Source organism: Bacillus sp. F19 (genome assembly GCA_023823795.1).
Taxonomy (GTDB): Bacteria; Bacillota; Bacilli; order Bacillales; family Bacillaceae; genus Bacillus_P.
Genome location: CP085710.1, coordinates 230,687 through 461,372 on the forward strand (window position 1 = coordinate 230,687; position 230,686 = coordinate 461,372).

Annotated in this window: 204 protein-coding genes, 14 tRNA genes, 12 rRNA genes, 14 pseudogenes and 5 riboswitches (2 of these 249 cut by a window edge); of the genes and pseudogenes, 195 read left to right on the forward strand and 49 right to left on the reverse strand. The window is 42.4% G+C overall.

What is annotated here, in order from left to right:
- The 3 genes and pseudogenes from LIT25_01325 to LIT25_01335 all read left to right on the forward strand — a co-directional run.
- Positions 1-584, forward strand: partial view of an ABC transporter permease gene (locus LIT25_01325; protein ID USK34111.1) — the 3' portion only. It extends 430 nt beyond the left edge of the window; only the last 584 of its 1,014 coding nucleotides appear in the window; its start codon lies beyond the left edge, outside the window; its stop codon occupies positions 582-584.
- A 26-nt stretch (positions 585-610) separates the two neighbouring features.
- Positions 611-971: pseudogene (locus LIT25_01330) on the forward strand (transposase).
- Positions 972-1,025: 54 nt separating this feature from the next.
- Entirely contained in the window at positions 1,026-1,682 is a 657-nt protein-coding gene (locus tag LIT25_01335) for a TetR/AcrR family transcriptional regulator (protein ID USK34112.1), read from the forward strand.
- Between the two features lie 70 nt (positions 1,683-1,752).
- Here the strand turns inward: LIT25_01335 and LIT25_01340 are convergent, their stop codons facing one another.
- Positions 1,753-3,045, reverse strand: coding sequence for a Na+/H+ antiporter NhaC family protein (locus tag LIT25_01340; GenBank protein USK34113.1), 1,293 nt, complete (start codon positions 3,043-3,045; stop codon positions 1,753-1,755).
- Positions 3,046-3,130: 85 nt separating this feature from the next.
- A riboswitch (SAM riboswitch) is annotated at positions 3,131-3,239 on the reverse strand.
- Between the two features lie 160 nt (positions 3,240-3,399).
- Between LIT25_01340 and LIT25_01345 the strand changes: the two genes are divergently transcribed.
- The 9 genes from LIT25_01345 (at position 3,400) to LIT25_01385 (ending at position 10,594) form a co-directional block, all read left to right on the forward strand.
- Complete coding sequence (locus LIT25_01345) at positions 3,400-4,026, forward strand: TetR/AcrR family transcriptional regulator (GenBank protein USK34114.1); 627 nt, start codon at positions 3,400-3,402, stop codon at positions 4,024-4,026.
- Positions 4,027-4,283: 257 nt separating this feature from the next.
- Entirely contained in the window at positions 4,284-5,162 is an 879-nt protein-coding gene (locus tag LIT25_01350; GenBank protein USK34115.1) for a GNAT family N-acetyltransferase, read from the forward strand.
- A gap of 154 nt (positions 5,163-5,316) precedes the next feature.
- On the forward strand, positions 5,317-5,694 hold the full coding sequence (locus LIT25_01355) for a YqzG/YhdC family protein (protein ID USK34116.1): 378 nt from the start codon (positions 5,317-5,319) through the stop codon (positions 5,692-5,694).
- A 157-nt stretch (positions 5,695-5,851) separates the two neighbouring features.
- The gene (locus LIT25_01360) at positions 5,852-6,229 is read left to right on the forward strand and encodes a GntR family transcriptional regulator (GenBank protein USK34117.1); all 378 of its coding nucleotides are present in this window, start codon (positions 5,852-5,854) and stop codon (positions 6,227-6,229) included.
- Positions 6,219-7,088: an ABC transporter ATP-binding protein gene (locus LIT25_01365; GenBank protein USK34118.1), complete on the forward strand. Its 870-nt coding sequence runs from the start codon at positions 6,219-6,221 to the stop codon at positions 7,086-7,088. The genes LIT25_01360 and LIT25_01365 overlap by 11 nt, the downstream gene beginning before the upstream one ends.
- Positions 7,085-7,786: a hypothetical protein gene (locus LIT25_01370; GenBank protein USK34119.1), complete on the forward strand. Its 702-nt coding sequence runs from the start codon at positions 7,085-7,087 to the stop codon at positions 7,784-7,786. The genes LIT25_01365 and LIT25_01370 overlap by 4 nt, the downstream gene beginning before the upstream one ends.
- Positions 7,787-7,906: 120 nt before the next feature.
- On the forward strand, positions 7,907-8,941 hold the full coding sequence (gene ytvI, locus LIT25_01375; protein USK34120.1) for a sporulation integral membrane protein YtvI: 1,035 nt from the start codon (positions 7,907-7,909) through the stop codon (positions 8,939-8,941).
- A 64-nt stretch (positions 8,942-9,005) separates the two neighbouring features.
- On the forward strand, positions 9,006-9,605 hold the full coding sequence (locus tag LIT25_01380; GenBank protein ID USK34121.1) for a DedA family protein: 600 nt from the start codon (positions 9,006-9,008) through the stop codon (positions 9,603-9,605).
- Between the two features lie 218 nt (positions 9,606-9,823).
- Positions 9,824-10,594, forward strand: a complete 771-nt coding sequence (locus tag LIT25_01385; protein USK34122.1) for a class I SAM-dependent methyltransferase — start codon at positions 9,824-9,826, stop codon at positions 10,592-10,594.
- On the opposite strand, the gene LIT25_01390 is transcribed toward LIT25_01385, so the two are convergent.
- Positions 10,589-11,653 (reverse strand): LLM class flavin-dependent oxidoreductase, encoded by a 1,065-nt coding sequence (locus LIT25_01390; GenBank protein USK34123.1) that lies wholly within the window; start codon positions 11,651-11,653, stop codon positions 10,589-10,591. The two genes, LIT25_01385 and LIT25_01390, sit on opposite strands and share 6 nt — an antisense overlap.
- Before the next feature lie 81 nt (positions 11,654-11,734).
- A riboswitch (SAM riboswitch) is annotated at positions 11,735-11,839 on the reverse strand.
- Positions 11,840-11,897: 58 nt separating this feature from the next.
- A complete protein-coding gene (locus LIT25_01395) occupies positions 11,898-12,218 on the reverse strand; it encodes a thioredoxin family protein (protein ID USK34124.1) in 321 nt (106 codons plus the stop codon).
- A gap of 2,522 nt (positions 12,219-14,740) precedes the next feature.
- Between LIT25_01395 and LIT25_01400 the strand changes: the two genes are divergently transcribed.
- The 7 genes and pseudogenes from LIT25_01400 (at position 14,741) to LIT25_01430 (ending at position 22,497) form a co-directional block, all read left to right on the forward strand.
- Positions 14,741-15,826, forward strand: a complete 1,086-nt coding sequence (locus LIT25_01400; protein USK34125.1) for a D-alanine--D-alanine ligase — start codon at positions 14,741-14,743, stop codon at positions 15,824-15,826.
- An 87-nt stretch (positions 15,827-15,913) separates the two neighbouring features.
- Positions 15,914-17,281: a UDP-N-acetylmuramoyl-tripeptide--D-alanyl-D-alanine ligase gene (locus tag LIT25_01405; protein USK34126.1), complete on the forward strand. Its 1,368-nt coding sequence runs from the start codon at positions 15,914-15,916 to the stop codon at positions 17,279-17,281.
- A 300-nt stretch (positions 17,282-17,581) separates the two neighbouring features.
- On the forward strand, positions 17,582-18,289 hold the full coding sequence (locus tag LIT25_01410; protein ID USK34127.1) for an alpha/beta fold hydrolase: 708 nt from the start codon (positions 17,582-17,584) through the stop codon (positions 18,287-18,289).
- 165 nt (positions 18,290-18,454) lie between these two features.
- A pseudogene (locus LIT25_01415) lies at positions 18,455-19,786 on the forward strand (DEAD/DEAH box helicase).
- 342 nt (positions 19,787-20,128) lie between these two features.
- A pseudogene (locus LIT25_01420) lies at positions 20,129-20,319 on the forward strand (UV damage endonuclease UvsE).
- Positions 20,320-20,579: 260 nt separating this feature from the next.
- Positions 20,580-21,059: a PH domain-containing protein gene (locus tag LIT25_01425; GenBank protein ID USK34128.1), complete on the forward strand. Its 480-nt coding sequence runs from the start codon at positions 20,580-20,582 to the stop codon at positions 21,057-21,059.
- Positions 21,049-22,497 carry a PH domain-containing protein gene (locus LIT25_01430; GenBank protein USK34129.1) on the forward strand — a complete coding sequence of 483 codons (1,449 nt, stop codon included), beginning with the start codon at positions 21,049-21,051 and terminating at the stop codon, positions 22,495-22,497. Before LIT25_01425 ends, LIT25_01430 begins: the two co-directional genes overlap by 11 nt.
- Positions 22,498-22,978: 481 nt before the next feature.
- Here LIT25_01430 and LIT25_01435 read toward each other — a convergent pair whose 3' ends face one another.
- Entirely contained in the window at positions 22,979-23,572 is a 594-nt protein-coding gene (locus LIT25_01435; protein ID USK34130.1) for a rhomboid family intramembrane serine protease, read from the reverse strand.
- A 102-nt stretch (positions 23,573-23,674) separates the two neighbouring features.
- Here LIT25_01435 and acpS point away from each other — a divergent pair, with 102 nt between their 5' ends.
- The 14 genes from acpS (at position 23,675) to LIT25_01505 (ending at position 34,822) form a co-directional block, all read left to right on the forward strand.
- Positions 23,675-24,040, forward strand: coding sequence for a holo-ACP synthase (gene acpS, locus LIT25_01440; GenBank protein ID USK34131.1), 366 nt, complete (start codon positions 23,675-23,677; stop codon positions 24,038-24,040).
- Positions 24,041-24,185: 145 nt separating this feature from the next.
- Positions 24,186-25,196, forward strand: a complete 1,011-nt coding sequence (locus tag LIT25_01445) for an outer membrane lipoprotein carrier protein LolA (protein USK34132.1) — start codon at positions 24,186-24,188, stop codon at positions 25,194-25,196.
- Positions 25,197-25,615: 419 nt separating this feature from the next.
- A complete protein-coding gene (gene alr / locus LIT25_01450; GenBank protein USK34133.1) occupies positions 25,616-26,797 on the forward strand; it encodes an alanine racemase in 1,182 nt (393 codons plus the stop codon).
- Positions 26,798-26,944: 147 nt separating this feature from the next.
- The gene (locus LIT25_01455) at positions 26,945-27,226 is read left to right on the forward strand and encodes an antitoxin endoai (GenBank protein ID USK34134.1); all 282 of its coding nucleotides are present in this window, start codon (positions 26,945-26,947) and stop codon (positions 27,224-27,226) included.
- 4 nt (positions 27,227-27,230) lie between these two features.
- Complete coding sequence (gene ndoA, locus LIT25_01460) at positions 27,231-27,581, forward strand: type II toxin-antitoxin system endoribonuclease NdoA (GenBank protein ID USK34135.1); 351 nt, start codon at positions 27,231-27,233, stop codon at positions 27,579-27,581.
- Positions 27,582-27,719: 138 nt separating this feature from the next.
- Entirely contained in the window at positions 27,720-28,556 is an 837-nt protein-coding gene (locus tag LIT25_01465) for an STAS domain-containing protein (GenBank protein ID USK34136.1), read from the forward strand.
- On the forward strand, positions 28,553-28,918 hold the full coding sequence (locus tag LIT25_01470) for an STAS domain-containing protein (GenBank protein ID USK34137.1): 366 nt from the start codon (positions 28,553-28,555) through the stop codon (positions 28,916-28,918). Before LIT25_01465 ends, LIT25_01470 begins: the two co-directional genes overlap by 4 nt.
- 2 nt (positions 28,919-28,920) lie before the next feature.
- Entirely contained in the window at positions 28,921-29,322 is a 402-nt protein-coding gene (locus LIT25_01475; protein USK34138.1) for an anti-sigma regulatory factor, read from the forward strand.
- An 11-nt stretch (positions 29,323-29,333) separates the two neighbouring features.
- Complete coding sequence (locus LIT25_01480; protein USK34139.1) at positions 29,334-30,344, forward strand: PP2C family protein-serine/threonine phosphatase; 1,011 nt, start codon at positions 29,334-29,336, stop codon at positions 30,342-30,344.
- A gap of 62 nt (positions 30,345-30,406) precedes the next feature.
- Positions 30,407-30,739, forward strand: a complete 333-nt coding sequence (locus LIT25_01485; protein USK34140.1) for an anti-sigma factor antagonist — start codon at positions 30,407-30,409, stop codon at positions 30,737-30,739.
- On the forward strand, positions 30,736-31,218 hold the full coding sequence (rsbW, locus tag LIT25_01490; protein ID USK34141.1) for an anti-sigma B factor RsbW: 483 nt from the start codon (positions 30,736-30,738) through the stop codon (positions 31,216-31,218). Before LIT25_01485 ends, rsbW begins: the two co-directional genes overlap by 4 nt.
- Positions 31,184-31,972, forward strand: a complete 789-nt coding sequence (gene sigB, locus LIT25_01495) for an RNA polymerase sigma factor SigB (protein USK34142.1) — start codon at positions 31,184-31,186, stop codon at positions 31,970-31,972. The genes rsbW and sigB overlap by 35 nt, the downstream gene beginning before the upstream one ends.
- On the forward strand, positions 31,972-32,571 hold the full coding sequence (locus LIT25_01500; protein USK34143.1) for a SpoIIE family protein phosphatase: 600 nt from the start codon (positions 31,972-31,974) through the stop codon (positions 32,569-32,571). Before sigB ends, LIT25_01500 begins: the two co-directional genes overlap by 1 nt.
- Before the next feature lie 88 nt (positions 32,572-32,659).
- Positions 32,660-34,822, forward strand: a complete 2,163-nt coding sequence (locus tag LIT25_01505) for an RNA-binding transcriptional accessory protein (GenBank protein USK34144.1) — start codon at positions 32,660-32,662, stop codon at positions 34,820-34,822.
- Between the two features lie 196 nt (positions 34,823-35,018).
- Here LIT25_01505 and cmpA read toward each other — a convergent pair whose 3' ends face one another.
- Complete coding sequence (gene cmpA, locus LIT25_01510) at positions 35,019-35,132, reverse strand: cortex morphogenetic protein CmpA (protein ID USK34145.1); 114 nt, start codon at positions 35,130-35,132, stop codon at positions 35,019-35,021.
- A gap of 103 nt (positions 35,133-35,235) precedes the next feature.
- Here cmpA and LIT25_01515 point away from each other — a divergent pair, with 103 nt between their 5' ends.
- The 23 genes from LIT25_01515 (at position 35,236) to tsaD (ending at position 46,226) form a co-directional block, all read left to right on the forward strand.
- Positions 35,236-35,682, forward strand: coding sequence for a SprT family protein (locus LIT25_01515; GenBank protein USK34146.1), 447 nt, complete (start codon positions 35,236-35,238; stop codon positions 35,680-35,682).
- Between the two features lie 142 nt (positions 35,683-35,824).
- A tRNA-Asn gene (locus LIT25_01520) sits at positions 35,825-35,899 on the forward strand.
- A 6-nt stretch (positions 35,900-35,905) separates the two neighbouring features.
- Positions 35,906-35,996: transfer RNA gene (locus LIT25_01525), tRNA-Ser, on the forward strand.
- A gap of 16 nt (positions 35,997-36,012) precedes the next feature.
- Positions 36,013-36,084, forward strand: a tRNA-Glu gene (locus LIT25_01530).
- A 29-nt stretch (positions 36,085-36,113) separates the two neighbouring features.
- Positions 36,114-36,189: transfer RNA gene (locus LIT25_01535), tRNA-Val, on the forward strand.
- Positions 36,190-36,197: 8 nt separating this feature from the next.
- Positions 36,198-36,273 (forward strand) — tRNA-Asp (locus LIT25_01540).
- A gap of 6 nt (positions 36,274-36,279) precedes the next feature.
- A tRNA-Gln gene (locus LIT25_01545) sits at positions 36,280-36,354 on the forward strand.
- Between the two features lie 164 nt (positions 36,355-36,518).
- Positions 36,519-36,594, forward strand: a tRNA-Lys gene (locus LIT25_01550).
- 15 nt (positions 36,595-36,609) lie between these two features.
- A tRNA-Leu gene (locus LIT25_01555) sits at positions 36,610-36,693 on the forward strand.
- 18 nt (positions 36,694-36,711) lie between these two features.
- A tRNA-Leu gene (locus LIT25_01560) sits at positions 36,712-36,797 on the forward strand.
- 88 nt (positions 36,798-36,885) lie between these two features.
- Positions 36,886-36,962: transfer RNA gene (locus tag LIT25_01565), tRNA-Arg, on the forward strand.
- 20 nt (positions 36,963-36,982) lie between these two features.
- A tRNA-Pro gene (locus tag LIT25_01570) sits at positions 36,983-37,059 on the forward strand.
- Between the two features lie 14 nt (positions 37,060-37,073).
- Positions 37,074-37,147: transfer RNA gene (locus LIT25_01575), tRNA-Gly, on the forward strand.
- 93 nt (positions 37,148-37,240) lie between these two features.
- Positions 37,241-38,778: ribosomal RNA gene (locus tag LIT25_01580) — 16S ribosomal RNA — on the forward strand.
- 234 nt (positions 38,779-39,012) lie between these two features.
- A 23S ribosomal RNA gene (locus tag LIT25_01585) occupies positions 39,013-41,940 on the forward strand.
- Positions 41,941-42,028: 88 nt separating this feature from the next.
- Positions 42,029-42,144, forward strand: a 5S ribosomal RNA gene (gene rrf / locus LIT25_01590).
- Together the 16S, 23S and 5S rRNA genes with 14 tRNA genes alongside form the textbook arrangement of a ribosomal RNA operon.
- 24 nt (positions 42,145-42,168) lie before the next feature.
- Positions 42,169-42,245, forward strand: a tRNA-Met gene (locus LIT25_01595).
- Positions 42,246-42,248: 3 nt separating this feature from the next.
- A tRNA-Asp gene (locus tag LIT25_01600) sits at positions 42,249-42,324 on the forward strand.
- A gap of 274 nt (positions 42,325-42,598) precedes the next feature.
- Positions 42,599-43,582, forward strand: coding sequence for a thiamine-phosphate kinase (locus LIT25_01605; GenBank protein USK34147.1), 984 nt, complete (start codon positions 42,599-42,601; stop codon positions 43,580-43,582).
- Between the two features lie 9 nt (positions 43,583-43,591).
- Positions 43,592-44,065: a tRNA (adenosine(37)-N6)-threonylcarbamoyltransferase complex ATPase subunit type 1 TsaE gene (gene tsaE, locus LIT25_01610; protein USK34148.1), complete on the forward strand. Its 474-nt coding sequence runs from the start codon at positions 43,592-43,594 to the stop codon at positions 44,063-44,065.
- Entirely contained in the window at positions 44,046-44,735 is a 690-nt protein-coding gene (gene tsaB / locus LIT25_01615; protein USK34149.1) for a tRNA (adenosine(37)-N6)-threonylcarbamoyltransferase complex dimerization subunit type 1 TsaB, read from the forward strand. The genes tsaE and tsaB overlap by 20 nt, the downstream gene beginning before the upstream one ends.
- 49 nt (positions 44,736-44,784) lie before the next feature.
- Positions 44,785-45,210: a ribosomal protein S18-alanine N-acetyltransferase gene (gene rimI, locus LIT25_01620; protein USK36115.1), complete on the forward strand. Its 426-nt coding sequence runs from the start codon at positions 44,785-44,787 to the stop codon at positions 45,208-45,210.
- Positions 45,207-46,226, forward strand: coding sequence for a tRNA (adenosine(37)-N6)-threonylcarbamoyltransferase complex transferase subunit TsaD (gene tsaD, locus LIT25_01625; protein USK34150.1), 1,020 nt, complete (start codon positions 45,207-45,209; stop codon positions 46,224-46,226). Before rimI ends, tsaD begins: the two co-directional genes overlap by 4 nt.
- A 235-nt stretch (positions 46,227-46,461) precedes the next feature.
- On the opposite strand, the gene LIT25_01630 is transcribed toward tsaD, so the two are convergent.
- Positions 46,462-48,378 carry an ABC-F family ATP-binding cassette domain-containing protein gene (locus LIT25_01630; GenBank protein ID USK34151.1) on the reverse strand — a complete coding sequence of 639 codons (1,917 nt, stop codon included), beginning with the start codon at positions 48,376-48,378 and terminating at the stop codon, positions 46,462-46,464.
- 153 nt (positions 48,379-48,531) lie between these two features.
- Between LIT25_01630 and moaC the strand changes: the two genes are divergently transcribed.
- From moaC to tatC, 4 genes are read left to right on the forward strand one after another with little or no spacing between them, the layout of a single operon-like run.
- Positions 48,532-49,047, forward strand: coding sequence for a cyclic pyranopterin monophosphate synthase MoaC (gene moaC / locus LIT25_01635; protein USK34152.1), 516 nt, complete (start codon positions 48,532-48,534; stop codon positions 49,045-49,047).
- On the forward strand, positions 49,044-49,685 hold the full coding sequence (locus LIT25_01640; GenBank protein ID USK34153.1) for a redox-sensing transcriptional repressor Rex: 642 nt from the start codon (positions 49,044-49,046) through the stop codon (positions 49,683-49,685). Before moaC ends, LIT25_01640 begins: the two co-directional genes overlap by 4 nt.
- 17 nt (positions 49,686-49,702) lie before the next feature.
- Complete coding sequence (locus LIT25_01645) at positions 49,703-49,879, forward strand: twin-arginine translocase TatA/TatE family subunit (protein USK34154.1); 177 nt, start codon at positions 49,703-49,705, stop codon at positions 49,877-49,879.
- Between the two features lie 18 nt (positions 49,880-49,897).
- Positions 49,898-50,647 carry a twin-arginine translocase subunit TatC gene (tatC, locus tag LIT25_01650; GenBank protein USK34155.1) on the forward strand — a complete coding sequence of 250 codons (750 nt, stop codon included), beginning with the start codon at positions 49,898-49,900 and terminating at the stop codon, positions 50,645-50,647.
- 26 nt (positions 50,648-50,673) lie between these two features.
- Here the strand turns inward: tatC and LIT25_01655 are convergent, their stop codons facing one another.
- Together LIT25_01655 and LIT25_01660 are read right to left on the reverse strand one after the other, a co-directional pair.
- Positions 50,674-50,871 (reverse strand): YdiK family protein, encoded by a 198-nt coding sequence (locus LIT25_01655; GenBank protein USK34156.1) that lies wholly within the window; start codon positions 50,869-50,871, stop codon positions 50,674-50,676.
- Positions 50,872-50,873: 2 nt separating this feature from the next.
- Complete coding sequence (locus tag LIT25_01660; protein USK34157.1) at positions 50,874-51,605, reverse strand: CPBP family intramembrane metalloprotease; 732 nt, start codon at positions 51,603-51,605, stop codon at positions 50,874-50,876.
- Positions 51,606-51,900: 295 nt separating this feature from the next.
- Here LIT25_01660 and groES point away from each other — a divergent pair, with 295 nt between their 5' ends.
- The 3 genes from groES (at position 51,901) to LIT25_01675 (ending at position 54,496) form a co-directional block, all read left to right on the forward strand.
- Positions 51,901-52,185 carry a co-chaperone GroES gene (gene groES, locus LIT25_01665; GenBank protein USK34158.1) on the forward strand — a complete coding sequence of 95 codons (285 nt, stop codon included), beginning with the start codon at positions 51,901-51,903 and terminating at the stop codon, positions 52,183-52,185.
- A 51-nt stretch (positions 52,186-52,236) separates the two neighbouring features.
- Entirely contained in the window at positions 52,237-53,865 is a 1,629-nt protein-coding gene (gene groL, locus LIT25_01670; protein USK34159.1) for a chaperonin GroEL, read from the forward strand.
- A gap of 316 nt (positions 53,866-54,181) precedes the next feature.
- The gene (locus LIT25_01675) at positions 54,182-54,496 is read left to right on the forward strand and encodes an N-acetylmuramoyl-L-alanine amidase (GenBank protein USK36116.1); all 315 of its coding nucleotides are present in this window, start codon (positions 54,182-54,184) and stop codon (positions 54,494-54,496) included.
- Between the two features lie 444 nt (positions 54,497-54,940).
- Here the strand turns inward: LIT25_01675 and LIT25_01680 are convergent, their stop codons facing one another.
- Positions 54,941-55,129: a hypothetical protein gene (locus LIT25_01680; protein USK34160.1), complete on the reverse strand. Its 189-nt coding sequence runs from the start codon at positions 55,127-55,129 to the stop codon at positions 54,941-54,943.
- A gap of 354 nt (positions 55,130-55,483) precedes the next feature.
- Between LIT25_01680 and istA the strand changes: the two genes are divergently transcribed.
- The 3 genes and pseudogenes from istA (at position 55,484) to LIT25_01695 (ending at position 58,177) form a co-directional block, all read left to right on the forward strand.
- On the forward strand, positions 55,484-56,686 hold the full coding sequence (istA, locus tag LIT25_01685; GenBank protein USK34161.1) for an IS21 family transposase: 1,203 nt from the start codon (positions 55,484-55,486) through the stop codon (positions 56,684-56,686).
- Positions 56,683-57,437: pseudogene (gene istB, locus LIT25_01690) on the forward strand (IS21-like element helper ATPase IstB). The gene istA and the pseudogene istB overlap by 4 nt, the downstream one beginning before the upstream one ends.
- 491 nt (positions 57,438-57,928) lie before the next feature.
- Positions 57,929-58,177 (forward strand): hypothetical protein, encoded by a 249-nt coding sequence (locus LIT25_01695; protein ID USK34162.1) that lies wholly within the window; start codon positions 57,929-57,931, stop codon positions 58,175-58,177.
- Here LIT25_01695 and LIT25_01700 read toward each other — a convergent pair.
- On the reverse strand, positions 58,148-58,702 hold the full coding sequence (locus LIT25_01700) for an XRE family transcriptional regulator (protein USK34163.1): 555 nt from the start codon (positions 58,700-58,702) through the stop codon (positions 58,148-58,150). The genes LIT25_01695 and LIT25_01700 overlap by 30 nt on opposite strands.
- A 114-nt stretch (positions 58,703-58,816) precedes the next feature.
- On the opposite strand from LIT25_01700, the gene LIT25_01705 reads away from it, so the two are divergent.
- The 3 genes from LIT25_01705 (at position 58,817) to LIT25_01715 (ending at position 61,776) form a co-directional block, all read left to right on the forward strand.
- On the forward strand, positions 58,817-59,398 hold the full coding sequence (locus LIT25_01705) for a LysE family transporter (GenBank protein USK34164.1): 582 nt from the start codon (positions 58,817-58,819) through the stop codon (positions 59,396-59,398).
- A 577-nt stretch (positions 59,399-59,975) separates the two neighbouring features.
- Complete coding sequence (locus LIT25_01710; protein USK34165.1) at positions 59,976-60,638, forward strand: MBL fold metallo-hydrolase; 663 nt, start codon at positions 59,976-59,978, stop codon at positions 60,636-60,638.
- 253 nt (positions 60,639-60,891) lie between these two features.
- Complete coding sequence (locus LIT25_01715; protein USK34166.1) at positions 60,892-61,776, forward strand: DMT family transporter; 885 nt, start codon at positions 60,892-60,894, stop codon at positions 61,774-61,776.
- A gap of 487 nt (positions 61,777-62,263) precedes the next feature.
- Here the strand turns inward: LIT25_01715 and LIT25_01720 are convergent, their stop codons facing one another.
- On the reverse strand, positions 62,264-62,968 hold the full coding sequence (locus tag LIT25_01720; protein ID USK34167.1) for an Arm DNA-binding domain-containing protein: 705 nt from the start codon (positions 62,966-62,968) through the stop codon (positions 62,264-62,266).
- A gap of 408 nt (positions 62,969-63,376) precedes the next feature.
- Between LIT25_01720 and LIT25_01725 the strand changes: the two genes are divergently transcribed.
- Positions 63,377-64,276 carry a nuclear transport factor 2 family protein gene (locus LIT25_01725; protein ID USK34168.1) on the forward strand — a complete coding sequence of 300 codons (900 nt, stop codon included), beginning with the start codon at positions 63,377-63,379 and terminating at the stop codon, positions 64,274-64,276.
- Between the two features lie 125 nt (positions 64,277-64,401).
- On the opposite strand, the gene LIT25_01730 is transcribed toward LIT25_01725, so the two are convergent.
- Complete coding sequence (locus tag LIT25_01730) at positions 64,402-64,887, reverse strand: hypothetical protein (GenBank protein USK34169.1); 486 nt, start codon at positions 64,885-64,887, stop codon at positions 64,402-64,404.
- Positions 64,888-65,179: 292 nt separating this feature from the next.
- Positions 65,180-65,577, reverse strand: a pseudogene (locus LIT25_01735) (TetR family transcriptional regulator C-terminal domain-containing protein).
- A 172-nt stretch (positions 65,578-65,749) separates the two neighbouring features.
- Here LIT25_01735 and LIT25_01740 point away from each other — a divergent pair.
- Complete coding sequence (locus tag LIT25_01740; GenBank protein ID USK34170.1) at positions 65,750-66,457, forward strand: hypothetical protein; 708 nt, start codon at positions 65,750-65,752, stop codon at positions 66,455-66,457.
- Between the two features lie 631 nt (positions 66,458-67,088).
- Here the strand turns inward: LIT25_01740 and LIT25_01745 are convergent.
- From LIT25_01745 to LIT25_01755, 3 genes are read right to left on the reverse strand one after another with little or no spacing between them, the layout of a single operon-like run.
- On the reverse strand, positions 67,089-68,054 hold the full coding sequence (locus LIT25_01745) for a LacI family transcriptional regulator (GenBank protein ID USK36117.1): 966 nt from the start codon (positions 68,052-68,054) through the stop codon (positions 67,089-67,091).
- Positions 68,055-68,110: 56 nt separating this feature from the next.
- Entirely contained in the window at positions 68,111-71,452 is a 3,342-nt protein-coding gene (locus LIT25_01750) for a cellobiose phosphorylase (GenBank protein ID USK34171.1), read from the reverse strand.
- A gap of 18 nt (positions 71,453-71,470) precedes the next feature.
- Positions 71,471-73,636 carry a glycoside hydrolase family 3 C-terminal domain-containing protein gene (locus LIT25_01755; protein USK34172.1) on the reverse strand — a complete coding sequence of 722 codons (2,166 nt, stop codon included), beginning with the start codon at positions 73,634-73,636 and terminating at the stop codon, positions 71,471-71,473.
- Between the two features lie 353 nt (positions 73,637-73,989).
- Between LIT25_01755 and LIT25_01760 the strand changes: the two genes are divergently transcribed.
- The 3 genes and pseudogenes from LIT25_01760 (at position 73,990) to LIT25_01770 (ending at position 77,071) form a co-directional block, all read left to right on the forward strand.
- Positions 73,990-75,243, forward strand: a complete 1,254-nt coding sequence (locus LIT25_01760) for a sugar ABC transporter substrate-binding protein (GenBank protein ID USK34173.1) — start codon at positions 73,990-73,992, stop codon at positions 75,241-75,243.
- Positions 75,244-75,331: 88 nt separating this feature from the next.
- Positions 75,332-76,212, forward strand: a pseudogene (locus tag LIT25_01765) (sugar ABC transporter permease).
- A 16-nt stretch (positions 76,213-76,228) separates the two neighbouring features.
- Positions 76,229-77,071: a carbohydrate ABC transporter permease gene (locus tag LIT25_01770; protein USK34174.1), complete on the forward strand. Its 843-nt coding sequence runs from the start codon at positions 76,229-76,231 to the stop codon at positions 77,069-77,071.
- A 118-nt stretch (positions 77,072-77,189) separates the two neighbouring features.
- Here the strand turns inward: LIT25_01770 and LIT25_01775 are convergent, their stop codons facing one another.
- Positions 77,190-77,672 carry a hypothetical protein gene (locus LIT25_01775; protein USK34175.1) on the reverse strand — a complete coding sequence of 161 codons (483 nt, stop codon included), beginning with the start codon at positions 77,670-77,672 and terminating at the stop codon, positions 77,190-77,192.
- Between the two features lie 193 nt (positions 77,673-77,865).
- Between LIT25_01775 and LIT25_01780 the strand changes: the two genes are divergently transcribed.
- From LIT25_01780 to LIT25_01790, 3 genes are all read left to right on the forward strand, one after another.
- Entirely contained in the window at positions 77,866-78,687 is an 822-nt protein-coding gene (locus LIT25_01780; GenBank protein ID USK34176.1) for a GNAT family N-acetyltransferase, read from the forward strand.
- A 3-nt stretch (positions 78,688-78,690) separates the two neighbouring features.
- The gene (locus LIT25_01785) at positions 78,691-79,014 is read left to right on the forward strand and encodes an antibiotic biosynthesis monooxygenase (protein ID USK34177.1); all 324 of its coding nucleotides are present in this window, start codon (positions 78,691-78,693) and stop codon (positions 79,012-79,014) included.
- Between the two features lie 507 nt (positions 79,015-79,521).
- Positions 79,522-79,791: a hypothetical protein gene (locus LIT25_01790; GenBank protein USK34178.1), complete on the forward strand. Its 270-nt coding sequence runs from the start codon at positions 79,522-79,524 to the stop codon at positions 79,789-79,791.
- A gap of 92 nt (positions 79,792-79,883) precedes the next feature.
- Here the strand turns inward: LIT25_01790 and LIT25_01795 are convergent, their stop codons facing one another.
- The 5 genes from LIT25_01795 to LIT25_01815 all read right to left on the reverse strand — a co-directional run bounded on the left by LIT25_01795 (position 79,884) and on the right by LIT25_01815 (position 84,212).
- Complete coding sequence (locus LIT25_01795; protein USK34179.1) at positions 79,884-80,090, reverse strand: hypothetical protein; 207 nt, start codon at positions 80,088-80,090, stop codon at positions 79,884-79,886.
- A gap of 341 nt (positions 80,091-80,431) precedes the next feature.
- Positions 80,432-81,439 carry an iron ABC transporter permease gene (locus LIT25_01800; GenBank protein ID USK34180.1) on the reverse strand — a complete coding sequence of 336 codons (1,008 nt, stop codon included), beginning with the start codon at positions 81,437-81,439 and terminating at the stop codon, positions 80,432-80,434.
- Complete coding sequence (locus tag LIT25_01805; GenBank protein USK34181.1) at positions 81,436-82,434, reverse strand: iron ABC transporter permease; 999 nt, start codon at positions 82,432-82,434, stop codon at positions 81,436-81,438. The genes LIT25_01800 and LIT25_01805 overlap by 4 nt, the downstream gene beginning before the upstream one ends.
- A 67-nt stretch (positions 82,435-82,501) precedes the next feature.
- Positions 82,502-83,416 carry an iron-hydroxamate ABC transporter substrate-binding protein gene (locus LIT25_01810; GenBank protein ID USK34182.1) on the reverse strand — a complete coding sequence of 305 codons (915 nt, stop codon included), beginning with the start codon at positions 83,414-83,416 and terminating at the stop codon, positions 82,502-82,504.
- A complete protein-coding gene (locus LIT25_01815) occupies positions 83,367-84,212 on the reverse strand; it encodes an ABC transporter ATP-binding protein (GenBank protein USK34183.1) in 846 nt (281 codons plus the stop codon). Before LIT25_01815 ends, LIT25_01810 begins: the two co-directional genes overlap by 50 nt.
- A gap of 222 nt (positions 84,213-84,434) precedes the next feature.
- Between LIT25_01815 and LIT25_01820 the strand changes: the two genes are divergently transcribed.
- From LIT25_01820 to purD, 31 genes are all read left to right on the forward strand, one after another.
- Positions 84,435-85,484: an NAD(P)/FAD-dependent oxidoreductase gene (locus LIT25_01820; GenBank protein ID USK34184.1), complete on the forward strand. Its 1,050-nt coding sequence runs from the start codon at positions 84,435-84,437 to the stop codon at positions 85,482-85,484.
- Between the two features lie 320 nt (positions 85,485-85,804).
- Entirely contained in the window at positions 85,805-86,743 is a 939-nt protein-coding gene (locus LIT25_01825) for a DUF1672 domain-containing protein (protein ID USK34185.1), read from the forward strand.
- A gap of 13 nt (positions 86,744-86,756) precedes the next feature.
- Positions 86,757-88,859 (forward strand): hypothetical protein, encoded by a 2,103-nt coding sequence (locus tag LIT25_01830; protein USK34186.1) that lies wholly within the window; start codon positions 86,757-86,759, stop codon positions 88,857-88,859.
- Between the two features lie 209 nt (positions 88,860-89,068).
- Positions 89,069-90,031: a MoxR family ATPase gene (locus LIT25_01835; protein USK34187.1), complete on the forward strand. Its 963-nt coding sequence runs from the start codon at positions 89,069-89,071 to the stop codon at positions 90,029-90,031.
- Positions 90,032-90,132: 101 nt separating this feature from the next.
- The gene (locus tag LIT25_01840; protein ID USK34188.1) at positions 90,133-91,251 is read left to right on the forward strand and encodes a DUF58 domain-containing protein; all 1,119 of its coding nucleotides are present in this window, start codon (positions 90,133-90,135) and stop codon (positions 91,249-91,251) included.
- On the forward strand, positions 91,248-93,431 hold the full coding sequence (locus tag LIT25_01845; GenBank protein ID USK34189.1) for a transglutaminaseTgpA domain-containing protein: 2,184 nt from the start codon (positions 91,248-91,250) through the stop codon (positions 93,429-93,431). The genes LIT25_01840 and LIT25_01845 overlap by 4 nt, the downstream gene beginning before the upstream one ends.
- A 30-nt stretch (positions 93,432-93,461) precedes the next feature.
- Positions 93,462-93,563, forward strand: a riboswitch (purine riboswitch).
- 150 nt (positions 93,564-93,713) lie between these two features.
- Positions 93,714-95,255, forward strand: coding sequence for a glutamine-hydrolyzing GMP synthase (gene guaA / locus LIT25_01850; protein USK34190.1), 1,542 nt, complete (start codon positions 93,714-93,716; stop codon positions 95,253-95,255).
- 81 nt (positions 95,256-95,336) lie between these two features.
- Positions 95,337-95,438: riboswitch (purine riboswitch) on the forward strand.
- Between the two features lie 149 nt (positions 95,439-95,587).
- Positions 95,588-96,913 carry an NCS2 family permease gene (locus LIT25_01855; protein ID USK34191.1) on the forward strand — a complete coding sequence of 442 codons (1,326 nt, stop codon included), beginning with the start codon at positions 95,588-95,590 and terminating at the stop codon, positions 96,911-96,913.
- 343 nt (positions 96,914-97,256) lie between these two features.
- Positions 97,257-98,793: ribosomal RNA gene (locus LIT25_01860) — 16S ribosomal RNA — on the forward strand.
- A gap of 233 nt (positions 98,794-99,026) precedes the next feature.
- A 23S ribosomal RNA gene (locus tag LIT25_01865) occupies positions 99,027-101,954 on the forward strand.
- 90 nt (positions 101,955-102,044) lie between these two features.
- Positions 102,045-102,160: ribosomal RNA gene (gene rrf / locus LIT25_01870) — 5S ribosomal RNA — on the forward strand.
- Between the two features lie 217 nt (positions 102,161-102,377).
- Positions 102,378-103,914, forward strand: a 16S ribosomal RNA gene (locus LIT25_01875).
- Positions 103,915-104,147: 233 nt separating this feature from the next.
- Positions 104,148-107,077: ribosomal RNA gene (locus LIT25_01880) — 23S ribosomal RNA — on the forward strand.
- Between the two features lie 90 nt (positions 107,078-107,167).
- Positions 107,168-107,283 (forward strand): 5S ribosomal RNA (rrf, locus tag LIT25_01885).
- Between the two features lie 217 nt (positions 107,284-107,500).
- Positions 107,501-109,037: ribosomal RNA gene (locus LIT25_01890) — 16S ribosomal RNA — on the forward strand.
- A gap of 233 nt (positions 109,038-109,270) precedes the next feature.
- Positions 109,271-112,200 (forward strand): 23S ribosomal RNA (locus LIT25_01895).
- A gap of 92 nt (positions 112,201-112,292) precedes the next feature.
- A 5S ribosomal RNA gene (gene rrf / locus LIT25_01900) occupies positions 112,293-112,408 on the forward strand.
- Between the two features lie 600 nt (positions 112,409-113,008).
- Positions 113,009-113,530, forward strand: coding sequence for a DUF5698 domain-containing protein (locus tag LIT25_01905; protein ID USK36118.1), 522 nt, complete (start codon positions 113,009-113,011; stop codon positions 113,528-113,530).
- Complete coding sequence (locus LIT25_01910) at positions 113,527-113,727, forward strand: NETI motif-containing protein (GenBank protein USK34192.1); 201 nt, start codon at positions 113,527-113,529, stop codon at positions 113,725-113,727. Before LIT25_01905 ends, LIT25_01910 begins: the two co-directional genes overlap by 4 nt.
- 87 nt (positions 113,728-113,814) lie before the next feature.
- A riboswitch (purine riboswitch) is annotated at positions 113,815-113,916 on the forward strand.
- A 116-nt stretch (positions 113,917-114,032) separates the two neighbouring features.
- Positions 114,033-114,521: a 5-(carboxyamino)imidazole ribonucleotide mutase gene (gene purE, locus LIT25_01915; GenBank protein ID USK34193.1), complete on the forward strand. Its 489-nt coding sequence runs from the start codon at positions 114,033-114,035 to the stop codon at positions 114,519-114,521.
- Positions 114,490-115,638, forward strand: coding sequence for a 5-(carboxyamino)imidazole ribonucleotide synthase (gene purK, locus LIT25_01920; GenBank protein ID USK36119.1), 1,149 nt, complete (start codon positions 114,490-114,492; stop codon positions 115,636-115,638). The genes purE and purK overlap by 32 nt, the downstream gene beginning before the upstream one ends.
- A 16-nt stretch (positions 115,639-115,654) precedes the next feature.
- A complete protein-coding gene (gene purB, locus LIT25_01925) occupies positions 115,655-116,947 on the forward strand; it encodes an adenylosuccinate lyase (GenBank protein ID USK34194.1) in 1,293 nt (430 codons plus the stop codon).
- Positions 116,948-117,188: 241 nt separating this feature from the next.
- Positions 117,189-117,914 carry a phosphoribosylaminoimidazolesuccinocarboxamide synthase gene (locus tag LIT25_01930; protein ID USK36120.1) on the forward strand — a complete coding sequence of 242 codons (726 nt, stop codon included), beginning with the start codon at positions 117,189-117,191 and terminating at the stop codon, positions 117,912-117,914.
- The gene (gene purS / locus LIT25_01935) at positions 117,902-118,156 is read left to right on the forward strand and encodes a phosphoribosylformylglycinamidine synthase subunit PurS (GenBank protein USK34195.1); all 255 of its coding nucleotides are present in this window, start codon (positions 117,902-117,904) and stop codon (positions 118,154-118,156) included. The genes LIT25_01930 and purS overlap by 13 nt, the downstream gene beginning before the upstream one ends.
- Positions 118,153-118,836, forward strand: coding sequence for a phosphoribosylformylglycinamidine synthase subunit PurQ (gene purQ, locus LIT25_01940; protein ID USK34196.1), 684 nt, complete (start codon positions 118,153-118,155; stop codon positions 118,834-118,836). The genes purS and purQ overlap by 4 nt, the downstream gene beginning before the upstream one ends.
- Positions 118,820-121,048, forward strand: coding sequence for a phosphoribosylformylglycinamidine synthase subunit PurL (purL, locus tag LIT25_01945; GenBank protein ID USK34197.1), 2,229 nt, complete (start codon positions 118,820-118,822; stop codon positions 121,046-121,048). The genes purQ and purL overlap by 17 nt, the downstream gene beginning before the upstream one ends.
- Positions 121,024-122,451 (forward strand): amidophosphoribosyltransferase, encoded by a 1,428-nt coding sequence (gene purF, locus LIT25_01950; GenBank protein USK34198.1) that lies wholly within the window; start codon positions 121,024-121,026, stop codon positions 122,449-122,451. Before purL ends, purF begins: the two co-directional genes overlap by 25 nt.
- Before the next feature lie 18 nt (positions 122,452-122,469).
- On the forward strand, positions 122,470-123,510 hold the full coding sequence (purM, locus tag LIT25_01955; protein USK34199.1) for a phosphoribosylformylglycinamidine cyclo-ligase: 1,041 nt from the start codon (positions 122,470-122,472) through the stop codon (positions 123,508-123,510).
- Positions 123,507-124,088: a phosphoribosylglycinamide formyltransferase gene (purN, locus tag LIT25_01960; protein USK34200.1), complete on the forward strand. Its 582-nt coding sequence runs from the start codon at positions 123,507-123,509 to the stop codon at positions 124,086-124,088. The genes purM and purN overlap by 4 nt, the downstream gene beginning before the upstream one ends.
- A gap of 3 nt (positions 124,089-124,091) precedes the next feature.
- Positions 124,092-125,630: a bifunctional phosphoribosylaminoimidazolecarboxamide formyltransferase/IMP cyclohydrolase gene (purH, locus tag LIT25_01965; protein USK34201.1), complete on the forward strand. Its 1,539-nt coding sequence runs from the start codon at positions 124,092-124,094 to the stop codon at positions 125,628-125,630.
- A gap of 21 nt (positions 125,631-125,651) precedes the next feature.
- Positions 125,652-126,920, forward strand: coding sequence for a phosphoribosylamine--glycine ligase (gene purD, locus LIT25_01970; protein USK34202.1), 1,269 nt, complete (start codon positions 125,652-125,654; stop codon positions 126,918-126,920).
- 158 nt (positions 126,921-127,078) lie between these two features.
- Here the strand turns inward: purD and LIT25_01975 are convergent, their stop codons facing one another.
- Both LIT25_01975 and LIT25_01980 read right to left on the reverse strand, forming a co-directional pair.
- Complete coding sequence (locus LIT25_01975; GenBank protein ID USK34203.1) at positions 127,079-127,297, reverse strand: hypothetical protein; 219 nt, start codon at positions 127,295-127,297, stop codon at positions 127,079-127,081.
- 124 nt (positions 127,298-127,421) lie between these two features.
- Positions 127,422-127,664 (reverse strand): DUF2892 domain-containing protein, encoded by a 243-nt coding sequence (locus LIT25_01980; protein ID USK34204.1) that lies wholly within the window; start codon positions 127,662-127,664, stop codon positions 127,422-127,424.
- A 99-nt stretch (positions 127,665-127,763) separates the two neighbouring features.
- Here LIT25_01980 and LIT25_01985 point away from each other — a divergent pair, with 99 nt between their 5' ends.
- The 3 genes from LIT25_01985 to LIT25_01995 are packed head-to-tail and all read left to right on the forward strand — an operon-like array spanning position 127,764 to position 130,895.
- A complete protein-coding gene (locus LIT25_01985; GenBank protein USK34205.1) occupies positions 127,764-129,503 on the forward strand; it encodes an amidohydrolase family protein in 1,740 nt (579 codons plus the stop codon).
- A 29-nt stretch (positions 129,504-129,532) separates the two neighbouring features.
- Entirely contained in the window at positions 129,533-130,564 is a 1,032-nt protein-coding gene (locus LIT25_01990; protein ID USK34206.1) for a DUF3048 domain-containing protein, read from the forward strand.
- Positions 130,565-130,586: 22 nt separating this feature from the next.
- A complete protein-coding gene (locus tag LIT25_01995; protein USK36121.1) occupies positions 130,587-130,895 on the forward strand; it encodes a YerC/YecD family TrpR-related protein in 309 nt (102 codons plus the stop codon).
- A 488-nt stretch (positions 130,896-131,383) separates the two neighbouring features.
- Here LIT25_01995 and LIT25_02000 read toward each other — a convergent pair.
- Positions 131,384-131,843: pseudogene (locus LIT25_02000) on the reverse strand (DUF3231 family protein).
- 5 nt (positions 131,844-131,848) lie between these two features.
- Positions 131,849-132,388: a DUF3231 family protein gene (locus tag LIT25_02005; protein USK34207.1), complete on the reverse strand. Its 540-nt coding sequence runs from the start codon at positions 132,386-132,388 to the stop codon at positions 131,849-131,851.
- A 183-nt stretch (positions 132,389-132,571) separates the two neighbouring features.
- Between LIT25_02005 and LIT25_02010 the strand changes: the two genes are divergently transcribed.
- The 5 genes from LIT25_02010 (at position 132,572) to pruA (ending at position 141,245) form a co-directional block, all read left to right on the forward strand.
- The gene (locus LIT25_02010) at positions 132,572-133,258 is read left to right on the forward strand and encodes a heptaprenylglyceryl phosphate synthase (protein ID USK34208.1); all 687 of its coding nucleotides are present in this window, start codon (positions 132,572-132,574) and stop codon (positions 133,256-133,258) included.
- 211 nt (positions 133,259-133,469) lie between these two features.
- Positions 133,470-135,680: a DNA helicase PcrA gene (pcrA, locus tag LIT25_02015; protein ID USK34209.1), complete on the forward strand. Its 2,211-nt coding sequence runs from the start codon at positions 133,470-133,472 to the stop codon at positions 135,678-135,680.
- A gap of 28 nt (positions 135,681-135,708) precedes the next feature.
- Complete coding sequence (gene ligA / locus LIT25_02020) at positions 135,709-137,718, forward strand: NAD-dependent DNA ligase LigA (GenBank protein USK34210.1); 2,010 nt, start codon at positions 135,709-135,711, stop codon at positions 137,716-137,718.
- A 27-nt stretch (positions 137,719-137,745) separates the two neighbouring features.
- A complete protein-coding gene (locus LIT25_02025) occupies positions 137,746-138,924 on the forward strand; it encodes a CamS family sex pheromone protein (GenBank protein USK36122.1) in 1,179 nt (392 codons plus the stop codon).
- A gap of 776 nt (positions 138,925-139,700) precedes the next feature.
- Positions 139,701-141,245: an L-glutamate gamma-semialdehyde dehydrogenase gene (pruA, locus tag LIT25_02030; protein USK34211.1), complete on the forward strand. Its 1,545-nt coding sequence runs from the start codon at positions 139,701-139,703 to the stop codon at positions 141,243-141,245.
- A gap of 202 nt (positions 141,246-141,447) precedes the next feature.
- Here the strand turns inward: pruA and putP are convergent, their stop codons facing one another.
- Positions 141,448-142,929 (reverse strand): sodium/proline symporter PutP, encoded by a 1,482-nt coding sequence (putP, locus tag LIT25_02035; protein ID USK34212.1) that lies wholly within the window; start codon positions 142,927-142,929, stop codon positions 141,448-141,450.
- A 353-nt stretch (positions 142,930-143,282) separates the two neighbouring features.
- Between putP and LIT25_02040 the strand changes: the two genes are divergently transcribed.
- From LIT25_02040 to LIT25_02110, 15 genes are all read left to right on the forward strand, one after another.
- Positions 143,283-143,648 carry an Hsp20 family protein gene (locus LIT25_02040; GenBank protein USK34213.1) on the forward strand — a complete coding sequence of 122 codons (366 nt, stop codon included), beginning with the start codon at positions 143,283-143,285 and terminating at the stop codon, positions 143,646-143,648.
- Positions 143,649-143,966: 318 nt separating this feature from the next.
- Positions 143,967-145,148: a galactokinase gene (locus tag LIT25_02045; protein USK34214.1), complete on the forward strand. Its 1,182-nt coding sequence runs from the start codon at positions 143,967-143,969 to the stop codon at positions 145,146-145,148.
- Positions 145,145-146,143: a UDP-glucose 4-epimerase GalE gene (gene galE, locus LIT25_02050; protein ID USK34215.1), complete on the forward strand. Its 999-nt coding sequence runs from the start codon at positions 145,145-145,147 to the stop codon at positions 146,141-146,143. The genes LIT25_02045 and galE overlap by 4 nt, the downstream gene beginning before the upstream one ends.
- Positions 146,140-147,693: a UDP-glucose--hexose-1-phosphate uridylyltransferase gene (gene galT, locus LIT25_02055; GenBank protein ID USK34216.1), complete on the forward strand. Its 1,554-nt coding sequence runs from the start codon at positions 146,140-146,142 to the stop codon at positions 147,691-147,693. Before galE ends, galT begins: the two co-directional genes overlap by 4 nt.
- On the forward strand, positions 147,638-148,681 hold the full coding sequence (locus LIT25_02060; GenBank protein USK34217.1) for a galactose mutarotase: 1,044 nt from the start codon (positions 147,638-147,640) through the stop codon (positions 148,679-148,681). The genes galT and LIT25_02060 overlap by 56 nt, the downstream gene beginning before the upstream one ends.
- A 116-nt stretch (positions 148,682-148,797) precedes the next feature.
- Complete coding sequence (locus LIT25_02065) at positions 148,798-149,790, forward strand: LacI family DNA-binding transcriptional regulator (protein ID USK34218.1); 993 nt, start codon at positions 148,798-148,800, stop codon at positions 149,788-149,790.
- Positions 149,791-149,827: 37 nt separating this feature from the next.
- Positions 149,828-149,968 (forward strand): hypothetical protein, encoded by a 141-nt coding sequence (locus LIT25_02070; protein ID USK34219.1) that lies wholly within the window; start codon positions 149,828-149,830, stop codon positions 149,966-149,968.
- A 190-nt stretch (positions 149,969-150,158) separates the two neighbouring features.
- Complete coding sequence (locus LIT25_02075; GenBank protein USK34220.1) at positions 150,159-150,359, forward strand: hypothetical protein; 201 nt, start codon at positions 150,159-150,161, stop codon at positions 150,357-150,359.
- Between the two features lie 83 nt (positions 150,360-150,442).
- Positions 150,443-150,733 carry an Asp-tRNA(Asn)/Glu-tRNA(Gln) amidotransferase subunit GatC gene (gatC, locus tag LIT25_02080; GenBank protein USK34221.1) on the forward strand — a complete coding sequence of 97 codons (291 nt, stop codon included), beginning with the start codon at positions 150,443-150,445 and terminating at the stop codon, positions 150,731-150,733.
- 16 nt (positions 150,734-150,749) lie between these two features.
- Complete coding sequence (gene gatA / locus LIT25_02085; protein ID USK34222.1) at positions 150,750-152,207, forward strand: Asp-tRNA(Asn)/Glu-tRNA(Gln) amidotransferase subunit GatA; 1,458 nt, start codon at positions 150,750-150,752, stop codon at positions 152,205-152,207.
- Positions 152,208-152,218: 11 nt separating this feature from the next.
- Positions 152,219-153,649, forward strand: a complete 1,431-nt coding sequence (gene gatB / locus LIT25_02090) for an Asp-tRNA(Asn)/Glu-tRNA(Gln) amidotransferase subunit GatB (GenBank protein ID USK34223.1) — start codon at positions 152,219-152,221, stop codon at positions 153,647-153,649.
- A gap of 171 nt (positions 153,650-153,820) precedes the next feature.
- Complete coding sequence (locus tag LIT25_02095; GenBank protein ID USK36123.1) at positions 153,821-154,732, forward strand: diacylglycerol kinase; 912 nt, start codon at positions 153,821-153,823, stop codon at positions 154,730-154,732.
- Between the two features lie 228 nt (positions 154,733-154,960).
- Positions 154,961-156,340: a 23S rRNA (uracil(1939)-C(5))-methyltransferase RlmD gene (gene rlmD / locus LIT25_02100; GenBank protein USK34224.1), complete on the forward strand. Its 1,380-nt coding sequence runs from the start codon at positions 154,961-154,963 to the stop codon at positions 156,338-156,340.
- Between the two features lie 277 nt (positions 156,341-156,617).
- A complete protein-coding gene (locus LIT25_02105) occupies positions 156,618-157,013 on the forward strand; it encodes a VOC family protein (GenBank protein USK34225.1) in 396 nt (131 codons plus the stop codon).
- Between the two features lie 59 nt (positions 157,014-157,072).
- Positions 157,073-157,408, forward strand: coding sequence for an MmcQ/YjbR family DNA-binding protein (locus tag LIT25_02110; protein USK34226.1), 336 nt, complete (start codon positions 157,073-157,075; stop codon positions 157,406-157,408).
- A 111-nt stretch (positions 157,409-157,519) separates the two neighbouring features.
- Here the strand turns inward: LIT25_02110 and LIT25_02115 are convergent, their stop codons facing one another.
- Complete coding sequence (locus tag LIT25_02115; GenBank protein USK34227.1) at positions 157,520-158,383, reverse strand: endonuclease/exonuclease/phosphatase family protein; 864 nt, start codon at positions 158,381-158,383, stop codon at positions 157,520-157,522.
- 631 nt (positions 158,384-159,014) lie between these two features.
- Positions 159,015-160,502 carry a DHA2 family efflux MFS transporter permease subunit gene (locus LIT25_02120; protein ID USK34228.1) on the reverse strand — a complete coding sequence of 496 codons (1,488 nt, stop codon included), beginning with the start codon at positions 160,500-160,502 and terminating at the stop codon, positions 159,015-159,017.
- A gap of 562 nt (positions 160,503-161,064) precedes the next feature.
- On the opposite strand from LIT25_02120, the gene LIT25_02125 reads away from it, so the two are divergent.
- The 7 genes and pseudogenes from LIT25_02125 (at position 161,065) to LIT25_02155 (ending at position 165,850) form a co-directional block, all read left to right on the forward strand.
- Positions 161,065-161,397, forward strand: coding sequence for a metalloregulator ArsR/SmtB family transcription factor (locus tag LIT25_02125; GenBank protein ID USK36124.1), 333 nt, complete (start codon positions 161,065-161,067; stop codon positions 161,395-161,397).
- A complete protein-coding gene (locus LIT25_02130; protein ID USK34229.1) occupies positions 161,372-161,860 on the forward strand; it encodes an SRPBCC domain-containing protein in 489 nt (162 codons plus the stop codon). The genes LIT25_02125 and LIT25_02130 overlap by 26 nt, the downstream gene beginning before the upstream one ends.
- A complete protein-coding gene (locus tag LIT25_02135; protein ID USK34230.1) occupies positions 161,841-162,233 on the forward strand; it encodes an SRPBCC domain-containing protein in 393 nt (130 codons plus the stop codon). The genes LIT25_02130 and LIT25_02135 overlap by 20 nt, the downstream gene beginning before the upstream one ends.
- Before the next feature lie 119 nt (positions 162,234-162,352).
- A pseudogene (locus LIT25_02140) lies at positions 162,353-162,669 on the forward strand (23S rRNA (uracil-5-)-methyltransferase RumA).
- 333 nt (positions 162,670-163,002) lie between these two features.
- Positions 163,003-163,860 (forward strand): glycerophosphodiester phosphodiesterase, encoded by an 858-nt coding sequence (locus LIT25_02145; GenBank protein ID USK34231.1) that lies wholly within the window; start codon positions 163,003-163,005, stop codon positions 163,858-163,860.
- A gap of 192 nt (positions 163,861-164,052) precedes the next feature.
- Positions 164,053-164,597, forward strand: a pseudogene (locus LIT25_02150) (acetyl-CoA hydrolase).
- Positions 164,598-165,142: 545 nt separating this feature from the next.
- Positions 165,143-165,850: a DNA alkylation repair protein gene (locus tag LIT25_02155; protein USK36125.1), complete on the forward strand. Its 708-nt coding sequence runs from the start codon at positions 165,143-165,145 to the stop codon at positions 165,848-165,850.
- 543 nt (positions 165,851-166,393) lie between these two features.
- Here the strand turns inward: LIT25_02155 and LIT25_02160 are convergent.
- Positions 166,394-166,711, reverse strand: coding sequence for a hypothetical protein (locus tag LIT25_02160; protein USK34232.1), 318 nt, complete (start codon positions 166,709-166,711; stop codon positions 166,394-166,396).
- A gap of 531 nt (positions 166,712-167,242) precedes the next feature.
- On the opposite strand from LIT25_02160, the gene LIT25_02165 reads away from it, so the two are divergent.
- Both LIT25_02165 and LIT25_02170 read left to right on the forward strand, forming a co-directional pair.
- Positions 167,243-167,800, forward strand: a complete 558-nt coding sequence (locus LIT25_02165; protein ID USK34233.1) for an isochorismatase family protein — start codon at positions 167,243-167,245, stop codon at positions 167,798-167,800.
- Between the two features lie 392 nt (positions 167,801-168,192).
- On the forward strand, positions 168,193-168,648 hold the full coding sequence (locus tag LIT25_02170; protein ID USK34234.1) for a hypothetical protein: 456 nt from the start codon (positions 168,193-168,195) through the stop codon (positions 168,646-168,648).
- Between the two features lie 216 nt (positions 168,649-168,864).
- Here LIT25_02170 and LIT25_02175 read toward each other — a convergent pair whose 3' ends face one another.
- The 6 genes from LIT25_02175 to LIT25_02200 all read right to left on the reverse strand — a co-directional run bounded on the left by LIT25_02175 (position 168,865) and on the right by LIT25_02200 (position 172,199).
- Complete coding sequence (locus LIT25_02175; GenBank protein USK34235.1) at positions 168,865-169,092, reverse strand: carboxymuconolactone decarboxylase family protein; 228 nt, start codon at positions 169,090-169,092, stop codon at positions 168,865-168,867.
- Positions 169,093-169,102: 10 nt separating this feature from the next.
- Entirely contained in the window at positions 169,103-169,852 is a 750-nt protein-coding gene (locus tag LIT25_02180; GenBank protein USK34236.1) for an ABC transporter permease, read from the reverse strand.
- Positions 169,853-170,614 carry an ATP-binding cassette domain-containing protein gene (locus LIT25_02185; GenBank protein ID USK34237.1) on the reverse strand — a complete coding sequence of 254 codons (762 nt, stop codon included), beginning with the start codon at positions 170,612-170,614 and terminating at the stop codon, positions 169,853-169,855.
- Between the two features lie 158 nt (positions 170,615-170,772).
- Positions 170,773-171,126, reverse strand: coding sequence for a DUF1048 domain-containing protein (locus LIT25_02190; GenBank protein ID USK34238.1), 354 nt, complete (start codon positions 171,124-171,126; stop codon positions 170,773-170,775).
- A 330-nt stretch (positions 171,127-171,456) separates the two neighbouring features.
- Positions 171,457-171,807, reverse strand: a complete 351-nt coding sequence (locus LIT25_02195; protein USK34239.1) for a DUF1048 domain-containing protein — start codon at positions 171,805-171,807, stop codon at positions 171,457-171,459.
- Positions 171,808-171,878: 71 nt separating this feature from the next.
- On the reverse strand, positions 171,879-172,199 hold the full coding sequence (locus tag LIT25_02200) for a PadR family transcriptional regulator (protein USK34240.1): 321 nt from the start codon (positions 172,197-172,199) through the stop codon (positions 171,879-171,881).
- A 437-nt stretch (positions 172,200-172,636) separates the two neighbouring features.
- On the opposite strand from LIT25_02200, the pseudogene LIT25_02205 reads away from it, so the two are divergent.
- From LIT25_02205 to LIT25_02215, 3 genes and pseudogenes are all read left to right on the forward strand, one after another.
- Positions 172,637-172,735: pseudogene (locus LIT25_02205) on the forward strand (SAM-dependent methyltransferase).
- A gap of 425 nt (positions 172,736-173,160) precedes the next feature.
- Positions 173,161-174,966 (forward strand): metallophosphoesterase, encoded by a 1,806-nt coding sequence (locus tag LIT25_02210; GenBank protein ID USK34241.1) that lies wholly within the window; start codon positions 173,161-173,163, stop codon positions 174,964-174,966.
- 346 nt (positions 174,967-175,312) lie between these two features.
- Entirely contained in the window at positions 175,313-176,272 is a 960-nt protein-coding gene (locus tag LIT25_02215; protein ID USK34242.1) for a hypothetical protein, read from the forward strand.
- A gap of 436 nt (positions 176,273-176,708) precedes the next feature.
- Here the strand turns inward: LIT25_02215 and LIT25_02220 are convergent.
- A pseudogene (locus LIT25_02220) lies at positions 176,709-177,177 on the reverse strand (LysR family transcriptional regulator).
- 340 nt (positions 177,178-177,517) lie between these two features.
- Between LIT25_02220 and LIT25_02225 the strand changes: the two are divergent.
- Complete coding sequence (locus LIT25_02225) at positions 177,518-178,006, forward strand: DUF1456 family protein (protein ID USK34243.1); 489 nt, start codon at positions 177,518-177,520, stop codon at positions 178,004-178,006.
- 10 nt (positions 178,007-178,016) lie between these two features.
- Entirely contained in the window at positions 178,017-178,724 is a 708-nt protein-coding gene (locus LIT25_02230) for a M48 family metallopeptidase (GenBank protein USK34244.1), read from the forward strand.
- Positions 178,725-178,874: 150 nt separating this feature from the next.
- Here the strand turns inward: LIT25_02230 and LIT25_02235 are convergent, their stop codons facing one another.
- On the reverse strand, positions 178,875-179,852 hold the full coding sequence (locus LIT25_02235; GenBank protein USK34245.1) for a M20/M25/M40 family metallo-hydrolase: 978 nt from the start codon (positions 179,850-179,852) through the stop codon (positions 178,875-178,877).
- Positions 179,853-180,012: 160 nt separating this feature from the next.
- Complete coding sequence (locus LIT25_02240; GenBank protein USK34246.1) at positions 180,013-181,410, reverse strand: M28 family peptidase; 1,398 nt, start codon at positions 181,408-181,410, stop codon at positions 180,013-180,015.
- A gap of 366 nt (positions 181,411-181,776) precedes the next feature.
- On the opposite strand from LIT25_02240, the gene LIT25_02245 reads away from it, so the two are divergent.
- Positions 181,777-183,021 (forward strand): helix-turn-helix domain-containing protein, encoded by a 1,245-nt coding sequence (locus LIT25_02245; protein ID USK34247.1) that lies wholly within the window; start codon positions 181,777-181,779, stop codon positions 183,019-183,021.
- A gap of 318 nt (positions 183,022-183,339) precedes the next feature.
- On the opposite strand, the gene LIT25_02250 is transcribed toward LIT25_02245, so the two are convergent.
- Together LIT25_02250 and LIT25_02255 are read right to left on the reverse strand one after the other, a co-directional pair.
- Positions 183,340-187,065 (reverse strand): S8 family serine peptidase, encoded by a 3,726-nt coding sequence (locus LIT25_02250; protein ID USK34248.1) that lies wholly within the window; start codon positions 187,063-187,065, stop codon positions 183,340-183,342.
- Between the two features lie 513 nt (positions 187,066-187,578).
- The gene (locus tag LIT25_02255; protein USK34249.1) at positions 187,579-188,247 is read right to left on the reverse strand and encodes a DUF624 domain-containing protein; all 669 of its coding nucleotides are present in this window, start codon (positions 188,245-188,247) and stop codon (positions 187,579-187,581) included.
- 554 nt (positions 188,248-188,801) lie between these two features.
- Here LIT25_02255 and LIT25_02260 point away from each other — a divergent pair.
- The 10 genes from LIT25_02260 to lepB all read left to right on the forward strand — a co-directional run bounded on the left by LIT25_02260 (position 188,802) and on the right by lepB (position 195,408).
- Positions 188,802-189,335 (forward strand): hypothetical protein, encoded by a 534-nt coding sequence (locus LIT25_02260; protein ID USK34250.1) that lies wholly within the window; start codon positions 188,802-188,804, stop codon positions 189,333-189,335.
- A 476-nt stretch (positions 189,336-189,811) separates the two neighbouring features.
- Entirely contained in the window at positions 189,812-190,741 is a 930-nt protein-coding gene (locus LIT25_02265; GenBank protein USK34251.1) for an ABC transporter ATP-binding protein, read from the forward strand.
- A complete protein-coding gene (locus LIT25_02270; GenBank protein ID USK34252.1) occupies positions 190,738-191,826 on the forward strand; it encodes an ABC transporter permease in 1,089 nt (362 codons plus the stop codon). Before LIT25_02265 ends, LIT25_02270 begins: the two co-directional genes overlap by 4 nt.
- Before the next feature lie 67 nt (positions 191,827-191,893).
- Entirely contained in the window at positions 191,894-192,556 is a 663-nt protein-coding gene (locus LIT25_02275) for an O-methyltransferase (GenBank protein ID USK34253.1), read from the forward strand.
- Between the two features lie 129 nt (positions 192,557-192,685).
- A complete protein-coding gene (locus tag LIT25_02280; protein USK34254.1) occupies positions 192,686-193,108 on the forward strand; it encodes a GNAT family N-acetyltransferase in 423 nt (140 codons plus the stop codon).
- Between the two features lie 12 nt (positions 193,109-193,120).
- Entirely contained in the window at positions 193,121-193,546 is a 426-nt protein-coding gene (locus tag LIT25_02285) for a DUF1801 domain-containing protein (protein USK34255.1), read from the forward strand.
- 16 nt (positions 193,547-193,562) lie between these two features.
- Positions 193,563-193,997, forward strand: a complete 435-nt coding sequence (locus LIT25_02290) for an SRPBCC domain-containing protein (protein ID USK34256.1) — start codon at positions 193,563-193,565, stop codon at positions 193,995-193,997.
- A gap of 542 nt (positions 193,998-194,539) precedes the next feature.
- Complete coding sequence (locus LIT25_02295) at positions 194,540-194,683, forward strand: hypothetical protein (GenBank protein ID USK34257.1); 144 nt, start codon at positions 194,540-194,542, stop codon at positions 194,681-194,683.
- 18 nt (positions 194,684-194,701) lie between these two features.
- Positions 194,702-194,884: a hypothetical protein gene (locus LIT25_02300; GenBank protein ID USK34258.1), complete on the forward strand. Its 183-nt coding sequence runs from the start codon at positions 194,702-194,704 to the stop codon at positions 194,882-194,884.
- Entirely contained in the window at positions 194,881-195,408 is a 528-nt protein-coding gene (lepB, locus tag LIT25_02305) for a signal peptidase I (protein ID USK34259.1), read from the forward strand. The genes LIT25_02300 and lepB overlap by 4 nt, the downstream gene beginning before the upstream one ends.
- Positions 195,409-195,688: 280 nt before the next feature.
- On the opposite strand, the pseudogene LIT25_02310 reads toward lepB, so the two are convergent.
- Positions 195,689-196,410: pseudogene (locus tag LIT25_02310) on the reverse strand (AAA family ATPase).
- A gap of 82 nt (positions 196,411-196,492) precedes the next feature.
- Between LIT25_02310 and LIT25_02315 the strand changes: the two are divergent.
- Together LIT25_02315 and LIT25_02320 are read left to right on the forward strand one after the other, a co-directional pair.
- Complete coding sequence (locus tag LIT25_02315) at positions 196,493-196,633, forward strand: hypothetical protein (protein ID USK34260.1); 141 nt, start codon at positions 196,493-196,495, stop codon at positions 196,631-196,633.
- 217 nt (positions 196,634-196,850) lie between these two features.
- On the forward strand, positions 196,851-198,368 hold the full coding sequence (locus LIT25_02320) for a 5'-nucleotidase C-terminal domain-containing protein (GenBank protein ID USK34261.1): 1,518 nt from the start codon (positions 196,851-196,853) through the stop codon (positions 198,366-198,368).
- A 194-nt stretch (positions 198,369-198,562) separates the two neighbouring features.
- Here LIT25_02320 and LIT25_02325 read toward each other — a convergent pair whose 3' ends face one another.
- The 3 genes from LIT25_02325 to LIT25_02335 form a co-directional block, all read right to left on the reverse strand.
- Positions 198,563-199,024 (reverse strand): carboxymuconolactone decarboxylase family protein, encoded by a 462-nt coding sequence (locus LIT25_02325; protein ID USK34262.1) that lies wholly within the window; start codon positions 199,022-199,024, stop codon positions 198,563-198,565.
- A 110-nt stretch (positions 199,025-199,134) separates the two neighbouring features.
- A complete protein-coding gene (locus LIT25_02330; protein USK34263.1) occupies positions 199,135-200,001 on the reverse strand; it encodes an RNA polymerase sigma-70 factor in 867 nt (288 codons plus the stop codon).
- A 186-nt stretch (positions 200,002-200,187) separates the two neighbouring features.
- The gene (locus LIT25_02335; GenBank protein USK34264.1) at positions 200,188-201,639 is read right to left on the reverse strand and encodes a PLP-dependent aminotransferase family protein; all 1,452 of its coding nucleotides are present in this window, start codon (positions 201,637-201,639) and stop codon (positions 200,188-200,190) included.
- Positions 201,640-201,784: 145 nt separating this feature from the next.
- Between LIT25_02335 and LIT25_02340 the strand changes: the two genes are divergently transcribed.
- Positions 201,785-202,402, forward strand: coding sequence for a LysE/ArgO family amino acid transporter (locus LIT25_02340; GenBank protein ID USK34265.1), 618 nt, complete (start codon positions 201,785-201,787; stop codon positions 202,400-202,402).
- Between the two features lie 145 nt (positions 202,403-202,547).
- Here LIT25_02340 and LIT25_02345 read toward each other — a convergent pair whose 3' ends face one another.
- A complete protein-coding gene (locus LIT25_02345; protein ID USK34266.1) occupies positions 202,548-203,501 on the reverse strand; it encodes a GHKL domain-containing protein in 954 nt (317 codons plus the stop codon).
- A gap of 370 nt (positions 203,502-203,871) precedes the next feature.
- Between LIT25_02345 and proC the strand changes: the two genes are divergently transcribed.
- The 26 genes from proC to LIT25_02475 all read left to right on the forward strand — a co-directional run bounded on the left by proC (position 203,872) and on the right by LIT25_02475 (position 220,980).
- Positions 203,872-204,711, forward strand: coding sequence for a pyrroline-5-carboxylate reductase (gene proC / locus LIT25_02350; protein USK34267.1), 840 nt, complete (start codon positions 203,872-203,874; stop codon positions 204,709-204,711).
- Between the two features lie 334 nt (positions 204,712-205,045).
- The gene (locus LIT25_02355) at positions 205,046-205,624 is read left to right on the forward strand and encodes an RNA polymerase sigma factor (protein ID USK34268.1); all 579 of its coding nucleotides are present in this window, start codon (positions 205,046-205,048) and stop codon (positions 205,622-205,624) included.
- A complete protein-coding gene (locus LIT25_02360; GenBank protein USK34269.1) occupies positions 205,614-206,696 on the forward strand; it encodes a DUF4030 domain-containing protein in 1,083 nt (360 codons plus the stop codon). The genes LIT25_02355 and LIT25_02360 overlap by 11 nt, the downstream gene beginning before the upstream one ends.
- Before the next feature lie 345 nt (positions 206,697-207,041).
- Entirely contained in the window at positions 207,042-207,362 is a 321-nt protein-coding gene (locus LIT25_02365) for a WXG100 family type VII secretion target (GenBank protein USK34270.1), read from the forward strand.
- A 164-nt stretch (positions 207,363-207,526) separates the two neighbouring features.
- On the forward strand, positions 207,527-207,685 hold the full coding sequence (locus LIT25_02370) for a hypothetical protein (protein ID USK34271.1): 159 nt from the start codon (positions 207,527-207,529) through the stop codon (positions 207,683-207,685).
- A 31-nt stretch (positions 207,686-207,716) separates the two neighbouring features.
- Positions 207,717-208,964, forward strand: a complete 1,248-nt coding sequence (locus LIT25_02375) for a hypothetical protein (protein ID USK34272.1) — start codon at positions 207,717-207,719, stop codon at positions 208,962-208,964.
- Positions 208,965-208,982: 18 nt separating this feature from the next.
- Complete coding sequence (locus tag LIT25_02380; protein ID USK34273.1) at positions 208,983-209,780, forward strand: hypothetical protein; 798 nt, start codon at positions 208,983-208,985, stop codon at positions 209,778-209,780.
- Between the two features lie 14 nt (positions 209,781-209,794).
- The gene (locus tag LIT25_02385; GenBank protein USK34274.1) at positions 209,795-210,346 is read left to right on the forward strand and encodes a YfjD family protein; all 552 of its coding nucleotides are present in this window, start codon (positions 209,795-209,797) and stop codon (positions 210,344-210,346) included.
- A gap of 147 nt (positions 210,347-210,493) precedes the next feature.
- Complete coding sequence (locus LIT25_02390; GenBank protein ID USK34275.1) at positions 210,494-211,051, forward strand: YfjD family protein; 558 nt, start codon at positions 210,494-210,496, stop codon at positions 211,049-211,051.
- A 127-nt stretch (positions 211,052-211,178) separates the two neighbouring features.
- Complete coding sequence (locus LIT25_02395) at positions 211,179-211,643, forward strand: YfjD family protein (protein ID USK34276.1); 465 nt, start codon at positions 211,179-211,181, stop codon at positions 211,641-211,643.
- Positions 211,644-212,048: 405 nt separating this feature from the next.
- Complete coding sequence (gene gvpA, locus LIT25_02400; GenBank protein USK34277.1) at positions 212,049-212,318, forward strand: gas vesicle structural protein GvpA; 270 nt, start codon at positions 212,049-212,051, stop codon at positions 212,316-212,318.
- 39 nt (positions 212,319-212,357) lie between these two features.
- A complete protein-coding gene (locus tag LIT25_02405) occupies positions 212,358-212,843 on the forward strand; it encodes a gas vesicle protein GvpP (GenBank protein ID USK34278.1) in 486 nt (161 codons plus the stop codon).
- Positions 212,844-212,870: 27 nt separating this feature from the next.
- Positions 212,871-213,365, forward strand: coding sequence for a gas vesicle protein GvpQ (locus LIT25_02410; protein ID USK34279.1), 495 nt, complete (start codon positions 212,871-212,873; stop codon positions 213,363-213,365).
- A 21-nt stretch (positions 213,366-213,386) separates the two neighbouring features.
- Complete coding sequence (gene gvpA, locus LIT25_02415) at positions 213,387-213,647, forward strand: gas vesicle structural protein GvpA (protein ID USK34280.1); 261 nt, start codon at positions 213,387-213,389, stop codon at positions 213,645-213,647.
- 63 nt (positions 213,648-213,710) lie between these two features.
- Positions 213,711-213,974: a gas vesicle protein gene (locus LIT25_02420; GenBank protein USK34281.1), complete on the forward strand. Its 264-nt coding sequence runs from the start codon at positions 213,711-213,713 to the stop codon at positions 213,972-213,974.
- A 28-nt stretch (positions 213,975-214,002) separates the two neighbouring features.
- Positions 214,003-214,926, forward strand: coding sequence for a gas vesicle protein GvpN (gene gvpN / locus LIT25_02425; GenBank protein ID USK34282.1), 924 nt, complete (start codon positions 214,003-214,005; stop codon positions 214,924-214,926).
- 11 nt (positions 214,927-214,937) lie between these two features.
- Positions 214,938-215,705, forward strand: a complete 768-nt coding sequence (locus tag LIT25_02430; protein ID USK34283.1) for a GvpL/GvpF family gas vesicle protein — start codon at positions 214,938-214,940, stop codon at positions 215,703-215,705.
- 1 nt (position 215,706) lies between these two features.
- Positions 215,707-215,970, forward strand: a complete 264-nt coding sequence (locus LIT25_02435; protein USK34284.1) for a gas vesicle protein GvpG — start codon at positions 215,707-215,709, stop codon at positions 215,968-215,970.
- Positions 215,971-215,974: 4 nt separating this feature from the next.
- The gene (locus LIT25_02440) at positions 215,975-216,784 is read left to right on the forward strand and encodes a GvpL/GvpF family gas vesicle protein (GenBank protein ID USK34285.1); all 810 of its coding nucleotides are present in this window, start codon (positions 215,975-215,977) and stop codon (positions 216,782-216,784) included.
- A gap of 19 nt (positions 216,785-216,803) precedes the next feature.
- The gene (locus LIT25_02445) at positions 216,804-217,025 is read left to right on the forward strand and encodes a gas vesicle protein (GenBank protein USK34286.1); all 222 of its coding nucleotides are present in this window, start codon (positions 216,804-216,806) and stop codon (positions 217,023-217,025) included.
- A gap of 20 nt (positions 217,026-217,045) precedes the next feature.
- Positions 217,046-217,330, forward strand: a complete 285-nt coding sequence (locus LIT25_02450; GenBank protein ID USK34287.1) for a gas vesicle protein K — start codon at positions 217,046-217,048, stop codon at positions 217,328-217,330.
- A 29-nt stretch (positions 217,331-217,359) separates the two neighbouring features.
- Positions 217,360-217,692: a gas vesicle protein gene (locus tag LIT25_02455; protein USK34288.1), complete on the forward strand. Its 333-nt coding sequence runs from the start codon at positions 217,360-217,362 to the stop codon at positions 217,690-217,692.
- Positions 217,693-217,706: 14 nt separating this feature from the next.
- Positions 217,707-218,528 carry a YtxH domain-containing protein gene (locus LIT25_02460; GenBank protein ID USK34289.1) on the forward strand — a complete coding sequence of 274 codons (822 nt, stop codon included), beginning with the start codon at positions 217,707-217,709 and terminating at the stop codon, positions 218,526-218,528.
- A 28-nt stretch (positions 218,529-218,556) separates the two neighbouring features.
- On the forward strand, positions 218,557-218,970 hold the full coding sequence (locus LIT25_02465) for a gas vesicle protein GvpU (GenBank protein USK34290.1): 414 nt from the start codon (positions 218,557-218,559) through the stop codon (positions 218,968-218,970).
- Between the two features lie 307 nt (positions 218,971-219,277).
- Positions 219,278-219,934 carry a 5-bromo-4-chloroindolyl phosphate hydrolysis family protein gene (locus LIT25_02470; protein ID USK34291.1) on the forward strand — a complete coding sequence of 219 codons (657 nt, stop codon included), beginning with the start codon at positions 219,278-219,280 and terminating at the stop codon, positions 219,932-219,934.
- Entirely contained in the window at positions 219,931-220,980 is a 1,050-nt protein-coding gene (locus tag LIT25_02475) for a toxic anion resistance protein (GenBank protein ID USK34292.1), read from the forward strand. The genes LIT25_02470 and LIT25_02475 overlap by 4 nt, the downstream gene beginning before the upstream one ends.
- Positions 220,981-221,092: 112 nt before the next feature.
- Here LIT25_02475 and LIT25_02480 read toward each other — a convergent pair whose 3' ends face one another.
- From LIT25_02480 to LIT25_02490, 3 genes are all read right to left on the reverse strand, one after another.
- Positions 221,093-221,467: a hypothetical protein gene (locus LIT25_02480; protein USK34293.1), complete on the reverse strand. Its 375-nt coding sequence runs from the start codon at positions 221,465-221,467 to the stop codon at positions 221,093-221,095.
- 122 nt (positions 221,468-221,589) lie between these two features.
- Positions 221,590-223,104 carry a UDP-N-acetylmuramoyl-L-alanyl-D-glutamate--2,6-diaminopimelate ligase gene (locus tag LIT25_02485; protein USK34294.1) on the reverse strand — a complete coding sequence of 505 codons (1,515 nt, stop codon included), beginning with the start codon at positions 223,102-223,104 and terminating at the stop codon, positions 221,590-221,592.
- Between the two features lie 88 nt (positions 223,105-223,192).
- Entirely contained in the window at positions 223,193-224,155 is a 963-nt protein-coding gene (locus LIT25_02490; protein USK34295.1) for a D-2-hydroxyacid dehydrogenase, read from the reverse strand.
- Between the two features lie 364 nt (positions 224,156-224,519).
- Here LIT25_02490 and LIT25_02495 point away from each other — a divergent pair, with 364 nt between their 5' ends.
- The 10 genes and pseudogenes from LIT25_02495 to LIT25_02540 all read left to right on the forward strand — a co-directional run.
- On the forward strand, positions 224,520-224,750 hold the full coding sequence (locus tag LIT25_02495; protein ID USK34296.1) for an excisionase family DNA-binding protein: 231 nt from the start codon (positions 224,520-224,522) through the stop codon (positions 224,748-224,750).
- Positions 224,751-224,889: 139 nt separating this feature from the next.
- Positions 224,890-225,318, forward strand: coding sequence for a DUF5082 domain-containing protein (locus tag LIT25_02500; GenBank protein USK34297.1), 429 nt, complete (start codon positions 224,890-224,892; stop codon positions 225,316-225,318).
- Entirely contained in the window at positions 225,319-225,579 is a 261-nt protein-coding gene (locus LIT25_02505) for a YwqI/YxiC family protein (GenBank protein ID USK34298.1), read from the forward strand.
- Between the two features lie 17 nt (positions 225,580-225,596).
- The gene (locus LIT25_02510; protein ID USK34299.1) at positions 225,597-227,567 is read left to right on the forward strand and encodes a pre-toxin TG domain-containing protein; all 1,971 of its coding nucleotides are present in this window, start codon (positions 225,597-225,599) and stop codon (positions 227,565-227,567) included.
- Between the two features lie 20 nt (positions 227,568-227,587).
- Positions 227,588-228,133, forward strand: a complete 546-nt coding sequence (locus LIT25_02515) for a SecY-interacting protein Syd (GenBank protein ID USK34300.1) — start codon at positions 227,588-227,590, stop codon at positions 228,131-228,133.
- A gap of 320 nt (positions 228,134-228,453) precedes the next feature.
- Positions 228,454-228,540: pseudogene (locus LIT25_02520) on the forward strand (hypothetical protein).
- 91 nt (positions 228,541-228,631) lie between these two features.
- Positions 228,632-228,700, forward strand: coding sequence for an HNH endonuclease (locus LIT25_02525; protein USK36126.1), 69 nt, complete (start codon positions 228,632-228,634; stop codon positions 228,698-228,700).
- Between the two features lie 78 nt (positions 228,701-228,778).
- Positions 228,779-229,226 (forward strand): annotated as a pseudogene (locus tag LIT25_02530) (SMI1/KNR4 family protein).
- Positions 229,227-229,598: 372 nt separating this feature from the next.
- On the forward strand, positions 229,599-230,003 hold the full coding sequence (locus LIT25_02535) for an immunity 22 family protein (protein USK34301.1): 405 nt from the start codon (positions 229,599-229,601) through the stop codon (positions 230,001-230,003).
- Positions 230,004-230,435: 432 nt separating this feature from the next.
- A protein-coding gene (locus LIT25_02540; protein ID USK34302.1) for an SUKH-4 family immunity protein crosses the window boundary here: on the forward strand, positions 230,436-230,686 show its start. Its footprint extends 304 nt past the window's final position; only the first 251 of its 555 coding nucleotides appear in the window; the start codon lies at positions 230,436-230,438; its stop codon lies off the right edge, out of view.

Genomic DNA, 230,686 nt, shown 5'->3' on the forward strand with positions numbered 1-230,686 from the left:
TCGGTCCAGTTCTTATTGGTGTATTTATCTTTTTCTTTGTTTTTCTGATTGCAGGCGTTTCATTTCTGCGTGAGAGAACAAGCGGGACATTGGACCGGATCATGGCGACTCCGCTTAAACGCTGGGAACTGGTTCTTGGGTATGTGATCGGATTTGGTATTTTTACTACCTTTCAGGCCATTTTGATTTCGGCCTTCTCCATAAGTGTGCTGGACATGATGATGGAAGGCCCTTATTTCTATGTACTGCTAATTACGTTTCTGCTTGCCATGACTTCTTTGACTCTCGGAACCTTGCTGTCTACGTTTGCTAATAACGAGCTGCAGATGTTTCAATTCATCCCGCTCGTCATTGTGCCGCAAGTGTTCTTTTCAGGTCTTTTTAAACTGGAAACGATGGCGGAGTGGCTGCAGTCCATCAGTTATGCCATGCCGCTTAAATACGGCGCAGAAGCTCTGCAGGGGATCATGATTAAAGGTTATGGGTGGGAGGAAATTGCACAGGATGTCTATATTCTGCTTGGTTTTTCCCTGGCTTTTCTGATTCTGAATATCTTCGCTTTGAAAAAGGTGAGAAGGCTGTAATGCTTATGTTCTCTTTTTCATTCAAGAACGCACGATCCGACTACTTGCACAAAGTCTCTTCTGAAATCATCAAAAACCACGATGTAATTGGAATAGAAGATTTGCAAGTAACCAATATGCTGAAAAACCATAGATTGGCCAAAGCCATTAGCGAGTTCTCAACTTTGTTCAAGTTGTGGACACCAAAACAAAGCCGTTAAGAATCTCGTCTTGCGTGAATGGGATTGCCATTCTTGTGGCACTCATCACGATAGAGATCTTAACGCAGGACTGAACCTTAGAAACGAAGCCATTCGTATCTTAACCGCAGGAACTGTGGAGATACCTAATCAATTAGAAATCGATTGGTTTCTGTACTTAGGAATCCCCCGCTTCAAGGAGCGTTAGCGAGTAAGTGGCGGGTTCAAAATAGGGACATAGATGAATGAGGAGTTTTAAAAGATGAGAAATCAATTTTCCATTGAAGAGCTGTTGAAGCTGACAGATGAAGATGTAAAGATGAGTGAAAAACAAAAAAAGGTAGTGGAAGCTGCCATTGAAATATTTGCAGATAAAGGCTTTGCAGCAGCATCAACAAGCGAAATTGCTAAAAAAGCGGGAGTAGCAGAGGGGACGATTTTCCGTCATTATCAAACGAAAAAAGATCTGTTGTTTGCGATCGTTATGCCGACCATAACGAAATTCATTGCCCCGTTTTTAGTGAGAAATTTTCTTCAGGATGTGACGAAGCAAAATCATCAGGACGTTGAACAAATGCTGAGATACATTCTTGAAAACCGCTACGAGTTTATAAAGAAAAATCACCCTGTCATCAAGATTTTGCTTCAGGAAGTTTTTTTTCATGAAGAGTTCAGGGGGGAGCTTCGAAAGGTCGTTGAGGAACATGCAGTTGAGAAACTGAAGCAGCTGATCACGCACTTCCAGAAAAAAGGTGAGATGATTGACATTCCGCCTGAAACAGTTCTGAGGATGATCGTTACGACGATTATGGGATTCCTGATCGGAAGATTCATCATTCTGCCTGATCTGAACTGGGACGATGAAGCGGAAAAAGAATATACGATCCAGTTTCTTCTGCATGGACTGATGAAGAAGTAAGGCTGCTCATAGAATGAGCGGCTTTTTTATTTTGCCTTATGAAAAAACAGAGTCCAGTTCTTGGACTCTGTCAGACTTGCCGGGAATCTTTGAATTTCGGATAGCCTATAATAATAGCAACAATACCCATAACGGCAATTAAGAATGGGTAATAAGAGAATGGCAGGATATCAGCTGGTGAAATCTTTGCAAATTGTGCCGCAGTAAGCATTTGAGCACCGTAAGGAATTAAACCCTGTATACTGCAAGAGAAAATATCCAAAAGGCTGGCAGATTTACGTTTATCAATCTTATACTTATCTGCCATATCTTTTGCAAGCGGACCTGCTGCAATAATAGAGATAGTATTATTCGCTGTCGCAAGGTTTGTCGTGCTTACAAGACCGGCAATGGCAAATTCTGCTCCTTTTTTAGAAGAAATTCTTCTTGTCATTGCTTCTAAAATAAAGTGAATGCCGCCATTTCGCTTAATTAATTCAACCATACCGCCGATCAAGAGTGAAAGAATGACTAATTCGGCCATCCCCATAATACCATCTGCTATTTTCTGAAGAAAAGCCGTTAACGTATAGCTGCCATCAGAAAGGCCGATGACTCCGCTAAGCAGGATACCTCCACTTAAAACAATGATGACATTTATTCCAAGAAGAGCTGTTACAAGAACGGCTATATAAGGCAGCATTTTAAGGAAACTGAATTCTCCAGGAGAAACAGGAGATTGATTGCCGAGAGTCATCACAATTAAGACAGCACAAGTAATGATGGCAGCCGGCAAAACTATGAAGAAGTTTACCTTGAACTTATCTCTCATTTCCGTCTGCTGTGTTCGAACTGCAGCAATTGTTGTATCCGATATAAAAGACAGGTTGTCCCCGAACATCGCACCGCCAATAACAGCAGCCATAGCAAGAGCTATTGAAATATCAGCTTCTGCACTGATGCCAACGCCAATTGGAGCAAGTGCAGCAATTGTTCCCATTGAAGTTCCCATTGCAAGTGAAATAAAAGCTCCAATGATAAATAATCCAGCAATCAAAAAGCTTTGCGGCAAAAATGAAAGCGCAAGATTGACTGTAGATTCAACTGCTCCCATCCCTTTTGCCACTTCTGAGAAAGCTCCGGCCAGGATGAATATAAAGACCATGATCATCAAATCAAGATGTCCTGCCCCTTTAGCGAAATTCTCAACCTTCGCTGTGAACGTCTCTTTACGATTCATCATAAGAGCTGCACCGGATGCAATAATAATTGCAACAAGAATCGGCATCTTATAAAAATCGCCTGTTATAATACCAGACCCTACAAATAGGGCAAGAAATATGATTAACGGCAATAATGCCAGTCCATTTCCTTTTGTCTCCATGTGTACCAGTACCACCTTTCTTATTATAAAAAAAAGATCTCTTCTAAAGCAGAAGAGATCTTAAATCCGGAATGGAATAAACCTCTTCTTATCTTTCAAGCACGCGGCTTGCTGGAATTGGCACAGCACTCAGATATTCTGAGTCCGCTGCCGAGGCGTCACAGGGCCAGTCCCTCTGCCTCTCTTAATAAGAAGATATATTGTGTTTTTAAAAAATGACCTTTTCTACATTAAGGGGTTATTGTATAAAAGTCAAATGGTAGATTTAACAAATATTTTTTTCGAAATTGTTTGAATTTACCGTCATCAGTGGAATAAAATAAACTGTATAGTCGGTTTTAAGGAGGTGTAAAGGTGGCTCCAATTGTTTCAGATGAATATAAGGAAAAAAAGAAACGCCATATCCTGGATAGTGCCCTTAAGGCTTTTGGAGAAAAAGGATTTCAGCTTGCAACAATAGACGATATTGTAGCTGAATCTGGGTTAAGTAAAGGCGCAATCTACAACTATTTTAAAAGCAAGGAAGAAATTTACCTTCAGCTGATGCAGATGCGGACAGAGCAGAATATCGCCAAACTGAAAAGAAGTTTTCAAGAGAGAGGGACTGCAAAAGAAAAACTTCACCAGTTTTTCAAAAGCTATGCAGAAATTGAGCTATCTCAACAGTGGCAGAAAATGATCGGTGTTCACCTTGAATTCTGGATTCATTCAGGCCGTGATGAAGAACTTAAGAAAGTCATGACAGACCGGTATGACAACGTTTATCAAGTACTGCTTGTTGAGATCATTGAAGAAGGCATAAGACAGAATGAATTCAACAAAGAGACGGATCCATCGCTCATATCTTCTATGGTATGGGGAACCATAGACGGCATTTGTCTTCACTATTCAGTGATAGGCGGGTATTACCCTTATCAAAAACAAATCCGTGCTTTAGAAGAAATGATCTTCATGTACTTAGAAAAGAGGGGATCTGCATGAGGTTTTTACAAGGAGAAAATGTATACCTGCGTCCTTTTAGAAAAGAAGACTTTGAGGTGGCGCTGAAGCGATGAAATTAATCCTTGAGCATGGCTTTCACAATTCAGGATTATACCGGTAGGGCTAAATGTTTATCACTACAACTCAAGAGTAAAAGGCTCCTATGAGAAATTAGGCTTTAAGCAGGAAGGCGTTATCTGGAGAGAGCTTTTTTATGATGGGGAGTTTCACGACAATAATGAGAAATGGGGTACGGTATGATCACAATTAAGAGATTGTCTCAATGTACGCTTGAAGAAGCTTTAACCGCATGGAATAAAGGTTTTGAGGGATATTATTTTGATATGACGCTGTCCCTTGAGAATTTTTTTAACCGAATGGTGCTTGAAAATCTTTCGCCGGCATTATCTGTTGTAGCTTTTCACGATTCAGAGCCGGTTGGACTGGTTCTGAATGGAATCAGAACCATAGACGGCAAAAAAATAGCATGGAATGGCGGTACAGGTGTTGCTCCTAAATACCGAAGCAAAGGGGTCGGGGTAAAGCTGATGGAAGAGGTTTTGTCTCTTTATGAAAAAGAAAATGTAGACACAGCTACTCTTGAAGCCGTCTCTCATAATGATCGTGCGATAAAGCTTTATGAAAAAATGGGCTATCAGGTTGTCGACCGGATTGCACACCTTGGTCTTTCAGCTCCTCTAAAGTTCGAAGAACCAAAAGGCGGATTCCGTGTCCAGGTTAAAAAGCCGAGGGACGTACAGGATGTCTCTTTTTATAACAAGCTGATGCCCTGGCAGGTGCAGTGGCAGAACATAAGGGACGGTGAATCCATTCATGCATTAGACGAAAAGGGTGAAACCATTGGCTTTGCCCTGTCAAAACGGAAATATGATGATGATGGAACGCTATCAAGCATCCTTTTATTTCAATGTGAGGCACACCCTGAACATCAAGAGAAAGAAGCTGTTCTGCGCACGCTGCTTCATGAAGCATTTGCATTTTCATACACAGAAGAGATTCACAGGACGGCTGTCAATCTATCGAAATCCAATCAGTTGGTCCATGAAATCTTAGAAAAAGAGGGTTTCATTGAAAAAGCGGAGCAAGTGTTTATGATCAAAGAGATGTCTGCATAGAATTCATTCATTTACAAACCCTATGAAAAAGAAGGCTCTTTTCTAAAAGATTGTTGCTTTTCATTTGTCTTTTGTTTATTAAATCGCTCCCTAACGGAAAAACTTCGAAAGATTATAAAGAAAAGAGCACGATATGATCCTGATAAACAGGAAATTGAAAACAACAATTTTTGCGAACACAGCCAAAAAGAAAGAAGGGATTGTAAAAATGAAGAGCTGGCTGAACATCTTGCTGATTTTCTGTTTGGCAGGAAGTACGACCGCGTTTTCTGTTCATGCTCATGCAGAAACCAAAGTTCTTTCTTATGAAGAGTACGGAAGAATTGCTATGCGCAAGACCATGGAAAAATACCCTGGTGCTCAAATCACAGATTACCTGCACGTAGGCAAAAAGAGAAAAACAGAAACTTCAATCGAAACGTTCAAGCTTACGCTGAAGGAAAAGAATAAAACGTTTCAAGTGCTTGTTTTAGTTGAATATAATGAAAAGACGAAAAAAGTGGTCAAGGTTACATTTGAGAAAATATCATAAAACAGGCGATCCCGTTAAGGGATCGTCTTTTTCATTTAAGATCTGACCCATTTTTTCTAAAAAAAGGATGCAGTCATTGACAATGATTTACATTAAGGTATATAGTTAATTACATAAGTAACTAACTAACTAACAAGTGAACCGAAAGAGGGGTCATATGAATCCATTTTTAGATACCGACAGGCCAATATTTCAGCAAATAGCGGAACAGATAGAAGATGACATCATCAATGGCATGGTTCAGGAAAGAGAAAAAATTCCATCAACAAATGAGTTTGCGGCACATTATCAAATTAATCCGGCAACAGCGGCAAAAGGAATCAATCAATTAGTGGAGAAAGGCATTCTTTTCAAGAAGAGAGGGATTGGAATGTTTGTAGCTGAAGGGGCAAAGGGGAAGCTGGTTCAAAAGCGTAAAGAGCAATTTTATGAAGCATTTATTTTGCCGCTGAAATCTGAAGCGGCAAAACTGAATATCAGTGTAAACGACTTAAAAGAAATGCTTGAAAAGGGGAGCGGCCTTAATGAAAGTTAACATTAGCGGATTAACGAAGGTCTATGGCAAAAAAAGAGCGCTTGACGGCATTACCCTGCAGCTTGAAGAAAATAAGATTTACGGACTGCTGGGCAGGAATGGAGCCGGTAAAACAACATTGATGCAAATTCTTGCCGGGCAGATTATGCCTACTGGGGGATCAGTCTTGATTAATAACCAAAAGCCTTTTGAAAATCAAGAAATAACGGAGTCAATCTGTTTGATCAATGAAAGCGAAAATTTTAAAAAAGGGTTAAAGATAAAAGATATCTTTAAAATTGCAAATTACTTTTATCCAAATTGGAGCCGGGAAACAGCTGAAAAACTGCTTGAGGATTTTTATCTGAATGAAAATATGAAAATCAAAACTTTATCAAAGGGAATGGAATCTGCGCTGGGCATAACAGTTGGTCTTGCAAGCAGATCGCCGATTTCGATATTTGATGAGCCGTATATCGGACTTGATGCAGCAGCCAGAAGTAAGTTTTATGATTTGCTTTTGGAAGAGTACGAAGAATATCCGCGGACATTTATTTTATCCACTCATTTAATAGACGAAATCAGCCGGCTGCTGGAAGAAGTGCTGATTGTATCTGAAGGCAGGCTGCTGATGCAGAAAAATACAGATGAACTAAGAGAGGAATCATTTGTGGTCAATGGATCTTCAGCCGCCGTTTCAGAATTTGTAAAAAACAAAAACGTGGTTTACCGCAAATCATTTGGAAGTATGGAACACGCCGTCTTATACGGAGAAAACCGCATGGAAGCTAATGAGGCTGGATTGCAGGTTGAACATGTGCCGGTTCAGGATTTAATGGTTTATTTAACAGCAAAACCGAAAGGCGGGGTTTCTGCATGATGAGACAATGTCGCGGAATCTTACTGTTTGAAGTATTGGATATTCGAAATTCACTCACGATTTTCTGGACCATCCTGTTCAGCTGCATGGCTCTTTCCTTTGGCATTCAGCTTTCAACTGGAGGGAATCTGACGGTCTCAAGCGGAATAGCGGTTTATATTTTCAGTGCCACTGCCGGGTTTCTGACTGTAAAAGAAACGTATCCGTTCAGCATCAAAATTGGGTCAACCAGAAAAAATTATTATGCAGCCACGAGTCTCTTTCTCCTTTTGCTTGCTATATTTATGGCAGCTGCGCATACTCTTTTGATCATGGTGCTTGAAGGAATGGAATCAAGTATGGTTCGAGCAGATCTGAAGATTTTTTACTTTGCAAAGATTCTTGGTGATGAAAATCTGTATCTAGTTAATTTCTTTATTGACGGCGCTATCTGTTTTTTCTTATTGTCCGGCTTCTTTTTGCTTGGCAGTTTGTTTTACCGCTTTGGTTTAATAGGGGGATATGCCGCGATTGGATTGGCGGCTGTCCTTCTGTTCATTCCAGTTGTCCGCGACGAGTTTATCAAACTTGTTTTTGAGTTTGGAGGCGATCAGGCCCTTCAGTATTTTGCTTATTTGTTTGGAATCGGCGGGGTCTTCCTTGCAATAGGCTGGTTTGTATTGATAAAAGCTGCCGCAAAGACAGTTTCATCTCGATAATTAACTTTAAAAGCAGGCTAAAACCATGGCTTGCTTTTTTTTTTAGTATATAACTTGATTTCCATTTAATAGATTATAATAAAAGGAACACGTATATATATTAAAAGGGGAAACGAAAAGGTGAACAAGAAAAAATGGATTTTGCTCAGTATTTTGATCGTCGTGGTCATGATCCTTTTGCCGCTAAGCCTATCTCTTTTATTCGCATTAATTACTGCGCTCTTACTGGAAGGGGCTGTGCAAAGGCTGCAAAAACACTTGAATTTTGGACGCGGTCTTGCCGTTTTTGCCGCATTTACAGCCTATGTTGCACTGCTGGGGATGATTGGCTACTTTACAGTTAAAGTTGTTTTTGATCAATTTGTTGCATTTGCATCGAGTCTCCCTGAAATCATTAAAGAGGTTTATGCAAGCATCATTCAGCCCACTTTAACGAAATGGGAACAAGTGCAGGAAACCATTCCAGGAGGAGTTGTTCAATCACTTGAGGAATCGTTTACAGCTGGACTTAAATCGTTTGAAGAAGGCGTGAATGGTTTTTTAAACAGCTTGCTTGATTTTATCGCCTTTCTTCCTGGTTTAATGTTTGAAATCCTGATTTATCTAATCGCATTATATTTATTCAGCCTTGAGCTTCCGCGATTAAAAAGGATGATTGCAGACAGTTTAACCGAGAAAACGAAAGAGAAACTCACTCTTGTCCTGGAAGAATTAAATAAAGCAGGTATTGGGTTTGTAAAAGCGCAGATTTTTTTAAGTGCCCTGACTTTCGTGATGGCGTTTGCAGGTCTTTCCATCCTGGGAGTTCCCTACACAGTGGTCTTGTCTCTCCTGATTGTCATTGTGGATATTCTCCCGATACTCGGCACAGGATCTTTCCTCGTTCCATGGGCAATTTACGCATTTTTTCAAAATGACCAAGCATTATCAATTGGGCTGGTGATTCTCTTTTTAGTCATCACTGTGGTCAGAAGAGTCATTGAACCTAAAATCTTTTCAAGCAGTATGGGCATTACACCTTTAGCGGCGCTGATCAGCCTGTTCATAGGATTTAAGCTCCTTGGATTTATCGGTTTATTCGCTGGACCGGCGCTTGTCATTGTCTTTGACACACTTCGTAAAGCCCGCATGATTCGAACGGACTTTAAATTCTAACCCGAGAGTACAGGAACGATCATGCTGTTTTCTTTATAGAAAATACAAAGCAGAGGGAGCAAATATGAAGGAATTCATTTATTCACTTTTAGAGGTTCTGGCTGATTTAGGCTATTACGGAATTGCTCTGGGTTTAATGGTTGAGGTTATTCCAAGTGAAATTGTTCTGGGGTATGGCGGCTATTTAATCTCTCTTGGACAAATTAAGTTTACGGGAGCGGTTGTTGCCGGAGTGATAGGTGGAACGCTTGCACAAGTTTTCCTTTATTGGATGGGGTATTATGGCGGAAGACCCTTTCTTGAAAAGTTCGGAAAATTTTTATTTATTAATAAACATCATTTGGATCTATCAGAGGCCTGGTTTGAAAAATATGGTGCCGGGGTTGTTTTTACAGCAAGATTCATTCCGGTTGTGAGACATGCCATTTCCATTCCTGCTGGAATCGGAAAGATGCCGTTATGGAGATTCACTATTTATACTGTTGCTGCCATGATTCCATGGACCATTTTCTTTTTGTACTTAGGGATTCAGCTCGGCACGAATTGGACCGAGATTAAATATGCTGCTGAGCCATATATTATTCCGATTGTCATTATTATGGCGCTTGCAGGTATCGGCTACTATCTTGTAAAACGCAATGATCCGCGCACAAAAAGGATTTAAGAGTTAAACAAACGTTTGATTGGATGAGATAAGACAGTAATTTAGCGTATTGATGTCAAGCTGCATCGCCCAACTTCACGGCCAAAACAATTCCGGCAAAAGGTAAACCCGGACTTTTCTGTCTGCCGGGCTAAACGGGCGATTCCGCATTTCTTATGTATGAGGCACAGGATTAAGGCTATAAATAATAACATAATTCTAGCGGGGAGGCTGGTTACATGTTCAGCAGCTACAGCAAGCTTGCAACGGAAGTTTATGATATTGATAAGCCGGTCGGCCATTCTTTTGGAGACATCGAATATTACCGTGAGCGTCTCAAGGACGTAAAAGGACGTATTTTAGAGCCGGGTGCCGGTTCAGGAAGAATCTTTATTCCTTTGCTTCAGGATGGGCTGAAAATCGAAGGAATCGATCAATCAAAAGACATGCTCGAGTCATGCAAAAAGCGCTGCGAGGAGAGGGGGCTGACTCCAGTCCTGCAGGAAATGGGAATGAGCGAAATGAAACTCCCCCGCACCTTCGAGGCGATTATCATTCCAGCAGGGACGTTTTTGCTGATTGAAGACAGAAAGCAATCCATTTTGGCGCTTAAGAATTTTTACGATCATCTGGCTGCAGGCGGCCGTCTGATTCTTGATTTGTATCTTCAGCCTGATACTGCTCTAAATGAAGTCAAGACGAAAACTTGGGTTACACCCGAACAGAACGTTATTACAATGGAATCAAAGCGGGTGGAAGTGAATTACCTTGAGCAGTATTCGGTAAGCTATTTGAAATATGAAAAGTGGCAGGATGGGAAGCTGATTGACACTGAACTGCAGAGGTTTGCGATGAGATGGTACGGTGTACGTGAATTTAAATTAGTTTTAGAGCGGCTTGGATTTACAGACATTGTGATATCAGCTGATTATACATATGGAAAAGAACCCGTGCATGCGGAGCAAACCATTACGTTTGAAGGAAGAAAACCAGAAAGCACATACTCATGAAGAGTGTGTGCTTTCTGGTTTCGCTTTTCTTTTTTCTTCCACAAGCGGCATGACTTCTGCTGAGAATCGTTCCATTTCCTCTAGCTGCGGAGAGAATTGCAGCAGAAGCAAGTCGAGTCCGGCATCTTCATACTGAATAATCTTATCTGCAATCTGCTCAGGCGTTCCGATTAGATTCGGTCGCAATCCGCGATTTGAGACAGAGTAATCATAAAGCTCGAGCTTTTGTTCAAGCTGGGATTTTGTTGTGAAATCTTTATATCCCGCATAAGCTGATGATTCCTTAATATCCGTGATTCTTGCTAGCTCCTCCTGAACTTCAGCATCCGTATCTCTGCACACAATGTAAGCAGCCATTCCAAAGGATTGAAACGGTGTGCCTTCAGCAGATGCTCTTAACCTCTTCATCTCATCAATCTTGCTTCTGATTTCATCAACCGTTCCGCCGTGCATAACATAGGCATCACAATGTCTGGCAATGGTTTCTTTTCCGCGGGGGCTTTCGCCGCCTGCATAAAGAATCGGATTCGGCTTTTGCACAGGCTTTGGATAGAGATGTGTATGGCTGAACTGATAGAAATCACCTTGATAGGTGAAGGTTTCTTTTTCCCACAGCCCTTTTAATACTTGGATGAATTCCTCGGTCCGGTCATATCTTGCATCATGCTCAGTAAAAATTCCGCCATATTGCCGTGCTTCTTCTTCCCACCAGGCTGATACGACGTTTAAGGTGAATCTGCCATTGCTGATGTGATCGATGTTGGCTGCCATTTTTGCTGTGACCGCGGGATTATGAAAACCGGGTCTTACTGCGGTCATGATTTCAATCTTGTCTGTCACTGCTGCAAGTGCGGCAGCTGTGGTCCATGCTTCGAGGGAATCGTGCTCAGGTCCTTTAATATCATTTAAGTAAAGCTCGGCAATCAAGCTTGTATCATAACCCCATTTTTCCGCCTTCTGAATGACCTCTTGTGCATAAGCGTAGGTCGGGGGCATATTCTCATTTTCCACATTCCGAAGCCATCCGCCGAAGATCGGCAGCCAAAATCCGTATTTCATCAATAAAACACTCCTCTCTTTCCGCATAAAAAAAGCCTCTCTTGTGTAAGAAGAGAGGCAGAATCTGCTATTTTCAGTTCCATCTCATCTGTCAAACATAACGTTTGCTGGAATTGGCACGGTTTCTGTTAAGATCCGTTGCCGAGGCTTCAAAGGGCCATGTCCCTCCACCTCTCTTGATAAGAAAGCATATGAAATTAGTTGTATCATAAATAAAATTGTTTAATCTGTCAATTCTAAAAATTCAGCCGAGATTTTCTTGCAGGAATTCAGTTACTTGCTCCGGCGATTTTGCATTAGCGCTGTGAAGATGCCCGAGTTTTTCTCCGTTTTTGAAGATCAGAATGCTTGGGATGCCCATTACCTGATAAGTTTCTGCAAGTTCTGGGAACTCGTCTTTATTGATTTCGTACCAATCATATTTAGAATAAGCCCCAATGATTTCATCAATAAACATATTCATTCTAGTACAGTCAGGGCACCAGTCTGCGAAAAATTTGATTAGCACCTCTTGATCTTGGGTAATTAACTCTTGAAACTGTTTTTTGGATGTAATTTGCTTCATGATCATGCCTCCTTGCTTTTATTTTAATACATAATGAGGATTTTGCATTCACGAATTGCTTATGCATGTCAAAATAAACTTTTTAAAGAGCTCTGGTCAACCGCAAACCGCGCTGAATGGAATAGGGAATTTGGTGTTCGCAAATAGCTGTTGATTTGTTACATGGGTGTGGAAAGTGCCTGCTGGATCCCCGGAACAGCCTAAAACCTGATTTAGGGGAATCATAAGTCCTGTTTGGGTCTCCAGAACAGGCCAAAACCTGATTTAGGGAATCATAGGTCCTGTATGAGTCCCCCGAACAGTCCAAACCCTGAATTAGGGGAATCAAAGAGCTAGTATGAATCCCCCGAACAGTCCAAACCCCGATTTAGGGGAATCAAAGAGCCAGTTTGAGTCCCCCGAACAGTCCAAACCCCGATTTAGGGGAATCAAAGAGCCAGTTTGAATCCTTAGAACAGCCCAAAACCTGATTTAGATGAATCAAAGAGCAGTTTGAGTCCCCAAAACAGCTCAAACCCTGATTTAGGGGAATCAAAGAGCCAGTTTGAGTCCCCCGAACAGTCCAAACCCTGATTTAGGGGAATCATAGGTCCTGTATGAGTCCCCCGAACAGGCCAAACCCTGATATAGGGGAATCAAAGAGCCAGTTTGAGTCCCCAGAACAGCCGAAACCCCGATTTAGGGGAATCAAAGAGCCAGTATGAGTCCCCCGAACAGTCCAAACCCCGATTTAGATGAATCAAAGAGCAGTTTGAATCCCCCGAACAGTCCAAACCCCGATTTAGGGGAATCAAAGAGCCAGTTTGAATCCTTAGAACAGCCCAAAACCTGATTTAGATGAATCAAAGAGCAGTTTGAGTCCCCAAAACAGCTCAAACCCTGATTTAGGGGAATCAAAGAGCCAGTTTGAGTCCCCCGAACAGGCCAAACCCTGATTTAGGGGACTCATAGGTCCTGTATGAGTCCCCAAAACAGTCCAAAACCCGATTTAGGGGAATCATAGGTCCTGTATGATTCCCCAAAACAGCCCAAAACCTGATTTAGGGGAATCAAAGAGCCAGTTTGAGTCCCCCGAACAGGCCCAAACCCAATTTAGGGGAATCAAAGAGCCAGTATGAATCCCCCGAACAGGCCCAAACCCAATTTAGGGGAATCAAAGAGCCAGTATGAATCCCCCGAACAGCCCAAACCCCGATTTAAGGGAATCAAAGACTCTGTATGAATCCCAGAAACAGTCCAAAACCTGATTTAGGGGAATCAAAGAGCCAGTATGAGTCCCCAGAACAGCCCAAACCCCAATTTAGGGGAATCAAAGAGCCAGTATGAATCCCCCGAACAGGCCAAACCCCGATTTAGGGGAATCAAAGAGCCAGTATGAATCCTCCGAACAGCCCAAACCCCAATTTAGGGGAATCAAAGAGCCAGTTTGAATCCCCCGAACAGCCCAAAACCTGATTTAGGGGAATCAAAGAGCCAGTTTGAGTCCCCCGAACAGCCGAAACCCCGATTTAGGGAAATCAAAGAGCCAGTATGAGTCCCCAGAACAGGCCAAACCCTGATTTAGGGACTCATAGGTCCTGTATGAGTCCCCAGAACAGGCCAAACCCTGAATTAGGGGAATCAAAGAGCTAGTATGAATCCCCCGAACAGTCCAAACCCCGATTTAGGGGAATCAAAGAGCCAGTTTGAGTCCCCCGAACAGTCCAAACCCCGATTTAGGGGAATCAAAGAGCCAGTTTGAATCCTTAGAACAGCCCAAAACCTGATTTAGATGAATCAAAGAGCAGTTTGAGTCCCCAAAACAGCTCAAACCCTGATTTAGGGGAATCAAAGAGCCAGTTTGAGTCCCCCGAACAGTCCAAACCCTGATTTAGGGGAATCATAGGTCCTGTATGAGTCCCCAAAACAGTCCAAAACCCGATTTAGGGGAATCATAGGTCCTGTATGAGTCCCCAAAACAGTCCAAAACCTGATTTAGGGGAATCAAAGAGCCAGTTTGAGTCCCCAGAACAGTCCAAAACCTGATTTAGGGGAATCAAAGAGCCAGTTTGAGTCCCCAAAACAGCTCAAACCCTGATTTAGGGGAATCAAAGAGCCAGTTTGAGTCCCCAGAACAAGCCAAACCCTGAATTAGGGGAATCAAAGAGCCAGTTTGAGTCCCCCGAACAGTCCAAACCCCGATTTAGATGAATCAAAGAGCCAGTTTGAGTCCCTCGAACAGCCCAAACCCCGATTTAGGGGAATCATAGGTCCTGTATGAGTCCCCAAAACAGTCCAAACCCCGATTTAGGGGAATCAAAGAGCCTGTATGAGCCGCGAAGCAGCTAATAAACCATAATAGGGTAACCTCAGAGCCTGCAGAGACACTGCACCAACTCAAAAAGCTGAAAATATGAGAATCAAAAGCGGACGGAAAAAGGCTTGTCACTCGAATGTTATAAAGAATTGCATGATGAGCTATAACAATTTGATTTGAAAATGATAATATAGAAGAGATGAACTTTCTTTAGGGGGATATCCACATGAAAATTAAAGTCGGATTATTATACGGCGGCAAGTCAGCAGAGCATCAGGTTTCATTGCAGACCGCACTTGCTGTTATAAAAGCTTTAGATACAAAGAAATTTGATATACATCCAATCTACATTTCAGATAAAGGCGAATGGATTCGCGGTGCAAAATTGCAGGAGCCTGTTGCAAACGTTGCTGCTCTTCAGTTTAGAGACGGCGGCACAGCTGTATCGCCGGTTGCTTTGAATCAGGATCTCTTTCCTTCAAAAACGGACAATGAGCATGAGCAAATTGATGTAGTGTTCCCGCTTCTGCATGGACCAAACGGTGAAGACGGAACGGTTCAGGGCATGCTTGAATTGCTGAATATTCCTTATGTAGGGAATGGCGTTCTTGCTTCTGCAGCCGGCATGGATAAAGTGATCATGAAAAACCTGTTTGCACAGGCCGGACTCGAGCAGGCTAAATACGTTTCATTCATTAAAAACGACTGGAAGAAATCTCCGGAGAAAGCTTACGAGACAGTTGAGCAGGAGCTAGGCTACCCATGCTTTGTGAAACCAGCAAATCTTGGATCAAGTGTCGGCATCAGCAAATGCAAAGACAGGGAATCACTTGTAAAAGCTTTTGATGAGGCATTCAATTATGACCGCAAGATTATTATTGAAGAAGGCATTATCGGACGAGAAATCGAAATTGGCGTCATTGGGAACGATGAACCAAGCTGTTCTGTAGTCGGAGAGATTGCACCTAAAAAAGAATTTTACGACTACAAAGCAAAATACGTTGATGGCGATACAGATATGATGATTCCGGCACAAGTAACAGAAGAAGAATATGCTCTGATCAAAGATTTAGCTATTAAATCATTTAAGGCCATTGACGGATCAGGCCTTGTACGTGCAGATTTCTTTTTAACAGAAGACGGAAGAGCCTTGATTAATGAAGTGAACACGATGCCTGGGTTTACTCCATACAGCATGTTCCCGCTGCTTTGGAAGCATGCAGGTGTTGAGTACCCTGAGCTTATTGAGAAATTAGTTGAGCTTGCGCTTGAACGCCACGAAGGAAAACAGCAAATTAAACATACGTTTTAAGAATGCATGGAAACACTATTCTTAGGAATAGTGTTTCTTGGTTTACATATTGATGAATAAACATGATTTGAAAGGAGTTTTCACAAAATGATACGACGTTCGTTATTGGACATTCAAACGATGGCAGGCGGATCAGGATTATCTGCTGAAAAAGAAAATGAGTTCATTCATGGAATTACAACGGATTCGAGGAAGATTGAAGCCCGAACCCTGTTCATCCCGATTGTCGGCGAAAATTTTGACGGGCACGAGTTTGCCGGAAAAGCGCTCGAAGAAGGTGCTGCTGCAACTTTATGGGACCGCAATAAACCGAATCCTCCGTCAGGTGCCGTTATATTAGTTGATGATACGTTAAAGGCATTGCAGCAATTGGCGAGCAGCTATTTAGAGCAGCTTCAGCTTAAGGTAATCGGCATAACGGGAAGCAATGGGAAAACTACCACAAAAGATATGGTGGCTTCGCTGCTGGCCACAACATACCGTGTACATAAAACCAAAGGGAATTTTAACAATCATATCGGATTGCCGCTTACGATCCTCAGCATGAACGAGGATACAGAAGTAGCTGTACTCGAAATGGGCATGAGCAGCAGGGGCGAAATCGAACTCCTTTCAAATCTTGCAAAGCCTGATGCTGCGATCATAACGAATATCGGCGAATCCCATTTAATGAACCTGGGATCAAGGGAAGGCATAGCAGAAGCAAAGCTTGAAATTGTCAGCGGGCTAAAGCCTGATGGCGTTCTTATTTATGACGGTGAGGAACCTCTGCTTACAGAACGGGTTCAAGCTTATTCGTTTAAAACGATTTCTTTTGGCGGGTCTGAGCGGAATGCTTATTCTCCTTCTGAGATTCAGCAAACAGAAAACGGCACATTCTTTAAAATCAGCGGGCGGGAAGAGAAGTTATTTTTACCTGTGCTCGGAAAACATAATGTTAACAATGCGCTCGCAGCAATCGCTGCAGCAGAATTCTTAGGTGTGCCGCAAGAGAAAATCAGTGAAGGATTAAAAGCAATCCAAATGACGGGCATGCGTCTCGAATTAACAAAAACAAAAGAGAATCTTGCTGTTATTAATGATGCATATAATGCAAGCCCGACTTCAATGAAGGCAGCCATCAGGCTTGCGTGTGACATGCAGGGTTACAATCAGAAAATTCTTGTGCTGGGAGACATTCTTGAACTGGGCGAAGAGATGCAGGTGAAGTTTCATCAAGAGGTCGGAGAATCGATCGATTCAAAAGAGATTCATCATCTCTTCACGTTCGGGAAACTCGGTGCGGAAATAGCTGCCGGTGCACGTAAAAAAATGGATCCGGCCCTAATTCATGTCTATCAAGATAAACAAGAGCTTGTTAATCAATTAAGACAGACGGCAAAATCCGGGGATCTCGTATTAGTAAAAGCTTCACGCGGCATGAAGCTTGAAGAAGTCGTTAATGCGCTTTTTTAAGGGAGAAATCACATGAACGAAACAACAGAGGGACGCATTAAAAAAAAATTGACTATTTTTTTAAAAACTGCAGAAAAAATTAGAACAAAATGCGGAAGCAGCTGTCTTTTTTAATGGACTTGCACCTTGATTGAACATCCGGAATCAAAATGCTGCAGAATAAAAAGAGACTGTCATGATGAACGCTCCTTTTTGTTTTGAAATATAGTAACCCAGGGTACTTTAAATATACCCAGGGTTTTTTTGTTTAAAACAACAGCTGGCGCAGTTTTACAAAATTGATGTTTGGGAGAGAGCGACATGAAAGGATGCCTATGTATTCATGGATTTACCGGTGCCCCGTATGAAGTGGAACCTCTTGTCCGCCATCTGAAGGAAGAGACAGACTGGGTGCTGAAAGTGCCTACTCTGCCGGGACATGGAGAGACCCCAGGTCTGAAGGGAATACAGTTCAGTGAATGGATTGCCCATGCTGAAAATGAATTAAGAGATCTGTTAGAAGAATGCACAGAAGTCTATATCATCGGTTTTTCAATGGGCGGATTAATTGCCGCGTATCTGGCATCGAGGTACCGGGTAGATAAACTTGTCCTGCTGAGTGCAGCGGCTTATTACCTTAATCCCCGGCAGATGCTTATTGATGTAAAAGAACTCTTTGCAGATGCCATTAGAGGAAATGCGGCAAACAATGAACTTTTTATAAGATACCGAAAAAAAATCCTTGAAACACCTATTGCAGCTACGCTTGAATTCAGGAAACTCGTCAGGTATATCCGACCAATATTGGATAAAATAACTATACCTGTTTTGATTGTCCAAGGAGAGTGTGACGGAATTGTGCCTGTGAAAAGCGCAAAATATATCTATGAAAGAATCACTTCAGAGCAGAAGGAGCTTTGTTTTCTGCCCTGTTCAAAACATCTTATTTGTCATGGGGAGGATTTCCCAATGCTTGTTGAAGTTATAGAATCCTTTCTGATGACACAAAATAAAATGAGTGCAAAATGAATCACATCTCTACGGCTTGTTGTAAAAGGATAAAAAAAGTGGTATGATTAAAGTTAAGTGTTTACGGGCTTTTATAAAGCTAACGTTTTGCCCGATGGGGCGTTTTTTGTTTCACCATACATGAAAGTCTGTGAAAGCTATAGAGATTAAAAGGAGTAGAACAAATTGACAATTACGTTTCAAGAACTAGGTATCAGCCCATTATTAATGGAAGCTATTAATAAAATGGGGTTTGAAGAAGCTACACCTATCCAAGCACAAACCATTCCACTGGGGCTACAGAATAAAGATGTGATCGGCCAAGCACAAACTGGAACTGGTAAAACAGCTGCATTCGGTATTCCGCTTATTGAAAAAATCGATGTTAAACAAGATAAGATTCAAGGGATCATCATTGCACCGACTCGCGAACTTGCGATTCAAGTATCTGAAGAGCTTTACAAAATCGGATCTGCTAAACGCGCTCGCGTTCTTCCGATTTATGGCGGACAGGACATTAACCGCCAAATTCGCTCATTGAAGAAGTTTCCTCACATTATCGTTGGTACTCCAGGCCGTCTAATTGACCATATCAACCGTAAAACATTGAAATTATCTGACGTTCAAACAGTTGTAATGGATGAAGCAGATGAAATGCTGAACATGGGCTTCATTGAAGACATTGAAAACATTCTTTCAAATGTTCCTTCAGAGCACCAAACATTGCTGTTCTCCGCTACAATGCCTGATCCGATCAGACGCATTGCTGAGAAATTCATGACAAACCCTGAGCTTGTTAAAGTAAAAGCGAAGGAAATGACTGTTTCAAATATTCAGCAGTTCTTCATTGAAGTACAAGAAAAGAAGAAGTTTGATGTATTAACACGTCTTCTTGACATTCAATCACCTGAGCTTGCGATCGTTTTCGGACGCACAAAGCGCAGAGTTGATGAGCTTTCTGAAGCATTAATGCTTAGAGGATATGCAGCTGAGGGAATTCATGGCGACTTAACTCAAGCTAAACGTATGTCTGCTCTTCGCAAGTTTAAAGAAGGCGCAATTGAAGTGCTTGTTGCTACAGATGTTGCTGCACGCGGACTGGACATTTCTGGTGTAACTCATGTTTACAACTTTGATGTTCCTCAAGACCCTGAAAGCTACGTTCACCGTATCGGGCGTACAGGCCGTGCAGGCAAAACAGGTGCTGCGATGACATTCGTAACACCAAGAGAACAAGATATGCTTAAAATCATTGAGCGTACAACTAAGCGCAAAATGGACCGCATGAAAGCACCGACTCTTGATGAGGCGCTTGAAGGTCAGCAATCTGTTTCAATCGAAAAAATCCGTCAGACAATCACTGATGAGAACTTATCATTCTACAAGCGCACTGCTGAAGCATTGCTTGAAGAATTCGATCAAGTATCAGTACTTGCTGCTGCAATCAAATTAATGACAAAAGAACCGAACCAAACTCCGGTTAACTTAACGGATGAGGCTCCAATGTATGCGAAAAGAGGCGGAAAACGTTCTTCTTCTTCAAGTAACCGCAACAGAAGAGACGGTCAGCGCCCACATTCTAAGAACAACAAACGTTCTTACGGACAACAAGGCGGCAAGCCTAACAGCAGCAACAAAAGACGTTACTCAAACTCATCTTCATCTAACTAATAGATGATGCCAAACGCACCGTGCATTTAAGCGCGGTGTGTTTTTTTTATGCATTTTCAGATGGAAAAGCTTCCGATTAACATGGCTGTTTATCGAGCCGCGCTGACTTTCTAATCAGGAAGGTGGTCCAAATTAATTCTCATTCATACCGTGCATTCTATATGTATCTTATTAAAGAAGGTGACAGCTATGACAATCGTCCGTTTAGGCTATGTTGCAATGAGTGTGAATCTGAAGAATTGTTCTCCTTCTCAAACGATGACATATGCTCAATTTCAGCGTTTAAAAGACCGGGAAGCTGCTATTGAAAAGCTTGAGCAATTTCAGCATCAAATCTTGGAAAATTGTTTTCGCATTATCAAACAGCCGGCCATGATATTTGATTTTTCAGTTCGTTCCTCAGATTGACTGTATGATTGAAGCCAAACAAAAAGATGATGCTCTTTTTCAATTTATGGAGCAGATGTGCTCCTTTCCGGAGGTTGAAAAAAAAATAGATGGAGCATAGTTTTTTATTGAAATAGTGTTCAAGCAAGGTTCATTTATTTATAATGAAATTGGCATGATTTTCTAAAAGGTGAAACATATCTAACGTAAATCCGTATATAAAGAGAGAGTTACTAGTTCAGGGGGAACAGTGATGAGAGATGCACCTAAGTATCAAATCAGTCAAAAAGCACTTAAGGTATGGAAGCTGTCAGCACTTATCCAATCATTGATTTTTTTGGCTGTATCCGGAGGAATTGCGTTTGCTGTATATTACTTTGAGTGGCCGATATGGATTGCCATTGCCGTTTTGGGAACATGGCTGATCTTTTCAATCATTTTTATCTTTATTACTCCGAAAATACAGCATCGTACGTGGCGGTATGAGGTACACGAAAATGAAATTGATATTCAGTCGGGCTTATTTGTGGTGAAACGGGTGCTCGTTCCAATGGTGAGAGTGCAGCATGTCAACACAAAGCAGGGGCCGCTGCTCAGGAAAAATGATCTTGCAACTGTAACGATTCATACAGCAGCAACCATTCATGAGATTCCTGCGCTCGATGTGGTCGAAGCTGATCAGCTGCGTGACTTTATATCAAAGCTTGCGAGGGTGACAGAAGATGATGTCTGAACCTAAAAGACTGCATCCTGCCTCTGCTATATTAACCTTTTTCAAGCAATTGAAAGACGGGATATTTCCTGTCATCGTACTTTTCTTCGTCAATGACTATAAGATCTTTTTCTTTATCGGTCTTGCCGTGATTCTGATCGCTTTGATCATCTGCAGTATCATAAGCTGGATGAAATATACATACCGCATTGAAGAAAATGAACTGCGGATTGAATTCGGCATATTTGTGAAAAAGAAAAGATATATTCCGATTGAAAGAATACAATCAATCAACGAAAGTGCAGGCATCATTCAGCAGATATTCGGACTTGTGAAGCTGCAGCTTGAAACAGCGGGGGGCGGTGCAGAGGCCGAAGCCGTTCTAACAGCTGTGACAAAAGAAGAAGCCCGCAGGATAAATACAGCTTTAGCGGAAAGAAAAAAAGAAATGGTGGTTCAGGATAAAGCCGCCAGGACATTAAAAGAAGACAAAACATATTTAACATATAAAATTGGAGTAAAAGAACTGCTGGTTGCTGCGTCAACATCAAGCGGAATCGGAGTGGTTCTGTCTGCGGCTTTTGCTTTTTTCTCACAGTTCGACGAGCTGATTCCGTTTGATGACATCATCGATCGTTTTTCTTTTCTTTCAAATGCAAGCATCACTGTTTATGCCATTATTGTATTCCTTGCATTTTTCATCGCATGGATCCTGAGTATAATCGGAGTTTGTCTGAAGTTTGCCAACTTTACAGTGATAAAGAAAGAACAGGATCTAGTCATCTCGCGCGGATTATTTGAGAAACACCAGCTGACGATTCCGCTTGAGAGAATCCAGGCTATGAAGATCAGCGAAAACCTAATTCGCCAGCCATTCGGCTATGCAACTGTGCACATTGTCAGCGCAGGGGGAAACGCTAAAGATCAGAATGTTTCTGCCGTCCTTTTTCCGCTGATTAAAAAAATAAAAATACAGCAGATGCTAACCGAGTTTACACCTGACTTTTTTTTAGCTGATCAATTAAACCCTCTGCCAAAGAAAGCGAAAAGAGGATATGTTCTCGTTTATACAATTCCTTTCTTGGTGATTTCATGCATTCTGAGCTGCTTTTTTCAGCCGTGGGGTTACATTGCGCTGCTGACTGTTCCGGCAGGACTTCTTATCGGTCTTGCATCATTTAAGGGTGCAGGATGGGCCATACATGACGAACAATTAACGCTTTCATCAAGGAATCTGGTCAAATCCACATTCGTTGTAAAGAGAAAAAGAATTCAGGTCATTGAGGCAAGGCAATCCTTTTTTCAGCGCCGCATAAACCTGGCGTCTATTCAATCTTCAACAACGTCAGGAATGGGAGGAACACATTTCATAGTAAAAGGCGTCGATATTGAGGATGCCGGAGAAGTGTTAGAGTGGTATTCTTATGAAAATCATGCAAAAAAAGACGCGATCCTTTGAGGGTTGGCGTCTTTTTTGAGATTTCTATAAAACATGCTGCCTTTCGCATTTGGTTGATAAAAATTGAAAACCAGTTGATATGCGTAAAGCCGCTTGCCGGATCCTCACGGCAATGCCTGGGGCAGCTAGTCGGCGCCGCTTTTCACATAGCCGAGCTCCACCTCCTACTCCTAGGTAGAAAAAAGTGCATCAAAGCGGTGAATGGAGCAGAAAAAGTGCCTCATTGTAGAGAAAAAGTGCATCAAATCTGTGAATGGAGCAGAAAAAGTGCCTCACGGTAGAAAAAAGTGTATCAAAGCGGTGAATGGAGCAGAAAAAGTGCCTCACGGTAGAGAAAAAGTGCCTCACTGAAGAAAAAAGCGCATCAAAGCGGAGAATGAAGCAAAAAAAGTGCCTCCTCGGCCAGAACGGCTCCGCCAGTAAAGGCAAAAAGCGCCTTTTCTGTCGGATCCTTATCTGTCTGTCGGAGCTGACCAGTCGGCTACGCTTTTCTAGTAAGAAACAACGGCGCTAGCAGCGCACCTGCCACAACACCGAAGATATGGGCAATAATGTTGATATTGGCATTCACGAATGTCATGACTACCCCGATGATCAGAATGGTGATAATAAGCTGAGAATTTGAAGAGTCAATCATATCTTTTCTGAATACGACGAGGTATAGATAGATGCCGAATAAGCCGAATATAGCACCTGATGCTCCGACGTGAGTATAAGTTAAATCTTCTATGATGAAATATGTTGCCAGGTTTGCGGCGATGCCCGTTGCTAAATACGCAGCTATAAAGCGGACCTTTCCAAGCATCTGTTCCAATGCAGGTGCGAACAGGATGATGGATACACTGTTAAATAGAATATGAGCGAAGTTTGCATGCAGGAAAATAGGAGTGATCAAGCGCCACCACTCTCCGTTAGCCACACCGGCGTTGTACCCTACTAAAGAGGCGAAGAAATATGTTATTGTAGGAACTGGAATTAAAAACAACAGCCAGAGTATGACTTGAATACAGACAATTACGGTTACAACAGGGTATAGACGGGTAAACGTTCTGAAATCTTCTGATCTTGTAAACATAGAGAGTGTCTCCTTATTCTAAAGAATTAGTTGTTTCTATATTAACACGGTTATGAGAAGTGAGAGCATATTAGTACATACTGAACAAAAAGAGGTGTCCGCATGATTAATGGGCTGGGTCTTGATTTGGCTGAGCTGGAACGGATTGAAAGGTTAATAATGAGACAGCCGAAATTCATTGACCGGATTCTCACAGAAAGAGAGAAAGATAAATATCAATCGCTTGCGCAAAGGAGGAAAATTGAATATGCTGCCGGAAGGTTTGCGGCGAAAGAGGCGTTTTCAAAAGCGATGGGATCCGGGATTGGGAAAATATACAGTTTTAATGATATCGAAATTCTGAATGATGGAAATGGAAAACCGGCTGTAACAATGCCTGTTTTGCCTGGTTATATCATCCACATCTCTATCACTCACACAAAGGATTATGCTGCTGCTCAAGTAATTATTGAAAGCTCGTCAAGCTAGTCTGCATATTCATAACCTTTGTCTCATATATTTGTACAGCGGTAGAAGAGACAAGTCGTTTGAGGAGATTGTGCTTGCTTTAGCATGATTCCCTCAAGGAGAGTTTCTTCCTTTTTACGTCATATGAGACAAAGGGGTTGAAAAGGTGAAAAAGCACTTTTTATTACTGGCAATTGGATTGCTCGCTGTCATGATGCTTGCTGCCTGCGGTGAGAAATCCAAGACTGACGTTGTAGAAAACCTGAATAAGAAGGTTGAAGAGTTATCAGGGTACAAAGCGAAAGCGCAAATGACCCTTCAAACAGGAAGTGAGCCTCAAATTTATGAGGTGGAAATTTGGCATAAGCAGCCATCATTCTACAGAGTAAACTTGAAGAATGCTGAAAAAGATCAGAGCCAAATGATTCTCCGAAATAAAGAAGGTGTGTTTGTCCTGACGCCGGCCTTGAAGAAAAGCTTCCGTTTTCAAAGCGAATGGCCGCAAAACAGCAGTCAGGCTTATCTTTTCGAATCACTGGTAAAAGATATTAAAAGTGATGCGGATTCTATTTTCAAATCAACAAAAGATGCTTACGTTTTTGAGACAAAAACAAATTACCAAAACAGCCAGATGCTTCCTCTTCAAGAGATTACGTTCAATAAAAAGGACCTGAAGCCTTCTGTTGTCAAAGTAATGGATACAGACCGCAATCCATTAGTTGTGGTAGAGTTTTCGGAATTTGATTTTAATGCTAAATTCGATAAAAACTCATTTGATATGCAAAAGAATATGTCATTTGCAAGCGTAGATGTTGAAACATCTGCATCTATTAACACAGAACCGTTTGCTGTGAAATATCCTCTTGAACAGCTTGAGGATGTGAAGCTGACGGAAGAAAAAGAGATGAAAACAGAGAATGGCAAGCGGGTCGTTCAAACGTATGATGGTAAAAAATCCTATACCTTCATTCAGGAAAAAGCAGTCGCAGCCACTGTTGCAACCTCTTCTTTTGTAAGCGGAGAACCGGTTGACCTTGGAGTTGCTGTCGGAGCCCTGACGGAACAATCCTTAACATGGACCTATGACGGGGTAGAGTACATGATTGCATCGAAAGACTTGACTCAGGAAGAGATGATCAGGGTAGCACAATCTGTACAGGGGCAGGCAATTAAGTAATCAAACTTGGATGGCATTTGGGCCATCCGAGTTTTTTGTTTTTATGGATTTTTGCATCTTATTGATGTGCCTGATAGTAAGCGATTCCGGATAATGAAACCGGGTGTGGGGATAGTGTCTGAGATTTCTGGATAGTAAAGCTGATTCGGACGCTTCGAAATATGGCATCTTAAACAATTTGAAGTCTCAAAATGTCATGTGCAGCTAGAAAAGGACATTTGGGGTTGAACATTGATTGTTTGGCGGTTCATTTTTTGATATTCCACACTTAATCATTCCGCATTAAAGACCTTCTCGCTGAAATCTTTTCTCCGTGTTATCACTGCCCCCCTCACAAGGAACCGATTTCATTTGACAAAAGAACGCTATACCATTGATAATCAACATAGAAAAAAGACAATCATGAGGAAGTGTGGGACATGGGAAATTCTTTTTACCGCGATACTTGGGCTGAAATCGATTTAGATGCAATATACAGCAACGTGAAATCAATGAAAAATCATATAGGCGAAAACACGCAGCTGATTGCGGTTGTGAAGGCCAATGCTTATGGTCACGGAGATGTAGAAGTGGCAAAAACGGCTCTTGAAGCAGGTGCTGAAATGCTTGCAGTCGCGTTTTTAGATGAAGCGGTCGTGCTGCGCGAAGCGGGGGTAGATGTGCCGATCCTGGTGATGGGTGCTTCCAGGCCGGCAGATGTGAAGATCGCCATTGATCAGCGCATTATTTTGACAGCTCCTTCTCTTGAATGGCTGACGGAAGCTGAAAAGAATGTTCAAAAAGGATTATTATCTGTTCATCTAAAAATTGATACCGGAATGGGCCGTCTCGGTGTCCGGACAGAGGAAGAACTGCTTCAGGCATTTAAATTTGCAGAAGAAAAACCAAAAGTGAAAATAGAAGGTATCTTTACGCACTTTGCAACAGCAGATGAACTGGATACTGCTTATTTCAGCAAGCAGTACGACGTATTCACCGCAATGGCGCAAAAAGCAGCTGATTATGATGGAGTTATGATCCACTGCGGCAACAGTGCAACGGGACTCCGTTTTCCTGAAAAATTAGTTCACGCTGTGAGACTGGGAATCTCTATGTACGGTCTAAGTCCTTCAATGGAAATAAAACCTGAACTGCCCTATGAACTGAAAGAAGCTTTTTCCCTTCATTCAAGGCTTGTTCATGTGAAAAAAATCAGCAAAGGCGACAAAGTAAGCTACGGGGCCACATACACAGCTGAGAAAGATGAATGGATAGGGACGATTCCGATTGGATATGCAGATGGATGGGTGCGCCGTCTAAAAGAATCAGAAGTTCTGATTGATGGTGAAAGAATGCCGATTGTTGGAAGGATCTGCATGGATCAATGTATGATTAAGCTTTCATCCTTTAAAGAAACAGGGACAAAGGTAACGTTAATCGGCAGGCAAAAAGAAGATTTTATTTCTGTGGATGAAGTGGCAGAAAGACTGGATACAATCAACTATGAAGTGCCTTGTACAATAACTTTGCGCGTTCCCCGTATGTTTTTGAAAAATAAGAGTATAATTGAAGTGAGAAACTCTCTTTTTTGCGGCGTAAAAAAGCTTGCGGATCGCCCGTAAAAGAAGAAGGCATGAATAAAAATGCTTATGTAAAGCAGATAATAGTGTTGAATTATTAGAAAATAACTTTGCTTCTTGCATTGATAGTGTTATTATTGTATGTGGAATGGAATAATAGGTGTGTAAGTTTGGTGGAGGTGTATGTTTGTGTCTGAATCCAGCGCAACAACAGAAATCTTAATTCGTTTACCGCAAGCATTAGTCTCGGAATTAGACGGACTTGTCAAACAAGAGAATGGGAACCGAAGCGAGTTAATTTATCAAGCAACAAAGATGTATATCCGCGAGCGTAAGAAACGCCAAATACGCGAGTCGATGAGACGTGGATACATGGAGATGGCTAAGATTAACTTAAACATTGCTTCCGAAGCATTTCAAGCTGAATCAGAGGCTGACCACACCGTTGAACGCTTAGTAAGCGGGGGTTAATCCTTTGATTGTCAAACGCGGCGACGTTTATTTTGCTGATTTATCACCCGTTGTTGGCTCTGAGCAAGGGGGCGTCCGTCCAGTGCTGATCATCCAAAATGATATCGGAAACAGGTTCAGTCCAACGGTCATCATAGCAGCTATTACTGCTCAAATTCAAAAGGCGAAATTGCCTACTCATGTAGAAATTGATTCCAAGCGTTATGGGTTTGAACGTGATTCTGTTATACTGTTAGAGCAGATTCGTACGATTGATAAACAGAGATTGACTGATAAGATTACACACTTAGATGATGAAATGATGGATAAAGTGGACGAAGCTCTGCAAATAAGCTTAGGACTCATTGATTTTTAAAACTAAAAAAAGTTATTTTTAGGAAGTTGCTTAATGGGAGCAACTTTTTTTTATTTTATTGGCATAAATCGGTATAATGTAAAGTGGAATAACTTGTTCACTTTATTATCCGTACGAGAAGAGGGGGATAACTGGCACATGAAAGATGCATCTAATCCAGTACTCGATTTTGTTCTGGCTCATCAAAATGAGGTCCTGAATGAATGGAAAGACAGTCTGAAAGATCTTGGAGATCAGAAGTACTCTAACATCCTTTCAGATCAAGTATATTTAAATACTTGCAATGAATATCTTCAAATCTTAATCAGCTATATGAAAAACCCGGGAAGCGACCTGACTGAAAAGGTTTCTGACTATGCTCACAGGGTCGTTCAATTAGGCTGGAGCTTAAAATATATATCTGAAGGATTAAAAGAGCTGTCCTTAATTATCTTTACAAAAATGACGGACGGCCTTCCAGAAGCTGAAAAAATGAAAATTGTGTGGGAGTTTGACAAGTCGCTTTCCCCAATTAATAATGAGTTAATTCATCAATATGCAGAATCATGGGAGCGGACAGTTTTTCTGCAAAAGATTGCCCTGCAGGAATTATCGGCACCGCTCATTCCGATTTTTGAAAATATTACAATTATGCCATTAGTTGGTACAATTGATACAGAAAGAGCAAAGCAAATCATGGAGAACCTGCTTACAGGTGTTGTGAAGCACCGCGTGCAAGTGGTTTTAATTGATATAACAGGTGTGCCGGTTGTGGACACAATGGTTGCGCATCATATTATTCAGGCATCAGAAGCTGTCCGCTTAGTAGGAGCAAAATGCCTGATTGTGGGAATCAGACCTGAGATTGCTCAGACAATTGTGAACCTTGGCATCGATTTAAGCCAGGTAATCACGAAGAACAGCCTTCAAAAAGGAATGGAAGCTGCACTTGAAATGACGAATCGACAAATAGTAGAAATGGGGGATTCGCAATGAGAACTCCAAGAATACCGATTTTAAAACTTCATAATTGTCTGCTTGTATCCATTCAGTGGGAACTTGATGATCAGACTGCCCTGCAATTTCAGGAAGATCTTCTTCATAAAATCCATGAGACGGGCGCAAGCGGTGTTGTCATAGATTTAACCTCCGTAGATGTCATTGATTCTTTTATCGCCAAGGTTTTAGGTGATGTTATCGGCATGTCGAAATTAATGGGAGCTAAAGTTGTTTTAACAGGCATTCAGCCTGCGGTAGCAATCACCCTCATTGAGCTTGGCATTCACCTTGCTGATGTACAAACCGCGCTTGACCTGGAAAAAGGACTTGAAACATTACAACAGGAGCTGGGGGAATAAGCATGGATAACCAATCCTGTGTAAAAATCATTACGGAGTGGGACATTGTTGCTGCACGGCAGCTTGGACGCAATGTTGCAAAAGAACTCGGGTTTGGTACTGTAGACCAAGCGAGGATTACAACAGCTATTTCCGAATTAGCCCGTAATATATATTTGTATGCTGGACAAGGTCAAATTTGCATTGAGCAGATCAGCGAATTCAGTAAAAAAGGTTTAAAAATAATAGCCATTGATAACGGACCAGGAATACCAGATATCCGAAAAGTGATGGAAGACGGCTTTTCAACATCTGGTGGGTTAGGAGCCGGATTGCCTGGAGTAAAACGCCTGATGGATGAATTCAGCATTAATACCGTTTTGGAAGAGGGAACGGATATCCAAGCAGTCAAATGGCTTCGCTAGGGGGAAGCTAGATGGATTTTAAGGAAGTCATTGAATCGAAATATCAGGAAATACTAAGTCGTTATATGCAAGAATTAACAGAAACGGCTTTGTACCAGGGGCAAAAGTTCAGCAGAAAAGCGATTGAGGAACAAGTACCCCCTGAGGAAATTATCAGTCTTCACCGTAAAGTTCTTCAAGGTTTATTTCCTGATGTAGATCAAGATGTTTTACACTCTTTGGACTTTCTATTAGAGGTCATGATGGGGTATGGACTGGCCTATCAGGAGCATCAAAGCCTGCGGGATAAGCAGGAGGAGATAAAATCTGAGATTCAAGTAGCCTTGAATGTTCAGCAAATGCTTTTAGAAACGTCAGTGCCAACAGTTCCAAATCTTGATATTGGTGCAATCAGTGTTCCTGCAAAACATATGAACGGGGATTACTATCATTTTGTTTATGATGAAGAAAGCGTAAGTATTGCCATAGCGGATGTGATTGGGAAAGGAATTCCCGCTGCGCTCTGTATGTCCATGATCAAATATGCAATGGACAGCTTGCCGGAATCCCGTAAATCTCCAAGCCGTGTTCTTGAAAATCTGAACAGGGTTGTTGAGCATAACGTAGACCCGAGCATGTTCATTACAATGTTTTACGGTATGTATGATACGGATACTCATGAGTTTGTCTATGGATCAGCGGGCCACGAGCCTGGATTTTATTACAGTGCTAAGGAGGACCGTTTTCATGATATGAACACAAAAGGTCTGGTCCTTGGTATTGATCAATCCATAAAATACAAGCAATACAGCAGAATCGTGGAAAAAGGCGATATGATTGTTTTACTTTCCGATGGTGTAACCGAGTCGAAAACAAATGAAGAAGAATTCATTGAACGTGAATTTATTACGGACCTCATTAAAAAATACAGTGATTTGAATGCTCAGGGTATTGTAGATAATATATATAAAGACTTTTTGCAGATGCAGGACTTTGAACTGCGTGATGATTTTACGCTAATTATTTTAAAGCGCGAGGTTTAACTTGTAAAAAAAGTGGGTATTTGTTTTACTAGCTTACAAGTAAACTTACTGGGGTGATATTGATGAATTTAAATATAAATGTTAATCGATCAGAGGAACATATTCAAATAGATTTAGCTGGAGAAATTGATGCTTACACTGCACCGAAATTAAGAGAAGAACTAATGCCGCTTGCAGAAGAGGGAAAACCTGTCATGATCGTAAGCCTTAAGGATGTCTCTTACATGGACAGTACAGGGCTTGGCGCATTCGTTGGTTTGCTTAAAGCCGTTAGGAAACATGATGGCGATTTAAAACTTGTTAATTTATCCGCTCGTTTGGAAAGACTATTCAACATAACGGGTCTAAGTGATATTATTGACATTTCTTCTAAATCAGAAGGTGGGGTTCGATGAAACAGTTAGTGGATTACATCGAGGTGAAAATACCTGCTAAACCGGAATTTGTCGGCATTGTCCGATTGACTCTTTCTGGTATCGCTAGCAGAATGGGTTACTCTTATGATGAAATTGAAGATTTAAAAATTGCGATCAGTGAAGCATGCACAAATGCTGTGCAGCACGCTTATGAGAAAATCGAAGGCGGAGAAGTCATGATCGGCTTTGGTCTTTACGATGACCGTCTTGAAGTAATGGTGTCAGACAGCGGTCAAAGCTTCAATTTTGAACAAAAGAAAAACGAACTGGGTCCTTATTCTGCTGCAAACCCTGTTGACCAACTTCCAGAAGGAGGGTTGGGGCTCTACTTGATGGAAACGCTTATGGATGAAGTTCATGTACAGATCGATTCCGGCGTTACCGTCTTTATGACAAAGTATTTAAACAGGGAGCGAGTAGAACATGACACAACCATCCAAAACTACGAAGCGAACTAAAGAAGAAATAAATGAATTGATTTTCGATTTTCAGCACAACCAAAATGAAGATGCGCAGCTTTTTCTTGTCGAATATTACAGCGGGCTAGTTGAAACACTGGCTAAGAAATATTCAAGAGGCAAAAGCTTTCATGAAGACTTAAAGCAGGTGGGCATGATTGGCTTGCTTGGGGCGATCCGCCGCTATGATCCTGAATTCGGAAAAACGTTTGAAGCCTTTGCCATTCCGACTGTCATCGGTGAGATCAAGCGATTCCTGCGCGATAAAACATGGAGTGTTCATGTTCCCAGAAGAATTAAAGAGCTTGGACCTAAAATAAAAATGGCTGTAGATGAATTAACAAATTCCCTTCAGCGCTCACCGCTTGTTCACGAAATAGCAGACTACCTTGAGGTGACAGAGGAAGAAGTGCTTGAGACGATGGAGATGGGCAAAAGCTATCAGGCTTTATCTGTCGATCATTCGATTGAGGCTGATTCCGACGGCAGCACAGTGACAATTCTTGATATAGTAGGCTCAAAAGAAGAAGGATACGAGCAAGTGAATCAAAAGCTTATGCTTGAAAGTGTTCTTCACGTTCTGTCTGACCGTGAAAAAGAAATTATTCATCACACATATATTTTAAATAAGAGTCAAAAGGAAGCGGGAGAAATTCTTGGGATTTCTCAAATGCATGTATCTAGACTTCAAAGAAGAGCGATTACGAAGTTAAAAGAAGCACTTTCGGCTGACTTATCAATGGAGCATCATTAATGATTCAAATTGAAGAAAACAATCGTGTCTATGCATATGCTTATCAAATGCAAAAAGAAGGTAAAACTTTATGCGGGGACAGTTTCTTAATTAAAGCAACTGAAGACTATTTCATATGTGCTGTCGCAGATGGTCTTGGCAGCGGTGAACGAGCTTATGAATCGTCTTCTGCCATTAAAGAAGTCGTTGAGGAATTTCATGCAGAGGACGTTGGACTGCTGATCGAGAAATCAAATGAAGTATTAAAAAATAAACGCGGAGCAACTGCTGCTATTTTTAAAGCGTATTTTAAACAGAATCAATTAACATTCAGTTCTGTTGGAAATATCCGATTTGTCCTCTATTCTCCTTCAGGCAAGTTTGTCTATCCTCTTCCTGTTCTGGGCTATATGTCAGGTAAACCTCAGAAATTCCGTGTTCAATCCTTTCCATACGAAATTGGAGCAAAATTCATTATCCATTCAGATGGACTTAACATTCCTGCTGTAAAATCACTGCTTAAGGACTACCGGACAATTGAAGATATTTCAAATCAGCTTGAGCCTTATACTAAGTCAAGGCAGGATGATTTAACATACGTAGTCGGTCAGCTATTCTAGTTGACGGCTTTTTTTATTTTGATCATTTTTTAAAGTTCGTGTCTTTTGGTAAAATGTTTCTAAGTCTTTATTTTGGGGAGGTAAAAGAATGGCAGAGAAGACAGAGCGCATTATGAAAACAATCAGTGCGGATTTATCCATTACATATAAACAGGTATCGAATGTTATAGCTTTATTAGAAGATGGCAACACAGTTCCTTTCATTGCAAGATACAGAAAAGAACAGACAGGTGCATTAGATGAGGTGCAAATCCGTGATATCTCGGAAAAGTGGCAATATACGCAAAACCTGGAATCAAGAAAGGAAGAAGTCATCCGTTTAATTGATGAACAGGGAAAGCTTACAGAAGAGCTTAAAAGAGAAATAGAAAATGCATTAAAACTTCAAAAGGTAGAAGACCTCTATCGTCCATATAAACAAAAACGAAGAACCAAAGCAACGGTTGCCAAAGAGAGAGGATTAGAACCTCTTGCAGAGTGGATAAAGGGACAGCCTTATAAAGGGCCACTCAAGGAAAAAGCGCTCGAGTATGTAAACGATGACCAGGAGGTTTTGACTGCAGAAGATGCAATCGAAGGGGCAAAGGACATTTTAGCTGAGTGGATTTCAGATGAACCTTCCTATCGTCAGTGGATTCGTGAGCAAACCTTCAGAAAAGGAAAAATCATCACATCTTCAAAGGATGAAGAAAAAGATGAGAAGAAAGTGTATGAAATGTACTATGAGTACGAAGAGCCGATTCAAAAGGTTGTCCCGCATCGGGTCCTTGCTATGAATCGCGGGGAAAAAGAAGGAATCCTGAAAGTAACCATTCAGGCTCCGGCAGATCAGATCACTGCCCACATTCAAAGAAATGAACTGAAAAATCAGCGCACAGTGGTGAAGGATGTATATATTGAAGCAATTGAGGATGCCTATAAACGATTAATTCAGCCATCAATTGAACGTGAAATCAGAAAAGAATTAATGGAGAAAGCGGATGATCGTGCGATTCATATTTTCTCTGAAAATCTGCGTAACCTTTTGCTTCAGCCGCCATTGAAAGGGCGTGTCGTATTAGGGATTGACCCTGCGTTCCGGACGGGATGTAAGCTTGCAGCTGTCGATGAAACCGGAAAAGTCCTTGAAATAGGTGTCATCTACCCTCATCCTCCGGTCAATAAAGCTAAAGAAGCAAAACAAAAATTAATCAATGTGATTAAAAAAAATAACATCGAGCTTATTGCGATTGGGAACGGAACGGCTTCAAGAGAGACAGAACAATTTGTTGCAGATCTCATTGATGAACTAAAATCAGATCTTGCCTATATCATCGTTAATGAAGCGGGGGCAAGTGTTTATTCTGCATCTGACCTTGCCCGCGAGGAATTTCCTGAGTTCCAAGTGGAAGAGCGAAGTGCAGTTTCCATCGCAAGAAGATTGCAGGATCCGCTTGCAGAGCTAGTTAAAATTGATCCTAAATCAGTAGGAGTAGGACAATACCAGCATGACGTCACACAGAAGAAGTTAAATGATTCTCTGACTTTCGTTGTTGAAACAGTTGTTAACCAAGTAGGAGTGAATGTCAACACAGCATCATCATCACTCCTGCAATATGTAGCCGGCTTGAGCAAAGCTGTTGCGGTCAACATTGTGAAGCAGCGGGATGAAATCGGAAAGTTCCAGGACAGGAAGCAATTAAAGATAATACCTAGACTTGGGGCAAAAACGTTTGAACAATGCATAGGTTTCCTGAGAATACCTGACGGAAAACATCCGCTTGATTCCACAGGCATTCATCCTGAGAGCTACAAAGAGGTTGAAGAGCTCCTTAAAATGCTCGGACTAACCCTGAATGATGTCGGAACGGAGCAGCTAAGAGAAAAAATAGCGGGTATTCACATGAAAGAAACCGCAGAAGCTATTGATCTTGGAGAGCTTACACTGAAAGATATTTGCGATTCTTTAGTTAGACCCGGACGCGACCCTCGTGATGAAATTGCCAAGCCGCTGCTTAAAAAGGGTGTCTTGAAACTCGAGGACCTTCAAACAGGTATGGAACTTCAGGGCACTGTGCGCAATGTTGTGGATTTTGGCGCGTTTGTTGACATCGGCGTAAAACAGGACGGGCTCGTTCATATTTCAAAGCTTAGAAACTCTTTTGTCAAACATCCTCTCGATGTAGTTTCCGTAGGTGACGTTGTTACGGTTTGGGTGGATTCTGTAGATGCACATAAAGGCCGTGTTGCCTTGACGATGATAAACAGTTAACGAAAAACACTGCTTACGGACAGTGTTTAAGTAGCTGCATATTTTAAATATAGAGTTCTGGAACCTTAAAAGGCGTTTTGGCTAAATGATTGCTCATTTTGGCTAATAAATCCCGAAAATCAGCTATAAAAGATGAAGTTTTCGCTAATAAAAGTCCGTTTTCCGCTAAATGAACTTTAAAAAAACCCAACACTGCTCAAGAGCAGTGTTTTTTTCTATAGAAATACCAGCATTGATTCAGCATTTTTATTTGATACCGATCCTTTTCATAAAAAGCACGCTGCATTTGATTTTTTAACCATGAAGGCATTGCTCGTTCCTCCTTGTTGTTTATAATGGAGTATGTGTATTACTTACTATATGCGGGCGCAAGATGTCCTGTTCGGAGATACAAACTATGCGGGGTGTAACCGATGAATGAAACAGAGCTTCAGGAACTGACAGAATCTATTTCAAAAACTTACTTTCACAAAAAGTTTCTGCATAAAGCTTTCTTTAACAGCCGGCTGCGGACAACAGGCGGCAGATACCTTTTAAAAAGCCATAACATTGAGATTAATCCTAAGTATTTAGCTCAAGGATTAGAAGAAGTAATTGGCATAATCAAACATGAACTTTGTCACTATCATCTTCATATAGAAGGCAGAGGATACAAACACCGTGATCCTGAATTTAGGGAGCTGCTTTCTAAGGTGGATGCGCCCAGATTCTGCAAACCTTTGCAGACGGCCGCCAGAATAAAGAAGACAATAGAGTATCAATGTACAGCCTGCATGTTCATTTACAAACGCCACAGAAGAATGGATACTTCCAAGTATGTATGTGGAAAGTGCGGCGGGAAAATAAAACTTGTTTCATAAATAAAAAAGGGGTTGACTCATTATACAAAGCTGTGATAAATTATAAAAGCCGTCGTAAGAGACGCAAATGAATAATAAAAATAAGGCTTGACAGCTTGTACGAATCTTCATATAATTAAAGAAGTCTGTCATGACTAATTATTCCGCAGTAGCTCAGTGGTAGAGCTATCGGCTGTTAACCGATCGGTCGTAGGTTCGAGTCCTACCTGCGGAGCCATATTATGGGGAAGTACTCAAGTGGCTGAAGAGGCGCCCCTGCTAAGGGTGTAGGTCGCGTAAGCGGCGCGAGGGTTCAAATCCCTCCTTCTCCGCCATTATTTTTTTTCTTTTGGCCCGTTGGTCAAGCGGTTAAGACACCGCCCTTTCACGGCGGTAACACGGGTTCGAATCCCGTACGGGTCATCGCTTTAAATGCATATAATAAATGATTGGGAGGATTAGCTCAGCTGGGAGAGCATCTGCCTTACAAGCAGAGGGTCGGCGGTTCGAGCCCGTCATCCTCCACCATCATATTTGGTCCCGTGGTGTAGCGGTTAACATGCCTGCCTGTCACGCAGGAGATCGCCGGTTCGATCCCGGTCGGGACCGCCATTTTATTGGGCTATAGCCAAGCGGTAAGGCAACGGACTTTGACTCCGTCATGCGCTGGTTCGAATCCAGCTAGCCCAGCCATTTGTATTTTAAATGCGAATATAACTAAGTGCCATTAGCTCAGTCGGCAGAGCACGACCGAGTAATCTTCGAAGCTTAGCTTCAGCACACAAATCGAGCCACTCCTTGAATAATCTTTCTGAGATTTGGGTGTCTTGCAAAACTGAAGAGTGTTTTCTTATTAAGTGCCATTAGCTCAGTCGGTAGAGCATCTGACTTTTAATCAGAGGGTCGAAGGTTCGAGTCCTTCATGGCACACCATTTTAACTAATGTATGCGGGTGTGGCGGAATTGGCAGACGCGCTAGACTTAGGATCTAGTGTCTTTGACGTGGGGGTTCGAGTCCCTTCACCCGCACCATACATTTTTTATCTTTTCGCGGTCGTGGCGGAATGGCAGACGCGCTAGGTTGAGGGCCTAGTGGGGGCAACCCCGTGGAAGTTCGACTCTTCTCGGCCGCACCAAAAGAGTTTTAAAAAACCTCAAAAAAGTTGTTGACAAAAAGAATGCAACTTGGTATTATATTTAAGTCGCTTCATTACATTAACAAGTGCGCCCGTAGCTCAATTGGATAGAGCGTTTGACTACGGATCAAAAGGTTATGGGTTCGACTCCTATCGGGCGCGCCATTCTATATATATAATGTGTCCGGGAAGTAGCTCAGCTTGGTAGAGCACTTGGTTTGGGACCAAGGGGTCGCAGGTTCGAATCCTGTCTTCCCGACCAGACAAATACTTTTCGCGGGTGTAGTTTAATGGTAAAACTCTAGCCTTCCAAGCTAATGTCGTGGGTTCGATTCCCATCACCCGCTCCAATTTTAAAAATGATCTTTGAAAACTAAACAAAACCAAAAGCGTACCAAACGTTTTAAATTTTTGAAGTCAGCAACAAATTGAGTCACAAATTTTCTTCGGAGAGTTTGATCCTGGCTCAGGACGAACGCTGGCGGCGTGCCTAATACATGCAAGTCGAGCGAACCTCTTCGGAGGTTAGCGGCGGACGGGTGAGTAACACGTGGGCAACCTGCCTGTAAGACTGGGATAACTCCGGGAAACCGGAGCTAATACCGGATAGTATCTTGAACCGCATGGTTCAAGTTGGAAAGACGGTTTCGGCTGTCACTTACAGATGGGCCCGCGGCGCATTAGCTAGTTGGTGAGGTAATGGCTCACCAAGGCAACGATGCGTAGCCGACCTGAGAGGGTGATCGGCCACACTGGGACTGAGACACGGCCCAGACTCCTACGGGAGGCAGCAGTAGGGAATCTTCCGCAATGGACGAAAGTCTGACGGAGCAACGCCGCGTGAGTGATGAAGGTTTTCGGATCGTAAAACTCTGTTGTTAGGGAAGAACAAGTGCGAGAGTAACTGCTCGCACCTTGACGGTACCTAACCAGAAAGCCACGGCTAACTACGTGCCAGCAGCCGCGGTAATACGTAGGTGGCAAGCGTTGTCCGGAATTATTGGGCGTAAAGCGCGCGCAGGCGGTTTCTTAAGTCTGATGTGAAAGCCCCCGGCTCAACCGGGGAGGGTCATTGGAAACTGGGAAACTTGAGTGCAGAAGAGGAGAGTGGAATTCCACGTGTAGCGGTGAAATGCGTAGAGATGTGGAGGAACACCAGTGGCGAAGGCGACTCTCTGGTCTGTAACTGACGCTGAGGCGCGAAAGCGTGGGGAGCGAACAGGATTAGATACCCTGGTAGTCCACGCCGTAAACGATGAGTGCTAAGTGTTAGAGGGTTTCCGCCCTTTAGTGCTGCAGCTAACGCATTAAGCACTCCGCCTGGGGAGTACGGTCGCAAGACTGAAACTCAAAGGAATTGACGGGGGCCCGCACAAGCGGTGGAGCATGTGGTTTAATTCGAAGCAACGCGAAGAACCTTACCAGGTCTTGACATCCTTTGCCACTTCTAGAGATAGAAGGTTCCCCTTCGGGGGACAAAGTGACAGGTGGTGCATGGTTGTCGTCAGCTCGTGTCGTGAGATGTTGGGTTAAGTCCCGCAACGAGCGCAACCCTTGATCTTAGTTGCCAGCATTCAGTTGGGCACTCTAAGGTGACTGCCGGTGACAAACCGGAGGAAGGTGGGGATGACGTCAAATCATCATGCCCCTTATGACCTGGGCTACACACGTGCTACAATGGATGGTACAAAGGGCTGCGAGACCGCGAGGTTTAGCCAATCCCATAAAACCATTCTCAGTTCGGATTGCAGGCTGCAACTCGCCTGCATGAAGCTGGAATCGCTAGTAATCGCGGATCAGCATGCCGCGGTGAATACGTTCCCGGGCCTTGTACACACCGCCCGTCACACCACGAGAGTTTGCAACACCCGAAGTCGGTGGGGTAACCGCAAGGAGCCAGCCGCCTAAGGTGGGGTAGATGATTGGGGTGAAGTCGTAACAAGGTAGCCGTATCGGAAGGTGCGGCTGGATCACCTCCTTTCTAAGGATATATGAGGACGCTTTTGGTTTTTTGTTTAGTTTTGAGAGATCATTCTCTCTATGATAGAAGACAAATCATCTGATTTGTCGGTTGTTCTTTGAAAACTAGATAACGTAATTGATAACAAGTAATTCACTGAGATTTACGCTTACCATAATTAGTGATTTTCTAGACATTTATGTCTAAACAAACAACGAAATGTGAAACGCATCTCATGATGCGATTGACCATTTAGGTTAAGTTATGAAGGGCGCACGGTGGATGCCTTGGCACTAGGAGCCGATGAAGGACGGACTAACACCGATATGCTTTGGGGAGCTGTAAGTAAGCTTTGATCCAGAGATTTCCGAATGGGGAAACCCACTGTTCGTAATGGAACAGTATCTTTATCTGAATACATAGGATAATGAAGGCAGACCCGGGGAACTGAAACATCTAAGTACCCGGAGGAAGAGAAAGCAAACGCGATTTCCCAAGTAGCGGCGAGCGAAACGGAATTAGCCCAAACCAAGAGGCTTGCCTCTTGGGGTTGTAGGACACTCTATACGGAGTTACAAAGGAACGGGGTAGATGAAGCGACCTGGAAAGGTCCGTCAGAGAAGGTAATAACCCTGTAGTCGAAACTTCGTTCCCTCCAGAGTGGATCCTGAGTACGGCGGGACACGAGAAATCCCGTCGGAAGCAGGGAGGACCATCTCCCAAGGCTAAATACTCCCTAGTGACCGATAGTGAACCAGTACCGTGAGGGAAAGGTGAAAAGCACCCCGGAAGGGGAGTGAAAAGATCCTGAAACCGTGTGCTTACAAGTAGTCAGAGCCCGTTAATGGGTGATGGCGTGCCTTTGTAGAATGAACCGGCGAGTTACGATCCCGTGCAAGGTTAAGTTGATGAGACGGAGCCGCAGCGAAAGCGAGTCTGAATAGGGCGTTTTAGTACGTGGTCGTAGACCCGAAACCAGGTGATCTACCCATGTCCAGGGTGAAGTTCAGGTAACACTGAATGGAGGCCCGAACCCACGCACGTTGAAAAGTGCGGGGATGAGGTGTGGGTAGCGGAGAAATTCCAATCGAACCTGGAGATAGCTGGTTCTCTCCGAAATAGCTTTAGGGCTAGCCTCAAGTATGAGAGTCTTGGAGGTAGAGCACTGATTGGACTAGGGGCCCTCATCGGGTTACCGAATTCAGTCAAACTCCGAATGCCAAAGACTTGCTCCTTGGGAGTCAGACTGCGAGTGATAAGATCCGTAGTCAAGAGGGAAACAGCCCAGACCACCAGCTAAGGTCCCAAAGTATACGTTAAGTGGAAAAGGATGTGGAGTTGCTTAGACAACCAGGATGTTGGCTTAGAAGCAGCCACCATTTAAAGAGTGCGTAATAGCTCACTGGTCGAGTGACTCTGCGCCGAAAATGTACCGGGGCTAAACGTATCACCGAAGCTGTGGACTGTTCTTACGAACAGTGGTAGGAGAGCGTTCTAAGGGCGTTGAAGCTAGACCGTAAGGACTGGTGGAGCGCTTAGAAGTGAGAATGCCGGTATGAGTAGCGAAAGAGGGGTGAGAATCCCCTCCACCGAATGCCTAAGGTTTCCTGAGGAAGGCTCGTCCGCTCAGGGTTAGTCGGGACCTAAGCCGAGGCCGAAAGGCGTAGGCGATGGACAACAGGTTGATATTCCTGTACCACCTCCTCACCATTTGAGCAATGGGGGGACGCAGGAGGATAGGGCAAGCGCGCTGTTGGATATGCGCGTCCAAGCAGTTAGGCTGAGAAGTAGGCAAATCCGCTTCTCATATAAGGCTGAGCTGTGATGGCGAGGGAAATTTAGTACCGAAGTTCCTGATTCCACACTGCCAAGAAAAGCCTCTAGCGAGGTGAGAGGTGCCCGTACCGCAAACCGACACAGGTAGGCGAGGAGAGAATCCTAAGGTGAGCGAGAGAACTCTCGTTAAGGAACTCGGCAAAATGACCCCGTAACTTCGGGAGAAGGGGTGCTTTTTAGGGTTCATAGCCCTGAAAAGCCGCAGTGAATAGGCCCAGGCGACTGTTTAGCAAAACACAGGTCTCTGCGAAGCCGTAAGGCGAAGTATAGGGGCTGACGCCTGCCCGGTGCTGGAAGGTTAAGAGGAGAGGTTAGCGCAAGCGAAGCTTTGAATTGAAGCCCCAGTAAACGGCGGCCGTAACTATAACGGTCCTAAGGTAGCGAAATTCCTTGTCGGGTAAGTTCCGACCCGCACGAAAGGCGTAACGATCTGGGCACTGTCTCAACGAGAGACTCGGTGAAATTATAGTACCTGTGAAGATGCAGGTTACCCGCGACAGGACGGAAAGACCCCGTGGAGCTTTACTGTAGCCTGATATTGAATTTTGGTACAGCTTGTACAGGATAGGTAGGAGCCTTGGAAGCCGGAGCGCCAGCTTCGGTGGAGGCATTGGTGGGATACTACCCTTGCTGTATTGAAATTCTAACCCACAGCCCTGATCGGGCTGGGAGACAGTGTCAGGTGGGCAGTTTGACTGGGGCGGTCGCCTCCTAAAATGTAACGGAGGCGCCCAAAGGTTCCCTCAGAATGGTTGGAAATCATTCGCAGAGTGTAAAGGCACAAGGGAGCTTGACTGCGAGACCTACAAGTCGAGCAGGGACGAAAGTCGGGCTTAGTGATCCGGTGGTTCCGCATGGAAGGGCCATCGCTCAACGGATAAAAGCTACCCCGGGGATAACAGGCTTATCTCCCCCAAGAGTCCACATCGACGGGGAGGTTTGGCACCTCGATGTCGGCTCATCGCATCCTGGGGCTGTAGTCGGTCCCAAGGGTTGGGCTGTTCGCCCATTAAAGCGGTACGCGAGCTGGGTTCAGAACGTCGTGAGACAGTTCGGTCCCTATCCGTCGTGGGCGCAGGAAATTTGAGAGGAGCTGTCCTTAGTACGAGAGGACCGGGATGGACGCACCGCTGGTGTACCAGTTGTCTTGCCAAAGGCATCGCTGGGTAGCTATGTGCGGAAGGGATAAGTGCTGAAAGCATCTAAGCATGAAGCCCCCCTCAAGATGAGATTTCCCATCACATTAGTGAGTAAGAACCCTGAAAGATGATCAGGTTGATAGGTCTGAGGTGGAAGCGCGGTGACGTGTGGAGCTGACAGATACTAATCGTTCGAGGACTTAACCACAGTCTAATATGTGTAAATGTAAGTGAATCTTGTTATCAAACGTTATTTAGTTTTGAAAGAATAACATTCTTTCTTCAATTGCATATTGTCTGGTGATGATGGCAAAGAGGTCACACCCGTTCCCATGCCGAACACGGAAGTTAAGCTCTTTAGCGCCGATGGTAGTTGGGGGTTTCCCCCTGTGAGAGTAGGACGTTGCCAGGCAGTATCAATTTTATATATTATTGTCGCGGGGTGGAGCAGTCTGGTAGCTCGTCGGGCTCATAACCCGAAGGTCGCAGGTTCAAATCCTGTCCCCGCAACCAAATGGTCCCGTGGTGTAGCGGTTAACATGCCTGCCTGTCACGCAGGAGATCGCCGGTTCGATCCCGGTCGGGACCGCCATTACTAAATAAACGACAACGAAACTACGTGTTTCGTTTTTTTTATGCATTTTTTAGGGTAGACTGTTAAAGAAACTTGGACAAACTAGTTAGATGCGATACACTTGATAACAGGGATCGATCCTTAGAGCTGCAGGGTTCTAAGGTTTTTTTATAAGGCTTTTCAGGACTGGTGTTAATTATTACTTACATAGTTTGAATGGGGAATTTTTTTATAAGTAGCAGACTGTCCAAAGCTACATCTGACTTTTATGACAGAAAAGGCGGTGCAGCAAATGACCATTAAAGATGAATTTCATTTTATAGATAAAATTAAGCAAAGAAAGAATCGCCAGCCCAAATTGATAGAAGGCATAGGGGATGATGCTGCCCTCTATAAAGCAAAACCCGATTATTTGGAAATTGTTTGCGCAGATACAATGGTTGAAGGAGTTCATTTTCTGAAGGATGTCTCTTCCCCAATGGATATTGGCTATAAGGCTGTGGCTGTGAATATTAGTGACGTAGCAGCTATGGGCGGTGTTCCAAAGTACTATCTCGTTACCATTGCAGTGCCAAGAAACTGGTCTGAAGCAGAATTAGTGGAGATTTATGCAGGGATGGATGAGATTGCTTCTTTATACAACATGGATCTTATCGGAGGGGATACGGTTTCAACCACAGATAAACTTGTTATTACTGTTACGGTCATTGGAGAAGTTCAGCAAGATAAACAGCGGTTAAGGAAGGATGCGCGTCCAGGTGATGCCGTTTTTGTAACAGGAACAGTTGGAGACTCAGCTGCAGGGCTGCAGATTTTGCTTGGGAACCTCTCAGTTGATGAAGACAATGATGCTGCATTTCTTGTGAATCGCCATAAGCGTCCAATGCCTCAAGTTAAAGCAGCGCAGCTCATGTCTTCTGCTGAGCGCATTTCATTGAACGATATCAGTGATGGTCTTGCCAGTGAACTAAATGAATTATCCGAGGCAAGCTGTGTTAAAATGATCATAGAAAAAAACCGTGTTCCACTCAGCGATTCCCTGCGTTCTTTGAATTTTGAGCAGCACGATGAGTGGATTTTATATGGGGGAGAAGATTTTGAACTAGTAGGCACGGTTCCTCCCTCAGCATTTGATCTTCTTCAAAAGAAGTGCAGCGATGAAGGGATTTCTCTAACGAAGATCGGGCATGTAGAAGCAGGTCCATCCGAGGTCCTGCTTATCCATAATGGAAAGAAAACAACGCTCAAAAAATCTGGATTTAATCATTTTAAGTAAGGTGAGTATATGACGAAGCATACAGTGAAAACAAATAGCCCTGATGAAACAACGAAACTTGCTGTCAGGCTAGGTGAACTTGTGAAGCCTGGAGATGTCATTACATTAGAAGGTGATTTGGGAGCCGGGAAAACTACGTTTACAAAGGGTTTAGCCAAAGGAATGGGGATCCGGAAAAACGTAAACAGCCCGACATTTACGATTATGAAGGAGTACCGGGAAGGGAGACTGCCACTTTATCATATGGACGTATACCGAATGGAAGACAGCGATGAGGACTTAGGTTTTGATGAGTTTTTTGAAGGAGAGGGTGTCACTGTTGTTGAATGGGCACATCTTATTCAGGAGCAGCTTCCTCCGGATCGTCTTGGTATTCGTATCCTTCGTGTGGACGACGAATCCCGTGAAATTATCTTTGAACCTATCGGGAATCACTATTTAGGTTTATATAAGGAGCTTATAGATGAAAGCAATAGCGATTGATACGTCCAATTTGACGCTTGGTGTTGCCATAGTGGATGACACCAAAGTGATCGGAGAATTTGTAACAAACATTAAGCAGAATCATTCGGTCCGGGCGATGCCGGCGGTTGAATGGCTTATGCAGGAATGCGGAATCAGACCTGATGAGCTGGATCGTGTCATTGTTGCGGGAGGGCCTGGATCTTATACCGGCCTCCGAATTGGTGTCAGCATAGCTAAAACGCTTGCCTGGACGTTGAATATTCCGCTTGCCAGTGTTTCAAGTCTTGAGGTCCTTGCAGCTGGCGGAAGTTATTTTAATGGCTATATCTGCCCGATTTTTGATGCACGGCGCGGTCAGGTATATACAGGGTTGTATGAGTATGCAGATGGGGAGCTTATTAATAGAAGAAATGATCAAAATCTCCTGCTGTCTGATTGGCTTTTAGAATTAAAAAAGGAAGAGAAGCAAATTCTTTTCATCGGGAATGACGTTAGCCTGCATCAGGAGTCAATCGTTGAAGTCCTGGGGGATAAGGCAGTTTTTGCTAGTATGACCGAGCATAATCCAAGACCGGCAATGCTTGGGAAAATCGGCTTGATGAAAGAGCCTGAGGATGTACATGCCTTCGTGCCGAACTATATCCGTTTAGCAGAGGCAGAAGTAAAGTGGCTCGAACAACAGAAATAAGTGGGTGAGAAGGTTGAAGCAGGAACAGGATACAATCAAGATTCGGCTTATGAATGTAGATGACATTGATGCTGTTTATGAAATAGAAACACAATCCTTTGCTACACCTTGGCTGAAGGAATCCTTTCACAATGAATTAACTCAAAATCATTTTGCTAAATATCTTGTTGTAGAATTTGATCAAAAGATTATCGGGTATTGTGGACTTTGGATCATTATGGATGAGGCTCAAGTTACGAACATCGCCGTTTTGCCCGGTTTCAGAGGGAATAAGATTGGTGAAACTTTGCTGAAACAGGCAATCGGAATGGCAAAGGAGTATGGTGCGGGTAAAATTTCTCTAGAAGTAAGAGTCTCAAATCATGTAGCGCAATCTTTGTACACCAAGCTCGATTTTCAGCCAGGCGGGATTAGAAAACGGTATTATACAGATAACGGGGAAGATGCGTTAGTAATGTGGGTGAATTTAAAATGACAGAAAAAGATCAATATATATTAGGAATAGAGACAAGCTGTGATGAAACGGCCGTATCTATTGTGAAAAACGGGCGGGAAATCATTTCGAATGTAGTCGCTTCTCAAATTGAAAGCCATAAACGTTTTGGCGGTGTTGTACCTGAGATCGCATCGAGACATCATGTTGAGCAGCTGACACTTGTGCTTGAAGAAGCGATGCAGCAGGCTGAAATGACATTTAAAGACCTGGATGCCATCGCCGTTACTGAGGGTCCGGGTCTTGTTGGAGCGCTTTTAATTGGAGTCAATGCAGCAAAAGCACTGGCATTTGCCCACCAGCTGCCATTAATAGGCGTTCATCATATTGCAGGTCATATCTATGCAAACCAGCTGATCTCTGAACTGCAGTTTCCTTTGCTGTCGCTTGTTGTATCCGGAGGACATACTGAACTTGTTTTTATGAAAGAACATGGATCGTTTGAAGTAATAGGAGAAACGCTTGATGATGCTGCAGGAGAAGCGTATGACAAAGTGGCAAGAACTCTCCATCTGCCTTATCCGGGTGGGCCTCATATAGACCGGATGGCAGCGGAAGGATCTCCAGTCATCAATTTACCTAGAGCCTGGCTTGAGCCGGATTCTTACAACTTTAGCTTCAGCGGTTTGAAATCAGCTGTCATCAATACTCTTCATAACGCAGAGCAACGAGGTGAAGTGATTGATCCTCATGATTTAGCCGCAAGTTTTCAGGCAAGCGTCATCGATGTTCTTGTCACTAAAACAGCATCAGCAGCTGAGAAATACCAAGTAAAGCAGATCCTTCTTGCTGGAGGTGTAGCAGCAAATCGCGGTTTAAGAGCAGCTTTAGAAAAGAAGTTTAAAGAAATTCAGGACGTAGAATTACTGATTCCGCCATTATCTCTATGTACAGACAATGCAGCCATGATTGCTGCTGCAGGGAGTGTACTTTTTGAAAAAGGCCATAGAGGCAATCTGAGAATGAATGCAAATCCTGGTCTGGAATTACCGAGTTAATATGGTGTATTAACATGTTATCCACATACTGTCTAATAACCCTTTTCCGCTTTTCGAAAAGCTTGTTGAATAAGCATTGGATAACCTGTGGACAATGTGGATAAAAAAGCTCTATTTTGTGGATAATGTGAATAAAAGAGTGGAAACCTTATAAAATAAGATATTTTAGTGTTGATAACTAAAAAAACTCAGTGCCATAATAGGCACTGAGTTTTTTAATTTGTGTACAAAGCTGTTAATCCTCCTGAAGCTGTTCCCATTCATTCATTAGATTTTCAAGTTCTTCTTGATAACCGCCGTTTTCCGTGTTGATTTCCTGTACCTTAGTATGATTTTGATAAATCTCCGGATCACATAACAGCTCTTCATTCTTCTCGATCTGCTGTTCAACGAACGAGATTCGCTCTTCTACTTCCTGCAGTCTTCTTTGTTTTTGTCTTGCCAGTTTTTTCGCTTCTTTATCTTGTTCATAGGATAGCTTATTTTGATTTTCCTTCGGCTTCAGATCAGGGACTGCATCAAAAGCTGCAAGCTCCAGCTGTTCTGCCTTTTTAGATTGATAGTAATCATAGTCCCCCAGGTATTCATTAACGCCGCTTGCTGAAAGTTCGTATACTTTTGTAGCAATGCGATTAATGAAATACCTGTCGTGGGATACAAATAGTATTGTGCCAGGGTAATCAATCAGGGCATTTTCCAGCACTTCTTTGCTGTCCAGATCGAGATGGTTTGTCGGCTCATCAAGGATAAGCAGATTTGCCTTTTGAAGCATTAGCTTAGCAAGAGCCAATCTTGCTTTTTGCCCGCCGCTTAAAGTAGAAACATTCTTTAAAACATCGTCACCAGAAAAAAGGAAATTGCCGAGCACAGTCCGGATTTCTTTTTCATTCAGCATTGGATATTCATCCCACAATTCATCAAGCACACGTTTATTCGAAGTTAAATTCGCCTGCTCCTGATCGTAGTATCCAATCTTCACGCCTGATCCTATTTCGAACGCCCCTTTTAATGGAGCCATCTTATCAATGATTGTTTTTAGAAGCGTCGATTTGCCGACTCCATTTGGGCCGACAAGAGCAATGCTGTCACCTCGTGATATGGAAAAAGAAACGTTTGAAATGATTGGGTCTGAGCCATTATAAGATACGGCAATATCCTTCGCTTTCAGCACATCGTTGCCGCTTTGCCTTTCAATATCGAACCGGAAGTGAGCTGATTTCTCGTCGCCCTGCGGCCTGTCCATCAATTCCATGCGGTCCAGTTTTTTTCTCCGGCTTTGAGCGCGTTTTGTGGTAGACGCTCTGGCCATATTTTTCTGGATGAAATCTTTTAATTTTGCCACTTCATCCTGCTGTTTTTCGTACAATTTTAATTCGCGCTCAAAGTTTTCAGCGCTTTGCTCAAGATAGCGGCTGTAGTTGCCGATGTATTTGATGCTTGTATTCCTGGAGATTTCGTAGACCTGGTTCACTACTTTATCAAGAAAATAGCGGTCATGGGAGACGATTAAAATCGCTCCGCTGTAGCCTTGAAGATATTGCTCAAGCCAGGACAGCGTTTCAATATCCAGGTGGTTTGTCGGCTCATCCAGAACTAATAAGTCAGGACTTGTCAAAAGCAGCTTTCCAAGGGCAAGACGCGTTTTCTGGCCTCCGCTCAAACGCTGGATAGGAGATGAGACATCGAATTCAGCAAATCCCAGACCATGAAGAACAGAACGGATATCTGCCTCATATTGATAGCCGCCTTTTTCTTTAAACTCAATTTGCAGACGGTCGTATTCTTTTAAATATTGTTCAAATTCCCGCTCTGCGGGATCAGTGTTGGCCATTTTTTGTTCAAGATCACGCATGGATTGCTCCATATCTTTTAAAAACTGAAACACAGAAACCATTTCATCCCAAATAGATAGAGCAGATTCGAGACCTGTATCCTGTGCAAGGTACCCAATCGTTACACCTTTTGGCTTGATGATCTCTCCGGATTCGTAAGAAAGCTGACCCGCAATAATTTTGAGCAGGGTTGATTTCCCGGCCCCGTTCCGTCCGACAAGGGCAATTTTATCCCGTGTTTGAACTTCAAGTTTGATATTCGATAATATAAGATCAGCTGCAAAATATTTCGTCAGCTGGTTTATTTGTAGCAAAATCATGTATTTTCACCTCGGGCTATGATAATTTAAGTGTAGCTTATCGAAGAGTGAGCCGCAATGATTGTACCTTTCCGGGTGCGGACATTTGTCACGATAAGTAAAAAGACAGATTAGTAAAAATAGTGTATAGTCTAGTATGAGGGGCGTTAAAAGATGTCAAATTTTACTCATTTTAACCAGCAGGGCAGAGCCAAAATGGTTGATATATCGAATAAACATGATTCTGTGCGCACCGCTGTTGCTGTTTCAAGCGTTGTTATGAAGGAACATGTCTATGAACAAATCGTAAATCACAAGCTTCAAAAAGGGGACGTGCTGGCGGTCGCACAGGTGGCCGGCATTATGGCTGCTAAAAACACATGGAATATCATTCCAATGTGCCACCCGATTCCGCTCAAGGGAATCGATATTGAGTTTGAATGGAAAAAAGAGAACGGACTTTTCCATCTGATGATAGCCGCAGCTGTGAAAACAACAGGAAGTACAGGTGTGGAAATGGAAGCGCTAACTTCTGCTTCAGTCTGCGCCCTGACCGTGTATGATATGTGTAAAGCACTGGATAAAGGGTTAATCATCGGACCTGCCTATCTGTCTGTAAAAACAGGCGGGAAAAGCGGGGATTATACACGAGATGAACCTGTAGCTTTGGATGTGGGGGATAGAATGTGAACAACATCGAACAATCGAAAATTCCGCAAGCTACTGCTAAGCGCTTGCCTTTATACTATCGTTTTTTAAAGAATCTGCATGCATCAGGCAAGCAGCGTGTCTCTTCTGCAGAGCTGAGTGATGCTGTGAAAGTGGATTCTGCCACGATCCGCAGGGATTTTTCCTACTTTGGAGCCCTTGGGAAAAAAGGATATGGGTATAATGTTAATTATCTTCTTTCTTTTTTCAGAAAAACGCTCGATCAGGATGAGGTGACGAAGGTTACCTTAATTGGTGTCGGTAATCTCGGCACAGCCTTTTTGCATTATAATTTTACGAAGAACAATAATACGTTAATCTCACTTGCCTTTGATGTCGACGAGAAGAAGATCGGCACTGAAATTGGCGATGTTCCCATTTATAATTTAGCTGATCTTGAAGAACACCTGCCTGAGGATGTGACCGTGGCTATTTTAACGGTTCCGGCACAGGCTGCCCAGCCCATTACGGACAGGCTGATTGCAAAAGGAATTAAAGGAATTCTTAATTTTACTCCTGCGAGATTAAATGTACCGGAGGAAATCAGAATTCATCATATCGATTTAGCAGTAGAGCTGCAATCGCTCGTGTACTTTTTGAAGCACTATCCTAACGCTTAGGAATTGAGGTGAATGATATGCCGAATATCGGTTTTGGAAGTTTGCTGCTGATCGTTTTTGCAGCACTATTAATCTTTGGGCCAAAGAAGCTGCCTGAGCTTGGGAAAGCAATTGGCAGCTCATTGCGTGAATTTAAGCATGCCACGAAGGGTCTAGCGGACGACGATGAAGATAAAAAGAAAGAAGAGAAGTAAGATAGGGTGAAAGCTGTCATGAAACAAAACGAAATGTCGGTTATCGATCACATTGCTGAGCTTCGGAAAAGGCTGATCATTACAGTCTTTTTCCTTTTCCTCTCTGTGATTACCGGCTTTTTATTAGCAAAGCCGATTATCATCTATTTACAGCATACGAATGAAGCTCAGAGCTTAACGCTGAACTCATTCCGAATGACCGATCCGCTTATGGTCTATATGCAATTCGCGTTTATCATTGCTTTTATTATTACATCCCCGATCATTCTCTATCAGCTATGGGCATTTGTAAGCCCTGGCCTCTACGAAAAGGAAAGACGGGTCACTCTAAGCTATATTCCAATTTCAATTGGACTTTTTCTTACAGGCATAAGTTTCTCGTATTTTTTGCTCTTTCCATTTGTCGTAGATTTCATGGAGCGTATGTCCCATGATTTAGAGATTAATCAAGTCATTGGAATCAACGAATACTTTCAGTTTTTAATTCAGCTGACGGTACCGTTTGGACTGCTGTTTCAGCTCCCGGTTGTCATTATGTTCTTAACGAGGCTCGGCATCGTAACACCGATGTTCCTCGTGAAAATCCGAAAATATGCGTACTTCATTCTGCTTGTTATTGCAGCGTTAATTACACCGCCGGAGATTGTCTCGCATCTAATGGTTTCCGTGCCGCTGTTTATTCTGTATGAAATAAGTATTGTGGTCTCAAGGTTTGCTTACCGCAAGGCACAGCGGACTCAGTTTGAAGAAGCAAATAAAGAAGGGTGATCCTGTCTGCAGGACCACCCTTCTTTTTATTTTTTCTTCGCTTTGACTTTGAAAGAGAGATTGAACATTCTAAATGCGACTCCAAGATCAAACGTCGCGATTAGCATTAGCAGGATTGTCGGAAACGACCAGATCCCGCTTTCTGAACTGTTTACGGCGAGATAGGTAAACAGAATACCCATTGCCAAGTAAAAGATCCCCATTGAAATTGGGCTTGTTCTCATGCTTACATGCCTCCAAAAATAAATTGCATTTGTTCTGCCTGTTTCAGCATTTCCTCAAGCTGTTCCTGGTTCGATTGCAGAATGACAACAAACGTATTCATCGCAACATGGGCAAAAATAGGAACCAGGAGGCGCTTTGTTTTTACATATAGGAAAGCAAACACAAACCCCATTGATCCATAAAGAAGAAGATGCTGAGGTTCACCGTGAACTAGTGCGAATACAATCGAACTGATGAGTGCCGACAAAATGAAATTGAAGCGCTGATACAAAGCGCCGAATAAGATTTTTCTGAAAATAATCTCTTCTAGGATAGGACCTATGATGGAAGTAACGACTATGAGCAAAGGCGTAACCTTCAATACTTCCATGATGACTTTCGTATTTTCTGATTCACCTTCAATTCCAAATACCTGAATCTCAATATTGGCTGCAATCACTTGAACAGAAAGTGCCATAAATACGCCCCCGACAGCCCATAAGATAGATGGACCGGCGGGAGCTGCATCGCCCCTGAGTTCATTGCTTTTAAAGTGGCTGCGAAGCAGAAGCAGAATGATTACAAAGGCAGCTGCAAAGCTGAACACCGTCCAATAGCCTGATGCTGTAATCTGCGCCATGCGGAGCGATTGATCCTCTCCGACGCCAAGCTTAAGCAGAAGAGGAATGCCGAGAATCCCTGAAAACTGCATGACTATATATGTCAAAATAATAAGCCAGTAATCTTTCTTCAATTGAACGACTCCTTTAACGTGCCGGATGATTTAAGTCAGTATAAGCAAAATTTCAGCTAGGCATAATTGTACCATAAATCAGGCATGATGTAGGAAGATAACGCCTATAGGGTATGCAGGAATGGCTATAAACATGTGAAATCGGCATAAGGAAAAGGATTTCAAATTTTTTTAACATATTACTTGAATTTGCATGAGAGATTATATAATATAATACTTGTGTTAGCACTCAAGACATATGAGTGCTAATAAAATGAAAATTTAAATTAATGAAATCTTGAGGAGGTTGTTTCACTTGTTAAAGCCATTAGGTGATCGTGTCGTAATTGAGCTTGTACAATCTGAAGAAAAAACTGCTAGTGGGATCGTACTGCCGGATAGTGCCAAAGAAAAACCGCAAGAAGGTAAAGTAGTGGCAGTAGGTACTGGTCGTGTGCTTGACAACGGTGAGCGTGTTGCTCTTGAAGTTGCAGAAGGCGATCGCATCATCTTCTCAAAATACTCTGGTACAGAAGTGAAGTATGAGGGTTCTGAATACTTAATCTTACGCGAAAGCGACATTTTAGCAGTTATCGGCTAATTTATAAAATTTCCAATATCATAGAACATCATTCTTAGGAGGTAATGGAACATGGCTAAAGACATTAAATTCAGTGAAGACGCTCGCCGCGCAATGCTGCGCGGGGTTGATGCACTTGCTAATGCAGTTAAAGTAACGCTTGGACCAAAAGGGCGCAACGTGGTTCTTGAAAAGAAATTCGGTTCTCCGCTTATTACAAATGACGGTGTGACAATTGCAAAAGAAATCGAGCTTGAAGATGCATTCGAAAACATGGGTGCAAAGCTTGTTGCTGAAGTTGCAAGCAAAACAAATGATGTTGCCGGTGACGGAACAACAACTGCAACGGTTCTTGCTCAGGCAATGATCCGCGAAGGTCTTAAAAACGTAACAGCTGGCGCTAACCCAATGGGTATCCGAAAAGGTATTGAAAAAGCTGTTATAGTTGCAACGGAAGAATTAAAAGCAATCTCTAAACCAATCGAAAGCAAAGAATCCATTGCTCAAGTAGCTGCAATTTCTGCTGATGACGATGAAGTGGGCCAATTGATTGCTGAAGCTATGGAGCGCGTTGGAAACGACGGCGTTATCACAATCGAAGAATCAAAAGGCTTCACTACTGAGCTTGAAGTGGTTGAAGGTATGCAATTCGACCGCGGATATGCATCTCCTTACATGGTAACTGATTCAGATAAAATGGAAGCTGTCCTTGACAACCCATACATCTTAATCACAGACAAAAAAATCACAAACATTCAAGAGATCCTGCCTGTATTAGAACAAGTTGTTCAACAAGGCAAGCCTCTATTATTGATTGCTGAAGATGTTGAAGGTGAAGCACTTGCTACATTAGTAGTGAACAAACTTCGCGGAACATTCAATGCAGTAGCTGTTAAAGCTCCTGGATTCGGCGACCGCCGCAAAGCAATGCTTGAAGATATCTCAGTTCTTACTGGCGGAGAAGTGATCACTGAAGATCTAGGCTTAGATCTTAAATCAGCGAACATCACTCAACTAGGCCGCGCTTCTAAAGTTGTTGTGACAAAAGAAAACACAACAATCGTTGAAGGTGCTGGAGAGTCTGACAAAATTGCAAGCCGCGTAAAACAAATCCGTGCTCAATTAGAAGAAACAACTTCTGAGTTTGATAAAGAAAAATTACAAGAGCGTCTAGCTAAATTAGCTGGCGGTGTAGCAGTCATCAAAGTTGGTGCTGCAACTGAAACAGAATTAAAAGAGCGCAAACTCCGCATTGAAGATGCATTGAACTCTACTCGCGCTGCAGTAGAAGAAGGCATCGTATCAGGCGGTGGTACTGCCCTTGTAAATGTATACAACAAAGTAGCATCAGTAGAAGGCGAAGGCGATTTCGCAACAGGCGTAAACATCGTATTGCGTGCTCTTGAAGAGCCAGTACGCCAAATCGCACACAATGCTGGTCTTGAAGGCTCAGTTATCGTTGAGCGTCTAAAGCATGCTGAAGTAGGAACTGGCTTCAACGCTGCAACTGGCGCTTGGGTAAACATGATCGAAGCTGGTATCGTTGACCCAACTAAAGTAACTCGTTCAGCTCTTCAAAACGCTGCATCTGTAGCGGCTATGTTCTTAACAACTGAAGCAGTTGTTGCTGACAAGCCAGAAGAAAATGCTCCTGCAATGCCTGATATGGGCGGCATGGGTGGAATGGGCGGAATGATGTAGTTTGATCTATAAAACCCTATTATATCAAGGGTTTGAAGATTAAAAGCTCATTTTAGGTGCCGGAAAGGTGCCGAAACTTTTTCAAAAAGAAAATTAGAGGCTTCTCATGAGGTTCCCAAACTTCTGAGAAGCTTCTTTTTTTCTACCCATTGTAATGTGTAAATAAACTTGTGTTGTTGTCCCATCTTCTGTATGACCAAGTCGATCCAATTTGTAGTAATTCAACACCAGCTTCAGCTAAAAGTGAAATGTGAGTGTGACGTAATGAATGTGGAGTTAAATGTTTATGAACAGAAGGGGTTTTGTTTAATAAGCTATCCATCCTGAAGATAATCAATTATTTGGTGATGACGCTAACGATACTGCGGTAAGTGTAGAACTTTGCCGCCCGGGTAATTTTAAAGAGGTATATGACCGTTATGTTTGGTATCATGTGTATCTTTGCAGAAAATTCGGTTTAGATCCACTTAAGAAAATTGTTCCTCACAGCAAGTTAGATCCTCGCAGACGTACTGATCCGGAAAGTTGGTTAAAGCCTAACGGGGTTACTTGGTCACAGTTTATTAAAGAAGTAAAATATTATTATGATAACTGGTCTGTTAAGCCTGCAGCAAATACGACAAAAAAATGAATCTGTTCAAATAAAGACAGGCGGTCTATCTCCTGCTATGCGTGAGGAAGTATCCGCTTATTTTAAACAAATAGGTTGGTGGGCTCAGATTCAATTTACAACTGACAAAATGAATCCTCGCGCATTATCTGGTGGCCTTAGTCCTGCTTATGAGAGCAGAGTTTGAATCATGGTTGAAGCAGCGTAAATGGTATTATGAGATTGTGAAGTAATTGTCGTAATGTATGAATATCCAATAAATTTGGAGGAGGTTTGTCTATCTCCTCCTATATTTAATTTAATTGCAAGATTTTTCTTTTTTGTGTCTAGCCGAATAAAATTAATCAAAAATCTTGGATGATGTTGAATGTTTGCAAATTGATTTAGTAAAGAGATCGCCTGATCGTAAACTGCAAAGGAAATGCGAACAAGTAAAGTGTTAGTGCTTGAAGTACTACTTGAACGTCAATCGTTAATAGATTTTACATCAGTAGTATCTTCAATTTTAATTTCCTCAGAGGATTCCTGTGAGATACTCTCATTAATTACCTCACTTTGTGGAACATTAAATTCTGGCAACTGTAAATTTTCACTTCTAACCTCATTACGTTCATTGCCAAAGTCTTTTGAAAAAATAACTCTATTTCTAGCCATAGTAATTCCCCCCTTTCTTAGTCATTACATTTTTAACAAACTCATCTACCTGACTATTCAATTGATTCCACGAATAGACTCTTTTTATCTTCCGGAATCTTATCCATTTTCGTTTTAAGACTGTATTTTTCTGGAGCATTTGAACAAAAAGAAGTGTCGTATTCTTTGGAAGTTCTCCTTTCACCATACTCTATTCAATTAAAAGGGAAATGTATGGGGAATTTACTTGATAAGAAAGCACATTTTTGACATAATATGATGATTTTGTTAAAGCCGATGTTAAAATCCACAATATAGCCGGAATAAAAATCCCCATTTAAAATAGAACCATAGGTTTGAGAGGAGCTATGGTTCATGATTACAAGAGGGGATTTTTTTATGATTAAAGATATGTACAAGCGAGGAATGTCTATTTCTGATATTGCAAGAGAACTAGAGCTAGATCGTGGAACGGTTAGGAAATACATAAACTCTTCTGTAGCTCCTTCAAAGCAAAAGCGAACAAAGACAAAAAGCAAGTTGGATTCATACAAGGAATACCTTCATCAACGGATGCTGGAAGATGGCGTTTTTAACGGTGAACGCTTATTAGATGAAATCAAACAATTGGGATATACCGGAGGGAAAACGATTTTAAAAGATTACATTAAGCCCTTTAGAGATAAGGAGAAGAAGAAGTATTCTGTACGATATGAAACTTTACCAGGTGAACAGATGCAGGTGGATTGGAAAGAGATTGGAGAAATCATTCTAAACGGAGAGCGAATAAAGCTTTCTATGTTTGTTGCAACATTAGGTTACTCCAGAATGAAATATGCGGAGTTTACAACGTCTCAAGATCAAGAACATGTCCTTCAATGTTTGATTAGCAGCTTTAAGTACTTCGGCGGAGTTCCGCAGAAAATACTGTTTGATAATATGCGAACAGTGACAGATGGACGTGAACAAGGAATCGTGAAGTGGAACGCTCGATTTGCGGAATTTGCAGCCTATTACGATTTTATTCCTAAAGCCTGCAAGCCCTATAGGGCTAAAACGAAAGGCAAAGTTGAACGAGCGATTCAATATATCACAAATAGCTTTTATGTTGGAACTACATTCGATTCCATTGAAGATATTAATCTTCAAGTAGAACGTTGGCTTGACGGAATTGGCAATCGCAAAAAGAATGATACCACAGGTGTCCCTCCACAAGAACGCTGGTCGGAAGAAAAACTTAGTTCATTACCAAAAATCAATTATGACACGAGCTATCGCGTCTATCGTAAGACACATTTTGATAGCACCCTATCTTATAAAGGACACAAGTGGCTACTCCCAAAGGAATTTGCATTAAAGGATATCCTGGTTAAAGAATCATTAACTGGAGTACTTCGTTTCTTTTATCAAGGTGAAGAGATTACAGCATTTCAAACACCAGCATCAGTCATTTCATTAGCTGATCAAATAAAAAAGAAACAGAGTGCCGTGGTTGCCGCCCCGCATTCTGTTCCCGAAGTATCCGTCAATACTCGTCCTCTCTCCGTTTATGACGATCTCTTGAGAGGTGAATCATGAACGAGAAAATGAAAGAGTATTGCCAGAAGCTGAACTTGTCCGTAATCGCTGAACAATGGTCAACGCTTTCCGATCAAGCAGCTAAAAATAATGTACCATATTCTTCGTTTCTCTTCAGCCTTTTAGAGGCAGAATTTATTGAAAGACAGCAAAGAACGACAAAACACTGATAAAACTTTCAAAACTCCCGTTCCGAAAGACGATGGATGAGTTTGACTTTACTGTTCAACCTTCAATTGACGAACGGAGAGTAAAAGAACTGATGACATTATCATTCTTGAAGAATCATGAGAATCCTATTTTTCTAGGTCCACCGGGCATTAGGAAAACTCACTTGGCAGTTTCTATTGGGCTGCAAGCTATATCACATGGCTACAAAACATACTTTATATCTGCACATGACTTAGTATCACAATTAAGGAAAGCTGATCTTGATCAGCAGTTAGAAAAGAAACTGCGTTCTTTAGTAAAACCTAGTCTTCTAATCATTGATGAAATGGGTTATATGAAACTCGATCATCATAGTACTCATTATTTATTTCAAGTCATTGCCCGACGTTATGAGAAAGGTTCTATTATCTTAACATCAAACAAGTCATTTGGAGAATGGGGAGATATTATTGGTGATCCAATCATCGCGACCGCTATGTTAGATAGACTCTTACACCACTCAAGAATATTTAACCTAAACGGAGAAAGTTATCGTATGAAAGAAAAGAAGCTGCAGAAGGAAAAACAGAAGGGTTCGTAAGAACTAACCGGCCTTGACAGATTTTCTATCTAGTCTTTAGAAAAGCATATTATTTTACAGGCTTATTATCTGAGCAATTAAAAAGTAAAAAATGACATAATGTTTTGTTTTTTAACAAAATGTGCATTTATAGCTTTTTACTTTGTATAGAAGTACTTTTTCATTCTTCTATTAACATGCTGAGCCAAAGCGTATTGCCAATATCTTAATTTACCCCGATATCCGTGAGCAAAGTATTCATATTCCACAAACGTTCACCTTTACTGAATCCATTACCTTTATGTTCATCTTTCTGAATTTCAATTTCATATCACGTAAATCAATTCTTATGCGCTTCAGCTGGTACACAACATAATGAATATATACCTCAGGAATTTTAAAACCTGCAGCTTCTATACATTTAGATCTTTTTCTAAAATATCAACCAAACAAATCTTATATATGTATTCATAAATCATATTCTCTTTTTCTACACCAAAGGAGCTGATAATATGAAAGGCTTGTTAGAGAGAGCAAAAGAAGAGCAACTTCCTGTTGAGATTATTTATAGGTCTGACAAAGGGGATATCTTACAAAGGACTATAATTGTGAATGAGGTCAAAGGCAATAATATAAAAGCATTTTGCTTATTAAACAACAAACCCGCATTACATCACTGCATTGTTACAATGGAAAACAGAAATAAACCCCCGTTCTACAAGAACGGGGGTTTAAACTGGATAAAATATAATCATACTTAATCGAGTTAATGTTTCCCCTGAATTATGATAGGTATGGGTTCTGTCAGCCTTGAATCTAATAGAATCACCACTACTAACTGTATATTCATTATTATTTACACGTACAGTTAGTTCCCCTTCAAAAACAGTTAAGAACTCTTCAGTTCCCTCTCTGTGCGAATCAGCACATAGGAATCCGCCCTTCTCAATCTCGACAGTATAAACTTCAAAGCGTCTATCATCTTCGAAGGGAAAGTAAGGATAGACCCGATATTTTCCGTTGTCTTCAGATAATGTTTGAATTTCCCTTTTTAAAACCACTTTTGTATCTGGCTGCGGATTATTTATTAGTGAAGTAAAAGAAATTTTTAATCCATTGGCTATTTTCCAAATGGTTGTAATCGTGGGGCATGATTCCCCTCTTTCGATTTGACCTATCATCGTTTTACTTACTCCTGTTAATTCAGCAACTCTTTCAAGACTTAATTTCTTACTTTCTCTAAAGATTTTTAAGTTTTTTGCAATGATAAGATGTATTTCCTCCATAAACACACTCCTATATTTGTGTACAATATAACGTCGATATTATACAATAAAAAGGATTGACGTTATAGTGTCTGTTTTGAACATTATAACATATAATACAAGGGAGGTTCCAATATGCCTTTATTATCGTTTTTGCTATATATTTTTGTTACTAGTTTTACTCCTGGTCCCAATAATATTATGGCGATGTTATTTGCTAACAAATACGGGTTAAAAAAGACAATTAGATTTTGTTTAGGAGTAGGTGCAGGTTTCTTTGTAATAATGTTATTGTGCAGTTATTTTAATCTTTTGCTTAAAAATTTCATTCCACAAATAGAATTTATTATGACTATTCTTGGGGCAATCTATATGTTGTATCTGGCTATAAAAATTATTACTTCTAATAATGATAAAGATAATGATGTGGACAAGAATAACAGTTTTTTAACAGGTATGCTTTTACAATTCGTAAATCCGAAAGGTATTCTATATGGCATAACCGCAATATCAACCTTCATCCTTCCGTATCACACTTCAAATTTCAGCTTAATATTTTATTCATTATTTCTAGCTTTTGTTGGTTTTATGAGTACTTTCTGTTGGAGTATGTTTGGTTCAATTTTTCAAAAGTTCTTATCAGAGTATAGAAGTCAGTTTAATATAATTATGGCATTGTTATTAGTGTATAGTGCAATTTCGATTCTTATAGAATAAATTAATTTTCTTGTTAAACTTGATTTTGGACAGACTTGTACCGTAAAACAAGTTGCCTTTTTTAATTATATGCATAGCTTCGATTCTGTAATTGATGGGAAATTGTCCGAACCCTTGTTATTCAAGGGTTCGTTTCTTTTTGTGGAGATCCATAAGAAAACGAATATAACGTTTTGCTCTAATTATTTATTAAATAAAACGTAATTAAGAACGAGGGAATAATAAGAGAAAAAGAACCGGTAGCAATGCACCTTTTGGAGAAAAGAGAATTCAGCACGTGAAAGAGGAAATCTTGCACAGTAACTAACGCATTAGATTGCAAAAGATAGTTTTTAAATTTTCTTCAGCAATCGGGCCAGATTGTTGAAGAACAGCAGGAACTTTTGGGAAGGAAGCCGAAGTTAATATCATGCTTGTGTTATTCAATAAACTTGCAGGTTAGTGTGTTAATGAATAAGTGATACTACGTAATAATAGTATTTCACGTACAAAATTAGCATTATTCTTTCAACCTTCTTGTGTAACCAAACCCATTCTCTGACATCAATAAAATCTAATTATAAAGGAGTCCAAAGTTATGGAAATTTCTAAGGAAGTAGAGATGCTCCATCTTGAATTTCATGGGAATATTATTCATCCAACTCTTTTATGGGATCAAGAAATGGCTGTTTTAATAGACACTGGATTCCCTGGACAAATTGAAGATTTACGCGTGGCAATGGATAAGGTAGGAGTGTCGTTCGACAAACTAAAAGTTGTGATTTTGACGCATCAGGATATAGATCATATAGGTAGTCTTCCTGAGATATTACAGGAGTGTGAAAGTAATATTAAAGTATATGCTCACGATCTGGATAAGCCTTATATTCAAGGGGATTTACCTCTTTTGAAAGACGGGCACCTAGAGAACCCCCCGAAGGGCAAAGTAGACGATACCTTGAAAGACGGTCAAGAATTGCCGTATTGCGGCGGGATTCGTGTCATCCATACTCCAGGGCATACTCCTGGCCATATCAGCCTATATTTGAAACAAAGTAAAACACTCGTTGCCGGGGATTCGATGTACAGTGTAAACGGAATAATTGGGGGAATTCATGCCCCAACCGCACTGGATATAAAGGCGGCTCGACTCTCTTTGAAGAAATACATAGACCTCGACATTGAATCTGTGGTTTGTTACCACGGAGGATTAAGTAACGTAAATATTAATGATCAGATTCAAAAAGTAATTTCATATTAAATTTCTAGAACCTTCTTCAACAATCGGGCGCTTATCTGTAATAAGGTAAGTGCCTTTTAATTGAATAAGGGATTGAGTTTAATGAAGAGTTTTGAAATAATTGGTATTAAGCAATAGGTGCAGTTTTCTTGAAAAAGCTCAATTGGTAATATTTCAGGTATTAGAAAAAATATTTTCAGTCATTATCATAGAAATGTAAAAGTTTAAGAGTTATATTTACATAGAATATCAGTCATCAGGAAGAGGTAGTATTATGACAATATTTATGTACATATTTTGTTTGATTGTATGGGGACTTAACTTTATTGCGGTAAAAATTCAAGGAACTCCAGTCAGCTTGGAATTATCCTTAACTTATCGTTTAGTCATGACAGCCTTTTTATTTTTGATTCTTGTTTGGTTCCTTCGACCAAAGGGGAGGCCAACAAGAAAAGATATCCCATTTGTAATAGTGTTTGGTATATGTAACTTTGCATTAAGCTATTTATGCCTTTATTACGCCACAATTTTGAGTTCTGCAGCAATCGTAACATTGGTTTTTTCATTAAAGGTGATTTTGACACCGATTGCTCTCCGGATTTTTTTAAAAGAAAAGTTACATTCACGCGTTTTATTTGGGGGAATTTTAGGTGTATTGGGCGTATGTATTCTCATCTATCCATCTTTGAACAACTTTCAAGGGTTCAATGACATAAAAGGAATTATGATCGCTTTCCTAGGTACACTTCTGACGTCAGTTGGTGACGCCAGCTCGGCTAGAAATGCAAATCGAAAGGTTGATCCAATTTATGCAAATGCAATTGGATTTACAGTGGGCAGTATATTGATGGGAGCAATTGTATTGTTCCAAGGACAAGAATTTATAATTCCAACATCTGTTTCATACTTATCTGCGTTACTATATTTAACTCTGGTTGCTTCATTTGCGGCATGGTTATTTTATTTGAAGCTTGTAGAAAAAATTGGAGGAGCTCAAAGCGGCTATATGGTCGCTCTATTCCCAGCTATCGGTGGAGTTGCCTCTGTTTTAATCGGTGAGTCAGATCCATCAGTGTATTTGTTTGCCGGTTGCCTATCTAGCTGTATTGGCGCTGCAATTGCTTTAGGGTTTGGAAGGAGACTAGCTGTACAGGATTAATTAAGAAGGAATTTACTTATGAATTTAAAAATAGCACTCATTTAATGAATGGTTTCTCAGGTTATTGACAAAGAATCCAGAAGAAAATCTAGCTATTTAACTTAATAAGCTTATTGAGCTAAACAGCTAATAGAAGCTATAGTAATCTTCAACAATCGGGCCCGTTTGCTGAATTAATAAAGTATATATAATCAATTAACATTAGCTAAATATAATTATGTTAACTTTAAATTGTAACGATGAAGACAACAATATTCTATTGAGGATAGGGTGTGTTAGATAAAATGGTTACTAAAGTGGGCATAGGTTTTTTACTTTTAATGGTGCATTTCTACTTGGTTTGAGTAGCATCTAAAAATTTTTTATTTTTATATTGTATAACAATTAATTCATATAATCAGATGTCAGCAAAAATAATGCTGACTTTTTTATTGTGCAGAACTAGGGACGGAACTACTCAATAACGTAACGAGACCGTTCAATACAACTAACTAGCTAAAATAGGATATGATGATCTTCCACAAAAGGGCTCTAATTCACCAGCTCTAAGACCTGTCCATGCTAAAGTTAAAAAGATAACATAATCATCAATTTCACCTTTAGTTTTAGCTGTTTCTAGAAAATCCTTTAATTCATGTTTTTCTAAATACTTCTCTTCAACTTTTTGGTTCTCTATGTCCTCTACTGTTTTTTTGTCTTTTGGGATAAAAGCATATTCTGTCGGATCAGCAAGAAGTAAATCTTGTTCTAATGCTCGTTTAAAGATCATTTTTGCCGTACCATGTATACCTGAAATTGTATTATGGGCCAGCTGCTCTTTTTTCTTCAAATCATTTAATGCATTCTGGTACATTTTTTTAGTAACATCTTTTATCTTGTAATGAGCAAAATACCGATTCAAATGACCAATTTCATGATTTCTTACACGAATAGTACTAATCTTTACGACTGTTTCACTATAGGTATCAAGCCATTCTTGAGCCATATCTTTAAATAAAATATTGTTATCTTCAAATGTTTTACCAGCGGTCTTTCTTTCAAATTCTTTTAAGGCGTCCTTTGCTTCTTTTTGTTTTAGAAAGCCTTTTTTCACAATTCTGCGGCGAGAACCGGTTTGTGGATCTACGCCATTTTCGACAACGTTTATCCAACGCTCACCTTTTTTTGTTTGGTACTTTTTAACATATGCCATTAAAACCCACCTTGTATACTTCCTCAATATCAGGCAGCTGAATTATAAGTTGGCTAACTTCCCATGGTTCCACACCATGTCTAAGGATTCGTTGCTTTATTTGATAAAGATTTAAACCTAGAATGGGCGGAATGATGTAAGGCTTTAAAGCCTTGCAATGGGAGAAATAGGTAAGGTTATTTCTTCCCACCATTCTTCACTTGTGAAGTAGGTCAGGTAAAAACAGTATTTCCATTAAAAACCACTACCATTAAAATGAACTTGGGAGTGGTTTTATTTGAGGTCGATCCGAAATCCTGAATGTGAATAACTGGAAAAAATCCCTTCGAATGTATACAATTAAACTAGCTTTATCGTTATAGATTGATGTGCGATATGAATCATTCTTATGTTCTTAGGAGGCATTCTATGTTTTTTTTCAAAAAGAAAACGCAAATTTCGGAGCAAAAAGTGAGAGAACTCATCCAGCGGTTAGAAGCTGCCTACACAGAAAAGGATATAGAGAAATTGAAGGAATTGTTCCATCCAGATCATCGGGAAATCTCCTTTTTAAACCATTTTACTTTGATGATGAATTTTCAAATTTACAATATTCAATCTGACATTATGAGGATTGAAATCTTAGATCTATCAGAGGACGAAGCGACGTTTACATACACTAGAAAACATATATACACGTGCATAAATAAAAACGATGAAAATGGAGAAAGTCCTAACAATATCACAAGTTATTATATCCAAGTCAAAAAAGAGGCCAACTCAATCTGGATTACAAGACTCTCAAAATACAGCGAATTATTTTTGGACGAAGAGGGAGAAATCTTTCCGCATGAGAAGGCGGCAGTGCCATCAAGTGCCCAATTTTATAACAATATGAAACGGTTTATTGAGCCATTGCAGCTGGATGGTTTCAAACCGGCGACGTATCTTCTTTATGATAATAGTGAATTTATTGGGTATTATCCTGAAAATGAACGTTTTTCATATAAGACAAAAGAGAAATTTACAATTGATTATTTTACAGAGATGGGTGCGGCTTCCGTGGAAGAGCATACAGAAAGATACCTACGGGAGAATAGCCTGGAATATAGTGAAGTGATTAAAATGGAAGAGAATTATTCACTAATCGAAACGAAATTTATTAGTAATTCCCGTTTGCAGCATGAGCTGGTACTAAGCATGCTGGCACCTGACGGATTCTTTATGATCCGCTATTTGAAAAATAATAACAGTCCCATTAAACAACAACTGCGGCAGAGTTGGATTGATCAGATGGCGGCAGTGACTGCGTATATTAATTCTAATTGAATTTAGTTTTGATTGATTTCTAGGATTATGCCTAATAGATATAGAAAAACTCGCCAAAATGGGCGAGTTTTTTGTGTTTTAAGATACTATTAATCGTGCCAAACCGGGATTTTCTAAACTATTCTCTAACACAACACGATTATTCTATAAGGTGTAGTTTGAGCAGGTATACTTTTGGTAGAAGGTCCATAAATAACGATAAGATCCCGGTTCGCCGGATTTCGTGTAAATGATTGCCCATTCGTTAATAACAATTGAGTGTATGGAGATAAATTTAATTGCAATCGTCCATCACTGCTCACCAGCTGGCTATTAAAATAATCTACTTTTACATTCTGATTTGGCCTTTCTTTTACCATAACCAGTGCTTGGTATTGCGGAGGATATATAAGGGGAACAGGTGCATTCCCATCATAATATCCAGTTACCAGGTCTCCTGCTGAAACCATTGCATGGTCAACGAAGTAAGTAGCGGGTGACACAACAAAATTTACGGTTGCGCCTGATCCGTTTTCTACAGAAATTAATTTATAACAGCCTTCACCATTTTGGCCTGAATTAAAATCACTGATCATTGTAACGATTCCTTGAAAAGAATAAAAATTAGTCATATACATACCTCCATTGTTAGAAAAAGAATATGCTTTTGATCTATAAAGCGATCTTAAAAAGAAACATCCCCAAGGAAGAGCTTAGGGTTGTCTTTTGCATTATGTTAAATAGCAGGTGACCCACCTATGTACAATATGTAGGTTAATACCTAAACGACTGTGCGGATGCCTAAAAAGGTGAGGAAATGTTCTGTGGGAGAATATACATAATTTTAAAGCCCTCAAAAAAAGTGTCAAACCTTGATTTATAAGGGTTTAACGCTTTTTTACATTCATGAAAATCATTCATTCATCATAGATTCCGCTCTAACAAAATCCCCACTTGCTCTGACATGACATGACATGAGGAGGATACGGCATTTCATTCTTGAACCACCATTCCACGATCCCTACGTAAGACGTCACAATAAATTGAAGGATAATTTCTTCATTTAAACCCTGATTTTTCCCTTTTGTGATATCCACTTCATTCTTGAACTCTTCAATCAGTAACTCGACGAACTGACTGCGGAAAGAAGGGGCCCCTTTACTGGCTAACATCGTTGAAAAGAATAAATAATGACGTTCAAGGTATTCGAACCAGGGAAGATTCGAATCTCTGAATTCCAGTTCAGCTGCAGATTCGCATATTTCTCGCAGTTCATTAATATGTTCTTCAATCAGCTTATTCAGCAGATCAAATTTATCTACAGGGCGCAGATTTTGAATCGGATTAATTTTAAGTGAAATGCTTTTGACTTTAGGTCCATAAAGAACAACTGAATCTCGAACTTATTTTTATAGGACTGTTTCGTATCGCAGGGCGATACAGCTTGCAAAAAGGGTTAAAAGGCTTCATATTTAAAAGAAAAGGAGGTCCGATATGCGACGTGATATACAACCGAATGAACGAGCATTCTCTTCCAAGGAAGCAGCAGAAGAAGTGGGGATTGCGACTCCCACTGTTCGTAAGTATGGCCAAATTTTAGAGCGGAATGGATATGAATTTTTGAAAGATGGCGAACGACGTATCTTTGTTCAATCAGACATCAGAGCGCTTATAGCGCTGCGCGATACGGACAAGCCCCTGGACGATACAGCTAAAGACCTTGTCCACCAACAAAAAGAAAGATTAGAAGAATCCGAGGTAACAGAGGTTACGATTCCCGATACATATGATCATTTACCAAGCGACCCCAATCAATTAAAAGAGGTCTTAGTGTATGTAGTCAATGAACTCGCAGCAGCACGTGAAATGAATGTCCAGCTAAAAAACGATATGTCACACCTTAAAACAACGGTTGCCCGGCTTCAGCAAGATCATCATGTGATAAGTTCCAGCATTGGAAATTCAGCACATAAAACAAATGTTAAAATTGAAAAATTAACTCAGCAGCAAAATATTCATTACGAAACATTGCTGGAACAAGAAAAACAAAAAAGTGAACTCTTACAAAAAGAAATTCAGAATATGAGGGACGAACAGAAAAAAGAATGGAGTTCACAAAATGACTTTAATAAACGGTTAGAAGAAGCGATACAAAAACCTCAAGAAAAATGGGAGTGGCTTTTCTCCATATTCCGAAAATAAACTTGAATAAAAATCATCGTGACCTATTTTATAGGCATAGATGAAAGACTAAGAGCATTTTATCAATTAACAGGATTTGGTGCATGCTTTGTAAGAGCGCGGAGATAACCATGTATCGCTGAGCTCTTACAAAGCAAATGAAGGCTCATTTGAAATACATTGTAGATATGTGTAGGCGATATGCATTTAAACAAAATACATAGCTTGAAGCAAGCAAAAAAGCATGTTTGCTATTGAGGCGGTTACTTCTTTCCAGAACAAGATGGAGTTGTTCTAGAAAGGGGCGATCGGCTCTTTTTTTGTTTCGTATCGCAGGGCGATATAACTTTCGAAAATGGCAATTGACATTGAAGCGCATATAGCGTTACGCGATATGGACAAGTCGCTGGACGATACAGCTATCAACAAAAAAAAGATTAGAAGGAAGAGATCTTTTAACTTATGTTCCAACTATTCTAATTTCACGATTCTTCAAATTTCATTAATTCCCGGGAAATATCTACAAAATCAGAGCAGTTATCGACAAAAGGGAGGTGGTGATGAAGTGGCCTTGCTATGATCAATAAAAAATTCAAAATTAAAAACGAGTGAATCGTGATGATGATTCACTCGTTTTATTAGGCTTTAGGCTCTACCAATTCTGTACCGAATCTCCTTCAATTAAGCTTACATTGATTCGTTCGTGTTCACGCTTTTCCATTTTGATTAAATTAAGAAGCAATTCTGATGCTAAAGCACCCCATTTATGCTTCGAATAGTTGATTGTTGCCAGTCTTGGGTGAATGTACTGAGAAACTTCAATATTATCAAAACCAATGATATGAACGTCTTCTCCTATACGCAAGTGCGTCCGGCTAAAATAGTCATACATGCCGATTGCCATTTCATCGTTTAAGCAAAATACACCGACTGGCTCTGAAAATTCCTGGTGAATCTTCTTAGCAGCAACCTCTCCTGACGGTCTGTTGAAATCACCGTCAAGCTCAATATATTGGATATGTGAATACCGTTGTACTGCCTTTTGGACAGCCTCCAGTCGCTGCCGTGCATCAAACGATATTTCGGGCCCTTTTAAGACATAAATCTTTTTATGACCTTTTTCAGCCAAATAATCAATTGCCAGGGTTGCACCGGCTTTGTTGTCGAGCAGTACTTGAGAAATATTCGGATGATCCATTCTCCGATCCATTACAACCAGCTTATGTCCGCGTTCTGCATGGCTCAGCAATTCTTCTGTTTTATACGTTGCATCCAAGATAATGGCTCCATCAATCATACGTTCCGGCAAGAACCTGTGAGACTCTTTTCCGCTGCATACGATTAGTTCATAGCCATTCTTGCTTAATGTCTCCATCATTCCCTGAAGAAGCTGGCCGTAAAATGCTCCGCTGTAATTCGTCAAATAGATTCCGATTATCTTGGTTTCTCTCTTTTTCAGCGAACGAGCAGCTGCGCTCGGGATATAATTTAATTCTTTCGCAATTGCATGAATCCGGTCAGATGTTTCCTTAGTAACTTTCGGACTGCCGTTTAAGGCATAGGAGACCGTGGATATGGAAACACCTGCTTTTTTCGCAATGTCCTTAATACTTACCAAAGCCATTCTCTCCAACCTCTTTTTTTGTAAACGTTTTCCTATATTATACCTAATGATTATAAATAAATCTCTACGGTATTTTTCTTGTCATTCAACTCACCGATTAATTCTGAGCGGTTTACCACTAGACCTCCGTCACGGTAAAGATTGTGATAAGTTTTAGCTGCCTTTTCTTTTCCATTGATAATTAACCGCTTTTTATCATTTCCGCTGATATGATAAATGAATGTTACAGGCTTCTCATCCAACATATAATGAAATTCTAAGCCTTGCATGCTTTCAGGCAGAACAGGGTCCAGGATGAGATTTTCTCCATTCACCCTTATTCCTAAACAGTTAGAGATCAGCTGATTCATATAGATTCCGGGTCCTGACGAATAAATGCGCCATCCGCCTTTAACTTTTTCCTTGCCTGCTTTTAAATCATCGAAACGTTCCTGAGCTTCATAACGTGTTTTGAAATCACCGTCTGAGCTGCTGAAGTAGGCATTACTTTGACGTCTTTCTGCATTCGGAACAGCTTCTTGAATCATAACCGGGTTAATTTTTTCAAGACCGCTCCACACTTCTGATGTCTTTCCAAGCTTAGCCATTGCTTCTACAAACCGGATGTGTGCGTGAACATATTGCAATCCAATCTCACGCCCGAAATTAGATGCTTGTTCAGCACGTTTGAAGTGTGTGCTCACACCGCCTTTATAATGGGCAGGCTTATCCATTAATCTTACACCATCCGGGCAATAAAATTTATTCATAATGATATGAAGGTGCTGTTCTGCTTGTTCAGGTGTTAAAAGCTCTGCAATCATACTTCTGGTCATCGGCAGTAATCGGTAGTTGATGCCTGTCGTTTTATCTGATGGATGCAGCATGAATTGGGGATCGTCTGCATTTTCCATATACACAAATCCAGGAATGACATCGTTGCTCAGTATATATTCTTGAAAATCTGCCTTGATGCCATCAGCCAGCTTTCCTAATTCTGAGGCCCTTTTCTCATCGATCTGTTTTAACAATTGAGAGAATTGCGCCATTACTTGATAGGTTAACGCAACTGTCCATGAACTCACCATGTACTTCTTAAGCTGCGGGTTCGCTGGCTGAAGTGTGTCATCCCAGTCTCCGTCGCCGTACGAAGATAAATGAGAATCATGCAAAAAGTTAGCTTTCATATAGTTAATCTGCTTTTGAATATGATCTAATAATGTGTATGTCTTATCAGTAAAATTAAATGAAGTGTCTGTATAAGGAATCTCTTCCGACAGGATTTCAAAATCATTTGTTGCTGAAAGATAATCTGTCACAGCTTTAAGCGGCCATACAATGATATCACCATGGGATTCTTCCTGCTGAATGGTGAAATATTGATCGAACATAAACCATTGCGGCCAGTTTCCTGTTTCTTCATACTGATGAGAGTATAACGTAAGCAAGATCTCTTTAACTGCATCATAATGCTGTGTGGACAGGAAATACTCTGTCGGTCCCTGACAAACATCACGAGTACCCCAAGCAGCTCCGCCGTATTGCTCTAATCCGTGCGGAACCGAATAATGAATGAGCATGTTGTGCGTATACCAGTGTGCTAATGCGTTCATCTTTTGCAGTTCTGCTGTTTCTTTTCCGAATTTAGATAGGTGGAAGCCTCGATTTGTTTGACGTATAAATTCACGATAGCGTTCAATTTCTGTGTCTGCGTTTTTTTCATTAAAAGGAAATGAGCGGCCATCAATTAACCCTTGGACAGTCATAGTCCACTCACTTGTGGGTGCCAAATCACAAACTACGAGTGATGCAGTTCCTGAATCAATCTTTTCGCCGAAGATTGTTTCATCGGTTACGTTCATTTCAGCACCAGCGACTTTCATATGATAGCACAGGTTTTTATACGTGTTTGCACTGTCTGAAGAAGCGTCAGCATAGAACACCAAAACATCTCTTTTTATTTCCATCTTAAACGGAGCTTCATATTCCTGATTGTTCATGGATACTTGGTTCGTAATGACAAAACGATAGTTCTTCCCGCTCTGAGCCTTTAGTTGAAGCACTACTTCCGGTGAATCAACCGTGGTGAAGTTTGTGATGGTGAACAAATCATTCTCTATTTTGTAGAACCAGCGTGTATAATTAAAGCCCATTTCAAACAGTGAAGGCATCGTCAACAGCTGAAGTTTTCCGTCCAGTTCAACATAAATGCGCTGACCTGAAGTCTTCATCACATTCAGTGCATTGCGTGCATTCGTCAGCATCTTATGAAACGAAGTGTTTCCGACAACGAGCTGTGAGTTGAAGATCCCGTACATATAAGATGTTGTTGAGACAGTATCTTCTTTTAGGTGAACGTTATTACCCGTTACAAGAATGTGACCATGTGGACGTTCTACCATTCTTTCTTTTTCTTTTAACACAATATGTTCATAGGTTGGCGTGAAGAAAGACAGCAGCTTGTCTCCTTCGTATTCCTCTAGAATTCTTTCAGGAAACAGATTTTTTACTTCTTCTAAGCTAAGATCGGCTGTTTTTACCGTTCCTGTAAACTGCTTATTCCGTTTTACCTTTGAAAGTGTGATTGTTTCCTTACTTTGCAGAGACTGTACGTTTTTCCAGGCATCGAGTACCTCATCAATAAACTGGGCAGATGTTACCGCTTCCGGGTGATTTTCTTTAAAGCATCCGTAAAAGACAAACTGTTCAATGCCTTGCAGCTCAACTGCTTCTGATTGAAGGGCAATGTAAGCAAACTCGTATTGATACACGGAGTTTGGAAGGTTTTTTTGATAGAGTGCTTCAGGTACATCCGTCTCCTTAAAAGAACGTCCAAAGAATTGAAATCCGTCTGTAGCATATCCGATTGCTTTCGTTAATGAGCCTTGCTGTAAGTAAGGAAATTTATTTCCGTTAGGCTGATTCTGACGGGAACAAACAACATAGCCTAATGGTTTTTTATCAAATACTTGATGATCAACATATTGCGCGGTGAACGCCTCGTTTGTCCGGACTGCCCCTCTATGAGCAAGGCCGACATCTTGTCCATAGATGAGGTCTGCTTTCACATTCGCACCGTTTACCTCCACATTCCAAAACCAAATGCCATTTGGAGTTAACGTGAATACGACTTTATACGAAACGTCTTCAAAAGACCCCTCCCAAATGGCCTGGCTTTCATTATAAGAAACTGTACTGTTTGAACGCGTGCCTACTAAAGGTGTGACTTTCATACCCTCGGGCAGAAATAGACGCAAGTATAGATTGTTCAAAGCGCCATCAATTGGATTGCTCATCCACTGGTTAATCATCGTATCTTTATAAGAAACTTCGAAAATATCACCAGAATGTAAAAAAGTAAAACGATAGTCACCGTTTTTGATTTCAAATTTTCCCTTCGTCGCAGTTGTCATCAAATACCCCTCAATTCTCTATTTTGTAAGCTCAAAACAAGCGCTTTTAACATCATGGCTGCTGCCGCCGACAAAGACAGTAAATTCCCCTTCATCACTGGTAAAAGATAGATCCGCATGGTAATAGCGAAGCTGCTCTTCTATTAAAATAAATTCAACTGTTTTCGTTTCCTCTGGATCGAGCTTCACTTTTACAAATGCCTTTAATTCTTTTAACGGCCGAATGACTTCACCAACCATATCACGGATGTATAGCTGAACGATTTCTTCTCCAGCCGTCTTGCCGGAATTGGTTACATCAACGGAAACTGTCAACGGGTGATCGGGCGATATTGTACATGATGATAGCTTTGGCTCACTGTATTTATAATGTGTATAGCTTAAACCAAATCCAAATGGATATAATGGTTCATTTGGAATGTCCAAGTACTGAGAAACATAACGGATTTGCGCATCTGGTGCATCTTTTGGACGGCCGGTATTGTAGTTATTGTAATAAACAGGAACTTGTCCTGCTGTAAATGGAAATGACATCGTCAATTTTCCGGATGGATTTCGCTCTCCAAAAAGAAGATCTGCAACCGCATTTCCGCCTTCTGTCCCAGGATACCAAGCCTCTAAAATGGCATTTGCCTGTCCTTCAATTCCAGACAGATCAAGAGGTCTTCCATTAAAAAGGACAATGACAACAGGTTTACCAAGCGCTTTTATTTTTGAAACGAGCTCTAATTGAACCTCTGGCAGACGAATGTCTGCGCGGCATCCAGCTTCTCCGCTCATTTCAGAATCTTCTCCAAGTGCAAGAACGATGATATCCGCTGCTTTTGCTTTTGCGGCCGCTTTTTCAAAAAGTTCATCTGAGCTGGTTTCAATCCCGCAGCCTTTTTCAATCACTAGGTCTTCAGGGCTTAGTTTTGCAGAAAAGGCTTCATGCAGGGTTACAGCGTCATCCTTTGAACCTTGCCATGACCACGGTCCTAACAGATCTCCGTTTTCTGCAAAAGGTCCTATTAAGGCAATTTTCTTTTCATTATTTAAAGGCAAGATTCCATCATTCTTAAGCAATACGCAGGATTTAACGGCCAGCTCATATGCTGCTTCTCGATGTGTTCGAGAGAGCACCACTTCTTTTTCACGATGTACATCGGCCCCGCGATAGGGATTTTCAAAAAGAGCCAGCTTTTCCTTTAGCTCTAAAATGCGGTATACCGCTTCATCAATTCTCTTTTCTTCTACTTTTCCTTCTTTTATTAACGCTGCTAAATGATGTGCATAGCATGATGTCATCATTTCAATATCGACACCAGCTTTGATTGCATTCTCCGCTGCATCTTTTTCATCTCGCGCAATGCCATGTGGAATCTGTTCTTTTACGGCTCCCCAATCCGAAATTAAAACACCATTAAAGCCCATTTCTTCTCGAAGGAGGTTGCGCATCAACTTTTTGTTCCCAGTCGCAGGGATTCCGTCCACTGTATTAAATGCGGTCATGACCATCTCACAGCCTTCGTCTAATGCCGCTTTATAGGCAGGAAGGTATGACTCCCGAAGCTGACGCTCTGACATATCTACCGTATTATAATCACGTCCGCCTTCTGCCGCTCCGTAAGCTGCAAAATGTTTTACACAAGCGGCTACACGATCTGTGTCACCTGAAAGGTCATTTCCTTGAAAGCCTCTTACAAAAGCTCTTGCAAATTCACTGTTTAAAAAAGGATCTTCTCCCGTACTCTCCATTACTCTTCCCCAACGAGGGTCGCGTACGAGGTCGACCATAGGTGCAAAGGTGACATGAATCCCGCTGACGGATGCTTCTCTTGCTGCGATTTCAGCACTTTTTTCTGCAGCCTCTAAATCCCACGAACAGCCTATGGCTAAAGGAACGGGGAAAATGGTTTTGTAGCCATGAACAATATCTGCCATCATTAAGAGCGGAATACCAAGCCGGTTCTCTTTCATGTGAGCGTCCTGGATGTTTCGGACTTCCTTTGCGCCTGATGCGCCAAGTACAGATCCGCTGTTGATGACATCTTCCTTCTTTATTCCCAGCTCGAGCATAGGTCCAGTAATTTGTCCTTCAGTAGCAGCGCCTTCATAAAAAGGGGTAGCAAGCTGGATTAGCTGAGAGATTTTCTCATGAATCGTCATTTTTTCTATTAGAGATGTAATTCGTATTTTGTCCATTCACCCGCGCTCCTTAAATTTTAGTATTTGAAAGTACAGATATCATCGAAACGTTTCTATTAAATTCAATGCGATTATAAGCCTAACACTGACAGGTGTCAATTTTTCATTGGCATTAAAATTAAAAAGAAGAACTTGAAAAACCCTTTGTTAATAAAGAATTTTAGAAGTTTTTTCATTTTTTCAATTTCATGTTGTAAACGATTACAGCTTGAATTATAATGTGTTTATCGAAACGTTTCAATGATAATTTGAATAAAGAGTCTACATTATCAAAAAAGGAAATGCTTACTTGTGTATTTATGACTCTAGTCTTAAATACAAATAGGAAGCAAATAAGAGGGGGAACAAACATGAAAAAGCATTGGTTTAAAAAGTCAGCAGTAAAATCAATGGTTGGAGCTTTATTGATTACTGGGGTACTCGCAGGCTGCTCTTCTGAGTCAAGTGAAGACGGAAAAACAACATTAACCGTTTGGGGAATGGGGGAAGAAGCAAAATCCCTTCCTAAAATCGCAGAAGAATTCGAAAAAGAAAATCCTGAAATCGATGTAAAGGTTCAGGCACTTCCTTGGGATCAAGCACACGACAAACTGCTGACAGCTGTTGCATCTAAAAAAGGACCGGATGTTTTGCAAATGGGAACAACATGGATTCCTGAATTTGCATCAGCAGGAGCCTTAAAAGACTTAACTCCTCATGTGAAAGACTATCCGGAACTTGATCCGAAGCACTTCTTTGAAGGATCTGTTGAAACCACGAAATACGAAGATAAGATGGTTGGTGTGCCTTGGTATGTAGACACCCGCCTACTTTACTACCGTACAGATTTACTTGAGGAAGCAGGCTATAAAGAAGCCCCTAAGACTTGGGAAGAGTTGAAAGATGCGGCGGACAAGCTTGCTGATCGCGGAGAAGGAAAATATGGAATTGCTATTGATGCAAAAGAGCAAAGTTTATCTTTTATGTTCGCCCGTCAAAACGGAGCTGAGCTGCTGGGAGCAGAAAACGATCCTAAATTCAACGAACCAAAATTTGCAGAAGCAGTAAATTATCTGAACAGTTTCTATGAGAGCGGAGCAGCGCCAAAAGATGATCTGGGTATCGACATCGTTCAAGGATTCCGCGGAGAAGGTATTCTGCCTATGTTTATCAGCGGTCCATGGATGATCAAATTGATCAACGACCAAGCTCCTGAATTAGAAGGAAAATGGGCAACTGCTGTTCTTCCGGCAAAAGAAAACAATGTATCAGCACTTGGCGGATCTAATCTGTCTGTATTTGAGCACACAAAGAATGAAGAAGAAGCATTAAAATTTGCAGCTTACATGAGTAAACCTGAGACACAATTAAAGTGGATGGAAATGACGAACTCTCTTCCGGCAGCTCAAAAAGCCTGGGAAGATGAATCTCTTACTGGAAATAAGTACTACAAAGCATTCGGGGAACAAATGGAGAATTCTCAGCCAATGCCTGTTATTAAGCAATGGGAAGAAATCGCCCAAACTTACTTGAAGAGCTTCGAGAAGATCTATCGCGGCGGTGCAGATGTTCAGAAAGAGCTGGATTCCTTCGACAAACAAGCAGAAGAAATCTTAAAAAAATAAGTCAGGTCAATATAGATAACGAGCAGTTCCTGCTGCTCGTTACCTTTTTATTGACGAGTTCAGGGCAACCATGAAGGATGTGAAAGACATGAAAAGCTATTCAAAAACAACTCCTTATCTCTTTATTGGGCCAGCTCTACTTCTATTGGCCTTATTTTCTCTTATCCCTATTGTTCTTGCATTGGTCATTAGTTTTACAGATATAGATCTTGCCGGACTCGCTGATTACTCGAATATTAGTTTTATTGGAATCGAAAACTATGTGAATATCTTTAAAGACCCGATATTCTTAAAATCGATTGGTAATACCATCTTTTACGTAGTAATTGGTGTGCCGCTTGTTATTGCATGCTCACTCGGCATCGCGTTGCTGATTAATTTCGGTACAGCCCGAATCTTTAAGGCTTTTCGGCTCGTTTTTTATATGCCTTCTATTACAAACGTCGTTGCTGTAGCAGTCGTATGGACTTACCTCTATAATCCTCAGTTCGGTTTGTTTAACTATCTGTTAGGCTTAGTGGGGATTCCTTCCATTCCTTGGCTGCAGGATCCAACGATTGCAAAAGTCTCTTTAATTGCACTGGCAGTTTGGCGTGCAATTGGAATCAATATGATTATTTTCTTAGCTGCTCTTCAAGGTATTCCAAAAACCTATTACGAAGCTGCTCAGCTCGATGGAGCAAACAACTGGAAGCAGCTTACGAAGATAACAATACCTCTGCTTCGGTACGCAATTTTCTTCGTATCGATTACAACGATGATAGGATGGGTTCAGTTCTTCGAGGAACCATTCGTCATGACAAACGGAGGACCGCTGGATAGTACGACTTCTGTTGCCCTGTTTATCTACCGCAACGGATTCCAGTTGAGCAACTTCGGATACGCGGCTGCTGGTTCGTTCTATTTATTACGATTATTATCATTACGATGATTCAGTTCAAATTGCAAAAGAAAGATACAGACTTTTAAGAGGTGAGGCGGGAACATGAAAGCAACAGTATCTGATGCAAAAAAAGCATACAGAATTCAGCAATGGATTGCAGGAATCGTTTTAACTCTTGGAGGACTATTGGTTTCTATTCCTTTTATCTGGATGATTCTTTCTGCGTTCAAGCCTGAAAGTGAAGTGCTTCAGCTCACTCCAACTCTATGGCCTGAAACCTTTACAACGGAAAACTTCATCTACTTATTTGAAAACATGAACTTTGCTGTTTATCTTCGCAATACGATTTTCATTGTCCTCTGTTCTTTTGTCGGCCTTTTCTTTAATGCGATGGCTGGATTCGCCTTCGCTAAATACAAGTTTAAAGGCAGAGAAAAGCTTTTTTATCTTGTCCTTGCGACCATGATGATTCCGGGACAAGTGACGATGATTCCAGTCTATTTGATTCTAAATCAGATGGGATTAACAAACACGATGGCGGGAGTTGTATTACCAGGGTTGGTCGGAGCATTCAGCATCTTTTTGTTCAGACAGTTCATGTCTACAATTCCAGACGAACTGCTTGAAGCTGCCCGATTAGACGGAGCAAGCGAGTTACGGGTTTTCGTGCAGCTGATCCTTCCAATATCAAAGCCAATCATGGCAGTTCAAGGAATATTAACGTTCATAGCGGGGTGGAACAGTTTCCTATGGCCGTTGATTATTGCAAATGATGAAAGTTTATACACCTTATCAGTTGGTTTGAGCTTATTGAAAGGTCAGTATGGCGGTAACTTTGCGCTGCAAATGGCAGGTTCAACCTTTATGGTCGTGCCAATCGTCATTATCTTTATCATCTTTCAAAAGCACATTATCGAAGGATATACCATTTCAGGTATGAAATAAGATCAAAGGACTGACTGTTGTCAGTCCTTTGATCGATTAACAAACCTCAATTTACACCCATATTTAATAGTCAGAAAAAAGCACCAGTTTCCCAATGGACACTGGTGCTTTTCCTTGCTTATTGGATAGAAAACACTTCCTTTTCCAGCAGTTCTTCAGGTTTTTTGCCGATTGGATCCTGGTGGAAGTAATCGCGGATCATACCATCTTTTAAGAAGTTGGCAATGGATACCATGATCATCCCTTGATCCAATGCAAGATACGCTTTAGCAATCTCGCCGGTTTCAACGTTAACAGAATCATAGAAGCCATAAGTACTGTAAGTGTCTAATTCTCTTAACGCTTTGATGTTCTTTTGTACCGCTTCCGGGTCATAGTCTAGTGCGAGGAAGGATGCATGTGCCGTTACAGTCGCCCCGTCTTTATATTCGGAAGTGCCCAGCGGAGTTGCTGCGAATTCACTGTATCCGTCAGGTGTAGCTGCCGGTGAGAATCCCCATGCCGGATATCCTTTTTCTGCTGCGAATGCTTGTTGGCTTAATAGAATGCCAGTACTGAGTGTTACTGCTGTTGCCTGCTTGGCAAGCCTGCTAAAGTTCATAAGTCTTCCTCCTCGTTTTATGTGTGATTGCTTGTACAATTAGAATTATAGGGGAGTCCTTGAGAGGAGAGGTATGGTACATATTGATTGGATTTTAGTCGTATATTGATATTGGCTCAAAGAAGGGCTAATGCTCTTTTTGTTGAATGTACAAAGACAGTGAGTTTTAACCAAACGTTTAAGGAGGCATCAAATGGATAAAAGAGTTCAATTCGACTTTGAAATCGAGTTTACTAACGGGGGAGGACTTCAGGGGCAGGAATTCCGGCTTGATATTGAAGGAGATGACATCTCTGATAAGGATCTGACCAAATATATCGTAGAAGATATGAGGCTGCTTATGGTTGGCGAAGTAAGGATTTTCAACAAAAAAATCATTACGGAAAAACATAAACGAAAATCTGTTGAAGATAACGCCGGTCGGTTTTTGGATTCTGGATCGGTGATGAAAGGAGAAAAAATGGCGGGTTTGAGCATGAAGACGGTCATTACAGGAGAAAAAGTAATCCTCAGACCTTTTAAAGCTGATGAAGATTTACCCTTTATAGAAGAATGTTTAAAGGATCCTGTCGTTCTAAAATATACCGGCAGTTCTGACGAGTACGACAGAGTAGAGGTTTACAATTGGTATCACTCCAGAAATGAACAAACCGACCGCTTGGACCTTGCGATTGTTGATAAATTCCCAAATATCTTGGTTGGAGAAGTAGTGGTCAATGAATATGATGAACAAAATCAAAGCATGAATTTCAGAATCCTTATTGGTCCGAGAGGCAGAGATCGCGGCTTGGGAACGGAAGCATCTCAGCTAATCATCGAGTATGTTTTTAAAAATACAGACCTCAGCTTCATGACGCTGAGTGTTTTTGCTTTTAATCCCAGAGCAATGAAGGTGTATGAAAACCTGGGGTTTGTTATACAAAGTGTCGATCAAAATGAATTAGAGTTTGAAGGAGAATGGATTGATTCTATTAATATGAAATTAACACGAGAAGATTGGATGAAGGGGAAGTGACATATGAGCGGAATTGCAAAAACTCCAGATCCGCCTTATTATGCAGTGATTTTTGCCTCAGAGAGAACGGAGGCGGATAATGGGTACAGGATCATGGCGGACAAAATGGTAGAGCTGGCTTCTCAGCAAAGCTTTTTAGGCGTGGAAAGCGCACGGGATGAAGGATTAGGGATTACCGTTTCGTATTGGGACTCTCTGGACTCCATCCAAAAATGGAAAGAACATTCAGCCCATATGGCAGCCCAGGATCGAGGAAAAGGGGAATGGTACAAAGCGTTTTCTCTCAGGGTTTGCAAAGTAGAGAGACAAAGCTTTTTTGAGGTGTGATATTGGTGCGTTTTTATCAGTGGCTGATCTGAAAAAAGTACGCTGATCGCCGTATTGGAACAAATTTAACAGCGGATGTGCGGAAGAAAGTGCGTCAAACTCGGTTTTGAAACACTTTCTTTACCGTAAATGCCGAAGAAAGTGCGTCAAACGCGGTTTTGAAACAACTTCTTTACCGGAAGAGCGGAAGAAAGTGTGCCAAATCCCGTTTTGGAATAACTTCTTCACCGGAAGAGCGGAAGAAAGTGTGCCCAATCCCGTTGTGGAACAACATCTTCACCGGAAGAGTGGAAGAAAGTGTGCCAAATTCCGTTTTGGAACAACATCTTCACCATAAATGCCGAAGAAAGTGCGCCAAATTCTGTTTTGGAACAACATCTTCACCATAAATGCCGAGGAAAGTGCGCCAAATCCCGTTTTGGAGCAACTTCTTCACCATAAATGCCGAAGAAAGTGTGCCAAATCCCGTTTTGGAACAACTTCTTTACCGGAAGAGCGGAAGAAAGTGTGCCAAATCCTGTTGTGGAACAACATCTTCACCGGAAGAGCGGAAGAAAGTGTGCCAAATCCCGTTTTGGAGCAACTTCTTCACCAGAAGAGAGGAAGAAAGTGCGCCAAATTCCGTATTGGAACAACATCTTCACCGGAAGAGAGGAAGAAAGTGTGCCAAATCCCGTTTTGGAACAACTTCTTCACCGGAAGAGAGGAAGAAAGTGTGCCAAATTCCGTTTTGGAGCAACTTCTTTACCAGAAGAGCGGAAGAAAGAACATTCATAAGATGATCGCCAAGCTTCCAGCCTTCATAATAGCCTGTTGCAAATGGGGTAATGCCCTCCTTCTGCAGCTTTTCGGCAGCTGCAGTCAACTCACTAAGTGTTTCTCATCAGATAAAAGGTTTCGAGACTCTTTTCCATCGTCTTGGGGCTGAAATAAATGGAGTCTTCAAAGTCGCTGTTAAAAATCCGGAACAGATCAGGATCCCGGTAAAGGATATAAGGAAAATCAATCATGCCGTCAAGATACTGCTCAAGCTCCTCCGCATTCTTCTGAAGCTGCTCCCGGCTGTTTTCAAGCATGCTGCTCCACACTATTTTTTGTGTAGGTATAGATGAAAAAAACAGATAGGAAATACGGCAGCACGATGAAAATCAGCAGCATAATCAACAGGCGGCTTTGTATGCTTTTCACGGGAGTCACTCCTTTGGCGGATACTCAGCTTCTGCTTTCTCTCTTTAGCATCCTAAAACTATATCAAACCAAAAAACCAAGTCAATCCTGCACAAGCAGGATTTGTAAAAGGAAATTATCCTTATATTTTTCGCAGAGCGGGGCTATATTATGTTACCGTCCCTGTATGATATGCAAACAAAAAAGCTGAAGAGAACTTCAGCTTTTACATGTTGTTATGCTATTTATCCTACTTTTTCAAAAGCAAATACATAAAATAAGGTGCGCCGATTAGCGCAATCATAATCCCCGCAGGTATACCCTCGGGTTCGATAATATTCCGTCCAATCGTATCCGCTAATAGCAGGAGAAAGGCCCCGATCAGAATGGCCACCGGCAGGAAGAGCTGATTTCGAGGTCCGACTAGAGCCCTTGCAATGTGCGGAGCCATGAGCCCGACGAAGGCGATGCCTCCTGTAACGGAGACGGCTGATGCTGCAAGGGCAATTGCTGTCAGCAGCAGAATGAATCTTTCTTTTTCAACGGATACACCGAGGCCGATTGGCACAGCTTCACTCATGCCGAGAAGGTTCAGCCTGTTTGCTTTGTACAGGGCAAAGGGGATGAGGATGCCTACCCATGGTAAAATGGCCCAAATAAATGGCCAGTCTGCGCCCCAAATATTGCCCGAAAGCCACTTGGCAATAAAATCAACTTTTTGACGTTCAGCAGATGAAATAAGGACGATCATTAACCCTGAGAGAGCCATAGAAAATCCCACCCCGGTCAATACGAGTTTGACTGGCTGCATGCCCGCAGTCCGGCTGTACGAAAAAGCATAGATGAGAACAGCAGTGAGCAAGGCACCGGCAAATGCAACTAATGGCAGCATATAAACGAATGACCCTGCGTCAATCGGAAAGTACAAAAAGAATACAGCGATAGCTGCTCCAGCCCCAGAGTTAATACCGATAATGCCTGGGTCGGCCAGATCGTTTCTTGTGATGCCCTGCAAAATGGCACCAGATAGAGCGAGAGCCATTCCTGCTAGGATGGTGATGATGATCCGCGGCAGGCGAATAGAATAGAGAATAAAGTCTTCTTTAAATGTACCCTGTCCAAGCACAACTGGAAGCAGCCTGTCATAAGAGAGGGAGGCGTAGCCAAGCCCCATACCGGCAATAATGGTCGTTAAAAGCAGGATAAACAAGATCAAAATGGTTATTCGCTGTTTTTTGACTAATGCAGAATGAATCATGTGAAATCACGGCCTCCTTTGCGGACAATAAAGAGAAAGAAAGGCAGGCCAAGGATGGAAACAATCGCTGCAACAGGTGTTTCGTACGGGGCATTGATGGTTCTGCCCAGCGTGTCAGCAAGCAGCATAAATGTCGCACCCATGACAACTGACATTGGAATAATGAAACGGTAATCCGTTCCCACTATTGCACGGACGATATGCGGGATCATCAGTCCGACAAAAGCCAGATTGCCTGCAAGAGCGACACCTGCGCCTGCAAGCAAAACGATGACAACAAATAGAATAGCCTTAATATAGACCGTTTTTTGCCCTAATCCTACAGCAACCTCTTCGCTTAAACTAAGAATGGTCAGCTGTCTGGAAAGCATCAGGGAAATGAGGATGCCGGCTGCAATAATTGGAATAATGAACTGCAGCTGGCTCCAGGATGTTCCAGCCATACCGCCGGAAGTCCACATGGAAACATCCTTTGAAAGCTTAAAGGTAATCCCGACTCCCTCAGCAACCGCAAAGAGAAAAGCAGACACGGCTGCTCCGGCCAGAACAATCCGCATAGGAGAGAAACCGCCCTTTTTCATAGAGCCGATGCCTAAAACCATCCCCGCTCCAACGGCACAGCCAATAAAACAGGCAATCATAATGCCGAAGTAATTCACGCCTGGAATGAAAGCCAGGGTAATGGCAAGCGCAGCTGTACCGCCGGCTGTCAGCCCGATTAACCCTGGATCAGCCAGAGGATTTCTCGTCAGCCCCTGCATGATGGCGCCAGATACGGCAAGAGCTGCACCGACAGCCATAGCTGCAACCTCCCGCGGAAGGCGGATTTCACGGATCATGGTGGCTTTATCGCTAAGCTCTGTTCCCGTCATGGCGAGCCATACATCATTTAACGATGTATCTGCAGCTCCGAAGATCATTGCTGCAGCGAAAGCGCCAAGAAACACGAGAATTCCTGCAGCCATTTTCAATATAAACAAGTACGTTTTCATCATCTATCATTCTCTTCTTTTTAGAATAAAGGAAAAGGAATTCTTAAAGTAAGAATCCCTCTTCTGAATGTTAGTTTGCAAGGAAGCTTTTCTTAAAGAATTCAAGCTGGTAGTCCAATGAGATTGGATCGTTGAAATAGAATTCCTTTGCGTTCGCTTCGAATACTTGATTGTTTTTGACTGCAGGAATGTTTTTGTATGTGTCTGTCTCCTGGAATGAAGTATCTCCGTCTGAGTTTTTGCTGAAAATCATATAATCTCCTGCATATTCAGGAAGAACCTCTGCAGAGATGGCATAAAATCCGTCTTTCAATGCCATTTCCGTCACTTTTTCAGGCATTTTCAATTTCATTTCCTGATAAAGAATTTCTGTACCGCGAGCCCAGTTGTCGCCGAATACGTAGAGCTGTTTATCGAAGTTTTCAATAACAGAGACCGTTGCATCTTCGCCGATTTTTGCTTTAATGTCTTCACCAGCAGTTTGTGCGCGGTTTTTGAAGTCATCAATCCAAGCTTGAGCTTCTTTTTCTTTGTTTAAAAGTTTTCCGATTTCAAGGTGCTGTGTTAAGTAATCAACTTTTCCGTAAGTGTACGTAACAGTTGGAGCGATTTCTTTTAACTTATCAATGTTTTTGGTGTTTGAAAGGCCGATTATCAAGTCCGGATTAAGTTCAATGATTTTCTCCAGATTATCATCTGTCACTTCTTCAACACCTTCTAAAGCTTCATAGCGGGGATTCATTTTTGACCATGAATCAACTCCGACAATCTTTGTATCTAACGCCATGACATTTCCTGCGAAAGAGGAAAGGACAATAACACGCTTGGGATCAGCTGGTACTTCAACTGGACCTGATTCTGATTCATAAGTGATGGTGCTTTTTTCTTCTTTTTTATCCGCGCCTTTTTCTTCTGATGCCTCATTGCCGCATGCGCTAAGCAGGACTGAGAGCAACAGCAGGAATGGAATCATTAATTTCTTCATTTTCTTCTGCTCCCTTTATTAGGTTATAGGTCATGCACATTGGTTTATTGGTGCGCGGATCATTTCCAATCACCGCGTCAATATGAAAAACTTCTTTAAGCACATCACGGGAAATGACTTCTTCACATGTTCCGGCTTTCACAATTTCCCCGTCTTTTAGAGCAATGATATAGTCTGCAAAGCGGGCCGCCTGATTTAGATCGTGAAGAACCATGACAATGGTTCGTTCCTGCTCAGCATTTAGTGTTTGCAGAAGCTCAAGCACCTCAAGCTGGTGAGCCATATCAAGATATGTAGTAGGCTCGTCAAGAAAGATAATTTCCGTTTCCTGCGCGAGGGCCATAGCAATCCATACACGCTGGCGCTGACCGCCTGACAGCGAATCGACAGGACGGAATTTATAGTCGGCTGTACCGGTCACCTCAAGAGCCCATTGAATGACCTCATAATCCTTCTTAGTTAATCTGCCGAAGCCCTTTTGGTGAGGGAAACGGCCGTATGAGACAAGCTCGCCAACTGTAAGGCCGGCGGCGCTTTCAGGTGTTTGAGGAAGAATCGCCATTTTTTTAGCCAGTTTTTTTGTTTGTTCTTTAGAAATGGATTTACCGTCGAGCACGACGTCTCCAGACTGAAGAGAAATAATGCGGGTAATCGCTTTCAACAAGGTGGATTTTCCGCAGCCATTTGGACCGATGATGGTTGTGATCTTTTTATCCGGAATACTGACGCTAAGATCTTTTACTATTAGACGTTCACCATATCCAATGTTTACTGACTCGGTAAGTAGGCGCACCATTTTTTCTCCCTCCATTTGCTGAAGAATTGGAAATAATTACTGATAATGATTATCAATATCGAACAAGAAAAGTCTATAATTCTTTTTAACTATTGTCAATAGCTGTTTGTCTTGTCAAAACAGAGAAAACACGATATATTTAATTGAGAATGATAATCAATGATCGTTGGGTGGAAGTGCCATCCTATTAATATAGAGTCTTACGCTAAGGGAGTGTTGAGTGTGGTGGGGCATGAAATATTTGATGTGACGGTTGTAGGGGGCGGTCCTGCGGGGCTTTATTCGGCTTTTTACAGCGGACTGAGAGAAATGAAAACAAAGATAATTGAATATCAGCCGCAGCTCGGCGGAAAAGTTCATGTGTATCCTGAGAAAATGATCTGGGATATAGGAGGACTCACTCCCATTTCCGGAGCACAATTAATTGAGCAGCTGGTTAAACAGGGGTTAACGTTTCATCCTGAAGTTGTGCTGAATGAAAAAGTAGAATCTATCTCAAAAAATGAAGAAGGCATTTTCGTGCTGAAGGCTGCATCCGGACGCACACATTATTCTAAAACCGTTATTGCAGCAGTAGGCGGGGGTATCCTGAATCCTCAGAAGCTCGAAATTGAAGGGGCAGAGAGATTTGAAGTCTCAAACTTGAACTATACTATAAAATCATTAAAGCGCTTTAAGGATAAAACCGTCATCATATCAGGCGGGGGGAATTCGGCCATTGATTGGGCGCTTGAATTAGAGCCAGTTGCTGAGAAAGTATATGTCGTCTACCGGAAGGATGCCTTAAAAGGACACGAAGCACAAGTGACGCAGCTGATGAACAGTACAGCTTCGTGTTTATTCCACACATCCATTACGAAGCTGATGGCATCTGATGATCATGAAAGAATAGAGCGTGTGGAACTGACGAATCATGAAACTGAAGAAAGTTCTTATCTATCTATTGATGAAGTCATCATTAATCATGGGTATGAACGTGATGCGGCGCTGCTTCAAAACAGCCAGCTGAACATTGCGCTTGCAGAAGAGTTCTATATTGCCGGCAATGAATCGAGCGAATCATCTGTTGAAGGTCTTTTTGCTGCAGGCGACATCCTCATGCACAGCGGGAAGCTGCATTTAATCGCCGGAGCTTTTCAGGATGCGGCAAATGCAGTAAACAAAGCAAAGCAGTATATACAGCCAGATGCACACAAATCAGCAATGGTGTCCTCCCATAATGAGGTGTTTAAAGAGCGGAACCGGGAGCTTGTAAAAGAGATGATGAAGTAGTGAAATATTGACAAAGGGCTTTCCGTTTTGGGGAGTCCTTTTTCTTTTAGCAGAAGCTCACCCAACATGCTTGGAAATTCAAAATATGGGGTAATTATACAATTAAATAGTGATGCGGATATCACGTAAAACTAGCAGAACAAAAGATTCATTTGTTCATTAGCTTTACTAGTTAGAAAGTATCGCCCGCTCACACTTACAGCTGTGAGCATAGACTTATTTCCGGCGCCCAATCCAATCCTTCATGTAAAAACCTTCCTTATTCCTATAAAATAGAAGAAAATAATCGATTCGATGCCATCCAATAGGAGGACAACTGAGTGAACTATAAAAAGAAACTAATCATATCAAGCGTAGGTTTATCATTAATGCTCGGAGGGTGTTCTGACATGAATAACGCAGGGACTGAAAAAGAGATTGAAAAACAAACAGCTGCACAAGAAGAAAAGCAAAGGGAAGATGTATTTGTAAGTGTCCAAGATTACAAGGGAGAAGGGTATGAGCTTGATAACGGCGAGAAGACCGACAAAATTGCCGAAGCTAATCGTGAAGAGATTGACCAGGCAGTGAAGGCGTTCTTTCAAGATACATATAAGACAGAGGTGAAAGTGCACAACGTGGTAGGAGCTGTAGACGGAGCAACGGTATTTGTGGAGTCCGTTGGGGAGCCGCATTTTTATACTTTTGCCATTGTGCCGATTGATGTAAATGAAGAGAAGATTCTAACTGATAAGGTTGGGTCTCAAGAAGGTCAGGTAGAAGATGCGATCATGACTGGCTTATTCGCTATGATTTTTGATGAGGAGATAGCTGTTCTTGATCAATACATGGAAAAAGCAGTAAGTGAACATCCGGTAACCGGTATTACTGGAGAGGCTTTACAGAAAGTACGTGCTGGAGGATTTAGCACCCCGTATTATTATATAAATACTGCAGGAGATAAGTTTGACGTTCTTTTTGATGAATATTTGAAAGATCCTCAAAAAAGTTCTGAGGAATGGAAGGCTTTTTACAGCAAAGATATGTATGAGCCAGAAGATATTATTACAACGGTTTATCTTTATATGGAAGATAAAAACGCTGAACCTGACAAAGCAGTATTTGACAAAATCGTTTCTGGTATTGAAAAGACAATAGGTCTGCCTAAAGGCTCCTATAGTGTTTATTTAAATGATAATCTCGTAGATAAGACAAATTCGCGTGGAGTCAAAGACAATTCATTAGAGAGATCATTTCCAAATGACATTATTAGAGAGTGAAAGGGGGGATTAGATGTCTCGCATTACAACAAACGTTTTTGCACCGCCAACAAGTGATAAAGACTTAATGGAATTAGCTGGCTATCATGCTTATATGAATTATGATGTTAGAACCAAACTAAAGATAAATGATTCTAATTATACAGTATTGAATACAAAGAATAATGAAGCAACGGGATTGAATGCATTAACAGTTTTAAACATGGAAAATAAAGAAGTCACTGTCGTCTACGTCGGCACAGACCCTGGACAAAAACAGGATATCCTGACAGATGTTCAACTAATGAGCGATCTGACACCGGCTCAGATTGCTGATGCCAGAGATTACTTCAATGAAATGGATCAGAAATATCAGAGTGCCGGCGGAATCAAGTCGATGTCAGGGAACTCCCTCGGCGGAGCTCTTGTGGGGTCAGTCGCCATTGAACACCCTGATGTAAAAGCAGTTACTCTGAATCCTGCCCTCCTTCCTGCAGGCATGATGGAACCTGACATGGAATACAGCAATATTACAAATTACTTCAGCAGCTATGACCCTTTAACAAAAGGACTGTCTGGTCTTGACCTTCATTCCCGAATTCCCGGCCATCAGTATGAAATTTTCAATGGAATCCCAGTCCCTGCGTTTGAACATTTAGGGACAAACCATACAGGGTATTTACGAAAAGATGACGGTTCTCAATCTTATAAAATTGGGATGCCAGGGCAGCCAGGAGCGGGAGAAATCTTTATAGATGCCGATGCACATATTGTGACGAGCCTCTGGACCGGAAGTCCTCTCTATGGAGGAAATACAGATTACATTGAGATCAATAAAGAAAATCTCATCGTGCTTGCTGAAAGGATAGACAGTCAGGTAAAGGCAAGGATTGCAACAGCAAAAGATTATCTCGCAAATTCTGTAGAAATTATTGAAGATGAGGGAAGCAGGCTGTATGAACGGATTTCCATGCTGCAGCATATTTTTGAGGAGTCATTTGAAAACTCGATTGGTGATCCTCTTTTTATTGGGATTACATCTGCAGGCAGCCGTTTAAAAGGAGAAATAGATGATCTGATTTCTCTGCTGGAGCGCGCGGAAGGTTATTGCAGATCTCTTAACTCTGTTTTAAATTCCCCACCGGCGGAACTTGTGGAGCACATGTTTAATGTTGATGTCAGTGTAGAGGGATTATTCGGAAAAGCCAGGAATCAGCTATATGAGATGAGGGATGAAGTAGACGGGCTCTCTCGAATGCTTGGGAACATGATTTCTGATCTGATTCCAGATTTGTTCAAAGGTGGAACGGAACTTTGGTATGATGCGGTAGTAGGAGAGTTTAGAGCTCATTTTGACATAATAAATGGAAACAAAGATAAACTCGTTGAACATATTGAACAATTCAGAGCTCAAGTAAATGGCACAGCTGATTCATTTGAGAGCAGAGATCATTCAATAGGGGGAAGCATAAGAGCCGGGACAGAGGCAGCAGATGAAGCAGGTCCTGTCCAAAAAACAACATCCTTTGTTTTAGAGGAATCTCCTTATTTGAAAGTGGGCATGCGCATCAAAGAGGTGCAGCTTGATGTGGCGTTCACTGCATTTAAGAGTTTTGCATATATAAAGGTTTTTCCGTTCATCGTTGCTTTAAAAACGCTCGCAGAGTTTATTGAAATGACTCTTGAGGGTATTTCTGTAGCGATAAAAGGAGCAGCAAACCTTGGAATGAACCACACACTGCCGGGAAAACTAATCGGCATTTTTACGGATTTTGATGATAAGATTACTGCTTATGTCCATAACACGCTTAAACCATTGGATGAGATGGCTGCTACTGTTGAAGGGATCAGAGATGGGGCGGAAAGGCTGATGATTCAATTTTCATCCCTAGTTTCAAATTTCCGCCCATACCTTGATCAAGCCATTTTCAATACAACGAGTTATGCGAATGTCCAATTATACAATCTTGCGGCCTTCGCCATTCTCAGAGAAATGGAAATGACGTTTACAGATGTAGTTAAACAGCTTGGGCAAAACAAAGCAAATGCTATCGAGGCCCTTTGCGACGTTTCTCAAAAGGTGACGTCCAATATGGGTATCCTGGGAGAGCAGGTCGACCGCGGGACTATGAACTAAAAGCGTAGACATGAAAGCCGCTTCAATCCAGTGAAGCGGCTTTTTCCATGAATCTGCTGCGAATGTGCTGACATTTGGTTTATGCAAAAGGTTCCGTGTTATTGTTAAGAAAAGATTAAAAATGTAAAAAGAAACAGGATTTTGTCGCTTCGTTCCGAACTCTAATATAGTTAAGCAACTTATCGATAAATGGTTCTAGGAGGAATAGTATGGCTCAAAATGAAACGATGCATCCTAAACTAGGTAAAGTGATTGAAAATATAGAACGTGTCATGGTCGGAAAACGCGATGTAGCAGTGCTCAGTCTGGTTGCCATATTGGCTGAAGGCCACGTTTTGCTTGAAGATGTCCCTGGTGTCGGGAAAACCATGATGGTCAGATCTCTTGCCAAATCGGTAGGAGCAGATTTTAAACGAATCCAATTCACTCCTGATTTATTGCCGTCTGATGTAACAGGAGTTTCTATTTATAATCCGAAAACACTGGAATTTGAATACCGTCCGGGTCCGATTATGGGAAATATCGTCCTTGCCGATGAAATTAACCGTACGTCGCCTAAAACCCAATCCGCGTTATTAGAAGGAATGGAAGAAGCGAATGTTACGGTTGATGGTGTAACGAAATCCCTTGGGCGTCCATTCTTTGTCATGGCAACACAGAACCCGATTGAATACGAAGGCACTTATCCGCTTCCTGAGGCCCAGCTTGACCGTTTCCTTTTCAAAATCAGAATGGGCTATCCAACTCCAGGGGAAGAGCTTGAAATTCTGAACCTCGCTGAAAAAGAAAGACCGATTCACCATATACAGGCTGTCATCACAAAAGAAGAATTAGTAGAACTTCAAAAAGAAATACAGTCAATCTATGTAGATGAGACAGTGAAACGATATATAGTCGAGCTTGTCACAAAGACGCGCAAACATCCTTCCGTTTACTTAGGTGCAAGTCCCCGCGGATCCATCGCACTTATGAAATCCGCACAAGCCTTTGCTTTCCTGTATGGCCGTGACTATGTCATACCGGATGATATCCAATATCTGGCCCCGTATACGCTTCCTCACCGGATGATCCTAAAATCAGAAGCGAAATATGAAGGGAAATCGGCTGAACAGCTGCTCTCTGAAATTATTTCAAGAACTTCTGTGCCGGTGCAAAGGTCGATGAGCAATTAATGAAATCCTTTTTTCTTAAAATCCGCTATGTCTGGAAGCTCGTGAGCCTTATGTTTTTTACGGCTGTCACATATGCATATGCCATGTTTCAGGGAGGATTTGTGAGCTGGTTTTTATTTTACAGCTTTCTGCCGATCTCCATTTATTCGCTTTTGATTGCCATATATCCAATCAGAAGCTTTCAAGTCACACGATCCATCAATCAAGAGCAATTTTTAGTAGGGGAAAAGTTAATTGGGACAATCACGATCAAAAGGAACGTTCCTTTTCCATTGTTCTATTTAATAGTAGAAGACATTTTGCCGGAGAAACTGTCCGCGCAGAAATTAATGAGTGAACCGAAAAAGCTTTTGTTCCCATGGTTTAAGAAGACGATCACCATGCAATATGAATTGAAGCGAATGCCGAGGGGCGAGCACCGCTTTACTGAAGTCCGGGTCCGAACGGGAGATTTGTTTGGCCTTATCGATAAAGAGATGATATTTGAATCAGAAAATTACTTCCTCGTTTATCCCCACTCGGTAGACTTAACCTATCGGCAACATGAGAAGCAGTTTGAACAGGGATCAACAAATTCTAAAGCTAAATTCTGGCAGGATACCACAATGGCAATCGGGATAAGGGAGTATCAGCCTGGTGACCGTTTTTCGTGGATTGACTGGAAGGCAACAGCAAGAAGAGACCGCATCATGACGAAAGAGTTTGAACAAATGCAAAGTCATGATGTCGTGCTCATGATGGACCGGGTAAAGTCGGATGCTTTTGAAGAAATCGTTACATTTTCCGCCTCGCTTACTAGAGCGATTATTAAAAGCGGGGCCAAAATGGGGTTTGTTTCCGTTGGAAAGGAAAAAACAGTGTTCTCCCTGCAGGAAACAGAACGGCACCTGCAGCAGATTTACTATCACCTGGCAAAAGTGGATTGTGACAGCGGGCGTTCTTTTGCAGATGTAATGGAAAGCGAACTGCCGGTTTGGCAATCAAAAAATGTGACGCCGTTGCTCGTAACGGCGAGCCTGTCACTCGATTTAGTCAGAAAACTTGAACTCATTGGAAGTCGGAATCACTCAACGTTTGTGTTCCTCATTAAGAGAGAAGGAGAAAGGATCTCAAGTGAAGAAAAAGTGATGATAGAACGTCTGATGAAACGAAGGATTATGATAAAAGCAGTTAGTGCAGGCAGATTTGAAGATGCATTCAAAGAGGTGAGTACGCAGTGAGCGAAAACTTTGAAAAACAGACATCCGCCTACATCTACTATGGATTTACATTCCTGCTGCTGTGGGAATGGCTAAGGCCGCTGCAGGACTTCACGGAAACAGGGAATACTGTGGTGTTTGTCCTTTTTATTGGACTCAGCTTTTTGTTTATATCGATTAAGGCTCGCTGGTATATAGGGGCTCTAGTTAAAATCTTTTACATTTTATTTGTCCAGCATCTTTTGTTTTTTGAGGGTTCTTTTTTCAGTCCTGCATGGATTGGGTTTTTAATAGGAGATATTAGTAATAATGCAGCATTAATGATGGAAGGAAGCTGGATAGAGATTTCATCACCATTCCGCACACTCCTGTTCTTTGTCCTTTTATGGCTGCTTGTGTATTTGATTAATTACTGGATCATCTTTCAAAAACGCATCATGTTCTTTTTTATCATCACGATTGTCTATGTGACGGTGCTTGATACGTTTACGGAATATGATGCAAGCTTTGCCATTGTAAGAATTGTCGTCATTGGCTTTGTTTTAATCGGTCTGCTTTATCTGGAGAGGATTAAAATCCTTGAAAGAATTAAAAGAGAGCGCTATATGACGATAAAGTGGGTGCTGCCGCTTTCCGCTTTAATCGGCTGCGCCGTGCTGGTCGGCATTCTTTCTCCAAAATCCGAACCGCAATGGCCTGATCCTGTTCCTTATTTGACGGCATATGGGAGCTCGGAGGAAGGACCGAACGGCACGGTTAATAAAATTGGCTATGGTCCTAATGACGAACAGCTTGGCGGAGCTTTTGTCGCTGATGATACCCCTGTTTTTACTGCGGTTGCCGAAGACCGTCATTACTGGAGAGTGGAAACAAAGGATTTATACACGGGTAAAGGCTGGGATGTTTCAGATTCTGATGCAGAATCTGTTCAAATGGATCCTGAAAACATCACCATTTCATCGACGGAAGAAGGGGTAGAAACTGTCCCGCTTACAGCAAGTGTAGAGATTGATAATCGATACCGGTATGACCATGTCATATATCCTGCCGGAATTAAGTCCATCACTCTTCCGCGGGATTCATCTTTAGACGTGAATCCTCTTACGGAACTTATGACGCCGCGTCTGGCAGAGAACAGAGGGAACTTTTCTCCTGGATCGTATGAGGCAGCCTATAAGTTTCCGGACTTTAAAATTGATGAGCTCCGTAAGGTTTCATCAAATAATGGTGTACCGGAGGATATCCGGGCGCGTTTTACCCAGCTGCCTGAGGAGCTTCCTCAGCGGGTGCGGGATTTGGCACTGGAATTAACGTCTGATAACGATAATTACTATGATAAGGCGAAATCCATTGAAACCTACCTAGGAGGGTCGCAGTTTACGTATGAAACGACAGACGTTGCTGTGCCAAGAGGTGAAGAGGATTACGTGGATCAATTTCTTTTTGAAACCTTCAAGGGATACTGTGATAACTTTTCGACCTCGATGATTGTTTTGCTTCGGGCTGCAGATATTCCGGCACGATGGGTAAAAGGGTATTCAGACGGAGCGTTTGTCCAAAACCTTGGCGGGAATCAGAAAGAGTACAAAATTACGAACAATAATGCTCATTCATGGGTAGAGGTTTACTTCAGCGGGATAGGCTGGGTGCCGTTTGAACCGACCAAAAGCTTTTCAAATCCATATGATTTTACGTTTAACTTGGATTCTCAGGAAAGTGCAGAAACGGAAACACCGGAACAATCCCAGCCTGAGAAAGAGCCTGTCCCTGAGGAAAACAAAACTCCGCAGTCAAGCAGCTCAAACAGCAGTTCATGGCCATTTTCCATACAAATTGGAAGTACGGCCTTCTATCTTATCCTGATAGCGGCTGCGATAATTGTCTTTATTTTATATAAAACCAGGTTAAGGTGGATGCCATATTTGATCTTGTACACCTATAAGCACCGAAAAGACGAAAAAGTGTACGGTGATGCATATGTCGCACTGTTAAAGCAGCTTGCGCGTTATGGATTAAAGCGTCAGGAGGGACAGACACTGCGGGACTATGCAAGGTATGTTGATTCCTTTTTTGATGTACGCGATATGACCAAACTGACAGCAAGTTACGAAAAGTCTCTCTACCGAGGAGACAATTCGAAGGAAGAATGGATAAAATCAAAGGAATTGTGGGAAAATTTAATTAAAAAGATATCATCTTGACCGAATGACAGGACATTGTTAGAATAGGGAAAATTAATAGTACTTATCCTTCATATATCCTTGATAATATGGTTCGAGAGTCTCTACCGGATTGCCGCAAATAATCTGACTATGAAGGCAGAATAGACAAGTGTAAAAGCTAGAATTCTGCCTTCTTTTCTTTTTGGATTGAAGGCATAGTTCTAGCTTTTTTTCTTAATTTAAGCAAAAGATGCATCAGTGTCTGACGCATGACCCCTCTTTATTCATAAAGGGGATATCTTTCGAATGAGGTGACCACCCGTGATAAACATGCAAGATGAAATGGTTGTAGTGTTGGATTTTGGAAGTCAATATAATCAATTAATCACCCGCAGGATTCGTGAGCTTGGTGTATACAGTGAGCTTCATCCGCATACACTTACGGCTGAAGAAATCAAGAAGATGAATCCTAAAGGAATCATTCTATCTGGAGGACCAAACAGTGTGTACGGCGAACAGGCTTTCCGCTGTGACGAAAAAATCTTCGACCTTGGCATCCCTGTCCTCGGCATCTGCTACGGCATGCAATTGATGACTCATTCCTTGGGCGGAAAAGTAGAAGCTGCCAACCATCGTGAATATGGAAAAGCGACTTTGAACGTTCAAACAGAAACAGCATTGTTTGCTGATCTGCCAAAACAGCAGATCGTGTGGATGAGTCACGGTGATTTAGTGGCTGATATTCCTAGCGGCTTTATTGTCGATGCAACAAGCCCTGCATGTCCTTTCGCAGCGATCAGCAATGAAGAGCGCCGTCTTTACGGGGTACAGTTCCATCCGGAAGTACGCCATTCTGAGTTCGGAAATGATATGCTGAAAAACTTTGTATTTGGAGTTTGCGGCTGTTCAGAAGAATGGTCAATGGAAAACTTCATTGAAATGGAACTTCAGAAAATCCGTGAGCAGGTCGGCGAAAAGCAAGTTCTTTGTGCATTAAGCGGAGGAGTTGATTCTTCTGTAGTAGCAGTCCTGATTCATAAAGCCATCGGAGATCAGCTGACATGTATCTTTGTTGATCACGGACTTCTTCGTAAAGACGAAGCAGAGGGCGTTATGAAAACATTCAGTGAGGGCTTCAACATGAATGTCATTAAAGTTGATGCAAAAGAGCGTTTCATGGATAAACTGCGCGGGGTCTCTGATCCTGAGCAAAAACGCAAAATCATCGGCAATGAATTCATTTACGTATTTGATGACGAGGCTACAAAACTTAAAGGCATCGAGTTCCTTGCTCAAGGAACTCTTTATACAGATATTATTGAGAGCGGCACGGCAACAGCTCAAACGATAAAATCACATCACAATGTAGGCGGACTTCCAGAGGACATGCAGTTTAAACTGATTGAGCCTTTGAATACCCTATTTAAGGATGAAGTGCGTGCATTGGGGTCTGAGCTCGGAATTCCTGATGAAATCGTTTGGCGCCAGCCTTTCCCTGGACCGGGACTTGGAATCCGTGTATTAGGTGCAATTTCTGAAGAAAAGCTTGAAATCGTTCGTGAATCAGATGCGATTTTACGTGAGGAAATTGCTAAAGCAGGACTTGAAAGAGATATCTGGCAATACTTTACAGTTCTTCCTGACATCCGCAGTGTAGGTGTTATGGGTGATGCAAGAACATATGATTATACAATTGGAATCCGTGCGGTTACTTCAATCGATGGGATGACGTCTGACTGGGCGCGCATTCCGTGGGAAGTGCTTGAGCTCATCTCTACCCGCATTGTGAATGAAGTAAAACATATCAATCGCGTTGTTTATGACATCACGAGCAAGCCGCCAGCAACCATTGAGTGGGAATAGACGAACGAAAACGAACATTTTTAATTAAATGTTCGTTTTTTCGTTGACGACTTTATACCTATGCTGTTAATATGAAGGTACACAAAATTTGTCTAAATACGTCGTATAAAGTTGGGGATATGGCCCAAAAGTTTCTACCAAGCTGCCGTAAAGAGCTTGACTACGAGGTGTTATATAAGATTTGGATTTCGGGATATTTTCTGGAACCTGTCCTATCTAATATCATTGTCGTCAAGCGCTTCCGCAGCAGGGAGCGTTTTTTTGCACTTATTCTATTTTTTTGGCGGGCCCCTTGCTTAAAACGGTGTTAAGATATTAGGAGGATTTTTTAGATGAAGAAGTATTTTCAATTTGAGGAGCTGGGCACCAATTATCGCCGCGAGATTATTGGCGGGTTAACAACCTTCCTGTCTATGGCATATATCTTATTTGTCAATCCGCTGACATTATCCCTTGCGTCAGTGCCTGATATCCCAAATGAGCTTAGAATGGATCAGGGTGCTGTATTTACAGCTACAGCTCTTGCTGCTGCAATCGGGTCCCTGCTGATGGGGCTGATAGCCAGATATCCGATTGCACTCGCGCCGGGTATGGGATTAAATGCTTTCTTTGCTTACACTGTTGTTCTTACAATGGGTATTCCTTGGCAGACTGCCTTATCAGGGGTACTTGTTTCCGGATTGATCTTTATTGTTTTAACAACTTCAGGTCTTCGTGAAAAAATTATCAACTCCATTCCGGAAGAATTGAAACACGCAGTTGGAGCGGGTATCGGATTATTCATCACTTTTGTCGGTTTTCAAAATGCAGGCATAATCACAAATAATGATGCAGTGCTAGTGGGTCTTGGAAATCTGAAAGACGGAAATGCACTGCTTGCTATTTTTGGGGTTTTCATCACAGTCATCTTTATGGTAAAACGCATTAATGGCGGAATCTTCTATGGAATGATCCTTACAGCAATTATGGGCATGATCTTTCAATTAATTGATGTGCCGACCCAAGTAGTAGGAGCTGTTCCGAGTCTTGAGCCAACGTTTGGCGCAGCGTTCCAAAATCTTGATCAGCTGTTTACGCTTCAAATGCTTGTGGTCATTCTGACATTCCTGTTTTCGGACTTCTTTGACACGGCAGGCACTCTTGTAGCTGTTGCCAATCAGGCTGGCCTGATTAAAGACAATAAGCTGCCAAGAGCCAGCAAAGCATTATTTGCCGATTCAGCAGCGACAGTAATCGGTTCTATTTTAGGTACATCTACTACTACATCTTATATCGAATCTTCTGCGGGTGTAGCAGCAGGTGCGAGAACAGGATTTGCTTCTGTCGTAACAGCTGTTCTGTTCTTGCTTGCTCTGTTCTTCTCGCCGCTTCTGAGTGTCATCACGGCGCCAGTTACAGCTCCTGCATTAATTATAGTAGGTATTCTCATGGTTTCTTCTCTTGGAAAAATTGACTGGAACCGATTTGAGATGGCTGTTCCGGCTTTCTTGACAATAATCGCAATGCCATTAACCTACAGCATCGCAACTGGAATTGCCATCGGGTTCATCTTCTATCCGGTTACGATGATTGTAAAAGGAAAAGCAAAAGAGATTCATCCAATTATGTATGGATTGTTCGTCATCTTTATTCTCTACTTCGTCTTTTTGGCAGGATAATAATAGATATGAAAAAAAGAGGTGCTCCGGCATCTCTTTTTTTTGTTGACTTTAGCTTAATAGATTGGTATTCTATCTCTTGTGCCTTTTAAGAGCGCCTTTCAGATAAAAAAATGGCCTTTTTAAAAAACGTTGACTCTCTTAAGTTATCGTGGTTTATTATTATCTGTTGTCGCAAACAAACGACAAAATGAAATGAAAAAAGTTGTTGACTTTATTAATCTGGTATATTATGATTAGAAAGTTGCACTTGAAGCAAATGATCTTTGAAAACTAAACAAAACCAAAAGCGTACCAAACGTTTTAAATTTTTGAAGTCAGCAACAAATTGAGTCACAAATTTTCTTCGGAGAGTTTGATCCTGGCTCAGGACGAACGCTGGCGGCGTGCCTAATACATGCAAGTCGAGCGAACCTCTTCGGAGGTTAGCGGCGGACGGGTGAGTAACACGTGGGCAACCTGCCTGTAAGACTGGGATAACTCCGGGAAACCGGAGCTAATACCGGATAGTATCTTGAACCGCATGGTTCAAGTTGGAAAGACGGTTTCGGCTGTCACTTACAGATGGGCCCGCGCCGCATTAGCTAGTTGGTGAGGTAATGGCTCACCAAGGCAACGATGCGTAGCCGACCTGAGAGGGTGATCGGCCACACTGGGACTGAGACACGGCCCAGACTCCTACGGGAGGCAGCAGTAGGGAATCTTCCGCAATGGACGAAAGTCTGACGGAGCAACGCCGCGTGAGTGATGAAGGTTTTCGGATCGTAAAACTCTGTTGTTAGGGAAGAACAAGTGCGAGAGTAACTGCTCGCACCTTGACGGTACCTAACCAGAAAGCCACGGCTAACTACGTGCCAGCAGCCGCGGTAATACGTAGGTGGCAAGCGTTGTCCGGAATTATTGGGCGTAAAGCGCGCGCAGGCGGTTTCTTAAGTCTGATGTGAAAGCCCCCGGCTCAACCGGGGAGGGTCATTGGAAACTGGGAAACTTGAGTGCAGAAGAGGAGAGTGGAATTCCACGTGTAGCGGTGAAATGCGTAGAGATGTGGAGGAACACCAGTGGCGAAGGCGACTCTCTGGTCTGTAACTGACGCTGAGGCGCGAAAGCGTGGGGAGCGAACAGGATTAGATACCCTGGTAGTCCACGCCGTAAACGATGAGTGCTAAGTGTTAGAGGGTTTCCGCCCTTTAGTGCTGCAGCTAACGCATTAAGCACTCCGCCTGGGGAGTACGGTCGCAAGACTGAAACTCAAAGGAATTGACGGGGCCCGCACAAGCGGTGGAGCATGTGGTTTAATTCGAAGCAACGCGAAGAACCTTACCAGGTCTTGACATCCTTTGCCACTTCTAGAGATAGAAGGTTCCCCTTCGGGGGACAAAGTGACAGGTGGTGCATGGTTGTCGTCAGCTCGTGTCGTGAGATGTTGGGTTAAGTCCCGCAACGAGCGCAACCCTTGATCTTAGTTGCCAGCATTCAGTTGGGCACTCTAAGGTGACTGCCGGTGACAAACCGGAGGAAGGTGGGGATGACGTCAAATCATCATGCCCCTTATGACCTGGGCTACACACGTGCTACAATGGATGGTACAAAGGGCTGCGAGACCGCGAGGTTTAGCCAATCCCATAAAACCATTCTCAGTTCGGATTGCAGGCTGCAACTCGCCTGCATGAAGCTGGAATCGCTAGTAATCGCGGATCAGCATGCCGCGGTGAATACGTTCCCGGGCCTTGTACACACCGCCCGTCACACCACGAGAGTTTGCAACACCCGAAGTCGGTGGGGTAACCGCAAGGAGCCAGCCGCCTAAGGTGGGGTAGATGATTGGGGTGAAGTCGTAACAAGGTAGCCGTATCGGAAGGTGCGGCTGGATCACCTCCTTTCTAAGGATATATGAGGACGCTTTTGGTTTTTGTTTAGTTTTGAGAGATCATTCTCTCTATGATAGAAGACAAATCATCTGATTTGTCAGTTGTTCTTTGAAAACTAGATAACGTAATTGATAACAAGTAATTCACTGAGATTTACGCTTACCATAATTAGTGATTTTCTAGACATTTATGTCTAAACAAACAACGAAATGCGAAACGCATCTTATGATGCGGTTGACCATTTAGGTTAAGTTATGAAGGGCGCACGGTGGATGCCTTGGCACTAGGAGCCGATGAAGGACGGGACTAACACCGATATGCTTTGGGGAGCTGTAAGTAAGCTTTGATCCAGAGATTTCCGAATGGGGAAACCCACTGTTCGTAATGGAACAGTATCTTTATCTGAATACATAGGATAATGAAGGCAGACCCGGGGAACTGAAACATCTAAGTACCCGGAGGAAGAGAAAGCAAACGCGATTTCCCAAGTAGCGGCGAGCGAAACGGAATTAGCCCAAACCAAGAGGCTTGCCTCTTGGGGTTGTAGGACACTCTATACGGAGTTACAAAGGAACGGGGTAGATGAAGCGACCTGGAAAGGTCCGTCAGAGAAGGTAATAACCCTGTAGTCGAAACTTCGTTCCCTCCAGAGTGGATCCTGAGTACGGCGGGACACGAGAAATCCCGTCGGAAGCAGGGAGGACCATCTCCCAAGGCTAAATACTCCCTAGTGACCGATAGTGAACCAGTACCGTGAGGGAAAGGTGAAAAGCACCCCGGAAGGGGAGTGAAAGATCCTGAAACCGTGTGCTTACAAGTAGTCAGAGCCCGTTAATGGGTGATGGCGTGCCTTTGTAGAATGAACCGGCGAGTTACGATCCCGTGCAAGGTTAAGTTGATGAGACGGAGCCGCAGCGAAAGCGAGTCTGAATAGGGCGTTTTAGTACGTGGTCGTAGACCCGAAACCAGGTGATCTACCCATGTCCAGGGTGAAGTTCAGGTAACACTGAATGGAGGCCCGAACCCACGCACGTTGAAAAGTGCGGGGATGAGGTGTGGGTAGCGGAGAAATTCCAATCGAACCTGGAGATAGCTGGTTCTCTCCGAAATAGCTTTAGGGCTAGCCTCAAGTATGAGAGTCTTGGAGGTAGAGCACTGATTGGACTAGGGGCCCTCATCGGGTTACCGAATTCAGTCAAACTCCGAATGCCAAAGACTTGCTCCTTGGGAGTCAGACTGCGAGTGATAAGATCCGTAGTCAAGAGGGAAACAGCCCAGACCACCAGCTAAGGTCCCAAAGTATACGTTAAGTGGAAAAGGATGTGGAGTTGCTTAGACAACCAGGATGTTGGCTTAGAAGCAGCCACCATTTAAAGAGTGCGTAATAGCTCACTGGTCGAGTGACTCTGCGCCGAAAATGTACCGGGGCTAAACGTATCACCGAAGCTGTGGACTGTTCTTACGAACAGTGGTAGGAGAGCGTTCTAAGGGCGTTGAAGCTAGACCGTAAGGACTGGTGGAGCGCTTAGAAGTGAGAATGCCGGTATGAGTAGCGAAAGAGGGGTGAGAATCCCCTCCACCGAATGCCTAAGGTTTCCTGAGGAAGGCTCGTCCGCTCAGGGTTAGTCGGGACCTAAGCCGAGGCCGAAAGGCGTAGGCGATGGACAACAGGTTGATATTCCTGTACCACCTCCTCACCATTTGAGCAATGGGGGGACGCAGGAGGATAGGGCAAGCGCGCTGTTGGATATGCGCGTCCAAGCAGTTAGGCTGAGAAGTAGGCAAATCCGCTTCTCATATAAGGCTGAGCTGTGATGGCGAGGGAAATTTAGTACCGAAGTTCCTGATTCCACACTGCCAAGAAAAGCCTCTAGCGAGGTGAGAGGTGCCCGTACCGCAAACCGACACAGGTAGGCGAGGAGAGAATCCTAAGGTGAGCGAGAGAACTCTCGTTAAGGAACTCGGCAAAATGACCCCGTAACTTCGGGAGAAGGGGTGCTTTTTAGGGTTCATAGCCCTGAAAAGCCGCAGTGAATAGGCCCAGGCGACTGTTTAGCAAAACACAGGTCTCTGCGAAGCCGCAAGGCGAAGTATAGGGGCTGACGCCTGCCCGGTGCTGGAAGGTTAAGAGGAGAGGTTAGCGCAAGCGAAGCTTTGAATTGAAGCCCCAGTAAACGGCGGCCGTAACTATAACGGTCCTAAGGTAGCGAAATTCCTTGTCGGGTAAGTTCCGACCCGCACGAAAGGCGTAACGATCTGGGCACTGTCTCAACGAGAGACTCGGTGAAATTATAGTACCTGTGAAGATGCAGGTTACCCGCGACAGGACGGAAAGACCCCGTGGAGCTTTACTGTAGCCTGATATTGAATTTTGGTACAGCTTGTACAGGATAGGTAGGAGCCTTGGAAGCCGGAGCGCCAGCTTCGGTGGAGGCATTGGTGGGATACTACCCTTGCTGTATTGAAATTCTAACCCACAGCCCTGATCGGGCTGGGAGACAGTGTCAGGTGGGCAGTTTGACTGGGGCGGTCGCCTCCTAAAATGTAACGGAGGCGCCCAAAGGTTCCCTCAGAATGGTTGGAAATCATTCGCAGAGTGTAAAGGCACAAGGGAGCTTGACTGCGAGACCTACAAGTCGAGCAGGGACGAAAGTCGGGCTTAGTGATCCGGTGGTTCCGCATGGAAGGGCCATCGCTCAACGGATAAAAGCTACCCCGGGGATAACAGGCTTATCTCCCCCAAGAGTCCACATCGACGGGGAGGTTTGGCACCTCGATGTCGGCTCATCGCATCCTGGGGCTGTAGTCGGTCCCAAGGGTTGGGCTGTTCGCCCATTAAAGCGGTACGCGAGCTGGGTTCAGAACGTCGTGAGACAGTTCGGTCCCTATCCGTCGTGGGCGCAGGAAATTTGAGAGGAGCTGTCCTTAGTACGAGAGGACCGGGATGGACGCACCGCTGGTGTACCAGTTGTCTTGCCAAAGGCATCGCTGGGTAGCTATGTGCGGAAGGGATAAGTGCTGAAAGCATCTAAGCATGAAGCCCCCCTCAAGATGAGATTTCCCATCACATTAGTGAGTAAGAACCCTGAAAGATGATCAGGTTGATAGGTCTGAGGTGGAAGCGCGGTGACGTGTGGAGCTGACAGATACTAATCGTTCGAGGACTTAACCACAGTCTAATATGTGTAAATGTAAGTGAATCTTGTTATCAAACGTTATCTAGTTTTGAAAGAATAACATTCTTTCTAATCAATTGCATATTGTCTGGTGATGATGGCAAAGAGGTCACACCCGTTCCCATGCCGAACACGGAAGTTAAGCTCTTTAGCGCCGATGGTAGTTGGGGGTTTCCCCCTGTGAGAGTAGGACGTTGCCAGGCTGTAGCAAATGATGGCGAGCAGCTTTTGCTGTAAGTGATCTGCGGTTCATTCCGCTAAGCTATTATTTTTTTAAAAAAAGTTGTTGACTTTATTAATCTAGTATATTATGATTAGAAAGTTACACTTGAAGCAAATGATCTTTGAAAACTAAACAAAACCAAAAGCGTACCAAACGTTTTAAATTTTGAAGTCAGCAACAAATTGAGTCACAAATTTTCTTCGGAGAGTTTGATCCTGGCTCAGGACGAACGCTGGCGGCGTGCCTAATACATGCAAGTCGAGCGAACCTCTTCGGAGGTTAGCGGCGGACGGGTGAGTAACACGTGGGCAACCTGCCTGTAAGATTGGGATAACTCCGGGAAACCGGAGCTAATACCGGATAGTATCTTGAACCGCATGGTTCAAGTTGGAAAGACGGTTTCGGCTGTCACTTACAGATGGGCCCGCGGCGCATTAGCTAGTTGGTGAGGTAATGGCTCACCAAGGCAACGATGCGTAGCCGACCTGAGAGGGTGATCGGCCACACTGGGACTGAGACACGGCCCAGACTCCTACGGGAGGCAGCAGTAGGGAATCTTCCGCAATGGACGAAAGTCTGACGGAGCAACGCCGCGTGAGTGATGAAGGTTTTCGGATCGTAAAACTCTGTTGTTAGGGAAGAACAAGTGCGAGAGTAACTGCTCGCACCTTGACGGTACCTAACCAGAAAGCCACGGCTAACTACGTGCCAGCAGCCGCGGTAATACGTAGGTGGCAAGCGTTGTCCGGAATTATTGGGCGTAAAGCGCGCGCAGGCGGTTTCTTAAGTCTGATGTGAAAGCCCCGGCTCAACCGGGGAGGGTCATTGGAAACTGGGAAACTTGAGTGCAGAAGAGGAGAGTGGAATTCCACGTGTAGCGGTGAAATGCGTAGAGATGTGGAGGAACACCAGTGGCGAAGGCGACTCTCTGGTCTGTAACTGACGCTGAGGCGCGAAAGCGTGGGGAGCGAACAGGATTAGATACCCTGGTAGTCCACGCCGTAAACGATGAGTGCTAAGTGTTAGAGGGTTTCCGCCCTTTAGTGCTGCAGCTAACGCATTAAGCACTCCGCCTGGGGAGTACGGTCGCAAGACTGAAACTCAAAGGAATTGACGGGGGCCCGCACAAGCGGTGGAGCATGTGGTTTAATTCGAAGCAACGCGAAGAACCTTACCAGGTCTTGACATCCTTTGCCACTTCTAGAGATAGAAGGTTCCCCTTCGGGGGACAAAGTGACAGGTGGTGCATGGTTGTCGTCAGCTCGTGTCGTGAGATGTTGGGTTAAGTCCCGCAACGAGCGCAACCCTTGATCTTAGTTACCAGCATTCAGTTGGGCACTCTAAGGTGACTGCCGGTGACAAACCGGAGGAAGGTGGGGATGACGTCAAATCATCATGCCCCTTATGACCTGGGCTACACACGTGCTACAATGGATGGTACAAAGGGCTGCGAGACCGCGAGGTTTAGCCAATCCCATAAAACCATTCTCAGTTCGGATTGCAGGCTGCAACTCGCCTGCATGAAGCTGGAATCGCTAGTAATCGCGGATCAGCATGCCGCGGTGAATACGTTCCCGGGCCTTGTACACACCGCCCGTCACACCACGAGAGTTTGCAACACCCGAAGTCGGTGGGGTAACCGCAAGGAGCCAGCCGCCTAAGGTGGGGTAGATGATTGGGGTGAAGTCGTAACAAGGTAGCCGTATCGGAAGGTGCGGCTGGATCACCTCCTTTCTAAGGATATATGAGGACGCTTTTGGTTTTTGTTTAGTTTTGAGAGATCATTCTCTCTATGATAGAAGACAAATCATCTGATTTGTCGGTTGTTCTTTGAAAACTAGATAACGTAATTGATAACAAGTAATTCACTGAGATTTACGCTTACCATAATTAGTGATTTTCTAGACATTTATGTCTAAACAAACAACGAAATGCGAAACGCATCTTATGATGCGGTTGACCATTTAGGTTAAGTTATGAAGGGCGCACGGTGGATGCCTTGGCACTAGGAGCCGATGAAGGACGGGACTAACACCGATATGCTTTGGGGAGCTGTAAGTAAGCTTTGATCCAGAGATTTCCGAATGGGGAAACCCACTGTTCGTAATGGAACAGTATCTTTATCTGAATACATAGGATAATGAAGGCAGACCCGGGGAACTGAAACATCTAAGTACCCGGAGGAAGAGAAAGCAAACGCGATTTCCCAAGTAGCGGCGAGCGAAACGGAATTAGCCCAAACCAAGAGGCTTGCCTCTTGGGGTTGTAGGACACTCTATACGGAGTTACAAAGGAACGGGGTAGATGAAGCGACCTGGAAAGGTCCGTCAGAGAAGGTAATAACCCTGTAGTCGAAACTTCGTTCCCTCCAGAGTGGATCCTGAGTACGGCGGGACACGAGAAATCCCGTCGGAAGCAGGGAGGACCATCTCCCAAGGCTAAATACTCCCTAGTGACCGATAGTGAACCAGTACCGTGAGGGAAAGGTGAAAAGCACCCCGGAAGGGGAGTGAAAAGATCCTGAAACCGTGTGCTTACAAGTAGTCAGAGCCCGTTAATGGGTGATGGCGTGCCTTTGTAGAATGAACCGGCGAGTTACGATCCCGTGCAAGGTTAAGTTGATGAGACGGAGCCGCAGCGAAAGCGAGTCTGAATAGGGCGTTTTAGTACGTGGTCGTAGACCCGAAACCAGGTGATCTACCCATGTCCAGGGTGAAGTTCAGGTAACACTGAATGGAGGCCCGAACCCACGCACGTTGAAAAGTGCGGGGATGAGGTGTGGGTAGCGGAGAAATTCCAATCGAACCTGGAGATAGCTGGTTCTCTCCGAAATAGCTTTAGGGCTAGCCTCAAGTATGAGAGTCTTGGAGGTAGAGCACTGATTGGACTAGGGGCCCTCATCGGGTTACCGAATTCAGTCAAACTCCGAATGCCAAAGACTTGCTCCTTGGGAGTCAGACTGCGAGTGATAAGATCCGTAGTCAAGAGGGAAACAGCCCAGACCACCAGCTAAGGTCCCAAAGTATACGTTAAGTGGAAAAGGATGTGGAGTTGCTTAGACAACCAGGATGTTGGCTTAGAAGCAGCCACCATTTAAAGAGTGCGTAATAGCTCACTGGTCGAGTGACTCTGCGCCGAAAATGTACCGGGGCTAAACGTATCACCGAAGCTGTGGACTGTTCTTACGAACAGTGGTAGGAGAGCGTTCTAAGGGCGTTGAAGCTAGACCGTAAGGACTGGTGGAGCGCTTAGAAGTGAGAATGCCGGTATGAGTAGCGAAAGAGGGGTGAGAATCCCCTCCACCGAATGCCTAAGGTTTCCTGAGGAAGGCTCGTCCGCTCAGGGTTAGTCGGGACCTAAGCCGAGGCCGAAAGGCGTAGGCGATGGACAACAGGTTGATATTCCTGTACCACCTCCTCACCATTTGAGCAATGGGGGGACGCAGGAGGATAGGGCAAGCGCGCTGTTGGATATGCGCGTCCAAGCAGTTAGGCTGAGAAGTAGGCAAATCCGCTTCTCATATAAGGCTGAGCTGTGATGGCGAGGGAAATTTAGTACCGAAGTTCCTGATTCCACACTGCCAAGAAAAGCCTCTAGCGAGGTGAGAGGTGCCCGTACCGCAAACCGACACAGGTAGGCGAGGAGAGAATCCTAAGGTGAGCGAGAGAACTCTCGTTAAGGAACTCGGCAAAATGACCCCGTAACTTCGGGAGAAGGGGTGCTTTTTAGGGTTCATAGCCCTGAAAAGCCGCAGTGAATAGGCCCAGGCGACTGTTTAGCAAAAACACAGGTCTCTGCGAAGCCGCAAGGCGAAGTATAGGGGCTGACGCCTGCCCGGTGCTGGAAGGTTAAGAGGAGAGGTTAGCGCAAGCGAAGCTTTGAATTGAAGCCCCAGTAAACGGCGGCCGTAACTATAACGGTCCTAAGGTAGCGAAATTCCTTGTCGGGTAAGTTCCGACCCGCACGAAAGGCGTAACGATCTGGGCACTGTCTCAACGAGAGACTCGGTGAAATTATAGTACCTGTGAAGATGCAGGTTACCCGCGACAGGACGGAAAGACCCCGTGGAGCTTTACTGTAGCCTGATATTGAATTTTGGTACAGCTTGTACAGGATAGGTAGGAGCCTTGGAAGCCGGAGCGCCAGCTTCGGTGGAGGCATTGGTGGGATACTACCCTTGCTGTATTGAAATTCTAACCCACAGCCCTGATCGGGCTGGGAGACAGTGTCAGGTGGGCAGTTTGACTGGGGCGGTCGCCTCCTAAAATGTAACGGAGGCGCCCAAAGGTTCCCTCAGAATGGTTGGAAATCATTCGCAGAGTGTAAAGGCACAAGGGAGCTTGACTGCGAGACCTACAAGTCGAGCAGGGACGAAAGTCGGGCTTAGTGATCCGGTGGTTCCGCATGGAAGGGCCATCGCTCAACGGATAAAAGCTACCCCGGGGATAACAGGCTTATCTCCCCCAAGAGTCCACATCGACGGGGAGGTTTGGCACCTCGATGTCGGCTCATCGCATCCTGGGGCTGTAGTCGGTCCCAAGGGTTGGGCTGTTCGCCCATTAAAGCGGTACGCGAGCTGGGTTCAGAACGTCGTGAGACAGTTCGGTCCCTATCCGTCGTGGGCGCAGGAAATTTGAGAGGAGCTGTCCTTAGTACGAGAGGACCGGGATGGACGCACCGCTGGTGTACCAGTTGTCTTGCCAAAGGCATCGCTGGGTAGCTATGTGCGGAAGGGATAAGTGCTGAAAGCATCTAAGCATGAAGCCCCCCTCAAGATGAGATTTCCCATCACATTAGTGAGTAAGAACCCTGAAAGATGATCAGGTTGATAGGTCTGAGGTGGAAGCGCGGTGACGTGTGAAGCTGACAGATACTAATCGTTCGAGGACTTAACCACAGTCTAATATGTGTAAATGTAAGTGAATCTTGTTATCAAACGTTATCTAGTTTTGAAAGAATAACATTCTTTCTAATCAATTGCATATTGTCTGGTGATGATGGCAAAGAGGTCACACCCGTTCCCATGCCGAACACGGAAGTTAAGCTCTTTAGCGCCGATGGTAGTTGGGGGTTTCCCCCTGTGAGAGTAGGACGTTGCCAGGCTGTAGCAAATGATGGCGAGCAGCTTTTGCTGTAAGTGATCTGCGGTTCATTCCGCTAAGCTATTATTTTTTTAAAAAAAGTTGTTGACTTTATTAATCTAGTATATTATGATTAGAAAGTTACACTTGAAGCAAATGATCTTTGAAAACTAAACAAAACCAAAAGCGTACCAAACGTTTTAAATTTTGAAGTCAGCAACAAATTGAGTCACAAATTTTCTTCGGAGAGTTTGATCCTGGCTCAGGACGAACGCTGGCGGCGTGCCTAATACATGCAAGTCGAGCGAACCTCTTCGGAGGTTAGCGGCGGACGGGTGAGTAACACGTGGGCAACCTGCCTGTAAGACTGGGATAACTCCGGGAAACCGGAGCTAATACCGGATAGTATCTTGAACCGCATGGTTCAAGTTGGAAAGACGGTTTCGGCTGTCACTTACAGATGGGCCCGCGGCGCATTAGCTAGTTGGTGAGGTAATGGCTCACCAAGGCAACGATGCGTAGCCGACCTGAGAGGGTGATCGGCCACACTGGGACTGAGACACGGCCCAGACTCCTACGGGAGGCAGCAGTAGGGAATCTTCCGCAATGGACGAAAGTCTGACGGAGCAACGCCGCGTGAGTGATGAAGGTTTTCGGATCGTAAAACTCTGTTGTTAGGGAAGAACAAGTGCGAGAGTAACTGCTCGCACCTTGACGGTACCTAACCAGAAAGCCACGGCTAACTACGTGCCAGCAGCCGCGGTAATACGTAGGTGGCAAGCGTTGTCCGGAATTATTGGGCGTAAAGCGCGCGCAGGCGGTTTCTTAAGTCTGATGTGAAAGCCCCCGGCTCAACCGGGGAGGGTCATTGGAAACTGGGAAACTTGAGTGCAGAAGAGGAGAGTGGAATTCCACGTGTAGCGGTGAAATGCGTAGAGATGTGGAGGAACACCAGTGGCGAAGGCGACTCTCTGGTCTGTAACTGACGCTGAGGCGCGAAAGCGTGGGGAGCGAACAGGATTAGATACCCTGGTAGTCCACGCCGTAAACGATGAGTGCTAAGTGTTAGAGGGTTTCCGCCCTTTAGTGCTGCAGCTAACGCATTAAGCACTCCGCCTGGGGAGTACGGTCGCAAGACTGAAACTCAAAGGAATTGACGGGGCCCGCACAAGCGGTGGAGCATGTGGTTTAATTCGAAGCAACGCGAAGAACCTTACCAGGTCTTGACATCCTTTGCCACTTCTAGAGATAGAAGGTTCCCCTTCGGGGGACAAAGTGACAGGTGGTGCATGGTTGTCGTCAGCTCGTGTCGTGAGATGTTGGGTTAAGTCCCGCAACGAGCGCAACCCTTGATCTTAGTTGCCAGCATTCAGTTGGGCACTCTAAGGTGACTGCCGGTGACAAACCGGAGGAAGGTGGGGATGACGTCAAATCATCATGCCCCTTATGACCTGGGCTACACACGTGCTACAATGGATGGTACAAAGGGCTGCGAGACCGCGAGGTTTAGCCAATCCCATAAAACCATTCTCAGTTCGGATTGCAGGCTGCAACTCGCCTGCATGAAGCTGGAATCGCTAGTAATCGCGGATCAGCATGCCGCGGTGAATACGTTCCCGGGCCTTGTACACACCGCCCGTCACACCACGAGAGTTTGCAACACCCGAAGTCGGTGGGGTAACCGCAAGGAGCCAGCCGCCTAAGGTGGGGTAGATGATTGGGGTGAAGTCGTAACAAGGTAGCCGTATCGGAAGGTGCGGCTGGATCACCTCCTTTCTAAGGATATATGAGGACGCTTTTGGTTTTTGTTTAGTTTTGAGAGATCATTCTCTCTATGATAGAAGACAAATCATCTGATTTGTCAGTTGTTCTTTGAAAACTAGATAACGTAATTGATAACAAGTAATTCACTGAGATTTACGCTTACCATAATTAGTGATTTTCTAGACATTTATGTCTAAACAAACAACGAAATGCGAAACGTATCTTATGATGCGATTGACCATTTAGGTTAAGTTATGAAGGGCGCACGGTGGATGCCTTGGCACTAGGAGCCGATGAAGGACGGGACTAACACCGATATGCTTTGGGGAGCTGTAAGTAAGCTTTGATCCAGAGATTTCCGAATGGGGAAACCCACTGTTCGTAATGGAACAGTATCTTTATCTGAATACATAGGATAATGAAGGCAGACCCGGGGAACTGAAACATCTAAGTACCCGGAGGAAGAGAAAGCAAACGCGATTTCCCAAGTAGCGGCGAGCGAAACGGAATTAGCCCAAACCAAGAGGCTTGCCTCTTGGGGTTGTAGGACACTCTATACGGAGTTACAAAGGAACGGGGTAGATGAAGCGACCTGGAAAGGTCCGTCAGAGAAGGTAATAACCCTGTAGTCGAAACTTCGTTCCCTCCAGAGTGGATCCTGAGTACGGCGGGACACGAGAAATCCCGTCGGAAGCAGGGAGGACCATCTCCCAAGGCTAAATACTCCCTAGTGACCGATAGTGAACCAGTACCGTGAGGGAAAGGTGAAAAGCACCCCGGAAGGGGAGTGAAAAGATCCTGAAACCGTGTGCTTACAAGTAGTCAGAGCCCGTTAATGGGTAATGGCGTGCCTTTTGTAGAATGAACCGGCGAGTTACGATCCCGTGCAAGGTTAAGTTGATGAGACGGAGCCGCAGCGAAAGCGAGTCTGAATAGGGCGTTTTAGTACGTGGTCGTAGACCCGAAACCAGGTGATCTACCCATGTCCAGGGTGAAGTTCAGGTAACACTGAATGGAGGCCCGAACCCACGCACGTTGAAAAGTGCGGGGATGAGGTGTGGGTAGCGGAGAAATTCCAATCGAACCTGGAGATAGCTGGTTCTCTCCGAAATAGCTTTAGGGCTAGCCTCAAGTATGAGAGTCTTGGAGGTAGAGCACTGATTGGACTAGGGGCCCTCATCGGGTTACCGAATTCAGTCAAACTCCGAATGCCAAAGACTTGCTCCTTGGGAGTCAGACTGCGAGTGATAAGATCCGTAGTCAAGAGGGAAACAGCCCAGACCACCAGCTAAGGTCCCAAAGTATACGTTAAGTGGAAAAGGATGTGGAGTTGCTTAGACAACCAGGATGTTGGCTTAGAAGCAGCCACCATTTAAAGAGTGCGTAATAGCTCACTGGTCGAGTGACTCTGCGCCGAAAATGTACCGGGGCTAAACGTATCACCGAAGCTGTGGACTGTTCTTACGAACAGTGGTAGGAGAGCGTTCTAAGGGCGTTGAAGCTAGACCGTAAGGACTGGTGGAGCGCTTAGAAGTGAGAATGCCGGTATGAGTAGCGAAAGAGGGGTGAGAATCCCCTCCACCGAATGCCTAAGGTTTCCTGAGGAAGGCTCGTCCGCTCAGGGTTAGTCGGGACCTAAGCCGAGGCCGAAAGGCGTAGGCGATGGACAACAGGTTGATATTCCTGTACCACCTCCTCACCATTTGAGCAATGGGGGGACGCAGGAGGATAGGGCAAGCGCGCTGTTGGATATGCGCGTCCAAGCAGTTAGGCTGAGAAGTAGGCAAATCCGCTTCTCATATAAGGCTGAGCTGTGATGGCGAGGGAAATTTAGTACCGAAGTTCCTGATTCCACACTGCCAAGAAAAGCCTCTAGCGAGGTGAGAGGTGCCCGTACCGCAAACCGACACAGGTAGGCGAGGAGAGAATCCTAAGGTGAGCGAGAGAACTCTCGTTAAGGAACTCGGCAAAATGACCCCGTAACTTCGGGAGAAGGGGTGCTTTTTAGGGTTCATAGCCCTGAAAAGCCGCAGTGAATAGGCCCAGGCGACTGTTTAGCAAAACACAGGTCTCTGCGAAGCCGCAAGGCGAAGTATAGGGGCTGACGCCTGCCCGGTGCTGGAAGGTTAAGAGGAGAGGTTAGCGCAAGCGAAGCTTTGAATTGAAGCCCCAGTAAACGGCGGCCGTAACTATAACGGTCCTAAGGTAGCGAAATTCCTTGTCGGGTAAGTTCCGACCCGCACGAAAGGCGTAACGATCTGGGCACTGTCTCAACGAGAGACTCGGTGAAATTATAGTACCTGTGAAGATGCAGGTTACCCGCGACAGGACGGAAAGACCCCGTGGAGCTTTACTGTAGCCTGATATTGAATTTTGGTACAGCTTGTACAGGATAGGTAGGAGCCTTGGAAGCCGGAGCGCTAGCTTCGGTGGAGGCATTGGTGGGATACTACCCTTGCTGTATTGAAATTCTAACCCACAGCCCTGATCGGGCTGGGAGACAGTGTCAGGTGGGCAGTTTGACTGGGGCGGTCGCCTCCTAAAATGTAACGGAGGCGCCCAAAGGTTCCCTCAGAATGGTTGGAAATCATTCGCAGAGTGTAAAGGCACAAGGGAGCTTGACTGCGAGACCTACAAGTCGAGCAGGGACGAAAGTCGGGCTTAGTGATCCGGTGGTTCCGCATGGAAGGGCCATCGCTCAACGGATAAAAGCTACCCCGGGGATAACAGGCTTATCTCCCCCAAGAGTCCACATCGACGGGGAGGTTTGGCACCTCGATGTCGGCTCATCGCATCCTGGGGCTGTAGTCGGTCCCAAGGGTTGGGCTGTTCGCCCATTAAAGCGGTACGCGAGCTGGGTTCAGAACGTCGTGAGACAGTTCGGTCCCTATCCGTCGTGGGCGCAGGAAATTTGAGAGGAGCTGTCCTTAGTACGAGAGGACCGGGATGGACGCACCGCTGGTGTACCAGTTGTCTTGCCAAAGGCATCGCTGGGTAGCTATGTGCGGAAGGGATAAGTGCTGAAAGCATCTAAGCATGAAGCCCCCCTCAAGATGAGATTTCCCATCACATTAGTGAGTAAGAACCCTGAAAGATGATCAGGTTGATAGGTCTGAGGTGGAAGCGCGGTGACGTGTGGAGCTGACAGATACTAATCGTTCGAGGACTTAACCACAGTCTAATAAAGTGTAAAACCTAAGTGAATCTTGTTATCAAACGTTATTTAGTTTTGAAAGAATAACATTCTTTCTAATCAATTGCATATTGTCTGGTGATGATGGCAAAGAGGTCACACCCGTTCCCATGCCGAACACGGAAGTTAAGCTCTTTAGCGCCGATGGTAGTTGGGGGTTTCCCCCTGTGAGAGTAGGACGTTGCCAGGCACGCATAAAAAAAGAACAGCAGAGATGCTGTTCTTTTTTTGTATGTAAAAGATAAAATGGCAAAGGACAGTTAGAGGGATGGCGGTTGGAAGCAGGTTTTGCTATTTAGAAAGATTGCCATTGATTGGATGTAATTGACTGGCCAAGCACAAAATAACGCTGAGCGAGCAAAAATGTTGCTTGAGCGAGCATGAATTGAAAAAGCTGCTCTTATAACAGGTTCTTAATCCTGTGAGATGTAGAAAAGCGCTCAACTCCAAGCACGGCGTCCCTCCACGATCTTACTTTGCAAAACAGGCATTTATATCCGCTGAAGCACTGTAACGAGCCGGAACCCCCATTCTCCAGTCAAAACTTCGAAAGAAATGTCCCTCCCCTAAAAAAGACCATTACACAGAATTTCAGATTTTCCGCACATCAGCAAAAAAATAGCACTTTCCGGCTGCATTCCATAATAGATTAATGAGAAAAATAGTTAAGAAATCACAATATAAAAGGCATTGTGTCTTTGCATAAACTTTAGTAAGATATGACCTGTTACCTTCATTAAGAGGTATAACAAGGTTAGGAGGAAGTCGATTGCTTTCAAATAGTGTAACGATGGTGTTAATCATCTTGCTCATCAATATTGTTTACGTATCATTTTTTACGATACGCATGATTTTGACGTTAAAGGGTCAGCGGTATCTAGCGGCTTTTATCAGTACGATTGAGGTTGTTATATATGTCATTGGCCTTGGGCTGGTGCTGGATAATTTAAATGAGATTCAGAACTTAATTGCCTATGCTATTGGGTATGGGATTGGTGTTATTGTCGGGATGAAAATTGAAGAGAAGCTTGCTCTTGGGTATATTACGGTTAATGTGATTTCTACTGAAAGTGAGAGAGATTTGCCTGCGATTTTAAGAGATCGCGGATATGGTGTGACAGACTGGATGGCAAATGGGCGCGAGGGAGACCGTTTGGCGATGCAGATTCTCACGCCGCGCAAATATGAATTAAATTTGTATGCAGCTATTAAGGAGCTTGATCCGAAGGCGTTTATTATTGCTTTTGAACCGAAAACCATACACGGCGGTTTCTGGGTGAAGGCTGTAAGAAGGAGCAAGATTGAAGTATGACAGATAAACCTAAAAAGCGAAAGTTTGAGGTGCTGGAGGGCGAGACCATTGACAGCTGTCTTTCCCGTATGCAAAAAGAGGGTTATATGCCTGTAAGAAGAATGGAAGAACCCATCTTTAAAGAAGAGAAGATAAATGGTGTAATTGAAGTGGTACCTTATGGTAAAAAGATTGTTTTTGAAGGGAAATTGATCTAAATACGAACGTTTTTATTGTGATAGGGATAATTGTTCGATTTTGCGTTGACAAGTCCTTAAGTGTGCTGTTATGATAAACATGGATATAAAAACGAATGTATTTTACCTCATATAAAGTCGGGAATATGGCCCGAAAGTTTCTACCCGATAACCGTAAATTATTGGACTATGAGGGAAAGTAATTTCAGCCTGTCATGGAACGGCTTGATTTTATCATGTTCTGATGCCCGGTTTGTATTGCTTTCTCTTATAGAGAAGCGATGCATGCTGGGCTTTTTTTATGGATAAAAAAGGTGGGATATCGAATGGAAGCAGCAGTTGGGATTATTATGGGAAGCACGTCTGACTGGGAAACAATGAAGCATGCGTGCGATATTTTAGATGAGCTGCAGGTGCCTTACGAGAAAAAAGTCGTTTCGGCGCATCGTACACCTGATTATATGTTTGAATACGCAGAAGATGCTAGAAATAGAGGACTAAAGGTTATTATTGCAGGGGCCGGGGGTGCAGCGCATTTGCCTGGCATGGTAGCAGCGAAGACAACGCTCCCTGTTATCGGAGTGCCTGTTCAGTCAAAAGCGCTGAATGGCATGGACTCCCTGTTGTCGATTGTTCAAATGCCTGGAGGCGTTCCGGTTGCAACGGTTGCGATCGGAAAAGCTGGTGCGGTAAACGCAGGGCTGCTTGCTGCACAAATTTTATCGATTACAAACCAAGAGATCGCAGAAGCACTGGAAACAAGACGTGAACAAACGAGAAAAAATGTGCTGGAAAGCAGTGATGAGCTTGTCTAACAAAACAATATTGCCAGGTTCCACGATTGGAATTATCGGCGGCGGTCAGCTTGGCCGAATGATGACGGTGGCTGCGAAAAGCATGGGATATGATGTGGCGGTTTTAGATCCTGCACCGAACTCACCATGCGGTCAGCTAGCAGACTATGAAATTACCGCTTCCTATAATGATTTATCAGCGATAAAGAAGCTTGCTGAACTTAGTGATGTGATAACCTACGAGTTTGAAAACATAGATTACGAGGCTTTGAAGTGGATTGAAGAGAATGCCTGCCTTCCTCAAGGTTCTGTTCTTCTCTCTTTAACTCAAGATCGCGAGACAGAGAAAAAAGCGATTACAGACGCGGGCTGCAAGGTTGCGGACTACCGGATTGTCAAAACGGAAGAAGAACTTTCCTCTGCTGTAAGCGAACTTCAGTATCCATGTGTTTTGAAAACATGCAGAGGTGGCTACGATGGTAAAGGGCAGGCTGTGATCAGGCTGGAAAGTGATATACCTGCAGCCCGAGACCTATTAAAAAGCGGTACATGTATTCTGGAAAAATGGGTGTCTTTTGAAAAAGAGATCTCGGTGATTGCTGCCAGAAACTCTGATGGAGAGATCAGCTCCTTCCCTATTGCAGAAAACATTCATGTAAACAATATTCTTCATCAAAGCATCGTGCCTGCAAGGATACAGGAAGAGGTTGCCGAAGAAGCAAGAAAACAGGCAGATAAGCTTGCAAAAGCGTTTAGCCTGGTCGGTACCCTTTCCGTTGAAATGTTTGTGACGAAAGATGGAGAAGTATTTATAAATGAACTTGCTCCAAGACCGCACAATTCCGGTCATTACACGATTGATCTTTGCGAGACGGATCAATTTGAGCAGCACATCAGAGCTGTATGCAATCTGCCGCTCGGGAAGCCGGCGCTGCTGCATCCTGGACTGATGGTCAACGTTTTAGGCGAACACATGCCGCTTGTTTTAAATAATCTTTCGTTATTCCGCGAAGGTAAGATATACTTGTACGGTAAAAAAGAGGCGAAGCACAAACGGAAAATGGGGCACGTCACTTTTTTAACAGAAGCAATCGAACAGACAGAAACACAGATCAACAAACTATGGGATCAACAATAGAACGGAGGATTTATCGATGATTGAACGCTACACAAGACCTGAAATGGGTGCTATTTGGACGGAAGAAAACCGTTTTAAAGCTTGGCTTGAGGTTGAAATTCTTGCATGTGAAGCATGGGCTGAGCTTGGGCATATCCCAAAGGAAGACGTAAAGCTGCTTCGCCAAAATGCGTCATTTGATATTAACCGCATCAAGGAAATCGAAGAAGAAACACGCCACGACGTTGTTGCTTTTACTAGAGCTGTTTCTGAAACGCTTGGAGAAGAAAGAAAATGGGTGCATTACGGCTTAACTTCAACGGATGTAGTTGACACAGCCCTTTCTTATCTTTTGAAGCAGGCTAACGATATTCTTTTAAAAGACATCGAAAACTTTGTTGAAATCTTAAAAAACAAGGCGATTGAACACAAATACACCGTTATGATGGGCCGTACACATGGTGTACACGCTGAGCCTACGACGTTTGGACTTAAGCTTGGATTATGGTACGAAGAAATGAAACGCAACTTAGAGCGCTTCAAGCGTTCAGCAGAAGGCATTGAATTTGGAAAAATGTCCGGCGCAGTTGGCACATATGCAAACATCGATCCTTTTGTTGAAGCATATGTGTGTGAAAAGTTAGGCTTGCAGGCAGCTCCAATCTCTACACAGACCTTGCAGCGCGACCGTCACGCAGATTATATGAGCACACTTGCATTAATCGCAACGTCAATTGAAAAATTCGCAACAGAGGTTCGCGGTCTTCAAAAGAGTGAAACACGCGAGGTTGAGGAATTCTTCGCAAAAGGTCAAAAAGGATCTTCTGCTATGCCTCACAAACGCAACCCGATCGGTTCTGAAAACATGACAGGTCTTGCAAGGGTCATCCGCGGCTACATGATGACAGCTTACGAAAATGTGCCGCTATGGCATGAGCGTGACATCTCACACTCATCTGCAGAGCGTATTATTCTGCCGGATGCAACCATTGCTTTGAACTACATGCTGAACCGCTTCGGCAACATCGTGAAGAACTTGACTGTTTTCCCTGAAAATATGAAGCGCAACATGGACCGCACTCTTGGTCTTATTTATTCACAGCGCGTCCTTCTTGCTCTGATTGATTCAGGTATGACACGCGAGCAGGCTTACGATATCGTGCAGCCAAAAGCAATGGAAGCATGGGAAAAACAAGTGCCATTCCGCAGCCTTGTAGAAGCGGATGGAACGATCACAGACCGTCTATCAAGTGAACTCATTGAAGACTGCTTTGATTACAACTACCACTTAAAAGGTGTAGATACAATATTTGAACGCTTAGGTCTTTAAGCGGAATCTTAAAAAACAAAGAGGTAAATATTTTATTTGCCTCTTTGTTTAAAGAAGCGAAGCAGGAGCTTGTACCTTGATGTCCGGCTCAAGCCCAACTCCTCGGCCAGAACGGCTTCGCCAGTAAAGGCAAAAAGCGCCTTTACTGGCGGATCCTTATCTGTCTGCCGGAGCTAAACAGGCGCTTCCGCACTTCTTATGTTCCCAATATTCTGTCGTTACTAGGAGGATTTTCATGACTATTCAAAAGTTGAACCTGCTTTATGAAGGCAAGGCGAAGCAAATTTACCGCACAAATGAAGATGCTGTTTTGCTAGTTTCATATAAAAACTCTGCAACAGCGTTTAATGGTGAGAAGAAAGCCGAAATCGAAGGGAAAGGCCGTTTAAATAATGAAATCTCGACGCTGCTGTTTGAAAAGCTTGCCGAGAATGGCATTGAGAGTCATTTTATTAAAAGACTTTCCCAAACGGAGCAGCTTGTAAGAGAGGTTTCGATTGTGCCGCTTGAGGTCGTTGTCCGGAACATCATGGCAGGAAGCCTTTCAAAGCGACTTGGAATAGAGGAAGGAACACCGCTTAAAACTCCAATTGTAGAATTCTATTATAAAAATGATGATTTAGGTGATCCTCTGATTACTGAAGATCACATTGAACTCCTTGAGGCTGCAACGAAAGAGCAAGTACATCAGCTGAAGGAAGCAGCGTTAAAAGTGAATCAAGTCTTGATCAGCCACTTCAAAAACTGCGGCATCCGCTTGGTCGACTTTAAATTGGAATTTGGTTTAACAAAGGATGGCACACTGCTTTTAGCAGATGAGATTTCGCCTGATACGTGCCGGTTATGGGACGAAAAAACGAATGAAAAGTTTGATAAAGATGTTTTCCGCCGTGATATCGGCAGCTTAACAGATGCATACTCAGAAATTTTAAATCGTTTAGGAGGAGAAACAGCATGTACAAAGTAAAGGTATTCGTTACACTCAGAGAAAGCGTTCTTGATCCACAGGGAAGCGCGGTACAGCACGCATTGCACAGCATGAACTACAAAGAGGTTAACGATGTTAGGATTGGAAAGTACATGGAGCTTACGATTGAAAAGACTGAGCGTGACTTGGACGCGACTGTTCGTGAAATGTGCGAAAAGCTGCTTGCAAACACAGTCATCGAAGATTACCGCTATGAGGTGGAGGAGGTTGTCGCACAGTGAAATTCGCCGTCATCGTTTTTCCGGGATCAAACTGTGATATCGATATGTTCCACGCTATCAAGGATGAGCTTGGGGAAGAAGCAGAGTACATTTGGCATGATGAAACAGATCTAAGCCGTTTTGATGGCATTCTTCTTCCGGGGGGATTTTCATACGGAGACTATCTTCGCTCTGGCGCCATCGCGCGTTTTGCAAATGTCATGAAGGAAGTTGTTAAAGCTGCAGAAGAAGGCAAGCCGGTTCTTGGTGTATGCAACGGGTTTCAGATTTTACTTGAAGCAGGCTTATTGCCGGGTGCGATGAAGCGCAATGAAAACTTGAAATTCATGTGCCGCCCGACAAACCTTATCGTTCAAAATGAGAAAACGATGTTCACTTCTGCCTATGAAAAAGAGAAGGTCATCTCTGTTCCGATCGCGCATGGTGAAGGAAACTACTATTGTGATGAGCTGACCTTAGAAAGATTAAGAGAAAACAATCAAATTGTCTTCACATATGAAAACAATCCAAATGGAAGTTTGGAAGATATCGCAGGAATCGTAAATGAGCGCGGAAATGTTCTTGGAATGATGCCTCATCCTGAACGTGCAGTTGATTCACTGCTTGGAAGCGCGGATGGACTGAACCTATTTAAATCGATCGTGAAAAACTGGAGGGAATCTCATGTCACTACTGCTTGAACCAACACAGCAAATGATTAAAGAAGAGAAAATCTACCGTCAAATGGGCGTTAGTGATGATGAGTTTTCAATGATTGAAAAGATTATGGGACGCCTGCCGAATTATACAGAGCTCGGTATTTTCTCTGTCATGTGGTCAGAGCACTGCAGTTATAAAAATTCGAAGCCTGTTTTAAAGAAGTTCCCGACTGCAGGCGAGCATGTTCTTCAAGGACCTGGTGAAGGTGCTGGGATTGTAGATATCGGAGACGACCAGGCAGTTGTGTTTAAAATCGAAAGCCACAATCACCCTTCTGCGATTGAACCTTATCAAGGTGCAGCAACAGGCGTAGGCGGAATCATCCGTGATGTCTTTTCAATGGGCGCGCGACCTATCGCTCTATTAAACTCTTTGCGCTTCGGGGAATTAACATCTCCACGTGTCCGTTATTTGTTTGAAGAAGTTGTTGCAGGCATTGCCGGCTACGGAAACTGCATCGGTATTCCGACAGTCGGAGGAGAGATACAGTTTGATCCTTCTTACGATGGAAATCCGCTAGTAAATGCGATGTGTGTCGGATTAATCAACCATGAAGACATCAAAAAAGGTGTGGCGAAAGGAATTGGCAATACCGTGATGTATGTTGGCGCTAAAACAGGCCGCGACGGTATTCACGGCGCTACATTTGCATCTGAGGAACTGACAGATGCATCAGATGAAAAACGCCCTGCTGTACAAGTAGGCGATCCGTTCATGGAAAAGCTTTTGCTTGAAGCTTGTCTAGAGGTTATAAAATGCGATGCTCTTGTTGGCATTCAGGACATGGGAGCAGCGGGACTTACAAGCTCGACTGCTGAAATGGCGAGCAAAGCAGGTTCAGGCATCGAAATGAATTTAGATTTAGTACCGCAGCGTGAAGCAGGAATGACACCTTATGAAATGATGCTCTCTGAATCACAGGAGCGCATGGTATTAGTCGTTGAACGAGGCCGTGAAAAAGAAATCACCGACATTTTTGACAAATATGAGCTTGAAGCAAAAGCAATCGGGGTTGTAACAGATGATAAAATGCTCCGCCTTCTCCATAAAGGCGAGGTAGTTGTAGAAATTCCGGTTGATGCACTTGCAGAAGAAGCACCGGTCTATCACAAGCCATCTGCAGAGCCGGCTTATTATAAAGAGTTTCAAGAGATGGAAGCAAGCACGCCTAAAGTGGGTGACTTAAAGGAAACTCTAGTGAACCTTTTAAAACAGCCCACAATTGCAAGCAAAGAATGGGTATATGATCAATATGACTACATGGTCCGCACAAATACGGTTGTAGCACCTGGCTCTGATGCAGCTGTTCTCCGTATTCGCGATACAAATAAAGCACTTGCGATGACAACAGACTGCAACTCAAGATATCTTTACCTCGATCCTGAGGTTGGCGGAATGATTGCCGTTGCAGAGGCAGCACGCAATATCGTCTGCTCAGGCGGAAGACCGCTTGCTGTGACAGACTGCCTGAACTTTGGAAGTCCTGAGAAGCCTGAGATTTTCTGGCAAATCGAAAAAGCAGCCGATGGCATGAGTGAAGCGTGCCGTGTGCTGAATTCACCGGTTATTGGCGGAAACGTATCGCTTTATAATGAAACAAACGGAACAGCTGTTTATCCGACACCTGTAATTGGGATGGTTGGTTTAATTGAAGATACAAAATACATCACAACACAATCCTTCAAAGCAGCAGGCGACCTGATCTACTTGATCGGCGAAACGAAAAATGAATTTGGCGGCAGTGAGCTGCAAAAAATGGTTCACGGCAAGATTTTCGGCAAAGCACCTGAGATGGATCTTGGAGTAGAAGCAGAGCGCCAGGCGCAGGTATCAGCAGCGATCCGTGCAGGATTAGTTGCATCTGCACATGATGTAGCTGAAGGCGGTTTGGCAGTAGCAGCTGCAGAAAGCACATTCGGTACGAACGGACTTGGTGCAAGCATCACAGTAAATGGCGAAGCAGTTGCCGCACTGTTCAGTGAAACACAGTCCCGTTTTATCGTGACAGTAAAGCCTGAACACCAGACAGCGTTTGAAGAAATGACAGATGCTGCGTTAATCGGAAGTGTAACAGAAGATGCAGCATTCACTGTGAAAAATGAAACAGGCGAAATCTTAATTCAATCGAAGGTAAGCGCGCTTGAAACAGCTTGGAGAGGAGCGATTCCATGCTTGCTGAAATCAGAGGATTAAACGAAGAGTGCGGAGTGTTCGGGATTTGGGGACACTCTGAGGCACCGCAAATCACATATTACGGCTTGCATAGTCTTCAGCACCGCGGTCAAGAGGGTGCAGGAATTGTTTCAACGGACGGGAAGAAGCTGACTTGTGTAAAAGGGCAGGGCCTGATCACAGAAGTGTTCAGCGGCGGCCGTCTGAATGATATTAAAGGAAAAGGAGCCATCGGCCACGTTCGTTATGCGACGGCTGGGGGAGGCGGATTTGAAAATGTTCAGCCTCTTCTTTTCCGTTCTGAAAGCGGCGGTCTGGCTCTTGCTCATAATGGTAACTTAGTGAATGCAAACGGCCTGAAGCATCAGCTTGAAAATCAGGGAAGTATTTTTCAGTCAACTTCAGATACAGAGGTACTTGCTCACTTAATTAAGAGAAGCGGATACTTCTCAATGAAGGATAAAATTAAAAATGCGCTGACGATGATCAAAGGAGCATATGCCTTTTTAATCATGACGGAAACGGAAATGATGGTGGCGCTTGATCCGAACGGTCTTCGCCCATTATCAATCGGCATGCTTGGCGACTCTTATGTTGTTGCATCTGAAACATGTGCTTTTGACATTATCGGTGCAAAATATCTTCGTGAGGTTGATCCTGGAGAGCTTATAATCATCAATGATGAAGGTCTCCGCTCTGAGCGATTCTCTATGAACGTCAATCGCGCGATCTGCAGCATGGAATATATCTATTTTTCAAGACCTGACAGCAATATCGACGGCATCAATGTTCATACAGCACGCAAAAACCTTGGAAAACGCATGGCAATCGAAGCGCCATTTGAAGCAGATGTTGTCACAGGTGTGCCGGATTCAAGTATTTCAGCAGCGATTGGGTATGCAGAAGTATCAGGTATTCCTTATGAACTTGGATTAATCAAAAACCGTTATGTCGGCAGAACGTTTATCCAGCCTTCGCAGTCTCTCAGAGAGCAAGGGGTAAAAATGAAGCTGTCTGCAGTACGAGGCGTTGTTGAAGGCAAACGGGTTGTCATGGTTGATGATTCCATCGTGCGCGGTACAACAAGCCGCAGAATCGTCAACATGCTGAGAGATGCGGGAGCAACGGAAGTGCATGTCTGCATTACGTCGCCGCCGATCAGCAATCCGTGCTTCTACGGAATTGATACATCATCAACAGAAGAGTTGATTGCAGCAAGCCATTCAGTGGAAGAGATCCGCGAAATTATTGGTGCTGACACGCTGACTTTCTTAAGTGTAGAAGGGCTGCTAGAAGGAATTGGACGCCCTTATGAAGGAGAGCGCCGCGGACAGTGTTTAGCTTGTTTTACAGGGAAATATCCGACAGAAATTTATCCGGATACAGAATTGCCTCATGAAAAGGAAGAAGTGCTGACGAAATAAGAGCGGGGGGAATGTGTGATGTCAAACGCATACAAGCAGGCAGGCGTTGATATAGAAGCAGGCTATGAAGCCGTTTCGCGAATGAAAAAACATGTAGCTAAAACAATGAGAAAAGGCGTCATGGGTAGCCTCGGCGGATTTGGCGGCATGTTCGATCTTTCAGAGCTGAATTACAAACAGCCGGTCCTCGTATCAGGTACAGATGGTGTAGGCACAAAGCTTAAGCTTGCATTCATGATGGATCAGCATGATACGATTGGGATAGATGCAGTTGCGATGTGTGTGAATGATATTCTTGCACAGGGCGCAGAGCCATTATTCTTCCTTGACTATTTGGCGCTTGGAAAAGCAGAGCCTGTTAAGATCGAGCAGATCGTCAAAGGTGTAGCAGACGGCTGCGAGCAGTCAGGCTGTGCTTTGGTTGGCGGAGAAACAGCCGAAATGCCTGGTTTATATGACGGGGACGAATATGATATCGCAGGCTTTGCTGTTGGCGCTGTTGAAAAAGAAGAGATAGTCACAGGTGAGAATATCAGTGCAGGTCATGTATTAATCGGGCTTTCCTCAAGCGGATTGCACAGCAACGGCTTCTCATTGGTACGCAAAATTTTGCTTGAAGATCACGGTCTTTCATTAAAAGAGAAAGTTGAACCGCTTCAGCACACACTTGGAGAGGAATTGCTCCGTCCGACTAAGATTTATGTGAAGCCGGTATTAGAAGTTTTGAAAAAGAATAAGGTAGATGGCATGGCCCACATTACGGGCGGCGGATTTATAGAAAACATCCCGAGAATGCTCCCTGAAGGATTAGGGGCAGAAATCGATTACGGCTCATGGCCGATTCCTCCTGTCTTTGATTTGCTTCAGGAAAAAGGGGCGCTCAGCCAGGAAGAAATGTTTAACATCTTTAACATGGGCATCGGATTTGTATTAGCGGTTGATTACAAGCAGATGCACAATGTCATCAATGAGATTGAAAAGCATGGAGAGAAGGCTTATATTATCGGACGTGTGAAGGATGGCCAGGGCGTCACATTTGGCGGAGGCTCTCTCACATGATCAAAATAGCGGTATTTGCTTCTGGAACGGGCTCTAATTTTCAGGCTATTATAGATGAAGTGAAGAGCGGAAGACTGGCAGCGGAAATTGCGCTTCTTGTTTGCGACAGACCGGGAGCAAAAGTCGCTTTACGCGCTGAAAAAGAAAACATCCCGGTCTTCCAGTTTTCACCGAAGGAATTTAAAAACAAGGAAGCATTTGAAACCATCATCCTAAATCAATTGAAACAGTATAACGTTTCTTATGTAGTGCTCGCAGGATATATGAGGCTGATTGGAGATACCCTGCTCACTGCTTTTCCTGAAAATATCATCAATCTGCATCCTTCTTTGCTGCCGTCGTTTCCAGGTAAGGATGCGATTGGCCAGGCTTTTGATGCAGGAGTGAAAGTAACAGGGATTACGATTCACTTTGTAGATGCAGGCATGGATACGGGCCCGATTATTGCTCAAAAAGCGCTTGAAGTAGAAGAGTCTGACACTTTAGAAACGTTATCTGCAAAGATTCACAAGCTCGAGCACACATACTATCCCCAAGTACTAAATACCCTTTTCCAAAAAAGAGAGCTAGAGGTGTAAAGAATGACAATCAAACGCGCACTTGTCAGTGTTTCGAATAAAGATGGCATCATTCCATTTGTAACAGAGCTAGTGGAACAAGGAATCGAAGTCATTTCAACAGGCGGAACGAAAAGCCTGCTCCAGAAAAACGGCGTCAAAGTAACAGGGATCTCAGAAGTAACTGGATTTCCTGAAATTATGGACGGCAGAGTGAAAACCCTGCATCCGAATATTCACGGAGGTCTGCTTGCTGTCCGCAGCAATCCGGATCACATGAAACAGCTTGAAGAAAACAGCATTTTGCCGATCGATCTAGTTGTCGTAAATCTTTACCCATTTAAAGAAACGATTTCAAAGCAGGACGTCACGTTTGATGATGCGATCGAAAACATCGATATCGGCGGACCGACCATGCTTCGTTCAGCAGCAAAAAATCATCAGGATGTTGCAGTTGTCGTTGATCCTGCTGACTACGCTGAAGTTCTGGAGCAGATTAAGAGCGAGAAGGAAGTTACGATTGCAACGAAGCAAAAGCTTGCTGCAAAAGTGTTCCGCCATACGGCTTCTTATGACGCGCTTATCGCAGAATATTTAACGAATGCTGTAGGCGAGGAAGACCCTGAGACAGTGACTTATACGTTTGAGAAAAAACAATCGCTTCGATACGGCGAAAACCCTCACCAAAAAGCTACTTTTTACAAAAAGCCATTAGCGAGCAATGTTTCGATTGCAGAAGCGCAACAGGTTCACGGCAAAGAGCTTTCTTACAACAACATTAAAGATGCAGATGCAGCTCTTCAAATCGTGAGAGAATTTAAGCAGCCTGCAGCTGTGGCCGTAAAACATATGAATCCATGCGGAGTCGGAACAGGCGAAACGATTTTTGAAGCATTCACGCGCGCATATGAAGCAGATCCAACTTCGATTTTCGGCGGAATCATCGCTTTAAATCATGAAGTGGATAAAGAAACAGCTCATAAATTACATGAAATTTTCCTTGAGATTGTCATTGCCCCTTCTTTTGATAAAGAAGCATTAGAGATTTTGACGTCTAAGAAAAACTTAAGACTCCTTACATTAGATGTGTTAGGTGCGGAAAAACAGGATCAGCAAATCACTTCGATTCACGGAGGTCTGCTTGTTCAGGATGAAGATACGCTTTCTTTTGATGATGCGAAAATCACGATCCCAACAAAGCGTGAACCAACTGAGCAGGAGTGGGAAGACTTAAAGCTTGCATGGAAAGTCGTAAAACATGTGAAATCAAACGCAATCGTTCTTACAAAAAATCAGATGACAGTCGGTGTTGGTGCGGGTCAGATGAACCGTGTCGGTGCGGCGAAGATTGCGATTGAACAGGCAGGAGCTCTTGCTGAAGGAAGTGCAATGGGATCAGATGCATTTTTCCCAATGAACGACACAGTTGAAGCGGCTGCAAAAGCAGGCGTCACAGCAATTATTCAGCCTGGCGGATCCATTAAGGATGAGGATTCCATTCAAAAAGCAGATGAATACGGCATTACGATGGTATTTACAGGAGTTAGACACTTTAAACATTAAACTAGTGAGGAGCTGGTAACGATGAACATTCTAATCATTGGCCGCGGAGGCCGTGAACATGCAATCGCCTGGAAGGCATCACAGAGTAAGCTTGCTGAGAAAGTGTTTGTTGCTCCAGGGAACGATGGAATGAGCAGCGTTGCCGAGCTTATTGCAATCGATGAGCAGAATACAGAGGAGCTCGTTGCTTTTGCAAAAGAAAATAAGGTGGAGCTAACAATCGTAGGTCCTGAGGTTCCGCTCCTGAATGGCGTTGTCAATGCGTTTCAAGAAGCGGGACTGAAGGTTTTCGGGCCAACAAAGGAAGCTGCCCTCATTGAAGGCAGCAAGAAGTTCGCCAAGGAGTTAATGATGAAAAACAACATTCCGACAGGAGCGTATCAATCGTTTACTTCTTTTGAAGAAGCGAAGAATTACGTCCTTGAACAAGGAGCTCCAATCGTCATAAAAGCGGATGGACTTGCTGCAGGAAAAGGGGTAACCGTCGCTATGACAGTAGAGGAAGCAATCGACTGTCTGCGTGATTTTCTTGAAGATGCCAAATTCGGCGAGGCAAGCAGCTCGGTTGTCATCGAAGAATTTTTAGATGGCGAGGAATTTTCATTGATGGCCTTTGTTCACGGTGATGCTGTCTATCCAATGGTGATCGCGCAGGATCATAAACGGGCATACGATCATGATGAAGGTCCTAATACTGGCGGAATGGGTGCTTACTCTCCGGTCCCTCAAATTTCAGATGCAGTTGTACAGGAAGCTGTTGAAACAGTGTTAAAGCCGGCAGCTGAAGGCATGATTGCCAATGGAACTCCATTTACGGGGATTTTATATGCAGGATTGATCTTAACGAAGCAAGGTCCAAAAGTCATTGAATTTAATGCGCGCTTTGGCGATCCTGAAACACAGGTTGTTCTGCCGCGCTTAGAATCAGACTTGATTGAAACATTGCTTGCTATTTTAGATGGCAAAAAAGCAGAGCTCAAATGGCGCAAGGAAGCAGTAATGGGAGTTGTCCTTGCTTCAAACGGCTACCCGAATGAGTATAAAAAAGGCGAAGCAATCGGTACGCTTCGTTCAAGCTTTGAACAAGGTGCCCTTTTCCACGCAGGGACGAAGAAAAGCGGGGATGAATTTGTAACGGATGGCGGACGGGTTTTAGCTGTTATTGCATACGGCAGCGATTTGCTCGAAGCTCAGACTCAAGTGTATGAGTATGTATCTGAAGTAGAATCGCCTGCTCTATTTTACCGCAAGGACATCGGCGCCAAAGCGACTAAGCACGTTTTTTCTTAACATAGACAAACATTAAGGCAACAATACTGCCGATAAGTAAAGCAAGTACAAATGTCATATCGGATAAATATTCCATGATCATGATGTTCACCTCTTAGCAGACTCTCCTAAATGCAGGAGAGTCTTGTTTTTTATGGCGGCCGGGCACGGGGCTTCGGCTAATAAATCGTTGTTTTAGCTAATAAAACCGATGTTTCGCTATTAAGACAAAACAATTGCTTAAAAGCAGTCAAACGGCTAGTTCCAAAAAATGGTTTGGCTAAATAAATCTCTAAAGCGGCTAGAAAAATCCGCAAACCGGCTAAATAAAGGTGGATTTTCGCTAATAAAATGAAGATTTTGGCTAACTCGGGTATGGCATTAAGTACCTTAAACAACGCTGTCCAGCTTCACCGCCTAACTCCTCGGTCAGAACGGCTCCGCCAGTAAAGGCAATAAGCGCCTTTTCTGTCGGATCCTTTTCTGCCTGTCGGAGCTAAACGGGCGATTCCGCTTTTCTAGTCATGACGGATTATAAGTCGCATCCTCAAACTCCAAATCCTCTTTCCGGTATTCCTTATACATAAATACCATCGGGCAGAATCTGAGAATGCCTTCTCCAACTTTCATTGCACCAAGCAGCATCATGAGCAGAAGAGAATCCTTCCACGGTTTTTTCGAATATTTTGCAGAAGCCCATGATAGTAAAAACAGTCCAATTGTAATTCGGATCAGTCCGTTTACAATACCGATGTTCGGTTTCATAATAAGTTCCTCCTCTTTTTGAAAATAAAGTAAATCTTTACTGCGTTAAACGGTTACATATGTTAACATATAAGATAAGAAATTTAGGGAGGGTCTGAAATGCCCAAGTTACATGCACAATGGAAAGTCCGGCAGATCAGGCATCACATACAAGCGGCATCGGGCCATAAGCCTCCTGCTCTTGTTTTGAAAAATGGGATGTATTTGAACTCTTATCTGAAACGATGGGTAAAAGCCAACATCTGGATTTCAGATGACCGGATTGTTTATATTGGCGATAAGCTTCCTGAAGGCGGGCAAATGGAAATCGCCGATTACGAAAATCGTTTTATCGTACCGGGATATATTGAACCTCATGCTCACCCATTTCAACTTTATAATCCCCATTCTTTTGGGAAGTATGTGTCACAATTCGGTACAACGACACTTATATGCGACAACTTATTTTTGCTTTTTCAGTCCGATAAAAAGAAAGCGCTTACTTTAATCCATGAATTAAATCAGCTTCCTTTGCAGTATTTATGGTGGAGCCGTTTTGATCTTCAGACTGAAGTTCACAATGAGCATGAATATTTATCTCTCGATTTTATGAAAAAATGGATGGAACATGAATATGTTATTCAAGGCGGAGAATTAACGGGGTGGCCTAAGCTGCTCTCGGATGATGATTTGATGCTGTCATGGCTGGTTGAGATGAAAGCGAAGGGAAAACGGATCGAAGGACATTTTCCCGGAGCATCGGCAAACACTCTGAATAAAATGAAATTATTCGGGGCCGACTGCGATCACGAAGCGATGACAGGAGATGATGTTTTAGAGCGGTTAATGCTGGGCTATACTGTTTCACTCAGACATTCCTCGATCCGGCCTGATTTGCCGCAGCTGCTTGATGGCATCCGTGATAAAGAGATTCGCCACTATGATCATTTCTTTTTCACTACCGACGGGGCAACGCCGCATTTTTATAAAAACGGAATGATGGATTCCATGATAAAAATGGCCATTGAGCGGGATATTCCGGCAATTGATGCTTATCATATGGCAAGCTTTAATCCGGCCAAGTATTACCGCATGGAAGATGTAACTGGCGTTGTAGCTCCAGGGCGTTTGGCTAACCTGAATATTTTGGAATCAGTCGAAAACCCATCCCCTGCTGCTGTGCTTTCAAAAGGAAAGTGGCTGAGAAAAGACGGCTTGCCGACTGAATGCTTCGGAGATTTTAATTGGCAAAAAGCCGGACTCGGAAAAATGAAGATCGAATGGTCCTTGTCCTATAATGACCTTCAGTTTTCAATGTTGCTTGGTCTTCAAATGAAGAATGACGTGATTATGGAACCGTACAGCATCACCATCGACAATTCATTTGAAGAACTTGGCAGCCATCATGATGAGTGCTTTCTTGCTTTGATTGATAAGAAAGGTAAATGGCGGATAAACACAATGCTCAAGGGATTTGCCGCCTCACTCGGCGGTCTGGCAAGTACTTATTCAACAACAGGCGATATTATTTTGATTGGGAAAAGCAAGTATGATATGATCACTGCATTTAATAGGATGAAGGAGCTTGGAGGCGGAATTGTCCTTGCAGAAAAGGGGGAAGTTCTGCATGAATTACCCCTTGAACTTTGCGGAGGAGCATCAGCTGAAGAGTTTAGTTTAGTTGTTCAACAAGAGGAAAGATTTAAGCACCTGCTAAAAGAGAGAGGATATACACACGGTGATCCAGTTTATTCCCTTTTTTTCCTATCATCCACCCATTTGCCGTATATCAGGATTACTCCAGTCGGCATCTATGATGTGCTTAAAAAAATAATACTCTTTCCATCGATAATGCGTTAAAATATAAAAGTAAGCAGAAGGTGTCAATCGTGAAAAACAACATGAAAAATATTCAACGGCTGTTCATGGCCTTGATCCTGCTCGCCATGTGTACGGCTTGTAACCAAGAAGAAAAAAGCAGCCCAAAAACGGATGATGTAAAAGAGGAAGAAACATCTGCGCCTATTGTGGAGCAAAACATCTATCCATTAACAGGTCTGCGATCCGATGAGAAAGAAGGACAGCGTGCCTTTGCTGTGATGATCAACAATCACCCGGCAGCCCGTCCGCAGTCTGGACTGCAACAGGCTGATATCGTATACGAGGTTTTATCAGAAGGAAACATCACAAGGTTCCTGGCTATTTATCAGAGCAATCAGCCAGCAGCAATCGGTCCTGTCAGAAGCGCAAGAGAATATTATGTTGACTTAAGCACCGGCTATGATGCGGTCTTTATTAGTCACGGCTGGAGTCCGCAGGCAAAAGAAACGCTTGAAAATGGAAAACATGATTATTTGAATGGCTTGTTTTATGACGGCACACTCTTTTGGAGAGCTGACTTCAGAAAACCGCCGCACAATTCTTATATCTCAGCTGAAAATATAAAAGAAGGTGCAGAGCTAAACGGAATTGAACTGACGAAGCAGCCAAAACCCCTGCCATTTGCTGACGCAAAAGAAGCTCCTAAAGGTGATTCAGGTTTAGAAGCAATTGTCCGCTACGATCAGTCAGATGTGTGGAATTCAGAATATAAATACGACAAACAAACAGAGAAGTACTTAAGATATAGCAACAACAAACAAACAAAAGACCTGGAAACAGGAGAAGCCATTGCAGTTGATAATTTATTTATCGCTGAAATGAAGCACCAAACGATTGACGACTATGGAAGAAGAGCGATTGACTTAACATCCGGAGGCAAAGGTATCCTGCTGCAAAAAGGCGTCAGCCGAAAGGTGGAATGGCGCAATATTGACGGAAGAATCCTCCCTTACTTAAACGGAGAGCAAGTCGGATTTGTACCGGGAAAAACCTGGATTAACATAGTGCCTGCTATAGAAAATCACGTTTCACTCCACTAATTTTCATAAAAGGAGAATGAAGATGCAAATTGAAAAATTACGGGGAAAAGAACTCGACCAATTATTTGAATCTGTTTTATCACTAAAAAACCTTGAAGAATGCTATCGGTTCTTCGATGATCTATGCACAGTGAACGAAATCCAGTCACTTGCCCAGCGTTTAGAAGTAGCACGCATGCTGCGTGAAGGGTTTACCTATCATAAAATTGAAACTGAAACAGGTGCCAGCACTGCGACCATTTCACGCGTAAAACGCTGCCTGAACTATGGCAACGACGCCTACACAATGGCGCTTGAACGCATTCAAACACAGGAAACAAAGGAATCTTGATTTAACAGGTTTCGATTAGAAGAGAATACTGAATAATAAAAGGGATAAAATCACTATGATTTTATCCTTTTATTATTTAGTGATCGGAAAAAATAAAAAGGCGGGCATAAAATAATGCTCACCTTTTCTAAAGTATCAGAATTCATTTAATCTCAAGCATCCATGTCTAGCACCAGCGCCTAGATCCTCGGTCAGAACGGATCCGACGGGCTTTTCTGCCGGAGCGGGCCTTGACGCTTCCGCTTTTCTTGTAACCATGAGAAATTGAGAATACTCCGCGCTTATGTTAAAGATGGCATTCTGAAAAATGAATTAAGTCTAGAAGAAGTTTCATTAGCCAAGAATTTCAAGTAAAATTGAGAGTAAGCTGACAAGTATATTCAAAATGAATCCCTCCACAATGCAGGTTCGTGTTAAATGAAATAACACATTGCTTCTTATTTATCTGATAATAAAACTTATTCTTCATAAATAATGAGAAGCGGTGCCTACTCTTTCGTCATTCCAGTTTTATTCTCCATTTGCGGCGGTTCTTCCATCCAGCCATTTTTAATCATAATTTTTATTCCTTCATTGGCGTAGACATAAATATCTTTTCCTATCAATGCTGTTTTCATGGATATATCATTTCTCAAACTGAAAATGGCTCCAAAACTGCTTCCTACAAGCCCAAACCCATTAAGGAGATAAATACAGAACATCATTAGCTTTTCTGAAAATGGAGGGACTGTCGAATCAGTTACTGTACTCCCCGAAGAAGCTGAGAACTGAACATCGCTGTCGAGGAGAATTTCTTCGAAAAATTTTTATTTGTTTCTTGGCAAGTTCTTTTCCTTTTACGAAATATTGTCTAACTTCCTTGTTCTCATCACATTGTGCAAAACCAGCTATAAGCTGCATGCCGATATTATTTGTTTCGATTCCGTGATGAAGATTGCCGATTTCAATGTCGTTTAAGCCCGATTTTCACCAAAGAAACGAAATCCATTCAAATAGTTTTTACTTTTTATAAATTCGGTTGATTTCGGCATGGTCACTTTTGGCGGCAGAGTAAGAATGCCGTTATTAAGTAAATAATGGGTAGCCAGTTTATAAACCTTTTGGGTGGTAGCCGTTAATCCTTCATAAATGGACATCACATCTTCACGGTACGCCATATTCATGTTAAGGGTGTACATACCCATGCTGAATTCTTTTAAAATACGAAGAAACATAATATCAAATCCATTGTCGTAAAGCTTAGGAGCTTCTAAGTTGACATCTTCTTTCGTAAATCTATTAGGAATGACTACACCTTCCTGCTCAAAAACGCCTTCTATTTTGATTACATAATGATTGAGGTCCTGCCATAATCCTCCCATAATATTAAGGGCTTGCTGATCATCAGCTTTTTCCATGAAATATTCCAGTATTCTAAGGATCAGTGTTTTTTCCTGGTAGGTTAGCCATAGTGTTCCGATCTCAGATGAGCAAATAGGTTTATTTCCATTCAAGGTTTTTTTCCTCCGTTTTTTAAAATTATTATCTTCAATATGGTTTTGAATTATGAATTAAGTCACTTTTAAAACGAACTCGTGAACAGATTGTCAAAACCTTCATAGCACCTGTGCGTTTTTTGAAGGGCGTTAATTTGATATAATGTTTCAGGTGGAACCCGATTGTTAGGAGGAAAGACCATGTATGACGTTACCGAGTGGAAACATGTGTTCAAACTCGATCCAGATAAAGAAATAAGCGATGAGAATCTAGAAATAATATGCGAATCAGGAACAGATGCGATCATTGTCGGCGGAAGCGACAATGTGACGATGGATAATGTGTTAAACTTAATGTCCCGAATCAGAAGATATCTTGTTCCATGTGTGCTTGAGGTGTCAGAAATTGAGTCGATCATACCGGGATTTGACTTGTATTTTATCCCGTCCGTTATGAACAGCACGAATACGAAGTGGGTTATGGGACTGCATCACGAGGCTGTGAAAGAATACGGTGAGATCATGAGCTGGGATGAGCTGATTGTTGAAGGCTATTGTATTTTAAATGGTGACTGCAAAGCGGCAAAACTCACAGAGGCGAATACGGAGTTATCAGCAGATGATGTCATGGCGTATGCACGCATGGCAGAAAACATGTTCCATATGCCGATCTTTTATCTAGAATACAGCGGATCTTACGGAGACGTAAATGTAGTACAGGCTGCAAGCTCTGTCTTATCCTCTACCAAACTATTTTACGGCGGAGGCATTGAAACGCCTGAACAGGCAGCTAAAATGGCTGAATATGCCGATGTTGTGGTTGTCGGCAATGTCATCTATGATGATTTTGGGTCAGCTTTGAAAACAGTAAAAGCAGTAAAACCTTGAGAAGAAATAAATTTTAGCGCATTTATGTCTAGCTCCATCGCCCAGCTCCTAGGCCAGAACAAATACGTCAAAAAAGTCAAACACGGACTTTTCTGCCGGATTCTAATCTGCCTTTTGGAGCTAAACGGGCGCTTCCGCTTTTCGTAATTGCATTTAACTCAGGATATGAGATAAAATAAGAACATACGTTTGATAAGGTGGTGCCCGGAACGTGCAATTTTTAACAGATCAATTATTGAATGGTTTAAACGAAATGCAAAAAGAAGCGGTCAAGGCAACAGATGGACCGCTCTTAATAATGGCCGGAGCAGGAAGCGGCAAGACGAGTGTGCTCACAAGAAGAATTGCCTACTTAATGGTTGAAAAGGGCGTAGCGCCATGGAACATTCTTGCGATTACGTTTACAAATAAAGCGGCTCGTGAAATGAAAGAAAGAATCGGAAAACTGCTTGGACCCGGTGCTGATGATATTTGGATCTCGACCTTTCACTCCATGTGTGTCCGTATCTTAAGAAGAGACATCGACCGGATCGGAATCAGCAGAAACTTCTCGATTCTCGATACGACAGACCAGCTTTCTGTCATAAAATCCATTCTGAAAGAACGCAATATCGATCCGAAGAAGTTTGACCCGCGCAGTATTTTAGGAAGCATCAGCGGAGCGAAAAATGAACTGATCACGCCTGATGAGTTCGAAAAGACAGCAGGCGGCATGTACGAGCAGGCTGCAAGCGATGTTTACAAGGATTATCAAAAGAAGCTGCTGAAAAACCAGTCGCTTGATTTTGATGATTTGATCATGACAACGATTCAGCTTTTTCAGCGTGTTCCTGAAGTGCTTGAGTTTTACCAGCGCAAATTTCAGTTTATCCACGTGGATGAGTATCAGGATACGAATAAAGCGCAGTATTTATTGGTTAAAATGCTTGCATCACGTTTCCAAAATCTATGTGTTGTCGGTGATTCCGATCAGTCTATTTATCGATGGCGCGGTGCGGATATCGCGAACATTCTCTCCTTTGAGAAGGATTACCCGACTGCGAGCGTGATTTTGCTTGAGCAGAATTACCGTTCCACACAGCGTATCCTGGAAGCGGCAAACGGAGTTATAAAAAACAACATGAACCGCAAAGCAAAAAATCTCTGGACGCAAAATGATGAAGGACAGAAAATCAACTATTACCGCGCTGACAGTGAATCAGCCGAAGGGCAGTTCGTAGCGGGAAAAATCAATCAGCTTGTTTCTTCAGTAGGAAGAAAGCTATCTGATTTTGCGATTCTCTACCGCACCAATGCACAGTCCCGTGTTATTGAGGAAATCCTGCTCAAATCAAATATCAATTACACGATTGTCGGCGGCATTAAGTTCTACGACAGAAAAGAAATTAAAGATATCCTTGCGTACTTAAGATTGATTGCCAATCCGGATGATGATATCAGCTTGGCGCGTGTTATTAACACGCCTAAGCGCGGTGTAGGCGCCACATCAGTCGATAAGATTGCTCAGTATGCGCTTGATAATGATTTATCTCTGTTCGGTGCGATTGAGCAAATCGAATTTGCAGGCGTAAGCGCGCGTGTAGTCAGTGCGATGGTGGATTTCCGAGAGCTTGTCCGCAACCTTGCAAACATGCAGGATTACTTGTCTGTCACTGAGCTTGCTGAAGAAGTGATTGAAAAGACAGGCTACCGCGAAATGCTGAAAACAGAAAAGACAATCGAAGCACAAAGCCGTCTTGAGAATATAGATGAGTTTTTATCTGTTACGCAAAACTTCGAGAAAAACAGTGAAGATAAAAGCTTGGTTGCCTTTTTAACCGATTTGGCTTTAGTTGCGGATATTGATAAATTAGATGAAGATGAGGAAGCCTCTAAAGAAGCTGTCGTGCTAATGACTCTTCACTCTGCAAAAGGACTGGAGTTTCCGGTTGTCTTCTTAATGGGTGTCGAGGAAGGGGTATTCCCTCACAGCCGTTCTCTTATGGAAGAAGCGGAAATGGAAGAAGAGAGACGTCTTGCTTATGTCGGCATTACCCGCGCAGAAAAAGAACTGTACATTACGAATGCTAAAATGAGAACTCTTTTCGGACGCACAAGCATGAATCCTGAATCCCGTTTCATATCAGAGATTCCGTCTGAACTGCTGGAGGATTTAAATGAAGTGAAAAAGAGCGCTTCTCCATTTGCTGCGAAAACCCGTCCTGACAGAAGGCCTCAGGTCAACAGACCGATTGCGGCTTCAACAGGCGGAGACGAAATTGCCTGGTCTGTCGGCAATAAAGCGGAGCATAAAAAATGGGGAATCGGCACAGTTGTCAGTGTAAAAGGCGAAGGAGAAGGCAAAGAGCTTGATATTGCATTCCCAAGCCCGGTAGGCATTAAACGGCTGCTTGCCAAGTTTGCTCCGATTCAAAAAGTGTAGACCGTTACAAGAAAGGAATGGACCCCGGATGGATATGACTGCAGCCAAACAACGCGCAGAAACTCTGCATGAATTATTAAATAAATACAACTATGAATATCACGTTCTTGATAAACCGACTGTGGCTGACTCTGAATATGATCAGCTTCTTCATGAATTAATCGAGATTGAAGAATCGTTTCCTGAACTGAAGACACCTGATTCCCCAACGCAGCGTGTCGGCGGTAATATCCTTGAAGGGTTTAAAAAGGTGCAGCATAAGAAACCGATGCTAAGCCTAGGAAATGCCTTCAATGAGCAGGATATCAGAGATTTTGACCGCCGTGTGAGACAGGCAGTCGGCGATGATGTTCAGTATATGGCTGAACTGAAAATTGATGGACTTGCCGTATCTCTCCGCTACGAAAACGGTGCATTCGTACAAGGTGCAACCCGAGGCGACGGCACAACAGGCGAAGACATTACCGAAAACTTAAAAACAATCCGGTCCATTCCGCTTAAATTAAAGAAAAACCATTCAATCGAAGTGCGCGGCGAAGCCTACATGCCAAAAGCATCTTTTGAAAAATTAAATGAAACAAGAATTCAGCTGGAAGAAGAGCCGTTTGCCAACCCCCGCAACGCGGCAGCAGGCTCCCTTCGCCAGCTTGACCCTAAAATTGCGGCGAAACGAAATCTGAATATTTTCGTCTATAGTATTGCAGACCTTGGTGAAGAAACTGGAGCGGCCACTCAAAGTGCGGGACTTGATGCTCTTTGTGAGCTTGGTTTTAAAACGAACACAGAGCGCCGCAGATGCGAATCAATTGACGAAGTGATTACTTTGATTGAATCATTTCAGGAAAAAAGAGCAAATCTGCCTTATGAAATTGACGGCATCGTGATTAAAGTTGATTCGATTGAACAGCAGGAGGCGCTTGGCTTTACAGCTAAAAGTCCTCGCTGGGCAATTGCCTACAAGTTTCCTGCAGAAGAAGTGATGACGAAGCTGCTTGACATTGAATTAACAGTTGGACGCACTGGTGTCATCACTCCAACTGCCCTTTTGGAGCCTGTACGTGTGGCTGGTACAACGGTGAAACGCGCTTCGCTTCATAATGAAGATTTAATTCGTGAAAAAGATATTCGTTTGGGAGACTATGTCGTTATCAAAAAAGCTGGAGACATTATTCCCGAGGTTGTCAATGTGCTGCTCGAGCATCGCACAGGCGATGAGGAAGAGTTCAAAATGCCGACTCATTGTCCTGAATGTGAAAGCGAGCTTGTCCGAATCGAAGGCGAGGTTGCGCTCAGATGCATCAATCCGAAGTGCCCGGCTCAGATTCGCGAGGGATTAATTCATTTTGTTTCAAGAAATGCCATGAACATTGATGGACTTGGCGAGCGTGTCATTGCGCAGCTTTTCAAAGAAAACCTGATTAAGGATGTTGCCGATCTTTACAAATTGACCCGCGAGCAGCTGCTTGAGCTTGAGCGAATGGGCGAGAAATCAGTGGACAACCTGCTTCAGGCAATCGAAAACTCAAAAGAAAGTTCACTTGAGAGATTGCTGTTCGGACTTGGCATCCGTTTCATCGGAGCGAAGGCGGCCAAGACGCTTGCTCAGCATTTTGAGACAATGGAACGATTGCAAACAGCATCAAGAGATGAGATTATTGCGGTTAATGAAATTGGTGATAAGATGGCGGATGCCGTTGTGACGTATTTTGAACAGCCTGAGATGAATGAGCTGATTTCTGAGCTGAAATCATGCGGAGTCAATATGGCATACTTAGGACCGAAGCTTGTTAGAGCAGAGGAATCAGATTCCTTCTTTGCAGGCAAAACGGTTGTTTTGACTGGAAAACTAGAAGAGCTCTCCCGAAATGAAGCAAAAGACCAAATCGAAGCGCTTGGCGGCAAAGTAGCCGGAAGCGTCAGCAAAAAAACAGATTTAGTCGTTGCCGGGGAAGATGCAGGAAGCAAGCTTTCAAAGGCTCAAGAGTTAAACATCGAAATTTGGAATGAGAAGAAACTGCTTGAGGAATTAAAAAAATAAGAGGTGTATTCCGACTTGAAAAAAGTAATGGTAATGCTGCTCGCAGGCTGTATATTCCTTTCAGCCTGCGCACCCAGCTTTGATGATCAAGAGGAAATCGTGCGGGAAACAGAAGATAAATCAACCGAAAAAGCGATCATTCCGAAATACAACATTTCAGACTCCTACTATAAAATGATCCTCCCTTTTAAAGAAGGAAAAGCAAGAGGACTCATTGCTGAAAACATCAATACCCGTTTAGACATCGACGAATTTGAAACGGGACTGATGAGAGTGGCGCAGGAAGAATTTTCTCCTGACAATCATCTTTATCAGGAGGGACAGTATCTTGATGAGAAAACCGTTCGGGAGTGGCTTGGCCGCAAACTTGAAGGGGACGAATTGAAAGAAGCGCAGGAAAAAGCAAAAGCGAATAAAGAAACCTTCAAAAATGAGGGTCTGAACCCAATTGCAAGCACTGAAGGCGACTATATTCAGCAAAATGAAAAAACCCCAATCTACTTAGCACACATGCTTGAACACAATTACTTAGTCCGCAAAAGCGAAAATACAGTCGAGCTTGGCGGAGTTGTCATTGGACTTGCTCTAAACTCGGTTCATTACTACCGTGAAGCGGTCGGTGAGCCGCAGCGTGAATATGTAATCGATCCGAAAAAGCTTGAAGCAGAGGGGAAAAAGATGGCTGAGGAAGTCATTAAGCGCGTCCGAAGCCAAAAAGGCCTAGAAAATGTACCAGTTGTCATTGCGTTATACAAGCAAGCACCGAAGTCATCCATTGTACCTGGAAACTTTATTGCAAGTACAGTAGTAGACGCCGGCAGCAATCAAATCGACAAATGGGACAGCATTGACGAGGAATACGTCTTTTTCCCATCGCCTCAAGGTACGGAAGACTATCGGGAGGATGCCAATCTCTTTGAACGATTCAAACAGGACATCGACGAATTTTTCCCTAACTACACAGGCGTTATCGGCAAAGCGCTTTACAAAGGGGAAGAAATGCAAGAATTGAAGATTGATATACCTATGCAATTCTACGGAAAATCAGAAGTCATTGCCTTTACCCAGTTTGTCACAGGTAAAGTGGTCGACTATTTCCCGGATTACGTTTCAGTTGAAGTAAACATCAATTCAACAAGCGGCCAAGAGGCGCTGATCGTGCGTAAGCCAGGACAGGAAAAGCCGACCGTTCATATTTATAAATAATTGATTAGCCATCTCGCATGTGTGTGGGGTGGCCTTTTTATATGGTGTGCTTTCAAAAACATCATAAAGCAAACAAGAATGGCCCTTTGCTAGCTGCACTTGGCACCAGTTAAATCCTGTGTTTGGGTACTCAAAGAGAGCGTATGATGCCCCTATACAGGCTAAATCCTGGATTTGTGTACTCAAAGAGAGCGTATGATGCCCTTAAACAGGCAAAATCCTGTGTTTGAGTACTCAAAGAGAGCGTATGATGCCCTTAAACAGGCAAAATCCTGGATTTGGGTACTCATAGAGAGCGTATGATGCCTCTATACAGGCAAAATCCTGTGTTTGGGTACTCAAAGAGAGCGTATGATACCTTTAAACAGGCAAAATCCTGTGTTTGGGTACTCAAAGAGTGCGTATGATTCCCTTAAACAGGCAAAATCCTGGATTTGTGTACTCATAGAGAGCGTATGATGCCCTTAAACAGGCAAAATCCTGGATTTGTGTACTCATAGAGAGCGTATGATGCCCTTAAACAGGTTAAATCCTGGATTTGGGTTCTCAAAGAGAGCGTATGATCTTAAACAGGCAAAATCCTGTGTTTGTACTCATAGAGTGCGTATATATTTGAGAAAAGCATTCATTCGCTCACAAAAAAATAGAAAATAAAAAACTCTATAAAACTAAAAAACTTAATATTGTGACATTTTATCATAGTTTGAAAGTTTCCGCCTCTTTCGTTAGAATGGTGGGGTAAACGTTTCATACTTGCAGGGAGGCGAATTAGATTCATGATACCGTACAAACACGAACCATTTACTGATTTTTCATCAGAAGAGAATAAGAAAGCCTATCTAGAAGGCTTGAAGCTTGTCGAGTCATACTTAGGACAGGATTATAACTTGGTTATTGGCGGAGAGTGCATTTCCACAGAGGATAAAATTGTTTCTGTGAATCCTTCAAATAAAGAAGAGGTGATTGGCCGCGTTTCGAAGGCGAACCGGGAGTTAGCCGAAAAAGCGATGCAAGTGGCAGATGAGACATTTAACATGTGGCGCAAAGTAAAGCCGGAAGTTCGTGCGGACATTCTTTTCCGTGCAGCTGCGATCATTCGCCGCCGCAAGCATGAGTTTTCAGCGCTTTTAACGAAAGAAGCAGGCAAGCCTTGGAATGAAGCGGATGCTGATACTGCAGAAGCGATAGATTTCATTGAGTACTATGCCCGTCACATGCTGAAATTAAAGGATGGCATGCCGGTTGAGAGCCGTCCTGGTGAATATAACCGTTACAGTTACATTCCTCTGGGTGTAGGGATTATTATTTCCCCGTGGAACTTCCCGTTTGCGATTATGGCAGGTACGACAATTGCCGCTATCGTAACAGGAAACACTGTGTTACTAAAACCGGCTTCAACTACTCCAGTTGTCGCGGCTAAGTTTGCAGAAGTTATGGAGCAGGCAGGACTTCCAAAAGGAGTTTTAAATTTCGTGCCAGGAAGCGGCTCTGAGGTTGGCGATTATTTAGTTGATCACCCACGTACTCGTTTTATCAGCTTCACGGGTTCACGTGATGTCGGAACTCGCATTTATGAGCGTGCTTCTAAAGTGAATGAAGGGCAAATCTGGCTTAAGCGCGTGATTGCTGAAATGGGCGGCAAGGATACAATAGTCGTTGATAAAGACGCAGATTTAGAATTAGCTGCACAATCAATCGTGAAATCAGCATTTGGATTCTCTGGACAAAAATGCTCGGCTTGTTCACGGGCAGTGATCGTTGAGGATGTGTATGATCAGGTTCTAAATCGCGCAATCGAGTTAACAAAAGAATTGACAGTCGGCGATACAGCAGACGGATCTTATTTCATGGGTCCTGTCATCGACCAGGCTGCATTTGATAAAATTATGAGCTATGTAGAAATCGGCAAAGAAGAAGGCAGGCTCGTTGCAGGCGGAGAAGGAGACAGCTCGAAAGGCTTCTTCATTCAGCCTACAATCATTGCGGATCTTGATCCAAAAGCACGCTTGATGCAGGAGGAAATCTTCGGGCCGGTTGTCGGCTTTGCAAAAGCAAAAGATTTCGACCATGCAATTGAAATTGCCAACAACACTGACTACGGTTTAACAGGGGCAGTCCTTACAAACAACCGCGATCACATTGAGAAGGCGCGCGAAGACTTCCATGTCGGAAATCTGTATTTCAACCGCGGCTGTACAGGAGCGATCGTTGGATACCAGCCATTTGGCGGCTTCAACATGTCCGGTACAGATTCAAAAGCCGGCGGACCGGATTATTTATTGCTTCACCTACAGGCAAAAACAACTTCAGAAACGCTTTAATAGAAGGGAAAAGAGCTTAAACAAACGTTTGTTTAAGCTCTTTTTTATGAGATAAGCTCAGATGGCAATGCGTATTTACTTTTAACTGGCATCTTGTTTGTATTCAGTCTGGCATCCATGATCCTTTCCTTCGCTAGTCTAAAAAATAAAAAAGAAACGATAAAACGCTTAGGGTGCAATCTCCTAAGCGTTTTATCGTTTCTTACTTTGTTTCTTCCTCTAAAACTTCTTCCATTTCAGCAAACGTATTCTGAACATTCTTTGAAGGTCTGCTTGTGATTAAGCTGACTGCGTAAACCGCAAGTAAACTTAAGAAGAAGCCAGGAATCATTTCATACATAAATTCTTTCAGTGCAGGGACGTTTACCCAAATCAGTACGGTAACAGCACCGACGATCATACCGGCAAGCGCGCCCCACTTTGTCATGCGTTTCCAGTATAGGCTGAGTAGGACGGCTGGTCCGAATGCAGAACCAAATCCCGCCCAAGCATATCCGACCAGGGAAAGGATAGTGTCGCTTGGTTCCAGGGATAGCAGGACACCTACGATTGCAACAAGCAAGACTGCGAGCCTTCCAACGAGAACAAGCTCTTTATCAGAGGCATGTCGCTTGAAGAACGTTTTATAAAAGTCCTCTGTCAGGGCGCTCGCTGTAACAAGCAGCTGTGACGAAATGGTACTCATGACCGCTGCAAGGATTGCTGCAAGCAGGAACCCTGTAATAAACGGATGGAAAAGCACTTGGGAGAATTTGATGAAGATCGTTTCAGGGTCTGCAAGAGAAGCCCCTGTCTGATTAATATAGGCAATACCGACAAGTCCTGTAAGCATCGCACCAATAATCGAGATAATCATCCAGACCATGCCAATTCTTCGTGCAGGCTTTAGTTCCTTAATAGACGATATCGCCATAAAACGAACGATAATGTGAGGCTGCCCAAAATATCCAAGTCCCCAAGCTAAAAACCCAAGGATACCGATAACAGAAGTTCCTTTAAAAATATCCATGTATGTCGGGTCTATTTCACGGACAACGTCAAATGCAGGCCCCACTCCTCCAAGTTCCATAAATGCGACAATCGGTACAAGGACCAGCGCAAGGAACATGATGATGCCCTGTACAAAATCAGTTAAGCTGACGGCAAGGAATCCGCCAAAAAGAGTGTATACCATTACAACACCGGCTGTAAGAAGCATACCAAACAGGTAATCCGTTTTAAAGGCTGACTCAAACAAAAGTCCTCCTGATACTAATCCTGCAGATGTGTAAAGCGTAAAGAATATAACAATAACGATTGCAGAAACAAACCGGAGCATGCGTGACGTGTCTTTAAAGCGGTTTTCGAAGTAATCCGGGATCGTAATGGAGTCGTTTGCTACCTCTGTATAGGTACGCAGGCGAGGAGCTACAAGAATATAATTTAAATAAGCCCCTATGGATAAACCAACTGCAATCCACATACTTGATAATCCGGTTGTATACATCGCACCAGGAAGCCCCATCAGCATCCAGCCGCTCATATCAGATGCACCTGCCGACAAAGCAGTAACTGCAGGTCCAAGCCCGCGTCCTCCCAGCATGTAGCCAGATACATCATTTGTTGATTTTTTGAAGGCATAGAAACCAATCAGAAGCATGCCGACAAAATAAATTCCAAGTGATAAAATTGTTCCGATTTCCACCAAATCTCTCCTTTGACATAAGTGATAGTGTGATAAGAACCAAATATCGCAATCCGTTCAGCCCTATGGTTTACTAACCTAACAAACTATTCTCAGTGTTTCAAGGATATGAAACAGGCATGGCGCAGTTTTGAGCGCTTGTGATCTATGGGACATGTATAAGTAAGCGCTTTCTAAAAAGAATTAAAGTAAAACTATTTAGAATTTTCTGATGTAACCTTTTCTATCATTAATGCGTATTATGCCCTGTCGGATTTAAAACAAAAACAACTTTTTTCAAGCGGATAGGCAAACTGACATGCTGCTACAAATGATAATGAGATAAAAATGTACGTATGTCAGGAGGATTGAACATGGATTCAAATCGAAAAGATCCGATGAAAATGATCAATGATTTTTTTGTCTCGCTCCCAAAGCATACCCTTCTCGGAAGCATTGATGACTATTTTAAACATTCTTTTGCTCCAAGGGGATTTCCGGTTGTGATCGATGAATCAGACGCAGCATTTATTGTGAAAGCGGAACTGCCCGGCATCGAAAAAGAGAATATAAAGCTTGAGATTTTGGGAGAAGAACTGATTATTACAGTAAAATCAGATAAGAATGAGAAGAAAAACGGCAAACAATCAATACTGATCCCCCCGTCAGCTGTAAAACTACTGGAACGGTGTGCTGAAAATTACGATTCCGAAGAAGCCATCAACGACAATCGAGATTGATTGAAGTAAAACCACAATCTGAGATTCTCCAAAATTTAAGTAAAATAAGCTAGTAAAATGATGCAATTAATAAAAAAATAAAAGAGAAGAATAAGATGATAAACAGGCGACGGATGCATATTCCGGCGCTTTTTTTGTGTGAGAATGATCTAAGTAAAATAAAAGATAAAATAGTAAAAAATTTTAGTTAAATTTTACTTGAAGTTTTCTGATTATTATTCTATTATTTGTGTAAACGATTTCATTTTGAGGTGCTTTCGAAGGGGGAAGTGCTGCAGCCGTTTGAAATGAAAATCATGGAGCGAGGGGACACACATTATGAATGCTGAGAAATTAGAAGGCTTATTCAGAGAAAAGTTCGGGAGAGGGGACTATCGCAGCTTCTTTGCACCTGGACGCATTAACCTGATTGGAGAGCATACAGATTACAACGGCGGGCACGTCTTTCCATGTGCGATTACGTACGGAACCTACGCGCTTGCTGCAAAGCGTTCAGACCGGATGCTGCGCATGTACTCGGTGAATTTTCCTGATAAGGGAATTGTTGAGTGCTCCCTTGATGACTTGGGCTATCAAACAGAACACGATTGGGCGAATTACCCTAAAGGGATGATTGCAGTTTTAAAGCAACGCGGTTTTCTCATTGAAGAGGGACTTGATCTCTTCATCTATGGAAACATCCCGAATGGCGCAGGCTTATCATCGTCCGCCTCCATTGAATTGGTTACTGGCGTGATGCTTGAATCTCTCTTTGATCTGAAAATAGACCGGATTGAGCTCGTCAAGCTTGGTCAAATCGTTGAAAATCAATACATCGGCGTCAACAGCGGGATCATGGATCAGTTCGCCATCGGCATGGGGAAAAAAGCGTGCGGTATACTGCTTGATTGCCAGACACTGAAATACCGCTACGCTCCCATCCAGTTAGAGCAGCACGTTATCGTGATCATGAACACAAACAAACGCAGAGAGCTTGCCGCTTCAAAATACAACGAACGCCGTAAGGAATGTGAAGATGCTCTGAAAATCCTGCAGAATAAGGTACCAGTACAGTCACTTGGCGAGCTGTCGATGGAAATGTTCGATAAATACGCAGATTCTATTGCAGATGAAACCGTAAGAAAGCGCGCGCGTCATGCTGTCAGTGAAAATGAGCGTACCATTCATGCACTTGAAGCTCTTGAAAAGAACGACTTATATACATTCGGCGAATTAATGAATGCTTCCCACCGCTCGCTGCGGAACGATTATGAGGTAACAGGTACAGAGCTCGATGCACTTGTCGAGGCTGCATGGAAGCAAAACGGCGTTATCGGTGCGCGCATGACAGGTGCTGGCTTTGGGGGATGCGCCATCGCGATTGTTGAACGCGGAAGTGCAGGTGATTTTCTTGAAGAAGTCGGTCAATCTTATTTAAAAGCGGTCGGCTATGAAGCATCCTTCTACATCGCAGACATCGGGGATGGAGCATGTGAAATTGAATTGGGGGTTCATATATGAGCGTTTTAGTTCTTGGTGGAGCCGGCTACATCGGCTCCCATGCAGTCTATCAATTAGCAGATCATGGATTGGACGTTGTCGTGGTCGATAACCTCCAGACCGGCCACAAAGAAGCGATCCATCCGAGAGCAAGTTTTTACGAAGGCGACTTGAGAGATCAGGCATTTTTAAACAGCGTGTTTGAAAAAGAAGAAATCACACAGGTGCTGCACTTCGCAGCCAACTCCTTAGTAGGAGAATCCGTCCTGCAGCCGCTCAAGTATTTTCACAACAATGTCTACGGATTACAGGTTCTGCTTGAAGTGATGCAAAAGCACGGTGTGAAAGAAATCGTCTTTTCATCGACAGCAGCCGTATACGGTGAGCCGAAGAACATTCCGATTACAGAAAGCGAACTCACCAATCCTGCAAATCCATACGGCGAATCAAAGCTGATGATGGAAAAAATGATACGCTGGTGCGAGCAAGCATATGGCATCCGCTATGTATCCCTGCGCTATTTCAATGTTGCGGGAGCAAGAGCCACAGCTGAAATCGGCGAGGACCATACACCTGAAACACACTTAGTTCCAATTATTCTGCAGGTTGCATTAGGACAACGAGAGCACATCTCGGTATTCGGAGATGATTATGCAACGCCTGATGGCACATGCATCCGGGATTACGTCCACGTGGAAGATTTGATCGACGCCCATCTGCTTGCCCTGAACTATTTAAGCAGACAAGGCGAAAGCATCATTTTGAACCTCGGCAGCAGCCAGGGCTTCTCGGTTAATGAAATGCTTAAGAAAGCAAGAGAAGTGACGGGCCATCCGATTCCTGCAAAGGTTGCACCTAGACGTGCAGGCGACCCGAGCACACTTGTCGCTTCATCCGAAAAAGCAAGAGCGATTCTCGGCTGGGAGCCATCCCGCACGAATATCAAAACGATTCTGCAGGATGCATGGAATTGGCACCAAACAAAACCAAACGGATATGGAGAGGATTCCAGATGAACAATTCTTCATTCGTCAATCAATTAGTAGAGCAAGCCATCCAGAAAAAATTCATCACTGACAGAGACCGGATGTATGCCCGAAACCAGATTCTCGGTCTGCTTGGGATTGATGCCTATGAAGAATGTGACCTGCCGGAAATGCTGCTTTCCATACCGGATCTGCTTGATATTATAGTCGAGCAGACAGCAAAACGAGGAATCATTGAAGGAACCTTTGATGAAAAAGAAAAGCTGTCTGCAAATCTGATGAATGTGTTTCTTGATAAGCCGTCCGCGATTCAGCAAACGTTTGAAGAGTATTACAGCCTGTCACCTGAAATCGCGACAGATTACTTTTACAAGCTGAGCCAGAACAGTAATTACATCCAGACAAAACGAATCGCGAAAAACATCCATTACAAAACGCCGACTGAATACGGGGAGATTGATATTACGGTCAACCTCTCCAGGCCTGAAAAGGATCCGCGCGATATCGCACGGGAGCGGGCAGTCAAATCGGCAAGCAAGTATCCGAAATGCCTGCTTTGCGCTGAAAACGAAGGCTACACAGGACGCATCGGACACCCTGCGCGATCCAATCACCGTGTGATCGAGCTGAACCTTGAGAATGAGCAGTGGTATTTTCAATATTCGCCTTACATTTATTACAATGAGCATTCCATCGTGTTATCCGGCGAGCACAGAGACATGAAAATCAATGGGGACGCCTTCCGAAGGCTGCTTGCTTTCGTTGAGCAGTTTCCGCACTATTTTATCGGCTCGAATGCGGACCTTCCAATTGTCGGCGGATCAATCCTCTCTCACGATCACTATCAGGCGGGCAAGTACACGTTTGCGATGGCTGAAGCTCCTGACGAAGAAAAATTTGAGATTGCGAGCTTTCCTGAGGTAGCCTTCTCAAAGGTGAAATGGCCAATGTCGGTACTGAGACTGCGATCATCAGATAAAGCGGCGCTCGTTACAGCAGCAGAGCACGTGCTGAATACATGGAAAACCTATTCCAATGAAGAAGCAGAGATTATTGCTTTTACAGGAGACGAATCCCATCAAACGGTGACGCCGATTGCAAGAATGAGAGACGGCCGCTTTGAGCTTGACCTTGTCCTCCGCAACAACCGAACAAGCGAAGAGCATCCGATGGGGATTTTCCATCCCCATGCAGATTTGCATCATATTAAAAAAGAAAACATCGGACTGATTGAAGTCATGGGCTTGGCGGTCCTTCCTGAGCGTCTAAAACATGAGCTTCAGCAAATAGAAGCATTCCTTCTTGGGGAAGAGGCTGAAGTCCCGGAGCACCATGAGGAATGGGTTCAGCACTTAATCTCGAAATATCAATCGTTTGAAAAAGAAACGGCTGATGGAATCCTGAAAAAAGAAGTTGGATTAAAATTCAGCAGAGTATTAGAGGATGCGGGAGTTTTTAAAAGAACAAATGAAGGGAATAATCATTTTAGTCATTTTATCCAGAGTTTAAAAAGAGAGAGGAACGATGAAAATGAAAATCCTTTACGAAACGATACTCACGCACCCGCAGCAAAACATTGAGAAATATACGCTTGAAAACGATCAGGGCTTTTCGGTCAGCTTCTTAAACCTTGGCGGAACAATCATGTCGATCATGGCGCCTGATAAAAACGGAAACTTTGAAAATGTTGTATTAGCTTATGACCATGCTGAGCAGTATATCGAGAATCCATATTATTTAGGAGCACTGATCGGCCGCGTGGCAGGACGGGTTCCAAATGCAGAGCTTGGTCCGTACAGACTTGAGGCAAATGAAGGAGAGCATCATTTGCATGGTGGTCCTCATGGCTTTCACCAGGTTTTCTGGAACGTAAAAACCGTTGAGCATGGGGATTCAGCAGAAGTGATCCTCACGCATTTCAGCAGGGATGGGGAAGGCGGCTATCCTGGGAATCTTGATGTACAGGTAACATACCGTCTGGACTGTGACAATACCTTCACCATTGATTACGAAGCACGCTCGGACAAAAATACATGGCTCAACCTGACAAACCACGCTTATATTAATTTATCAGCAGACAGCGGAAGGGACGTACTGAATCACTCTCTTACAATGAAAAGCGATGCCATCGCTGAATTCGATGACGATTTGATTCCAACAGGCAGATGGATTCCTGCAAAAGAAACCCCGTTTGACCTGAAAACTGGTAAACTATTAAGAGAAGCAGCAGAGTCTGACCACGAGCAGATCGACAAGGCCGGAAACGGTTTTGACCACCTTTTTCTATTTGAACAAAGTGAGCTCAACCAAGTGTCAGTAGAGGAGCAGGAAAGCGGACGGAAGATGGTTGTGCAGACAACAGATCCAGCAGCTGTCATCTACATGGCGAATAAAATGGATACCGATCATCCATTAAAACCGGGTCAGGCAACCGGGCCATATGCGGCAATCTGCATTGAGACACAGCGCATTCCGGAATCGCTGCTGATCCCAGGTCTGCCGACACATAAGCTTGCGGCACATGAGGCATACAGATCCAGAACATCATTTACATTCGGACTAATATAGAAAGCGGAACCGCCTGGTTAGCTCCGACAGGCAGATCCGTACTGACCGAGGAGTTAGGCGGTGGAGCTGGACAAGGATATGAAAACTTTCTGATTTTAACAAAGGGGTTACGGTATATGGCGGCTACGATAAAAGATATAGCTGAAAAAGCGGGTGTATCCATTGCGACGGTTTCGAGGGTCCTGAACTTTGACGAAACGCTATCCGTTGGAGACGAAACGAAAAAGCGAATTTTCGAAGTGGCAGAGGAGCTGTCTTATCAAAAAAGAAAAACAAAGAAAAGTCTCGTTCCAAAGATCGCCATCGTGCACTGGTACACAGAGCAGGAGGAGCTGAACGATCTTTACTACATGTCGATCAGGCTCGGTATTGAGGAGCGGGCGAAGAGTCACAACCTTCAGCTTGCAACCTATTTTTACGACGATTTTGAAGCGATCAACCAGGATCAGCTTCAGGGTATCGTCGCAGTAGGCAAATTCAGCAACCAGCAGGCAGAGGAATTCAAAAAAGCAGCGCGAAACGTCGTCTTCGTCGACTCAAGTCCGGATCCGGAAAAATTCGATTCCGTCATCGTCGACTTCGAACGGGCAACAGAGCGCGTCCTCGACCATTTCATCGCAAAAGAACACACACAAATCGGCTACATCGGCGGACGCGAAACCTACCGCGAGCACAGCACAGCACTTGACGATCAGCGCGAGCAGACATTCATCAAGTACTTGTCTGGGAGAGGCATGCTGCGCGAGGACGCCATGTTCATCGGATCATTCACCGTAAAGGACGGCCACCGCATGATGTCCCAAGCCATTGCAGAGCTCGGTGCTTCCCTGCCAAGCGCCTTCTTTGCAGGCAACGACTCCATCGCGATCGGCAGCCTCCAGGCCCTGCACGAGCACGGCATCCGCGTCCCGGAGCAGGTCAGCATCATCGGGGTAAATGACATCAGCGTCTCAAAGTACATTTTCCCGGCGCTTAGCACGGTGAAGGTATACACAGAGGTCATGGGTGAGACGGCTGTTGATCTCCTGGTCGAACGCATCACCGAACGTAAAATCGCGAAGCAAGTAGTGATCGCAACCAAGCTGAAACTGCGCCAGAGCAGCAAATAGAGCTTAATCAAACGTTTGTTTAAATGAAGAACACCGCATGGATGCTGGTGTTTTTTGTTTTTTAGGAGACGGTTGGAAAAAAGAAAGTATTAGTTGGAGTTTGGCAAGTAAAGGTGGGATTCCGGAAAGTATTTGGGGCGGAATGGAAAGTATTTTGCTGAGATTGGAAAGTAAGTGAGGGTTTTGCTAGAAACGGAGGGTAGTTTAATTGGGTCCAACGACAAAGCGCTGAACTACTTCATCGAAGCAACCGGCGGCAAAGTACCTGTCAGCTCACCATCCGAAGCAACACGCAACTTCGTCCTTGCACATAAGCTGTTCATGGACCGGCTGATTTCAATGAACAAATACACGCGGTTCAAATCCCAATGAGCGCAAGTGGTATTAATCTCACAACTGAGCGACTCATCAAATCGCTGCATAAACGAAACATCGCTGTGCAATACTGGACGATCAACGATGAAGACAGTGTCCGGAGGCTAGTTGAAATCGGCGCGGACGGCATTATGACGGATCATCCGAACATTGTGAAAAAAGTGCTGGATCAGGAATACGGAGAGGCGCAATAATTACGGCCTTCTGTTGCTTTAATGCACTGACTTTTGATATCATCAGAGTATTGTTTATAAGAGATTTAACGGAGGTGGAGCACATGTCACGCATTTCAAAAGAAGAAGTGAAGCACGTTGCGAATTTAGCGCGTTTAGCGATCACGGAAGAAGAAACGGAAATGCTCACAACTCAATTGGACGCGATCATCACATTCGCCGAGCAATTGAATGAGCTTGATACAACAGGCGTTGAGCCGACAACACATGTATTAGAGATGAAAAACATTCTGCGCGAAGACAAAGCAGAAAAAGGATTGCCAGTAGAGGATGTCGTGAAAAACGCTCCTGACCATAAAGACGGATACATTCGCGTGCCGTCCATTTTAGAATAAGGAGGGAGCAGCCAGCATGTCATTATTTGACCACAAACTGTCAGAACTAAAAACACTTTTACATAAAAAAGAAATCACCGTAACAGACCTTGTTGACGAATCGTACAAACGAATTCATGCCGTCGACGATCAAGTAAATGCCTTCCTTACATTAGATGAAGAAAAAGCACGTTCCTATGCAAAAGAACTAGACGAAGCAATCGGAACGCGTGATGAATTCGGCCTAATGTTTGGAATGCCGATCGGAGTAAAGGACAACATCGTCACGAAAAACCTGCGTACTACAGCGGCAAGTAAAATCCTTGAAAACTTCGACCCGATTTATGACGCGACCGTTGTTCAGCATTTGAAAAAAGCGGAAGCTGTCACAATCGGAAAACTAAACATGGATGAATTCGCAATGGGATCTTCCACAGAGAACTCAGGCTACAAAGTAACGAAAAATCCATGGAATCTTGAAACCGTACCAGGAGGATCAAGCGGCGGTTCAGCTGCAGCAGTTGCAGCGCGCGAGGTACCATTTGCCCTTGGATCGGATACAGGCGGATCAATTCGCCAGCCGGCAGCCTTCACAGGTGTAGTTGGACTAAAACCTACATACGGACGTGTATCACGTTTCGGGCTGATTGCATTTGCATCATCTCTTGATCAAATCGGACCGTTAACAACAAATGTTGAAGACAATGCCTTTTTGCTCCAAGCGATTTCAGGAGTAGATAAAATGGACTCAACATCAGCAAACGTTGACGTTCCAGATTTTCTTTCTGCCCTGACAGGAGATGTAAAAGGTCTTAAAATCGCCGTACCAAAAGAGTACTTAGGCGAAGGCGTCAGCGAAGAAGTAAAGCAGTCTGTCCTTGATGCGTTAAAAGTATTGGAAGCACAGGGTGCAACATGGGAAGAGGTTTCTCTGCCGTATTCAAAATACGCGCTTGCTACTTACTACCTGCTTTCTTCATCAGAAGCATCAGCGAATCTTGCGCGCTTTGACGGCGTCCGCTACGGCTACCGTTCAGACAATGCGAAGAATTTAATCGAATTGTACAAGCAGTCCCGTTCAGAGGGCTTCGGCGATGAAGTAAAACGCCGCATCATGCTTGGAACTTTTGCACTCAGCTCAGGCTACTATGATGCTTACTACAAAAAAGCACAGCAAGTCCGCACACTCATCAAAAAAGACTTTGAAGATGTGTTTGAAAAATACGACGTCATCGTTGGACCGACAACTCCGACTCCAGCCTTTAAAGTAGGCGAAAAAACAGATGACCCGATGACCATGTATGCGAACGATATTTTAACAATCCCTGTAAACCTTGCAGGCGTACCTGGAATTTCCGTACCATGTGGATTCTCAAATGGCTTGCCGCTTGGACTTCAAATTATCGGAAAGCATTTCGACGAAAGCACAGTTTACCGCGTTGCACATGCATTTGAGCAGGCAACCGACCATCATAAAGCAAAACCTGAATTGTAAGGGGTGAAATCATGAACTTTGAAACGGTCATTGGACTTGAAGTCCACGTTGAATTAAAAACAAATTCGAAAATCTTCTCAAGCGCACCGAACCATTTCGGCGCTGATCCAAATACAAACACAAGCGTGATCGAACTTGGCTACCCAGGGGTTCTCCCGGTATTAAACAAAGAAGCCGTTGATTTCGCCATGAAAGCTGCAATGGCGTTGAACTGTGAAGTTGCGACAGATACAAAGTTCGACCGCAAAAACTATTTTTATCCGGATAACCCGAAAGCTTACCAGATTTCCCAATTTGACAAGCCAATCGGCGAGCATGGCTGGATTGATATTGAAGTGAGCGGCTACAAGAAACGAATCGGCATTACCCGCCTTCATTTAGAAGAAGACGCTGGCAAGCTGACACATACTGGCGACGGTTATTCTCTTTGTGATTACAACCGCCAGGGAACACCGCTGATCGAGATCGTATCAGAGCCGGATATCCGGACTCCTGAAGAAGCGTACGCTTATCTTGAAAAGCTGAAAGCGATCATTCAATACACAGGTGTATCGGACTGTAAGATGGAAGAAGGCTCACTCCGCTGTGACGCCAACATTTCCCTTCGTCCTGTAGGCCAAGAGAAATTCGGTACAAAAGCAGAGCTGAAAAACCTGAACTCCTTCAACTTTGTCCGCAGAGGACTTGAGCATGAAGTGAAGCGCCAGGAGGAAGTTCTTTTATCAGGCGGCATCATCGAGCAGGAAACACGCCGCTTTGATGAAGCAACGGGGAAAACAATCCTGATGCGCGTGAAAGAAGGATCTGACGACTACCGCTACTTCCCGGAGCCGGACCTTGTGTCCCTCTACATTGATGACGAGTGGAAGGAACGCATTCGTTCAACGATTCCTGAGCTTCCTGATCAGCGTCAAAAGCGCTATGTAGAAGAACTTGGCCTTCCATCTTATGATGCACAGGTCCTTACTCTGACAAAAGAAATGTCCGATTTCTTTGAAGCAACGGTGGCAAAAGAAGCAGACGCTAAGCAAGCATCTAACTGGTTAATGGGTGAAGTGAGCGGCTACTTGAACGCTGAAGGCAAAGAGCTTCAGGATGTAGCTCTTACACCAGAAGGACTTGCGGGCATGATCAAGCTGATTGAAAACGGCACGATTTCAACGAAAATCGCGAAAAAAGTGTTTAAAGAGCTGATCGAAAAAGGCGGCGATGCCGAGCAAATCGTTAAGGATCAGGGACTAGTCCAAATCTCTGACGAAGGCACGCTCCGCAAAATCGTGAACGAATCACTTGATGCGAATCCGCAATCCATCGAGGACTTCAAGAGCGGTAAACAAAAAGCGATCGGCTTCCTGGTCGGTAAAATCATGAAAGCAACAAAAGGCCAGGCAAACCCGCCAATGGTCAACAAGCTGTTGCTCGAAGAAATTCAGAAACGATAAAACAAAGGACGGCGCCGTGTGAACAACATGTATGGCGCCGTTGTTTTTATCCAGCTTTGGCTATACTAGTTCTATGGATTGCGTATCTAACAAAAAAGGTGTAGTATAATTGATGGCTTGTTAGATACAACAAATCATGGAAATACATTCAAACTTAGGATGATGGGGAAAATGAAAAGAGCAAGAATAATTTATAATCCAACATCAGGGCGCGAAGCCTTTAAAAAACAATTACCTGAAGTTCTTCAGAAATTTGAAATAGCCGGCTACGAAACATCATGCCACGCCACAACCTGCGAAGGCGATGCCATCCAGGCAGCAAGAGACGCAGGCGAACGCGGCTTTGACCTTGTCATTGCAGCAGGCGGAGACGGCACCGTAAATGAAGTAGTAAACGGACTTGCAGAGCTTCCGGTTCGACCGCAGCTTGGTGTAGTACCCGTTGGAACGACAAACGATTTTGCGCGTGCGATCGGAATCCCGCGCGACAATATCTTGACAGCAGTAGACTCCATCCTTACAGGCGAAGCAAGAGCAATCGACATCGGACGCGTCAACGGCTACTACTTCGTCAACATCGCAGGCGGCGGACGTCTCACTGAACTCACATATGAAGTGCCAAGCAAGCTGAAAACCGTCCTCGGCCAGCTTGCTTACTACCTGAAAGGCATCGAAATGCTGCCTTCCATCCGCCCGGCTGAAGTAGAAATCGAATACGACGGAAAGCTGTTCAAAGGCGAAATTATGCTGTTCCTCGTATCGCTGACAAACTCTGTCGGCGGCTTTGAAAAGCTTGCGCCAGACTCCAAGCTGAACGACGGCATGTTCGACCTGCTTATCTTGAAAAAAGCAAACCTTGCCGAGTTCATCCGAGTCGCAAGTCTTGCGCTGCGCGGTGAGCATATCAGTGATGGCAACATCATCTATACAACCGCAAACCGAGTGAAAGTAACATCCGCTCAAAAAATGCAATTAAACCTAGACGGTGAATACGGCGGCGATCTCCCGGGAGAATTCGTCAACCTGTACCGTCACATTGACGTCCTCATGCCGCTTGCAAAAGCCCAGTCCATGGACGAATAGAAACTTGGCCCTGCGCCAAGTTTTTCTTATGTCTGCAGTGTGTTAAAATGTGGGTAATGGCTTGAATTAAGTTATCCATGTCTAGCTCCAGCGCCTAACTCCTCGGTCAGAATGGCTCCGCCAAAAAAGTCAAAACCGGACTTTTCCGTCGGATCCTTTACTGCCTTTCGGAGCTAAACAGGCGCTTCCGCTTTTCTATATAATCAGTATGAGTAAAGGAAGATAATCATGACAAAGGCGACCCCGCCCGTACAAAAAAATGAATACTACGACGTTACCTTTGAAGACCTTACACATGACGGATCAGGTGTTGCCAAAATCGAAGGATATCCAATCTTCGTACCAAACGCCCTTCCAAACGAAAAAGGTCAAATCAAAGTCACAAAAATAAATAAAGGCTATGCATTCGGACGCCTTGTCGAGCTCCACGAAGAAAGCTCGGAACGCACCGATGCCCCATGCCCGATCTATAAACAATGCGGCGGCTGTCAGCTTCAGCACTTAAGCTACCAGGGCCAGCTCGACTTCAAACAAAAGCAAGTAAAAGAAGTACTCACAAGAATCGGCAAGCTGAACTTAGACAACGTTACCGTTCACCCGACACTTGGCATGGAAGACCCATGGAACTACCGCAACAAAGCACAGGTCCCAGTCGGAGAACGCGAAGGCGGACTAGTAGCCGGTTTCTACCAGCAGCGCTCCCACGAAATCATAGACATGGAGCAATGCCTCATCCAGCAAAGCGAAAACGATGAAGTCGTCGCAGCCATCAAAGCCATTGCTGCCCGTCACGGCATTCGTGCTTACGACGAACGGAAAAACAAAGGCTGGCTCCGCCACATCATGGTCCGCTACGGTATCGTCACAAAGGAAATGATGGTCGTCTTCGTCACAAGAACACTCGATTTCCCAAACAAAAAAGCCATCATCGACGATATCACATCCCAATTCCCAGCCATCAAGTCCATCGTCCAAAACATCAACCCAAAACGCACAAACGTCATCTTCGGCGACCAAACAACTGTGCTCTGGGGCGAAGAATACATTTACGATTACATTGGGGACATCAAGTTTGCCATTTCGGCAAGATCGTTTTATCAGGTTAACCCTGAGCAGACGAAAGTTCTTTATGATCAAGCGTTGGAGTATGCAGACTTGAGCGGCGAGGAATCTGTTATTGATGCTTACTGTGGAATTGGAACGATATCACTGTTCTTAGCGCAGAAAGCTAAAAAGGTTTTCGGTGTAGAGATTGTGCCTGAAGCCATTGAAGATGCAAAACGCAATGCAGCATTGAACGGAATTGAAAATGCTGAGTTTGCAATAGGTGAAGCTGAAGTAGTCATTCCAAAGTGGTATGAAGAAGGGAATGCAGCGGATGTTATTGTTGTCGATCCGCCTCGTAAAGGGTGCGATGAAGCCTTGCTGCAGACGATTTTGGATATGAAACCGAAAAAAGTAGTATATGTTAGCTGTAATCCAGCGACACTAGCAAGAGATTTACGGGTGTTAGAGGATGGGGGATACGCTACGGTGGAAGTGCAGCCTGTAGACATGTTTCCGCATACTACTCACGTGGAAGTTGTGAGCAGCCTAGTCAAACAGTGATATACCTTTTTACTAAGCACGATGAGTGCTGTGCATTGCAAACTAAATTTAAAAGTGTACAGAGAAGTCTCTGTGCGCTTTTTTTATAACAAAAGGTATGACAGGATGGAATGATGAGGTTCTAAAGATTTTGATAAAATCTCAAATAAAATACTATATTGTTATAAAAATTGAATTTATTTCCATACGTATTATAATAATAAATAGGAATTTGTAAGCGAACATACTAAATGATTTAAGATAATGGTTAATTCTTTTTTAAAACTAGGAGGAAATCATGGGAAGATTAGTTCATTTCGAAATTCATGTGAATGACATGGAACGGGCAAAGAAGTTTTATGGAGAGGTATTCGGATGGTCATTTCAAGATTGGAGTGATTATGCAGGAATGCCTTACTTTGGTGCAGTGACTGGCAATGAGGATGAACCTGGGATCGATGGTGCTTTGATGCAGAGGCAAAGTGCTCCGCCGGAAACAAACCAGCCTTTAAATGGATTTGCTTGTACAATGGGAGTGGAAAATTACGATTTAACGGAAGCTGAAATTATTGAGAATGGCGGCAAGGTTGCAATGCCCAAATATGCGCTGCCTGGAATGGCGTGGCAAGGATACTATATTGATACCGAAGGCAATACATTCGGAATTCATCAACCCGATGTAAATGCAAAATAGAACCCATTACAGGGGAATAAAAACATGAAACCACAAGACACGGCAGGCAGCTTGAAAATGTGCGCAATATCTGTCTCGCACTGCCCGAAGCTGTTGAACTAATCGACGGTTTCGGTCACAATACGTTTAAAATCAATGGAAAATCATTCGTGATATCAGGTGAAAGCGAGAAAGGATTCAGCATGTCGTTCAAGTCAGATCGGGAAACTCAAGAATTATTGCTGCAGAAAGAGCATTTTTTCAAAACTCCATATATAGGGCATCACGGCTGGGTATCTATTCTAAATCCGGATGGGGAAGACTGGGATGAATTGACCGATCTAATTCAAGAAGCCTATTTACGTGCGGCACCGAAGCGTTTGGTTAAGAAATGGATTGAGTTGCATAAAAAGTGAAGAAAGGCGGAATGTCTGCCTTTCTTCACTGAAGGGGTTTTTTAGATACATATTTAAGGATCGTTAGTTTCTTATTAGGCATTAGTTACCTAATACACTATTAAATGGCGATTACTTTTTAATTATGAGCTCTGCAGTAACTGGTAAATGGTCAGATGCAATAGTGTCTATAACTTTCCCGCTACCAATTTTTACATCTTCAGAAGTAAAAATATAGTCGATGCGACGATTGGGTTTATCTGAATAATAATAAGAGGTATAGTCCTCATTTTGACCGAGTTCAGCAAATACGTCTTTATATTGTGCAGTCATCTTTAGAATTTCTGAACTTTCAGGTGTAGCATTGAAGTCTCCTACAATGATACTTGTTCCTTCATTTTGTTTTGCAATCTCAAGTATCTCCCTGATTTCTAGATCCCTCTGTTCGGCTCTTTTATTGTCAAGATGCGTATTGTAAAAGTGAATATGATTTCCTCTCACGTTAATCACAGTTTCCGCAAGACCGCGCTGCTCTGTTGGGTTCTCTGGATATGGAATATTAGTGAGCAGATGATTTTCGGCAGAAAGGATAGGATATTTACTTAATACGGCCGTTCCGTATTGGCGACGGTGTTCTCCTTCATTTAATGGATCAAAGTCAAGATTTGCAGCATATGCATAATGCATTCCTAAGTAATTTGCCAACCATTTCACTTGATCTTCGAAATTACTGCGCTCGGAAAAATGATTATCTACTTCTTGCAAACCAATGATATCAGCATCCGATGTTTTAATAATGTCAGCAATTCTTTTCAAATCCAAAATGTCATCTGTGCCCTCTCCATGATGAATATTATAATCCATAACTTTAATGGCAGTCTCATTACCTCCGTCAAACATTGGTAGTTCTGCGGCATGAGTTTCACTGCTGTACGAGAACATAGGAATCATGGACAGCAATAAAATAAAAGTAAAAATAAATGATTTCTTAAACATGCAAAGCATCCTCTCGAGTTTTCTATTAAACTATTTTTGAGTATAAACAACTTTTATTGTAGAAATATTAATATCTTGTAAAAAAGGTGTATATATCACTTATAATTGAGAGACTTGAAAAATCTCACATTTAAACAAAAACATTATTATGTTGGTTATATACTCCTGCTTCTTCCACTACTTTTAATTGTTTCTTCACTAGAGAAACTAAAGCGTTTTTTACAAAAAATATATTTATAAGCAAGGGCCGCTTCTTTAATGATTTGAGCATGTTAAACTTTTTCAAAAGGGTGTAACTTTATTAGAAACAATTAGGTTATAAACGTTGAACTTTTAAAATCTAAAAATCAGATATAAAAACACCCCTGCGGCTAATCATAACCAGAGGGGTAAAAACATTGTAACTTTTTATAAACATCGCAACTTTGATTCAAATCTACACTGAAAGATCAATAATTTTTATTGTTGGTATGTTCCAGTCTGTGTGGTATTTTCTTTTAAGCAATTCAATTTAACAAAATAAACCTTTTCTAATCCAGCTGTCTAGTTTTAAATCTACTCACCATCAGCTAATTTTTCAATTAAGGTAATAACTGTCTTCAGCCTGCCCTGAAAATGAGTTAACTCTTTGTCAGTTCGCAGCACCTTGCTTCATTTTCAAACTCTTTTCTTTAGGCACAGCCCGTTTAATAAATAATGAAACGATCCATGCGATGGCCACTAGTCCGAATGCAAGCAAGAACGCGCTTTTCATTCCAGAAATCATCGCTAGAATTTGTAATGTAGCCGCGTCTTCCTTAATCAGAGTATTTTCCATAAAACGAGTAGAACTATTGGTCATGATAGATACAAGCAATGCTGTCCCGACAGCGCCAGCAACCTGTTGAAGCGTACTGATAATAGCCGTACCGTGTGGATATAATGGAGGCGGCAGTTCGTTCAAAGCGTTGGTCATGATCGGCATCATGACCATTGAAATCCCCAGCATTAATAGCGTATTGAAAATCATAATCGTGCTGTAGGGGGTTGACAATGTGATAAAGGCAAATTGCCACAGAGTATTCGCGATCAACCCCAATCCGATAAGCGCAAGCCACTTTGCACCAAATTTATCAAATAATCGGCCTGTAATTGGTGACATGATCCCCATGACAATACCACCTGGCAACATGACCAAACCTGCCTTCAACGGACTGTAACCTAACGCATTCTGGAGAAAAATTGGCAGCAGCATCATCGCTGAAAACATCGCCATCATGACAATCATCATAATCAGTGTCGATATCCTAAAAATGTTGTATTTAAATGTTCTTAAATCCAGCAGCGGCTGTGAAATAGTCAATTGCCTCCAAGTAAACAGGACTAAAGAAACAACGCCGATTGCAATTGGGATTAGAACTTCATAGCTCGACCAACCCCCATTTCCTTCACCGGAACTGCTGAATCCGTACACAATCCCCCCGAATCCTAAGGTTGAAAGCAGAAGCGAAATCGGATCAATCTTCGGATTAGTTGTTTCCGTCACGTTTTTAAGCTTCAAAAATGCAAATATAATAACAAACAGTGCGATTGGCAGAACGCCGTAAAAGAGAACCCGCCAGCTGAAATGCTCAACAATGATTCCTGATAGCGTGGGTCCAATCGCGGGAGCAAACGTAATGACAATTCCAATTGTCCCCATTGCCGAACCCCTTTTTTCAATAGGAACGATTGAGAATACCACATTGGTTAGTAAAGGAAAGAGCAGCCCGGTACCCGCTGCCTGAAGCAGCCTTCCGATTAAAAGCATTTCTATTCCTGGTGCGATCGCCGCTACAAATGTCCCCAATGTAAACAATCCCATTGCTCCAAGGAACAAGCTTCTTGTCGTGAAACGCTGAATTAAATAAGCGGTGACCGGTATAAGTACACCTATAACAAGGAGATAACCAGTAGTCAGCCACTGCGCGGTACTCGGCTCAATTCCGAAGTCATCCATAATTTTTGCCAAGGCTACGTTAAGCAGCGTTTCATTTAAAATGGCTACAAACACACCCAGAATCATAATCATGACCAGCAAAAAGTTTTCTCTGCTCCCGAATGTCCCTCCGTTTTGAGTCGATTCGTTTTGATTTTTCAAATTCTTTCTCCTTTCGATTTGCAAAATGCCTAATTAAAATATTGTTGCATCAACGTTAGGAAAGTATCAATGATAGGATCGTAAGCTCAGAACATTTGAAGTTGCTGTGCATTACTTTCTCGTGCAATTTATTGTTATGTATAGGCGTAATGACATCATCTGCTTCAGAAAAATGCTCAGTCGCTATCCTACACCTACTTTCCGTCCATATTCTTTTATTCTTGCCAAATACAGAACAAATATTCGCATTAATACTACCACATTAATGAACCTTCTGCCAAACAATGAAACTCATACACGTGAGCTTTCACCAAGGATATGCTTCCTTTTATGGAGTAAATTATATTGTTGGATTTAGAATAGAAGAATCATTTTAGCGGGCGAGAAGTGTTTTATAGAGAACAACAAAAGTTAGAGTTCACTAGCCTAAAAGGAATTCGTTATAGGATTTATTCAAGAGGGCAAGCTATGATAAGGTTTCTCCAGATGGAAATATTTGGACGAGGAGGTTTCCTTTTATTAAGTTTACACTTAATTAAGTGTGTGCTAAATTATTACTATGATGATCATTCAAACCGTACATTCGTTATCGGTACCGGCACGACTTGAGATTTTGGAGTTATTACGAGAGGGAGAGATGACATCGACGGAGATTGCTTCGAATTTCAGCATTTCGGCTCCGGCGGTCTCTCAGCATTTGAAAGTGCTTGAAAGTTCTGGCCTTGTAAGTGTAAGAAAGGCAGGAACGAAACGATATTATCGCATAAGAAGGGAAGGCTTTACTGATTTAAAAAAATTCATTGACCAGTTCTGGGATGACAGTTTGCTTCGTTTAAAGGAAGCAGCGGAAGAGGAGGAGAGAAAGAAGCATGAAACCGAATACGGAGACTCTTAGGAAAGAAATTTATATTGAATGCAGCCCGGAAACTCTCTTTTCCTTTTTTATCAACCCGGAAAAAATGGTGCAATGGATGGGACGGCAAATTCTGCTCGAACCGAAGATTCATGGGAAATACAGAATTGATATTGATGGAGTGAATATTGCGTTAGGGGAATACAAGGAAATTGTTCCGAATGAGAAAGTGGTGATGACCTGGGGATGGGAAGGATCTGACGTGATGCCCCCAGGGTCGAGTACCGTCGAGTTTATCCTGCAGCGTGAGGATAAAGGGACTCGTCTTTATCTGAATCATTACGATATCCCGGTGGAGAAAGTGGATTCCAACAATCGCGGATGGACTCATTATTTAGAACGGATCAAGCTTTTAGGTGAAGGGAAACACATAGGCGTTGACCCTTGGTCGCTTAAACATACAATGAAAGCAGAGGAGAATGGAAATGACAAGAACAATTCATGAAGAGGTTAGCTTTCACACAACACCAGAGAAATTATACAAGGCACTAATGGATTCTGCCCAATTTTCGGAAGTTACCGGCGGAGCACCAACGGAGATTCAAGCAGAAGAGGGAGGCATGTTCTCGCTGTTCGGAGGAATGATTACAGGCAGAACGATTGAGCTTGTGGAAAATGAGCGAATCGTTCAAGCGTGGCGTCCTGGAAACTGGGAGCCTGGAGTCTATTCTTTAGTCAAATTCGAAATGAAAGCTCAAGGCTCTGACACACTGCTTACGTTTGAACACATCGGTTTTCCAGAAGGACAAGCCGAGCATTTAACGAATGGGTGGACAGAGAACTACTGGACGCCGCTTAAGAAGTATTTAAGTAACTAATTCTAGTTGAAAAACCGCATGTAGAGTGTGTAAAACCGCTAAGATTAACATAAGGCAACTGGCCCGGTTTGGGTGGTTGCCATTTTTTATGTTCGTTTTCAGGGCAATGATACTTCGTCATGGAGCAATGCCTCATCCAGCAAAGCAAAAACGATGAAGTCTTCGCCGCCATTAAAGCCATCGCGAACCGCCACGGCATCATCGACGACATCACATCCCAATGCTCAGCTATCAAGTCCATCTTCCAAAACATCACCCCAAAACGCACCAACGTCATCTTCGGGGACCAAACCACCGTGCTCTGGGGCGAATAATTTACGACTACGTCAACCCTGAACAGACGAAGGTCCTCTACGACAAAGCACTGGAATATGCAGATTTAAATGGTGAGGAATCAGTGATTGATGCTTATTGTGGAATTGGAACCATCTTTTTAGAAGTTGGGGATCTATGATGGATAAACTCGTTGTAGAATCTCCGAAAGAAACAACAAGTCTCAGAGATGAGAACAAGGAAAGGCGCTTAGAATAGAGTCTGCATGTAAAAAGAGAATAATAGATGTAACAGTGAGGAATAGATCTTATCTAATAAATCGATAAGATCTTTTTTAGTATTATTTGTGGTGAATCGTATAACCTGATGTTAATTGTCAGATTTTACTTTCTTGTAATCTAGTATGTTACCATTCTTTACCTTCGTGTTAAAGGAAATTAATAATCTACTGCTAATCTTGAAAAGTAGTTTATTAAAAAAATGGGAGATGTGCAGAATGAAAAGAAAATGGGTGTCGGCGCTTGGTGCACTGGCAATTGGAATCGGTTTTTTTACGGCAGGCGGAGGAACAGCTATGGCAAAGGAAAAACATAAGGACATCGTAAATGTGTCACACCGAGGTGCATCTGGATATGCCCCAGAACATACAATGACATCCTATCAAATGGGCGATCAAATGCACGGTGACTATATTGAAGTAGATTTGCAGATGACAAAGGACGGCAAGTTAATCGCCATGCACGATGAGACTTTAGACCGGACGACAGACGGGACGGGTCTTGTTAAAGATCACACACTAGAACAAATCAAGCAGCTGGATGCAGGCAGCTGGTTCAATGAAAAATACCCACAATATGCAAATCTGGAATATGCTGGATTAAAAGTGCCAACTCTTGAAGAGGTTTTTCAAAAGTTCGGAAAAAATGCAAACTATTATATCGAAACGAAATCACCTGAAGTTTATCCAGGTATGGAAAAAGAACTCTTGCGTCTGGTAAATGAATATAATATCAACAAAAATTCGCTTCTGGTACAGTCTTTTAGTCCTCTCAGCCTGAAAACAATGAATGAACTCGATCCATCGGTTAAGCTCGTTCAATTGCTTTCCTATAAAACCAATGCTGTTATTACTGATGCTGAAATTGCAGCCATCAAACAATATGCAATGGGAGTTGGTCCAAACTATACTTATTTAAACCAAGATTATGTACAAAAAGTGGTGGACAGCGGACTCGAAATACACCCATATACCGTAAATGACAAGGAAACGATGAAAAAGCTGATTGACTGGGGTGTAACAGGAATGTTTACTAACTTTCCAGACAGGCTGCATGAAGTGATGAAGGGAAAGTAGACCAAGCAGATTTAGTAAGGCCGAGGTCAAAGACTTGATCTGTTTTTATTAAAATAATACGAAGCAGGAACCATTTAAATGATTCCTGCTTTTTTGCGTTTAGATTGAATGCCTGATTTAAGCTCTATTTATAAGAAACAATTCCAAACATAGAAACCACACCGAAAAGGATGTAAAATATCCTGAGATTCGAAAATGAAAGATGTTTTCTCGAATTTTGAAAAATATCGCATATGAGGCCGCAGGAAATTTCAAATCACCCTGAAATCATCCGCCGGCTTGGATTGATTTCCATTAACACAGCATTGGAATTAGACATCTATGGCAACGTAAATTCAACCCATGTCCTAGGCACGAAAATGATGAACGGAATTGGGGGATCCGGTGATTTTGCAAGGAATGCCCACCTGGAAATTTTTGTTACAAAATCAATCGCTAAAGACGGAAAAATATCAAGCATTGTTCCTTTTGTATCACACGTAGATCACACTGAACATGATGTGAATGTCATTGTGACAGAACAAGGATATTCAGATTTGCGCGGTCTGGCACCAAGGCAGCGTGCGGAACTGATTATCGAACGATGTGCTTATCCAATGTATCGTGATCAGCTTCGCGACTATTACCGGGAAGCTCTTACTAGAAGCGGACAAACCCCTCATGTGCTGGAAAAAGCGTATTCCTGGCATACGAATTTTGCGAAGAATGGAACGATGCTGGAAGCTGTCATTGTATAAACTTTTTCATTCTGGAGCAGTTCTCTTTATAGTTATCAGATTTATAAAAAGCAGGAATATTGTAAATGTAGCGGGTTCCGTTTTGGAGGAGAAAAATACAATTTGCAGTTAAAAAAAGTAAATGAATTTACGGAGAAATTTGCACACCATTTGGCAGCTATAAAGGGTGTGCTTTTTCATTTGAGGTAATAATATTGGATAATTATGTTAAAATGGAAACAGTTATTCCATTATACGAGCTAATATAAGTTAATAAATTGGGGTTAAGTTAGTTTTAAACACCATGGTATAATAATTGTAGTCACAAAGAGACTTCAAATTATCGCTTGAAATTATGGTAAATAATGTAATTTAAAGTTCGTTTTTATTCTTTAAACGTCTCTTTGTGTGTGAGGATAGCGTAAATCCAATGTAAGAGCTTGTTGGCACAAGCGATGACAGCTACTTTTGATCTTTTAAATCAAGTTAAAGTATTGCTTGATAAAGTATATAAACTAGATGGTTACAATGAAGTGGGTATGTTTAATGGAAGGAAGTGCAAAACGATGGATTTTGAAATGGTTATGGCGGAACTGGAAGCGCTCGGCAATGAACGAATTAAAAAGACATACATAAGCAATGGTGCACACGAGCCGCTTTTTGGCGTGGCTACAGGCAAAATGAAGCCTCTCGCAAAGAAAATCAAGAAAAATCAGCCTTTGGCCGAGCAGCTTTACGCCACTGGGAACTACGATGCGATGTATTTTGCCGGCATCATTGCGGTCCCAATGACCATGACTGAGGCGGTTTTTGAGCGTTGGATGGATGCGGCGAATTTTTATATGCTGTCGGATTATGTGGTTGCAGTAACTTTGGCAGAAACCGATTTTGCGCAAGTTGTTGCCGATAAATGGATCGCAAGCGGTGAAGAACTTAGAATGTCGGCAGGCTGGAGCTGTTACTGCTGGCTTTTGGGTAATCAACCGGACGGAGAATTTAGCGCAAGCAAGATTGCCAGTATGCTTGATCAGGTGGAAAATACGATTCACAATTCTCCTGATCGAACAAAATCCGCTATGAATAATTTTATCTACACTGTTGGGATTTCATATTTGCCACTCCATGATAAAGCGGTTGAAACCGCAAAGTCAGTAGGCCCAGTCGAAGTCAGGCGGGGCAAGAAAAAAAGCAGTATCCTGCTTGCTTCCGAAAATATTCAAAAGGGTATAGATAGAGGGTTGCTTGGTTTCAAACGCAAAAATGTAAGGTGTTAGCATAGTTTTGGAGTGTAACTACACTTACGGGAACGACAGCTCAATACATAATTCGAAGGTTGCTGACAAGTAGGGATCGGTGGCTATTCAGTAATCAGGTGCAATTCACAAATAGTGGAACGTATCCTTTATTCAACAATCGGGGGTTTTAATGGAATAAGGTTCAGCAGATTCCCATTCCATTTGACTGTGTAGATGGATTTCAAGAGGCTTTTTATGGGCGTCCTGAAGCTTTCTAAGAAAAAGAGGTTCGATTATCACAATCAGCATGGGGATTTATTATAGCTTAATTGAATTGGTCTTTTGCTTTATATGGGACTGACTGTAGAAGGTCATCAAGTCAAGAAAGTAAGGTAGCTTGATGATAAAAAAACGCTATTCTTTCTTTAGACACCAAAGAAAGGATGGCGTTTTTTAATGAGCCTTATAGCTTCAACATGAGATTCATCTATATGCTAGAGAGTTGCAGAATTATAATATGGGCGAGTATTCTGCTCCCTCGTTTTTACATGGGAAAAACGGGACAAGGGGTTCCTTGTGATATTATTTCTTCTCGACTTTTACTAATCCCTTACTTAAATTATTTTTTTCAAAATAGCATATAACCTCATCATTAACTTGTATCTTATCACCCGAAAGTATGTTTTCAGCAGAAAAATAGATCCCTGTACCGTCATCAGCTTTTCCGTAGTATTGGTTACCATTAATATCGCTAATCTTGTATTCCATCGTAATGTACCCAGAGGAACCATTGCTTTTAGGACTTGTATTGTTAACAGGAGCAGCTGTATGAGCTCTATCTAATACTAATACTATTAAAATTGATGAGAGCACCAAAAGGATGATCACTTTTTTGAACATGTTGCTCTACCTCCTTCTATGTATTTTAAGAGATGAAAGAGGAAAGTAAATCCTTCTATTTTCCTTTAGTCTTTATACCTATGTCAGGACCAAACCACATTTATTGTAATGATTATCTCCCTCTCCCCCTAATTGAAGCTCTAAGTAATTATTAGAATAAGAGCTTCCCATGCCCAATCGTTAACTGTAAACTTCTTCGTTGGGAAGTGAATTTTTAATGAACTTATACAGAATGGTGATTTTTAAACTTACGCGGTAACTGAGGAGCCATTTTTGCAGCACTTTCACATTTTTCAATCTTCCGCAATCGGACGCTTTTCTTTAATTAGAACGGCTTCTTTCTTTATAAAACGGGCCAGATTAAGGAAACAAAAGGAGAACAGTTACATTTAATACTAGGTTGAAAAAGAGGATTTTATGGTTTTAAAACGAAATAAGTTTAAAAGTTTAAGGGGGCGATATTATGAAGAATGAAATTGAAGAAAAGTTTAGGGAACAGGGTCTAGATTATATTGAAAAGGAGTTTTTCTAATGAAACAAGCTTTGATCGTTATTGATGCTCAACAAGAACTAATAGATGGTAGCGAAAAAGAAAATCCAGTCCGAAAAAAAGATGCATTATTGAATAACATTAATCTCGTCATTGAAAAAGCTTTAGCACTAGGAATAGAGATTATTTTTATTAGAGATTTGGATGTTGCAGAGGGGAAAGGGATTGGATTTGAGGTTCATTCAGAGATTCAAGTTCCACCATCTGCCAAGATCTTTGATAAAAAAGCTACCAATGCGTTTTTTGGAACACCGCTCTTAAACGAATTAAAAGAAAATGCGATTAAGCATATCGTAATAATGGGGTGCAAATCAGAACATTGTATTGATACAGCTGTAAGAATGGGAACCGTTAATGGTTTTGATGTAACATTAGTTGGTGACGGACATTCTACAACAGATTCTGATGTTCTGACCGCTGAACAAATCGTAAATCATCATAATAAAATTTTGCATGGCCACTACAATGTTGACCATTTTTCTGTTGTTCGAACTACTCAAGAAGATTTGTTTCAACCAATACATGACGATCACCGGTAAATTTCGATTTGCCCGGGTTAATTCAGAAGCTATTAAAAACATTATTGATCTTCAACAATCGGGCCATTTTCTGGAATAACGAATTGTGGAAAAGATGGAATTTTGAAATAATTGGTATTAAGTATAAGGGCAGTTAAACGGAATAAACAGAGGTTCAAAGAAGTGTGATTCCTTAGGGTTTTACGCTTTTATTTATTGTGGTCAACTAATTAATAAGAAAACAATGGAATATAATGAGAAAAATTAACGATGGCTTATGCAATATAACGAAGTATTCAGGGGAAATATAAAATAATTTTAAGTCTCAAGACCTATTCTGAAATTAACCTGGCAATACGTTGTCAGTCCGTTTGGTAAGAATCCGGCTTAAGACAGGTGAGATTGAGTACCTGATGACCAACTTGACATCGGAAGAATTCGACACGAAGGAGATTTCCTGGTTATACAACCTTTGTTGGGGAACTGAAACCAACTACCACTACTTAAAGGAAAGCATGAAGATTACAAATATCTCAAGTAGTAAGGAAGAACTTATTAAGCAGGACATCTATAGTCAGATGTATGTTTTTAACCTTCTGCAAACTGTCCAAAATGAAGCTGAAGAAGAGATTGTTCAAGAGAATTATAAGCACAAAATGAAAATCAACATAAATATGGCGGTGGGGTATATAAAACGATACTTTATTGTCATTATGTTGAGGGAAGAGCCATCGGAACGGGAGCAGCTCTATAATCGATTGCACAACAAGATTCTCAAGGAAATAGTTCCTATTCGAAAGGGAAGGAAATATGAACGGACAACGAGTTCGAAAAACAGGCATCACATAAACAAAAGGAAAGCCTTTTAATGGATAAGATAGAATAAAACAACTTAAAATCCGATTTAATGGAGAAAAATTCTCTCTTTTCGTGCTGCCTTAAAATTTTTTCCTTTAATCGAAAAAAAACTATGAATCACATTCCAACTGAAATGTAATCCATAGTTCCTTAAGTTAATGACATTGATTACCAAAGCGGTTTTGCTTCGGATTCTACTCTTTTACTGTCAATTATATCTATGGGCTTTATTCTTTTAATTTCTCCTCCTGCGAAAGAGCACTACCCGCTGTAAATTCTTCTAAAGTATGCATGGCAAACCTCGCGTTGGGATAAGTGTTCGAGCTGCCACCAATCACACCAGTTTTGAGGGTTTCCATGATTTCATCGATGGTTGCCCCGGCATTTAAGCAGCCTTCCATGTGAGAGCAAATGCATTCATCGCAGCGGCTGACTATTGATATGGCTAATCCCATAATGGTGTACTTACCCTAACTGGCGTTTAAATACTTTACTGGCGAAGAAGTAAGCGATGACCATGATGCCGACGCACCAGGCAAGCGCGATCCAGATACCGTTGCCAACAGACCCTTCATACAAGAGGGCACGAATCGCATTCACGATTGAAGTCACGGGCTGGTTCTCAGCGAACGCACGGACAATTTTAGGCATGGTTTCGGTGGGGACAAAGGCCGAACTGATGAACGGCAGGAAAATCAGCGGGTACGAGTAGGCTGTTGCCCCTTCCATAGACCCCGCTGTCAATCCGGGAATGACCGCCAGCCATGTCAGCGCCAGCGTAAACAGCCCGAGTATCCCAGCTACCGCGAGCCAATCCAGGATATCAGCGCTGGAACGGAAGCCCATCAAGAGCGCGACGAGGATAACCACCACGACAGTAAGCGCATTGGAAACAAGCGAGGTCAACACGTGAGCCCACAATACCGACGAGCGCTTGATGGGCATGGTAATGAAACGCGCCATCAGCCCGCTCTTTACATCCGTAAACAGCCGCACGGAAGTGTAAGCGACGCCGGATGCGATAGCCATCAGCAAGATTCCCGGCAATAAATAATTGACGTAGTTGTCCGTGCCTGTCTCTATGGCGCCGCCAAATACGTAGACAAACAGCAGCAGCATCATAATCGGCGTAATCGCCACCGTGATAATCGTATCCGGGCTGCGCATGATGTTGCGCATTAAACGCCCTAGTAATACCCCTGTTTTGCTTTTCATTTACATCTCCTCCTTTTTGCCGATGATCGCGAGGAAAATTTCCTCCAATGTCGGCTGCTTCTCGATGTACTCCACTTTCGCTGGCGGGAACATCTTCTTGAGTTCGGTAAGGGTACCGGTCGTGATTATTTTTCCGCCATGCAGGATGGCGATACGGTCCGCCAGTTGTTCGGCTTCCTCCAGGTACTGGGTCGTCAGCAAGATGGTCGTGCCGCCGCCGGCAAGCTCCTTGACAGTATCCCAGACTTCAATCCGCGCTTCGGGGTCAAGCCCTGTCGTCGGTTCGTCGAGAAAAATGACTGCTGGCGTCCCGATCAGGCTCATGGCGATGTCAAGCCGGCGCTTCATCCCGCCGGAATATTTGTCCGCCCGGCGGTTGGCCGCATCGGTCAGGCTGAATCTTGCAAGCAGATTGTCGGCGACTTGAGCGGGATTGGAAACTCCCCGCAACTTGGCGATCATCATCAGGTTTTCCCGCCCGGTGAGCATGCCGTCTAAAGCTGCGAACTGCCCTGTCAGGCTGATGCTCTGGCGAACATGATCCGGTTGACGCTGGACGTCAAAGCCGCAAATACCTACTTCGCCGCCATCGGCCTTCATCAGCGTCGAGAGGATGTTGACCGTTGTCGTCTTGCCCGCTCCATTTGAGCCCAGCAGTGCGAAAATTTCGCCACGCCGCACCTCAAAATCCACCCCCTTTAAGACTTCCTTGTCTTTAAAGGATTTTTTTAACCCTTTTACAGAAATCGCTGCATTGCTCATACTTTTTTCCTCCTTATAAAAAGCGCCTTGCGGAGCTAGATTGCCTATACTCTTCTATTTAGTCTGACTGATAATCTGTATAACTTATTACCGGGTTGAAAATATAACTGAATAGCGAAGGTGGCAATTCACATTTGTAACCAGCTATTCAGTCGGTATTATCTATTGAATTTATTTTTTCCGAATCGCTTCATGATACTCTGATTCAAATCTTCACGATACTTGGCGACATAGGTTTTAGCGTTTGCCACTAGTTCGTCGGCAAAGGACGCCACGTCGTCCCCAGTGATTTCCAGCACTTGTCTGCCTTCCGCCGCACCGGCTTCGAACAACTCGATTAATTCATACTGAATGTGCAGCATATCCATCCCGCTGCCCGCTGAGAAATTCCACATGTAGTTTTGAATTTTCTTAAATACAAACTGGTAGTTCTCTGGCAGGGCTTCCACCCGTGCCATCATCATCTTGTACTCTTTTTTATCACCAATCATTTTTTTGAACATTTCCATCATGTTATTTTTCCTCCTTTTTTATAAAGCTGAACAAGACACTCCAAAAACTACGGAATATCTTATGAAGCTAGATTGATTTCAAGACGTTGATTTTTGATGCAAGGCCGCTTGCGAGATCCGGAAATTACGGAGTTTTGTCTGATAAGCGAGCGGGTTGCTCGCGTTCAGACAAAGCGGAGTAATTATCCGGTCGAGCGCCTTGCGGAGCTAGATTGCCTATACTCTTCTATTTAGTCTGACTGATAATCTGTATAACTTATTACCAGGTTGAAAATATAACTGAATAGCGAAGGTGGCAATTCACATTTGTAACCAGCTATTCAGTCGGTATTATCTATTGTTATTTTTTCCCAATCGCTTCGTGATACTCTGATTCAAATCTTCACGATACTTGGCGACATAGGTTTTAGCGTTTGCCACTAGTTCGTCGGCAAAGGACGCCACGTCGTCCCCAGTGATTTCCAGCACTTGTCTGCCTTCCGCCGCACCGGCTTCGAACAACTCGATTAATTCATACTGCATGTGCAGCATATCCATCCCGCTGCCCGCTGAGAAATTCCACATGTAGTTTTGAATTTTCTTAAATACAAACTGGTAGTCCTCTGGCAGGGCTTCAACCCGTGCCATCATCATCTTGTATTCTTTTTTATCACCAATCATTTTTTTGAACATTTCCATCATGTTATTTTTCCTCCTTTTTTATAAAGCTGAACAAGACACTCCAAAAATATCGTACGGAATATCTTATGAAGCTAGATTGACTTCAAGACGTTGATTTTTGATGATACAAAATCCCATTTTTTCCAAAACAATTCAAGTTCCTGGCGGCCAGCCTCATTAAGTGAGTAAAACTTGCGGGGCGGCCCCATATCTGACGGTTTCTTTTCTATGTTCACCAGTTTTTTCTTTTCTAATCGCACGAGGATGGTGTAGACCGTCCCTTCCACGACTTCAGTAAACCCAAGCTCGTTCAGGCGGCGGGTAATCTCGTAGCCATAGGTTTCATGGCGGCTGATGATTTCCAGCACGCAGCCTTCCAGCGAACCCTTCAGCATTTCAGTTAAATTTTCCATGTTCAGAGCCTCCTCTATTTTGTCTGACTTATATTCAGTACAACTTAGTACTGAGGGGAATTTTTACTTAATAGCTTTTGGGAAATCATGCTATTAAGTATTGCTTATTACATGTACATTGTATCACCGAGTAGCAGAGGTGTCAACTATTTTTCTTAAAAATATTTTTGCAACCTAACTATTCAGTGGTGTCGGTATCCAGTGTGACCTACTACAGGTATATCGTAACACGTAGTAGATAGACTGTCAACTGGATTTTCTAAATATTTTTAAAACCAGCTATCCCCATTGGATACAGCCGATTTTCTTTATGGAGCTTTTACTTCCTCCTATGCTTCTTTCAAAATGATTACACCGCGGATCATTCCCATCCAGCAGCTGTACATGTAGGTTCCCGGTTTCTCTGGTGTGAAAACGATGAGGTTTTCTCCTACTTCCAGTGACCAATTCCTTCCGAAGAAATGTTAAAGAGTATTCCCGAAATGAAAGAAGAACTTCGTAGACCTATGTTCTTAATAATCTCAGCAGAAAAGTAAATGTTTATTATGCGTTCCTGCAAGATGTGGGGACGTTTTTCTTTTTTGGTTTACGGGAGCTTTAGTAAAATAACTGAGGATTATTAATGTAACTCCTTCGTGTTCTTCACTTTTCCACTATCGGGCGCGATTATGTAATAACACTTTGATTTAAACGACTTTATTGTCATATTTTAAGTGCATTGAAGTATTTTTTATCAAAAATCAAACAACTTTATTTTAGCCCCGTCCTAAAATCAGAACGGGGTTATACGTGTTTGTGATTTTAAAACTAAATAACTTTTTTGTCGCTATACACATAAGAACGAATAACGGGTGATTTACAAACATTAACCAAATTTACAAATATTAACCTAATTTAAAAACGAAATTAATAAGTTGCTGATACACTATTGTTGGCTTAATTAAAAAGGAGGAAACGGTTTATGGGAATGAAAAATGCAATAATAGGTTTATCGATCATTTGTATGATGATTCCAAGTTTTGTTGCACCTACAGAGGCTTCGGGTTCTGCAACCCAGAAAGAAAAGGATAGTATTGCAGCAGATTGGAAACTTTCAATAGAACATGTGAAAGCCGGTTCAATTGAAAACGGGAATTTAATTATTGAAGATGCAAGTAAAAATGGGAATGATTTAGAGTTAGTGACGATTGGAGATAAATCATCACCAGAATTAGACAATATAATAAAGTGGTCTGAAGAAGATTATTATGATCAAGAAAATGTTGACAGCTTACAATTTGCTAATTATAAAAATGCTCCTGTAGGAAGATATTTCAAAACAATTAAAGATGCACCTATTAATACGGAACAATTTAAAAATGGATTTACAATAGAAGCTATTTTTAAATTACCAAGTAATTTCAATTATCGTTTACATAGCTGGATGGGAATGCTGACTAGACAAGGGCAGGCTGCTGACCTTGGCAAGATAGAAGGCGAGAAAGAAATACTTACTACATTATCTATATCTAACGCTCAAGAAGTCCAATGGACAAGCCATTCAACTAATCTAAACTATAATGTGACCAACTGGTCTCGTTCTTTAAATAGTGATGAATGGTACCATTTGGCGGTAGTTAATGACGGGCAAACGACGACTTTAACAGTGAATAGTGTCAGCGATTACGGAAAATCAGAAGTAGTGAAAGGCATTGCATCTGTAGAGGGTAAAGGCTGGAACATTGGTGCTTCTGAGTGGGCAAATGAATTAGATTCACTTTTTGCAGGTAACATCCAAGAAATAAGAATTGCTAATGAGGCTTTGAATGAAAAAGAATGGCTTATTCAAGATGCTCGTGATGATCAACAAGTTGAAGGAACAAACGATAAAATTCCATTCCTAACAGATAAAAATAATTATAATTTTCTTTTTGTTCCAGATACGCAGAAATATTCAAATCTCAATCCGGAGATTTTTAACAGCCAAATGAAATGGATTGCTAATAACAGCAAAAAGAATCAAATTGTAATGAACGCATTTGTCGGAGACATTGTTGATTGGGATACAGAATTACAATGGAACAATTCTCTCGAAGCCATTTCCTATTTAGATAAAAAAGACACTCCATATATGATTACTGCAGGGAATCATGATTATGCGAGTGGAGACCCTTTCCTAACATATTATGGACCAGAACGATTTAAGAATAAAGAGTACTATAATGGAAGTTCTCCTTCTGGATATGGGTCTTATGCAATAGTTAAGGCGGGGAGCTACGAATATTTATTCTTAATGGTTGATATGAAAAACTTAGAAAAAGACTTGGAATGGTCAAAAAGTGTTTTGAATCAACATAAAAATAGACCGACTATTATCGTTTCCCACGATATTATATATCCTGACTATGAAAATAATAAACCTATTGCCGTAGATTCGGATAACGGTCGCCTGATTTGGGATGAACTTGTAAATGATCACAATCAAGTGTTTATGACAGTTAACGGACATTATACGGGTGCAGTTCACAGAGTTAAACAGAACGCTGCAGGAAACGATGTCATTCAAATGCTTATCGATTACCAGGGAAGTTACAGAGGAGGAAATGGCTGGCTCAGACTTGTGGAATTTGATGAAAAGAAAAACAAAATGTTTTTCCGTACTTACTCTCCATTTATAGATGAAATGTCAAACAAAGAAAGAACGTATGCTGATTTCAAATATTTAACAGATAAACAAAATCTATTTGAATTGGATTTTAATTTTAAACAGAGATTTAACATGAATTAACAATAAGGATTAAGCAGGTCCCACCAGCCTCACTCAGCCTTTAATAAAATTGTCGATCGGGCGCGTTTATTTAAGAACGCGTCTTTTTCGTGTATAGGGCCATATAATGGAATAACTTCTTGTAAAAAATATGGTAATTTGAAATAGTTGTTATTAAGCTAAAGGGAAGATTACTACAGCAAGAATCAACTTTATGTATATGGTTATTGGACCATTGAAGCATTCGACTGCGTATTACGATACGAAACACCTCAGATTGGAATGTGGTTGGATTCATCTGAATTAACGCCTGAAGAGACTGTGTTTGAAATTTTAACGAAATTACATGAAAGTAGGGGGTGACGACATGACAGTAACGGCAGAGAGGGCCTCGCGATTGATGAAGATGCGTAGAATCTGCGGTTATGGAGCCGCCATAGCGGTGACGCCGTATCTGCTGATCAAAATCGCCTGGACTTTCGGTCTCTTCCTTCCGACCGAGCAAATGGGCGACGTCAGTTGGCGAGCGATCAACGCAGCTACCGCGGTTCTCGCCGCGGTCGGCATCCTGCTGGCGATGGCGTTCTGCAGGCCGTGGGGTGAACGGCTGCCCGCGTGGCTGGTGGCTCTGCCCGTGTGGATGGGCACCGGTCTTCTCGTTCCCATGGTGTTGCTGGTACCGGTGCTTGGCCCGGCTGCCATGACCCGGGACAAGGAGGCAGGCGCCGCCGACTTCTGGGTCTACGAGCAGATCTTCGTTATGGTCTCTCTGGTCGGGGTCGGCATTTGCCTGCCGCTCGCTTTGGCAGGGTACGTCAAGGCGCGATGGCCGGAGGCGCTAGGCGGTCCGATTGACTGCGGGGAGCTGCCGGGACACACCCGGAAGCTGCAGATCACACTGGGCAGGCTCGTCGCAGCCGGCTGCATCCTGCTCGGCGTCATCAAGGTGTTCTGGGCGGTGGGCGGCACCCTCGGGATCGACCCGGCCATGCTGGATGACCGTGATGTGTGGTGGCACCTGCTGACGTTGAGTACCGGCACGTGGGCCTTCGCAGGGGCGTGGGGCCTGCTGGTGCTGACCACCCGCCGCGGGTCGCGGAGGTTCCTGCCTCCCATGGCGGCGGCATGGATCTCGTCGGGAATGCTGTTCTCTTACTGCACCTACGACCTCTTGACCTCCATTCGCCCCGATGCGCAGCCCACCCCAGAGTACCCGCTGGCACGGGTGTTGACCACGGAGGCCGGCATCGTCCTGGGTGTGATAATGGGGATGATCATTCTGCTGGTGCTAAATGACCGCCGGTGCTCCTTGCGCGGTGAGCTCTGATAATCCGGAATGATGAACTTACGCGTCTAGTTGAAGATGGGTAGCGCGAAAGACGTGTCGAATAGAATGCCAGAGAAGGATTTGCAGCCGCGAAAGCCGTCGCCTTCCGAAGTGGAGCTGCTGATGAGTCGCTCAGAACGGATGTTATGAATCGAGAGTTAGTTAAGGTATAGTATAAGGACGTAAGGCGCTGCCGGGGATTATAAGGGGGCTTTTCTGCAATATCTATGCAGCAGACGTATTTTGAACGATCTTCCACAATCGGGGGCGATTGCGGAGTAACCATCTTAATTATTATTGGCTCTGAGTACAAACTCAGAGTCTTTTTTGTATTCCAGGGGATTTTCTCTAGGATAAATTTCCAAGGCGATTTACATTGCAATTTGCAGCTCATTTTGCAGGGTATACATAAAGTTATTCCACCTCTACCAAACACATGGTCGAAGATATCATTCTTAGTCGGAAGAACAATGATCCCAACATCAAGAAGATTGTTGCCCACATCTTCTTCTAATTTTGAACCGTCTTCTACTAATTAAAAGGTAATCCCGGGATATTTTTCGTGAAAGCTGCTGACAATTTTCAGGAAAAAATGCGCATCAAATATTGGCGGCAATCCAATACGAATATGCCCCTTTTTTAGCCCTGCCAAGTTGTCCAATTCCGTTTCTAAATTATTAAAGGCATTGTCAATTAATTTTGCCTGCTCCAAAATGATCTGTCCTGCATCGGTCAAGGCTAACTTCTTGCGGGAGTGATCAAAAAGTTCAACTCCAAGCTCCGTCTCAAGATTTTTAATCATTTTACTAATAGTTGGCTGGGTGATAAATAAATGGTCTGCTGCACGGGAAAAACTATTAAAAATTCGACACCTCAATAAAATATTGTAAATGTTTGATATCCAATATCGTACACCTGATTGTGGAAAATTTTAGGGGATATTATTCTGAAAGAGATAGAAATAATACATCTTAGAATTTTTTATTATGTTTCCAACCTTGATTGGAAATAACAGAGGCTCCGTAAAGCTTAGCGATCCATTCCTTTTTTATTAATAAAAAAAGAAGCAGTGAGCAGATGATCACAAGATCCATTTAATATTTTTTAACCTATTCATAATGAAGTTAAATCGTTTGACTAAAGTGGAAAGTGAAGTAGCTATTCACTATAATTGTGGTTTAATATGTAGTAACAGGTTTTGATGAATCTGCCGCGCTAATAGGCAATGCTATAGGAGGTTTATTAATGGATAATAACGATATTTTAATTCGATTAAGATATGCACTGGATCTGAAAAATACAGAAATGGTTGAGATTTTTAAGCTTGGCGGGATTGAAGTGAATAGGCAAGATTTGCCGAAGATCCTTACCAAATCCGATGGGGATGAAGAGAACATCAAATGCGACAACGTGATGTTTGAGTCCTTTTTAAATGGCTTCGTTACGTTTAAACGAGGGAAGCAGGAGCCAAAGCCGGGGCAGCCAGAAACACCGGAACTGACTTTGGGAAGAAGTGCAAATGTGAACAATCTTCTTTTGAAGAAAGTAAAAATTGCCCTGGCGCTAACAAGTGAGGAAATGCTTGATATCTTTCAAAAGGCCGGCATTCATGTGACAAAAGGGGAATTAGGGGCTTTATTAAGAAAAGAAGGCCATAAAAATTATAAAGAGTGCGGTGATAAATTCGCCAGGAATTTCTTAAAAGGATTAGGTTTAACATATAGGGGAGCATAAGTGAGCACACATGATACATACCTACTCAGGTGAGACCATTCGTTTTGAGATTTCTTATAAAAAGCGGACATCCATTGGCATTTCGATTGATCCCTATGGAAATATCGAAGTCCAGGCTCCGAAAGGCACACCCGATGAACGTATTCTTCAGGTAATAGAGGAAAAGTGGGATCTGATTCAGGAAAGATTGAAAGAAATGAAGGATAGAATGCATGGACCAAAGGAGAAAGTCTATGAGTATGGTGAGACCTTTCTTTATTTGGGAAACGCATATCCCATACAGATCTCTCATGATGAAAAGATCCAGCAGGACCATGTCATGTTTGATGGAGAAAGGCTGCATATCTATGTGAAGCAGCTTGACGATGAGAAAATAAAACAAGCTTTAAAACGATTTTATTATCAGCAGTGTAAAGCGATCGTAGAGAAGAGCATCCAGACCTATCAAAGCAACTTTAAAGTGAAACCGCGTTCGATTCGTATTATTGATAGTAAAAAGAACTGGGGAACCTGTGATGCAAAACTGCAGCTGACCTTTAACTGGAAGCTGGCCATGGCACCGTTGAAGGTGATCGAATATGTCGTCGTTCATGAAATGTGTCATATGGTCCATCTGAATCACGACCGATCTTTTTGGCGTCTGGTTGGGAAAATCATGCCGGGTTATAAGGAACAGGAAAACTGGTTAGCAGTATCAAGTTGGAAAATGACTGTTTAGCATGAATAGCAAGGGGGGTTCTTCTGTGTTTTGACGCAGCAGAACAGTCCTGATGTCATAAGTATTTTTTTGTATTAATATTAGACTCCGCTTAAGTACAAAAGCCTGATCTTTAATGCTCAGCAGAGCAATTGAGGTCAGGTATTCTTTTTATTTATAAGAGCTTGTTTTATTAATAAACTTCAATAATTCCGTAAGTACTTGGCTGTAGGTCGACAAGCGTTCCTCAGTTCTCCCAGGATACGCTCCCTCAATAAAGGCAAGTGTATCATTTTCAGTATGCCAAATCCCGCCATACTCTTCCGTTTGCTCGTATCCATCTAAATCGCCAATTTCCCAGTTAGTAGATTCAAAGTAGGCAAAAGGTATTCCCAGTTCATTGAATGGGGCATGGTCGCTCCAGTCTCCTGTTGTGCCTGCTGGGTAATCAGGGTTTAACCCAGTGTTAATACCAATATCTAGCTTTTTCTTCTTTGCAATGTTTATAGCTTGGTCTCGGATGAAGCCAGCCTCTCCTGCACTGCCATGGACATACATTTTGTCTCCTGCAGCAAGGCTGTCCAGGTTAATCATTCCAACTGTGTTCTTGATGTCGTTTGCTGACATTTGTTTTACATAGTAGTTTGAACCGTTCAAACCGCCTTCTTCAGCTCCAAAGGCAATAAAAACAATAGAATATGGAGTTTTTACCTTTTTCAAGACTTCGGCGACTTCGAGCATCACTCCAACACCTGAAGCATTATCGTCGGCCCCCTTGCCAATTGAAACCGAATCATAGTGGGCACCTACAATGATTTGTTTACTGGACTTACCCGGTTTAAAGGCAAGCACGTTTGCAGATGAGTACTCTTTTCCTCTTCTAGTAAAAGTAAAAGGTTGTACACTTGATTTATAACCCATTCTCACAAACTGCTGCTGAATATATTCTTTTGCATGGGCTTCGCCGGCTGTACCGTAAACGCGGCTGCCAATTACTTCAGATAGATACTTTGTATGCTCGTACGCCATCGCTCCCTTTTTATGTACCAGAGACGGTGAGTAGCTTACAGCAGAAGCGGTCGGGCCGCCTACAGTCGTGATTAATAGAAAAAGAATAACAATCATGGATATAAATACTGGTTTTTTCATCGAATTCCCCTTTTTAAAATGCAATTATATGAATGATTATAAAAAGATTCATAGACTGACAATCCTTTTTAAGCTAGAAAAGCATACTAATCTGGAGAGGGAACTGAGAAACAAAAAGAGCCGCAAGACCTCGAAGGGCCTTGCAGCCATTTCCTATCTTTTACTGGACCGGACGATCCTCAAAATCATAATCAACCGGACCGGGAGCAACTCTGGCATGTTCCAAAGCTGGAGTATCAGGTCTTGCAATCTGGTAAACCGATGCTCCAACAATTTCTGCCGCTTCCTGCAGTTTGTTTTTATCAATTTTATCAATCGTGTCGGCTGGAGTGTGGTACCATGGTTCAACCGGTGAGTGGATGAACAAGGCTGCCGGAATCCCAAGCTCATGGAAAGGCTGGTGGTCACTTCGTCCCAGCTGTCCGTAAGGAATGACTTCCGCTGCAGCTGTTCTTGCGCCTGCTGCTGCACCTAAATCGGTAACGAGGTTTTTCTTGCCGTCAATTGTATACATGATTAAGCCGCCTGCCGGATTGTCGCCGCCCGCATCCTTGCTTCCGACCATATCCATTTGGAAATGAGCTACAATTCGATCAGCCTCTTTATCAGTTAGAGTACTTGCATAATGATAGGAGCCCAAAAGCCCTTTTTCTTCCGCACCGAATGTAACAAAACGGAGCTCCGTATCCGTTGGCATGTTGGCCATTACTCGGGCAAGCTCAAGGACTGCCGATACGCCGGATGCATCATCATTTGCTCCCGGTCCGCCGTGGACTGAATCGTGATGGGCGCCAACCATGACTACCTGGCCGTTATCTTTGTTTTTGTGTGGTTTCAATTTGGCGATGACGTTGTAAGACGTTTTTTCAACATAGCCTGAACCAGAAACTTTAATCGTGGAAGTAAGCGGCCCTGTTTTTAATTTTTCAACTAAAGCAAGCCCCTCAGCTCTTGTAATGCCCACCGCAGGGATATTTTGTCCATAAGCAGCTTGTCCAAATGCATTTGAACTTCCGCCGCTATTGTACATGATGACCCCAATGGCACCTTTGTCGAGAACATTTTGGATTTTTTCCACGAAGCTGATGTCTCCGCGCTCAATAAGAGCTATTTTCCCTTTCACCTCATCCGGAACGGTACCGGCAAGAGCTTTGCCGACGTGAATCACCTGTCCAGTTACCTCTGCGCTGTAAGAACCGCTGAATACATAAGGGTTGAAAGATTGTCCATTCACTTCCAGAGAGCCGGATACATTATCCCTTACTGCTTCATAAAAAGGAAATGGCTGTAATTCAGTCTCATAACCATACTTTTCAAATTGACTCTTTATGTACTGTGCTCCCGCCAATTCTCCGTCGGTGCCAGCCTCGCGAGGTTGCTGCGACAGCTTGGCAACCGTGTTATACATATTATCAGAGCTGATCTTCTTGATAATCTTGTTGTCAAAAGCAGAACTGGATTGAGCATTGGGTGCCTGAACCGGGCCCTCAGCCATAACTCCATTAAAACTAAACGCTACTCCGGCAGCTAATAATCCCGCCATGGTTTTTCTATACATGGAACTCCCCCTCAATAAATAAATAGGATACGAATAAATTATCAACTATTAGAAAAAATTGTTAAATAAAAAGAAAATGACAAAACATGACAAAGAGTTAAAATTTTAATGACTAATTTCTGTACCATCGTAATAGATTTGTAATTTCATGTTGGAATTAGAAGAATTTTAGAAGAATAACAGGAGGATTGACATATAAATCTTGTTCTTTCTTGCAGGAACATGGCGGTTTTTTAGGGAATAGGTAATAGTTTGACACCAGCTGTTGACTACTTACTTGAGGAGCGAAGTTTGAGTTAAGAAATACTACAGATTTTTAAACTGAATTAGAAAAATCAGATGATTGAAAAATAGGGGATGGGAATCATGCTGGAAGGAAAGATAATCAAATTCTATCGCGAACAACAAGAAATGAAGCAAAAGGACCTAGGGGAAGGAATTTGCTCCAGTACTCATATCAGTAAAATAGAACGGGGGCTTACAGAAGTATCGGATGAAACTATTCTATTATTATCTCAAAGACTAGGAATTGATATGGAAAGGGAAGTGTTAAATTACAGGAGGGTGGAATCCTTATTAAAGGAGTGGCATGATGCCATTGTGAAGGAACTGCAGACAAAGGCGGATAGTATAAAAAGGCAGCTTGATGGAATTAACCTTTTATATATTCAGGATTTTTATCGATCCTACACCCTTGTGCTCACCAGATACTGCTTGTCTATTGGCGAGTTTACATCAGCGCAGGTTCTAATAGAGGAGATGGATGTTTGGACAGGTTTATCTAATTATGAGGAAAATATGCTGTTGCACATAAAGGGGATTTTCCATCTGACCGTGAAGTATGACTATGTCAGTGCCATCTCTTTTCTAGGTCAAATCAGTCTGGAGCAATACTCCAATCAGGAATATTATTACGACTTGGCTGTTGCCTATAGTTCGCTCAATTCTCGCGTCCTGGCTTTTTTCAATGCGAATAAGGCACTGGCCTTCTTCACCAAAATTCGCAGCTTCTCCCGTATCATTAAAGTTGAAATGCTGATGCTCATCCAGCTCGAGCAATCGGAGGATTACCGTTTTCTAAGCAGTGAATATCATAGATTGATAGATATGACAGGGGATTATGGGCTCGATCATCAAAAAGCGATGCTGCATCATAACCTTGGCTATCTGAATTTGCGGCACGGCTATTTCAAGCAGGCTGCTGAATATTACAAAAAGTCGATGGATGCACGGAATTCCTCGGAGCCCAAGTATGTCGGCTCGCTGGAGGGGTACATAAACGCTTTGACGAAAGAAGGGAAGACGCCAAAGGAAAAGCTTCTAAAGCTTGTAGAAGAGGGACTTGTGTTATGCAGGAATTTTTCGGACACCACCTTTCATCATCTCTTTACGATGCATTATCACTCTATTCTAGGTGAGGATGACCAGTATTATCACTATCTGGAGAACCAGGCATTTCCCCACTTTGACAAAATGGGCTATGTAATGACGAAAGAGTTTTATGCGGTAAAATTATTTGACTACTATATGTCCAACAATGATATGGCCAATGCTAATCGTTATGCTGGAGCAATTGTGGAGAAGTTCAGAAGAAATAATCAGTTTGTTTGATGGAGAGGTTACGTTTTTGTGGCTGAAGCTTTAAGTTTTGGTCAGAAAATGGGCTTGTAAAGAGGAAAAAACGCTCTGTTTTTATGTTTTTTGCATTGTTCGGGGGTGAAAAGAATGTATGTGCTTCCTTCTGAGCTAGGATGGAGTTCTCAAAATACCCTATTCTAACAAACTGCCCGATTATTCTAACATATAGGCACATTTCTAACAAACCCAATCATTCATCTAACAAATCAATTTTTCACATCCGCCACACCTAACTAACCAAAAGAAAAGACGCCTGCTTTCTCCATATAAAGCAGGCATCTTCCACTAAAACTATCTTAATCCGTAAGCCTTGATGATCTCCTGGGTAATTTTGTTTCCTTCATCATCCCAAGCGCTTGCTCTGAGTGAAACGGATTTTGCGTTTATCGGATTTCCAATGGTTGCGGCATAAGCGTCGCCATCTTTTGTAAGCTTCACTTTTTTCCACGCTTTGCCCTCATTGAATGAAACTTCCAAAGTGGCATCCTCCACGTTTCCGTATCCTACTGCACCTTCCACTTTACCGACAGACAGCTCAAGGTTAGTAGGACGGTTTGCCAATGCATCCCCATTTACATCGGTGTCCACCTTGTAATCCAGAGTTAGGAATGGAAGATCGTATCTCCAATCCTCTGATGCTTCCGTCCAGAAGGTCCATTCAGTATGAGTGCGGACCGACGTATTCCAGCGTTCTGCGTCACGTTTTGCGTCCGTAACAAAGCGGAATTGCGTACGTTCTTTTGGTGCGACATCTGTTGCATAGATCGCTTGGCCTTTACCTTCCTTCACTAATGTATCACCCTTGTACAATTTAGATGTCTGATTTTTTACAGAAACATTATATTCGGTACCTCCTGTGTTTCCTTTTCCGGCATCGGCCCAAGCAGGTACATTGATCATTAGATGATCGCCTTGGCGCTCAGGAGCCCAGTAGCCTTGCCCCAAGCTTGGACGGACAACTGGAGAGAACCAGTTCTCTGTTAATTTTTGTCCTTTTGTGTAAGTGGCCAATGGCTGACGGATCTCCCATGTCGCATCTAAGATTTTTGCCTCGTGATACCAGCCTGTGTCCTCTATTGCCGAAACATACTCCGTTCGGGCTCTTGGTAATGATATCTTTTTCAGGAGGCCTACAGCCCCAAATGTATGCGGACGCACGTCGTATCGGAATTCTCCACCTGCTGTTTCAATGTGGGAATTGTAGCGACTGTCGATTGTCGCTAGGTCTGTATTCTTCGGTGCATAGGTTAAATCCTTTGGTATAGAACCTTTATGGACATCCATAAGATCATATACATATGGAGAATCGATTGTTCCTTCTACTTGCAGTTTTACATCTCCTGAACGTACAGCTTTTACAAGCTTGTCGCCTTCTTTTTTGCTGATACCAGCAACGGCAATCGGGTTGTCTGTGCCCTCTGAAGTACCAGCATATTTACTAAATTCTTTATCCTCATTGTTGACGATGATCAGTAGCTTTGCCCCGGCAGCAGCAGCAGCAGCAGCTTGCTCGGAAATAGTCACCTCATTATTTCGGTCTACCACAACTGCTTTACCTTTTGCTTTTAGGCGGTCGAAGTCAGCTGAACTGCCTTTTCCGGCAAAAGCGGTGGAAAGATTGTATTTTCCATCCAACAAAGTACTACCGGGAAATGGGATGTCATCGAGTTCCGTTCCTTTAAAGTTAATGGACAATAGTGGTTTAGTCAGACGCCAGCGAGTAAGTTGCTCAAAATATCCGTTTTTGACTTCTTTTGTTGGAACAGCGTACATCTTATCAATCCAAGGCGTCAGCAAATAGAGACTAGTCAGGGGCATATCACCAATTGTTCGGTGATATTCCATACGTTGGTAATTTGCCTCTGTTTTCTTCGGTACCTCTACAGATATTTCTTTTGCTTTTCTTGCATCGAGTTCCACTGTTTTTGGTCCATTCAGTTTCACTTCCGGGTCACCTACAAGGGCTACACCAGCGTGGTCTGTGTTCACGTCCACATCCATTAGGGACATGGCCGAATAGGTGCCTGGCGGCAGGCGAAGTTCTGATGAACCATTGACAGCATAAACCCACGGCTCCATTTTCTCGCTGGATATTGCCACATATGCCAGTCCAGCAGAGCCGTCACGGTCAGTTGCATTTAGTGTAAGAGTATAACGTTCCTCTTCCTTGACCATCGCCATAGTTGTGTGTACAACGGCTTTTCCGTTTGCTTTTGCTGTTAAAAATCCTTGATAACGGGAGCCTGTTTCACCAAGGGTGGAATCAAGTGTTACGTTCACGTCCGCTGTGCCATTGGCTGGAACAGTGATGGTATTTTCAGAAAGGTTTAACATACCAGATGGAGCTTCTTTACCCTTTGCATTTGTAAATGTCGCTTCCAGCTCTACTGTGATGTCCTCGGCACTATCATTTGTATAGGTAACGATTTTTTCAACAGGGGCTGCTTGATCATTAGGCCATTTAAAGAAGCCGAATGATACGGAGCTAGTTGCTCTCAGCTGTGTTTCCAAGGCTGCAGCTATATCAACCCGTCCTGTTCCCACCTGGTAAGGCTGGTAACCTTCAAGCTTCGTTGTTGTGTTCATTAATGCTTCTTTTAAAGCTTTTCCGTCCCATTCTGGATGTTTTTCGGCAAGGATAGCTGCTGCACCTGCGACATGCGGTGAAGCCATGGATGTACCATCTTTTCTAGAGTAATATCCACTGCCAGATGTAAATTGGGAGCGGGCTGCAACAATCCCTACACCAGGAGCAGATAAGTCAGGTTTTAGACCCATATCGCCATAGCGAGGCCCCATTGAAGAGAACCATGCAAGCCGATCCGATTTGTCCACAGCCCCGATAGTTAAAGCGGAATCTGCAGCACCAGGAGAGCCGATAGAGCCTTCTGCTCCATTATTACCGGCAGCGATAACAAATAGTGTTTCATTCTCTTCACTAAGTCTATTTACAGCTTGAGACATAGGGTCTGTGCCATCACCTGGCTCGCTGGTTCCAAGACTCATATTGACAATCCTTGCATTCTCAGATGCCCATTCCATTCCCTCAATAATCCAAGAATCTTGTCCAAATCCTTGATCACTCAATACTTTCCCTACCAGTAAGCGTGCATCAGGAGCAACGCCTTTGGATTTTCCATCAGCTTCGCCTGTTCCAAGCACAGTGGAGGCAACGTGTGTTCCGTGACCATTTCCGTCATTCACTTCTTCTCCAGGTACAAAGCTCACTGCTTCGTCCAATTGATCGACAACGTCCGGGTGGCCAGGGTCAATTCCGGTGTCAAGCACGGCAACCTTGACGCCTTCACCTGTAAAGCCTGCTTCCCATGCTGTGTGTGCTCCAATTTGAGGGACACTTTGATGAAGGGCTGCTTCTACACGGCCATCCAGCCAAATTTTTTCTACTCCATATTTAAAGAGTGATGATTTTTCAGGTTCTTTATTGTCCCTTTGAACTGTGACATCTTCCCAGAATGTTTCCGCTTTCATTTTGTCGGTAGTAAGTGCGGCACCATTAATACTTTTTAACTCCCGAACCTTCTTCGATCCTTTTGGAGCAATGTTTTTGGAGAAAGATCCAGCCTTTGTCTCTTCGTATTCGACGATAACCGGCAATCCTGCCTGATTCTTGTCATCATACCCATATTCAATCAATTTCGTAATATTAAATAAGTCCTTATCCAGTTTTCCTGCTGCCAGGTAAGGCATGGTAGAGTTCGGGAATACGAAAGTATCCTCACCTAAGGTCAGGACCCTGACTCCATCCCCATCCTTATTAGCTGGCTCTACATTGATGATATATTTCCCGTTTTTAAGGGTAGAAACTTTTACGACATCACCAGTAATGAGCGTAATTACGTGATCCCCGGTTCCATTATTACTCATTGCAACAGTTGATTTATCCAATACCGTCCCATTCCTAGATGCTCCAAGTGCGTTCACTTGAAAAATGGAGCCTGATAGCATAGAAGCGGCAATCGATCCAACTAGAAGCGTCTTTATGGTTAGCTTTTTCATTTACATTCTCCTATTCCATAAGGTAATTAGCGGATAATGCTAAGCTGAGAAAAATCATGGTGAGGTAAAAATAAGAAGTTATTCAAAAAGATTACTGAAAGAAGTAGACTGCTAGAATCAGAGCTTGTCTTCACCTCCTTAAAGGTTTGGTTCTATTTCTGTAGAAGCTTCTAATGGTAGTAAGTTCTCTATATGAGGTAAATAAATAGGAAGGATTAGTTGAATTGTATAGTCATACAATATTATTGACAAATGGTGTTTTGAGAGGGACCTAAGAACTATATTAGAAGAAGGAAATCTGCAAATATTAGCTGAAATAACCGAAGGGATAAACCAAAATGTCTAAAAAAGGGGAAAGGAATTGGGGTTTTAATTAGTATAATCTAAGAAAAATAACAAACCATTATTATTTTAATGCTCATTTTTTTAAACCATACACCAACAACATCATCCGCAAAGGGGATTTTTACTAGATTAAAAAGCCTGCCTTCAAAAATAGAAAGCAGGCTTTTATTAACTTTCAACAGCCTTATAAAAAACAAAAAACGCCAACAAAGCTCCTAAACTCCCCACTCCAATTAAAAACAAAAGAGGAAACATCCCAGTACTAATATAAAACAGTGCACCTACTCCCGCTGTAATGCCAACTGTATGCACAGGCTTTCCAATCGACAGCAGCATCGAATTCTTAAGTGTCTGAAACAGCTTCAGATGATAGTGAACGGTGTTGGAAAAGAAGTGCAGTGTAATGACGAACATGAACATGCCTACTGCCAGGAAGAGATAGTAGAGCGGCGAGTTGGCTTTGGCAAAGTAAAAGTAGTCGATGACCAGGATGATCCAGAGCGGGACGATAAGCAGACCGCCTATCATGCTTCGGATGTAGTTTTCTTTGTAGAAACGCCAGTAGGAACGAATCAGTGGAACGTTGCTGTCCGTGGTCACCCATTTTCGTACTATGCCAAAGAGAGCGGTTGTGGCCGGGAATAGGATGAACGGAGCGAAGAACGCAATGGTCAGACCGTTCACGATTATGCCTGCTGAATCGTGAACAGCATATAGATTTAAAGTTAAATAGACAATTGGCAGGTTGAAGAATAGCCATATAATGTTTGCTGAAAAGATTCTGGTGATCCATTCGGTGAAGGTATAGAGCTGCTGCGGCAATTCTCCGATTTTCATTGATATCCCCCTGATAACTGAAAACGTTATTATCTTTTTTTTCTTATCATAGCATATTCATTTTGAACTTTAGACGCAGTAAAAGTCGTTTGCTGTCTTGTTTTTTTAGAATTCATTAATAAAATCTTACAGGGCTTCCGCATGAACAATAAGAGTTAATCATACCTTCAAAAAAGATCTGAATACTCTAATCCAATAGACTATACATTTAGAATTGCTTCACATAATTTGAAGTTATAACAGGATTCTTGTGATTTTCGAGATGTCATGAAAATCCTTATTCAATCCATTTTGAGAGGTATGATGTAATGGAAGAACAGAAAAATGGAAGTGGCAGTGGCGGTAAGTCGCTTTCCAGAAAGAAATCATGAGAAATCGGACCTTTTTCACAAAAGAAACGACGAGATGAAGTATTTAAGTTACGTATGAAACAAGCCGAGTATTTTAATAAACAATACCCCGTTCATCCGTGTAACGGTGATGAGGAGCTTTTTCTAAATAAAATAGGGAATTTTTCTAAAACACTGCCGCATAATCTACTTGGGGAAGTAGGTATGAAAGCCTATAAAACCTTGAAAAAGGCACTAACATCAGGAAGACCCGAAGATTTCGATTCGATCCTTATGGGCAATGCTGTGAAGCTTGCAAACCCTCAGGCAGCTTATTCATTCGATATGGTGGGTCATGATAGTCATCAGTTAAGCATAGCTGTTCCTCCCAGATTCAGCAGTACATGGCAAGCGGGTGAAATGGTTGAACTATACTGGCGTTCACTCACCCGAGATGTATCTTATTCAGAATTTGATCAGAACCCACTAACCTTGGAAGCAGCCGCTGAGCTTTCAAAGCTGTCAGATTTCCGGGGGCCAAAGGAAAATGGAGTTGGAGGAGAATTAAATAAACTTGCCTCAAATATCGCACATGGACGAGATACAGCTGGAGTTCACTGGCGATCTGACGGAGTCGAAGGTCTGAAATTAGGTGAATCAGGGGCCATTGGCATTCTTCAAAGCTATCAGAAAACCTACAACGAAAAGTTTAAAGGCTTTACCTTTACAAGATTTGATGGGACGAAAATAACGATTTAAGAACCGGGAAGCTGCAGCTGTCAAAATAATGATGGTTACGAAGGCTGGAGATGACCTTTTCGCAGACAATCACATCCCAGAATCTTGGAATACAAATAAAGTTCCCAGCCCGCCAAGCGGTGAAGGATCGGTTTTTGTGGACCAGGAATCAAAGAACCGCAGTCACAGGAATCCTCCTTCCTTAATAGTGAAAAGAGATTTTGTTTTCATTCTATGTGAAGTTTGCAAATATCAAACTTCAATAAGTATTTCTTACTTTCATTATACTGCGCTGACACTGGATGATAAGTCCAAATGTTTACTGTGGAAGTTTGCAAAGATTGAACTTTCATTAAGTAACATCTCAGCAGGCTTCCAGATAAAGAGTATGAAGTTGTAGATTGAAACAAAGGGATAAAGGCCTCCCGCAAAGAATATATACCAATAGAAACAAATCTGAGGCAGCAGCAAACTGTCTCATTTTGGAGTGTGAAAAAATGAGTGCTCAGGAACAGATTATCAGTGTAAATGGCTTGGTCAAAACATATGGGGATTTTACAGCAGTCAATGGCATTGCTTTTGACGTATTTAAAGGCGAAGTGTTTGGAGTGCTTGGCCCGAATGGTGCGGGGAAGACGACCACTTTGGAGATGCTGGTGGGACTGCGGAAGCCGGATGGCGGTTCGGCTGATATTGGCGGGTTTGATGTGGTGAGGGATTTAAAGAAGGTGAAGGAAGTTATTGGTGTCCAGCTGCAGTCGACGACTCTTTTTGAGCTTTTGACGGTAGAGGAGATCCTCCATTTGTATGCGAGTTTTTACAAGAAACAGATTCCGATTCATCCGCTGATCGAAGATATGCTGTTGACGGATAAAACGAAGAGCCGGATCAAAAGCCTGTCAGGCGGACAGAAGCAGAGACTTGCGATTGCGCTCGCTCTTGTGCATGATCCGCTGATTATTTTTCTGGATGAGCCGACAACAGGACTGGATCCCCAGGCCAGAAGAACACTGTGGGATATTATTTTTAATCTGAAGGAAAAGGGAGTTACGGTTGTTTTGACTACTCATTACATGGATGAAGCCCATGTGCTTTGCGACAGAATTGCCATTATGGATCAGGGGAACCTGATTGCACTCGATACCCCGGCCGAGCTTGTGCGCAGTCTTCACTCTGAAAATGCGGTGGAATTCCGGTTTGAGGAAGAAGCAGCTGAGATGGATCTCACTCAAATTGAGGGCGTCAAGCAGGTTGGAAAGCAGAAGGATGCAACCATTCTGTATACGGATAATCTTCAGGCAACCTTAACGAGCCTCATTCAAACGGCTGCAGACATGGGCTTGAAATTGGCAGATTTACAGATTCGAACGGCAACACTTGAGGACGTCTTTATCCATATGACGGGAAGGAGGCTGCGGGAAGCATGAAGGCATATTGGCAATTAACGTTAACCCAGCTGCGTATTTTCCTCCGCAATCGCCAGGTATTATTTTGGACGCTTGCGTTTCCGATTTTTCTTATGATCATGCTCGGGTCGTTTCTCGGGAATGGCAACAGCATGTCGGTTACGGTTGGAGTCGTCGATCAGGATCAATCCGGTGAATCGAAGGCATTTGTTGCGGAATTAAAGAAAAATAAAGCGATGGAGCTTGAAATGGAGTCGAAGGAGGACAAAGCCTTCAATGAGGTGAAAAAGGGTAATTTGCAGATCTTGATTGTGATTCCAAAAGGTTATAGTGAAGAGCTTGGTCAAGAGTCTCCTTTCAAACTCCCCGTCTATTATGACGAAACAAATACGGCGGTCTCGCAGGTTGGTCTGCAGCTTGTAAACGGAGCGGTTGATCAGATCAGCAAAGAAAAAGCAGATTACAAGCCTGTGGTCGTCACTGAGGCAAAAGGAATTGAAACGCTGAACCTGCAGTATATTGACTTTTTGGTACCCGGAATTGTGGCGATGATGATTATGAGCAACAACATGAACGGGGTAGCCGGGCAAATTGCAGCGTGGAGAGAGCGGGGCATTTTGAGAAGAATGCAGGGAACGACGCTTAAGGCATCCACCTTCATTGCGGCGCAGATAACGGCGCGTCTAATGCTTAATGGTTTGCAGGCACTGCTTGTGCTCATAATAGCCCAGCTTATTTTTGGAGTGGATGTGCGCGGATCCTGGCTGACACTTATTGCCTTCGTGATTCTAGGTACTCTTGCCTTTATGGCGATCGGATTTATCATTGCCGGAATTGCAAAAACACCGGAAAGCGCCGCGCCGATCGCAGGATTCCTTTCCTTCCCTATGCTCTTTTTAGGAGGCGTCTTTTTCCCGATTAAAAATATGCCTGACTTTTTGCAGCCGATTGTCTATGTGCTCCCGATTTCCCACTTAAGCCATGCGTTAAGGGAAGTCATGAACGTTGGAGCATCCTTTTTGGCACTTGGAACCGAAACGCTGATTTTGGGCTGCTGGGTTGTGGGCGCTTTTATCGTGGCGAGCTTTACGTTTAAGTGGGAATAAGAACGTTTATATTAGACGCGAATATCCTAAGATGCTGTTAAGATTACTAGATAAAGGAGATCAAAATATGACCACACCAGCTACTTGGAAGAAAGCAGATGATTACTTCATTTCTAAACTTCATTCCGCTGACCCGGATATGTCATACATCCTTAAAGCAAACGAAGAAGCGGGGCTGCCTGGGATTGATGTGGCACCTAATCAAGGCAAGCACCTTTACCTGCTGGCGAAGCTGAATGGTGCAAAAAAGATTCTTGAAATAGGAACGCTTGGCGGCTACAGCAGTATTTGGCTGGCACGGGCATTGCCTGAAGACGGAAAGCTTGTCACTCTTGAATATGAGGAGAGGCATGCCAGGGTTGCAAAGGAAAATATGAAAAAGGCAGGACTTGATCATAAAATTGAAATAATTGTGGGGGCGGCGCTTGATACGCTGCCTGCTTTACAGGATCAGGCACCGTTTGATTTTATCTTTATTGATGCAGATAAAGTGAATTATCCGGGCTATTTTGAATGGGCGATGAAGCTTTCTAAACCTGGTACCGTTATTTTGGGAGACAATGTGGTCCGCGGCGGAAAGGTTATCGATGAAAAAAGCGGAGATATGAATGTAGACGGAGTCCGCGCCTTTATGGATTTGCTTTCAGAGGAGCCTTGCATTGAGGCGACGGCTATTCAAACGGTCGGCAGCAAAGGGTATGACGGATTTGTTCTTGGTGTTGTAAAATGAATGAGGTGGAGCTGCTGAACAACGGCAGCTTTTTTGATTGTTTCGCTGATAAAAAGCGAAAAGAAAAAGGAACTGGCAGCTTTAAAAAGAATTATTAAGTAACATATTAATTAGACAGGGAGAAAGCATATGAATTACCGCATTTTAAAAGAAGATAATCCGTACAGCAAAAATATCGTCAATCAGAAGCTCTATGAGTACAATTCCTTGCACTTTCCGGAGGATTTAAACGGCAGATATGAAGAAATCAATTTGTACCTCAAAGATGAAAACGGCATGGTCCGCGGAGGCATTTTAGGAGAAATCTGCTGGAACTGGCTTGAGATCCATACCCTTATGATCGATGAGGACCTGCGCCATTCAGGGTATGGATCAAAGCTTCTGGCAGAAGCGGAGAACCTTGCTTCACTCAAAAAATGTGACTTTGTTAAAGTAGACACCCTCAGCTTTCAGGCAGTTGATTTTTACAAAAAGCATGGGTACGAGGTATATGGTACTCTTGATGGAGTTGGGAGAGACTTTAAGCATCACTACTTGAAAAAAGACCTGTAAAGGAGCAAATCTATGGCGTACGAATTGAAAACGAAGCAGACTGACAACAGTGTGATTGAATTTATCGAGGCAGTCGATCACCCGAAAAAGCGTGAGGACGCCTATCAGCTGCTGGACATTTTTACAGAAACGGCCGGCTATGAGGCCAAAATGTGGGGGCCGAGCATCATCGGCTTTGGCTCGTATCATTATAAGTATGCAACCGGCCATGAAGGAGACGCGCCGCTTGTCGGATTTTCACCGCGTAAAGCAAAGATCAGTTTATATTTTGCGCCAGGCGAAACGGAACGCGAAGAATTGTTAAAGGAACTAGGGAAGCATACGTCAGGGAAAGCGTGTGTCTATATTAATAAGATTGCTGACGTAGACGTTGAGGTTCTAAAAAAGCTAATAAACTCATCTGTAAAGTTTTTGAAAGAAACCTATCCCGATCAATAAAAGGAGCTCAGGTCAATTGGCAAAGCAATTAATGGTAAGTGATGAAATTCTTATAGATGCAGCACCTGAAAAAGTATGGGAGATTCTGATTGACGCGAAATATGTGGCACAGTGGGATGAACTGCCTGAAGATTATCCATTAGGAAAGATGGATGAGGGAAGCAGGGTAATCTGGGAGCTGCCGAACGGAGGTCAATCCATTACGACAATAATTGCTGCGATTCCAAAAAAGGAATTAAAAATCGCCCTCTATGTTTCGAACTGGGAAGAAAAACCAAAAGAAGGCGACGTTGCCTATTTGTATCAGTTAGAAGAGCAGGGCAGCAGGACGCTGCTGAAAATTAGGATCGGTGACTTCTCATTAATTAAAAATGGCCAGAACTATTATGAGGCTTCTGCTGAATTTGCGGAGAATGCTAAGATGGCCATTAAAAAACTGGCGGAGGGCTGATCGGCGTAGATTATGATGAAGACCGGGCGGCACTTCCAATGGGGAATGGCGCCCTTTTGATCTCTCTATAAAAATCATTTGGGTAAGAGATTGGTTCACCTGATTAGCTCTTGAAATCTGAGTCTTAATTTATAATCATTGCTGATTTTTTTATTGCCGTTTTGTTATTTTTACAAAAAATTAATAAGAATTGGTAATTCAGTTAACAAAATATTTTTAAAATACAATTAAACACACGTAAATAAATATAAAACCATAAAATTTACCAGCAACGTCTTCTTATATCATTAAGACGAAAGAAAAACCAATGCTTCAGTTTGCTGCGATGTCAGACGTTCATGTCGGCTCACACGAAAAAGGGGATGCAAGGTATGAAAGTTTCTTTGATACAATGGCATCCTTTTTTTCGTCTGAGCCAGCCGCCGCATGTTTCATAAGGGACATCGCTCCTTATTTATGGCATGATAAAAATAGCTTCCGCAATATTTTGAAACTTTCGGCTGTGGTCTTTCGTAATTAGTGATATAAAGGAGCGGATGAAAATGAGTCCTGAAAAAAAGAACCGAACAGGGTTGGCCATTGGGATAGCACTGGGAGCGGGAATTGGCATTGCCCTTGATAATCTTGCTATGGGAATTGCAATCGGGATTGTTTTTGGAATAGCATTCGGTTCTTTCAAAAAATAAATCGTAAGGCGGGATCGCATGAAAAATTGGACGGTTGTGTTTCTTTGTCTCTTTTCAGCCTCTATTGCAGGAGGTACGGCGCTGAATTCCATCATTGATTACGCTATGCTTGCAGGTACGGGGCTTGGGATTTTCTTTTTGCTGACGGCTGCTTTTTTTCAGGGCGGAAAAATGCAAGCTGAAATGGAGGGCAAACAATGAAGGAAAACATGAAAAACGAAATTTGGAGCTGGACGAAATCGCTCCTGTTTGCTGTCGTCATTGCTTTTATTTGCAGAGAATTCCTTTTTGCGCCGGTCTTGGTGGAAGGAAAGTCTATGCAGCCGACGTTTGAAGATCAAAACCGGCTGATTATCTCCAAAACGAGCGAAATCGGGCGTTTTGACAAGGTGGTCTTTCACTCGCCGGAGCCAGGAAAAGATTACATCAAGCGTGTCATCGGACTTCCAGGTGATACGGTTGAAATGAAACAGGATACTTTATACATTAACGGAAAGAAATACGATGAGCCTTATCTGGCTGCATCCAAGCAGAAACTCCCTGAGGGTGAACTGCTGACTGAAGACTTTCAGGCAACCGTTCCTGAAGATGCCTACTTTGTCATGGGAGATAACCGGAGACAAAGCAGGGACAGCCGTGAGATAGGCCCGGTTTCTGAGAAGGAAATGATTGGTGAAGTAAAGCTGCGGTTTTTCCCATTAAATGAAGCAGGTATTCCTGAATAAGTGTTAACTTGCACCGCTAATGTGATAACTTGTCTGCAGGGTGAGCAGGCAGGCGAGGGTCAGCTGATTGGTGAAGTTGCTGTCTTCAATTGATGACAGCACCTTTTTTATGAAGCTTTTTCTTTTTCCACGGCTTCCAGACTGAAATGATCATGATAAAAATAGTAATGGCAATCTGAAGAATGACGGCGTACTGTCTGATGGAATGATTCTGAATGAAAACGGCATTACTTAAAGCTGCGCTGCCTTCATCCTCAAGAAGAATGATAGCTTTTATAATTTATTTAATCCCGATAACTAAACTATCTCGTGCAGCTTCAACAACTTCTGTAGTAATGGTATTCAGATGATTAATTTCAAGTATTCTCTCAATCTGAGTAAAAAGTCTCTGTATAAGTCTAAAATTTCCTCCAGTAATCTTAATGATACTAGTAATTGCCTCATAATCGGAAAAATCCTCAAGCTTTATAGAGAGTCCTAATTCTTGCCATTTATACTCTAAAATATGGTGGGTTTCATCTTTACTCAGTTTATCAAATTCATGAGCAAATCCAATTCTTGAATAGAGTTGAGGATATCGAGCTAATCGTTTCTCAATGCCGGGCATTCCAATTAATATCATTGCTAAGTCATTTCGATCATAGATATCTCCAAGTTGTTCTAAATTTTGCACTTTTAGTCGATCTATTTCATCAACGATAATTAAGTTGATATCTTCATAAGTATTAGTAGAATACTCTTCTTCTTCCCCTCTGGTACGCAATTTATAAATAGCTCTTACCAAATTTATTCTCGTTCCAATAGTATGGATCTCATCGGTCATTTTTGTAGCCCGTACTGCTGGAGCTGTATAAAAAATTGTTTTTGCTTCTCAATGGAATCCCAATTTGAATAATACCTAGAAGATAACGTTTTTCCAACGCCAGGTAGTCCATAACAAATACAAAACAGTGTAGGTTTGTAAAATATATCAATAGCCAGAGAAAATGATGGAGCTTCAATATTTTTCTGTAGTGAAGCATTGCAAAATGTGAAAAGAAGGAATAGAAATTTATGGGTAAGGGATAAAAAAGAGGTTTTGAAAATGGAAAAAACATTACCTGTTAAAAATCAAATGAATGGCGTGTTTGTTCATGTATCAAATTTGAAGGTTGCAGCAAAATGGTATTCCAATTTGTTACGGTTAGATTTTGATTTAGATAAAGTAATTTTCACCTTTCTATAACGTACCGTTAGTAGGGACAGCTTCTCCAACTTTAGATGACCACACATTTGATCCTGATTTCAACCATAATATAAGTCCAAGCCCTATTTCTTATTATTTTAAGAAAAAATTATTTTAACATACCCTTAACATGCGCTTTACAACTCCCTTGTACACTTCAATAGGAGTACCGCCATATCTGGTCCCCCAATAGAATAAAAAATAAAGGAGAATGTTTATGAATCGCTTTTTTCTTGTCCTATTAAGTTTTGTCATAGCTATTAGCTCTTTGCTAATAAGTGATTTAAGAGTGGAAGCTAAAGAGTATCCTCGAAAAGCAACGGTATTGTATTTTAATGATGCTCATGAAATTAGTCCAGTAGTCAATCAATTTGGAGATCGAGGCGGTGTCGCAAGGCTAAAAACAGCAATTGATCGTGTTCGAAAAGAAAATAAACATACGATAGCAGCATTTGGAGGAGACTTAGGTGGAGGTACTTTATTTGGAGCTGTGTACCAAGGCTTTCCAATGGTAGAAGCATTTAATGAAATAAACATTGATATTGCAAATTTTGGTCAGCATGATTTTGATTTCGGATCTGATGCGACAAAAAAATTGGTTAAGCAATCAGAATTTCAATGGATTTCTTCAAACCTTACAGATTCAGAAGGAAAACCATTTGTTGATGTTCCAACCTACAAGATTATTAATAAACAGGGAATTAAAATCGGTGTTATTAGTCTTACTGATAATATGAATACTACATCTTTAGATGGTCAAGTTGTACAACAAGATCTTATCCAGTCGGCCAAAAATGCAGTTGAAAAGATTAAAGAAACGAAAAAAGCAGACGTTATTATTGCTTTAACACAAGAAACATTAGAGAAGGATGAACAATTATTATCAGCAGTTCCTGAAATTGATGCCGTGTTTACGGAAGAACAAGCTGAGGATCAATCATTTATACATGAATATGAGAATAATCGTTACATATTTGCTCCAGAAGGAAACCTTGGCTCAATGATTCGATTAGATATTACAAAAGACGGAAAAGAAATTCAACTGAAACCAGAAGTAATAGAGGTCGATCATACGGTACCTGAAGATCCAAAATTAAAAGAGATTGCAAATTATTATCAAGATAAGTTAGATGAGGAGCTAGGAAAAACCATCGCCAAATTAGAGACTCCTCTTATTTATGGAGATAACCATGAAGCGAGATTTCAGGAAACGAATATTGGCAATTTTGTAGCTGATGGCTATCGCTCTTATTATAACGCCGATATCGGTATCATGAATGGTGGAGGAATCCGATCTAGTATTCCTGCTGGAGAATTTACTTTGCGTGATGCTTACTCAATTCTTCCTTTTCAAAATAAAGTCATCCTTGCAGACGTAAAAGGAGAAACCATTCGAACTGCTCTTGAGAACGGAGTATCAAGAGTCGAAAATCTAGGTGGCGGATTTTTACAAGTCTCAGGCATGCAATATTCTTATAACCCTACTAAACCAGTGGGATCAAGAGTAGAAAATATTTTAGTTAACAATGAACCGATTGACATGCAAAAAACTTACAAAGTAGCCATGTTAAATTATATATTTAACGGTGGAGACGGATACACGATGTTCAAAGATAGTAATTTACTCGTTGATGAGGCAAATGCTCGAACAGATGCGGAAGTCTTAATAGAATACGCCAAAAAATTAGGTGTAATTAATGTAAAAACAGAAGACAGAATTAAAGTAATACAATAGGAGTAAGTTTGATACTAAGATAATAAAAAAAGCCGAAATTTTCTTAGAGAACTCGGCTTTCTTTATGTCGAATTTTGCTTAGCGTAAAAAATGCTGACCTTATAATACGAAAGGGCCATTTTGTGGAATGAAAAGCTAAGTGAAAAAAATCCCTCTTATCCATTCTGAATACAAGGGATTTTATGTTGGAAAACTTACTTTTCTGCTGCAGGCTTGTAGTGTCCGGGTATGCTTTTGGATGAAATGGCCAAACGGTTCCAGCCGTTGATCGTGATGATTATGGTAACGAGATCGATATATTGTTTTTCATCAAAATGAAGGAGTACCCGCTCATATAGATCATCTGGTACACCGTTTGCCGAAATGGCTGTGACTGCTTCCGTTAATTCTAGCGCTGCCCTTTCCGGTTCAAGATAGAATGGTGCCTCACGCCAAGCATTCAAACAGTAAATTCTTTGTTCGGTTTCACCATTTGCCCGGGCATCCTTTGTGTGCATATCCAAGCAGTAAGCACACCCATTGATTTGAGACGCACGAATTTTAATCAATTCGATTAACTTGTTATCAATTCCCGTTGCTTTCTTGTACTCCTCCAATTGACTCATTAATTTGATAACTTCCCGATTTGTCCGCATGTAGTTAATACGTTGCTCCATGTAATCTCCTCCATTAAATTGTTTTAGAGTTTCACTAATAAGACAAAACAGAGGATTGATTTGTGACATAAAAATAGAGAGCCCGCATTTGAGCTCCCAGTCTATCCATATTAAGGAACAGGAATATGATTTAATTTATCCGGATTTGAAACAATAAAGATTCTCCGGACATTTTTTTGTTTTGAATCTAATTCAAAGCAGATGACTTTGATAGGATGCCCCTCTTTTACTTGTAAGATTCCTTTCTGACCATTGACCATCACCGGAAGAAGTTCTCCTATGAAACTTCCTTTAGCGGAAATTCCTTTAAGAAAGGCAGATACGCGCTGTTTGTTTACAATTGGATTTAATGCAGAAATCACTTTTCCTCCGCCGTCGGTAACAAGTACAACATCCTCTGTAAGAATATCAATAAATTTCTCAAAATTTCCGGTCATCGATGCTTTTATGAATGTTTTTGCCAGGAGATCAACACGTTCAGTATTCTCCGGATGGACAGGCATATCATTCTTTAATTTCCGCTTAGCACGGCTGTAGATTTTTCTGCAATTTACTTCAGTCTTTTCCAGCATCCCAGCAATATCCCGATAGTCATAAGCAAATGCTTCTCTAAGAACGAACACTGCTCTTTCGACAGGTGATAGTTGATCCAGCAAAACGAGAAAGGCATAAGAAACTGTTTCGTCTGTTACAATCTTATCTAAAGGCTGCTCTGTTTGGTGTACCCGAGGCTCAGGCAACCAGGGCCCTGTGTATATTTCTCTTCTCTTACGGGCTGATTTTAAAAAATTCAGACAACGATTCGTCGTCACTTTCGCAAGATATGCCTTCAAGTCCTTAATTTGAACGGTGTCAATCTTAAGCTGCAGGAATAAATCATGAACGATATCTTCTGCGTCGGTAACTGATCCAAGCATCCGGTACGCAATGGAAAAAAGAAACGGTTGATATGTCTTATATAATGTATCCAACTCCATTACTTACTTCACCTATTTTCTATTACATTTATCCTCTAGTTTATACGATTCGCAGATTGAAGACCATGTCGGATAAAAATTCATTTCCCTTGTCAATTTTAAAAATTTCAATTGCTTATTCAGCAATCGGGGGCGATTGTGAAGGAAAGCATTTAGCGTTGTAATTGCGTCCTCCTGATCGCACTCCTATTCGATTAGTCTTCTTACTATAATTGATAAACGGCGCAGACCATCTTCTAAACTTGAAAGAGATGCAAAGGAATAGGAAATGCGCAAATACTGGTCAGCCTGATTATCATAGACGTTTCCCGGGTTTAGTAATATGCCTTCTGCAAGTGCATGTTCAAAAAGTTTTCTTATAGAGATGGACGGTAATAAACGTACCCAAACATAAAATCCTCCACTTGGCTTTTCCCATGTTGCAATACTGGAAAAATACTGATTTAAAGTACTTAATGTAAAATCTCTTCGTATTTTAAGCTGTTTTCTTATTTCTTTAAGATGCTGATCATAAAGTCCGCTGGAAAACCATTCTGCTGCAGCCCACTGTGATAAAGAACTGGAACCATAATCGGTTTGCATTTTAATATCTGCTAAGTGCTCAATAACTGGTTCTGGACCAACGATCCAGCCAATTCGAAGACCTGGACTTAAAGATTTAGATAAACTTCCCAAATATAGATCAAGTCCATTTTTGTCAAAAGCCTTAAGCGGTTTTGGCGGTTTTTCATCAAACCATAATTCCTGGTAAACATCATCCTCAATTATAGGCAATTGTTGTTGTTGGCAGATGTTTAACAATTGATCACGTCTTTCAGCAGTCATTAAAGTTCCAGTAGGATTGTGAAAAGAAGGAATTGTATAAAGTAAAGCAGCTTTATGCTGTTTTTTATATTGTGGAATATGATTGGCTTTAATTCCTTCTTTATCTAACGGGATGCCGACTAATTGCATACCTGCTGACTGGAAGACATGCAGTGAATTTAGATACGATGGCTTTTCTGTTAATACAGTAGATCCTTTATGTAATAAACCAACACTAATAAGCTGAAGGGCTTGTAAAGCACCTGAAACGATTAAAATGGAAGATGGTGAAGCTTGAATTCCAATTGTTTTTAAATAGCTGCTTATTTGCTCTCTGAGTGGCAACAGCCCCTTCGGTTCTTCATAGCCATAAGATATTTCTCCAGTAGACAATTTTTCGAAAACTTGTTTCATTGAAGAGCTTGGCATGAGTTCTGGTGATAATTCTCCCGTTCCTAAACGGATTATGTCAGGAATAAATTCAGCTTGATTTATTTCTTGAACCGTTGGCAAGTTGGGTTCGTGAATGCCAGAATTTACGTAGGAACTCCAATCCGGGGGAGGGGCAGTTGCTAAAAGGTTCCATGTATTATTAACCACTCTAGTTCCACTGCCGGTTTTTCCTTCAATAAGTCCTTCCGCTGTTAATTCATCAAAAGCCGTTACAACTGTACTTCGGTTTACTTCAAAAGCTTTTGCTAACGTGCGTTGAGGAGGGAGCTTATATCCTATCGTCCATTCTCCATTCGATATTTTTTCTTTCATAAATTCAGTTATTTGTTTATGTAATGGTACAGGTGAAGACTTATTTGGCTTCCAATCGATTGAAAACATCCAATGGTTCTCCTTTTTATTTGCCTTATTATATATTATATTATTTGGTTGGTTTGAAATCCATCCAATTGGTTGGAGACATGGTGAATGTCTTCAGGCTAAACTAAGACTAGTTTCATAAAATGGAAGAAAGGGAGAACATTGGATGTTAGAACCATTTATTCATGGATTTATTCTTGCACTGGGATTGATTCTGCCTCTTGGTGTCCAAAATATTTTTGTTTTTAATCAAGGGGCACTGCAGCCGCGATTTATTAAAGCATTACCAGTTGTGATTACAGCCTCTTTGTGTGATACGCTTTTGATTTTAGTGTCTGTCTTAGGGGTTTCATTACTAATTCTAGGTTCATTTTGGATTAAAACGATCCTTATTGGGGGAGGTTTTATCTTTTTAATGTATATGGGATGGACCACTTGGAATAGTAAACCGAGTAATGAAAGAGAAGAAATGGCAAAGAAATTTTCTTTGAAGAAACAAGTGTTGTTTGCGGCATCTGTTTCCTTGCTTAACCCACATGCAATAATGGACACGATGGGTGTAATTGGACCAGGATCGTTAAGATACGAGGGGGAAGAAAAGGTACTATTTGTTATTTCATGTGTGTTGGTTTCGTGGAGTTGGTTTTTAGGACTTGCGCTAATTGGGAGAATGAGTGGAAAACTCGATAAATCAGGAAACTTTATGTTTGTATTGAATAAAATATCAGCCTTAGTAATGTGGGGGGCAGCCGTTTACCTTGGATTATCTTTAATTAATCATTAAGCTAAGTAAATAAAATTGTAGGCTTTTCAACATATAAGGACTTAAATCGGCTTCAACACTCGGGGGCTTTCTTTTGAATAAGCCCCAATGCCCAGACTACTACTAAAACTCTGAGCATTACGTTCCTATTTACTGAGCTGGGTTTTTATCTGATTGCAGGAATCTTGATCTTCACCGTAAATTCCTCTTCTTTATAAACAAAATCTAAATATCCCTGATGCTCGTTCACGATATCATGAATGATTTTCGTGCCGAGACCAACATGTCCGTCTGATTTTGTCGTGATCCCGTATATTTCATACAATTGATCTAGAATATCGTTTGGAATTGGCATGGCGGTATTTTTGCATATGAGTATGTAAAGACCGCTTTTTTTGTAAAATTGCAGGGAGATCTGTGCCTGTTCTTTATGTGCCTTTTGCCATTCTTTGCTTGCATTAATGCTATTGGATAGAAGATTGCCAATCAAAGTCACGATGTTATGGTCTGAAAACGGCAGGGAAGATAAAGGGAGGTCGAGATCATAGACAATGGAAATGCCGGCCGCATGAGCACGCTTATACATCTGGTGCAGGGCTCCAGCCACAATTCCCCGTTCTCCTTTAATCGAGAGGTTCGTTTCTTCATATCCGCCAACTAATTCATCCAAATAGCCTTTCGCTTCCTTATTTTTGCCGTTTTCAAGCAGGAAATGAACAGCAGAAACATGTTTAAGAAAATCATGCCGTTCGCTTCGGACAATTCTGAACGTTTCATTCATGTGATTCCGCTGTTCTTCAAACTGCTGAAGCTCGTGAGATAAAGTGTGCAGTTTCTTTGAACCGGTTTGCCGAACCGCTTCTAGACCGATAAAAATCAGAAAAGGGACGAGCTCTATTAAAAAAGGCAGATCCGCTATATAGAGGGTAATGAGTATCATTTGCATTAAGAATAAATATATATGCCATTTTACTTCCAGTGCACTAAGGTTCAAAGTGGATTTTCTATAAAGAAAATAAACGATTCCTAAGGCTAGTAAACTAGTATAATAAACGGGCGTTTTCCAAGGCAGATTCATGACCAAAGCCTGAAGATGAACCGTTCCAAGGATAGCAGTCATTGCCCAGTATAATATGGGGAACTTTTTTTAATGAATACTTTCCATTTTCACCAAAATTCTTTCTTTTTTACTAGATTTACTTTCCAAAATCGGAATTTTACTTGCCGGAACAGCTCAAATACTTTCTTTTTTCCAAATGTCTCCCAGACCATTCTCCAAATATCCTCAAATAACTCGATTACAGCCGATTATTCCCGTTTAAACGAATTCACTCATAGGTAATCCCTCAATGATAACGCTTCCCTTCACTATCTCGGTCTATTCCTTATAATTGTCCTGTATTCCCTTGAATCTATCTCTCAGCATGTTACGATAATAAACGTTGAAAAAATACGAACGGACACGAACAGAGTTTTTGAGGGGGCTCATTATGTTAAAAAAAACAATTGCATTTTTAGGTGCAGGGTCGATGGCAGAATCAATGATTTCAGGGATTGTACAGGTCGGCATCATTCCGGCAAAAAACATTTATGTCACAAATAGAAGCAATCAATTGCGGCTTGAAGAATTGAATCATGTGTACGGAGTGAATGCGGTTCATCAGAATGCCTTGCCTTATGAAGAAATCGATTTGTATATTTTAGCCATGAAACCTCAGGGCGCAGCGGATGCACTTCAGGCACTAAAGGATAAAATTAGAGCGGACCAGGTTGTGATTTCTGTTTTAGCGGGCATTTCGACAACTTTTATGGAAGATCATTTAAATAGTGATCAGCAGGTAGTGCGCGTGATGCCGAATACGTCTAGCATGATCCAGGAATCAGCCACAGCGCTTAGCCCCGGAAGATATACGGTGATGGACAATGTGCTTGCTGTGAAAGAGCTGCTCAGCTGTATGGGAAAAGTCTTTTTAATTGAAGAAGAGCAGATGGATATTTTTACAGGGATTGCAGGAAGCGGACCGGCTTACTTTTATTATTTAATGGAGCATATGGAGCAGGCGGGCGTTGAAAAAGGTATGGACGAAGAGATGGTCCGCGAGATTATTGCTCAAACCATTCTTGGCGCAGCGAAAATGATTATGGCAAACGACGAAGCACCGGCAAGTCTAAGAAAAAAAGTCACTTCACCAAATGGAACGACAGCATCTGGCCTTGAGGCATTGCGGAAAAATAATGGCGGAAAAGCCATTTCACAGGCGATTCATCATGCGGCGAAACGTTCGAAAGAGCTGAATGAAGAGATGTCAGGAGCATTGGTCACGTCTTAACCCGAATGTACCAAAAAGGATGACAGATATTCTCAGGGTGGAATAGGATGCTGAAAGAAGAGAAGCAGATAAAAAGAGTTGTTATTAAGATCGGAAGCAGCTCGCTGACAATCATGCACGGCGAGATAAGCCGCAGAAAGCTTGAGAAGCTTCAAGTTAGATAACCCTAGACATCTCGTCTAGGGTTTTTCTGCCTTTACCCGTATCATCATAATAAGTTCCTGCGCAGCTCACTTTTTTAATATCATGAAGTTTTTTTGGAAGAAAAAGTGAAACCGATTGAACCTTCCATTTCGTTATATATTATGTACAAACCAAAAGGGAGGCCTCCCAATTGAAGAAAGAGGATGAGCTTATAAAGAGAATCAGAAAAGGGGACAAGGATGCATTTGGTCATTTAGTCAAAGATCTGCTGCCTTCAGCCTATCAAACCGCCTTCTTGATTCTCCGGTCAAAAGAGCATGCGGAGGATGCCCTTCAGAATGCTTTGGAAGGCGCGTATATCAGCATCATGAAAAACAGTGATATGACTCATTTTAAACCTTGGTTTTACCGGGTTGTCTATTCAAAATCAATTGATTTATACAGAAAAAACAATCGGCATGTGTTATCGGAACTGGATGATTACCATCAGCAGGAAGGGAACGGCGGCTCTAATTCAGCCCAGCAGCTCATCATCCAAAAGGAGAACAGACAGGAAATGCTGGCCCGTATCCTGGAACTGAAAAAAGAACAAAGCCTCCCAATCTATCTTCATTATTATGAAGAGATGAGCATGAAAGAGATTTCGCTTGTTCTGGGAGAAAATATGAACACTGTAAAAACAAGAATGAAACGGGGAAAACAAATGCTCGCCCGCGTTCTGAAAGACTCAAACAGGTACACTGAGGGGGTTAAAGCAAATGGGCTCTAAAAGGGAAAAAAACATCAGCGATTTCAGTGATTGGCAGGTGCCGGGCTCAATCGAAACGTTCATCGGAAAACTGCCGGAACGTTATTCGGAAGGACAAATCAAGAAAGAGGCGGAAGATCAGATGGACCTGGAATGGCGCGCTTTTCAGGCAGACCTTAAAAAGAACAGCTTCTTTAAGAAAAAACCGGTTCTTATTGTGCTTGCTTTAGCTGCAGCCTTCATGCTTTTCATTGGAACTGCCTTTGCGTCGCCTAGTGTAGCGCAGGTTGCAGCAAAAATTCCGATCTTAAATCTCTTATTTGAAACAGAAAAACAGCCGCTTATGGAAGAACTGCAAAAAGCGCTGGACGATAAAGGGTACAAATGGGACGGCTTGGGGGTGGGGGTGCAGCCGAGGGAAATCAGTGTAAGAATCGTCGGCACCGATGAATATTATGATGATGTGAAGCAGGATGTGGAAGAACTGATTCAAGGAATTTTAATGAAAAGAAACGATAATGCTTATTCCATCGACATCTCTAAATCAGAACCAGTGGAAGAACCTTCAGAAGCTGAATTAGAACAAGCGGGAGAGCAGCACAAAATAAGTGAGGATGTACAGGAAATCCTGGCGGGATACGGATATACACAAACAGGCTTTGGCATTCAAGAAGGCGTGATTGAATTTGACCTGCCAAAGGATGAACCGCGAATCGAGGAAATCAAAACAGCTGTCTCAGGTCGTCTTAAAGAGAAACAGTTTGGTAACTATTCAGTTAAAGTGCATACATTCGACAGAGCCAAAAAAGAGCGTGAAGACAGATGGATTCCGATCTTTAACACCATTGCAGACGGCCTGACTGCCAAAGCTGAATATAAAGTAAAAGGTGTCGGCTACACGAATAAATACGATTATTACGCCATTTATATCACGACAAGCGTTTCTTATAAAGACGATGATGCCAAGGAACTTGCGGGTGCTATAGAAAAAACAATTGAGGTTTATTTAACCTCTGAAAAAGTAAAGAATACCATTAAAGGTGATGACTATAATATCATCATAAACAGCAAGGAAGATAAACAACTGAATTGATGATGAAGAAGCTTGGAGAATTCCAGGCTTTTTGTTTTTCTGGAAATTATTATAAAAATAGGTTTACCTTTTTATGGGCAGGTGGTATTAGAAAATTGGGATATTTTTCTTCTTTTCTATCGTTACTAAGTCCTAATGATTTCCCAATTTGATCAAATGTCTAATCAAAAGCATTACTTTCCTCGCATGAAAGTCTGAACACTCGGTCTTAGAAAATGTTACTGGAGACTTATGGAAATTGGGAATTGAATCTAGTAATATTTTCTTATATGTGCAATACGGGATGATTCTGTAGAAATTTGAAGGATATACATAGAAAAATGTAAGAATTGGTGAGGTGAAAGAATGAATTCTGAACATGTCAGAGCCCTTGCAAGGGTTTTTCAGGAAGCATCAGATTCCGTTAAAGACCAGGAAGCAAAATTGCTTCAAGATATAAACAATAATGCAGCTACATGGAGCGGTAAAAGCCGCAGCAAATTTGATTCCGCCATGGACGAAGCCCAGATCCTGTTCCAAAGACACTCAGACAACCTCTACGACATCAGCCGCGAGCTCGAAGCCGCCGCCGATTCCGTTGACCGAGTGCGGGAAGAGATTGAAAGACAGGAAGAATTAGAGAGGCTTGAGAGAATCCTCCGCCTGAAGAAATTAGATGTGCAGTAAACCAGTTAGGGGTGCAGCATGAACCATCGTTCAAGCAAAAAGAAAAAGAAAGTGGACGAAAGACAGGGAATGAATGACGGCTGCGTGCCGGGATGTATTGATTTTTAGATTATCAGTTTTCCCATTTAATATAATGACTAAATTCAAATTTTATGAGGTGCACAATGAGCCATCAACATGATCATGATCCGAATTATAATCGGAAGAAGAAAAAAGAAGAGAAAAAAGGAATGGATGACGGCTGTGTTCCAGGGTGCATCGACTTCTTTTTTCTTCCATTTCAAATCGCTGTTTTAGGCTATCAATTCTACCATTTAGTATAAGTATTAATGTAATAAGGAAGGAGTTTCTATAGTGTCTAATAAAATTTCAGTAGATCCGGATAAGCTGGATCAGCTTGCCAATTCATTTGTTCACAAGCTGTCAGATATTGAAGAAGAATATAGCAGGCTGCATATTGAACTTGCCAACTTGATTATGAGTGCTCCTCCGGAATACAGCCATTGTTTTTATGGAGTGGGTGATCCATGGAACACAGGCAAAACTCTTGTAAGTCATCTAAGCGATATGGAGCAGGATGCCAGAAATACAGGGAATAAATTTGCAGAAGCTGATAACTTAATCGGCCAGCTTTACAAACTTCATGAGAAGTATGGGGCTTTAACTGCCATGGGAGCGTTAGTAGGGAGACAGGCTACATTTTATGGTCTTGGATTAACGCAATTTATTAAAAATACAGATAATTTATATTCATTTAGACATATGAAAGCCTTGCAGACTTTATCAGATGTAATTGATGATTCAAAATACCGTAAAGTAGCCAGAGGTTTTTTGAAAGTAAGTTTTCTTTCTTCGAGATACAATTCTTCGTCCTTTGCAGACCTGGTTCATAAAAAATATGCAAAATATCTTCCAGATGAAGTAGTGAATTATACAAATGACGCAAAAACGTTTGTAAAGGGTTTAAAAAACAACACTTTGAATGCTTCAAAAGTGTCATCTTTTGCAAAATCAGGGCTTAAATTTGCAAAAACCAATGCATTGACAACTGTGGCTATTACAGGTGCTATGGAAATAGGCGGAATGGGACTCAAGATATCAGAGAACTATGCCAAATATGGGAATGATCCGGACGTCTTAAAACGTGAAAATGCAAAGGCCGTTGGGAATGCCGTGAACAATACTGCCGCTATAAGCGGAGGAGCCATTGCAGGTGCAGTAGTTGGAGGGGCAGCACTAAGCGTCTTTGGCCCTGTAGGAACAGTTGTTGGAGCATCTGCAGGTTCTTTTGTCGGCGGACTAATCGGTGAAAAAGTTGCAAAATATACAGCTGGATTTAGTGAAAAAGTAGCCATGGTATTTGATGACCAAATTCAAGGCGGTATAAATGTGTTTAAAAGCGGGTTTGAAAAAGCCGGAAAGGCAGTGGATACTTTTAACAGCGGCGTAGATTTTGTAAACAAACAAATAAAAGAAACAATTGCAGATCCTGTAGGTAAGGTAAAAGATTTCGGCAAAGGGCTTTCAAAGGCTAAAGACACCGCCGAATCGCTTGTAAGCGGGGCTGGAAACTTTTTAAAAGGAAAATTCTCATTTGGTTAAGGAGGTTTGGAATGAATTATGAATTCCATACAGTTAAGTATCGAAGAACTTATATTTTCTTTTTACAGTGAAGGGTTATATGAGCAAGGGATGGGGTTAAAAGATACGTATTTTCCTAAGTTAACAGAAGAAGATTTAAAGTTTATGCTTGAGATAGCATCGCGTTCCCTTTTGGCTAAAGACTTGGTTAAAGAAGTAGACAATCAGTATTATTTGAAAGAAGAATACGCAGAATACATTCATGTTCTGAACTCTGCTGACAGCACACTAAAAGCATCTAAATTTTCCCCTGATCTTGCTCATGAAGAATCCGTTACGTACCACCTAAAACAAGGAAGAATGTACTCGCATCAAATGCTTCATGATCATCAGGTGCATGCAATAATGGAAGTAGAAGAAGAGGGTGCGGTTAAAGACCTTAATATCTTTTTTCAATTGACTTCATTAGAATCAGACAAAAGCGATGTTTCGTTTTCTTTGACTGATGGTGAGTTTGAGGGTCTGCTTGAAGAAGCAAGCCGACAGAATAACGAAATCAGAGACATCTTAAAGAAATTTTCTGCTCTGGAAACAACGCCTGCATTTGAACAGCTTGTTTCAGATTTAATCAGAAGAAAAGGGAAGATGGACAGTTTCCTGCATCTAAAATATGATGTAAATAATAACCCTGATCTTGTTGATATTACTTTTTTTGTCCCTGGACAACTCAATGTCTGGGTACTGACCAGATCTCAGCTTCAGGGACTTGATGTCAAAAAAGCTGATAAGTGCTTTATTCCTGACCTTCTAGAAAAATTAAAGACTGTATCTGTATAAAGAGGAGGGTTTCTTTGCTAAACCTGCAAAAAGAAAACAACAGTATCAAAATGAAAGGCTCCAAGTTTATGTATGTCTGGATGCTGCTTGCTACCTTTGGAGGACTTGCAGCGTGCATCTTTCTTATCGTAAATGGTTTTAAATTCGATTCAAAGTACTCGTTTTTTTACCTTGGAGGAGGCTTTTTGCTTTTTCCAATCTTTCTTTATCTAACATTATGGTCACTTCCGGGGTTCGTACCGGGGAAAACGCTGCTTGTTGTGATAGAAGGGGCAAATGGCTCCATTATTGCCAAGAAAGACACTATTCCCTTTACAAGTATAAAGAGCATCCGTTTTGTAAGAAACCCGCTCAACCTGATAAATGACATCGTCATCGAAACGTTTCAGGGAGAGGTAAGAAAAATACGGACTTATAACCTAATAGACGATACAGACTTTGCCATTTTAATAGATCAATATGTTTATCCTAATATGAGTGAAGATGCAAAGGCAGTCTGGGACCGTCATGTGAATTTAAGTGAATTGTTTGAACATGCAAAGTATGAGAGAAAGACAGACATTTAGTTTTTATTGTGAGGCCAGCTTTATTAAGCTGGCCTTGATTTAGATTATGTTCTTCATCCTTTTAGGGTTAGAGATGAAAGATAGAAAGAACCTGTTATAAATGGGCAAGTATCTTTTAGAAAATGTAATGCAAAGGAGCTGAGTAACTTGCCTTATACACATGAAGAACCCAGCTTTATAAAAATAAGAGCTCCATTGTTAATGTATCTATGGATGGGACTTTTTATATTTGGAGGTTTAACAGCTTGTTATTTATTGATTACTTATGGATTGAAATTTGAGTCGGATTATTCATTAATCTATTTGGGTGGCGGCTTGATTTTATCTCCCTTTTTTATATATGAAGCTCTTTGGGCACTTCCAGGATTTATTCCAGGAAAAGTTTTATTTATTCTATATAAGGGAGAGAACGGCAGTATTGTTTCTAAGAAAAAAACTGTACAGTTTAAAAATATCCGAAATATTAATTTTAAGAGAAACCCGTTAAACTTATTTAATGAGGTTATAGTAGAGACCTATGATAACAAGAGCGTTAAATTCAAAACATACAATTTACTTCATGAAGTAAACTTCTATGACATAGTTGATGAACACATTTTTCCGAATATGACAGATGAAGTTAAAATAGCCTGGAACCGAAAAATATCTGATGATCAATTTCTTAAAAGCATGAATTATGAGAGGAAAAATCATAAAGCAGATTAGTATCCAAGTAGATCTGTGATTACCTTTTTGAAATTATCTATCGTTTTTTTGGAGGGAACAAATGCTTAATGCAATATCATAGAACTCAAAACTATATATCAAAGGAAACAAATTTTATTACGGAGTTTTGGCAGCTTTTATTTTAGGAGGCTTATTTGGGTCAAGTTATGCAATCTCAGAAGGGTTTGGGTTTGTTGGCGGCTTTCTATTCTTTCCAATCTTCCTCTATTTGTTTTTCTGGTTTCTGCCGGGGCTTATTCCTGGAAAGGTCTTAATTTCATTGTTACAAGGCGAAGGCGGATATCTGCGTACTAAGAAAGGCGATATCGCATTCCAACATATTAAGCAAATTAATTTAGCGCGTAATCCTGTAAATTTGGTCAACCGTATTGTTATTAAAACCTTTGATGAAATAGTTTATGAAATTCCTGCATACGACCTTATTGATGAAACGGACTTCGCTGTTATTGTAGATAAGTACATCTTTTCCCATATGTGTAGTGAGACTCAGCTTGCATGGAACCGTAATGTAAATCTTGATAAGTTATTTAGAGAAGTGAATTATGAGAGGAAAGCAGATGTAAAAGATTAATAGGTAAACATCGATATCTTAAGTTTGAGAAGAAGAATGCCGATTCAAATTATTGAATAATTAGACTTCCTCAATTATGAAAAAACCCCGTATTCCAACCGAATACGGGGTTTTTTCATCCCCATAACGAAGAAAAATCCCCTTTGGATCACTTTGTAACAGTTTTGTAATAAATTTACCTTTTTTGTCTTACTTTCTGTAAAACTCCACAAAAATGCTTTGATTACAGCGTTTATTCATTACAAAATTTAAAACCTAAAGGAAAATATTAGAAAATTATGAAATGTTAGTTCTTGTTTTTTCTAACCCATGTTTTAAGCCAAGTTTTAAAAGGTATATCCCATGTAACAAAGCGATTAGGGCTTGCCCAAATTTACATCGTCAATGAAGGGAGCTAATAAAGAGATGAGTATTCAAAAAAGCACGGATAGTTCGAGTTTAGCGGAAGTTATTGACCGGATTCTTGACAAAGGAATTGTAATTGATGCATTTGCCAGGGTGTCGCTTGTTGGAATTGAGATTTTAACGATTGAAGCAAGGGTTGTGATTGCAAGCGTCGACACTTGGCTGCGATATGCAGAGGCTGTCGGTTTGCTGCGTGATGAAGTGCAGGAGGAAGGTCTTGCAAATCTTCAAAAGAATGAACGAAGCACACAATCAGCTTTTAACTTTTAATAGATGAATCATTATTATATGAAGAAATGGGGATAAATCATGGCAGGCAAAGATAAGAAAGAAAAAATGGAAAATCAGGAAGAATCGAATCAGCAAGAAGAACAGAATCAAGATGAGAAACAGCACAATTCCTTAAATTATGTGATTTTAGGCGGAGTTGTTGGAGCAGGAATCGGATTGCTTTCAAGTCCTGAGACAAGCAAAAAGGTGTTTAACAGTCTTGGGCAATCAGAAGCAGTAAGAGTGGCCGGCAAGGAATTAAGAAGAACGGCACAGGAAATCATTACTGAGCAGGCAATGGTTGCGCTCAGACAGACAGCAACAGGCTACCTTGATAAAGGAAACTTAAGCAGCCTGCTTGCACCGAAGAAAAAGAAAGAATCTTCTCCGGAAAATGAGAAAAGTGAAGAAAAGGAATTAGACTCTTCTCAATATGATGAGTTGAAAGAGGAAAACAAAAACATGAATGACCAGCTTCAGCGCATTGAAGAAATGCTGAATCAGCTCATTGAAGCGAAGAAATAATGGATTTGCCCTGAAAGGGGTGATTAGATGGATAAAATGAAAAAAGCTGCTTTAAAAGCTGGAAAAAAAATCATTGAAAATACGCCTGAACCTATTAAAGAAAAGGTTGAGGATAAGGTTAAAGAAAAGGTTAAAGAAAAGGTTAAAGAAAAAGCGAAGGAAAAATTCGTCGAGAAGACAGAGGAAAAGCTGCAGGAAAAAGTAAATGCAGCTGCCGAAAAGCTTGGCCATGCAAAAGACGAGAATGCAGATAAAGTTCATGGCAAAGCTGAAGAAGCAAAAGAGAAAGTGCAGGATATTCTGCTGTCTGTCAGAGACAAGCTGGGCAACGTGAAAGAAGCGGGAAAAGATTTTCAAGAGAAAATCTCTTCTAAAGATGATAAGAAAAAAGTGAAAGGCTATAAAGGCATAAAAGGTGTCAATCAAATCAAAAGCTCCACAGATTTAAAAAGCTCTACGAAGATCAAAAGTTCCAATGATATTAAATCTTCTACAGATATAAAATTATCAATTGGATCTTAACCCTGAGAGGAGAATACAGAAATGTCGATCCAAAAAAGCAACAACAGTTCGAGTTTAGCAGAGGTTATTGACCGGATTTTGGATAAAGGGATCGTAATAGACGCTTTTGCAAGAGTATCAGTAGTCGGAATTGAGATTTTAACGATTGAAGCACGAGTCGTTATAGCAAGTGTGGATACTTGGTTGCGTTATGCAGAGGCTGTAGGTCTCCTTCGTGATGAAGTTGAGGAAAATGGTCTCCCTGAGCAATCAAATGAAAGAAGTTCACAGTTTAGTATTTAAGTAATACAAATGGCTCCTGCTTCTTACCTTTAAACGGCTGAAGGAACAATCGGAGGCGACACTATGGCTATTAAAGAAATCATGAAAAACGTAAACGACTTTTTCAGCGAACATGTAGCACCGCCGCACAAAATCACTTCTGTTGAAGCGATGGATGAGGGCTGGAGAGTGACGGTTGAAGTGATTGAAGAAAAAGAATATATGAAGAAATATGCAAAAGATGAAATGCTCGGAACCTATGATTGTCAGTTAAACAAAGATAAGGAAGTCACGTCTTTTAAAAGACTGGACATTCGCTACCGAAGCGCAATCGGTATGGAACAGTAAGGGATGAGCGGGCAGGAGGCAAGTAAAGATGACGGTCTTAAAAGAAAAGGTAAAGAAAGATGCAAGAGCATTGATACAGGACGATGAGACGAAGGATATTCTCAAGCGTTCGCTGCAATACTTGAAAGCCGGATATTCAGTACATTTTACAGGCCCCTCAGGTGCAGGAAAAACCTCCCTTGCGCTTGCTCTTGCCAAAAAAAGAAAACGGCCGGTCATGCTTATGCACGGAAATCACGAATTAAATAATAAAGATTTAATCGGGGATTTTACAGGCTATACGAGTAAAAAGGTCGTCGATCAGTATGTCAGATCTGTTTATAAAAAAGATGAAACTGTCAGCGAAATGTGGAAAGACGGACGGCTGCTTGAAGCAGTTAAAAACGGATATACGTTAATTTACGATGAGTTCACTAGGTCCCGCCCTACTACCAATAATATTTTTCTATCGATTTTAGAAGAGGGTGTTCTGCCGTTATATGGCTCTAAATTAACAGAACCATTTGTCCGGGTTCATCCCGATTTCGCAGTCATATTCACCAGTAATCCTGCTGAATATGCAGGAGTTTACGATACGCAGGATGCCTTGCTTGATCGCTTGATTACGATGTTCATAGATTATAAAGATGTTGAACGCGAGACGAGAATCGTAGCCGAAAAAACAGATGTAGAAGAAAACGAAGCAAGAGCTATTACCACTCTCGTTACGAATTTACGGGATGCTTGCTCAAACGATAAGAATAATGGTCCTAGTTTGAGAGCTTCGATTATGATAGCGAAGCTTGCAGCAGAACAGGATATTCCAATAGATGGTGAAGATCCGGATTTTCAAAGCCTTTGCATTGATATTTTATGTCATCCAATCAGCAGATGTCTTGATTCGGATCATGCTAAAGCAGATGCAGAGCAATTAATAATAGATGAATGCAGCAAAATGGACGTCTTGGATTAGAGGAGTGTTTGATGATGAGTGAACAAGAAATGGGTATATATATTTTCAGCGGAATTCAAACGACGGAAGATGAGGATTTTGGAACAGTGGAAATTGAAGGCGAAGAGAGGGAAACCTTTACGATTCGCTACAAAGATGCTGCGATGGTTGCAGCCGAGGTTCCAATGAAAATCTATCATCCGAATCGTCAAAATTTGATGATGCATCAGCACGCTGTTGCCGCGATTATGAGCAAAAATGATACAGTCATCCCGATCAGCTTCGGGAATGTTTTTACATCCAAAGAAGATGTAAAAGTCCTTCTGGAAAACCTGTATCCTCAGTTTGAAAAGCTCTTCCCGGCAATTAAAGGGAAGATTGAAGTCGGGTTAAAAGTCATCGGCAAAAAAGAATGGCTTGAAGCAAAAGTAAATGAGTATCCAGTGGTTGGGAAAATGTCAGCTTCTGTGAAGGGCAAGTCTGAAGCGGCCGGATATTATGAACGCATTCAGCTTGGAGGCATTGCTCAGAAACTGTTTGCTGATCTTCAAAGGGAAGTGAAAGCCGAGGTGTTTACGCCGCTTGAAGAAGCAGCTGATGCCGCAAAAGCAAATGAACCGACTAGCGAAACAATGCTATTAAATGCCGCATTCTTAATTGATCGTGATTCTGAGGAGCTTTTTGATCAGAAGGTAAATGATGCACATGAAAAATGGAAAGATAAAGTCGAATTTAACTACAGCGGTCCATGGCCTGCTTACAACTTTGTGAACATCAGGTTAAAAGTAGAGGAAAGCTGATATGCTTCATAAATTGGTTACCGCACCAATGAATCTTGTAGTTAAAATCGGACAAAAGGTACAGGAAGAAGCAGAGAAAGAGTTATATGACCTTCCTGCTATTCAGCAAAAGCTCATTCACCTCCAAATGATGTTTGAGCTCGGCGAGATTCCTGAGAAAGCTTTTCAAGAAAAAGAAGAAGAGCTTTTGACAAGGTATGAAATTGCCAAGCGCAGGGAAATGGAAGAGTGGGATAAGCTGACGAAACCAAGAAACGAGGGATAAGCAGATGGGCGACTTGATTTATTTATATGGATTGATACCAACTAAAGAAGCGGCAGCACATCAATCGTTTCCATCTTTCAAAGGCTTTGATGGTGAACGCAAGCTATACACCATTCCGATCAACAATGTCACCGTAGTTGTTTGCAAACTGGATTCTGATCATTATTCAGAAGAAGCCATTAAAGACAAGATCGAAAGTGATATGGACTGGCTGCAGGAAAAAGCGTTCCATCATCATGAAACGGTTGCCGCCCTTTATAAGAGCTTCACAATCATTCCGCTTAAATTTTGCACGATTTATAAGAATGAAGATAGCCTGAAGCAAACCATTCAATCCAATGATACAAGGATTGTAGAGACACTTTCCATGCTGCAGGGGAAAGAAGAATGGAATGTGAAAATCTATTCTGACGATAATGAACTGAAAAAGCAGGTAAGTGAAAACAATTCCGCAATCGAAGCGAAGAAACAGGAAATAAGCGAACTGCCTCGCGGAAGACAATTTTTCGAAAAGAAAAAGATTGATAAGCTGATCGAGGATGAGCTTGAAAATGAGAAGAATCGAGTTTGTGAACAAGTGCATGAGAAGCTGAAGGAGCATTCGCTTCACGCAGCTATTAAGAAAAATTGGAGCAAAGATGTCACAGGACTAAAAGAAAACATGGCCTGGAACAGCGTGTTTCTTCTTCCGATTCCGAAAGTGGAAAGCTTCTTGGAAGAAATGAAGCAGTTTGAACAGGAACTTGGCGGCACTGGCTGGAGATTCGAAGCTACAGGCCCATGGCCGGCTTACCATTTTTCCAGTTTTTCATAAAAAGTGAGGGATCTGACAGATGTCTCTTAGAGAATCCGTTGAAAATAAGGATATAGCCCTTATTGATATTTTAGATGTCATCCTCGATAAGGGTGTGGCAATCAAAGGTGATTTAATCATTTCGATCGCAGGTGTAGATCTTGTGTATTTGGATCTAAGGGTTCTGATTGCTTCAGTTGAAACGCTTGTTCAATCAAAAGCAGGCAACCGAAAGCCCGTCACATCTGATCAATTCGGGTAAGCAGAGGGAGGAGTTAGTCGATGCAACAGGCGAGCCAAACAAATGGTAGAATCCAGCTTGATCCTGAAAATGCTGAACACGGACTTGCGCAGCTAGTCCTGACCGTCGTTGAGCTTCTCAGACAAATTGTCGAACGTCATGCGATGAGGCGGGTGGAGGGTGGAACGCTGACGGACGAGCAAATTGAAGATCTTGGAGCAGCCTTGATGAACCTGGAAGATAAAATGGAAGAATTGAAAGAGGTCTTTGGCCTTGACGCTGAAGATTTGAATATAGATCTTGGCCCTTTAGGCAGCTTGTTATAACCTAACGCGGCCACTTGGAGGGACATGTAATGGCAGTCCAAAGCAATATGCAATCAAGTACGATTGTTGATGTACTGGAAAAGATTCTGGATAAAGGTGTTGTCATCGCAGGTGATATTACGGTAGGAATTGCCGATGTCGAACTGCTGACAATTAAAATCCGCCTCATTGTCGCTTCTGTTGACAAAGCAAAAGAAATCGGCATGGACTGGTGGGAGAATGATCCTTATCTAAGCTCCAAAGCGGAGAATAACAATACAAAGGCACTAGAAGAAGAAAATAAGAAATTGAATGAACGACTGGAGCTGCTTGAAAAACAGCTTGGCTCAAATCGTTTAAATACAGCTAACCAACTAAAATAATGGAGGGATTTACAATGGCGGAACAAACAAAATTAGACAACTCACAGGTGGAAAATACGAAAGCAGAGAACTCTAACAAAGAGAACTCAAATAAAGAGCAATCAACTCAGGAAAAATCATCAAGAAGAAGCGCGCCAATTAAACGCACGGTCGCAGGCAGTATCCTGGGCGCTACAGTCGGCTATCTGGCAACACCTGAAAACGGGAAGAAGCTTCTTGCCCGTATTGATACAGATGAATTAAAAAGCAAAGCTGCAGACTTTGGAAAAGCAGCGAAAGAAAAATCGTTCCAAGGTGCTTCAAGCTTAAAATCATCAGCTGCTAATCTATTTAAAAAAGATAAAAATCAGTCAGATGATTCTGATCAAGACGATTCAGTGAACAATTCATCAGAAGAAGAAACTTCATCTTCAAATTCAAATGAAGATTTCGAGGCATTAAAGCAGGATAACCAGACTCTTCAAGAACGTCTTCAGCAGCTTGAGGAAAAAATGAACCAATTAAGCGGCCAAAGCAATTCAGAAGAAGAAGATGATGAAGAAGACGATAAGGAAGAAGAAGAAACACCAAGCAAGAAAAAAACAAGCAAATCAAAAGCTGAATCTGATGACTCCGAAGAAGGCGAAGATGATGATGAGATAGAAGAGGACGAAGAAGAAGAAGAAATGATGTACGATGGCAAAGAAGAAGACAAAAAGACGAAAAAATCAGCACGCGGAAGAAAACCAAAGACTTCAAAATCCTCAAAAGCAAAAGATGAAAAAGCCAAGGATGAAAAAGATGAAGAAGAATCAGAAGATACTTCTCTAAGCAGCGACGATGACACATCATCTTAACTGAGACTAAAAAGGAGGAGACATGGAGATGAGTACAGCAGCAGCCTCATCAAAAGACAGTGTACTAGAATTCTTTGTACAGGCTTCAAATAAACATGACTTTGCATTAGACATCACGTTAAACGTTAATGGTGCAGTCATTTCCGGCACAATGGTTTCTGCTAAGGAATACTTTGATGCCCTAAGTGAAACGTTTGAAGACGGCAGTGAAGTCGCCCAGAAATTAAGTGAACAACTATCATGTGCAAGCGAATCCGTTGAATCAAACGGAGATGCTGAAGCTCATTTCATTCACTTGAAAAATACGAAAGTGTATATTGGCGACAGCAAATCCACCCCTTCTAAAGGACAAATCCTTTGGAGAGGCAAGTTGAGTGAAATTAATGGATTTTTCCTCGGGAAAATCTCAGATGCCAGACCAGCAAGCAAAAAATCAGAATAGAGTTAGAGATAAAGCCGGGACCAGAGTTTCCCGGCTGTTTTTTGTCTGAAGAAAACTCTGCCCCCATGAATTAGGAGATAATTGACTTACGCACATAATTTAAGCTCTGGATCAGAAAATAATCTGCGAACCTCTCTACGTCTCAAGTCCTACAGCACCTACTATTGCCGACCAATAGAAAAATCGGCGGCGATGCTGTATATTAATGATAAAGGACTATCTTCCATTTTTATTCCACCAGGACTGAAACCCTTCACTATATACAAACGTATTAAAATAGAGATTTTATGTAAGGAGTCGATTCATAATGAATCCGTTTATGGCATTCAGTGTCCGGATGATGGCTGCAATACCGGCTGCAGGGACAGTTGGGGCTGTTAGTTTAATCGGTTTTGATCAGCCTTTTTTAGCGGCAGCCGCGTATTCCATTGCTGGGGGAGCATCTGCCTATTCGATCGCATCTGTGAGTATGAACTCCAGATTTTTAAAGAGAAATTCTCTTACCCGCAAAGATTATAAATACATTAAAAAACAGCTGGACGAAGCGAAGCCTAAGATGGCACGCCTGCAGAAGACGCTTTTAACCATCCGTCATCTTCCTTCTTTAAAGGAGAGAATTGAGCTTGCGCGTGTGGCCCGCAGAATTTACAGCCTGACGATAAGAGAGCCGAGGCGTTTTTACAAAGCCGAGAAGTTTTTCTTTTCTCATTTGGATTCTGCTGTGCTTCTCACTGAGAAATACGTCTTTTTATCCTCTCAGCCAAAGAGGAATTGGGAGCTTGAGAAATCATTAAATGAAACGAGAAAAACATTAAACGAACTGACGCGTCTGATTGAACAGGATTTGTACTCAATGTTACAGGATGATGTTGATGAGCTTAATCTTGAAATTGATGTAGCAAAGCATTCCATTAAAACAAATAAAGATACGAAACATCTCGATGAAAGCCGGAAATTTAAATGAACGAGATCGATTTATTTCAGCAGGTTAACACGTCACGGCTTATCGATGTGCTATCTGAAGAAGAAAAAATCAGGGCACACAAGCTGGCCGAACAAATTAATCCGAAAAACCATGCTCTATTGGTATCATACGGACTGCCGGCGCAATCCAAGCTGCTCGCTTTCTCAAATGTGATGCTTGAACAGGTACAGCGAAAGGATATCGGGCAGGTTGGTGAAATTCTGGACGAATTCATGAAAAACCTGAATGAGGTTCATCCTGAGGATTTACAGCAGAAAGAAACCTCTTTTTTAGCGCGTCTGTTTGGAAAACGAAAGAAATCCATTCAAGAGGTTCTCTCCCGATTTCATAAAACAGGGGCACAGATCGACAGAATCAGTGTAAAGCTTGAGCGCAGCAAAAATATGCTTTTATCAGATAATGTGATGCTTGACAGGCTCTATGAAAATAACAAAGACTATTTTCACTCATTGAATGTGTACATTGCAGCAGGAGAAATGAAACTCGAAGAACTCCGCGATAAAACAATTCCTGCCTTGAAAAAAGCGAGTCTTGGTTCGAATGATCCAATGAAGCAGCAGGAAGTCGAGGATCTTCTTCAATTTGCTGATCAACTGGATCAGAGACTGTATGACTTAAAAATCAGCAGGGAAATTACGATACAAAGTGCACCTCAAATCCGCATGATTCAAAAGTCAAACCACAAAATGGCCGAAAAAATTCATTCCTCTTTAATGACCGTTATTCCACTTTGGAAAAACCAAGTGACTATTGCTTTGGCATTAATTCGTCAGAGTCATACAGCAGCTGCAGGAAGGAATCTTTCAGCATCTGCAAATGACCTTTATCAAAAACAGTCCGATGTTATAACAGGATCTGAAAGAGGACGATTTGAGATAGAGACACTAAAAGAGATACAAGGAAATTTACAGGCCTCCATTCAAGAAACGCTGGAAATCCATTTTGATGGGAAGCGAAAGCGTGAGGATGCTGGAGCAGAACTATCTGTAAGAGAAGTAGAGCTTAAGCGGAAACTGAATGCTTGAGAAAACAGAACGATTTCTATAAGTCGTTCTGTTTTTGCATCTAAGATTACATTCTAGACCACAATGAAGAATCTAAGGATAAACAAAAAAAGCAGCAAAAGGCTGCTTTCCATTAAAAACCGTCTTCAGCTGTAAACGGAATATTGAGTCTGTTTTCGACTACACGAAGGCGCTGGTTTAAGCGGTTCAAGCGTCTTGTATGGCGTTCAACAACTTGGTTAAGTCGATTCACTTCCTGATTTGTTTGGTTAAGATCTCTTCTAAGATTTCTGATTTCCTGGTTTTGACGGTTCAGTTCTCTTGATTGCTGCTCGTTTTGTCTTTCTAAAGCATTGATTCTTCTTTCCAGTGACTGAAATTGAGGCGGCTGGCGATCTGGATCAAATTGATTCTGTACTTGCTGCGGCTGATAAGGGTTGTATTGATAATTCATATAATAATCGGTTTGCTGAGGGACATAGCCTTGATAAAACTGATATGGGTTCATATGGACTGCACTCCTTTGTGTAATGATACTTAAATAGCCTATGTAGTGAAGCTCGGAGTGACAGGGCAGATGCCCATAGACAGCCTAAAATAATTCGGGAGGCAGCAAAAGGCCATGAGCTTTTATGCCTCAAGTTCATGGCAGTCATGATAATAAGATTGATAATGGGATTCGATGATTTCCTCGTCTGAATGAGGAACTTCTTTTCCTTTTACAATTTGCGCTCCATTTATGCAGCCGCTTGTAAGGAGGATGATGTCATCAGGTTCACCTGCTGTAAGCGAGGCGATGACTCCTTCTTTACGGGTAAGCGCTGCTCTGATATTTGGCGCTTTCGGTTCCGAAAATCCTTTCATCACTTGATCAATGATGATTTGCGGCTCATGATATCCGGGGTGGTCAACTGTTACAATCACTTCGTCTGCCTGGCCTTCAATGGCGGCTGCCATCTTAGGCATTTTATTAAAGTCACGAATGCCAATACCTGCAATCATGACAATCAGACGGTTGTAATCCATTTTCTTTACTTCTTCCACCAGACGGGTAAGTGCAACAGGCGTGTGTGCATAATCCAGGATGATTTTCTTGTTGTCTGGTCCGGTTATAACCTGGAAGCGGCCTTCTGGACTCTCAAGCATCGGCAGAACGCGAAGGATATCTTTCATTTGGCAGTTAAACAGCAGGGCAGCACCTATGGCAGCAAGGGCATTTGCAATATTATAAGTTCCGAAAATAGGAGCAGTTGCATGATGGATCTTCCCGTTATAAAAAAGATCAAACGTAGTTCCGATATCTGAGAATTGAATATTGTCAGCGCATAGATCAGCTCCGCTCATCGGAGACAAGCTATAGGTGATTTTTTTGCCGCTGTATGTCCGGGAAAGCTCAAGGCCCATTTCGATGTCATCGAGATTAATGACGGCCGTTTTAGCCTGATCAAATAGAGCCAGTTTGCATTTTTTATAGTGATCAATCGTTTTATGATATTCAAGGTGTTCTTCAGAAAAATTCGTCAGAATGGCTGCATCAAATTGAATGCCGTGCACCCTTTTTTGGTCTGTTGCGATTGAGGAAACTTCCATAACGGCTGATTTGTCCCCAAGCTCCGCCAAATCATGAAAGATTTGATGCAGATCAGTGGATTCAGGTGTTGTCGGCGTGCTCTTTTTATACGAAAGCTTATGAGTTGAAGCCCATATTCCCGTTGTGCCGATTGAACCTGCTGGAAGATCTAATAAAGTCAGAAGAGAGCGCACATAGGCTGCAACAGTCGTCTTTCCATTAGTGCCGGTCACTCCGATGGTTTTCAATTTTTCATCGGCATGATCATGAAACATCTTTGCTAAAAGAGCCATTGTTTCTCTGACGTCTTCAGCAAGAATGAAAGTATGATCAGGGTACTCGCGGCTAAGCTGCTCAAGCTTTTCAAAGCTCGTTCCGATAACGGCAGCAGCTCCGTGCGCAATGGCCTCATCAATATACTGATGTCCGTCTTGCTCCTCGCCTTTAATGCTGAAAAAAAGGGCACCGGGTTTGACTTGTTTTGAATGAAAAGCAAGGCTTGTTATGTTTTGAGAGGCTTGTCCGAAAATATACTGCAGAGTAACGTTTTCTAGTTGATCAAATTGTATAATCATTCGTGTTCCTCATTTATGATTCTGGATTTGTATTAGTCTTTTTATTTTCCAATACAAGCGCTCTTCCTATACTAAAAATTTATAACAATCAGTATCCTTTTTGATAATCGACTAAATTGATGGAAGGAGTTTCTCCCTTTAGATACTTCTGCAGATTAGGAATCAGAATGGTTTCTGCCAGGCGCTTGTTATAGAATTCTGTTGAACCGGATGTATGCGGGGTGATGATCACATTTTCAAACTCCCACAAGAGACTCTTTTCTCCAAGCGGCTCATTTTCAAACACATCAAGACCTGCTCCTGCAATTTCTTTTTCCTGAAGGGCTTTTATGAGATCTTCCTCCGCCACAGTCTCGCCCCTGCCGATATTAATAAAGAAGGCCGAGGACTTCATTTTTTTAAACTGCTCATATTTGAAAAGCTGATGAGTATCTTTTGTAAGCGGAAGCGTCACGACGACATAATCACACTCAGAAAGGACTTCATCAAGCTGCTCACTTGTATACATTTCATCCACAAACTCTGCAGGCTTACCCGAATGGCGTACACCGATTACGTTCATGCCAAACGCTTTAGCGATCTTTGCTGTTTCCTGACCAATCGCTCCGACCCCAATAATCCCAATCGTTTTTTCGTGAATCTCAAGCTTCATATTGGCATGATGCCATTTCCGTTCGGCCTGGTTTCTAACATACGTATGTATTTTTCGCGTCAGCCCGAGCATGAGGGCAAAAATCGTCTCTGAAATAGGAAAAGCGTGCACGCCGTTTGCACTGGTTAAGAGAATCTCTTTCTTTTCAAGAGCTTGAAGCGGCATACTATTGACCCCGGCACTCCAGGACTGCACCCATTTAAGCTTTGAGTCTGCTGCAAGGCAATCTTCTTCCATCCCTTTTTTCCAGCCTGCAATCACTTCAGCGTCCTTAAGATGAGCCTGCCAAATGGATTTGTCTCTTCCTGCAATGATCTCCCAATCAGGGATACTAGTTGTAATTTCATTTAAGTGTTTTTGTTCCAGGTCTTGTGTGATGATGAGTTTTCTTTTAGTCATGAATAAACCTCCTAGTTATCTGTATAAAGGTAATATTATCAGAAAATTCGATTTAGCTATGCATGGGAAGTTTTAAGTTGACTAATTCATATTTCTTTCTATGAAGGCAATCAGCTCTTTCATGTAACATGCCCAAATGGCTATTCCTTTCTCTACTTGTCATCGCATCTCAATGCTGATGTAGCTGTTGTGTGCGGTACGGAGAATAATCAATCAGAGTCTTGGCCTGATTTTCATTTTTCTGTGGATCACGAGAGCGGAGCGCTGAACCGAATTTGCCGTGCCAAATGAATACGCCTTTCCTTTGTTTCGCAATCCAACTATAATTATGGGTATTAATTATGCAGGAAAGCGAGAATAAAACATGTATCTTACGATTAAAGAAACAGCCGAGCATTTATCCATGCCGGAAGCGTATATTGAAAATCTGATCTTGCAGAAACAAATCAGAGCGGTTCATGACGGAGAGCAGTATTTGATCAACAAAGAACAGTTTACAACACACTTGGAACAGATGGAAAAATACAAAGAACAGCTTGAAGAGTGGCTGAGCAAGCCAATTCCTGAAGACATAGACATCAAGGATGAAGATTAAAGAAGTGCACACGCTGCACTTCTTTTTTGTAAGAAAAACATGATTGCTGCCAAATTAAAGCCAATGGTCCTATTCAACGGTACTACTATCTACCTTATACTATAAAATATGGAAATTAATTCGATCAGAGGTGATCAAAATGAGTTTTTCGGAAATGCTGAATCAAATTCATGGTGCGATATCCTATCAATCATCTGAACTGAACGACCAGATTAATAGACTTCAGCGAGCAAAGCAGCAGATTGAACGCGAACAGACCGAATGCATGAACGAGATGCGCAAAATCCTTGATCCCGAGCTTGATCATTTATGGAAAGGGTCAAGAGCGGATGACTTTCGCGAAGATCGCAATGAGGCTTATAAAGTGATGCGGAATATTGCAGATGAAGATTACGCTGCTTATAAGCAGCGCATTCAGTGGAAAATTAACGCCCTTGAAGTCGATAGAACGGTCTTAAATGCCGTCAGCGGACTTGCACATGAAGCAGATAAACTGCTGGCGGTTGGCGAGGATGCATTTGAAGAACTTGGAAACAGACTAGATGATTTAAAAAGGCGGTTGTTTTAAATGACCCAAATTAAACTGAATCATGCCGAAATGATGAAGCAGCTGGATGAAATCAAACGGGCATTGGATGCCTTGGTTTTGGAAGGACCAGACGATGTCGGCCAAAACAAGCTTGATTTTACGCAAAAATGGCAGGAGCGGGAGGAAATGATTCATCAATTTGTCTCGCAGTACGCAACGATTGTTCAAAAAAATGTGGAAGATACGCGTGCAAATGTGGATTCATTGAAAGAACAAGATGAAGCGATTGTCCACAGATAAAAAAGGACAAAAGGGAGGTGGCAGAGATTAAAGTTTATGAAGCAAAAACGTTAGTGTCGGCAATGGAAAAGAGAGCCAAGCAATACGAAGAGCTGAAGGAACAGCTGAATCAGCTGAAAAAACAGTTTTTAGATATCGTAAATTCTGGTGATGAATTCCAGGGAAAAGGCGCAGAAGCGATAAAAGGCTTTTATTCTGCCCAAGTCGATGTAGCGGAAGCCTGGATGAGGCTGATCGATAAAAACATTGCTTTTTTCAGGGGAATCCCCGGCAGCACGGATGATGCGAAGCTCTCAGGCGATACCTTTGTCCAAATGTCCTTTTTAGAAGAAAATGTGCCGCGTGCTCAAAATCGTGCGAAAGAAATGGTCCAAGGCCAGCAGGATGCCATGCAGTCCATCTTCCGCAGTATTGATGATCTTGTCCCGCTGCATGTTTTTTCAACGGACACATTCGAAGACCACATGGCAAAAGCTGAAAAAGAACGTACCCAAACGATAGACGCAGTTAATCAGCTCGATCAGGCGCTGACAGAAGAATACGCCATCTCAGAAAACGATCAAAGCTACCTGGTCGGCCTGTTCGGACAGCTGCTCGAATCCTCAAGAAAGGGCAGCACCATCACACCGATCAACTTCGATGCAAAAGCCTATCAAAACAGCGAAATCTACAAAATGAAAAAGGACATCGAAAACAGCTCCAAAGAATATCTCGCCTTCAAGAACGATCAAGCAGAAGCAAGAAAACAAGCTGAAATTGCAGAAGAACTCGAAAACCGCCCATGGTACAAAAAAGCCTGGGACACCACAAAAACCTTCACTGGCGAAGTATCGGGCTACTATGATTACAAACGGGCAACAGAAGGCGTAGACCCCGTAACCGGCGAAAAACTTTCAGATGCCCAGCGTATCGCAGCAGGAGCTATGGCAGCTGCCGGCTTCATCCCGGTTGTTGGCTGGGCAGGACGTGCTGTAAAAGGCGGGAGCGCGATTTACAAAACGGTTAAAGCGTATAATGCAGCGGATCATGCGCTTGATGCTTATAAAACTTCTAAATCGTTTAGTGCTTTGCAGAAGACGGAGATGGGGATTTATGGGCTGGTTTCAGCTAATGGGCTGGGTGAGGCCTTGACCGGCAAAGATATGTTCGGCAATCAGCTGACAGACCAGCAAAGACAGCAGAGTCTGATGCAGGCCCTTGGTATTTTGGGAGTTGGCGGAGCGGCTTATGGATTGGATAAATTGGCTGCGAAGAATGGCGGATTGTTGCCATATAGTAATCGGTTTGTTAATCAGAAGATTGAACATGCGAATGCTATTTTAAATGATATTGGAAGAAGGATAGGTAATTTTCCTATTCCGATTGACATAAAGAGTAGAGCTGTATCGACTGGTACTGGGTTTAATATGAATAGTTTTGGTGTGGAGTATAAGTCTTTAAGTGATATAATTTCAATGGCTAAGAGTCATGTAGATTTTAAGGGTACGGTTAATGTAAATCATCCAGTTAGAGTATATCGTGAAGTCGAAGACGATGTATTAAACAGAGAGTATGAAATAATTACTAGAAAAGGGACGTATATTACTAAAATAGCAGCTGATGAGAAACTTATTATAGAGATGCCTTATATAGGTAAAGGGGGAAAAAGTACAAATTCAGAAGGATGGTTAAGAGATAATAAATTTTACTTTAAAGAACTATACAAATTACACCCTGAATATTTTAGTGATGCAAACATAAAAAATCTGAATAATGGTTGGGCAATTGTGAATGATGCGGTGTTTAGAAGGAATTTCCCTCAGTATGATATTGTAGGGTTAAAAGGAAAACCTTTAGTACATCATCATATTGGTGGTGGTGGGCAAGCAATCGCCATTCCACAACCTTTGCATCCAGGTAGTGGAGGGATCCATAATATCGAGAAACAGTTAGGTATATGGGGTAAAGATCAGGAAAATGCTGATCGTCTTCAAGTTTTTATTAAGTAATAATTAAGGAGGGATAGGAAGTGGAAGTTAAGAAAGCGTTAGAACAATATTTTAAGGAACTTATTAACGTATGGGATGAAAAATACGGTACTTATCCCAAAGCGCCGTGGGATGAAGAAATTGATTCTTTACTGTATTTGAGTAATCCAGATGACGAAGAATATGTATACTGGAAGCCTATTGAAAAATCTGATTTAGATAATTTTACAGAAATTGAAAAAAAACTTGATATTACGATTCACCCTGAAATTAAAGAGTACTTTAATTCATACTGGTTTTTAAACTTACAAGGTTTTTACGGCTCTAGATTAGTAAATCTGGAACCAGTTGAACCAGGAAAACATATATTAGGATTTTTTGAAGCATTAAAAAGATACGAAGAAAACAATGGTGGAGAATTTAGATTTATACAGATAGGTTTTGTTTCTCCAGAAGATATGGCAATTACTATTGACAACGAAACAGGACAAATTTTTATAGAGGATTTTGAAACAGAAGAAAATGAACTACTTGCTAATTCACTTGCTGAATTAATCAGTAATTTAAAAGTTGAAGAGGAAGTATAAGGGATATTACTTTCAAAAATAATTTATTTGGAAATAGTACATTGTAAGGAAATCTTTAATTGCCTTGAACGGTTAAATGCCTTTCAAGGTTTTTTACTTTTTTCTTTAAATAATAATGTTAATTAGAATACCTTTAAACAATATCACCCTTACATGAAGAGACACTCTCAATAAAGATCAGCACTGCCTAGTATAAAAATGCCACCAAAAAACGATCATCACTGCCTGTTCGGCCTGTCGGACAGCTGCTAGAATCCACTGACAGGGCAGCACCATCACATCGATCAACTTCGATGCAAAAGCCTATTAAAACAGCGAAATCTACAAAATATCTCGCCTTCAAGAACGATCAAGCAGAAGCAAGAAAACAAGCAAAAATTGCCGAGGAGCTCGAAAACCGCCCATGGTAAGAAAAAGCCTGGGACACCACCATTGGATTATAAAGAAGCAAACCTAAAGGCGGGACTAAGTTTAGACACTGATCCGCCTGTACCAAGTATGAATAAACCTCCAATAGGTTATATATGGCACCACCATGAAGATGGAAAGACTATGATGCTTGTCTAAAAAGATATACATGCTCAATTCACCCATACTGGTGGAGTTTCAAAAGTAAACGGAAAATAAAAAAAGGAGGAATACTAATTGGTGAAAATTGAAAATAACAATAAATCACTCTCGATTAAAGAAATAACTGATTTTGAAAGCAGAATGAGTGTCCAACTACCTGAAAAATATAAAGGATTTCTGCTTAAGTGGAATGGTGGCTCACCAGAACCCAGCTGGTTTAATATATCTCCTGAACAAGGTACAAGCGTTTTAAATGTTTAATGGTATTGGGGACATGTATGATAATTTAGAAAAAGTCATTGATATTTATGAGTTCAGACTACCTGATGGATTTATTCCTATAGGAGATGATCCAGCAGGTAACATAATTTGCTTAGGAACAAATTCACCTAACAATGAAAAAATTTATTTTTGGGATCATGAACAAGAATCTGAGAATCCAAACGATATGAGTAACATGTATTATTTAGCAAGTGATATTGAAGAATTTTTAGATAGTTTATATGATGATGCTGAACAATGAAATCTTTTTAGAATGATTTTTATGGAGAAGATTATTAGAAAATTTTCAAGTAACAGAGTTATATAATAGAATAAATATCTTGAATTCATTGCTGAAAATGATTATGCAAATTTTTTTAAGTGAATTCTAAGATGTAGTTAAAATCTTGATTGCTATTGCTTTCAAGGTTTTTTACTTTTATTCTCAAAGTTAAGTTTGTTAAGAAGCAAGGGTTTTAATAATGGCAGGATAATATGCCATCAGAATACGATTACTGCTACCGAGTTGGCATGTTAGGGACAGCTCCTAGAATTCTAAAGACAGGGGTAGCACCATTAAACCCATCAACTTCGATGAAAAAGTATTTATGGCTTTGAATAGGGAGGGTTTTAAGTGGAGAATCCGGGTGTATTGTCATTGTGGTTAGGTAATTTCTCTACAGAAGATGAACTTAAACAATATGTCGAAATAAAGTTTAATAAACTAGGTGACAGAATCTCATCTAAATTCATGCAAGATTTCAAAATAGATTTTGTAGATTACAATCAAGATTTGTTAGAGAGTACATTTATAAACCATACTACAAAATCATTAAAGGTACTCCTAAAAGGCTCATCTTTTGAAGACAAAATATCACCTCAATTTATAGATCATTATGGTGAAACCATAGAGGGAAACTTTAATAGTGTAATAAGGCTTTATGATTTTGAGTACAATGAGGTTGTGGATGAGGTCAAATCAGCGAATAAAAATATTGTCTTTATGGGTGCAGTAACTTATGAAGAATGGGATGAATAGTAATTAATTTTTATATACGTGGAATTTATTTTATATCCACGTTTTTTGCTTACAAAGGTTTTTTAGCAGGAGGGAGAGGCTATCTAGCTGTTGATTTAAAAATTGCAGTAATGATAGTGCTACACTTTGGTTTACAAATGAACAGCCAAATTATGGTGTTGATTTTTGGGATGTTGCAGATGAATGTTTGGTAACAGGATTTGAGGAATAGTTTTTAATTTTTATAGGATAAAGGGTGTCGAACTGTTATTTGAAACTTACAAAATGCATGAATTTAAAGCACTTGATTGTCTATTCCAGGCAACAAGTGCTTTATTGCGCTTTAACATGAAATTTTTAAAGAACATTCATATTTGAATTCATAACTCATGAAGGTTGTACCATTTCTAATAACAACAAAGATCAAAAAGTGATAATGGAGGAGGTTTATAAATGATTTCACCCCAAGAATTTTTAGAGCGTTGGAACAAAGATATATATGGACTAGTTAGTTTTGAAGAAGAGGGGCTAAATGAAATTGGAATTACTACTTGTGCTAAAGAATTTTTGTTAATTGCTGGATTACCAGAGTCTGCTGCACCTTTCTTAACTTTTGAAGGTTCAGACCAGGGTGGTGGAAGTCCATTGAGTAATAAATATGAAATAAGCAGAGACAAGGTTAGTGAATATATTTATATTGGATT

Coding starts and splice junctions, on each gene's coding strand:
- LIT25_01700 (USK34163.1), bottom strand. CDS start 58,702: ATGGAGGAAATACATCTTATCATTGCAAAAAACTTAAAAATCTTTAGA.
- LIT25_02420 (USK34281.1), top strand. CDS start 213,711: ATGGCTATTAAAGAAATCATGAAAAACGTAAACGACTTTTTCAGCGAA.
- LIT25_01740 (USK34170.1), top strand. CDS start 65,750: ATGCGACGTGATATACAACCGAATGAACGAGCATTCTCTTCCAAGGAA.
- LIT25_02045 (USK34214.1), top strand. CDS start 143,967: ATGAATGCTGAGAAATTAGAAGGCTTATTCAGAGAAAAGTTCGGGAGA.
- LIT25_01720 (USK34167.1), bottom strand. CDS start 62,968: ATGGCATATGTTAAAAAGTACCAAACAAAAAAAGGTGAGCGTTGGATA.
- LIT25_02215 (USK34242.1), top strand. CDS start 175,313: ATGACAGTAACGGCAGAGAGGGCCTCGCGATTGATGAAGATGCGTAGA.
- LIT25_02260 (USK34250.1), top strand. CDS start 188,802: ATGAAAGCCTATAAAACCTTGAAAAAGGCACTAACATCAGGAAGACCC.
- LIT25_02365 (USK34270.1), top strand. CDS start 207,042: ATGAATTCTGAACATGTCAGAGCCCTTGCAAGGGTTTTTCAGGAAGCA.
- LIT25_02115 (USK34227.1), bottom strand. CDS start 158,383: ATGTTTAAGAAATCATTTATTTTTACTTTTATTTTATTGCTGTCCATG.
- lepB (USK34259.1), top strand. CDS start 194,881: ATGAAGGAAAACATGAAAAACGAAATTTGGAGCTGGACGAAATCGCTC.
- LIT25_02485 (USK34294.1), bottom strand. CDS start 223,104: ATGATTATACAATTTGATCAACTAGAAAACGTTACTCTGCAGTATATT.
- LIT25_02225 (USK34243.1), top strand. CDS start 177,518: ATGGATAATAACGATATTTTAATTCGATTAAGATATGCACTGGATCTG.
- LIT25_01480 (USK34139.1), top strand. CDS start 29,334: ATGGATTTTAAGGAAGTCATTGAATCGAAATATCAGGAAATACTAAGT.
- LIT25_01605 (USK34147.1), top strand. CDS start 42,599: ATGACCATTAAAGATGAATTTCATTTTATAGATAAAATTAAGCAAAGA.
- tatC (USK34155.1), top strand. CDS start 49,898: ATGAAACAAAACGAAATGTCGGTTATCGATCACATTGCTGAGCTTCGG.
- gatB (USK34223.1), top strand. CDS start 152,219: ATGAACTTTGAAACGGTCATTGGACTTGAAGTCCACGTTGAATTAAAA.
- pruA (USK34211.1), top strand. CDS start 139,701: ATGATACCGTACAAACACGAACCATTTACTGATTTTTCATCAGAAGAG.
- LIT25_02270 (USK34252.1), top strand. CDS start 190,738: ATGAAGGCATATTGGCAATTAACGTTAACCCAGCTGCGTATTTTCCTC.
- LIT25_02170 (USK34234.1), top strand. CDS start 168,193: ATGACCAACTTGACATCGGAAGAATTCGACACGAAGGAGATTTCCTGG.
- LIT25_02500 (USK34297.1), top strand. CDS start 224,890: ATGAGTTTTTCGGAAATGCTGAATCAAATTCATGGTGCGATATCCTAT.
- LIT25_02185 (USK34237.1), bottom strand. CDS start 170,614: ATGAGCAATGCAGCGATTTCTGTAAAAGGGTTAAAAAAATCCTTTAAA.
- LIT25_01425 (USK34128.1), top strand. CDS start 20,580: ATGAGAGATGCACCTAAGTATCAAATCAGTCAAAAAGCACTTAAGGTA.
- gvpN (USK34282.1), top strand. CDS start 214,003: ATGACGGTCTTAAAAGAAAAGGTAAAGAAAGATGCAAGAGCATTGATA.
- LIT25_02410 (USK34279.1), top strand. CDS start 212,871: ATGGATAAAATGAAAAAAGCTGCTTTAAAAGCTGGAAAAAAAATCATT.
- gatC (USK34221.1), top strand. CDS start 150,443: ATGTCACGCATTTCAAAAGAAGAAGTGAAGCACGTTGCGAATTTAGCG.
- LIT25_02475 (USK34292.1), top strand. CDS start 219,931: ATGAACGAGATCGATTTATTTCAGCAGGTTAACACGTCACGGCTTATC.
- LIT25_01395 (USK34124.1), bottom strand. CDS start 12,218: ATGAAGCAAATTACATCCAAAAAACAGTTTCAAGAGTTAATTACCCAA.
- LIT25_01800 (USK34180.1), bottom strand. CDS start 81,439: ATGATTCATTCTGCATTAGTCAAAAAACAGCGAATAACCATTTTGATC.
- LIT25_02430 (USK34283.1), top strand. CDS start 214,938: ATGATGAGTGAACAAGAAATGGGTATATATATTTTCAGCGGAATTCAA.
- LIT25_02155 (USK36125.1), top strand. CDS start 165,143: ATGGATTTTGAAATGGTTATGGCGGAACTGGAAGCGCTCGGCAATGAA.
- proC (USK34267.1), top strand. CDS start 203,872: ATGTTAAAAAAAACAATTGCATTTTTAGGTGCAGGGTCGATGGCAGAA.
- alr (USK34133.1), top strand. CDS start 25,616: ATGGGAAATTCTTTTTACCGCGATACTTGGGCTGAAATCGATTTAGAT.
- LIT25_02025 (USK36122.1), top strand. CDS start 137,746: ATGGTAATGCTGCTCGCAGGCTGTATATTCCTTTCAGCCTGCGCACCC.
- LIT25_02490 (USK34295.1), bottom strand. CDS start 224,155: ATGACTAAAAGAAAACTCATCATCACACAAGACCTGGAACAAAAACAC.
- LIT25_01380 (USK34121.1), top strand. CDS start 9,006: ATGAAGGAATTCATTTATTCACTTTTAGAGGTTCTGGCTGATTTAGGC.
- LIT25_01385 (USK34122.1), top strand. CDS start 9,824: ATGTTCAGCAGCTACAGCAAGCTTGCAACGGAAGTTTATGATATTGAT.
- rimI (USK36115.1), top strand. CDS start 44,785: ATGAATGTAGATGACATTGATGCTGTTTATGAAATAGAAACACAATCC.
- LIT25_01400 (USK34125.1), top strand. CDS start 14,741: ATGAAAATTAAAGTCGGATTATTATACGGCGGCAAGTCAGCAGAGCAT.
- LIT25_01470 (USK34137.1), top strand. CDS start 28,553: ATGAGAACTCCAAGAATACCGATTTTAAAACTTCATAATTGTCTGCTT.
- LIT25_01780 (USK34176.1), top strand. CDS start 77,866: ATGGATAAAAGAGTTCAATTCGACTTTGAAATCGAGTTTACTAACGGG.
- LIT25_01500 (USK34143.1), top strand. CDS start 31,972: ATGATTCAAATTGAAGAAAACAATCGTGTCTATGCATATGCTTATCAA.
- LIT25_01760 (USK34173.1), top strand. CDS start 73,990: ATGAAAAAGCATTGGTTTAAAAAGTCAGCAGTAAAATCAATGGTTGGA.
- LIT25_01505 (USK34144.1), top strand. CDS start 32,660: ATGGCAGAGAAGACAGAGCGCATTATGAAAACAATCAGTGCGGATTTA.
- rlmD (USK34224.1), top strand. CDS start 154,961: ATGACAAAGGCGACCCCGCCCGTACAAAAAAATGAATACTACGACGTT.
- LIT25_02340 (USK34265.1), top strand. CDS start 201,785: ATGTTAGAACCATTTATTCATGGATTTATTCTTGCACTGGGATTGATT.
- LIT25_01905 (USK36118.1), top strand. CDS start 113,009: ATGGTGTTAATCATCTTGCTCATCAATATTGTTTACGTATCATTTTTT.
- LIT25_01695 (USK34162.1), top strand. CDS start 57,929: ATGAAAGGCTTGTTAGAGAGAGCAAAAGAAGAGCAACTTCCTGTTGAG.
- LIT25_01485 (USK34140.1), top strand. CDS start 30,407: ATGAATTTAAATATAAATGTTAATCGATCAGAGGAACATATTCAAATA.
- LIT25_02495 (USK34296.1), top strand. CDS start 224,520: ATGTATCTTACGATTAAAGAAACAGCCGAGCATTTATCCATGCCGGAA.
- LIT25_02135 (USK34230.1), top strand. CDS start 161,841: ATGACAAGAACAATTCATGAAGAGGTTAGCTTTCACACAACACCAGAG.
- LIT25_01335 (USK34112.1), top strand. CDS start 1,026: ATGAGAAATCAATTTTCCATTGAAGAGCTGTTGAAGCTGACAGATGAA.
- LIT25_02435 (USK34284.1), top strand. CDS start 215,707: ATGCTTCATAAATTGGTTACCGCACCAATGAATCTTGTAGTTAAAATC.
- LIT25_01830 (USK34186.1), top strand. CDS start 86,757: ATGTCTCGCATTACAACAAACGTTTTTGCACCGCCAACAAGTGATAAA.
- LIT25_02010 (USK34208.1), top strand. CDS start 132,572: ATGTATGACGTTACCGAGTGGAAACATGTGTTCAAACTCGATCCAGAT.
- LIT25_01750 (USK34171.1), bottom strand. CDS start 71,452: ATGACAACTGCGACGAAGGGAAAATTTGAAATCAAAAACGGTGACTAT.
- LIT25_01705 (USK34164.1), top strand. CDS start 58,817: ATGCCTTTATTATCGTTTTTGCTATATATTTTTGTTACTAGTTTTACT.
- LIT25_02200 (USK34240.1), bottom strand. CDS start 172,199: ATGGAAAATTTAACTGAAATGCTGAAGGGTTCGCTGGAAGGCTGCGTG.
- galE (USK34215.1), top strand. CDS start 145,145: ATGAGCGTTTTAGTTCTTGGTGGAGCCGGCTACATCGGCTCCCATGCA.
- LIT25_02105 (USK34225.1), top strand. CDS start 156,618: ATGGGAAGATTAGTTCATTTCGAAATTCATGTGAATGACATGGAACGG.
- LIT25_01390 (USK34123.1), bottom strand. CDS start 11,653: ATGAAATACGGATTTTGGCTGCCGATCTTCGGCGGATGGCTTCGGAAT.
- LIT25_01475 (USK34138.1), top strand. CDS start 28,921: ATGGATAACCAATCCTGTGTAAAAATCATTACGGAGTGGGACATTGTT.
- LIT25_02330 (USK34263.1), bottom strand. CDS start 200,001: ATGGAGTTGGATACATTATATAAGACATATCAACCGTTTCTTTTTTCC.
- LIT25_02250 (USK34248.1), bottom strand. CDS start 187,065: ATGAAAAAGCTAACCATAAAGACGCTTCTAGTTGGATCGATTGCCGCT.
- LIT25_02040 (USK34213.1), top strand. CDS start 143,283: ATGGATTCAAATCGAAAAGATCCGATGAAAATGATCAATGATTTTTTT.
- acpS (USK34131.1), top strand. CDS start 23,675: ATGATTAATGGGCTGGGTCTTGATTTGGCTGAGCTGGAACGGATTGAA.
- LIT25_02325 (USK34262.1), bottom strand. CDS start 199,024: ATGGAGCAACGTATTAACTACATGCGGACAAATCGGGAAGTTATCAAA.
- gatA (USK34222.1), top strand. CDS start 150,750: ATGTCATTATTTGACCACAAACTGTCAGAACTAAAAACACTTTTACAT.
- LIT25_02095 (USK36123.1), top strand. CDS start 153,821: ATGAAAAGAGCAAGAATAATTTATAATCCAACATCAGGGCGCGAAGCC.
- LIT25_01340 (USK34113.1), bottom strand. CDS start 3,045: ATGGAGACAAAAGGAAATGGACTGGCATTATTGCCGTTAATCATATTT.
- LIT25_01770 (USK34174.1), top strand. CDS start 76,229: ATGAAAGCAACAGTATCTGATGCAAAAAAAGCATACAGAATTCAGCAA.
- groL (USK34159.1), top strand. CDS start 52,237: ATGGCTAAAGACATTAAATTCAGTGAAGACGCTCGCCGCGCAATGCTG.
- tsaB (USK34149.1), top strand. CDS start 44,046: ATGAAAGCAATAGCGATTGATACGTCCAATTTGACGCTTGGTGTTGCC.
- purF (USK34198.1), top strand. CDS start 121,024: ATGCTTGCTGAAATCAGAGGATTAAACGAAGAGTGCGGAGTGTTCGGG.
- LIT25_02255 (USK34249.1), bottom strand. CDS start 188,247: ATGAAAATCGGAGAATTGCCGCAGCAGCTCTATACCTTCACCGAATGG.
- LIT25_02300 (USK34258.1), top strand. CDS start 194,702: ATGAAAAATTGGACGGTTGTGTTTCTTTGTCTCTTTTCAGCCTCTATT.
- LIT25_02070 (USK34219.1), top strand. CDS start 149,828: ATGGATGCTGGTGTTTTTTGTTTTTTAGGAGACGGTTGGAAAAAAGAA.
- LIT25_02370 (USK34271.1), top strand. CDS start 207,527: ATGAGCCATCAACATGATCATGATCCGAATTATAATCGGAAGAAGAAA.
- LIT25_02440 (USK34285.1), top strand. CDS start 215,975: ATGGGCGACTTGATTTATTTATATGGATTGATACCAACTAAAGAAGCG.
- LIT25_02465 (USK34290.1), top strand. CDS start 218,557: ATGAGTACAGCAGCAGCCTCATCAAAAGACAGTGTACTAGAATTCTTT.
- LIT25_01805 (USK34181.1), bottom strand. CDS start 82,434: ATGATGAAAACGTACTTGTTTATATTGAAAATGGCTGCAGGAATTCTC.
- LIT25_02505 (USK34298.1), top strand. CDS start 225,319: ATGACCCAAATTAAACTGAATCATGCCGAAATGATGAAGCAGCTGGAT.
- LIT25_02460 (USK34289.1), top strand. CDS start 217,707: ATGGCGGAACAAACAAAATTAGACAACTCACAGGTGGAAAATACGAAA.
- LIT25_02180 (USK34236.1), bottom strand. CDS start 169,852: ATGAAAAGCAAAACAGGGGTATTACTAGGGCGTTTAATGCGCAACATC.
- LIT25_01645 (USK34154.1), top strand. CDS start 49,703: ATGCCGAATATCGGTTTTGGAAGTTTGCTGCTGATCGTTTTTGCAGCA.
- LIT25_02345 (USK34266.1), bottom strand. CDS start 203,501: ATGACTGCTATCCTTGGAACGGTTCATCTTCAGGCTTTGGTCATGAAT.
- LIT25_01995 (USK36121.1), top strand. CDS start 130,587: ATGCAAATTGAAAAATTACGGGGAAAAGAACTCGACCAATTATTTGAA.
- LIT25_01835 (USK34187.1), top strand. CDS start 89,069: ATGGCTCAAAATGAAACGATGCATCCTAAACTAGGTAAAGTGATTGAA.
- LIT25_01515 (USK34146.1), top strand. CDS start 35,236: ATGAATGAAACAGAGCTTCAGGAACTGACAGAATCTATTTCAAAAACT.
- LIT25_02315 (USK34260.1), top strand. CDS start 196,493: ATGGAAAAAACATTACCTGTTAAAAATCAAATGAATGGCGTGTTTGTT.
- purD (USK34202.1), top strand. CDS start 125,652: ATGAACATTCTAATCATTGGCCGCGGAGGCCGTGAACATGCAATCGCC.
- LIT25_01710 (USK34165.1), top strand. CDS start 59,976: ATGGAAATTTCTAAGGAAGTAGAGATGCTCCATCTTGAATTTCATGGG.
- LIT25_01430 (USK34129.1), top strand. CDS start 21,049: ATGATGTCTGAACCTAAAAGACTGCATCCTGCCTCTGCTATATTAACC.
- gvpA (USK34277.1), top strand. CDS start 212,049: ATGAGTATTCAAAAAAGCACGGATAGTTCGAGTTTAGCGGAAGTTATT.
- LIT25_01985 (USK34205.1), top strand. CDS start 127,764: ATGCCCAAGTTACATGCACAATGGAAAGTCCGGCAGATCAGGCATCAC.
- moaC (USK34152.1), top strand. CDS start 48,532: ATGTCAAATTTTACTCATTTTAACCAGCAGGGCAGAGCCAAAATGGTT.
- LIT25_02320 (USK34261.1), top strand. CDS start 196,851: ATGAATCGCTTTTTTCTTGTCCTATTAAGTTTTGTCATAGCTATTAGC.
- purK (USK36119.1), top strand. CDS start 114,490: ATGTGCTGGAAAGCAGTGATGAGCTTGTCTAACAAAACAATATTGCCA.
- LIT25_01910 (USK34192.1), top strand. CDS start 113,527: ATGACAGATAAACCTAAAAAGCGAAAGTTTGAGGTGCTGGAGGGCGAG.
- LIT25_01755 (USK34172.1), bottom strand. CDS start 73,636: ATGGACAAAATACGAATTACATCTCTAATAGAAAAAATGACGATTCAT.
- LIT25_01730 (USK34169.1), bottom strand. CDS start 64,887: ATGACTAATTTTTATTCTTTTCAAGGAATCGTTACAATGATCAGTGAT.
- LIT25_02360 (USK34269.1), top strand. CDS start 205,614: ATGGGCTCTAAAAGGGAAAAAAACATCAGCGATTTCAGTGATTGGCAG.
- LIT25_01465 (USK34136.1), top strand. CDS start 27,720: ATGAAAGATGCATCTAATCCAGTACTCGATTTTGTTCTGGCTCATCAA.
- LIT25_02145 (USK34231.1), top strand. CDS start 163,003: ATGAAAAGAAAATGGGTGTCGGCGCTTGGTGCACTGGCAATTGGAATC.
- purN (USK34200.1), top strand. CDS start 123,507: ATGATCAAAATAGCGGTATTTGCTTCTGGAACGGGCTCTAATTTTCAG.
- purH (USK34201.1), top strand. CDS start 124,092: ATGACAATCAAACGCGCACTTGTCAGTGTTTCGAATAAAGATGGCATC.
- LIT25_02190 (USK34238.1), bottom strand. CDS start 171,126: ATGATGGAAATGTTCAAAAAAATGATTGGTGATAAAAAAGAGTACAAG.
- LIT25_02470 (USK34291.1), top strand. CDS start 219,278: ATGAATCCGTTTATGGCATTCAGTGTCCGGATGATGGCTGCAATACCG.
- LIT25_02060 (USK34217.1), top strand. CDS start 147,638: ATGAAAATGAAAATCCTTTACGAAACGATACTCACGCACCCGCAGCAA.
- LIT25_01680 (USK34160.1), bottom strand. CDS start 55,129: ATGGCTAGAAATAGAGTTATTTTTTCAAAAGACTTTGGCAATGAACGT.
- LIT25_02265 (USK34251.1), top strand. CDS start 189,812: ATGAGTGCTCAGGAACAGATTATCAGTGTAAATGGCTTGGTCAAAACA.
- LIT25_01785 (USK34177.1), top strand. CDS start 78,691: ATGAGCGGAATTGCAAAAACTCCAGATCCGCCTTATTATGCAGTGATT.
- LIT25_01655 (USK34156.1), bottom strand. CDS start 50,871: ATGAGAACAAGCCCAATTTCAATGGGGATCTTTTACTTGGCAATGGGT.
- LIT25_01775 (USK34175.1), bottom strand. CDS start 77,672: ATGAACTTTAGCAGGCTTGCCAAGCAGGCAACAGCAGTAACACTCAGT.
- LIT25_01410 (USK34127.1), top strand. CDS start 17,582: ATGAAAGGATGCCTATGTATTCATGGATTTACCGGTGCCCCGTATGAA.
- LIT25_02335 (USK34264.1), bottom strand. CDS start 201,639: ATGTTTTCAATCGATTGGAAGCCAAATAAGTCTTCACCTGTACCATTA.
- LIT25_02445 (USK34286.1), top strand. CDS start 216,804: ATGTCTCTTAGAGAATCCGTTGAAAATAAGGATATAGCCCTTATTGAT.
- LIT25_02210 (USK34241.1), top strand. CDS start 173,161: ATGGGAATGAAAAATGCAATAATAGGTTTATCGATCATTTGTATGATG.
- LIT25_02240 (USK34246.1), bottom strand. CDS start 181,410: ATGTATAGAAAAACCATGGCGGGATTATTAGCTGCCGGAGTAGCGTTT.
- LIT25_02455 (USK34288.1), top strand. CDS start 217,360: ATGGCAGTCCAAAGCAATATGCAATCAAGTACGATTGTTGATGTACTG.
- LIT25_02065 (USK34218.1), top strand. CDS start 148,798: ATGGCGGCTACGATAAAAGATATAGCTGAAAAAGCGGGTGTATCCATT.
- purM (USK34199.1), top strand. CDS start 122,470: ATGTCAAACGCATACAAGCAGGCAGGCGTTGATATAGAAGCAGGCTAT.
- LIT25_02175 (USK34235.1), bottom strand. CDS start 169,092: ATGGGATTAGCCATATCAATAGTCAGCCGCTGCGATGAATGCATTTGC.
- LIT25_02285 (USK34255.1), top strand. CDS start 193,121: ATGGCGTACGAATTGAAAACGAAGCAGACTGACAACAGTGTGATTGAA.
- rsbW (USK34141.1), top strand. CDS start 30,736: ATGAAACAGTTAGTGGATTACATCGAGGTGAAAATACCTGCTAAACCG.
- LIT25_01360 (USK34117.1), top strand. CDS start 5,852: ATGAATCCATTTTTAGATACCGACAGGCCAATATTTCAGCAAATAGCG.
- tsaE (USK34148.1), top strand. CDS start 43,592: ATGACGAAGCATACAGTGAAAACAAATAGCCCTGATGAAACAACGAAA.
- purL (USK34197.1), top strand. CDS start 118,820: ATGTCACTACTGCTTGAACCAACACAGCAAATGATTAAAGAAGAGAAA.
- LIT25_02235 (USK34245.1), bottom strand. CDS start 179,852: ATGAAAAAACCAGTATTTATATCCATGATTGTTATTCTTTTTCTATTA.
- cmpA (USK34145.1), bottom strand. CDS start 35,132: ATGCCTTCATGGTTAAAAAATCAAATGCAGCGTGCTTTTTATGAAAAG.
- tsaD (USK34150.1), top strand. CDS start 45,207: ATGACAGAAAAAGATCAATATATATTAGGAATAGAGACAAGCTGTGAT.
- LIT25_02075 (USK34220.1), top strand. CDS start 150,159: ATGAGCGCAAGTGGTATTAATCTCACAACTGAGCGACTCATCAAATCG.
- LIT25_02380 (USK34273.1), top strand. CDS start 208,983: ATGAATTCCATACAGTTAAGTATCGAAGAACTTATATTTTCTTTTTAC.
- gvpA (USK34280.1), top strand. CDS start 213,387: ATGTCGATCCAAAAAAGCAACAACAGTTCGAGTTTAGCAGAGGTTATT.
- LIT25_02165 (USK34233.1), top strand. CDS start 167,243: ATGAAACAAGCTTTGATCGTTATTGATGCTCAACAAGAACTAATAGAT.
- purE (USK34193.1), top strand. CDS start 114,033: ATGGAAGCAGCAGTTGGGATTATTATGGGAAGCACGTCTGACTGGGAA.
- LIT25_01795 (USK34179.1), bottom strand. CDS start 80,090: ATGCTTGAAAACAGCCGGGAGCAGCTTCAGAAGAATGCGGAGGAGCTT.
- purB (USK34194.1), top strand. CDS start 115,655: ATGATTGAACGCTACACAAGACCTGAAATGGGTGCTATTTGGACGGAA.
- LIT25_02275 (USK34253.1), top strand. CDS start 191,894: ATGACCACACCAGCTACTTGGAAGAAAGCAGATGATTACTTCATTTCT.
- LIT25_02405 (USK34278.1), top strand. CDS start 212,358: ATGGCAGGCAAAGATAAGAAAGAAAAAATGGAAAATCAGGAAGAATCG.
- ligA (USK34210.1), top strand. CDS start 135,709: ATGGATATGACTGCAGCCAAACAACGCGCAGAAACTCTGCATGAATTA.
- LIT25_01435 (USK34130.1), bottom strand. CDS start 23,572: ATGTTTACAAGATCAGAAGATTTCAGAACGTTTACCCGTCTATACCCT.
- LIT25_01725 (USK34168.1), top strand. CDS start 63,377: ATGTTTTTTTTCAAAAAGAAAACGCAAATTTCGGAGCAAAAAGTGAGA.
- LIT25_02130 (USK34229.1), top strand. CDS start 161,372: ATGAAACCGAATACGGAGACTCTTAGGAAAGAAATTTATATTGAATGC.
- LIT25_02230 (USK34244.1), top strand. CDS start 178,017: ATGATACATACCTACTCAGGTGAGACCATTCGTTTTGAGATTTCTTAT.
- LIT25_01370 (USK34119.1), top strand. CDS start 7,085: ATGATGAGACAATGTCGCGGAATCTTACTGTTTGAAGTATTGGATATT.
- LIT25_01855 (USK34191.1), top strand. CDS start 95,588: ATGAAGAAGTATTTTCAATTTGAGGAGCTGGGCACCAATTATCGCCGC.
- LIT25_01810 (USK34182.1), bottom strand. CDS start 83,416: ATGAAGAAATTAATGATTCCATTCCTGCTGTTGCTCTCAGTCCTGCTT.
- istA (USK34161.1), top strand. CDS start 55,484: ATGATTACAAGAGGGGATTTTTTTATGATTAAAGATATGTACAAGCGA.
- LIT25_01980 (USK34204.1), bottom strand. CDS start 127,664: ATGAAACCGAACATCGGTATTGTAAACGGACTGATCCGAATTACAATT.
- LIT25_02280 (USK34254.1), top strand. CDS start 192,686: ATGAATTACCGCATTTTAAAAGAAGATAATCCGTACAGCAAAAATATC.
- purS (USK34195.1), top strand. CDS start 117,902: ATGTACAAAGTAAAGGTATTCGTTACACTCAGAGAAAGCGTTCTTGAT.
- LIT25_01715 (USK34166.1), top strand. CDS start 60,892: ATGACAATATTTATGTACATATTTTGTTTGATTGTATGGGGACTTAAC.
- LIT25_01815 (USK34183.1), bottom strand. CDS start 84,212: ATGGTGCGCCTACTTACCGAGTCAGTAAACATTGGATATGGTGAACGT.
- LIT25_02195 (USK34239.1), bottom strand. CDS start 171,807: ATGATGGAAATGTTCAAAAAAATGATTGGTGATAAAAAAGAATACAAG.
- LIT25_02480 (USK34293.1), bottom strand. CDS start 221,467: ATGAACCCATATCAGTTTTATCAAGGCTATGTCCCTCAGCAAACCGAT.
- LIT25_02245 (USK34247.1), top strand. CDS start 181,777: ATGCTGGAAGGAAAGATAATCAAATTCTATCGCGAACAACAAGAAATG.
- LIT25_02450 (USK34287.1), top strand. CDS start 217,046: ATGCAACAGGCGAGCCAAACAAATGGTAGAATCCAGCTTGATCCTGAA.
- sigB (USK34142.1), top strand. CDS start 31,184: ATGACACAACCATCCAAAACTACGAAGCGAACTAAAGAAGAAATAAAT.
- LIT25_01365 (USK34118.1), top strand. CDS start 6,219: ATGAAAGTTAACATTAGCGGATTAACGAAGGTCTATGGCAAAAAAAGA.
- galT (USK34216.1), top strand. CDS start 146,140: ATGAACAATTCTTCATTCGTCAATCAATTAGTAGAGCAAGCCATCCAG.
- LIT25_02160 (USK34232.1), bottom strand. CDS start 166,711: ATGTTCAAAAAAGTGATCATCCTTTTGGTGCTCTCATCAATTTTAATA.
- LIT25_02125 (USK36124.1), top strand. CDS start 161,065: ATGATCATTCAAACCGTACATTCGTTATCGGTACCGGCACGACTTGAG.
- LIT25_01630 (USK34151.1), bottom strand. CDS start 48,378: ATGATTTTGCTACAAATAAACCAGCTGACGAAATATTTTGCAGCTGAT.
- LIT25_01350 (USK34115.1), top strand. CDS start 4,284: ATGATCACAATTAAGAGATTGTCTCAATGTACGCTTGAAGAAGCTTTA.
- LIT25_02295 (USK34257.1), top strand. CDS start 194,540: ATGAGTCCTGAAAAAAAGAACCGAACAGGGTTGGCCATTGGGATAGCA.
- LIT25_01405 (USK34126.1), top strand. CDS start 15,914: ATGATACGACGTTCGTTATTGGACATTCAAACGATGGCAGGCGGATCA.